The following is a 193,236-nucleotide window of genomic DNA, read 5'->3' on the forward strand; positions in this document are numbered from 1 at the left end:
AGACGCTGTATCGCAGCGGTGCCAACTCGGAAATCGTGGACGCGCTGGTCGACGCGGCACGTAACGGCAAGGAGGTCACTGCGGTGATCGAATTGCGCGCGCGCTTCGATGAGGAATCCAACCTGCAACTGGCGAGCCGCCTGCAGGCCGCCGGTGCGGTCGTGATCTATGGCGTGGTCGGTTTCAAGACGCACTCCAAGATGATGCTGATTCTGCGTCGCGAAGGCCCGGAGATCGTGCGTTACGCGCACCTTGGCACGGGCAACTACCACGCCGGCAACGCCCGACTGTATACCGACTACAGCTTGCTGACATCGGATGATGCCTTGTGCGAAGACGTCGGCAAACTGTTCAGCCAGCTGATCGGCATGGGCAAGACCTTGCGCATGAAAAAGCTGCTGCACGCGCCGTTTACCCTCAAGAAGGGCATGCTGGACATGATCGCCCGCGAGACGCAGTTCGCGCTGGAAGGCAAGCCGGCGCACATCATCGCCAAGTTCAACTCGCTGACCGACGCCAAGATCATTCGTGCGTTGTACAAAGCCAGCCAGGCCGGCGTGCGCATCGATCTGATCGTGCGTGGCATGTGCTGCCTGCGTCCGGGCATCGCCGGTGTGTCGCACAACATCCACGTGCGCTCGATCATCGGGCGGTTCCTGGAACACACCCGGGTCTTCTACTTCCTCAATGGAGGCGACGAGCAGATGTTCCTCTCCAGCGCCGACTGGATGGAACGCAACCTCGACAAGCGCGTGGAGACTTGTTTCCCGGTGGAAGGCAAGAAGCTGACCCTGCGGGTCAAGAAGGAACTGGAAGCCTATCTGACCGATAACACCCACAGCTGGCTGCTGCAGGCTGACGGCCGTTACGTGCGCAGCACGCCGACCGGCAACCAGAACCCGCGCAGCGCTCAGGCGACCCTGCTGGAGCGCCTGAGCAACCCGGTGCTTACCGTACGCTGAAGACGATGCCGACTCGGGTCAGCCACTCCGCTTCCAGCGCGAAGTCGGCCTGAGTCAGCTGGTTGTTTTCCAGCCAGCCTTCCGGAAACTCGGCGGCCAGGTTGGGACCGTCGGCGCGCAGCGTCACGCGAGGCATTTCCTGGGTGCCACGAATATGGTGGAACAGAATCGCGAAACGCAGCAATACGCACAGGCGAATCAGCTTGATGCCTTCGTCGCCGAACTCGGCGAACTTGTCCTTGGGAATGTTGCGACGATGGCCGCGCACGAGCAGCGCCAGCATTTGCTGGTCGGCGCGGGAAAAGCCGGCCAGGTCGGAGTGCTCGATCAGGTAGGCGCCGTGCTTGTGATAATGGTAGTGGGCGATGTCCAGGCCGATTTCATGCACCTTGGCGGCCCAGCTCAGCAGCTCGGCATAACTCTCGTCCTGCAGATCCCAGCTGTCCGCAACCTGTTCCAGCGCGTGCAGCGCCTTGGCTTCGACGCGCGCCGCCTGTTCCAGGTCGACGTGATAGCGCTCCATCAACGAACTCAAGGTACGCTCGCGTACGTCTTCGTGGTGATGACGGCCCATCAGGTCATAAAGCACGCCTTCACGCAGGGCACCTTCACAGTGATCCATGCGCTTGAGCTCCAGCGAATCGAAAATGGCTTCCAGAATGGCCAGGCCGGCCGGGAAGATGGCGCGTCGATCAGGCTTGATGCCCTCGAAATCGATCTTGTCCACCTCGCCCAGCTTGAACAGCTTGCGCTTGAGCCATGCCAGCCCTTCGGCATTGACCTCGCCCGATCCCAGGCCGTTGGCCTTGATCGCCAGACCGATCGCGCGAATGGTGCCGGACGAACCTATGGCCTCATCCCATTTCAGGCGATGCAGTGCATTCTCGATGCTCATGATCTCCAGACGGGCCGCTGTGTAGGCCTGTGCATAACGCGCCGGGGTGATCTTGCCGTCGCGGAAATAGCGCTGGGTAAAGCTGACGCAGCCCATTTGCAGGCTTTCACGCAGCAGCGGCTCGAAGCGCTGGCCGATGATGAACTCGGTACTGCCGCCGCCGATATCGGCCACCAGGCGCTTGCCGGGATTGTCGGCCAGGGTATGGGAAACGCCCAGATAGATGAGTCGCGCTTCCTCGCGACCGGAAATCACCTCGACAGGATGACCGAGGATCTCTTCCGCGCGACGGATGAATTCGTTGCGGTTGCGCGCTTCGCGCAAGGCGTTGGTGCCGACGATACGCACCGCTCCCGCCGGCATGCCGTTGATCAGCTGCGCGAAACGCTTGAGGCAGTCGAGCCCGCGCTGCATGGATTCTTCACTGAGCTGGCGCTCTTCATTGATGCCGGCGGCCAGTTGTACCTTCTCGCCCAGACGTTCAAGAATGCGGATTTCGCCCTGATTGGCCTTGGCTACCACCATGTGGAAGCTGTTGGAGCCCAGATCGATCGCGGCGATCAGTGAAAGATTCTTGGCTTTGGAGTGCGGCATGGTCAGAAATCCTGTTCGATAACCGCGCCATCGTGCCACGAACCATGTCCGTCGCCAACGCGAAGCTGTCTGGACGGCAGGAAAAGCGGTTATCGCCAGCAAGCTGGCTCCTACGAGAACACCTGTTGTAGGAGCCAGCTCGCTGGCGATCAAAGGCGATGCGGTTTATCGGATAAATCGCATGACGCCGTTGGCGCGCAGGCTCCCTCCCACAGGAGCGATGTTCTATAACTTCACTCATGGACCATCATAGGTACACTCAATGATCCCAAGCTTCCTGTATGTCATTGGGACCGCTATGATGACCGTCGTTTTTAGCCTATGACTCTCGGAGACTTTCATGAGTAACGATAAGATCAAACACGTCACTGACGCCAGCTTTGAAGCGGACGTACTCAAGGCTGCCGGTCCCGTGCTGGTTGACTACTGGGCAGAGTGGTGCGGTCCGTGCAAGATGATTGCACCGGTTCTGGACGAAATCGCCAACACTTACGAAGGCAAGATCACCATTGCCAAGCTGAACATCGACGAAAACCAGGAAACTCCTGCCAAGCACGGCGTACGTGGGATCCCGACCCTGATGCTGTTCAAGGACGGCAACGTCGAAGCGACCAAAGTAGGGGCCTTGTCGAAGTCTCAGTTGGCAGCATTCCTCGACGCTCATATCTGAAGTGTCTAAAGGCCCCGCTAATAGCGGGGTTTTTTTCGGGTTTCATACTAGACGCCCCGAAAACCAGGTGGTACATTCGGCCCCGCAACGGTTTCTCCGTCGCCCCCTGCTAGCCGTCGCCGACGCTCTCCTTTCGATTTAGTACGCGATCCTGTCGCCTTCTCCGCGGCGCGGCCTCATTAAGCCAAAAGCTTAATTTCCCCTCCATACATGATTACGTCATTCCCTTATGAACCTGACTGAACTCAAGCAAAAGCCGATTACCGATCTGCTCGAAATGGCCGAACAGATGGGCATAGAAAATATGGCCCGTTCGCGCAAGCAGGATGTGATTTTCTCCCTGCTCAAGAAACACGCAAAGAGCGGCGAGGAAATTTCCGGTGATGGCGTGCTGGAGATCCTCCAGGACGGCTTCGGCTTCCTGCGCTCCGCGGACGCTTCCTACCTGGCCGGCCCCGATGACATCTATGTCTCGCCGAGTCAGATCCGCCGCTTCAACCTGCGTACCGGCGACACCATCGTTGGCAAGATCCGCCCGCCGAAAGAAGGCGAGCGTTACTTCGCACTGCTGAAAGTCGACACGATCAACTTCGATCGTCCGGAAAACGCCAAGAACAAAATTCTGTTCGAGAACCTGACCCCACTGTTCCCGAACGTCCGCATGAAGATGGAAGCCGGTAACGGTTCCACCGAAGACCTGACCGGTCGCGTGATCGACCTGTGCGCTCCGATCGGCAAGGGCCAGCGTGGTCTGATCGTTGCTCCGCCGAAGGCGGGCAAGACCATCATGCTGCAGAACATCGCGTCGAACATCACGCGCAACAACCCGGAAGTACACCTGATCGTTCTGTTGATCGACGAACGTCCGGAAGAAGTGACCGAAATGCAGCGCACCGTGCGCGGCGAAGTGGTCGCCTCCACCTTCGACGAGCCACCGGCTCGCCACGTCCAGGTTGCCGAAATGGTGATCGAGAAGGCCAAGCGCCTGGTCGAACACAAGAAAGACGTCGTCATCCTGCTCGACTCCATCACTCGTCTGGCTCGCGCCTATAACACTGTCATCCCAAGCTCCGGCAAGGTGCTAACCGGTGGTGTCGATGCTCACGCCCTGGAGAAGCCGAAGCGTTTCTTCGGTGCCGCGCGTAACATCGAGGAAGGCGGTTCGTTGACCATCATCGCCACCGCGCTGGTCGAAACCGGCTCGAAGATGGATGAAGTCATCTACGAAGAGTTCAAGGGTACCGGCAACATGGAACTGCCGCTGGACCGCAAGATCGCGGAAAAGCGCGTGTTCCCGGCCATCAACATCAACCGTTCCGGTACTCGCCGCGAAGAACTCCTGACTGCCGACGACGAGCTGCAGCGCATGTGGATTCTGCGCAAGTTGCTGCACCCGATGGACGAAGTCGCAGCCATCGAGTTCCTGGTCGACAAGCTCAAGCAGACCAAGACCAACGATGAATTCTTCCTGTCCATGAAACGCAAGTAACAGGTCAGGTCGATCAGAAATGGCGCTCTTCGGAGCGCCATTTTTTTTGACTGTGAATAGCGGATTAGCTGCCTTGGCGGGCCGGAGCAGGTAGGATGTGCGTCTATTTGAATAAGTGGCCGGGTTAATGAAATTCAATGATCTGCGGGATTTCGTGCAGCAGCTTGAGCAGCGCGGAGAGCTGAAACGCATCCAGATGCCGATTTCCCCCGTCCTGGAAATGACCGAAATCTGCGACCGTACCTTGCGCGCCAAAGGCCCGGCCCTGTTGTTCGAAAAGCCGGTCGGTTTCGATATTCCAGTGTTGGGCAACCTGTTCGGCACGCCCGAGCGGGTGGCGATGGGCATGGGTGCCGAGTCGGTCGATGAGTTGCGGGAAATCGGCAAGCTGCTGGCCTTCCTCAAGGAGCCCGAGCCGCCGAAGGGGCTCAAGGACGCCTGGTCCAAGCTGCCGATTTTCAAGAAAGTCATCTCGATGGCGCCCAAGGTCGTTAAGGATGCGCCCTGCCAGGAGATCGTTATCGAAGGCGACGATGTCGACCTGAGCATGCTGCCGGTCCAGACCTGCTGGCCGGGCGACGTGGCACCGCTGATCACCTGGGGCCTGACCGTGACGCGCGGCCCCAACAAGGAACGTCAGAACCTGGGTATCTACCGCCAGCAGGTCATCGGCCGCAACAAGGTCATCATGCGCTGGTTGAGCCACCGTGGTGGAGCACTGGACTTCAAGGAGTGGTGCGCCAAGCACCCTGGCCAGCCGTTTCCGGTTTCGGTGGCGCTGGGCGCGGATCCGGCGACCATTCTGGGCGCCGTCACCCCGGTACCCGACAGCCTTTCGGAATATGCCTTCGCCGGTCTGCTGCGGGGTTCGCGCTCCGAGCTGATCAAGTGCCGTGGTAACGATCTGCAAGTGCCGGCGAGCGCCGAAATCGTCCTCGAAGGCGTCATCCACCCCGGCGAAATGGCCGATGAAGGTCCCTACGGCGACCATACCGGTTACTACAACGAAGTGGACAGCTTCCCGGTATTCACCGTCGAGCGCATCACCCATCGGGTCAAGCCAATCTATCACAGCACCTACACCGGCCGGCCGCCGGATGAGCCGGCGATTCTCGGTGTGGCGCTGAACGAAGTTTTCGTGCCGATCCTACAGAAGCAGTTTCCGGAAATCGTCGACTTCTATCTGCCACCGGAAGGTTGCTCGTACCGCATGGCGGTCGTGACTATCAAGAAGCAGTATCCGGGTCATGCTAAACGCGTGATGCTGGGCGTCTGGTCATTTTTGCGGCAGTTCATGTACACCAAGTTCGTGATCGTGACCGATGACGATATCAATGCGCGTGACTGGAACGATGTGATCTGGGCCATTACGACGCGCATGGACCCCAAACGCGATACCGTGATGATCGACAACACACCGATCGACTATCTGGACTTCGCTTCGCCGGTATCCGGACTGGGCTCCAAGATGGGTCTGGATGCGACCCATAAATGGCCCGGCGAAACCACACGGGAGTGGGGGCGGGCTATCGTCAAGGACGAGGCCACGACACGTCGGGTCGACGAGATCTGGAATCAGCTGGGAATAGATTGATGCGCGTAACTTTGCAGCCTTCGGGCGCGGTACTGGAAACCCTGCCGGGCGAACGAATCCTCGACGCCGCGCAGCGCCTGGGCTTCGAGTGCCCGCAAAGCTGCCGCAACGGCAACTGTCACGTCTGTTTCGCCCTGCTGGTGGAAGGACGCGTCATGGAGTCAGGTGAGGAAAAGGACCACGGCGAGATCCACACCTGTCTGGCCGAGCCCCTGGAAGATTGCGTCATATTGTGGGATGGCGTGCTGGCCAAGGGTGAGCTGCCGGTGCGCAACTACGCCTGCCAGGTGAGCGAGTGCACCGAGGTCGGCGGCGACGTCTGGCGGGTCGGGCTGCGTGCGCCTGCCGGCAAGGCACCGCGCTACCATGCCGGGCAGTATCTGATGATCGAACGTGAGAACGGCGAGAAGTCAGCGTTCTCCCTGGCGTCCGCGCCGCATTCCGGCCGTGATCTGGAATTGCACGTCCTGGTACGGGAAGACAGCGCGCGAAACCTGCTTGAACAGTTGCAGCGCAACGGCATCGCTCGCGTAGAACTGCCGTTCGGCGATACTCATTTGGCAGAGCTGCCGGATGGCCCGCTGGTCCTGATTGCCGCCGGTACCGGCATGGCGCAGATGCACAGCCTCATCGAGCACTGCCGCGCCAAGGGTTTCGAGCATCCGGTGCATCTGTATTGGGGTGTGCGCCGTCCCGAGGATTTCTACGAGATCACGCATTGGGACGAATGGGCGAAGCTGCCCAACCTGTACTTGCATAAGGTAGTCAGCGATCGGTGCGGTTGGGAAGGACGTTGCGGCCTGCTGCATGAAGCCGTTTGCGACGATATCAAGGACCTGTCCGGCGTGCATGTCTACGCCAGCGGCTCGCCGGCCATGATTTACGGCACGCTCGACGCGCTGGTCGAAGCCGGGATGGATGCCCACCAGATGCGCGCCGACGTATTTGCCTACGCCCCGCGCCCCTGAATAGCAAGCGGGGCGTCCAGTTGTAAGACTGGACGCCCCGCTTGATGCGGATCATCGCCTGGATCAGGCTTCCGCAGTACGGGCCTTGCTGGCGACCTGCTTATGGCCCAGCGTCGGCGCAAGGAACGCCATCGCCAGGATGCATGCGCCGATCAGCAGTACGAAACCGCCGTCCCAGCCGAAATGGTCGACCGTGTAGCCCATCGCCGCACTGGCCGCTACCGAGCCACCCAGATAACCGAACAGACCGGTGAAGCCCGCCGCGGTCCCCGCCGCTTTCTTGGGCGCCAGTTCCAGCGCCTGCAGACCGATCAGCATCACGGGGCCGTAGATCAGGAAGCCGATGGATACCAGAGCGATCATATCGACGGTCGGGTTGCCTTCCGGGTTCAGCCAGTAGACCAGCGTGGCAATTGTGACCAACAGCATGAACACCATGCCGGTCAGGCCGCGATTGCCCTTGAAGATCTTGTCCGACATCCAGCCGCACAACAGCGTGCCGGGAATGCCCGCCCACTCGTACAGGAAATAGGCCCAGGAAGTCTTGTCGACGGTGAAGTGCTTGGCTTCTTTCAGGTAGGTCGGCGCCCAGTCCAGCACGCCATAGCGCAGCAGATAGACGAAAACGTTGGCCATGGCGATGTACCACAGCAGCTTGTTGCGCAACACGTACTTGACGAAGATTTCCTTGGCGCTGAATTCCTCTTCATGGCTGGCATCGTAGCCTTCCGGATAGTCGTTCTTGTACCGCTCGATGGGCGGCAGGCCGACCGACTGCGGCGTATCGCGCATGGTTGCGAAAGCGAACACCGCAACGACCAACGCTACTGCCGCCGGCACATAAAACGCCGCATGCCAATCGTTGAACCAGCCCATCCCCAGCAGGAACAACGGCCCAATCAGGCCACCGCCGACGTTGTGCGCCACGTTCCATACCGAAACCACGCCGCCGCGCTCTTTCTGCGACCACCAGTGCACCATGGTCCGCCCGCTCGGCGGCCAGCCCATGCCCTGCGCCCAGCCGTTGATGAACAACAGCACGAACATGATCGTGACGCTGGAAGTGGCCCAAGGCGCGAAACCGAAAATGAACATCACCCCGGCCGACACCAGCAGGCCGAATGGCAGGAAGTAACGCGGGTTCGAACGGTCGGAAACCAGGCCCATCAGAAATTTCGAAAGCCCGTAAGCAATCGCGATCGCCGACATCGCCACACCCAGCTGGCCCCGGGTGTAGCCTTCCTCGATCAGATAAGGCATGGCGAGGGAGAAGTTCTTGCGCAGCAGGTAGTAACCCGCATACCCGATGAAAATACCGGCAAAGATCTGCCAGCGCAGGCGGCGGTAGGTACTATCGACCTGTTCTTCAGGCAGGGGCGCCTGATGCTTGGCGGGACGGAAAAACGCAAACATGAATACGCTCCGATTTGTTGTTTTGTTGTTTTGTTGTGCGAAAGCGAATATTACATTTTCGTTACAGAAAAAAGCAGCGGCTTTCGGTCGGAATTTTGTAAGAAATGCGGCTAACCGGTGTTGTTTTGTGAGCGAAGTTACCCAAGAAAAGTGATCAGCAATGCCGGACGTTTCCTCGCTGGTGGCTCGAATAGTCCCTGCTTGCCATAGGAGCGTTTTTACTCAGCTGGTGCTGTTCATTTTGTGGATGAACTTTGCGATTGGTCCTACGCATCAGCCGGACCTCATCACCTTCTGGACGAAGCGTCCGCTTCTTACCATCGCCGCCATCGCACCGGTCGGTGCTCGCATGGTGATTGAGGCGGATGATGAGATGGTATTTCTGGATGTTTATGGCGTTTATGTCGTTGCCTGCCGTGGCTGCGCAGGGGGTGTTGATCCCGGTATTCACCCCCACGCCTGAATACCCGCCCGAACTGATCGAGTTACGCTATCCCGGCAAGGTTCGCGCCTTGTTAACCATCAAATCCGACGGCACTGTCGTTGAGGTCAAAAGTCTGGAAAGCAGCCATCCGCTGCTGACGCAGACCGTAGAACGCACGCTCAGGCAATGGCGCTACAAACCCTGGGCCGGCACTGTCGGCGCCCCGTTGCGGATCGCCGTCACCCTGCCGCTGATTTTTGGCTCCGAAGGCATGCAGCGTTTCAACCGGGATATCAATGTCGGCCTGGGCAATATCCAGTGTGCCTACCTCAACTACGAGGTCGGCACTCACCGGCTAAATTCCCCCGGTGCGCCGCTGAGCAAGGTAGACCTTTTCTGGTACACCGGGCAGTTCCTGTTCAGCAGCTATGCCGCGCTGCAACTCGGCGAAGAACAGCGCACGGCTCTGCTGGGTCAGCTTGAGCAGGCGATGCCGAGCATAATCGCAGGGTGCGAACAACATCCGGAGCGGCGTTACGGCGATTTTCTGCCGGCAGGAATCAAAGCGTTGATGGTTAGCGCGGCAGAGCCAGGGGAGGGGGCCTGAATGGCCAGGCTTCTGAGTTTTCTCCTCCTCAGCCTCTGGTTCACCAACGCCGTGCAAGCAGCCAATACATATCCAGTGCCGCGCTTCATGCCCATGGAGGATTATCCGAAAGAGTTGCGTGGCGTGGCCGCGAAGGCCAGCGTTACCGTGCGAATCCTTATCCAGGCCAACGGCAATGTGCGCTTTCTGGAAGTTGTCAGCGCGACAGATCCACGGTTCATCGAAGCGACCAGGAAGTCGGTCGAACAATGGCAATTCGAACCCTGGACGCCGCCGGCTTCCAGCCCGGAAGGCGAGCGTTTGAAAGTGACCGTCTCCTGGACCGGACAACCCGAAAAAGGCTTCGGTCTGGCCGGCAATCACGAGCTCAAGTCGGTACGCTGCCACCAGCTCAATACGCAGGTACAGCGGAGTCGGGATGCATGGGGAAAAAAGCAGGCGGATAGCGAATTGAAAATTCTGCAGGAAACAGAGCACTTTTTGAGCAGTAACCCTGTCATTTCTCAATTCCTTTCGCTCGCAGAGCGTGATGACTTGGTCAGCGAATTCATCAAGGCAACGCCATATGTCATCGAGCAGTGCCGAAGACACCCGATGCGCAAATATGTGGACTTCCTTCCGCTGGATGTTCAACAGCATTTGTAGCAGAGGACAACGTCATTCGAGCTATTCCTTTCCTCTTCCCGGCCGATAACCTCGGTTATGACAGACCGAGGCAACCAGCGTCGCCCGTCTGGTAAAAGCTCAAAAGCGCTAAGCTATGCGCTGTACGTTTTGAAGGAGTGGACTGTGAAAGCGTGGATTCTGATGTTGTTGGCTTTGTCGCTGCCCGCCCTGGCGCAGGCTGAAGAGGCGAAGGAAGAGGGGCCGCCCAAGGTGGCTTATGTGTCGCTGACACCGCCTTTCGTGGGCAACTATGCGCTGGATGGCGGCCCCAAGCTGCGCGTCTACAAGGCTGACATTGCACTGCGTGTCACGGGTGCCGAAGCCGAAGCTGCCGTGAAGCGCAACGATCCGTTGATCCGCAACCAGCTGGTGGCGCTGTTCACTCAGCAGACGGTCGACACCATGAGCACTGCTGAAGCGAAAGAGAAGCTTCGTCAGGAAGCGCTCAAGCAGGTTCAGCAGGTCATGAACACCGAAGAAGGCAAGCCGGTCGTCGAGGATCTGCTTTTCAACAACTTTATCGTGCAGTAAGTCGCGATCAGAGGGTGTTCACAAACTAGGCGAACGAAGGCAAGACAAGGCGGAATCGGTCGAAAAAGCGGAGTTTACATTGAGTAAATGAGCATTTTGAGACCGATTCCAACGCCGTATTGCCGAGTGCAGCCATTTTGTAACACCCTCTCAGAGCAGTGCCAGGATCGCCTTCCACTGTTCGGCGGTCACTGGCATCACTGAAAGGCGGCTGCCTTTTTGCACCAGCGGCAGTTGTTCGAGCGCCGCTTGCTGCTTGAGGTAGCCCAGCCCCAGGACTTTGCCGAACTGCTCCACGAACGTCACGTCGATGGCGCTCCAGGGGTTCTTTTCGGCGCTGGCCTTGGCGTCGTGATAATGACTGTCGGGGTCCAGGGCCGTCGGGTCGGGATAGGCTGCGCGACTGATTTCGCCGATGCCGGCGATTCCGGGCTCCGGGCAGCTGGAATGATAGAAAAAGAACCGGTCGCCTTCGTTCATGGTCCGCAGGAAATTGCGTGCCTGATAGTTGCGCACTCCATCCCAGCGGGCTGTGCCGAGCCGCTGCAAGTCGCTGATCGAGAACTCGTCGGGTTCGGATTTCATCAGCCAATAGGCCATTGCGGATACTCCGGAAACTTTGAAAAAACGGATTTGCAGGCGTGGGGATGACAAACCGACAGTCGGCTGACGTCAATATTTGCGAACTGGGTCACGTTGCCGCAAAATGCCGCCATTTTAAACACCCCCATTGCTGCACGGCTCATGAAAACCGTTGTCGCGCCCTGTTGATTCGCCGAAGGAGGGCAATCAATGAAACGCAAGCCTGATCTACTCTGGACCCTGGTTATTCTGTTCGGCCTGGGTGTCGTGACGACGGGGTATGCGCAGAGCTTGTGGGCGAACAAGACCGATGCGCCGGTAGAAATCGTGCAACAGCAGCAGAAAGTACCAGGCCGTCATTGATCGACTGGCCGCGATGATCGTGCCCGAGCACGATCATCCGCTTCAGGACAGATACCAGCGTTTGTCCGATACCGTGCCCGCAAGCGGCACGTCCCAACTGGCTTGCGCCAGTTTCTCCACTTTCTGGCATTCATGCGCCAGACCTAGCAACAGCGGTTTCTTCCAGGTCATGCGACGTGCGCGATAAGCGAGACTGCGATCGTAGAATCCGCCGCCCATGCCAAGCCTGCCGCCTTCGTCGTCGAAGCCCACCAAAGGCATCAGTACCAGATCGAGCGCCCAGATTCTACGTTGCCGGGCGCGGTCGAAGCGTGGCTCGGGGATGCGGAACCGGTTGGGCCGGAATTTCTCACGGGGCCTGACGCGCTGAAACACCATGCGGGTTCTTGGCCAGGCATTGAGCACGGGAAGATAAGTCGCCTTGCCTCGGCGCTGCGCTTCGCGCAACAGCAGGCGCGGGTCGATTTCTCCGTCCATGGGCAAGTACAGCGAGACGTGGCGGGCGCGGCGAAAGGCGGGATGCTGGGCCAGCTGACGATACAATCCGCGTGCGGCGGCGCGTTGCTGGCTGGGGCTCAGGGAGCGGCGCGCAAGGCGCAGTTTGCGGCGTAGTTGCGCGCGAGTGAGCGGAGCATTGGTCATGAGCGAGAAGGTTGATCCATGAGGCTCGGACCCAAGGCTGGATCGACGCTGCCGGGCATGCTGCCGGCAACATCTGGAATGAGGACTCCCCGACGAACCGCTGTCGGTGTAGCCCTTGAACCCGAAAGTTCAAGGTGGAGATTGCAGGAGGTTTTCAGGCTTTCCGTCGAGCGGACATGCACACCAACCCCAACGTGCAACCCCCGTGGTTGTGCGTATCGGCTCAGGGACATGACCGACTGGCAAGCACTCCAGGGAGCGGCGCCAGTATACAGAAATGCCTGGAAATAATCAGCTCCGAGGCGCATCCGGCGTGCCGGGCGTGTCCGTCGCCAGCACCAGATCGACCTTGTCCAGCAGATCCCGGACCTGTTCACGGGTCGATCCACTGGTCTGTATGTCCGGCAGATTCTGCTTGTGCAGCAGGTCGTGGGTGATATTCAAGGCCGCCATCACCGCGATGCGATCGGCACCTATCACTTTGCCGCTGCTGCGGATTTCGCGCATCTTGCCGTCCAGGTAACGGGCCGCGCTGATCAGGTTGGTACGCTCTTCCTGAGGACAGATGATCGAGTATTCCTTGTCGAGAATCTGGACGGTGACGCTGTTGCCATTACTCATGAGTCTTGCTCCAGGGCTTTGAGGCGCGAAATCATGGTCTCGACCTTTTGCCGGGCGATTTCGTTCTTTTCGATAAGGTGCGCGCGTTCCTCGCGCCAGGATTTTTCCTGAGCTAATAGGAGTGCGTTTTGGCTTTTAAGTTGCTCGGCGTGCCGCAACAGCAACTCCAGTCGTTTCATCAGTGCCTGCAGATCGGTGTCGTCCATTGTTTTCCACTGAATACTTTCTGATGAATGGCAGAGGAGCATCTGACGCCAGGCCTCCGACCGCCGCCTTGGTGATCTTGTTGCGCGGATAGTCTAGGATACAAGGCCTTCATTCTAGACATTGCGCCGTTTGGCGACCAGCTACCCATGCCTACTCAGAATTCCCCGTACAAAGCATTTGCCACTCTGCTCACCAGCAGCGGCCACCCGGTTTCCCCTGCTGAATTGCACGGCCTGCTGCTGGGTCGCAGCTGCGCCGGTGCCGGTTTCGACAACGAAGGCTGGTTCGCCGACGCGTCCGTGCTGCTGGAAACCGAGCCGCAGGACAACGTTCGCCAGGCATTGATCGGCCTGCAGGAAATGGTCAAGGGCGAGCTCACCAGCGACGACATGACGGTCGTGCTGCTGTTGCCGGGCGATGACGAACCGCTGGCCGAACGCGCCGCAGCGCTGGGTCAATGGTGCCAGGGTTTCCTGTCGGGCTTTGGCCTGGCCGCGGGCGACAAGGTGTTGAGCATCGAAGCGACCGAAGTCCTCCAGGATCTGGCCGCCATCGCTCAGGTACAGGATGCGCTGGAAGAGTCCGAGGACGGCGAGTCCGACTACATGGAAGTAATGGAATACCTGCGCGTCGCGCCGCTGCTGTTGTTCACCGAGTTCAACAAGGCCGAAGCCCCGCAACCCAAGCCTTCGCTGCACTGATCGTCCGCCGCATGAACCGGCCGGGCGCAGCCGCGCTCTGCCGACCTGCTCCATAAGGAATCTTCCGCACCCATGATCCGCATCCCGAAATCCGAATACGCCCGGCGACGCAAGGCCCTGATGGCCCAGATGGAGCCCGACAGCATCGCCATTCTCCCGGCGGCGGCTGTTGCGATTCGCAACCGGGATGTCGAGCATGTGTATCGCCAGGACAGCGACTTCCAGTACATGACCGGTTTTCCGGAGCCTGAAGCGGTCGCGGTATTGATCCCCGGCCGCGAGTACGGCGAATACGTGCTGTTCTGTCGTGAACGCAATCCCGAGCGCGAGCTGTGGGACGGGCTGCGTGCCGGCCAGGAAGGCGCGGTCCGTGATTACGGCGCTGACGATGCGTTTCCCATCAGCGACATCGACGACATCCTGCCGGGCCTGATCGAAGGTCGCGACCGCGTGTACTCGGCAATGGGCAGCAACCCCGAGTTCGACCGGCACTTGATGGAGTGGATCAACGTGATTCGCTCCAAGGCCCACCTCGGCGCCCAGCCGCCCAACGAGTTCGTTGCGCTGGATCATCTGTTGCACGACATGCGCCTGTACAAGTCGGCGGCGGAAGTGAAGGTCATGCGCGAGGCGGCGCAGATTTCCGCGCGCGCCCACGTACGCGCCATGCAGGCCAGCCGTGCCGGCCTGCATGAGTTCAGCCTGGAAGCCGAGCTCGACTACGAATTCCGCAAGGGCGGGGCGAAGATGCCGGCGTATGGCTCCATCGTCGCTTCAGGCCGCAATGCCTGCATTCTTCACTACCAGGAAAACGATGCTCCGCTCAAGGACGGCGATCTGGTGCTGATCGACGCCGGTTGTGAAATCGACTGCTATGCCAGCGACATCACCCGGACTTTCCCGGTCAGCGGCCGGTTTTCGCCCGAGCAGAAGGCGATCTATGAACTGGTGCTCGAAGCCCAGTACGCCGCCTTCGCCGCGATAGGTCCAGGCAAGCACTGGAACCAGGCGCACGAGGCCACGGTCCAGGTGATTACGGCAGGGCTGGTGAAGCTGGGGCTGTTGCGTGGGGAGGTGGAACAGTTGATCGCCGATGAGGCGTACAAACCGTTCTACATGCATCGCGCGGGTCACTGGCTGGGCATGGACGTGCACGACGTCGGCGACTACAAGGTCGGCGGCGAATGGCGGGTGCTTGAAACGGGCATGGCCCTGACCGTGGAGCCGGGGATCTATATCTCCCCGGAAAATCATGACGTCGCGAAGAAATGGCGAGGTATCGGTGTGCGAATCGAAGATGACGTGGTCGTGACCCGGAACGGGTGCGAGATCCTGTCCGGCGGCGTGCCCAAGACCGTCGCTGAAATCGAGGCCTTGATGGCCGCCACGCGGGATCAGGTGGCATGAGCCGCTTCAATATCGCCATCGTTGGCGGTGGACTGGTCGGCGCCAGCCTCGCGCTGTCTCTTCAGGCGGGCGCCAAGGCGCGCGGCTGGAAGATCGTGCTGATCGAACCCTTCGCGCCGGGCGAGACCTGGCAGCCGAGCTACGATGCCCGTTCTTCGGCATTGTCGTTCGGCACGCGACGTATCTACGAACGGCTTGGCCTGTGGTCGCAGATTTCCCGGCGCGCCGAGCCGATCATGCAAATCCAGGTGTCCGACCGGGGCCGCTTCGGCGCCACGCGCCTGTCGGCGATGGAAGAAGGCGTGCCGGCGCTGGGCTACGTGGTTGAAAACGCCTGGCTCGGCCAATCCCTGTGGGCCGGTCTGGACAAAGACGTCATCAGCTGGCGTGTACCGGCCGAAGTCCGCAGCATGCAAGCTGTGGCCGGCGGCTACCGACTGACCCTGGACGACGACACCGAACTGGAATGCGATCTGGCGATCCTGGCCGACGGTGGTCGATCTACCTTGCGCGAACAGCTGGGTATCGCCGTTCGCCATCAGCCGTACGACCAGCACGCGCTGATCGCCAACATCACCCCGAGCGAAGCCCATTGCGGACAGGCGTTCGAACGTTTCACCGAAGACGGGCCGATGGCGCTGTTGCCATTGCCCGAGAACCGCTGTGCGCTGGTCTGGACGCGCACCGCGAACGATACGCGCCGTCTTGCCGCGCTGGACGATCGCAGCTTCCTTGGCGAACTGCAGGACGTATTCGGCTACCGGCTGGGCACCCTGCGTCAAGTCGGAGCGCGACATATCTACCCACTGGCGCTGATCGAAGCCGAAGAGCAGGTGCGCTCGCATCTGGTCATTCTCGGCAACGCGGCTCACAGCCTGCATCCGATTGCCGGACAAGGCTTCAACCTGTCTCTGCGCGATGCCGACGCATTGGCCGACACCTTGCTCGGCAGCGATGCCCCGCTGGGGGACCTGTCCACGTTGCAGATTTACCGTGACCGGCAGCGTCTGGATCAGCAACTGACGGTGGGTTTCTCGGACAAGGTGACCCGCCTGTTCGGCAGCAAGCATTCGACCATCGCTGCTGGACGCAATCTCGGCCTTCTGGGCCTTGACCTGTTGCCGCCGGCCAAGCGCTGGTTCGCCCGGCAGGCGATGGGCCTGGGGACCCGGCCCGATGTCTGACGCCCCGACTCTTCACACACGAGACCGAACCTGCATGGAAACACGCGCTGATGTGCTGATCGTCGGAGCTGGAATGGTCGGCAGCGCCCTGGCTTTGGCCCTGCGCGACAGCGGCCTGAATATCGTCGTGCTCGACGGCGGCTCTGTCAGCGTCAAGCCATTCGATCCGCAGTCCGCCTTTGAGCCTCGCGTCAGCGCTTTGTCTGCCGCGAGTCAGAGAATTCTGCAACGTCTGCAAGCCTGGGACGGCATCGCTTCGCGCCGGATCAGTCCTTATGCGCAGATGCACGTCTGGGACGGCAGCGGCACCGGTCATATCCAGTTTTCCGCCTCTAGCGTTCACGCCGACGTGCTTGGGCATATCGTCGAAAACCGGGTGGTACAGGATGCACTGCTGGATCGTCTGCACGAAAGCGATATCGGATTGCTGGGCAATGCCCGGCTGGAACAGATGCGTCATTCCGGCGACGACTGGCTGCTGACCCTGGCAGACGGCCGGCAATTCCGCGCGCCGCTGGTGATCGCTGCGGATGGCGGCAATTCCGCGGTCCGTCGCCTGACCGGGACGCCTACCCGTGAATGGGATTACATGCACCATGCCATCGTGACCAGCGTGCGCTGCGCCGAATCCCACGACCGAACGGCCTGGCAACGCTTCACCGACGACGGCCCGCTGGCTTTCCTGCCACTGGAACGTGGCGATGAACACTGGTGTTCGATCGTCTGGTCGGTGACACCTTTGCAGGCCGAACGCCTGATGGCGCTGGACGACGAACGCTTCTGCGAGGCACTGGAGCAGGCGTTCGAAGGACGTCTCGGCCAGGTGATCGCGGCCGATCCCCGGCTGTGCGTGCCGCTGCGTCAACGGCATGCCAAACGCTACGTAGCGCAGGGCCTGGCCCTGATCGGCGATGCCGCCCACACCATCCATCCGTTGGCGGGACAGGGCGTGAATCTCGGTTTTCTGGATGCGGCCGTCCTTGCCGAAGTGCTCCAGCACGCGGTTTCGCGCGGCGAGAACGTCGCCGATGCGCGGGTGCTCAGTCGCTACGAACGCCGACGCATGCCGCACAACCTGGCGCTGATGGCGGCGATGGAAGGCTTCGAACGCCTGTTCCAGACCGATCGCCTGCCGGTCCGCTGGCTGCGCAATACGGGTCTGAAGGTGGTCAACAGGCTTCCCGAGGCCAAAGCGCTGTTCGTGCGCGAGGCGCTGGGGTTGTCGGGCGATTTGCCGGAATTGGCGCGGGTGTAGGAGCCAGCTTGCTGGCGATGATTTGCACGGGATGACTAACATTTCGCAACATCCTGTAACGCCTCGATACCCTCTTCGATTGAGATAGGAAATGGGATTCACTACCATTTCGCCTCATTTTGCGAAGCGAGAAACTCCCATGCAGGCAAGCAAGCGAATTCTGGCTGCGTTGGCGCTGACCCTTCTGGCTGGCGCCGCCCAGGCCGAAGATGAAGTCGTGGTGTATTCGTCCCGGATCGACGAGCTGATCAAGCCGGTCTTCGACGCCTACACCGCCAAGACCGGCGTGAAGATCAAGTTCATCACCGACAAGGAAGCGCCTTTGATGCAGCGCATCAAGGCCGAGGGTGAGAACGCAACCGCCGACCTGCTGCTGACGGTCGATGCCGGCAACCTCTGGCAAGCCGAGCAAATGGGCATCCTGCAGCCATTCATCACGCCGGCGATCGAAGCCAACATCCCCCCACAATACCGTTCATCCACACAGGGCTGGACCGGACTGAGCCTGCGCGCTCGTACCATCGCTTACTCGACCGATCGCGTTAAGCCCGCCGAGCTGACGACGTACGAGGCGCTGGCCGACAAGAACTGGGAAGGGCGCCTGTGCCTGCGGACCGCCAAGAAGGTCTATAACCAGTCGCTGACCGCGACCCTGATCGAAACTCACGGCGCCGAAGCTTCCGAGAAGATTCTCAAGGGCTGGGTCAATAACCTGTCCACCGATGTCTTCTCGGACGATATCGCGGTACTGGAAGCGATCAACGCGGGACAATGCGACGTCGGTATCGTGAACTCCTACTACTACGGCCGCCTGCACAAGCAGAACCCCGATCTGGCGGTGAAGCTGTTCTGGCCGAATCAGTCCGACCGGGGCGTGCACGTCAATCTGTCGGGTATCGGCCTGACCAAGTACGCCCCGCATCCTGAGGCTGCAAAAGCGCTGGTCGAGTGGATGACGGGCCCGGAGGCGCAGAAGATCTTTTCCGGCGTGAATCAGGAGTTCCCGGCCAACCCCAAGGTCCAGCCTTCCGAAGAAGTGGCGAGCTGGGGTTCGTTCAAGGCGGACACCATTCCTGTCGAGGTGGCGGGCAAGCGCCAAGCCGAAGCGATTCGCATGATGGATCGTGTGGGCTGGAACTGATTCAATACCCGCGCTACCTCCCTGCAGGAAATTACCGGTAGGAGCGGATTTATCCGCGAAAAGTCGGCACGGTCTTGATCCGTGACGCCTTCACGTCCGCTCCTTCGCTCCGCGGGATCCATCCCACCTCTGCCTGAGTCCACTCCTTTGGCCCATCCTGCCCAGCGTCGCTGGTATCCCCTGGTTTTCGCCATCGCCGCGTTGGTGCTTCTGCCGCTGAGTGTACTGGTGCTGTCGTGGGAAAGCGTCGACAGGGAAATCTGGTCGCATCTGCTCGACACTCAGATGACGCGTCTGTTGGGCAACACCCTGACGCTGATCGTGGGGGTTGGTGTAGGCGTAACCTTGCTGGGCGTGAGTCTGGCCTGGCTGACCAGCCTGTGCGAATTCCCCGGCCGGCGCTGGCTGGACTGGGCGCTGATGCTGCCGTTTGCCATTCCGGCTTACGTACTTGCCTTCGTCTTTGTAGGTCTGCTGGACTTTGCCGGGCCGGTGCAGAGCCTGTTGCGAGAATGGTTCGGCACCGGGCTGCGTCTGCCGCGCGTCCGTTCTACCGGCGGGGTCATTCTGGTCTTGGTGCTGGTGTTCTATCCGTACGTATATCTGCTGGCGCGTACCGCATTTCTCGCTCAGGGCAAAGGCTTGATGGAAGCTGCCCGGGTACTCGGACAATCGCCTCTGCAAGCGTTCTGGCGAGTGGCGTTGCCGATGGCCCGGCCGGCCATCGGCGCGGGCGTGGCGCTTGCCCTGATGGAAACGCTGGCCGATTTCGGCGCGGTGTCGGTGTTCAATTTCGACACCTTCACCACTGCCATCTACAAGACCTGGTACGGATTCTTCAGCCTGTCCAGCGCAGCGCAACTGGCGAGTCTGTTGCTGCTGGCCGTCATGGTGGTGCTGTACGGCGAACGCCGGGCGCGAGGCGCCAGTCGCCCGACCAATGAACGACCGCGCGGCAAGGCTTTGTATCACCTGCATGGCGTCAAGGCGCTGGCTGCAACGGGCTGGTGTGGGCTGGTCTTTCTCTGCGCTTTCGTCGTCCCGGTGCTGCAACTGATCGTCTGGGTCTGGCAACGCGGCCGTTTCGACCTTGACGAGCGCTACACCGGGCTGATCCTTCATACCCTGTATCTGGGCGGGATGGCCGCGCTGATCACGGTCGGCGTTGCGCTGATCCTGGCCTTCGCACGGCGGATGGCGCCCACCACCGCGATCCGCTCGGGCGTCAGCCTTGCCAACCTTGGCTACGCGCTGCCTGGCTCGGTGCTGGCGGTGTCGATCATGCTCGCTTTCAGCTACCTGGATCGCGTGCTGGTCATTCCGTTGTCCGCCTGGCTGGGCGGTGCCGGCAAGCCGCTGCTGCTGGGCAGTCTGTCGGCCTTGTTGCTGGCTTATCTGGTGCGCTTCATCGCAGTGGCTTACGGGCCGCTGGAAAACAGCCTGGCCCGCATTCGTCCGTCCTTGCCGGAAGCAGCCCGCAGCCTAGGGGTCAGCGGCCCGAGGCTGTTTGTGAAGGTCTATCTGCCATTGCTCGTGCCGGGTGCACTGAGTGCCGCGCTGCTCGTCTTCGTGGATGTGCTCAAGGAAATGCCTGCCACGCTGCTCATGCGGCCGTTTGGCTGGGACACGCTGGCGGTGCGAATTTTCGAGATGACCAGCGAAGGCGAATGGGCGCGTGCCGCGCTGCCGGCCCTGACCCTGGTACTGGTGGGGCTGCTGCCGGTCATCGGGCTGATCCGGCGTTCGGCCCGACAGATCGGTTAGGTGCGGGTCTCCCCCCTTGCGGCTACAATGCGCCGCAATCGGTGCAGTCTGTCAGACTATTCGATAAGCCATCATGCGCTGCAAACCCCGAATCACGGGGGCTTGTCGGTCATCTGACGGTCCGCACCCTCGCCACGCCCGGAAGGAGAAACCCATGGGACAGCGTACCCCACTCTTTGACCTGCACCTCGCGCTCGGCGCGAAGATGGTCGATTTCGGTGGTTGGGACATGCCGTTGCATTATGGATCGCAAGTCGAGGAGCACCATCAGGTGCGCCGCGATTGCGGGGTGTTCGACGTCTCTCACATGCGTGTGATCGACGTGATCGGCAGTCAGGCCAAAGCCTGGCTGCGCTATCTGCTCGCCAACGATGTCGACCGCCTCAAGAGTACCGGTCGCGCACTGTACAGTGCGATGCTGGACGTGGGTGGCGGGATCATCGATGACATGATCGTGTACCTGACGACCGCCGGATATCGCTTGGTGGTCAACGCGGCGACCGGCGCGAAAGATCTCGAATGGATGCACTCCCAGCGGGCGGGTTTCGATGTTCAGCTCGTTCCCCGCGATGAAATGGCGATGCTGGCGATCCAGGGGCCGCGCGCCAGGGCCAGGATCGCCGAGCTGGTCAGCAGCGCCCGTGCCGAGTTGATCCATCAGCTCCAGCCTTTCGAAGGCCGCGACGACGGCGACTGGTTCATCGCGCGTACCGGTTACACCGGGGAAGACGGGCTGGAGATCATGCTGCCCGCCGGTCAGGCGCCCGGTTTCTTCAACGATCTGGTGGGCGCGGGCATTTCTCCGGTGGGCCTCGGCGCACGCGATACGCTGCGGCTGGAGGCCGGTATGAACCTTTACGGCCAGGACATCGACGAGAGCGTATCACCGCTGGTGTCGAACATCGCCTGGTCGGTGGCTTGGGAGCCGACCGAACGCGACTTCATCGGGCGCGCGGCATTGCAGGCCGAACGCGAGCGTGGCGTGGCGTTCAAACTGGTCGGCCTGGTGCTGGAAGAGCGCGGCGTGCTGCGGGCGCGCCAGGTCGTGCGTGTCGCAGAAATTGGCGAAGGAGAGATCACCAGTGGTAGTTTCTCGCCTACGCTAAGCAAATCGATTGCCTTGGCCCGCGTCCCCACGGCGACGGCTGACCGCGCCGAGGTGGAAATCCGCGGCAAATGGTATCCCGTGCGGGTGGTCCGGCCGGCGTTCGTGCGCCATGGCAAGGTCCTTATCTAACCTATCTGGCGGGTTTCCGCTGACTCGATGTAGAGGATGACTAAATGAGCAATATTCCCGCCGAACTGCGCTTCGCCGAAAGCCATGAATGGGCCCGTATGGAGTCCGACGGTACCGTGACCGTTGGCATCTCCGACCATGCACAGGAAGCACTGGGCGATGTGGTGTTCGTGGAATTGCCGGAAGTCGGCAAGGTCTTCGCCGTTGGCGATGCTGCCGGAGTGGTCGAGTCCGTGAAGGCGGCTTCGGACATCTATTCGCCGGTGGCCGGCGAGGTGACCGCCGTCAACGACAAGCTGGGCGATGCGCCTGAGTTGCTCAACAGCGAGCCCTACGACGCCTGGATCTTCAAGATCAAGCCGTCCGATGCCGGTGGTGACCTGGACAAACTGCTGGACGCCGCTGGCTACAAGAGCGTGATCGGCGAGTAAGTCTGCCGGAAATGAAAATGCCGCTTCGATGAGCGGCATTTTTTTGCCTGGAAGAACGCTTATTGGTTCTCGGCAACCAGGTTCTTGGCCAGGATGGCGTTCGCCAGTTCCATGTCCGACGCCTTCAGGTCTGGATTGTCCTGACGAACCTGCTTGATGGCGGCTTCCAGGAACGGACCGCGAATGTTGCCTTCGCTGGCGACGAAACTGCCTGCATCGTCCTGCGCGGCGACGATCAGCTTGTGGTCACGGAAGGTGAGGTAGGTCGACGCGGTGGTCGCGCCCGAGGACAGTACGTCCCGCCAGAAACTGTCGGCCATCGCTGACTCGACTGGAAGAGATAGCAAGGCGCATGCAGCAACAGCTAACTTGAGACGCATGATCAGTACTCCAACTGTGGTTGTTCTGATCCGTTGGATAGCCGCTGCGCTGGACTAGTTCAATAAGCGTTCTAGTGGATCGCCAGCAAGCTGGCTCCTACACATTCACCCGTAGGAGCCAGCTTGCTGGCGATCCTTCTGGCTGGCGATAATCACCGCTGCTCGCTCTGCGGCGTGACGCGCAACACTTCCTCCAGCGTGGTCAGCCCCGCTGACACCTTTTGCGCGCCTGACAGGCGCAGGCTGCGCATGCCTTCCTTGAACGCCTGACGGCGCATCGCAGTCAGGTCAAGGTCGGCTGAGATCAGCGCTTTGACGTTATCCGACATCAGCATGATCTCGTAGACCCCGGCGCGACCCTTGTAGCCGGTGTCCCGGCATTCCACGCAGCCGACCGCCTGATGCGCGCCGCTCGGAACGGGCGCTTGCCAGGGGCGTGTGAGGGTCTGCCAATCGGTTTCGTTGAGGTTGATCGGCGCCTTGCAGTACGGGCACAGCGTACGCACCAGGCGCTGAGCCATGACGCCCAGCACTGTCGCCTTGAGCAGGTAATGCGGCACGCCAAGCTCCAGCAGGCGACTGATGGCGCTCGGCGCATCGTTGGTGTGCAGGGTGGAGAGCACCAGATGCCCGGTTAGCGCGGCCTGAATCGCCATTTCAGCGGTTTCCAGATCCCGGATCTCGCCAATCATGATGATGTCCGGGTCCTGCCGCATCAGTGCTCGTACTCCGCTGGCGAAGGTAAGGTCGATGTTGTGCTGGACCTGCATCTGGTTGAAGGCCGGCTCGACCATCTCGATGGGATCCTCGATGGTGCACAGATTGACCTCGGCGGTCGCCAGTTTCTTGAGCGTGGTGTAGAGAGTAGTGGTCTTGCCCGAACCGGTCGGGCCGGTCACCAGAATGATGCCGTTGGGCTGGCGGGTCATTTCCTGCCAGCGACGCAGGTCGTCACTGGAAAATCCCAGCTGATCGAAATTCTTCAGCAGCACCTCGGGGTCGAAGATCCGCATGACCATTTTTTCGCCGAACGCGGTGGGCAGCGTGGACAGCCGTAGCTCGACCTCACCGCCCGCGGGCGTCGCGGTCTTGACCCGCCCGTCCTGAGGCTTGCGCTTTTCCGCGACGTTCATGCGGCCCAGGCTTTTCAACCGGCTGACGACTGCCATGACCACTTGCGGCGGAAACTGATAGACGTTGTGCAACACCCCGTCGATGCGGAAACGGACCGTGCCTTGCTCACGGCGCGGCTCGATATGAATATCGCTGGCGCGCTGCTGGAAGGCGTACTGGAACAGCCAGTCCACGATGTTGACGATATGCGCGTCATTGGCATCAGGCTCCTGGTCGCCGGAGCCCAGCTTGAGCAGCTGCTCGAAGTTGCCAAGATTGCTGATCTTCTGCTCGGCGGAGTTGGCTCCGCTTACCGATTTGGCCAGCCTGAAAAACTCGAGCGCGACGCGCTGGATGTCCACCGGATTGGCGACCACACGCTTGATCGGCAACTTCAGGACATGAGCGAGATCTGCCTCCCATGAATTGACGTAGGGCTGGGCGCTGGCGATGGTCACGGCCTCGCGGTCGATCGCCACCGCGAGGATCTTGTGGCGCTGCGCAAAGGCGTAGGACATCAGCGGCGTCACCGCCGTGACGTTGATCTTCAACGGGTCGATGCGCATGTAGGGCTGGCCGCATTGCTCCGCCAGCCAGGCGGTCAGCGTTTCCAGATCCAGTCGCCGGCCTGGTCGCTTGAGATTGTCGAACTGCAGCGAGGCAAGGAATTCGAGCGGATGCAGCTGAATGTTCGCGGCGCTGCGTCGTTGCGTGATTGCCGTTTCGGCGTCGTCCTGCGCCAGATATTCCTGGGCCACCAGGTCACGCAACAGGTCATTGAGATCCAGCCAGCGATCCTGGGACGAGGGGGCGAGAACTGCCATGCGCGCTCCTTGAACTTATCATCGTAAAACCGATGAGCAAGAGTAGCGCCCCGGCAGCATCCAGCGATCTTCGCTGTATGACTGGCGGTTTCGAAGAAATGGCGTTCAGCCAGCCGCCAGGGCAACGTGAGGTTGTAGAGGGTGGACTGAATCGAGCTGAGTCAGTTCTACCGAGCATACATCGATAAGGTTGCGCATTTTCTCACCAATGACCTGCGCGCGGTGCCAGCTCAGCCCGTCGACCGTCATATCGATCAGCAGCAGATCCTCATCGCGAACCACGCCCACTTCCTTCGGCACCAGGTATTGCATGGCAAGAAAGTTGAGCACCTGGCAGAGCAGGGCGGGTTCGGCATGGGCCACGACTTTGTAACTCGCACCGCAATGGATCGCGTTGCCGGCCCAGCTGTCAGGGCGATGTGCAGGGGCATTCACGGCTTCAAGAGTGGGCATGGGAGGATCTCCGGATGGGTGAAGCCAGTCTTGCATGCCGCGGCAGAAACTTCTGGTCTATGATCGACTTATTTCAGTGTTTTACGAATTGATGATGCGCCTAGGTGCGAAAATTGGAATTGATTATGTCGACAGAGCTGGACAGCTATGACCGAAGGATTCTGGAACTGTTGCAGGAGGACGCTTCGCTTTCCAGCGCCCAGATCGCCGAGCAGGTCGGACTGTCCCAGTCGCCTTGCTGGCGCAGGATTCAACGGCTCAAGGACGAAGGCGTCATTCGCAGGCAGGTGACGCTGCTGGACCGCAAGAAGATCGGCCTGAATACGCAGATCTTCGCTGAGGTCAAACTCAACGCCCACGGGCGCTCCAACTTCACCGAATTCACGGATTCGATCCGGGGCTTCCCGGAAGTGCTGGAGTGCTACGTATTGATGGGGTCGGTGGACTTTCTGCTGCGCATCGTTACGCCCGATATCGAAGCGTATGAGCGATTCTTCTTCGAAAAGCTGTCGCTGGTGCCGGGGATTCAGGAAGTGAATTCGACTGTGGCGCTGTCGGAGATCAAATCGACGACCAGTTTGCCGTTGGCCAAGTAACCTCACGGAACAAAATAATCGCCAGCAAGCTGGCTCCTACGGTGTAGGAGCCAGCTTGCTGGCGATCCCTATCTGTTACAAACGCAACAGCGCCTTCCAGCCCCGGCTCTGGTTGACGGCCATCGCCTGCTGAACACGTGCGTCAAGGACTTCATCGCTGATGTCCAGCCGCGCCAGTTCTTCGAGCTTGTTCATTTCGCCATACAAACGATCCAGTTCCGGCAGCTCCAGCGCGCCGCGGGCCCAGTGTAGCCAGGCCTGAATACGCTCGATCCTCGGCAACTGTTCGGCCAGATCTTCCGGTTGCTGCTGGTAACGGTCCAGTTGCAGCGCTGTCGCTTCATCGGCGAGCAGGCGTGGCAGCCAGCTGTACAGCAGCGCCGCGCCCTGGCGGTTGCCGCGGTTGCTGCGCTCGGCGGTCCAGCCGCGCTCGAGCAGCCAGCGCGAAGTCGTCAGCGAGAATTCGCCCCAGCGCGGATCGAGCAGCTCTTCGAGAAATTGTTCATGCGCGGCACTGCGCACGTCGGCATCTTCCCGGCCAACCTGAACCAGCGGCCGCCAGTCCTCAAGCAGGGCGTCCAGTGCCGAGCGCAACTGCGCGGTGGTTGCACGAGGCGCCGCCTGGCCCAGGCTGCCGGTCAACGCGCGAAGCTCGGCAAGCACTTCGACCCAGTCCTGAAGCAGGCGCCAGTGACCGTTGAAACGGTACTGCTCGGCCAGACGTTGACTGCTACCCAGCAGATGCCAGGCCAGTGCCGAATAAGCATCGTCCACCGGGGTCTCGGCGGAGAGCTCAGGCGCCGGCAGAGTCACCGAATAGCTGCTCGCATCCAAAAGACGATAACCCCGTTCTGCCTTGCTGATGTCGCACGGCATCAGCGGCAGTGTCGCGGCCAGTTCGGCAGCCAGTTCCAGCAGCGCGGCCGGTTCGCCTTCGCGAAGTTCCAGTTCCAGCTCGCAGATTTCCTCTTTCAGCTTGCCCGCCACGACCTGGCCAAGATCCAGAGCGGCTTCGATGACCACTTTGGTCTTGCCGCGGCCCCAGGCGATTTCGGCTTTCTCGCGAACGAAATCGGTGCTGAACAAAGGCTTGATGGTTTTCTTGTCCAGGTCCGCCAGCTGCTCGGGCCAGAAATCGCCCTCCAGCTTTTTCAGGTCCAGTTTGGCCTTGGGCAGATCCCAGTTGTATTCGTTGCGCTCGGACAGCCCCGCCACGCTCTGGCCACGGGTTTTCATGGTCTGGATGACCTGATCGCCGTCGCGGCGGATGCGCAGCGCGACCTTGGCCTGGGCCAGTTCTCGCTCCGGCGTGTCGAAATACTGGTTCGACAGGTCATGGCGCTCCCAGCCACTCTTGTTGCGCTTCTTGAGCAGCGGGTGTTCACGCAGGGCAGCGAGGGTCTCGCGGCTGACGCGGAGTTTGATTTCTGTTTCTTTGTGCATGGCCGGGGGAATCCAAACGCTGATGCTGATGACGGAAGCGCAGACCATTGATGCATGGCTGCCAAGGGCGTCAGTGTACAGGACATGGCCGGTAACGGTTTATTAGTGGGCCGTGATGCCCCTATGATGGGGCGTGTCTCGACCCGACCCCAGGAAGCGCCCATGCCCTTGCCGTCCATGAAAGACCAGTTCGCCGCCTTGATCGCCACACCCTCGGTGAGTTGCACTCAGCCTTCCCTGGACCAGTCCAACCGCCCCGTGATCGATCTGCTGGCGGGCTGGCTGGGGGATCTGGGGTTTGCGTGCGATATCCAGCAGGTGTCGCCAGGCAAGTTCAATCTGCTCGCGACCCTCGGCTCGGGTCCTGGTGGCCTGGTGCTGGCCGGTCACAGCGACACGGTCCCATATGACGACGCGCTGTGGAGCACCGATCCGTTGAAGCTGACCGAAGTCGATGGCCGCTGGGTAGGACTTGGCAGCTGCGACATGAAAGGCTTCTTTGCCCTGGTCATCGAGGCGGTGCGTGGCGTGCTGGACCAGCCGTTCCGTCAGCCGCTGCTGGTGCTTGCTACCTGTGACGAAGAAAGCTCGATGGCTGGCGCCCGCGCCCTGGCAGACGCCGGACGCCCGCTCGGCCGGGCGGCGGTGATCGGTGAGCCGACCGGCCTGAAGCCGATTCGCCTGCACAAGGGCGTGATGATGGAACGGATCGACATTCTCGGGCGCAGCGGACATTCCTCCGACCCGAGCCTGGGTCACAGCGCGCTGGACGCCATGCACGACGTCATGACCGAGCTGCGCGGTTTGCGCAACCAGTGGCAGCTCGAATACCGCAATCCGCAGTTCACCGTGCCGCAGCCGACCCTCAACCTGGGCTGCATCCACGGCGGCGACAACCCCAACCGGATCTGCGGCCAATGCTCGCTGGAGTTCGACCTGCGCCCGTTGCCGGGGATGGACCCGCAGGTGCTGCGCGGGGCGATCATGCACAAGCTGCGTCCTTTGGCCGAGCAGCATCAGGTGCAGATCGACTTTGCCCCGCTGTTTCCCGAATGCGCACCGTTCGAGCAGTCCGCCGACGCAGAACTTGTCCGCGTCGCGGAACGTCTGACCGGCCATACGGCGGAGGCGGTAGCATTTGGCACCGAAGCGCCTTATCTTCAACGCCTTGGCTGCGAAACGCTGGTACTCGGCCCGGGCGACATTGCCTGTGCACACCAGCCCGGCGAACACCTCGAAATGTCACGCTTGCAGCCTACAGTGCGTCTGTTACGCCAGTTGATCGAACATTATTGCCTGAGCCCGCGATAAAGCGGCCCAGGCACTGACCCCGGGGCATTATCCCCGGCATCCACCAGAGGAGCGCGCGCGTGTTGCCAGGCCTGTCACGACGATAACCACCACAACGTTGTGCGTGTTTTTGTCTTTCGTCCCTTTTTCACAGGCTGTTGCTGTCATGCCCGATTACGTTAACTGGCTCCGCCACGCGTCTCCCTATATCAATGCCCACCGCGATTGCACGTTCGTCGTCATGTTGCCTGGCGAAGGCGTAGCGCATCCAAATTTCGGCAATATCGTTCACGACCTTGTCCTGTTGCATAGCCTGGGCGTGCGGCTGGTACTGGTGCACGGCTCGCGCCCGCAGATCGAAAGCCGCTTGAGCCAGCGCGGCATCACGCCTCGCTTCCATCGCGACCTGCGGATCACCGACGCCGAAACCCTCGACTGCGTGATCGACGCGGTCGGCCAGCTGCGTATCTCCATCGAAGCGCGCTTGTCGATGGACATGGCGGCGTCACCGATGCAGGGCTCGCGTTTGCGGGTGACCAGCGGCAACGTCGTGACGGCCCGCCCGATTGGCGTGCTGGAAGGCGTCGATTACCAGCACACCGGCGAAGTGCGTCGGGTCGACCGCAAGGGGATCAACCGGTTGCTGGACGAGCGGCATATCGTGCTGCTGTCGCCGCTGGGCTACTCGCCCACGGGTGAAATCTTCAATCTGGCCTGCGAAGACGTCGCGACCCGCGCTGCGGTCGATCTGGGCGCCGACAAGCTGTTGCTGTTCGGTGCCGAGACCGGCCTGCTGGACGAGCAGGGCCGTCTGGTCCGCGAACTGCGGCCACAGCAAGTGCCCGCGCATTTGCAGCGCCTGGGCAGCAATTACCAGGCAGAACTGCTGGACGCGGCGGCCGAGGCCTGTCGCGGCGGTGTAGGGCGCAGTCATATCGTCAGCTATGCCGAAGACGGCGCGCTGTTGAACGAGCTGTTCACCCGCAACGGCGGCGGCACCCTGGTCGCCCAGGAACAGTTCGAATCGATTCGTGAAGCGGCAATCGAGGATGTCGGCGGTCTGATGGACCTGATCACGCCGCTGGAAGAGCAGGGCATTCTGGTGCGTCGCTCACGGGAAGTGCTGGAGCGCGAGATCGAGCAGTTCAGTGTGGTCGAGCGTGAAGGTCTGATCATCGCCTGTGCGGCGCTGTATCCTATCGCCGATTCGGAGGCGGGCGAACTGGCCTGTCTGGCCGTCAATCCCGAATACCGCCACGGCGGTCGCGGCGACGAGTTGCTGGAGCGCATCGAGAACCGCGCCAGGGCGGCGGGCATCAAGACCCTGTTCGTGCTCACCACCCGCACCGCCCACTGGTTCCGCGAGCGTGGCTTCGAGCCGAGCAGCGTAGACCGCCTGCCGAGTGCCCGAGCGTCGCTTTACAACTTCCAGCGCAATTCCAAGATTTTCGAGAAGGCGTTGTAGCCGCTGTCCCGCGATTCTCTGTTTTACATCTGGAATGCGCTGTCGCGAGCAAGCTCCCTCCCACGGTCGTATGCATACCCTTTGTGGGAGGGACCTTGGTCGCGACGGGGTCGACGCGACCTGTCAGGTATCAATCAGGTACTGATCGCCAGAATGCTCGCCTGATAGGCACCCACGAACGTATCGAAATCCACCACTTCCTCAGTGGCTTCGAGCTGCGCCTGTTCTTCTAGAGAGCTTTTCGCGACGGCCTCGAAACGCGCCTGTTCGGTGTCGCTCAGCGGCGTGCTGCGGAAATAATCAGCATGCAGCTTGCTCTGGCGTAGCGAGAACGCCGCGAAACTCTCGTTGTTCGCCCTCATGCTGGCCAGCACTCGTGCAGATGGCGTCAATGCCGAGTCGTCGACCTTGGCCTGCTGCGCGGCGATGGACATGCGGTGCTCGTCGATGCCCTGCGCCTGATCCAGCAGCTGCGCGATAGGCGCGATTTCCTTGAGCAGTTCCTCGGCCCAGGCCTTGAGTTCGACCGGCGCGTTGTTGCGCATCAGCGTCAGGCCCGGACGGCGGCCTTCCTTGACCACGGTCAGGAAGTTCGCATTGGCATTGCCGCATTCATGGCTCGCCAGTTGAGGGCTCTCCTGCAGCGCACAGAACAGCACGAAGGCGTCGATGAAGCGCGACTCTTCCAGACTGATGCCGGTCGGCAGAAACGGGTTGATATCCAGGCAGCGCACTTCGACGTACTGCACGCCCCGCGCCATCAGGGCCTGGATCGGACGCTCGCCCGAGTAGGTCACGCGCTTGGGACGAATGTTGGAGTAGTACTCGTTTTCGATCTGCAGCACGTTGGTGTTGAGCTGCACCCACTCGCCCTGTTCATCGTGCGTGCCGACCTTCACGTAATCCGGATACGGCGTCGCGACGGCACGGCGCAGGCTGTCGGTGTAGCTTTCCAGGTCGTTGTAGCAGGGCGTGAGACCCGCCTGCGCATTGCTCTGATACCCCAGATCGCTCATGCGCAGGCTGGTGGCGTATGGCAGATACAGGGTATTGGCGTCGAACTGCTCCAGCTGATGCGCCCGGCCACGCAGGAAGCCCGCATCCAGCGCGGGCGAGGCGCCGAACAGGTACATCAGCAGCCAGCTGTAGCGCCGGAAGTTGCGGATCAATGCGATGTAGGCGTGGGACTGGTAATCCCGATCGTCGCCGGCGAAAGACTCGGTCTGGCGCAGCAGCGTCCAGACGCTCTCGGGCAGCGAGAAATTGTAATGAATGCCGGCAATGCACTGCATGGTCTTGCCGTAGCGCAAGGCCAGGCCCTTGCGATAGACGTATTTGAGCTTGCCGATGTTGGACGTGCCGTAATACGCGATCGGAATGTCTTCTTCGGCCGGCAGCGGGCAGGGCATCGACGGGCTCCAGAGCAGCTCGTCACCCAGCTTGCTGTAGGCGAAGCGATGAATCCGGTCAAGGCTGGCCAGCGTCTCGGCCGGGTCCTTGAGCGCGGGAGTGATGAACTCCAGCAGCGATTCGGAATAGTCGGTCGTGATCTGATCGTTGGTCAGCGCCGAGCCCAGTGCCTGGGGATGCGGTGTGCGAGCCAGCTCCGCCTGATCGGTGACGCGCAGGCATTCACGTTCGATACCATGCAGACACTGCTCCAGCAGGGAGAGGTTGTTGCGCTCGCCGAGCAAAGCCAGGCGGCGGTTGAGAAGTTCGCTCAAGGTGGAATCCTTCACGCATCAGTCGCCCCGATATGGGGGTGGACACGACGGTCAACAAGGGGTGAAGAAAGGAATCGGCGTTGTCGCCTGTCTGGTTAGTAACGCCGGTTCGCAATCCGACTTTTCGTCGTACAGCCTGAATGGACACGGCACCACGTCAATGGTGCCGAAATTACCCCAAACAGCCCATGCGCAGCTAGGCTCAGTTGCAACACGCGCTGTCGTCAGACGACAGCGAAGGTGCCTTGAGCCTTGGCGACCAGCTTGTCGCCCTGCACCACCTCGGCTTCGACCACCAGTGTGCGGCGGCCCGCATGCAGGACCTTGGCGGTGCAGGTCACTTCGCCATCCGACACGCCGCGCACATAGTTGATCTTGCATTCGATGGTGACGCTGCGCTGATCGAAGCCGTGGGAGCTGGAGCAGGCCAGGCCCATGGCGATGTCGACGAGGCTGAAGATCGCCCCGCCATGCATCACGTTGCCCCGATTGCGCAGATGCGCCTCAAGCGGCAGGGCGACTTCGGCCACGCCCTCGCCCAGGCTGCGCAACTGGCAGCCGAGCATCTTGAAGTAGGCGCTCTGGGTGAACTCTTCCGGGATATCCATCAACGTTTCTTCAGCTGTTTGGCATTGGCGAACAACGATGCCATGGCATTGTTGGCCGGCGCGGCAGTGGCCGTTTCACGGCGTGGAGCGGAGGATTGTTGACGGGGCAACGAGCCCGGACGGGGACCGCGCGCGCCATCGATCTTCTCGCCCGGCGTATCGCTCATGCGCATCGACAGGCCGACACGCTTGCGTGGAATGTCCACTTCCATGACCTTGACCTTGACCACGTCGCCGGCCTTGACCGCTTCGCGCGGGTCTTTGACGAACTTTTCGGACAGCGCCGAAATGTGCACCAGACCGTCCTGATGGACGCCGATGTCCACAAAAGCGCCGAAGTTGGTGACGTTGGTCACCACGCCTTCGAGGATCATGCCCAGTTTCAGGTCCTTCAAATCCTCGACGCCCTCCTGGAACTCGGCGGTCTTGAACTCGGGACGCGGGTCACGGCCGGGTTTCTCCAGTTCTTGCAGGATGTCGGTGACGGTCGGCAAGCCGAAGGTTTCGTCGGTGAATTTCTTCGGGTCCAGACGCTTGAGGAAAGCGGCATCGCCGATCAGAGAGCGAATATCCCGGTCGGTCTGCGCCGCGATGCGTTGCACCAGTGGATAGGCTTCCGGGTGCACCGCCGAGGAGTCCAGCGGGTTGTCGCCGTTCATGACCCGCAGGAAGCCCGCGGCCTGCTCGAAAGTCTTTTCCCCGAGGCGGCTGACTTTCTTCAGGGCGGCGCGGGTCTTGAACGCACCGTTGGCATCGCGATGGGCGACGATGTTCTGGGCCAGCGTGGTGTTCAGGCCGGAAATCCGCGCCAGCAGCGCCACCGAGGCGGTGTTCACGTCCACGCCCACGGCGTTCACGCAGTCTTCCACCACCGCATCCAGGCCGCGCGCCAGTTTCAGCTGGGAAACGTCGTGCTGGTACTGGCCCACGCCGATGGACTTGGGATCGATCTTGACCAGCTCGGCCAGCGGGTCCTGCAAGCGACGGGCGATGGACACCGCGCCGCGGATCGAAACGTCCAGGTCCGGGAATTCCCGCGCGGCCAGTTCCGAGGCCGAGTACACCGAAGCGCCGGCCTCGGACACCATGACCTTGGTCATCTTCAGGCCTGGGTATTTCTTGATCAGCTCGCCGGCCAGCTTGTCGGTCTCGCGGCTGGCGGTGCCGTTGCCGATGGCGATCAGGTCGACCGAGTGCTTGGCGCAGAGCGCGGCCAGCACGGCGATGGTCTGGTCCCACTGGTTTTTCGGTACGTGAGGGTAGACGGTGGCGTGGTCGAGCAGTTTGCCGGTGGCATCCACCACGGCAACCTTGCAGCCGGTGCGCAGGCCCGGATCCAGGCCCAGCGTGGCACGCGGGCCGGCCGGCGCGGCCAGCAGCAGGTCATGCAGGTTGTGGGCAAAGACATTGATGGCTTCGGTTTCCGCGCCGTCGCGCAGCTCGCCCAGCAGGTCGGTCTCCAGATGGCTGTAGAGCTTGACCTTCCAGGTCCAGCGCACTACTTCGCCCAGCCACTTGTCCGCCGGGCGGTTCTGGTTCTGCAGGCCGAAGCGCTCGGCGATCATCATCTCGCACGGGTGCAGCGTACCGGGCAACTCTTCGCCCACTTTCAGCGCCGAACTCAGTACGCCTTCGTTACGGCCACGGAAAATCGCCAGCGCGCGGTGCGACGGCATGCTCTTGAGAGGCTCGTCGTGTTCGAAGTAGTCGCGAAACTTCGCGCCTTCCTCTTCCTTGCCAGGCACCACGCGGGCGCTGATGACCGCTTCCTGCTTGAGGAAACCGCGCAGTTTGTCGAGCAGCGAAGCGTCTTCGGCAAAGCGCTCCATGAGAATGTATTTGGCGCCTTCGAGCGCGGCCTTGACGTCGGCAACGCCTTTCTCCGCGTTCACGAAGCGCGCGGCTTCGGCGTCAGGCGTCAGGGTCGGGTCGTTGAACAGGCCATCGGCCAGCTCGCCGAGGCCCGCTTCGAGCGCGATCTGGCCTTTGGTGCGGCGCTTCTGCTTGAACGGCAGGTACAGGTCTTCCAGGCGGGTCTTGGTGTCGGCCAGCTTGATATCGCGCGCCAGCTCCGGGGTCAGCTTGCCTTGCTCTTCGATGCTGGCAAGGATGCTGACGCGACGCTCGTCGAGTTCGCGCAGATAGCGCAGGCGCTCTTCCAGATGGCGCAGTTGCGTGTCATCGAGGCTGCCGGTCACTTCCTTGCGATAACGGGCAATGAAGGGCACGGTCGAGCCTTCATCCAGTAGTGCGACGGCCGCTTCGACCTGTTGGGGGCGTACACCGAGCTCTTCGGCGATGCGGCTGTTGATGCTGTCCATAAGACCACCTGGAAATGTGAGCAAAAAACTGGGTTTGGTGCTGTCTGCCTTGCCCGAGCGACGTTCGCCGGCCTCTTGCTTCGCGGCTGGCGAACCGCCGCGGGTCAGGTGTTGCCTGACACCGAGGGCGGCGCATTATACCCGGCGAAGACACCTTGGGGGATCGGGCGACGAGCGCGCACTATTTTGCGCAGTCCGCGCGGGGCGGGTGTGGGTGTGCGTAAAATCTGCTAACAATGCACACGGTGCGCATCACCGCAGCTACGCCATAATGCGCCCCGAGAAAAAAGGAGCATGCGATGAGCAGCACTGCACAAAATGCCGAAGGCGAAAAAATTCTGATCGTCGATGACGATCCGGGACTGAGCAGCCTTCTGGAGCGCTTTTTCACCAGCAAGGGCTATCGGGCCCGCGCCGTGGCCAACGTCGAGCAGATGGACCGCTTGCTGGCACGCGAGGTGTTCAACCTCGTGGTTCTGGACCTGATGCTGCCCGGCGAAGACGGCTTGTCCGCTTGCCGCCGCCTGCGTGCCGCGAACAACCAGGTGCCTATCATCATGCTGACCGCCAAGGGCGACGAGCTGAGCCGGATCAAAGGTCTGGAGCTGGGCGCGGACGACTATCTGGCCAAGCCTTTCAATCCTGACGAGCTGATGGCTCGGGTCAAGGCTGTGTTGCGCCGTCAGGCCGCGCCGGTGCCGGGCGCGCCGGGCAGCGAAGACGAGTCGGTGACCTTCGGCGACTACGAGCTGTCGCTGGCGACCCGTGAGCTCAAGCGTGGCGATGAAGTGCACATGCTCACCACCGGTGAATTCGCGGTCCTCAAGGCGCTGGTCATGCACGCGCGCGAACCGCTGACCCGCGACAAGCTGATGAATCTGGCTCGCGGTCGCGAGTGGGACGCGCTGGAACGCTCCATCGACGTGCAGATTTCCCGTCTGCGCCGCCTGATCGAGCCGGACCCGTCCAAGCCGCGTTATATCCAGACCGTCTGGGGCGTGGGCTACGTGTTCGTTCCCGATGGTGCCGGAAACCGCTGACCGACCGCTTGATCCACCGAGCGCTGAAGTCCTTGCCAGTTACGTCGATAGCCTCAGGGTTATCGGCGTAACTGGTTTTCGCGTATGTAACCCCCGGTTGATCCATGCCCCGCAAATCCTGCGCGCCTGGCTCGTCCTGCAAAGTGTATGGCTGCAGTTATGAAGACTCCGCTCTGGTTCCCGCAAAGCTTTTTCTCCCGCACGCTCTGGCTGGTGCTGATCGTCGTGCTGTTTTCCAAGGCACTGACGCTGGTCTACCTGCTGATGAACGAAGACGTGCTCGTCGACCGGCAGTACAGTCACGGCGTCGCCCTCACGCTGCGCGCCTATTGGGCGGCCAACGAGAACGACCGGGAAACGATCGCCGAAGCAGCGGGGCTGATCCGGGTGGTCGGCGGCGGGGTGCCGGAGGGCGAGCAGCACTGGCCGTACAGCGAGATCTATCAGCGGCAGATGCAGGCCGAGCTGGGCGCCGACACCGAAGTGCGCCTGCGGGTACACGCGCCGCCTGCGTTATGGGTGAGGGCGCCGAGCCTGGGTGACGGCTGGCTGAAAGTACCGCTGTATCCGCATCCGCTGCGCGGCCAGAAAATCTGGAACGTGCTGGGCTGGTTCCTGGCCATCGGCCTGTTGTCCACGGCATCGGCCTGGATTTTCGTGCGCCAGCTCAATCAGCCGCTCAAGCGCCTGGTTTTCGCGGCGCGACAACTGGGCCAAGGGCGTAGCGTACGTCTGCCGGTCAGTGACACGCCCAGCGAAATGACCGAGGTATACCGGGCCTTCAACCAGATGGCGGAAGATGTCGAGCAGGCCGGGCAGGAGCGAGAGCTGATGCTGGCCGGCGTATCGCACGACCTGCGTACGCCGTTGACCCGGCTGCGGCTGTCGCTGGAGCTGATGAATCACAACGAATTCAGCGAAGACATGGTTCGCGACATCGAGGACATGGACGCCATTCTCGATCAGTTCCTGGCGTTCATCCGCGATGGTCGCGATGAACAGATCGAAGAGGTCGACCTAAGCGAACTGGTGCGGGAAGTAGTCGCGCCATTCAACAGTCCCGACGACCACATACGCCTGTGCCTGGAGCCGATCCCGCCGTTTCCGCTTCGCCGTATTTCCATGAAGCGCTTGCTGACCAATCTGATCGGCAACGCCATGCATCATGCCGGCAACGGCATCGAAGTCGCGGCTTATGTATCGGGCGACAAGAATGCGCCCTACGTGGTGCTCAGCGTGCTCGACCGCGGCACAGGCATCGATCCGGCGGAGTTGGATACCATTTTCAACCCGTTCATCCGAGGTGATCGTGCCCGCAGCGGCAAGGGAACAGGGCTTGGGCTGGCGATCGTCAAACGCATCGCGTCGATGCACGGGGGCAACGTGGAATTGCGCAACCGCTCCGGCGGTGGCCTGGAAGCCAGAGTACGCCTGCCGCTGGGGCTTATGCTGCCGAGGGATGCTGTGTAGGAGCCAGCTTGCTGGCGATATCGTAATCGCCAGCAAGCTGGCTCCTACGGGCGATATCGTAATCGCCAGCAAGCTGGCTCCTACGGGCGATAGCGTAATCGCCAGCAAGCTGGCTCCCACAGGTTAATCAACCCTTCCCCTTGGTCCGGGTCATGTGCGGGCCGCTGTTCTTTTCCAGGTACTCGATGATCATCCCGGCAACGTCCTTGCTGGTGGTCACTTCGATGCCTTCCAGGCCCGGTGAGGAATTGACTTCCATCACCAGCGGGCCGTGGTTGGAGCGCAGGATGTCGACGCCCGCCACACTCAGGCCCATGACCTTTGCGGCGCGCAACGCGGTCATGCGCTCTTCCGGGGTGATCTTGATCAGGCTGGCGCTGCCGCCACGGTGCAGGTTGGAGCGGAATTCACCGGGTTTGGCCTGGCGTTTCATCGACGCAATGACCTTGTCGCCGACCACGAAGCAGCGAATGTCCGCGCCGCCCGCTTCCTTGATGTACTCCTGAACCATGATGTCCTGTTTGAGGCCCATGAACGCCTCGATTACCGACTCCGCCGCCGTCGCGGTTTCGCAGAGCACCACACCGATCCCCTGGGTGCCTTCGAGAACCTTGATGACCAGCGGGGCACCGTTGACCATCTGGATCAGGTCGGGAATGTCGTCCGGAGAGTGGGCAAAACCGGTCACCGGCAGACCTATGCCCCGGCGCGACAGCAGTTGCAGCGAGCGCAGCTTGTCCCGCGAGCGGGCGATGGCGACCGACTCGTTGAGCGGGAACACGCCCATCATTTCGAACTGACGCAATACCGCGCAGCCATAGAATGTCACCGAAGCACCGATGCGCGGAATGACCGCATCGAAGCCTTCCAGCGGTTTGCCGCGATAGTGGATCTGCGGCTTGTGGCTGGCGATGTTCATATAGGCGCGCAGGGTGTCGATCACCACCATCTCGTGGCCCCGCTCGATACCGGCTTCGACCAGACGGCGGGTGGAATACAGACGCGGGTTACGCGAAAGCACAGCGATCTTCATGCAGCACCTGAGGAAGTGGATGCCGGGAACACCGGCTTGTCTTGTACGTACGTAATGCCCGGATTGACCACCAATTGGCCGTCGATCAGGGCGTTGGAACCCAGTAACAGTCGATAGCGCATCGACTTGCGGCAGGCCAGCGTGAATTCCACCGGCCATACCCGGTCGCCCAGCGCCAGGGTGGTGCGAATGACATAGCGAACCTGAGCCTGGCCGTTGGAGCTTTTGATCGTCTTGATTGCCACCAGCGGCGCTTCGCATCGGCGATGGCGCAGCTGTACCACAGTGCCCAGATGGGCGTTGAAGCGTACCCACTTCTGGCCGTCGCGTTCGAACGGCTCGATTTCCGTCGCGTGCAGACTGGAAGTGCTCGCGCCGGTGTCGATTTTCGCCCGCAGCCCCGCGACTCCGAGGTCAGGCAGAGCTATCCATTCGCGCAGGCCGATAACTGTCAGATGATCGAATGTCTTCAAAGCGATTCCGTACCTGTCAAGACTGCTGCCAGGCGTCAGGCTGAACCTGGGCCAGGGCTTTGAACGCAGGTTTGGCGAACCAGTAACCCTGCATCAGGAAAATGCCGCAATCGGCGAGGAAGTCCCGCTCTTCCGCCCGCTCGATACCTTCGGCGACGACGGTAATGTCCAGGTCGTTGCACATGTTCACAACCCCCCGAACGATAGCCTGACGCGCGCGATCCTGGTGGATATCTCGAATCAAATCCATGTCGAGTTTTATCAGGTCCGGTTGAAAGTTCGCCAGCAGGGTGAGCCCGGAGTAGCCGGCGCCGAAATCGTCAATGGCCGTCATGAAGCCGAATTCGCGGTATTCGCGCAGGATATGCTGCAAATGCCCGTGATGTTCCATGTGCTCGGTTTCGAGCGTCTCGAAAATCAGCCGGTCCAGCGGAAAGTCGTTCTGCCGGGCGGCTTCCAGAGTGCTGCGAATGCACAGCTCGGGGCGGTACACCGCATTGGGCAGGAAATTGATCGACAAGCGTTCGGCCATGCCCAGTTGCGCGGCGCCGGCAATCGCCTTGACGCGACATTTCTGGTCGAAGCGGTAACGGTTCTGGTCCGTGACCTGATCCAGCACGCTGAACGCGCCCTCGCCGTTCGGGCCACGCACCAGGGCTTCGTGGGCGAAAATGGACTGATCGCGCAGGTCCACGATAGGCTGATAAGCGTATTCGAACGAAAACGACAGTTCCGGGCTGCCGGTACAGCCCTCACATCCCTTTCGGGTTCCGGTCAGCGAAGCTGGAAAGTCGGTCATGGCGCACTCCAGGAGCGGTCCGGCTCGAAGGTGTCCGGATAACGGGTTTTGACAAACAAGGCACGGTTACTTCATGTTCGTGGGGCGAACTGTACACAAACCGGCGTTTGCATGTTGTCGGCTCCGGTACGCATTGATAAAGCTTCAGACTGACACGCGGTTGGAGAATTCACATGGCGCACAAGCCGGAAGAGGACGATAAGGTCAGGTTGGACAAATGGTTGTGGGCCGCGCGCTTCTTCAAGACACGCGCGCTGGCCAAGGCAGCCATTGAAAGCGGCAAAGTGCATTGTCGAGGTGAACGCTGCAAACCCGGCAAGGAGCCGCGTGTCGGCGACGAGTTTCAGATACGTACCGGCTTCGATGAGCGGACGGTGATAGTCGAAGCCTTGTCCATCGTGCGTCGCGGTGCGCCGGAAGCGCAGACACTGTACCGCGAAACCCCGGAGAGTGTCGCCAGCCGCGAGCAGGCCGCCGCCCAACGCAAGGCCGGCAACCTGGGGGTCGCCACGGACGGCAAACCGACCAAGAAGCAGCGTCGGCAACTGCTGGACTTTCGCGGCGCGGTGCGGGACTGACCGGCCTCAGCCCACACCAGATACAACGAACCCTGTCGATCAGGCGCCGCGCACCAGACTCATGCGCTTGATCACCGGCATATGCCCTGCCAGTCGGAACAGGGGGGCGGTAGCCTTGAGCCAAAGATTGCAGGCGCGAGCCGCGAACGGCGTGTAGTAGCCCCAGCCCAGAGCGAGCAGGGCGATCAGTACGCCGCCAATGTAATCGTCCTGGCCCCAATGTGCGCCGGCAACCAGGCGCGGCAGCATGAACAGCACCGCCAGCCCCCAGATGATCACGCGCTGCATCAGCGTGCGGCTGAAAACGGTCATGAACATTGCCCAGATCAACAGCACCGAAGCGTGGTCGCCCGGAAAGCTCTGGCTGGAGCGGTCCTTGAGTTCCCAGTTCTTCTCCAGAGTGGGGAAGATGTCGCTCAGGCGCACGGCATCACCAAACACCATGGACGGGCTGTCATGCTGCAGGCTCGAATGGTCCAGCCACTTGGAAAACAAGGTGCGGATGATCAGCAGCAGGAGCAGAATCGAAACGAAGCCGAACAGCGCGGCACGAACCTGTACCGCTTCGAATACCCAGTCTCCTTTTATCAACAGAGACAGCAGGATCAGACCCACGACGATATCGAAAGGCCGCATACTGGCAACTGTCCAGATGTGAAGCCAGACTGCGTTCTGTTCCAGCGGCTGATTGAGAAGGTGAAACAGGCCGTCATCGAACTGATTGAACAGGGCATGGCCGGTCGACCACATCCAGATTCCAAGCAGGGCCAGCGCGACCAGATTGCACAGCACGAGTCGGCCGACGTTCCACTTTGCTTGGAAGAGTGTGGGATAGCCCATAAAATGCCCCTTATCTACATGGCATGTTGCACGCCTGGGGCGCGAAACGGCGCTTTATAGCTGCTTGTCATCATTTTGTCATTATTCAGATACCTTCCCTTATGTCCGATACCGATTTCACCCAGCGATTCATCTTCGACGAAAGCGACGTTCGCGGAGAACTGGTTGGCCTGGAGCGCAGCTACGCCGAAGTCCTTGCCAAACACCCCTATCCGGAGCCGGTCGCGCAACTGCTCGGTGAACTGATGGCGGCCGCCGCGCTGCTGGTCGGCACCCTGAAGTTCGACGGGTTGCTGATTCTGCAGGCGCGCTCCAATGGCGCCGTACCTTTATTGATGGTCGAGTGTTCGAGCGAGCGTGAGCTGCGCGGCATCGCCCGTTATGACGAAAGCCTTATCACTCCGGGCGCCGGGCTTCAGGACCTGATGCCCGATGGTTCGCTGGCGCTGACCGTCGATCCCCGGCAGGGCAAGCGCTACCAGGGCATTGTGGCCCTCGACGGCGTGGACTTGTCGGAAAGCCTCTCCAGCTACTTCGTCATGTCCGAGCAGCTGGGCACCCGTTTCTGGCTCAAGGCCGACGGTCATCGCGCTCGCGGTCTGCTGCTCCAGCAACTGCCTGTGGCGCAGATCACCGATCCCGAAGAGCGCGATGCCAGCTGGGAACACGTCGTGACCCTCGCCAACACGCTTTCCGCCGAGGAAATGCTGGGTCTGGACAACGAAACGATCCTCCATCGCCTGTACCACGAAGACCCGCTGCGACTGTTCGACACCCAGCCTATCTGCTTCCGTTGCAGCTGCTCTCGCGAACGTTCCGCCAACGCGCTGGTCAGTCTTGGTCTTGAAGACGCACGACAGCTGGTCGACGAGCATGGCGGCACCATCGAGATCGACTGCCAGTTCTGCAACGAGCGCTATCTGTTCGATGCCACTGACGTCGCCCAACTTTTCGCGGGCGGTGGTGTGGATTCGCCATCAGATACACGCCACTGAGTGCGTCTGAAACGGACACATAACATGCGTGGGCCGCTGTAATACGGTTCTGACAGGAGGCCTACCCTTTTCGGGCTTTTCTGGCATAATCCGGCCCACTTTTAGGCTGTAGTAGTGGTTGTTTTTTTACTACAAAATCGTTTGGAGCACTCGGCAACTGGCCGACGGGGACCCTCATGACGCAAACCAACAACGCTGTGTACACCGATCTGAGCATCGACGAACTGGTGAAGGAAGCCTTGGCTCGTGGCGAAGGCGAACTTTCCGACACTGGCGCACTGGTTGTGCAGACAGGCCATCGCACCGGCCGCTCGCCGGCGGACCGTTTCATCGTCGATGAGCCGGGCACTCAGGATGCTATCTCCTGGGGTCCGATCAACCGCAAGTTCCCCTCCGAGAAATTCGACGCTTTGTGGAATCGTGTCGGTGCCTACCTGGCTGAGCGCGAGCGTTTCGTCTCCCACGTTCATGTAGGTTCCGATCCTGCTCACTACCTGCCTGTCAAGATGACCACCGAAACGGCATGGCACAACATGTTCGGCCGTTGCCTGTTCATCAACCCCGAGCAATACAACCCGGCCGGCAAGGACGAGTGGGAAATCCAGAATGCTCCATGGTTCGTCTGCGACCCGGAGCGTGATGGCACCAACTCCGATGGCACCGTCATCATCAACTTCCAGGCCCGCAAGGTACTGATCGCGGGCATGCGCTATGCCGGCGAAATGAAGAAAGCCATGTTCTCCGTGCAGAACTTCCTGCTGCCGGAAGCCGACGTACTGCCTATGCACTGCGCCGCGAACATGGGCGAAGACGGCGACGTCACCCTGTTCTTCGGTCTGTCGGGCACCGGCAAGACCACGCTGTCGGCTGACGAAAGCCGTTACCTGATCGGTGACGACGAGCACGGCTGGGGCGAAGGCGTCGTGTTCAACATCGAAGGCGGTTGCTATGCCAAGTGCATCGACCTGTCCGAGAAGAACGAGCCTGTCATCTGGAAAGCCATCCAGCACGGCGCGGTACTGGAAAACGTGGTCCTGGACCCGGTTACCAAGAAAGCCGACTACGCCGACGACAGCCTGACTCAGAACAGCCGTGCGGCCTACCCGCGTGAACTGATCGAGAAGCGCGCGCCGAAGAACCTCGGCGGCGAGCCGAACGCCGTGATCTTCCTGACCTGCGACCTGACCGGCGTTCTGCCGCCCGTGTCGATCCTCAGCGAAGAGCAGGCGGCTTACCACTTCCTGTCCGGCTACACCGCGCTGGTCGGTTCGACCGAGATGGGTTCGGGTCCGGGCATCAAGTCCACCTTCTCCACCTGCTTCGGCGCGCCGTTCTTCCCGCGTCCGGCCGGTGTTTACGCCGAACTGCTGATCAAGCGTATCCGCGCCTTCGGCTCCAAGGTCTACCTGGTCAACACCGGCTGGACCGGCGGCGGCTACGGCGTCGGCAACCGTTTCAACATTCCGACCACGCGTGGCGTGATCGCCGCGATCCAGAGCGGTGCGTTGATCGGTGCCGAGACCGAGCACCTGGACATCATCAACCTGGACGTGCCGAAGTCGGTCCCAGGCGTCGACACCGTACTGCTCAACCCGCGCAATACCTGGGCTGACAAAGCGGCGTACGACGAAGCGGCCAAGGGCCTGGCGAACCTGTTCATCGAGAACTTCAAGAAGTTCGAAGTGAGCGACGCCATCAAGGATGCCGGTCCGAAGCTGTAATCAGCTGCGCGACGCTCCATTGATCTAACGAACGCCCCGACTTGTCGGGGCGTTCGTTTGTCCGGGATAGTGCTTCTTCTACGGATTGCATCCATATGAGCAGCCGGGCCCCTGCGTGCGCAGAGGCTGTGCTTATGTTCTGGAACCAGAAACTCGGGTTTCCAGCCTGCTGAAAATAGCCATGGCCGAGCTGTCGTCCGCCGTCAGATTGGCAGCGTAGTTGGCTGGGTACTGAGCTTTCTCTATGGGCGGCAATTCGTTGTAGTGGGCGAGGATCATGACCAGCGTCTCGGTACTTTTGCCGGTTTCGTTGTATTCATCCACGTAGCGCTTGGCTATTGCTCTGTTCCAGGCTTCCTCTTTTGCATAGTTTTCAGAAAAAGCCGCAGATCTTTCATTGATGGTGTAGCAGCCGCTTTCGTCATACATGATCAATCTCAGATGATCCTGAGAAAGACCTGCGAATGGATTTTTACCTGTGCCATTGGCAAACTGCGTAGCTTGTCCAGCCCTTGCAAGGAGGGCGGCGTCATCTGTGTCTGGTATTTCTGAATCGTGCAACTTCCGGTTGGCGTAGTAACTTTGTCCTGCAATTTTATCTATGATGTTTTTAGCCAGATCCCCAAGGCTTTTGAATGTATGACTCGTGTCGCGGAACTCGGTGCGTGCCGCGCTATCATTCAGTTGTCTGGCCAGGGTCGAAAGCGTAGTGTGAGCTGATTCTATGGCTGTAGTAGGCGGGCCTTTGATAACTGTGCTTTCGGTAGATGATAAAGAAAGCTTTGTTGTCGAATGAGGTGCCTTGCACTTGATAAGGCCCGGAACAAAAGTAGTGTCTATCATGCATGCGTCCTCGCCGCAGTAGCCATCCATGGCGTCAGGTTTACCACCTATATATCGGCAAGGAACTAACGATCTTGAATTCAGAAAGGCCTGCGCGTCGAACTACGACGCGCATGCGCTGACCTTACTTCATCGTAAACTCTGCAGCCCAGGCATGGCTGGAAAGGTCGGTGACCCTGGCAGTAGCTGTGCAGACTGCGCCGCCGCTGGGAGTTGCCGTCCGAGTCCACTTTGGCACTCGAACGCCACCGGCAGCCGGGAGTTTGCTAAAGGTGGTAGAGAATACACAGACCTTTGCGCCCATCACATAGCGAACGCTGGCGTAGCTCATATCAGGTGAAATATTGCTTTGTACGGTATAAACACTTATTTCCCCCGGTTTTATCGTTGAACTGATAGGGGATTTGGCATTCCTTTGGGTCGAGACTTCGTTGCTCGTGACAGCAGAGTATTGAGCTGCCTCGGCTCCCAGGTTTTTGAAGGTGACTGTGACAGGTGGGCCAGCCTGTGCTGAACTGGCCGCCGTTATAACGGCCACGGCAATGGAAGGCAGTAGAGCTTTATGTAAGTTCATGGTTGGTAATCCGAGTTAAATGATTAATTCTGCACGTTAGTGCTGAAGTAGTCAGAAATAAAAAATTGTGAAGGTTTCCCTCGGTGAAATAGATCACCGGGGCGGATTTCAGAAGGTGGGTTGCGTGGCTTGGCGAGTCAATCGCGCAGGTCAGATAGCAAGATTCCAAGGTCGAATGATAGACAGAATAATGTCACGTATGAGTGAGCGGTTTCATGTAATTAACCTGAGTCGGAGTTTTCAGTCAATACCCCAAGGCTATTTTCCAAAATTTTTAATGGATTAAGGGCGGGAGGTAGCGGCTATTCAAACAATGATATAACTAAATATTTGTTCTTGCATTATGGTGTTCGGACAGGTTAACTGCGCTGCCCGAAGTTGTAAGTGGCAGGAGCATTGACGTCTATGGGCGATCGAGGACTGAGTGTTTGAGTCTCAGGTTTGGACATTCCCACGCCCGGACCCTCGCTTATCTGGCATATTGTCGTCCCCGCACAGGACGACCGGAGCCTTCAGTCAATGACCGACCTACAGATCAAGCGTTTCGAACCTGCCGACCAACAGGGCGTGGTCGACGTTATCGTTCCCATCCAGCGGGAAGAATTCGGCATCCCGATCACGGCGGAAGATCAGCCGGATCTGAAAGCCATTCCCTCGTTCTACCAGAGCGGTACAGGTGATTTCTGGGTGGCGAAGAGCGGCGATCAGGTCGTCGGCACCATCGGCCTCAAGGACATCGGCGCGGGCCAGGCGGCGCTGCGCAAGATGTTCGTTTCCGCCGCATGGCGGGGCAGGGAGTTCGGCATCGCGGCCAAGCTGCTGCAATGTTTGCTGGAAGAATCCCGCAGCCGGGGCGTTCGACAGATCTATCTCGGCACCACTGACAAATTCCTCGCCGCGCACCGGTTTTATGAAAAGCACGGGTTTACCGAAGTCGCGAAGCAGGATCTGCCGGAAAGTTTTCCGGTGATGGCGGTGGACAGCAAGTTCTATGTGCTTGGGCTGAATGCCTGAAACATCACGGCGGGGTGACAAAAGCCCTGCCGTTGACGGGGCGGCTTGAAAATCCGGGGCGACTTACATCGGATTGAACGAGCTCTCTGCGCTGCAATAACGCTGACGCGCCGACGCAGCCGCACCGTCTTTTCTGCATTGTTCGCGGAAATGGATCTTTGCGCCTTTGCGGCATTCCCGGTATTCGATGGAGCCCGGTCGCCAGTTCCGGCACACACTACTGCCCTCGATCTGATTGTCGGTGACGAGCCATTCGGCGCGGTAACTGCGTTTGCGATCCCACTGCCAGACTGTAGCGAAGTCGACACTCCGCTGCGTTTTATGGCGCGGTTGGGCTGACACGCGTTCAGCTTTGTATTGCTGCATGTAGTGCGCTGACACCATGCCTTGCGCAGTCGGGTCGTGTACCGGGTCTGGAAACTTCCCGAACCGGCAGGTCGCGACGGCTTCGTTGATGAGATTGTCCGGCCCGATGCAGTTGGCCAGTGGCTGAGGACGTTGCTCGCTTCTGATGTCAGTTTCAAAACGGGGTGGCGCCTGTGCAGGTACTTCAGGAACGCGGGTGGCAGGCGGTTGTGCTGGAAGAGGAGCCGAAGGCTGGTGGTAGTGCACAATTGCGTAACCCAGCGCACAGGTCACAGCAACGCCTATCAACGCGTTGCGAAGTCGAACTCATGCCGGGAGACGCTGTGCCGTGAACAGGGGGCGTCGTCTTCGTCGGCGTGCAGATCGCCTCGACTGTAATCGGGTTCGTGCATGGCGTCCTTCCCTTGAACCAGGCTTTCCTTGCGCTTGAAGCGGCAAGCCTAAACAGTCTGGCGGCATGTAGCCAGCACCGCGTGGTCCCAGCGGTTGGTGTCTGGAACTCACCCGAACTCCAACCCCGAAGAACGCAGCAACTCTTGGGTATAGGCCTGTTGCGGGGCAGCGAAGATCTCTTGCGATGCGCCTTGCTCCACGACCTTGCCATCCTTGATGACGATCAGGTCATGGGCGAGGGCATGGACGACGGCGAGGTCATGGCTGATGAACAGGTAAGTGAGGCCGCGACGGGCCTGAAGATCCCTCAGCAGCGCAACGATCTGCTTCTGCACCGTACGATCCAAAGCCGACGTAGGCTCGTCCAGCAGGATCAGGTCGGGCTCCAGCACCAGTGCTCGGGCGATGGAAATGCGTTGTCGTTGCCCACCCGAGAATTCATGGGGGTAGCGGTGGCGTGTTTCAGGGTCGAGACCCACTTCCTGAAGTACGCGAACGACTGCCTGTTCGTGTTCCTCTCGCGTGCCGATGCTGTGCGTCACCAGACCTTCGGCGATGATTTGTGCAACAGTCATGCGTGGACTGAGACTGCCGAAGGGGTCTTGAAAGACGACCTGCAATTGGCGTCTCAAGGGACGCATCAGATGCTGGCTGTGCAGGCTCAGCTCCTTGTTGCCAAAGCGGATGCTGCCTTCGGAATCGACCAGCCGCAGAATCGCCTGACCCAGCGTCGACTTGCCGGAGCCTGATTCCCCGACAATGCCAAGGGTCTTGCCCTTGTGCAGCTCGAAGCTCACACCGTCTACGGCCTTCACGTATTGCGGCTCGCGGTTGAACCAGCTTTTGTTGAGCGGGAACCAGACTTTCAGGTCGTGAACCGACAGCACGGTATGCGTTTCCGGCGGTGGGACAGGAAAGCCGTCCGGTTCTGCGTTGATCAACATGCGGCTGTATGGATGTTGCGCATTGTCGAACAGTGCCTGACAGTCTGCCTGCTCGACGATCTCGCCGCCGCGCATGACGCATACACGCTGAGCGATCCGGCGCACCAGGTTGAGGTCGTGACTGATCAGCAGCAGTGACATGTCCAGACGTTGTTGCAGGGATTTGAGCAGCTCCAGAATCTTCACCTGCACCGTGACATCCAGTGCGGTGGTGGGCTCGTCGGCGATCAGCAGGTCGGGCTCGTTCGCCAGCGCCATGGCAATCATGATGCGCTGTCGCTGGCCGCCCGAAAGCTGATGGGGATAGGCCTTGAGCCGCGCGAGCGGCTGGCGGATACCGACCAGTTCCAGCAATTCAAGAATGCGCTCCCGGGCGGCGTTGCCCTTGAGCCCCTTGTGGGTCATCAGAATCTCGCCGATCTGTTTTTCTACGGTATGCAGCGGATTCAGCGAGCTCATGGGCTCCTGGAAAATCATCGCCACGCGGTTGCCGCGCAACGCTCGCAATTGCCCGTCGCTGGCGTTGACCAGTTCCAGACCGTCATACCGAATCGAGCCTTGCGTAGTGACCGTTCTGGCGGGCAGCAGGCGCAGGATCGAATGCGCCGTCACCGATTTGCCCGATCCGGATTCTCCGACCAGCGCCAGGCATTCGCCGCGGCGGATGTCGAAGCTGACACCATGCACCACTTCCGCGCCGTTGAAAGCGACACGCAGGTCGCGAATTTCTATCAGGTTGTCGTTCATGTCAGCTCCTGGGGTCGAAAGCGTCACGGCAGGCTTCGCCGATGAATACGAGCAGGGAAAGAATCAACGCCAGAACCACGAAGGCGGTCAGCCCCAGCCACGGGGCCTGGAGATTGCGCTTGGCTTCGCCGATCATTTCGCCCAGCGACGCGCTGCCGGCCGGCATGCCGAAGCCCAGGAAATCCAGTGCGGTCAGTGTGGCGATGGCGCCGGTCAGAATGAACGGCAGATAGGTCAGGGTGCTGGTCATGGCGTTGGGCAGGATATGTCGCCACATCAGCGCTGCGTCCGTCAGGCCCAGTGCTCGGGCGGCCTTTACATATTCGAGATTGCGCCCGCGCAGGAACTCCGCGCGTACCACGTCCACCAGCGCCAGCCAGGAGAATAGTGCCATGATGCCCAGCAACCACCAGAAACTCGGCGAAACGAAACCCGACAGAATGATCAGCAGGTACAACACCGGAAGCCCTGACCAGATCTCCTGAATCCGCTGGCCGATCAGGTCAGTCATGCCACCGTAGTAACCCTGAACGGCACCGGCGCAAACGCCGATAATCGTGCTGATCAGGGTCAGCAGCACCGCGAAAAGAATGGATATGCGCGCCCCGAACAACACCCGCGCCAGCACATCGCGCGCCTGTTCGTCAGTGCCGAGCCAGTTGACAGCGCTCGGCGGGCTGGGGGACGGTTGGTCCAGATCATAGTTGATGGTGTCGTAACTGAAGGGGATTGGCGCGAACAGCATCCAGCCGCCTTTGTCGGCGATCAGCTTGCGGACGTAATCGCTGGAGTAATCCGGCTCGAACGGCAGCTCGCCGCCGAAATCGGTTTCCATGTAGGTGTGCAGAGCCGGGTAGAACATCCTGCCCTCGAAATTCAGCAACAAGGGCCGGTCGTTGGCGATCAGCTCGCCGCACAGACACACCAGCATCAGGCCGGCGAGTATCCACAATGACCACCAGCCGCGCCGGTTGGCTTTGAACAGCGCCATGCGCCGTCGGCTCTGGGGTGAGAACTCGAACATCACGCGCTCCTCGCGGAAAAATCGATGCGCGGGTCGACCAGCGTGTAGCAAAGGTCGCCCACCAGCTTGATCAGAAGACCGAACAGGGTGAACAGGAACAGCGTGCCGAATACCACCGGATAGTCCCGGGATACGGCCGCTTCGTAGCTCATGCGTCCAAGCCCGTCGAGGCCGAATATGGTTTCGATCAGCAACGAACCTGCGAAAAACACCTCGATCAGAGCCTGCGGAATGCCTGCAATGACCAGCAGCATCGCGTTGCGAAATACATGGCCGTACAGCACGCGCTGCTCGGTCAGGCCTTTGGCCCGTGCGGTAACGACGTACTGGCGGCTGATCTCGTTGAGGAAGCTGTTCTTGGTCAGAATGGTCAAGGTCGCGAAGCCTCCAATCACCAGCGAGCTGACCGGCAGGACCAGGTGCCAGAGATAGTCCTGAACCTTGCCCCAGGTGCTCAGGCTGTCGAAATCGCTCGAAAACAGACCTTGTGCCGGGAACCAGCTCAGGTAACTGCCTCCGGCGAACACCACGATCAGCAATATGGCGAACAGAAATGCAGGCGTGGCGTAGGCGACGATGACCAGGCTGCTGGTCCAGACGTCGAAAGCGCTGCCGTGGCGCACAGCCTTGCGGATCCCCAGTGGAATGGAAACAAGATAGGTGATGAGGGTTGCCCACAAGCCCAGCGACAGGGACACCGGCAGTTTTTCTGCAATCAATTCCGTCACTGGCGCGCCGCGAAAGAAACTGCTGCCGAATTCCAGCTGGGCGTAGTTCTTGAGCATCAACCACAGGCGCTCATGCATGGGCTTGTCGAACCCGTAATGCTCTTTGATCGCTTCGACCAGCGCCGGGTCCAGGCCGCGCGTACTGCGACTGGTCGTGCCGGATGCGGCCACCTCGGCACCTGCGCCGCCCACGCCGTTGGGACTGAACCCCTGTATTCTGGCAATAGCCTGCTCGACCGGCCCACCCGGCGCGGCCTGCACGATCAGGAAGTTGACGATCAGAATCGCCAGCAGCGTCGGAATGATCAGCAACAGGCGTCGGATTACGTAGGCCAGCATGTCATTGCTCCTGTGCTGCGGTGAGCTTGCCGTCGAGCGCGGTGAACTGCGCATGGGTCAGCGGCTTCGAACTGACCTGCCACCAGGTTTCCAGACCGACGTCGTAGACGGGTGCGGTTTTGGGCATGCCGAATCGGTTGGCGAATACCACGGGCGTGCCTTTGGAGTAGTAATTGGGGATCGTGTAGTAGCCCCATTGCAGGACCCGATCCAGCGCCCGCGCATAGCGCACCATCTCCTCTCGGCTGCCGGCGGCGACCAGTCCGTCGATCAATTTGTCGACCGCAGGGTTGCGCAGCACCATGGCGTTCGAACTGCCGATTTCGGTTGCACTCTGCGAGCCGTACAGGTTGTAGAGTTCGCGTCCCGGCGAAATCAGAGGATTTCCGTTGCGAGGCAGACTGACCACGATCATGTCGTAGTCCCGGGCATTGAGCCGGTTGACGTATTGGGCCGAATCGATACGCCGGAAGTCCAGATCAATGCCGATCTGCGCCAGCGTGCGTTTGAACGGCAGTACCAGCCGATCGAAACCACCCTGACCATCCAGAAAGGTGAAGCTCATGGCTTCGCCGGCAGCGTTTACCAGCTTGTTGTTCTTCGGATGCCAGCCAGCCTCGGCCAGCAACTTCAATGCCTGCAGCTGCTTGTCACGCATGTAGCCGCTGCCATCGGTCCTGGGAGGTTGGTAGACCTTTGTGAATACCTCGTCCGGAATCTGCCCGCGCAGCGGTTCGAGAATTTTCAGCTCGGCTTCATCGGGCAGTTCAGTTGCCGCCATTTCGCTTTTGGGAAAGTAACTCTGCTCGCGCACGTAAAAGTTGCGCATCACCCGGCGATTGACCCAATCGAAGTCCCACAGCATCGACAATGCTTCACGCACCCTGCGGTCCTGAAAGACCGGCTTGTCGAGGTTGAACACAAACCCCTGCGCAGCCACCGGCCGGCGTTCGGCAAGGATGCGTTTTTGCAGACGCCCGTCGTCGATGGCGGGGCCTGCGTAACCGACGCTGTAACCGGCGGAAGAGAACTCCCGGTTGTAATCGAAAGCACCGGCCTGCAGCAGTTGTCGGGCGATTTCAGTGTCGCCATAGAAATTGACGGTCAGCGTGTCGAAGTTGTAGAGCCCGCGGCTGACCGGCAGATCCTTGGCCCACCAGTCCTTGACCCGTTCGAAGGTCACGCTGCGTCCGGCGTCGACATGCGCTACCCGATAAGGGCCGTTGCCCAAGGGGGGCTCGAAGCCGCCGCCGTTGGCGAAGTCCCGGGTCTTCCACCAGTGCTCGGGCAGAATGCGCATGCTGGCAAGGTCCAGTGCCAGCGAGCGGTTGAGGTTGTTCTTGAAATCGAAGCGCACCTGCAGCGGCCCTTCGATGACCACGTCTTTCACGTCGGCATACATGGGGCGGTAGCTGAAGCTGGCTTTGGTGGTCAGCAGTTCGAAGGTGTAGCGAACATCCTGAGCGGTAACCGGAACGCCATCATGAAAGCGTGCTTTGGGATTGAGATAGAAACGCACCCACATCCCCTGCGGGTCTCGTTCCATCTTCTCGGCGATCAGGCCGTAAACCGTGTAGGGCTCGTCCAGCGAGCGGTACGCAAGCGGTGAATAAACCCAGGCATCCAGTTGCACGACGTTGATGCCCTGATCGACGTACGGGTTAAGGTAATTGAACTGACCGATTTCTTCGGCGGACCGAGTCAACGACCCGCCTTTCGGAGCATCGGCATTCACGTAATCGAAGTGCTGGAAGGCCGCGGAATACTTCGGGGCTTCGCCGTAGACAGTCAACGCGTGACTCGGCGCAGCCAGCAGGTTCTGCCAGCCGCTGCACAGCGCAAGGCTCATGAGCAGATGGCGCAGGAAACGGGGTGGATACAACATGTGGGGCTGTCCTCGTACACACTGAACGACGGGGCCTGGCGGCGCAAAAATCCTCCGGCCCGGGGGAAGGTGGATGAGACCTGCCGGGCTGGAGGTGCGAAGCGCAATCGGCAGCGCGGCACGCTTTTTCAACATGCCGCGCGCTTCCCTCAGAAGTGGTAGGTCATGCGTGCGAACACCGTGCGGCCCAGCGGGTCGGCGTAGCGAGGGTCGTAGCCGGCCTGAAAGTTGTACGCCTGGTTGGAGAACGGCGGATCACGGTCGAATACGTTGCGCACGCCTGCGTCCACATCGAGCACCTTGTCGAAGGTATGGCCGACCGACAGGTCCCAGAGCGTGTAGGACGAGACCCGGTCGTTAGTGGTGCGGTCGTAATCGTTGTAGCCGCTGGTGAAGCGGTTGGTGATGGATGCACGCGTGTCACCCAGCGTCCAGCTGCCGATCAGTACGTGTTTCCAGCGCGAAATCACGCCGTCGCCCTGAAAGTCGCCCACTTTGTCGGTGTAAGGGCCATCGATGATGTTTTGAAAGTCATAACGGCTGACGTAAGTACCGGTCATGCCCAGCCCGAATTGGCCGAATGGCGTGTTCGGGAAGCGATAATCGAGGGTCACGTCGACGCCGCTGGTCTTGACCATGCCCAGGTTGGCGTTGCCGGTCACGATATTGGCAATCGAACCGTCGGGGTTGCGAATGAAGCGATCGGCGTAGGTGACGGGATCATCGAACACTGTCGACTCGGGGAACGACTGGATCTGGTTGGATACCTTGATCCACCAGAAGTCGAGCCCCATGGACAGGTTGCGGACTGGCTGATAAACGAAGCCGAGCGTTACGTTGCGGGCTTTCTCCGGTGCCAGTTCGGTATTGCCGCCGCTGTTGTTGAGAAATTGCTGGTTGCAGTCGCGTCCGGCGTTGCCGCCGGGCTGCACGGTTCCGCCAGCGCAGAGAACCGGATCGTTATAGTAACCCTGGCTGAAGGTCGTGCTGCGTGGTGCATAAAGTTCGTACAGGGTGGGGGCGCGGAAGCCTTCGCTATAGGCACCGCGCACGACCACTTCCTTGAACGGCTGGAAGCGGAACGAGTATTTCGGGTTGGTGGTACTGCCGAAGTCGCTGTATTTGTCGTGGCGAACGGCAGCGGTCAGTTCCAGGCTGTCGAGCACTGGCACGTTGAGCTCGGCATATTCGGCTTTCACGCTGCGGTCCCCGGCGACACTGGCTGTGGCGTCGGCTCCCAGGCTGCTGATGTCGTTGACGAAGGCTTCGTACTCCTGATGCATTTTCTCCTTGCGATACTCGCCACCCAGCGCCAGCCCGGCGGGGCCTGCACCGAACCAGTCGCCGATCTCACGGCTGAAGCGCGCATCGATACCGGCCACCCGGCCGACTGCACTGGAATACTGACCGTGATAAGTGTTGGCATCGATCAGCGCCTGCCCGGCTGCGGTCTGCGGCCCGAACGGGTTAAGGATGCCGCTGGCCAGGCCATCGATCATCGCCGCGTCACTGACGTACCCATCCGTGACACTGGAAATCACCTTGCTCTGGTTGTACGAGGCACCGACGTTGTAGTCCCAGCCGCCGACCAGACCATCGAAGTTGAGCAGGAAACGCTGGCTGGTGTTCTGGTCGCTGGAGCCTCGGGGGCCCGCGGCCGTTTCACGCCAGGCGGTGTCGACAGGTTGAGTCGGATCGATCGCCCAGTCCGTCGGCCCCGGCGTGATGCCGTTGCCGGGATAGAACGGCGAGGATGAGTCCAGCGATAGGCCTGTCAGCGGAGCCGGGCCGATGTCGGTATGGTTGTTGTTGCGAGCCCAGAAGTATTCGAGGCTGACGTTGTGATCGTCGGCGAGCTTGCCGGTCGCGCGACCAAAAAACGAGGTCTTTTCGGTCTGCGGAATCAGGTCGATGTATTCGCGGGTGCTGAAGCGGCAGATGCCGTTGCTGGCGATCAGACTGGGACCGCTGCACGCCGTGCCCAGCGGGTTGGCCGCGTTGTCGCCCTGGTAATAGTTGCCTGGGTAAGCGGTGCCGGAGGTCTGATTCAGGCCTCGGCCGGGCGCATAGTCGGTCGCGAACTTGCGGTCGTTGGCGTCCAGATTCTGCTGCTTGTTGTAGTTGAAGACGCCCATCACGTTGAAGCGGTCTTCCTCCAGATCGCCGAAGCCCCAGCTGGCGCTCATGTCCTTGGTCGCACCGCCGCCGCTGTGGGTCGGCGTCTCACCGCCCAGGCTCAGGGTGCCGTCCGTCAGCGATTTTTTGGTGATGAAGTTGATCACGCCACCGATAGCGTCGGTGCCGTAGAGCGCCGATGCGCCATCGCGCAGCACCTCGACACGGTCGATGGCGGCAAAGGGAATCATGTTCAGGTCGACGCCGGCACCGTTGGGCGTGCCGACACCCGACAGGGCATTGTTCGCCAGGCGTCGTCCATTGAGCAGGACCAGTGTCTTGTTGGCGCCGATGCCGCGCATGTCGGCGTAGGATGCCCCGCCCGTGCCTGCGCCGACCGAGCCGGCGCTGTTGTTCATCGACTGGCTGCCGGTGATGCGGCTGACCAGATCCTGGGTCGTGGTCACGCCCTGTTTCTTGAGGTCGTCGGCCCTCAGGATGGTGACCGGTACGGCGGTTTCAGCATCGACGCGGCGAACCGCCGAGCCGGTGACTTCGACACGTTGCAACTGAGTCGTCGCGGGTACGACGGCAGCGCTTGAGGACACGGCTTCGGTCGCGCTTTGCGCTTCGACGTCATCGGCTGCATGGGCGCCGCTCATGCCAACGGCCAGCGCACAGACCAGCGCGCGCTGATGACGCCGGACCGCACGGGCCAGCGGTTTGAGGGTGCAACCGGGAAGATTCATCAACATGGTTATTTCCGACTTATTCCAGACGTTATTGAAATGGCCTTGTGAGCCCTCTTGTCCCGAAGCGGTTGTGCCGACCGGGATTTCCACTGCTTTGCAGCAAGCCGCTCCCCTCAAGAAGCCCGAAGGCCTGCAGATGAAGGGGTACACAGGGTTGAGCCGCGGCACCTGAGGGCGCCGGGCTTTCAGATCATTTCGAGGTCATGACGGATATTCGCGTGATGCCCGAGCGCTCAATGGATGCCATTGCCTTGGCGACCTGGCCGTAGTTCACGGCGGTATCGGCCTGCAGCTGGACGCGAATCTCCGGGTCCTTGGCCTTCTCGTCCTGCAGGCTCTTTTCCAGCAGCTCGGGAGCAATCTCCGATTTGGCGAGATAGAACTTGCCGTCCTGGTCGACGCTGACCACCACCGGGTCTTTCTGCTGGGCCGGTGCCACTGAGTCGGTCTTGGGCAGGTTGACCTTGATCGCGTTGGTCATCAGCGGTGTGGTGACGATGAACACCACCAACAGCACGAGCATCACGTCCACCAGCGGCGTGACGTTCATTTCGCTGAGCACTTCATCGCTGTCTTGAGTGGAGAAAGACATCAGCTGGCCTCCCGCACGGCGTGCGCCGATTTATGCCCGATGGGCTGACGGCTCACCGCGAACGCGCTGCGTTGGGCAAGAGAGTCGAAGTCGTGGGCGAAGTCGTCCATGTCCGCGACCGCCAGTTTCAGACGGCGCAAAAAGAAGTTGTAAATCAGCACCGCCGGCACCGCGACGGCGATGCCTACACCGGTTGCGATCAGCGCATGCCCGATGGGGCCGGCGACGGCTTCGAGACTTGCCGAGCCTGTAATGCCGATGCTCTGCAGCGCCTCCATGATTCCCCAGACCGTGCCGAAGAGGCCGATAAAGGGCGCGGTGCTGCCGATACTGGCGAGCACGGCTTGTCCGCTTTCGAGGGATCGACGCTCTTTCTGGATCTGCTGGCGCAGGTTGCGCTCAAGACGGTCGGAGCGGTTGATGGTGTGAGCCAGTTGCTGGGTGGTGCGGGGATTTTCCTCGACCGCCATCGCTTCGAAGCCGCTGTTGGCGATACGGGCCAACGAGCCTGGGTACTGCGAAGCGTGCTCGGCGGCGGTCAGCAGATCCGGTGCACTCCAGAACGCTTTGGCAAATTGTCTGTTCTGGCTTTTCTGACGCAAGTACTGCGCCGACTTGATCAGCAGCAACGCCCAGCTCAATACCGAGAAAAGAATCAGCGCCCAGAGCACGGCCGGGACGATCAAAGCAGAAAGCGATTCATTCATGATTTACACCTCACCCGCGTGAAAAGTTGTCGGTTGTGGCCGCCGGATCATTCCGGAAGCTTGAAGTCGATGGTTTGGGTCGCGAAGCCTTCTATGGGCGTGTCGCCGCGCTTGGCCGGAATGAATTTCCAGTTCCGCACCGCCTCTACGGCCGCCTCGTCCAGCGCGGGCTTGCCGCTGGATTTGGTCACCTCGACCGACCCCGCGCGGCCGTTGGGCAGCACCTTGATGCGCAGCACCACGCGTCCCTCCCAGTTACGGCGTAACGCCATGGCCGGGTATTCCGGCGGCGGGTTGCCCAGGCTCGCCAGCCCGGAAACGGCGGCGGTTTCCTTGGCCGGTGCTGGAGCGGCAGGCGGAGCCGGAGCCGGTGCTGGAGGCGTGGGCGGGCTCGGCGCAACGGGCGGTGCCGGTGGCGCTGGCGGCGCCGGTTTCTTCACCGGTTCAGGTTTTTTCACTGGCTTGGGCTTCTCGACCCTGGGTTTCTCCACCGGCTTGGGCGGCGGCTTCACAGCGTCAGGGTCCTCGACCGGTTGCTCGGGCTCCGGAGGCGGAGGGGGCGGCGGCGGAGGCGGCGGTGGTGGTGGTTCAGGAGGTGGTGGCTCGGGCGTCGGCGGCGTTGCACTGGCCAGTTCGATGGTCATCTCCGGCACTTTCGGTGGCACCTCCGGAAGTTCGGCCTTGGCAGTCTGCATGTACCACCACAAGGCACCGTGAATCAGCACGGACGCTGCGACCAGGACAATCGCCTGCGGCTTGTTGAGCCCCCCTGGACGCGAAGCGTTGGCTTTGAATGGAATATCCGGCCATGCCAGAGCAACTTCATCCTCTGGTGGAGTCGGCACTGTCTTCCTGATTACCGAATCATTCATTAACGCTCCCTCGAATAATTGAAGGGCAATAGAACTCCGTTCGATCATTACTTGAATGTTCGATCTGAAAGAGCTGCACGTTGGTCGGCGTACAAGCGGCTAGCTGCCCAAGATCTATATGGACTTGATCAGCGGTTGTTTAACATCATGGAGAGAGCATCGCGCATACCTGTTAGTTGTTGTGTGAGACAGGTTGTCTGGGCGTTTACCTGAGTCGCTTATTGCAACCGCTCTGCAACCGTTATGCCAGAAGCGTTGAGATCGCCAAGTCAAAATGCCCGATCTAGAGCAGATGTCGCATTCCTGTACGTTTATCGTCAAAAAGTGCCCATCGCATTCTGACGCTTATTTATTAAGTCGCTGGCGCTGTAAAATCGGGGGCGAGTTTCTCCGCGCCGCGTTCTGATGTTGATCAAAAACGAGAAATTGTTAATGTTGCTGAATAACTGCACCAATAACGGTTAGAGGATACTAACTTGGTGCATGGTGACTATGTGGTCATGTTTATGGCCTTAGTTAAAAGTGCGAATCTGTTAAAGGTCAGCAACTCGCCCTGGCACGGACGGATGACTGTTAGTTGCTCTAATGCTGAAATGACAAGCAGCCGATTGCTCTAACGGGTCACGTTAGTTGTGGTCGCCCATGACAGGCGTGACTGATCCTTGCCGATGAAAAATCAGGCAAACATCGATGGAGAGGTGTTGGGCCTCGTGCCTGGGGCAGGGGCCATTCGAATCAGGTCACATGCGATTCGCGCGATTGCGCAGTGCGCAGGACGGCTTTCGAGGCCGGAGCGGGGGATTTGTAGGAAACGGCAAACGACATCAGCGAATACGGCACGTGTGGATCTCCTTATCTGAGGCCGAGCTTGTGGTCCGGTCTCTGCACTGTTAATGGACGCTGTAACGTCCGTCCTCTGCAATATGGTGCGGGTAAGCAGCCTCATTGCAGGAATCTGTGGTACGGGCGTTCCACAAGAAAAATCTGTGCCACTTTGTGTTCGTTTGTATCAGAGGCTTTACAGAAAGGGATGAGCGGCAGAGCAGAATAAACGCGCCCGGCGCGAAGGTGCGTCGGGCCGCGTTCGTTCAGCTCAGGTGGGGAAGGGTCAGCCGACGCGATCCAGAACCGTATCCAGATTATCGCCGTCGCCTTTGTAGTCATCGTGCTTCACGTCATCGAAGCCGCGTTCCGGCAGGTGGCCTTCGCCTGCGTAGAACTCGTATTCCTCACTCCGGTAATCGAAGATGCCGACGTCGTCCGGCGCGTCGCGCTGGCCGTAGTTGTACATGTATTCGTCAAGGAATTCGTAACGCTGCGCGCCGTCGCCGGTCAGCAAGCCCTGTTCTTCCAGCTTGGCGAACAGGTCCTGCAGGTCGTCGCGGTGCTTGTCCATGCGGTTGTTGTGTTTGATGTCCTCGATGATGAGGAACGGCGTCAGCGCGACCGTCAGCGCGGCACCGACCCACAACAGCGGACCGGCCAGCGCCCGGGCCGCGGCGCTGCCGAACAAGGCCGCGATCTGCGCGCCGCCGCCCGCCAGGTTGAAAGCACCCGAGGCCACGGTGATCGCGCCCTGAGCGATCACGCTCTTGTCACCGGAATTGGCGCCCGACTTGATCTTCAAGCCGCCGAGCACCAGATCGGCGACGCCGGTAAAGGTGTTGGCACCGGCGTCCATGACCCGCAGGAACGCCGATACCCCCCGCGACGTCGGCGTGCTGCCCTTGAGGCCCGGATTCTTGGCGAAGCCGTCGCGGAAACCGTCCGTGACCTTCGTCAGGTCTTCGTCGGAAAGCTGGAGCTTTTCCGCCAGCTTTTCCTTCTTGTCGATCGGCGCGGCGTCGATGGCGGCGTTGAAGTCTTCGAACAGCTTCTTCAGGTCACCCTCGACGATGCTGAACGGCCGGCCATTCACTGGCTTGTCGGTCCCGAAGATCTGCGGCAGCGACTTGTCCAGGCCCATCATTTGATTGAGCTGGGTGCCGCGCACGTCGTCGATGATGTTGGTGCCCAGGTTGACGAAGTGCTGGCCCGCGCCCAGTACGCTGACGAAATCCTTCGCGATGGCGAGGCGCTCTTCCGGGGTATCGGCCAAGGTGCCGCCCTTGCCCGCCAGCTGGTAGATGCCGGAGGCCAGCGAAATCAGGCCGCCCGCCGAGCCCAGCATGCCGTTGGAGTTCAGCTCGCTGATGGTCTTGAGCATGCTGCCGTGGGCACCTTCCGGGATGCTCTTGTAGATATCCTTGCTCATGACCTTGTCGATATCGGCGGAGGTCACGGTGCCGTTTTTGGCAAAGGTCGCGCCCAGTTCCTTCAGGGCTTCGCCAAACGCTTTGGCGGTCTGCTTGTCGCCCAGGAACTCCTGCACGAAACGCTCGGTTTCCACGGTACGACGAGCGATGTCCACACCGCCTTTCTTGAGCGTGGTGAGCAGCGTCTTGATGGTGTCCTGAGTCGCCAGCACGGTGTTTTCGTCATTGATGCCGGACGGGTCCTTCATCAATTGATCGAGGTCCATCGTCAGTCCGTCGATCTGGATCGACTGGGCGAACTGCGCGGCGGTGTCCGGATCGAACGCCGCGAGCGACGCGTATGTCTTGCCGATATCCGCTTCAGCCAGGCCCGGATTGTCCTTCTTGAGCTGGTTGATGTAGAGCATGTACTCCTCGGAGAACGCTGTGCTCTTGAGGTCTTCGAAAATCTTGTCGCGGTCGGGCAGGGACTCCAGCGCTTTCTGCTGCTGGGTCTGGAAGTCCTTCTGCACGGCTTCAGTGCCGAACAGATTGCGCATCGATTCGTCGACCTTGACGTCATCGATGATACTCGCCAGGTCGTCGGCGCTGACCTTGGTCGTGCTCTGGCCCATGGACATGTCGAGGACGACCATATCCAGCCCTTCTTCGGAGGCGGATTTGGCGCGCAGCGTGTTGTACAGCTTGGCGCGGTCGTCGTCCTTGCCGATCGAGCCGTTGTCAATGCCGGTTTTCCATTCGGCCAGCAGGTTCTGCCAGGTCAGCTCGGACACAGTCAGCTTGCGATTGGAGTCGTTCGGATCGCTGGTCGTGGTTTCCATGCTGCCCACGTCCTTGCCGCTCGCCGACAGATCAGCGTCCTTGCGGGCTTCGTCGATCTTCGCATCGTCATAGCGACGCGATTCGTCGGTGGATACCAGGCGATCGTACAGGTCCGGGTTCATGTCCTGGGACACGATCACCTTGCGACTGCCGCCCTTGCCGTCGAAGATCTCCGCGCGCACCAGGCCGGGACCGACCTCGTTCTCGATGCCGATGGTCGCGCCGCTGATGTCGGCGTCGGTGAACGGGTTGTCCTTGACCAGCTCGTAACCGTCCTTTTCGCTGCTGGCGATACCTTCCAGGGTCTTGTCCATGCCGCTCAGGGTATCGAACAGCTCCGGGGTCAGCTGGCGGGTGGCGACCAGATTCTTGCCGTCCTTGAGCATGATCAGCATGACGTCGTCATTGGCCGGGTTGCGCTCGATCTCCTGAATGTCGCCCAGCGCCGGCGCCGAAGCATCGCCGCGCATGATCTCGGCGCTGTGAACGTCGTCCTGAAGTTCAAGGTATTCCAGGCTATCGGAAGACTTGTTCAGCTCCGACAATTTGCTCAAGTAGTCGAACAGCTTGGGGTTCACATCACGCTTGACCAGCACCTCGGCACCGTCGGCGGATACATAGCGCAGCGTGTCGGCGCCTTCGCTGGTGACCTTGGTTCCCAGCACGGGAGGCCAGACTTCATTGTCGGTCGCGACCCGAGGCTCCTTCTTGTCATTGCCCTTGCTCCCCGCTTCCAGGGCCATGGCGATGACTTTTTCGAACACACCCTCGATGCCGCCCGCTGGCTCCGGCGATGGGGTTCGCTGCTTGACGTTGAGATTGTCGATAGCCACTTCTTGTCTCTCCCTTTTATTCACGTCCGGGCGCGGCAAGCATCGTTATGACGAAGCGCGCGTGGCGGACAGAACCGCCATGGTCGTCAGCCGACATGTCGGTTGAATGACATGGTCGTGCCTGCGCGACGAACGTGGCGGTGGGAAAGATTTATGAGGCGCGTTTCAGTTGTCCTGACTGTCCGCGCCATGCTGGGCAAACAGCTCGGCGCCGGTCAGTTTCTGGGTGTCGTTAGCGAAGGCGTAGAAGTCCGGTTTCTCCTCGATGAAAACCTCCATTTCGAACGACCACGGCTGCCCGGCTTGCTTGAAAAGGCCGACCGGTACGCCATAGAAGCCGCCGTCCTTCATGCGATAGAACAAATGGCTTCCGCATTCCGCGCAAAATCCGCGCTCGGCCCAGTCGGATGAAGAATGAACCCTGACACTGCCTGAATCCGCGAAGTGCGGAGGCTGACTCGTTTCTACCATCATCGAAGGACCACCCGCCCAGCGACGACACATCCCGCAATGGCAGACGCCGACCTTGTGGTTATCCAGCGTCACCTCGAACTTCACTGCACCGCACAGGCATTCGCATTGTTCACTGCTCATCGCGTACCTCCTTCGTCATGGTCGTCGGTCTTGATCCGATCAGCATAGCCTCGGAGTGACAGATGACCGTCCGTCATGTGAATTGCACTCACGCGCCGAGGGTATTTCCAAGGAGAACCTACCTTGGATCAAGAGGCATGTATGGAATACCAAGAACTGGAACGCGAAGTACTGACCCGCCTGCTGCACGCTCACCCAAGCGGCCTGGGCAAAGAGATCTTCGACAACTATCGGGGGGAGAAGGCTGTCTTCGAAGTCATCAAGCACTTCCAGCAGAAGAACCTGATTCAGGGCAGTCCAGCCGACCACAACGACGCGGAGTCCGCGCTCCAATACCCCATCAAGCTGACCAGCGCGGGCGTTGACGAGGCGAAGAAGCTGGAGGGTTGAGGCGGAAAGCGCGACTGGGCGGGTTCGCGTGCGGGCCTGCTCAGGTTTGTAGCAGCAGCCAGCGCGGGTTCGTGCTGGCTAGCCGCTTAACTATCCATTGCTGTGCGGATTACTGAAGCCAGTCGATCAGAAAAGCCCACCTAACGAAATTGTCGCACCCCCGCCAGCCTGTAGGCCCACGTTCAATCCGGCTGCAATGATGACGCCTTTGGCCGAGCGCAGCAGGCGTCCTGTACTGTCGTGAGGCAAAAGCATGTTGCCCACAGGCGTCAGCGTGGCGGCTGCCATGGCCAGCAGCTTGGGATCGAGGCCAAATAGCATGGCCGAGCCGCTAGCGCCACCGAGCAAGCCCACGCCCCCTTCGATGAATACACAGGCGCCCTGAAAATCCTCTCGGACGAGCCCTCGGGCAGCGATCGAGTTGGCTACCAGCACCTGGCCGACTGCCGGGAAATCTTCGCTTGCGCCCGCAGCGCCGACGCTTTTGCCTCGTACATGCAAATTGACCTTGCCGAACCGCGGCAGGCGAGCGCCGATGCCCGCGCCCACACCGACCGAACCATAACGAAACTGCTGGTCGACCCCGTTGGGATCGGTCAAGGTCAGCGCGCCGCCGGCAGCAGCTGCGAAGACTACGGTCAAACCGCCACCGCTGGCGGTCTTGTAACGCCAATCGCTGACGCTTACGGGTAAGGGGATGTGCATTTGAATTTCCTTATAAAAGCCGCGCCGTTCGACGTCGGCGAATCCATGCAGCCAGGTGATAACCGCCTCCCACGATAGACACGATGGCGAAAAGGCCCGTCAGCAAGCTCGCTCCCCACAGCGCGCCACGATCTCCAATGATCGCAGTGCGGGAAGGGGATTCCGGGCGGTAGAAAACTGTTACTGAGTCGCCCACCTCGTAGCCGAAGATCAATCCGTTTTCGGGATAGCTGATGACTTGTCCCGTTGCGTCGGTGAAGTCAATTTGCGGATGGCTGCCACCCGCGTTCAGAGCGCTGACATGTCCTTCGGCGCGTTGTGCCAGAGCCAGAAAGTCCAGTCGGTCTGTAACCATCCAGAATGTAAAGCAGAGCAGGCACAGGCCCAGCGGGATAAAAATCAGCACGCGAAGCAGGTCGCTTCGAGAGGATGGCATCGCGGCCATGACGGGATCCTTGTATCGTCCGTGAAACGCGCGTATTGCAGCGGACTTGCGGGGAGGCGTCAACCGGACAGAGCGGAGTAAGCGAGGCCAATGCGTGAACTGGGCCTACAGAAATGAAAAAGGCACCGCGTTTGATAGCCAGGGCCTTTGTCTGGCTATTGTCCACCTGCAACCATCAAGGATTACGGAAAATTACAGTGGGGACGCGTAGCCTGTATTCAGTGACGCACTCGCGGAATTCGAACCCACGACCCCTGCCTTCGGAGTCCTGAAAGTCGGCGTTTGGAATCAGTACTTTAGCGGGGGTCAGCTGGGAAATCGGGTTGTTTACATGGGACATGTCATCTACTGCGCACCAAGACTAGACCCATTAGAGCGTGCGTACGCTCGCACTCTTTGAGGCTGCTTATAGGCAGCACTTGCGCGATGGCAAAGAGTACTTCGAAGCACGTGAAGCCCAGGATCAGGAAGCTGGCTCCGTGGGCCACAGCAAACAATTGCCAGGTAGCGAACAGTATTCTCGCCAGTGCGTCATACAAACCGATGCTGCGGCTCGGCTGCAATAATCGCCAGATCGACCAGACCACCACTACGCTGCTCAGCAGATTGGCCAAAAGCAGGGCGGTAATGTCCAGTGTCGGTGCTGCTCGCTCTAATCCCAGCGCAGCGGACAGCGCTGCGAAGCCTCCAAAAATCATTGATGCCGTCCAGGGCGTCATGAAGCCTGCGGTGACCACCAGGTCGTAGAAAGCACTGAGTCGAACAACTTGTAGATTTCTATTTACGCTGATCATATTCAACCCTCACAGTTTGAGCCCGCAGGCTAAAGCCTGGTGTTAGGTCCAGAGTCAAGGGAGAGAATGACTGATGCGGATCGGAGAATTGGCAGCAAAGATGGAGGTGTCAGTCGATACCTTGAGATTCTATGAAGAGAAAGGCCTGATCAAGGCGGGCCGTGCTGCCAACGGCTACCGGTTTTATTCCGAGCAGACCGCACAGCTGGTTGGGTATATCAAGCTGGCGCAGCAGCTTGGATTTTCACTACGGGAGATTGGCGAAAACCTCCCACTGCTATGGAACAGTGAGGGAGCTTCAACGGATCTCCTGGCTCAATTATTTGAAGAGAAGATCGCTTTGCTGGATAAGCGGATCGAACAACTGCATGGTCTTCGTCGTCTGTTGGCCGAACGAGCCGTGCAAGTCTGTCCATTGGTGGAAGCCAAGCCGATTGATGCGTTCTCAATGGCTGCTTTCGACCCAAAGCGGCCGGTCGCGAAGCCTGATCTTATTCAGGTCAACCAGGCTGCTGAAAATTCAAAGCGCTACGCAGGGTCGCAATCACGTGATCAACGGAGGGGCCTTGTACCGGTGGCGCCACAGGGCGCTCACAAAACTCTCGCCACACAAACAGTGTCAATTCTGCGCCATCTGTTTGCGGCAGCGCACTGTCGTTCGAACCGAAGGTTTCTAGCAGCCTGTACCTTTCGTCTGCCCAGAACAAGGCTTCTACCCAGGCATAGACCGGGATGAAATGGAAGTGAATAGAGTAACCAGCATCATGCCCATAGCGGCCGATGTACAAGCGTTTTGGCTGTAAATGATCTTCGATGGTTTTCTGGACTCGCGCCTGCAAAACACCCAACTCCGCTTGCGCTTCGGTCGGTAGTGCAGCCAGGGAATTGGTCATCTGCTTTGCACTGAGCATTAAGTAGCCTGGCAACGCACTGTTTATGCGGTGATTGAGAACCCAGTACCTGGATTCATGGATGATGAAGCGAGACGGTATGTCCATGAGGCGGCCTTGAGTGGATCTGGCGCAGGTTAGCATTGAGATACACCGAAGTCCGCTCCTGGCCGATTGTTGCCCTCCACGAAGGGCTGCTATCGAGCTTCGCTGGGTATTCACTGGTCTCGACTTCGTTCAGCTAAACTCAGCCCTCTGCACGCCACCAAGGATGGCACCCATGAATTCACTCATCGATGAGCAGCTACTTGAGATCATCCGTCAAAACCCAATAAATCGAGAGCTATTGGAGATCCTGCCAACACTCGGTATCCCTCATTCCATGCTGGTCGCAGGCGCTTTGTTCCAGACGTTCTGGAATCACCGCTCGGGACAACCTCCCGAGTGGGGTATCAAGGACTATGACATCGCCTACTTCGACGCTGACTTGTCTTGGGAAGCGGAAAACCGGGTCATAGCACAGGCTCATCAGGCATTCTCGCACCTGGGCGTCAACATTGAGATACGCAACCAGGCCCGCGTCCATTTGTGGTACGAGGGTAAATTCGGTGGCACCTATTCACCGCTGAAAAAGGTAACGGATGGTATCGACCGATATCTGATTCGGTCGACCTGTCTAGGCGTTGACGCTTCTACAGGTAAGCTCTATAGCACTCATGACCTGAACGACCTCTTGAACAACTGGCTCAGGATGAACGAGTTGAATCCACGTCCAGAGTTATTCAGGGCAAAAGCTGCTAGCTACCAGGCGCGTTGGCCGTGGCTTCAATTGGTTGAATGAACGTCCGCAATGGGTCGAAAGCAGACGGTCATGGCTGACCGCAATCGACCCTAAGCGGACGGTCGCCAGGCAGGAGTGGCCCATGCCCGCGAAACTGAAGTGATGTATATCGATAACTATGGCGATTTGACCGCGATAGTATCAGCTACCACACTGGGTATGCCTTCAACAGTAGGTCGGCAGGCATCATCGAATATGTAACTTAATTTGTGATCCCCGTATCCCATTGCCCATAAGAATAGTTCAGCGCCCAGTGCTGAGGGCTGGCAAACAACTCCTCCGTCATTAGCGGTTGGCACCCGGCCTTTCATATGCTCCAGTGGGCCATATATAAATTCGCCTTCAATCAATCCGTCGTTATATAAGCCGAAAAATGTATGGCGCAAAAAAGCGTCGTTGTTGCTAATTTCCTCGGGTGTAAATTCCATCGCTTGAACATATGTCTGAAATGGGAAAAATATCTCCATTTTTGGCCGGTCATCCATGTTGAAATGATAGCCCTGATTTCTAAATAAATCTTTGATTGTTGCGTATATTAAATAGTGTGTTCTGAGTTGGTATGTGGAAAGGTTCTCAACCAGCTTGGCCATGCGAGCGCCTCGATCATCGCGCCCTCGTTCTGTTCGAGAGGAGGCAAGTACCCCGCCAAAGTATTCAACAGACAGTAGGTCATCATTGAATGATCCATCATTCATTATCGTCTTTAAAACTTTCGGAGGAATAATTCCTGGTTTTTCGCGCTTCTCACCAATTTTCTCGTCAGCTCTTTTGAAGATCTGACCAATATTATGCATTCGTTTCTCAGTGAAGTCTTTTAGACCGCCGCCCAAATAATCCGCTGTCGGGCCTAGTAATTTTTCAAGACCGTCTTTTCCGAGATATGCGGCGATAGCCCCTAAGCCAACTGCGGTTATCGGTTCTGGCATGTTATCCCCTTCGACCTGATTACTGTTAGATTGGTAGTTTGCGTGATACGTCGAGCAATGCCCCATGCCCATACTCTACCCTGAAAGAGGCTTCTAAGCAGTGGCTTGGGCAAAAAAGCACTGCAAGGCGAAAGAGACAGTTGGAGAATCACCCTTGGTGCGAGGCTAACGCTCACGCCGGCTGGCTTCAACTCTCGACGTCGTGTCTTATCAGCGTCCGCTCATGGCCGCCACCAGACGGTCTCGACAGGCCGCTATCGCCAGGAGACAGCAGCCCCAACAAAGACATCTTTCCCTTTTCCGCCCAAAAGCTGAACCCATAAACCAGGGTCGACCTACAGCATGGGTTTGCTTCGTACGGGATGCAGAGTCACATCTCTCACCAGGAAATCTCTCTATGTCATTACGCGGCGCGCCGCCTAGCCGGATTGGGCTTCTTCGATAAGCCAGCGCTCGAAGCTCGCCAAGGCCGGCGCGGCCGTCTCGCTCGGGCGCGTCACCAGCACGTACCGCTCACGCAATTCCGAAACCTCTGGCCAGGGCGCCGCGAGCCTGCCCGCCGTCAATTCTTCCTCGACGTAGCGCTTGGGCGCCAAGGCCATGCCGAGGCCGGCCTTCACCGCTTCGATCAGCAAGGCGTAACGATCATAGGTCGGCCCGGCCAACTCGTTGCAAAGCGGCAATCCCGAAAGCGTTGCATAACGCGCCCAATTGTTGGTGCTATCGAGCTTGTGCATCAGCGGCATGCTCGCGGGTGCAACCTCAGCCAGGCGGGGATGACAGACCGCGATCATTTGCTCGTCGAACAGCGGTTGCACTCTCATCGTGTGCCAGACCGGATGGTCGTAGTTGATCGCAGCATGCAGTCCGCTCTCTTCGAATGAAAAAGGCTGTGTTCGCTCGCGCAGGTTGATCTCGATATCGGGATGGCGCGCGCGAAAGCGCGCCAGACCTGGAATCAGCCAGCGACTGGCCAGGGTCGGGATAACACCGATCTCCAACGAGGTGGCGCCCTGCGCGTCCGCCATGAGCTGGCGTGTATGACGCTCTATATCCGCTAGCGCTGTACGCATCTGCGATGCATAACGGGCACCGGCCGGCGACAACACGACCCGGTTGCCCGCCCGATTGAACAGCCGCATGCCCAACAGCTCCTCAAGCTTTGCAATCTGCCGGCTTATCGCGCCTTCAGTGAGCGACAGCTCCTGAGCGGCTTTGGCGAAGCTCCCGTAGCGCGCAGCAGCTTCCAGCGCGAGCAGTGCGGTAATACTTGGCAAGCGTCTGGTCATCTGCGCCGTCGTCCTTTCCCTGGCGCGACAGAATGACGCACGCGCAAGCTCCCTTGCAAAAAAATCGGTAACCGTGGGAGGACGAGGCTCACTAGCATGAAGAAGCGTCACACGAGCGTGACCGCTGACTGCCATGACAAGGAATGCTGCATCGTGAATACCGCTGACAAAACACTGCTACGCCTCGGACTGTTAATCCCATTCTGGCTTTTCACCGGTGTGACGCTAACGGCTTTGGCGTATCCGGGCTACAGCCATATCGATCAGGCGATGAGTCAACTGGGCGCGATGGATACGCCCACGCACGCAATATCGCCGTGGGTTAACAACCTTCCGCTCGGGGTCCTGTTCCTGCTTTTTGGCGCAGGTATTGGCCGGCGCTTCCGCAGGGCCGGCCTGGCGCGGCTGAGCGCGCTGCTGATCATGATTCATGGCCTGGCAAGCCTCGCCACTGGACTGTTCTCCTGCGATGCGGGATGTGCCCCACCGCAGCCGTCGGCATCACAACAAATTCATAACGCGGCCGGCCTGATAATGTTCCTTTCGCTAACCCTAGCCACTGGACTATGGGCAATACTGGGCAAGACACTGCTTTCATCGAGCCGTTTTGCGTGGTTCTCGGCCATTTGCACCCTCCTGGCCGTTATCACGGTTGGCCTGATGGCCCAGGCGGTTGAAAGCGGGCACGGGTTCGGCTTGTACCAGCGGATCAACTATGGCATCTCCGTACTCTGGATCGCAGCGCTTGCCTGGATGGCCCTGAATACGGTTTCTCAAGGAGCTGGATATGACCGTGAACGCTGAGAATCGCGTGGAAACGTTCGAAGCACTTGAAAGCCTCTATGGAGACGTGGCCCGGCCGTCGATACTCAAAGAGGCCGACCACATCCATCCCGTTTATCGACCCTTCATCGAACAGGCATCGTTTGCAGTGCTGGCCACGGCCGGTCCTGGAGGGCTGGATGCCTCACCCCGTGGCGATGCGCCCGGGTTCGTGCACATCGTCGACAGCCGCACCCTGCTGCTGCCTGACCGACGTGGCAACAACCGAATCGACAGCTTGCGAAACATCATCAGTGACCCGCGAGTGGCATTGATTTTTCTGCTTCCAGGCATCGGCGAGACGCTGCGTATCAACGGGACCGCCGAGATACTCGCCCAGCCCGAGCTGCTATCCCGGTTTGCGGTACGGAACCAGATGCCCAAGTCAGTGCTGCGCATCTCGGTCAACGCGGTCTACTTCCAATGCAGCAGGGCAATCATCCGGTCTGGGCTCTGGAATCCCGAAAATCACATCGAGCGTGCGGCATTGCCGACACCTGGCCAAATCCTGAAGGCACTGTCCGAATCGGAAATCGACGGCCAGGCCTATGACGAGGCGCTGCCAGGGCGTCTTGCCACGACGTTGTACTGAGGGAACATGGGCGCCAGGTACTTGGACGCGTCGCGTCGATGATCGGGCTGTCGGATCGACATGCTCATGGAAACGGGCCCCTACGGCGAATTTGCGCTTCCCACTGTCCTTTATTAACAGCCAGGCCGCGATTCCTGATTGTTGCCATTTCGACCATTCCCGCCACGCTTGAGTGTGGCAAATTTGTGGCAAAAACGACTTTCAGGACTAGGACAGGTTTCTGTCAGAAGCGCTAACCCCTTGTGACACAAGGGAAAGAAGATGGCGCACTCGGCGGGATTCGAACCCACGACCCCTGCCTTCGGAGGGCAGTACTCTATCCAGCTGAGCTACGAGTGCAACGCGGGCGCCATGATACTCATCCCGAAGGCAGGCGTCCATGCTGGTGATCGTCTGTTGTTGATTTCCCACGTTTTTATCGGAAAAGGAGCACCGTCCGGGCCTTTTTCCGGCGCCTGATCAGGCGTTCTTTTTTTCGAACGCCTATTGTCCTTTGCCCCCGCAGTCCCTAGGATTCGTTTGACATTTCAAACGCTCGTGTCCGAGTTTTCCGCTATTTGCGACGTGCTTCGCAGGGCCGCTGAATGTTTTCCTGGTGATGACCTCAAAAGAGGTCCATCGAAACCGATAGTTCGCTCCGCCAAGCGCGGTGCTGTTTAGGAGGCCGACATGCAGCTCAAAGATTCCCGACTGTTCCGCCAGCAAGCCTACATCAATGGTCAGTGGCTGGACGCGGACGGTGGTCAGTCGATCAAGGTGAACAACCCGGCGACCAATGAAATCCTCGGCACCGTGCCGAAAATGGGCGCGGCTGAAACCCGTCGTGCCATCGAGGCGGCCGACGAGGCGCTGCCGGCCTGGCGTGCGCTGACCGCCAAAGAGCGTGGCAACAAGCTGCGTCGCTGGTATGAACTGATGATCGAGAACCAGGACGACCTGGCGCAGCTGATGACCCTGGAGCAGGGCAAGCCGCTGGCTGAATCCAAGGGCGAGATCGGCTACGCCGCGTCTTTCATCGAGTGGTTCGCCGAAGAAGCCAAGCGCGTCTACGGTGACGTGATTCCGGGCCACCAGCCTGACAAGCGCCTGATCGTGCTCAAGCAGCCTATCGGTGTCACCGCAGCCATTACGCCGTGGAACTTCCCTGCCGCGATGATCACCCGCAAGGCCGGCCCGGCACTGGCGGCCGGCTGCACCATGGTGCTCAAGCCTGCTTCGCAGACGCCTTACTCGGCGCTGGCTCTGGCCGAGCTGGCTGAGCGCGCGGGCATTCCGGCCGGCGTATTCAGCGTGGTGACCGGCAGCGCCGGCGAAGTCGGCGGCGAGCTGACCGGCAACCCGATCGTGCGCAAGCTGTCGTTCACCGGTTCGACCGAAATCGGTCGTCAACTGATGGCCGAATGCGCCAACGACATCAAGAAGGTCTCCCTGGAGCTGGGCGGCAACGCGCCCTTCATCGTGTTCGACGACGCCGACCTGGACAAGGCGGTCGAGGGCGCGATCATTTCCAAGTACCGCAACAACGGCCAGACCTGTGTCTGCGCCAACCGCATCTATGTGCAGGACGCCGTCTACGACGCCTTCGCCGAGAAGCTGAAAGCGGCGGTCGCCAAGCTCAAGATCGGCAACGGCATGGAAGAGGGCACCACCACCGGCCCGCTGATCGATGAGAAAGCCGTCGCCAAGGTCAAGGAACACATCGCCGACGCCGTAGGCAAAGGCGCGAAAGTCCTGTCGGGCGGCAACACCATCGAAGGCAACTTCTTCGAGCCGACCATCCTGGTCAACGTCACCAAGGACGCGGCTGTCGCTCGCGAAGAAACCTTCGGCCCGCTGGCGCCGCTGTTCCGTTTCAAGGACGAGGAAGAAGTCATCGCCATGGCGAACGACACCGAGTTCGGTCTGGCCTCGTACTTCTACGCCCAGAACATGAGCCGCGTGTTCCGCGTCGCCGAAGCCCTGGAATACGGCATGGTCGGCATCAACACCGGTCTGATCTCCAACGAAGTCGCGCCGTTCGGCGGCATCAAGTCGTCCGGCCTGGGTCGTGAAGGCTCCAAGTACGGCATCGAAGACTATCTGGAAATCAAATACCTCTGCCTGTCGGTCTGATTCCGGACGGTTCAGAGGTATTGCAGCCGGTGGCGCGCGAGAGCGACGTGTCATCGGCTTTTTTGGCAGTACCGTTACTCACGGCAGTCTGAAGCTGCGGCAGTCGATCATCGTATGCTGTCGCAGTGGACCCAGGCCGCTTGATCCTTGAACCACGCCGACCGATGAGCGGTGAATGAGGAAAAACATGAGCAATACTAACGAATCCCTGATGCAGCGCCGCCAGGCGGCTGTTCCACGCGGTGTGGGCCAGATCCATCCGATCTTTGCTGCGTCCGCGAAGAACGCCACAGTTACCGACGTAGAAGGTCGTGAGTTCATCGACTTCGCCGGCGGTATCGCGGTGCTGAACACCGGTCACCTGCATCCGAAGATCGTCGCGGCCGTGCAGGAACAGCTGACCCGCCTGACCCACACCTGCTTCCAGGTTCTGGCCTACGAGCCGTACGTGGAGCTGTGCGAAAAGATCAACGCCAAGGTGCCGGGCAACTTCGACAAGAAGACGCTGCTGGTCACCACGGGCTCCGAAGCGGTGGAAAACGCCGTCAAGATCGCACGCGCCGCGACAGGCCGTGCTGGCGTGATCGCCTTCACCGGCGCTTATCACGGCCGCACCATGATGACCCTGGGTCTGACCGGTAAAGTCGTTCCCTATTCGGCCGGCATGGGCCTGATGCCAGGCGGTATCTTCCGCGCCCTGTACCCGTGCGAGCTGCATGGCGTGAGCGTCGACGATTCGATTGCCAGCATCGAGCGCATTTTCAAGAACGACGCCGAGCCCAAGGACATCGCCGCGATCATCATCGAGCCGGTGCAGGGCGAAGGTGGTTTCTATGTGGCGCCCAAAGAGTTCATGCTGCGTCTGCGCGAGCTGTGCGACAAGCACGGCATCCTGTTGATCGCGGATGAAGTGCAGACCGGCGCGGGCCGTACCGGTACGTTCTTCGCCATGGAGCAGATGGGCGTTGCGCCGGATCTGACCACCTTCGCCAAGTCCATCGCTGGCGGCTTCCCGCTGGCGGGCGTGTGCGGCAAGGCTGAATACATGGATGCCATCGCCCCGGGCGGTCTGGGCGGCACCTACGCCGGCAGCCCGGTCGCGTGCGCGGCGGCACTTGCGGTGCTGGATGTGTTCGAAGAAGAACGTCTGCTGGACCGCAGCAAGGCCGTCGGCGAGCGTCTGGTATCCGGCCTCAAGGCTATCCAGGCCAAGTACCCGGTGATCGGCGACGTGCGTGCCTTGGGTGCGATGATTGCCGTGGAGCTGTTCGAGGGCGGTGATTCTCACAAGCCGAACGCAGCAGCGGTGGCGCAGGTGGTTGCCAAGGCGCGGGACAAGGGCTTGATCCTGCTGTCGTGCGGCACCTACGGCAACGTTCTGCGGGTGCTGGTCCCGCTGACGGCCGAAGACGCGCTATTGGATAAGGGTCTGGCGATTCTTGAAGAATGCTTCGCTGAAATCGCCTGAAAACTGGCTGGTCACGAATTGATTAAATAGTGACCAAACGCCCGAAAAAAGCCCGTTTCGACGGGTTTTTTTCGTTTGAATGAGGGTGTTTTGATGGTTTTGGCTATATCCGGGCCAAGGCTTTGGCTAAGGTGAGTGCATCGATGTCGGAGATCCGTGATGACAGAACCTGCCATATCGCGCGTATTGATCGCTGAATCCGATCCCTGGGTTCGCGAGACGCTCAGTGATCTGGTGCTGGGTGTGCGTGCCGACGTCGAGCTACACATGTGCAACGACGGCAAACAGGCTGTCGAGTCGATGAAAAAACACATACCCGACCTGATCATCGCCGCCCGCGAGTTACAGGGTGTCGATGGTCTGAGTCTGCTGCGCGGCGTGCGCAGCCTGCGCCGACAACCCGCGATACCCTTTATCCTGATCAGCAACCGCAACGACAGCGCCAGTGTGCGTGAAGTCCTGCCGCTTGCGCCTACCGCCTATCTCACCAAACCCTTGAACACCGATGGCCTGCGCCAGCGACTGGAGGGGTTGTTGCTGGAACGCCGCACGCCCGCGCCGGGAAATGTTTCACCCCTGGCGCCGGGGCAGACGCTCGACAAGTTCATGGACAAGCGCCGCGATAACGCCGATGGGGCGCCGCTGTTCGTGGACGTCGCCACGGCGCTCCAGTTGAGCCAGGGCGCCGCGGGAATCGATGCCGTGCTGCTGGAGCAGGAGCTGCGCAACGATCCGCATATCACGGCGGTGCTGATTGCGTCGGCCAATACCGCCGCTCAACATCTGGGCAAGCCGGTCAAGACGCTTAGCGGGGCCATTTCAGTGCTGGGCGCGGCGCAGAGCGCCAACATCGTGTCGGGGCTGTCCAGAAAGCGCATGGCGGTCCTGACCCATGATGCGCTGCTCGCCAAGGCCCGTCAGTTCTGGACGATGTCACAACGGACCGCCAACTACGCGCGAATTCTGGCCGGGATGCTGGAGCTGGATGTCGAGCGCTGTTTCTGCGCCGGATTGCTGCAGTCCCTCGGTGATCTGGCGGTGCTGGGCTGTCTCCAGGAGTGGATGCAGGCGGGCGGCGAGCTGGACGATACGATGATCGATCGGGCTCTGGAACAGTATTCCGCAGCGTTCGGCTCGGCCTTGCGCACCCGCTGGCGCTTGCCGTTGGAGCTGCGTGAACTGATTGCGGCGGTGTATCAATACAACACCGGAATTTTCACGCGAGAAGTACTGGCGATGAACCTCGCGGGTCAGATGGCGCGCCTCGGTGAACAGGAAAGCGTGACGACTCTGCTCAAGACCAAATCCGCCAAGCTGCTGAAACTGAGCGTCGGGGATCTGCAGCGGCTGCGCAAGAAGCTGACCGGGGTCACCGATCCGAGCGTGCTGGCCTCGATGCCGCCGATGCCTGCCGTGGTCGAGGATGAGCCGGATTTGCTGGACCTGGCGCCGGATATGGCAGAAGAGGAGCCGAAGGGGTCGGAATAGCGCTCACAGGCCTATATCGATTCGCAGGATGCGCGCCGCCTTTGTAGGAGCGGCTTCAGCCGCGAAGCGGACTGGCGAACGACCCGGATGTAGGGCTGCTACGCAGCCCATCGCGGCTGAAGCCGCTCCTACAGGCCGGAGTTGATCGTAAGATCTTTATGCTCAGACCAGCACGATCTGGTTCTTGCCCTGACGTTTGGCCTGGTACATGGCGCCATCGGCGCGGGCGTAGAGGGATTCGAGGCTGGCATCGTCCAGGCCGAGGTTGGTCAGCCCCATGCTGGCGGTGACGCTGAACGTGACCGTGCCGCACTGGAACTGCTGGCGCTGGATTTCGCGTTGCAGGCGTTCGGCGATCTGGATAGCCATTTCCGGCGCGCAGCCGGGAAATACCGCCGCGAATTCTTCGCCACCGATCCGACCGAACAGATCGCCACGGCGCAGCGCCGAGCGTCCGCTTTCGGCGATACGCTGCAAGACCGTGTCGCCTTCCTGGTGTCCGTAAGTGTCGTTAACCAGCTTGAAATCATCGATGTCCAGCAGCAGAAAGGCCAGCGGCGTACCGTTGAGCCGCGCCAGTTCGAACTCGCGCTGGGCGCATTCGAAGAAGTGCCGCCGGTTGCTGCTCTGGGTGAGCACGTCGGTGGTTGCCAGTCGCTGCAACTCGTCTTCGAGCTGCTTCTTCTCGGTAATGTCTTCCGCGATGCCGACCACGATCAGACGCTGGCCTGCGTCGGCACGGTGGCTGACAAAGCATTTGTCGCTCAGCCAGCGGACTTCACCGTCGGCACGAATGATCCGGTATTCGCGGTCTTCGATAGAGCCTTTTTCGATTACCTCGCTCAGGCTTCGCTCGGCGTAATTCAGATCATCCGGATAGATGCTGTCGCGCCATTCGCTGTAGTCGGCCAGCAGCAGGCCTGCCGAGCGACCGAAGATACGTTCGTAGGCAGGGCTGACATACACCATGCGCTGGGTTTCCCAGTCGAAAGCCCAGAGTACGGCGTTGACGCTTACCAACAGCGAACTGAAGAGTTGTTCGCGCTCGCTCAGGCGCGCGACCTCGGCTTGTGCATGCATCAGCGCCAGCAGCGTTTCTGCTGCGGCTGGCATGGTTGCGTCAGGAGTAGAAGGGGGTATCGGGGTGTGTTTGTCCATGAGCCGGATCTCGACGCGTGCGGCCATTGCCGCAACATCACCCAAACGATCTTGGGTAGGCTCATGAGATAGGAATTACGGGGGGAAGTTCCGGATCAGGCGCGCCCCAGGCGGGCGCGCTGATTAACGGCGTCAGGCTTGAGCAGGACGCAGCGAGTAGGTCTTGAGCTGGCCGGCGAAGTCGCGCAGCGACTGGATGCCGCTGGCTTCGGCTTCATGGACCCATTCCTTGATGGCCGACAGCATATCGTGGCCGTTGCTGCTGGTCCTGGCCCAGATCTGTTGCAGCGCCAGACGTTTCTCGTAGATCACTTTCAGCGCCTGGCTGTGCTCCAGCATGGTCTGGATCCGCACATGATGCCGGTCTTCGAGAAGGCTGGTTTCGCGAGACAGCAAGCGCTTGGCGCGATGGAACTGGTGCCGAACCGATGCGTCGGCCTTGGCCAGCTCCTGGGTCACCAGCGGCGCGATCACCAGCTTGCGATACTGGGCCATGATCTGGAAACGGTTGTTGAGGATCGCCATGGCGGTATCCATGTCCATGCTGCCCTTGCCTTCGACCCGATGCGCGATGGGCGCGACACGCTGCACCTTCGCCAGCCGCAGGAAGCTGAACAGCTTGATCCATGCCCAGCCCATGTCGAATTCCCAGGGCTTGACCGACAGTTTGGCCGAATTGGGGTAGGTGTGATGGTTGTTATGCAGCTCTTCGCCGCCGATCACGATGCCCCACGGCACCAGATTGGTGGCAGCGTCGCGGCATTCGAAATTGCGGTAACCCACCGCGTGGCCAAGGCCGTTGACCACACCCGCGGCCCAGAACGGAATCCACATCATCTGCACCGCCCAGACCGTGATGCCAGTGACGCCGAACAGCGCCAGGTCGATGACCGCCATCAAGGCGATGCCCAGCAGCTTGTAACGGGTGTACAGGTTGCGCTCAATCCAGTCGTCCGGGCAGTTCTTGCCGTAGATGCGCAGGGTATCCTCGTTGCGCGCCTCTTCGCGGTACAGCTCCGCGCCCTTGCGCAGTACCGTGGACAGGCCTTTGACGACCGGGCTGTGCGGATCGTCGGCGGTTTCGCATTTTGCGTGATGTTTGCGGTGGATGGCTGTCCACTCACGTGTGTTCTGCGCGGTGGTGAGCCACAGCCAGAACCTGAAGAAATGTTTGAGTCCCGCATTCAGCTCCAGCGACCGATGCGCCGAGTAGCGATGCAGATAGACCGTAACCGCGACGATGGTCACATGGGTCATCGCCAGCGTGACCGCTATTACCTGCCAGACGGAAAGGTCGAGCAAACCGTTGTACCACATAGGCTGTTGGGCCCTCGAGAAGACACTCGTGAAGAAAAATGTAACCGCAGCATTATCTCTGAGCCTGCACAGAAAACCAGTCACGCTGACAGATAAGCGTCGCAGGATGTTTCTTACTTTATAATCCGGTCTTTTCGTAAGGTTTTTCGCTTTCTTATGTCAGATTCATCTCGTAATGCGCTTGGGATGGCGCTTATGTACGGCGCTCTGTCCGCCCTGGCCTGGATCGTCGGCGCGTTTGTCGTGCCGCGACTGATCGACGATCCCGCGGATCAGGCGTCGATCATCCGGGTCGGCGGTCTGCTGTGGCTGCTGCTCGGCGCCGTCATGATCTTTGTGGCGCGCAAGCGTGCGCTGCCCCGCCACCGCCAGGACGAGCACGAGCGTCTGCGCCTGGGCTGGGCGGTGTTCGACAGCACCCATGAGGGCGTGCTGGTCAGCGACGCACAAGGACGGATCGTTCACGTCAATCGCGCTTTCGTGGAGATCACCGGCTACCAGCCTGAAGAAGTGCTCGGTTTCAACCCGAGCAAGTTCAAGTCCGGGCGTCACGGTCCCGAGTTCTACCAGCAGATGTATCGCTCGATACTCAGCGCCGGGCAGTGGAGCGGAGAGATCTGGAATCGTCGCAAGAGCGGCGAAATCTATCCGCAATGGCAGAGCATTCGCGGGATCAAGGATGAGTCAGGCGAACTGCGCCATTTCGTGGCGGTGTTTTCCGATCTGACGGCGATCAAGCGCTCGGAGCAGGAACTGACCCAGCTCGCCCACTACGACGCCCTGACGCAATTGCCCAATCGGCTGCTGTTCACCGATCGCACCGCTCAGGCGCTGGTGACGGCGCGCTCCAGCAAACGCGGCTGCGGGCTGCTGTTGATCGATCTGGACCATTTCAAGAATATTAACGACAGTCTCGGCCATACCTTGGGTGATGAAGTGCTCAGGGCAGTGGCGGATCGCCTCAAGGGACTGTTCGACGACAGCGACCTGACGCTGGCCCGGCTGGGCGGCGACGAGTTCGGTCTGCTGGTGAAGAACTGCCCGCAAATGGTTCAGGCCGCGGCGCTGGCGCAACGGATCATCGATGCGTTCAAGGAACCCTTCATGCTGGAAGGCCATCGGCTGTTCATCACTGCCAGCATCGGCATCAGCCTGTTCCCCGATGACGCGCAATCGGCCGGGCAATTGCTGCGCAACGCCGATTCCGCCCTGTTCAAGGCCAAGAGCAACGGCCGCGAGGGCTATGCGCTCTATACCCAGGAGCTGACTGCCCACGCCCAGCACCGGGTGGAACTGGCAAGCGAATTGCGCCGGGCCATCGAACAGCAGGAATTGCGGGTGTTCTATCAGCCCGTCCACGATCTGGGCACCCGTCGGATCAAGGGTGTGGAAGCGCTGGTGCGCTGGCAGCATCCCCAACGCGGCATGGTGTCGCCCGCCGAGTTCATTCCCATCGCCGAGCAGAGCGGGCTGATCGCCGCTATCGATGCCTGGGTGCTGAATACCGCCTGTTGCCAGATGCAGCGCTGGGTTGAGCAAGGGCTGGAGATATCCTTCGTGGCGGTCAACGTCTCCAGCCGCTTGTTCGTCCATGGCGACCTCGACGTGCGCGTGGCGCAGGCTCTGGAAGACAGCGGGCTCGACCCTGCCTTTCTGGAGCTGGAAATCACCGAAAGCGCAGTGATGGACGACCCGGATCAGGCCATCGAGCAGATGCATCGCTTGCGCGAGCTGGGCGTGCGCCTGGCAATCGACGATTTCGGAACCGGTTATTCCTCATTGCTGAGGCTCAAACGCATGCCGGTGCAGAAACTCAAGATCGATCAGGGCTTTGTGGCCGGCCTGCCCGAAGCTGATGACGACATTTCCATCGTGCGGGCAATCATCGCACTGGCGAAAAGCATGGGGATGCGGGTACTGGCAGAAGGCGTCGAACAGGCGGAGCAAGCGGCTTTCCTGCTGGAAAACGGCTGCGAACTGGGCCAGGGCTATTGGTTTGCAAGGCCCGCCCCGGCCACCGAAATCGACTGGACGAGCGCGCCGGAGTTCTTGCCGCCGGCCAGCTGAGATTCTGCGTACCAGAGCGGCCGGAGCGTGCAATGCGCCGAAGCCGCCCTCGTCGCTCGCTAATTCACTTTGGTTATATTTGAATTCTTAAATAGTCTTTTTAAGAATATCTCCGTGTCTCTAATATCGCTTCCAACGCCAGGCGCGTCGCTCCCAGTCGCGACGCCAGGCCTACCTAATTTCAAGGAATACGATTATGAGCGCATCTCTACGTAGTGTTGACGGTCAGGACGAAGCAGCGATTCTGCGTGAGATCCAGAGTGCGTTGCGTGACCTGCGTTTCGGCGCCGTCGAAATTACCGTGCATAACGCCCAGGTGGTGCAGATAGAGCGCAAGGAAAAATTCCGTCTGCAGAATTCCGGCTCCAAGCCCAACTGACGCTGTACCCGACTGGTTCACCGGAGGGCTCACCTTGACTCCTGATACACCGCTGCACCGCAGCGCGTCCTGTCGAATGCGACCTTGACGCGCGAAGAAAAAAATCAAAAGCCGACAGACAGAATCACCAGGAGCGTTACCCATGTCCATTCGTCGTTTTGCACTGGCCGCACTTGCCAGCGCGGTTTTCGCAGGTTCGGCAGTCGCCAAGGATTACGAACTGCTCAACGTGTCGTACGATCCGACTCGCGAGCTGTATCAGGAATACAACGCGGAGTTCGCCAAGCACTGGAAACAGGCGCATCCGGACGACAGCGTCACCATCAAGCAGTCCCACGGTGGCTCGGGCAAGCAGGCGCGAGGCGTCATCGACGGCCTGCGGGCCGATGTGGTGACCCTGGCGCTGGCCGGTGACATCGACGAAATCGCCAAACTGGGCAAAACATTGCCTGAGGACTGGCAGACCCGCCTGCCGCAGGCCAGCACGCCATACACCTCGACCATCGTGTTCCTGGTGCGCAAGGGCAATCCCAAAGGCATCAAGGACTGGGGCGATCTGATCAAGAAAGACGTTTCCGTGATCACGCCCAACCCGAAAACCAGCGGCGGCGCGCGCTGGAACTTCCTGGCCGCCTACGGCTATGGCCTGAAAACCGGCGGCAGCGATGCCAAGGCGCAAGAATACGTGAAGGAGTTGTTCAAACATGTTCCGGTCCTGGACACAGGCGCTCGTGGCTCGACCATCACCTTCGTCAACAACGGTCAGGGCGATGTGCTGCTGGCGTGGGAAAACGAAGCTTTCCTCGCACTGAAAGAAGACGGCGGCGCGGATAAATTCGATATCGTCGTACCTTCTCTGTCGATCCTGGCCGAACCGCCGGTGGCCGTGGTCGACAAGAACGCCGAGAAGAAGGGCAACACCGAAATCGCCACCGAATACCTCAAGCATCTGTACAGCAAGGAAGGCCAGGAAATCGCGGCGAAGAACTTCTACCGTCCACGGGATGCCGAAGTGGCGGCGAAGTACGAGAAGCAGTTCCCGAAACTGAACCTGCTGACCATCGACAAGGACTTCGGCGGCTGGAAAACTGCCCAGCCGAAATTCTTCAACGATGGCGGTGTGTTCGACCAGATCTACCAGGCGCAGTAATCTGCGCAAGCCGCCCTTGTGGCGGCTGTCTGGTCTAGTGGCCCGGGCTTCATGCCCGGGCTTTGGTGCATCAAATCAAATTGAGGGCTTCATGAAAACGTAGCGAGCGAAGGCAAGGCAAGGCAAAAACAGGCGTGGAAGCGCAGTTTAGTGAACTAAATGAGCATTCCGCGCCTGTTTTTAACGCAGCATTGTCGAGCGCAGTAGTTTTCATGAGGCCCGAAGGGCTTTTATGTCGCGTCGTATTTCCCCCGTCATACCCGGCTTCGGGCTGACGCTGGGCTACACCTTGGTGTACCTCAGTCTGATTGTGCTGATCCCGCTGGCGGCCATGTTCGTTCATGCCGCGCAGCTGACCTGGGAGCAGTTCTGGACCATCATTTCCGCGCCTCGCGTGCTCGCTGCCCTGAAGCTGAGTTTCGGCGCGGCGTTCTGTGCGGCGCTGATCAACGGCGTGATCGGCACGCTGCTGGCCTGGGTGCTGGTGCGCTATACCTTTCCCGGTCGCAAAATCATCGATGCGATGATCGACCTGCCGTTCGCGCTGCCGACGGCCGTGGCCGGCATCGCCCTGACTGCGCTGTACGCGCCGAACGGACTGGTAGGGCAGTTCGCGACCGATCTGGGTTTCAAGATCGCCTACACGCCGCTCGGCATTACCCTGGCGCTGACCTTCGTTACCATGCCGTTCGTGGTCCGTACCGTGCAGCCAGTCCTGGCCGACATTCCCCGTGAAGTAGAGGAAGCGGCAGCCTGCCTGGGCGCGCGCCCTTTGCAAGTGTTCCGCCATGTCCTGATGCCGGCGTTGTTGCCCGCCTGGCTGACCGGTTTCGCCCTGGCCTTCGCCCGTGGCGTCGGTGAGTACGGCTCGGTGATCTTCATTGCCGGCAACATGCCGATGAAGACCGAAATCCTGCCGCTGCTGATCATGGTCAAGCTCGATCAATACGATTACACCGGCGCGACGGCCATTGGCGTAATGATGCTGGTGGTGTCCTTCATTCTGCTGCTGCTGATCAACCTGCTGCAGCGACGCATCGAAACCCCGGCCTGAGGAGGCGTGCATGTCTGGTTCATCCGTTAGTGCCGCGACCTCGGCCAACGACGCCCGCCGTGGCAATGCCACGGCTCGACGCGTCCTGATCGGCCTGGGCTGGCTGATTTTCGCCCTGTTCCTGGGGCTGCCGCTGGTCATCGTGGTGTCGCAAGGCCTGAAGAACGGCTTGGGCACTTTCATGTCAGCGATTCTCGAACCCGATGCCTTGTCGGCCTTGAAGCTGACGGTCATCGCCGTGCTGATCTCGGTGCCGCTGAATCTGGTGTTCGGTGTCAGTGCCGCCTGGTGCGTGAGCAAGTACTCGTTCCGCGGCAAGAGCATCCTCGTGACCCTGATCGACCTGCCGTTCTCGGTGTCGCCGGTGATCGCCGGTCTGGTCTACGTGCTGATGTTCGGCGCCCAGGGCCTGTTCGGACCTTGGCTGCAGGATCACGACATTCAGATCGTATTCGCCCTGCCGGGCATCGTGCTGGCGACCATCTTCGTCACCGTACCGTTCGTGGCCCGTGAGCTGATCCCGCTGATGCAGGAGCAGGGCACGCAAGAGGAAGAAGCCGCGCGCCTGCTAGGCGCCAATGGCTGGCAGATGTTCTGGCATGTGACCATGCCGAACATCAAATGGGGCCTGATCTACGGCGTGGTGCTGTGTACCGCGCGGGCGATGGGCGAGTTCGGCGCGGTGTCGGTGGTGTCCGGCCACATCCGCGGCGTCACCAACACCCTGCCGCTGCACGTCGAAATCCTCTACAACGAATACAACCACGTCGCGGCCTTCGCCGTGGCGAGCCTGTTGCTGATCCTGGCGCTGTTCATCCTGCTGCTCAAGCAGTGGAGCGAATCCCGCATTGACCGTCTGCGCAACAGCGCGGCGGAGGAATAATACATGTCGATCGAAGTCCGTAACGTCAGCAAGAACTTCAACGCGTTCAAGGCCCTGAACAGCATCAATCTGGACATCCAGAGTGGCGAACTGGTCGCCTTGCTGGGCCCGTCGGGCTGCGGCAAGACCACCTTGCTGCGCATCATCGCCGGTCTCGAAACGCCGGATACCGGCAGCATCGTGTTCCACGGCGAAGATGTGTCCGGCCACGACGTGCGGGACCGCAACGTCGGGTTCGTTTTCCAGCACTATGCGCTGTTCCGGCACATGACGGTGTTCGACAACGTCGCCTTCGGTCTGCGCATGAAGCCCAAGGGCCAGCGCCCGAACGAAACGCGCATCGCCGAGAAAGTCCATGAACTGCTGAACATGGTCCAGCTGGACTGGCTGGCCGACCGCTACCCCGAGCAGTTGTCGGGCGGCCAGCGTCAGCGTATCGCCCTGGCCCGCGCCTTGGCGGTCGAACCCAAGGTGCTGCTGCTCGACGAGCCGTTCGGTGCGCTGGATGCCAAGGTCCGCAAGGAGCTGCGTCGCTGGCTGGCGCGCTTGCATGAAGACATCAACCTGACTTCGGTATTCGTGACCCACGACCAGGAAGAAGCCATGGAAGTGGCCGACCGCATCGTGGTGATGAACAAGGGCGTGATCGAGCAGATCGGTTCGCCGGGCGAGGTGTACGAGAATCCGTCCAGTGACTTCGTGTACCACTTCCTCGGCGACTCGAACCGTCTGGTCCTGGGTGGCGACGACGAACACTTGCTGTTCCGCCCGCATGAAGTGTCGCTGTCGCGTCAGGAGCTGGAAGACCACCACGCCGCCGAAGTCCGCGATATCCGCCCGCTGGGCGCGACCACCCGGGTGACGCTCAAGGTGGAAGGCCAGAGCGACCTGATCGAAGCCGAGGTGGTCAAGGATCACGACAGCCTGGTCGGCCTGTCGCGGGGCGAGACGCTGTTCTTCAAGCCCAAGGTCTGGCAGAAAGTCTCCAGCCTCTGATCGGCGTCCGGGCGGGGTCAGAGTGTCAGCTCGACCTCGCCCAGTCGCGCGCCGTATGGTCCGAAACTGTGTTCGATCATCCGGCGGCTGCCGTCGGCATTGACGATTAGCACCGTGCTGGCGCGGGTGCCGTAATGCGGGCTGGCGATGAAGACGCTGGAGAGCAGCGTTTCGGTCGCCAGGCCAACGCCGGTGTTGGGCAGCTCGGCGGCGGGCGCGGGTGTCGGATCGCGCAATAGCTCGAACAAGGCCGCCGGTTGCGGATCTGCGAGGTGCTCCGCCAACGCCGTCCTGGCCTTGATCAGCTTTGGCCACGGCGTATTCAGCCCGGCGTTGGACACGCCATAGACACCTTCTTCCAGACGCTGCGGCCGGGCCTCGACCGAATTCAGATAGTAAAGATTGCGGGAATCTCCCAGCAGAAGATTGAAACCTGTGTAATCGCCGACCCGGCCCGCGACTTCCGCCAGATAGTCATCCAGCGCCTGCGCACCGTTCAGATACCGGGCGACCAGATCGCCTCTGGAGCGTCGGCCGACGGCCTGGCCGGGATCGCGAATGTTGGTCAGCGCGGCAAAACGTCCGTTCTCGCCGACACCCATCCAGGTTCCGCCAGCTTCCAGGTCGCGTCCGGCATGAACATGCGGCGCGTCAGGCCATTGCGAGAGTGGCTCGGTTGGACGCGCATAAAACTCGTCCCGGTTGGCCGCCACGATCAAGGGTTGCGGATGACTGGGCCGCCAGGCGAAAACAATCAGGCACATGCGCTACTCCTTTTTTCGAACACTCTACGCAGACAACGCTCGCACATCCATCGCTCGCGGCTAGAGCATCATGCCCGGCTCCGGTAACATGCCCGACCTGCGCGAACGTCGGCGGTACGCCTTCGGCAACGCAAATAATTTTTCATGATTGGGCGCTGGCAAAAGTCACGCGGCCCCACGCATAGTCTGCGACCCAAGCCGCGGCACGGTTCTCCGTCGTCCGCTCATGAGTTTCAATCGCTCTGGTGAGCATTCATTCAAGGAGTCGCAATGCTGCCTTATCCGCAGATTGACCCGGTAGCGGTGTCGCTCGGCCCGCTGCAAATCCACTGGTACGGGTTGATGTATCTGGTCGGCATCGGCGGAGCCTGGCTGCTCGCGTCGCGGCGCCTCAACCGCTTCGATCCGACCTGGACCAAGGAAAAACTGTCCGACCTGATCTTCTGGCTGGCGATGGGCGTCATCGTCGGTGGACGTCTGGGTTACGTGCTGTTCTACGACCTGTCCAACTACCTCGCGCATCCGTTGCTGATTTTCGAAGTATGGAAGGGCGGCATGGCTTTCCATGGCGGGTTCATCGGCGTGATGCTGGCGGCCTGGTGGTTCGGCAAACGCAACGGCAAGACCTTCTTCCAGTTGATGGATTTCGTCGCCCCGCTGGTGCCGATCGGCCTGGGCGCCGGACGCATCGGCAACTTCATCAATGCCGAATTGTGGGGCAAGCCGAGCGACGTGCCGTGGGCGATGGTCTTCCCGCCCTTCAGCGACCCTGCGCAGCTGGCGCGTCACCCTTCGCAGCTGTACCAGTTCGCGCTCGAAGGCGTCGCGTTGTTCATCATTCTCAACCTTTACGCACGCAAGCCGAGGCCGACCATTGCCGTCTCCGGCATGTTCGCCCTGTTCTACGGCATTTTCCGCTTCATCGTGGAATTCGTCCGGGTGCCGGACGCGCAGCTGGGCTACCTGGCCTGGGGCTGGGTGACCATGGGGCAGATTCTCAGTCTGCCGATGATCATTGCCGGTCTGGTCATGATCTGGCTGGCCTACAAGCGTGCCCCGGTTGCCGGCAAGGCAGCGGTCTAACACCGAAGCGCCGGGCCCGAGCCCGGCGTCTTCATCGATGCAGGTGATTTATGAAGCAATATCTGGAACTCGTCGCCCATGTGATCAAGCACGGGACCTTGCAGGCCAACCGCACCGGCGTGAACACCATCAGTTTTCCCGGTGCGATGCTGCGCTATGACCTGCAGGAAGGTTTCCCGGCGATTACCACCCGGCGTATGGCCTTCAAGTCCGCCATCGGCGAGATGGTGGGTTTTTTGCGTGGGGTCAACAACGCGGCGGAGTTTCGCGCGCTGGGCTGCAAGGTCTGGGACCAGAACGCCAATGAAAACAGCCAGTGGCTGAACAACCCGTTTCGCCAGGGCGAAGACGACCTGGGCGAAATCTACGGCGTGCAATGGCGCAAGTGGCCGGCCTACAAGCGCATCGTCGCAAGCAATACGGCAGCCATCGAGCTGGCGCTCGGGCAGGGCTATCGCCAGATCGCCGAGTCCGAAGAGGACGGCGAGTCTTTCGTGGTGCTGTACAAGGCCATCGACCAGATTCGTCAGTGCGTCGACACCATCATCAATGATCCGGGCAGCCGCCGGATTCTGTTCCACGGCTGGAACTGCGCGCAGCTGGACGAAATGGCCTTGCCGCCTTGCCACTTGCTGTACCAGCTGCACCCGAACCCGCAGACCCGCGAGATTTCCCTGACGCTGTACATCCGCTCCAACGACCTGGGTCTTTTATCGGAGCAAGGTGATACCGCACAGTATGCCCTAGCTGCGTAAAAAAATTTCTCGCCCTTCATAATTTATCCTGACGGCCTGGTACTGCACATGATGCATACTATGAAGCCGATAAATGAAGGAAGGTTGTATGAAGGTGTTGGTGGCGGCTCGCTCAAGGCTTGATCTGAAGCAGTCGCATCTAAATGATGAGGCACCCTCAGTGGGGGGGGTGCGCACCGTGCTTGGTGCGGCCTTGTTTGATGGCAAAGAGCAAATCGTCCGGTACGTCAGCGAGTACCTGACCGAGGGAGCGAAGGACAGTACCTTATCTTTCGAAACTCTAGAAACGTATGGCCGTAATCTAGGCTATCTGATTGAGCACCATCAGAAAGACGAAGACTATAGTCATCTGACTCCTGATGAAATTCTGCTCCGCTTGAGCAGTAGCTCGCTGAGCCAATACTTCTGCCATCTGCGCGAAGTTGGGAATCTTGCTGGTACGACTATTCGTAATAGGGATGCAACTTATCTGGCTTTCTATTCAGAGTTTCTTTGCGTGGATGGCAAGCGCCGTAAAGCCTACCGCGCTGACAATCCATATGTACTAGGTTTGTTTACCCCGGCCCCTAAACGCAAGCTTGTTCAGCCCTGCGATCCAGGCGAGCTAAAAGAACTAATCCTCTGCTCGCAGTTGGAGCGTGAGCGTTGCCTTTTGCAATTTGTCTTTGACGCGGGCTTACGAAGCTCGGAAGTAGGGCGGGTAACTCTCAAGTCAGTTAAGGATGCTTTGAGTTTTGCCAGCACTAAGCTTCTAGGTCGTCCTGGCACTGAGGGTGCGTTGCCAAATTACTGCCCTATCTTCATCGAGGGGAGTAAGGGGCGTGGAAATAACTTCAAAGAAAGGTATTCACTGGTCAGCCGCCCCACGCTGGAGCGTATCAGAAAGTACCATGCCTCTCCACTCTATAAAAAGTATGCCGCTCGCCATGCTAGTGAAGCTGTAACACCGTGCTTCTTCAATGCCAATGGTGAAGCCTATACAGAAGATTCCTTTGCCAAATTGATGGAGAGGGTTTCTGAGCGGGGCACTAAGTCCGGGAGGCTGTCACGCATGGTCTCACCACATAAGCTTCGGCACGGTAACGCTTACGCAATTCTGAATAGCCCAGATCTTGGTGAGAGCTTGCTTGATCGCATGGTAATAGCCCAAAAGTCTTTGGGGCATTCCCGTCTGCAGACCATGGAAACGTATACCGCAATTCCCCAAGAGATCTATAACAGTCTGTGCAATGCTGATTCTGAGCTTAAAAACAGAGCCGATGTAATGGCGCAGCTTGCTGCAGAAACCCGTAAGCGTATTGATCTGAGTGACAAGAAGTAATGAATCGCCTTGAACATATCGCAGCTTGGTATTCCACCACGGCTGCAGACCAAACACTGCTGCTTGAAAGCGAGTTCGTGTCGGGCAAGACCAATGGTGAGCTTATACTCACACCTGCATATATTGCTCGGAACGACCTAAGTGGTAGCCCCGAGGCACTCGGTAAATACACCAAGCTTTTGGTCATCGAGTTGGAGGCAAAAGGTATTCTCCAATTTGGCGAGCTGTCTTCCACAGCCTGCAACTGGCGCATTAAGATCTTTGGCTGGTATGCAGGCCTAACCGATGAAGAAAAGAGCCATATCTGGCTCTTTAGCAATAAGATTACGGCGAGTCATCTTGATAAAAACATCAAGGGTTTCAGGGGCGTTATTGGCGGCGCTGGCTACCTTAAAGGCGTTAGAGATGCGTTTGAAACTATCAACGCAGAGCATATGCTGGCGGGTTTCGCTGATCCGTCGTATCTGACGGTTAAAGAGCGCTCAGCACTGAGGGGGCAGTCGCCGTCGTCGAGGGCTGTGGATCCCCTGTTTGAACTGAGAGAGCGGTCACTCCATTCCGTCGCCGAACTTGCAGTCTCGACTCCCGGTGTCCCCTATGCACCGCTGCTTCACTTAATAGCGCAGGCTTCGCTTAGCCTGAAACAAATCCAAAAGGTCAAAAGCTATTGGACATCCTTTACATATTTGAAAAATATGCTGGATAAGCAGGGTTTTGCTGAGGGCGCGGAATATTCGGTTTTGCTGGATCCTCTGCTTTTGGCTAACTTTAGGAAATTTCTAGGCGAATCTGTCAACTCAAGAGTGATATCGCCTACCTATGCAACAGGTATCCTGAGTCATGTGCGCTCAGCCCTCAAGTTTGCGCGGACAGTGCGAGGCTTGGATGAATTCAAGTTTATTAATGTGCCCGGTTTTGCAGAGGAGCGTGTTACAGACAGCAATCGCCCATACCTACCCAGTGAGCGCCTTCTTATCGCAGATGTAGTCGAAGCAGACATCGATAAGTACATGCGATTGTCTGAGCCCTATATGCTTAGCTTCGTTGGAGAGAATCCTTGCAAGCCTGACGGAACTTTTAAGTGGGGTGACGATGTCATCGACAATGCTCGATGGGTGTTTGAGAACGTCCTGGACTGCCAATTTGATTTTCGGCATCGCGAAATTAGCAACAAGTATGAGAAATTCTTCCTACGAGCTATCTCGATTGGAAGTTCGCTAGGCATCAAAGGTGTCCTCGAAAGCTGGGGGATTATTTGGAAAGTGGATGCTACTGTCATATCGCCGTTTATGGTTAGATTGGCCCAAGTCACTGGCTTGAATGCAAACTCCTTGAAGTACCTACGAGTTGACGATTATGTCGAGCGCCATCCGTTGACGTTGCGCCCCTGTCTTCGTTATTGGAAAGAGCGATCTTCGGGTGAGATGGAATACCACCTTGACATCTTTCACGCAGAAATCACGTGGCTAACTCACGCTCAGTCAGTTGAGGTAAAGCGGATAATCGACTGCGTGCTCCGCCTAACGGCTGAAATTCGAGTAAAAGCTCCTGATGTAATGAAGGGTCACCTATTCATCTGGGAGTCCTCTGGCGGGAAAACCTTTGGTCGAATCAAATCGCTTGAATTGTCGCGCTTAGATGTTGTTACTGACTTGTTTGGTGAATATTCACGTGCCAAGGCGCTGGTAGGCGAGGATGGCGCTCCCCTAACGATTACTCCTTCGCGCCTACGACCCAGCTTCATTAGTGAGCTTGTTGAAAAGGGAGTGTCGCTCAGAGAGGTTCAGTATATCCTTGGTCACAAATTTATCACCACCACTATTGATTACCTCGATCAGCTTGACTACAACAGAATTGCAAGAGAAAAGCTTAACGTTGAAATTAATGCCTTGCACAAGCGAACTTTTGATCATGATGATGGAGCGACGCCTCGTGGAAAGTCGGCGCCAGCTGTGTCAACCCAGGAAAAAGATGAATCTAATATAATCTTTAGGACTCCGTTGGCCGATTGTAGAAATATCTTCAATCCGCCAGAACATATCAGGAAGTCGGCTAATTACATTCCGGGACGACCTTGCTCTCTTTATAACAAGTGCCTTTCTTGTGATAACAGTATGATTACGGCACTAAATCTCCCGCATATCTTTGCTCTGGGGCGAGATTATCGTAAAGCCATGCAGATATCCCGAATCATGGATACTCCATATGGCAAAGTGATAATTGAAAACTTAGGCATTATTGAAGATATTATCGGCCCGAACTCAGACTTTTCGGAGGATGAGTTGGCCCAGGCCGACGCGGAGTCAGACTTCATTGAGTCTACCATTTTGATTGATAGTGTTGGGCTCTAAATTTTAAGGTTATTTATGCTTGCTGATGAACACAAAATTCTTCCATTGCTCCAACTATCACGTTTCAAAGAGCTTGTCGGGCGTCTTCTGTATAGCAGTTTTGATTCTGTCGAAAATCTTCAACCGTCGCTTGAGGCTCTAGCGTTTTTTGACTTTCTGCGTATGCTGAAAGTCAGCAAGCTTTCGTCTTTTCTTGATTCGGTTTGGGATTGGAACGCCGATAACCTCAATGTTGCAAAAACGATGAAAGGCACCAAGTTGTCAATCAATTTTGAGCGCCATAAGTGGATCCCTCAAGAGGTCATTCTGGAGCTCAAAATCATCATTTATTGCTATTCCTTGGCGCCTGGCATCCTTACTCAGCTTGATGATGAGTCGAAAGCAAAAAAACCTTCTAAAAAGCAGACGATTGTAGCTTTGTTCGACCAAGGTCTTCTGTACATCGATACTTTGTACCAAGTGCTTTCTCGCAAGCTTGGTGTCGAGTACGTCCGCTCTGAAATTTGCTCGCTTAAAGACGTGCCTGCCCATTATTTTGAACTAGCCGCCAGCGAACACAAGTATGCGTATTCGTCTAGGGTTCGCATGTTCGTTTCGATTATTACTGCGCAGTTTTTCCAGGATACGGTGTTTAACGGGGCAGTGGCAAACATTGATCCTGATCGGCTGCATTGGAAGAAGAAATCTACCGACGTTATTTCTCAAGGAGAGAAGGACTCTAGGGGCAAAAAGAAGAAAATTATTTCGAACGAATGTTTTCAACGCGCTTCCTCGTTGGGTTCGTTCGCTATCGTGGATTTCTTGGACGCGATGGGGCATCCGGTCGCTGATAAGGCCTCGCTGGAGAGGAGAAATCAAAGGTGTTATTTTGCTTCTCACGATAACGGGCTTACGCCAGAGGCATTTGCGGTCTATGCCTATAAGCGGCTTGATACAGCCGGCTACCCTAAGGAATTCATCCGTGAAGCCCTTGGTGCTGACAACCCGTACATGGATGAGATTCTGAGCACCTGCACCGTGACGGCGCTTAAACGTTACGCGGAAAAGTCAGGATCCGGTTCAACAGCAGGCAACCTTTGGCCCTACTTGAACTATGTCTCAAACGCTTGTATGTATATGATAGGTCAGTACACCGCTATGAGGGTTTCTGAACTCGCTGATTTGAAAGCAGAAGCTTGCTTAAAGCCTGATGGTCTTCGGTGGCTGATTCAGAGTAACGTTCATAAGCATGAAGAAGAATCCGTACTGCTTTTCGACGATTGCTGGGTTGCGATTCCCATCGTGCAGGATGCCGTTCGCGCTAGTATCTTGATTAATAAAATCAAGAACAATCCCTACATCTTCAGCAATGTATTCACTGTGCCGTATGGCAAAACAGGCGAGCCTCTTACCAGTAGTTCCTACAAGGAACCTCTGCTTGCGTTTATCAAATCGGCCATGCCGCCCGACGAGGCGGAAGGGATCCATTTTTATCCCAACATGCTTCGCCACACATTGGCATATCAGCTCTACAGGGCAGATGTAGGATTGCCCTTTATTTCCCACCAACTCAAACATTTTTCGGGGATTGTGGGTAGTTTTGGGCTGCGTAAGGGCTTTAGCCAAACGACGCTGGGATATGGCGAAATCGGAGACATGCTTGCGGGTACTGCTCATCAAAAGGAAAGTGGCGAGCTTCGGCACGCGGCTGAGTTGGAGCTTATTAAAAACGTCTATGACCCAGACAAAGGGTTCGCTGGAAAGCATGCTCAAGAACATGTTGCCCACATTGCAAAACATTTTGAAGGCTATATGGCAGCTGGATACACCAAGGAGGAGGTGTTTGAAGCTATCACGCGCCAGAAAATTGCCGTGATCAGCACAGGCCAGGCTTTCTGTTATGGGAACCGTGCTGAAGAATTCGACTCATCTATTCCTTGTATTGGAGGGTTGCGGTGCAATCCCCAGCGGTGCGCTAACGCCGTTATTACGGAGGGTAACGCTCCTGCATGGCGATCCGTTTTTGAGCAAAATCGTAGGATTCTGCGCAGCAAAGACGCCGAGCACCTGCATGAGGCTGCAAAAGCCGCGATGGAGGAAGCACTGGCGGTGCTATTAGAGCTAGGTCAGGAGGTGGACGATGAATGAGGAAAATTTGAGTGCAGGCCAAGCCTTCGATACGAAGAACCAAGAGGATTTCGACCGAAATACCGAAACTCTTACCAATGGCCTTATGCAGATTGCAGGAAGCGTCAAATTAAAGCCGACAGTTGCCGAGTTGAGTCGTATTACTGGTATACATAGGAATACGATCAGACAGCGCATTTGGCCAGGCCAGCGGCTGCTTGCAATCAAAGAGTCTCGCGCGGTTGAAGAGCTTCGTAAGAAGCTTGCCAAGGAGAAAAAGGCTGATCCTTTAACTGTGCTCACCGATAAGCTCCAAGCTTCGCGGCTTGAAGTCTTACATTGGTTCAATTACTCCAATGCTCTGTCAGAGAAGAGGATGAAACTGAAAGAAGAGCTTGCGATACAGTTGGATTCTAAAGCTTTTTATGTCAACCGAGTGGGCGAGCTCAATCAAAAGAACCAGGGTTTGCAAGCCGAAATTGATAGACTTCGCGGTGTTATTGATGTCCTGGAGTCAAGCCAGTCGGAGCGTATGTGATGATAGTTTATTTGAATTCGTTGAGCGATGTACTGTACTGGTCTTGCAAAAGCTGACCCCCTGCTCCAGCAAGAGCTTGGTGGTCGCCTGTTCCCTTAGTGGGCTCAGAAAGCTCATTATGGCCACGCAGATTGAGCTTGAGCGCTGCTTGCTCCGGCTCATGTACGCCGCAGGCTTGCAACGCTCTGAAGTCCCGCGAGTGACCTTCAAGGTGATCGGCGACGCCTTTCGATTCTAGGACGTATGTTCATTTCGCCGGGTGTGTCTGAAGCCATCAATGGTGATTACTGCCCACTGCGCCATTGACGGCAGCAAGGGCGCGGCGAACTCCTTCAACCGGTGGAAAAATGCTGTGGTGCCCAGGCGCATGCTCCCAAATGGCGTGAGATCTATCTGCAAAAAGCTGGGCATTGGACTCTCCAAACTCTGCAGATGTTGAGGGCGAGTTGGGAGCATCCATGGAGGAAGCTAAGGGCGTGCTTGAGTATCTGGACGAGGAGGTTGAGGTATGACCGGCCAATCCTTTGATGACAAAATAAGCTCGACTTCGACCAGAACACTGAGCTACTGGCTCAAGGGATCATGCAGATCGCCTCTGACAAGTCGTTGAAGCCTACAGCTGCCGAGCTCGGTCGGATCACGGGCATTCATCGCAACACTATCAGGCAGCGCCGATGGCCCCTGGAGCGCCTTGAGGCCATCAAGGACACTCGACGCATGGAGGTGCTTGCTCAACGGGTCAAGGCAGAGAAGAAGCAGGATCCCAAGACGATTCTCATGCAACGGCTTGAAAAGAGCCGACTGGAAGTGCTTTATTGTTTTAATAGGTTCCAGGAAGCTGAGAGCTCATTCGCCTCGATCGATAAGCGGTTGTCTACCGTCCGTGAGTCCAGGGACTACTACGTCCAGGTCACCGAAGAGCAGCGATTGACGATCAAGCAGCAGGAAACTGAAATTCAAAAATTGCGTGATGCGCTGCATATGGTCAGCGTAAATCTTGAGGAATCGAAATGAAGGTGTACCACGAGTTGCTGGCCGACGTTCTGGAAAACGGCGTCGAGAAAGGCGACCGGACAGGAACGGGCACGCTGAGCGTCTTTGGTCGCCAGTTCCGTCATAATCTGGAAGAGGGTTTTCCCCTACTCACCACCAAGAAGCTGCATTTCAAGAGCATCATCAATGAGATGCTTTGGTTTTTGAACGGCGACACCAACACCAAATGGCTCAAGGAGAATGGTGTCAAAATCTGGGATGAATGGGCGACTGAGGACGGCGAGCTTGGCCCAATCTACGGTAAGCAGTGGACTGCTTGGCCGACCCAGGATGGCAAGACCATCAACCAGATTGACTACGTCGTCCATACGCTCAAGACCAATCCGAACAGTCGGCGCATCCTCTTCCATGGATGGAACGTCGAGTACCTGCCCGATGAGTCAGTGAGCCCACAAGAGAATGCTCGTAACGGAAAGATGGCACTGCCGCCTTGCCATTTGCTTTACCAATTCTACGTGGCCAACAATAAGCTGTCGGCGCATTTATATATTCGATCGAGCGATCTACTGCTCGGAAATCCCTACAATTTGGCTGGCGTTAGTTTCCTGACTCACATGCTGGCTCAGCAATGTGATTTGGGTGTGGGTGAAGTAGTGGTAACCATGAGCGATGCTCATATTTATCTGAATCATATTGAGCAGGTTAAGTTGCAGCTTACTCGCGAGCCCCGTCAATTGCCGAAGTTGGTACTCAAGCGTAAGCCAGAGAGTATCTACGACTATAAGTTTGAAGACTTTGAGATCGTGGGCTACGATCCGCATCCTCATATCCCCGCTCCTGTATCAATCTGAGCCATTACGGCTGTAAGGTAGCGGTGGTTACCTCGCCTATCCCAGCGAGGGCGCCGGTGCATTGGTATAGGTCGGATGGTGAGCATCTCTGTCCCAAGCGGGCAGGCTGATCGTAAACGTCGTATGACCTGCCCCGGAGGCACATCCAACGGTGCCTCCATGAACATCAACCAGCGATTTTACGATTGCCAACCCTAACCCCGCGTTGTTGGTGGCGCCTTCTCTGCGGGCAGGGTCGGCTCTGTAAAAACGGTCAAACAGCCGGGGCAAATGCTCTGCCGCTATCTCTTCGCCGGGGTTTTGTACTGACAAGCTGATCATGTCGCCATTTGGGTCGATTCTGACGGAGATCGCAGAGTCAGGTGGCGTATATCTGAGCGCATTAGACAGCAGATTAGAAATCATCCGATCCAACATCGTGCCATCACCGTACACTGCGCCATGCCCGGAGAGTTGCAGCTTTACCCCGGTGTCGTCTGCCAGCAACTGGTAATACTCGAAGAGCTTTTCGACGACTGACCGTAGCTCTATTTTCTCTTTGGCTGGCAGAACCAAACCATTATCCGACTTGGCCAAAAACAGCATGCCATCAATAATGCTTGAGAGCCGGTTCAGATCCTCCAGATTGGAATAGAGATTCTCTTCATAGATCTCGGGCGCACGTTTTTTTGCGAGGATGACTTCGGTGTGCGTTCGCAGATTGCTGATCGGAGTGCGCAGCTCGTGTGCGATATCAGCCGAAAAGTTGGACAGCCGAACAAATGACTCTTCAAGGCGAGCAAGCATGGCGTTGAACGAAGAGACAAGGCTTTCAAGCTCGCGAGGTACCGCGTCCATCGGGATGCGCTCTTTCAGCGATCCGGCTGACATCGAGGCCGCAACTTGGGTCACCTGTGCTACCGGCTTCAGCCCACTGCGCGCCACCAGCCATCCTAAAGCTGCGCTGACCAAAGCACTGATCGTCAGCCCGATCACCAGCCACCACCGTAAGGTTTCGACGAAATGCAGATGGCTGGTGATATCTAGACTCAACCAAGCGGTCAGTGGCTCGGCTTCGTTTACTAAGCGAACCTGGGCCCGCATGCCTCGGTACATATGGTCGCCAGCTGTCCACTCCCACATGTCTTCTCCAGGGACGCCCGAGTAGGAAGGAGGATGCTCAACTGCATTCGGGGTCGCGAAGATCGTCTTCCCATCCTTGGTGGTAATCGAGGCCGAGAGTTCCTGATGAGCACCAAGCAACGCCTGTAATTGCAACACGACTTCTGATGAGTCTGCGGAGCCAGCTTTGCCATCCATAATTTGCCGGATGGATTCGAGCTTTTCCGTCATCGCCTGACGGTCGAGCGCCTTGAAATGATGTTGGCTAAACGCATCGAAGGTAAAGCCTGCTACAACCAGCACGGCGACGACAGCACAGACAAACATCATGCTCAACCGCAGGGTAAGAGATGCTCGCCTCATTCTGTATCGGGAGTGTCTAGCATGTAGCCCATTCCCCTCGTGGTCTGAATCAGTTTGGTGTCGAAGTCATCGTCAATCTTGGCCCGAAGCCTGCGAATGGCGACTTCGATCACGTTGGTATCGCTGTCAAAATTCATATCCCAGACCTGCGATGCAATCAGTGATTTTGGCAAAACTTCGCCCCTACGGCGCATCAGCAGTTCAAGTAGCGAAAACTCTTTAGCCGTGAGGTCTATCCGGCGACCAGAGCGCATGGCGCGGCGCTTCAGAAGATCGACTTCCAGATCCCCGATCTTGATTGATGTCTGGTTGGGCGCGGCGGAACCTCGGCGAAGCAAGCTTCTGACGCGAGCAAGCAACTCGGAAAAGGCGAATGGCTTAACCAGATAATCGTCAGCTCCTAGCTCCAACCCCTTGACCCGATCATCAACTCCGTCCCTGGCCGTTAGAAACAGCACAGGAACTGCTCGCCCGGCTGCGCGGATGCTTCGGATGACTTCCCAGCCATCAATGCCCGGCATCATTACGTCCAGAATTAGGAGATCGTAGGTCTCGCTCAGTGCTTGATGCAATGCCTGCGTCCCTGTCACAACCCTGTCGACACTGAAGCCGGCTTCCACCAAGCCTTGCTGAAGGTAAATTCCGGTTTTGGGTTCGTCTTCTGCTACCAAGAGTTTCATGCTTGGGCTCCGGTTGTGAGGCCTTCGAGTGTGCGACCAAATTGGCCGCTATGCGCAAGCTGACGCAAATGTAATCGTCTCGAAGCCTGCGGATAGCTTCCCTTGAAGGCAGGTCGAGGTGAGGTAGACACGGTCAAAGCAGCGAGCAGGCGGCTTACAGAAATATAATCGGCAATCTGAGTATTTGCGCTTAACCTACCCTGTAGTCGGTGCGTAAGCGCGACTCGCGGCTTAGCCATCACATGAAGCAGACAATCCTTCCTAAGTCGGCTGCATAACTAAGAGCAGAAAGCACAACGCCCGGTGATCAACCGGGCGTTTGTACCTGAGTACACGGGCACCATATCTGTGCCGCATCACCCTTATCGCTGTCGGGCGCACGTAGCGACGACCTGTTTAATGAATCAACGGTTTACAGATCAAGCAGTCAACGGACGTCATCAGCGATGCCCCGTCTACACCATGGAGACACTTGCCTGATGTCATCGATAAATAATCGAACGTTGAATTTAGTGGCACATGCCCTAACATCGCTTGCAGGTCACGAGTCGTGAATGGGGGGGGCAGCACCGGCATTTGCTGCTTAGGCCTGGCCGTTAGAGTATCCATATAAGCATCAATGAGCTCAGTCTTTACTGCTTGACCGACTACCCGATTGTCCGCATGCCCGTAGTGGTTACGGTAGGTACTCAATTGCAGGAACGGCCATTGAAAAATCTGCTCCTGAAGCTCGCCAATGTTGAGTACTCTGCATTGGCCAGATTCCATTAGCTCAGCCGTCATTGTAGCCAGGCATTGAGTCATCACGTTAGCGAGAGGCGCGAATTCAGCACTGCCTTGCTTGGCATTACGCTTCATGTCGTGAAGATTCGAGTAGCCGAGGCACCTCGACATCAACTCGCTCGCCTGAGACAGGCTGATCGGTTCGATACCGAGCCACTCGCGCTTCAAGGTTCTAGCAAGCCGAATAAAACCGGTGCCGGCCACGAGGTCATCAGGATGGATTGGAACACGCATAATCATTCTCCATATGTCTACGCGGTGTCGGCTGCCCGCAATGACTGATGTCGAATGCACGTGACAGGATGTGGAGCGACGTCTGTGGGTTACCTATGCGTGCCGACCGCTTGATCCAGACTGACCAGTTTTTGATCCTATCATGAGGAGAATTTTGCGTCCCATTCAAACGTTGTAGTCCTGCAGCAGGCGAGCTCATCGACCACACCACAGCCCAGGAAAGCCTGAAGTCAAGAACGCCTGACTTGGTTCGACTTTGAGCCGCATTTGGAACCGCTCAGATCTGCTTTTAACTCACCCTTGAGCCATGTCGATAGACGGGCTCAGTGTCCCAAGCCAAGCCACCAAGACGACGATGGCCACAGCACAGGTCGATTCAAGCACCACGCTTGTTCTCAAGGCAGTCACTGCCAGAGAGTAATCACCGGCCTGCGCAGATCGCTCAAGGGCAGGACTCAGGTAGAAACGATTCAGGGTAGCAAGTCCGATCATGCCCACGAACAGCACGAGTTTCACGAGTAGAAGAACACCATAGGTGCCCGATATGACATCGACCACTGTCGGCCCAACGATGAAAAGATAATTAGCGACGCCGGTAACTATGACCGTGCCAACGATCAGTGCGCCTGCTGTTTCGAATCCGCTGAGCGCTCGTGGCAGCACCCGGACGAGTAGCTCTGGATCAGAGCTTTTCATCCTTAGCATCAAACCAAACGCCGCGAGAGCTCCGATCCACCCGCCAGCGGCAAGTAGATGCAGGATATCAGCGGCAAAGTGCCAGAACCGCTTGGCACCCTCATCCATGGCCCCATGACCTGTCCACGCGAGCGTCGCCAAGGCGATGCTGCCAGCTAAGGTAGCAACCCATAGACTCTCTGTTGGCCATCGCTTGCTCTGGCTTGCGACAGCAATGACCACCGCTAGCGAGATCATGCGCGTCACCCAGCTAAAGCCGATCTCGGTCTCGTACAGCATCATTTCCAAGTGTGGCCGCAGCCCCGTCCAATCGGAGGCGCCGCTCATGTTGCTCGTCATAACCACGAAAGCTGCTATGGACAAAAGCATGCCTATAGCAGCGGTGCCGGGCAGTATCCACCCAAAATGCAACACTGCTCCGGACACACGCTCTTTACCCCGAAAGCTGTACAGTCCAAAGACCGCCAGGCCGAACAGGAGCATCAGATCGAGATAAAGCGCGAAGCGCAGCGCCACATTCAACGGGTCGCCCATGCTTATTTCACTTTGAACGTAACGCTGCCGGTAATCGGATGGGTATCGGAGGAGACCGCTCGCCATTCTACTTTGTAGGTGCCAGCGGTGAGGGGGGCAGCTGGAGTCAGGATCATTGTTTTTGGATCGCTACTTCCTGCAACGCTGGCTTTCATGGGCATAGGGGAGTGAGACATACCAGGCATTTCTGTCATGACCAGCTTGGCTCCGGAAAACTGGGTAACTAGGTTTTCAGAAAAGTGCAGTTCAATCTTCGCAGGAGCAGGGCCGCTCTCGCCTTCAGCTGGAGTGGAAGACAGCAGCTTCGGGTGAGCCTGGGCAACTGCGCTGAGCAGAAGGCTGGAAGAAAGAGCGACGGCCACAAAACAGGATTTAAATACTGACATGCAAGGCTCCTCACAGCGCGTAGCTGTTGTAATGAGGTTAGATAATTATTGTTGCCGCTAAGTTTGATTTAGAACCACACCCGGATACCGAGCACCAGGCGTGCTTCGTTACTGTCTTCGCCTTCATCGCGGGCGTAGTCAGCGGTCTTTCCATAAGCCCGATTCCAAGTCACACCGACGTAAGGTGCGAACTCTGGGCGGATTTCGTAGCGGAGCCGCAGACCAATCGCACTTTCAGACAGTCCTGAGCCAACGCCCCGCTGGGGATCGTTTTTGCCATAGAAGTTGAGTTCTGCCGTCGGTTGCAAAATCAGCTTATTGGTCAGGAGAATGTCGTAGTCTCCTTCCAGCCGGGCAGCGGTCTGGCCACCTTCACCCAGGTAAGCAGTAGCCTGAGCCTCGAAGTTGTAGAGCGCCATGCCCTGGATACCGAAAGCTGCCCACGTTTGAGGGTCGCCTGGTTTGAAGTCTTGACGAACTCCGCCGACCAGATCCCACCAAGGGCTGATGGAGTGGCCCCAAAGCGCTTGAACCTCGGCTTCTTCAGTCTTTCCGTTGGTGCGCTCACCTTCGGAGCGCAGCCATAGGCGATCAACATCGCCACCTATCCAACCTTGGGCTTCCCAGTTGAGCGCGCTTCCATCATCAGCGTCCTGCCATTCCAGCTTCTCAAATATAAAAAAAGTATTGAGAGCAGTGTCATGGACTTCGTGACCACCAGGCGCCTTATAGACTGCGGCTCTGTCAGCGTCAGTTAAAGGCGGTATTGGAGTCCGGCTTTTGGTCTGTGTCTGCTGCTTGGCGGGCTGCATACCCTCCATTTGGCTGTGATCCATGCCCTGCATCTGGCTATGATCCATACCCTGCATTTTGCCGTGATCCATACCCGGCATCTGTCCGTGATCCATTGTCTGCATCTTCCCGTCTTCCGTGCCCTGGCCGGGTTCAGCGGCTACAGGCAGGATAAAACCAGCGGTTAGAGCAACCGTGAATACAGCTGAATGCATGCGAGTCCCGCAAAAGAAATTGCTCATAGTCAGCTCCTTATTCCTCTACACGCACTTCGCGGAACATACCCATTTCCATGTGGTACAGGAGATGGCAGTGGTAGGCCCAGCGTCCCAGCGCATCGGCTGTCACTCGGTAGCTGCGCTTTGAACCTGGCGGCATATCGATGGTGTGTTTGCGGACAAGGAATTGCCCGTTTTCATCTTCAAGGTCGCTCCACATGCCATGCAAGTGGATGGGATGGGTCATCATCGTGTCGTTGACGAGAACGATGCGGACTCGCTCGCCATATTTCAGTTTTAAAGGCTCGGCGTCCGAAAATTTCACGCCGTTGAAAGACCAGGAAAACTTCTCCATATGACCGGTCAAGTGCAGTTCGATAGTTCGACTTGGCTCACGGCCATCTGGATCCTCAAACGTGCTCTTTAGGTCAGAGTATGTCAGTACCTTTCGGCCATTATCGCGAAGGCCCATACCGGGATCATCAAGCTTTGGCGACGTCGACATGGCCTGCATATCGACGAGAGGGTTGTTGGACTCTGAGGCCGGGTGCTGCTGCATTTCTCCCATGCCACCTATAGACATTTTGCTGTGATCCATCCCAGTCATACTGTCCATGCCGGGCATGTCTTGCGTAGCGCCATGATTCATACCTTTCATGTCGCCGCCGTCCATCCCCGACATACCCTGCATTGAGCTGCCTTCCGTACCGGCCATCTTGCTGTGATCCATTCCAGCCATGTCGCCCATACCACCCATCGCGCCATGATCCATACCGGCCATACCCATGTCGGCCATGGTGACGAGAGGACGAGGGTCAAGTTCAGGTACTGGCGCAGCCATACCGGGCCGGACGGCCAAGGTGCCTCTGGCGTACCCCGATCGATCCATCGACTGCGCGAACAGCGTGTAAGCGTCCTGAGTCGGTTCAACGATCACATCGAATGTCTCAGCTGTGGCGATCCTGAGCTCATCCACGGTCACAGGCTTGACATACAAGCCATCGGCGGCTACGACGGTCATCTTCAAGCCCGGAATACGGACATCAAAGTAGGACATGGCCGACCCATTGATGAATCTCAATCTGATCTTTTCGCCGCGTTTGAAAGTGCCCGTCCAGTTGGAATTAGGAGCCAGGCCGTTCATCAGATAGGTGTATGTCGCGCCGCTGACGTCTGCGATGTCAGTGGGATTCATCTTCATCTCGGCCCACATCTTGCGATCAGCGACGGTGGCTGACCAACCTTTGTCCGCTACGTCTTGGATGAAGTCACCGACTGTCCGCTTGTGGATGTTGTAGTAGTCCGCCTGCTTCTTCAGCGTTTTCATCAGCGAAGCAGGATTTTCATCCGTCCAGTCAGTAAGCATCACCACGTGCTCACGGTCATACTCAAAAGGCTCGGGCTCTTTTGCTTCGATTACCAGCGGGCCGTACACACCTACCTGCTCTTGGAAGCCGGAATGACTGTGATACCAGTACGTTCCGTTTTGCTTCACCTTAAATTGGTAAACGTACGTGCCATCAGGCTCGATCCCATGGAAGCTAAGGCCCGGCACACCGTCCATATTCGCGGGAAGAATGATCCCGTGCCAGTGGATGGAGGTCATGTCCTTGAGGCGATTCTTGACCCGCAAGGTCACGGTATCTCCTTCACGCCAGCGCAGCAGAGGCCCCGGAATTCCACCATTGATGGTCATGGCCGTACGGGAATTGCCAGTGATGTTTACCGGCGTTTCTCCGATGAATAGGTCAAATTCTGTACCTGACAGGGCACTGGTCTCGCCCAAGCTTGGAGCCGCCCATACAGGCGTACGCCATAGCCCTAAGCCACCGAGAATTCCGCCTGCGGTGAGACCTTTCACGAAGGTGCGCCGAGAAGTTTTGGATTGCATACCGATTCATGTCCTGTGAGTCAGGTGCACGCACTGCAGTGTATTCCTGAGGGTTTGCCCTTTAGATAGCTAGTGCGTTTGATACATCGAAGATGCCATAAGCGAACAAACAGCGTAATTACATTTCCGTAAGCTGGGCGGCTCAGCAGTGATGAGTCTGCGTAAGCGTCCGGCCAACACGCCTTCAAAATTTATTAAGTGGAATTTAGAGGCGGCGTATAGCCGAGCTGCTGTCGTCTAACCGGAATCGCTCGGCGAAGGTAGAAGGGCTCGTTTACACAGTCGATCCGCGCATAAACATGGATCATGTGGTGATAAGGGCAGCCCTGTCGCTCGGGGTCTACCTGCAGTGCCGCTTGAGCTCCACAAATGCGCGGAAATCCCCGTAGGGAATGGGCAGTTTACCGTGGAAGAAAATGGACGATGCCTGGTTGTAAAAGCCGTGCGGTGATTTTACATACGCTTTTGCTCTAGCTCGGGCTGCTCGAATCATTTCGCGATTACGGTACCCGGCTTTTTCTACCTGGTCGGTGACGATCTGCTCTACGACTTCAGCACGCCCTGCAGCGTTGAAGCTGGTCACCATAAAAGTGGCTAGGGTTCGGTAAAACCATTCTCCGCAGTGGAATAGCTTCAGAGGGGCAGCTAACAAGGCAAGCCCTGCCTGCAAATCGCCAGACTGAACGACTGACTTGTAGAACGCTGGAATGACGTCTCGAAGGTAGCCAGCTTGCACCTCATCAGGTGCCGCAATGAGATAGTTGAATGGGCAAGGCGCCGTGATGCTTACAAGCTTTGAAATCTCCAACCCGTGGCATACAGCTAGCACTACCGCCGTGTTATTACGGGTCGCCTGGTTAATCGCCGCAATCTCCTGGACAAGCTCTTCCCATCCGACATATTCATTGCTGGCGGGCAGGAAGATTCCTTTCGCAGGATCTCCATGGCACTCGAAATGTAGTACGGGAAAGAGAACGCCTGATCTGCATTCCGTCTGCACCATCCTCAGTGCTGCAATCAACATCTGCTTGCTTTTGATCTTGTGGAAACTGCAGTACCCCGCTCGGCCAATAGCGGTGGAGTGGTCGAGCAAATCCTCGTAAAGCCGCAATCCTGTTTGCATTTCGCTTTCACCGAGCGCATCGAAAATGATCAAGCCGTTGTTTTGGCATATCGAGGTATAAACCAGCTCTTCCATAGTCACGATTATCCAGGTGGTACGGGTTTCCTATCATGCCTGCCGCGCCCCAGCGGCGCACGCAAGGCGTCACGCCGTCCATGACCTACGAGGTTCCCCAGGGGGATACGTTCCTCTGCGGCTGCCTTTCGTTTTTGTAATCCTACCTCCACCTCGCCGTTATGTTCGACTCGTCAAAATGCGCCTGCTGGCAGCTCGCATAACAAAACAAGCCAGATCGACATTGACAAAAATCTGCCGATTCGAACGGAGCGCACATGACTCACTTGAAGAAACTATCCCTGGCCTTGATTTCAGCAGCAGCCAGTTTTACACCCGTTACCAGCTTTGCGGATGAGGAAAAGGAGGGATTTATCGAGGGCAGTACGCTCACGGTACTCACCCGGAATTTCTATATGAACCGTGACCACCGAAAGGGGGAGTCAAGCCCCACAGGCAATGGGTATTCCGAGGCATGGGCACAAGGAATCATTGGCCGATTTGAATCTGGCTTCACGCAGGGCACCTTTGGTGTTGGGGTTGATGCGTTTGCGATGACGGGTATCAAGCTCGATACCGGTGGAGGCCGTAACGGCGCCAGGAGCTCATTTGACGTACTACCGGTTGATGGCAATGGCGATGCCGAAGATGAGTACACAAAACTGGGTGGTTCGATCAAGGCACGGGCTTTCGATACCGTTGTAAACATGGGAGACGTGTTCCCTACGACCCCAGTCGTGTCCTTCGGCGATTCGCGCCTGCTCCCAGAGAGCTTCCGAGGGGTCACCGCTGTGAACAACAGCATCAGCGACTTGACCCTTCAAGCAGGGCGCCTTCATGCAATGAGCCAGCCTGCGTCCAGCGGGATGCAGGATGATTTTGCTACGTTTTATGCAGGCTCAGTGGACTCACCATGGGTTGGGTACTTCGGAGGCGAGTATGACGCGACTGATCGGCTAAGCCTCAGTCTTTACGGAAGTCGTTTGAAAGATGCGTGGGATCAAACCTACGTCTCTGCTTCATATGTTCAACCCATCACAAACGCGCTTGCTCTCACCGCTGACTTCAACTACTACAATGCAAAAGATGAAGGAAGAAAACTTCTTGGCGAGTTCGATAACGACATCTGGAGCGCGAAGCTTGGAGTTAAGTACGGCGCACATACGCTGTCGCTCTCACACCAGCGTAACCAAGGCGATGATGACTTCGATTATCTGCGTCAATCCGATTCGATCTATCTCGCGAACTCGATCCAGTACAGCGACTTCAACTCCCCTAAGGAAAGATCATGGATGATCACCTATAACATCGAAATGTCACCGTTTGGCTTGCCTGGTCTGTCGTTCATGACCCGTTACGCCAAGGGCACCGGAGCGGATTACTCGAATGCGAATAACGTCTATATGCGTCGAGATGGAGAAGGAAACCCCTTGACCGATCAACATCGCTGGGAGCGTGACATTGAGGCCAAGTACGTCGTCCAAACAGGATCTATGAAAGACTTGTCACTGCGAATGCGTCAGGCCACGACACGAGCTACGGCCTTTGAATCTGACCTAGACGAAGTCAGGCTGATAGTCGAGTACCCACTCAGCATCCTGTAACGCCCTAACCATAACGCCTGGCGCTATGGTGACGTTATAGCTGAGTAACAAAAGAAAAGGCGCCCTATACAAGGCGCCTTTATCTGCGGAATATAAAATACTTAATGCGTTAGTCCGGTAGGCCGTTTTAAGTCCTTGCCGTCCGCTCATCGGGTCAGTGTTTATTGCGGCATTCGCTTAGCGCCATGTACTGCACTGTCATTAGCTCACCCGCTGAGTTCTCATAAGTCATAAGTCGCGGTATGACCTGGCAGCTTTTTGTATCCGGTGTCTGTCGTACAACTTTCGCTACGTCCAGTTTCATGCCGTACTTGTATTCGATAATCTCTGGCATGGGCTTGTCTTTCTTATCTGCATAGGCCTGGATAGCAATTTGATGCTTCTCAATAGACTCCTGAGCCAAGGAGTCGCCACTGAGTGCATAGGATGGCAGAGAAGCTAAAGAAATGCAGGTGGCTATCAGTGCGGACATAAGGCGCATAGTGTGAACCTCTATTAGTAAGTATCCCCATTATATGAAGAGGGGATTACCTGGAGGTTGCCCAAGAATTACGATTCGGAAATCTATATCCTCCGAACGATTGCCGCTACCTTTGGCATAACAATATTGTAATCTTGCGATCATGTTGCTGTTAGCAGGCGAGGGTTATGCTTTACCTAATCTCTACAGAAAGGAATTCTGACTTCTGGAGCCGCCCAATAATTTTCCGGTGATATATATGAAGCTCGTGAAATCGATCCTGTTCGTGGCCACAACTCTTTCTTGCGCCCTGGCCTTTGCCCAAGATGGCAGCGAGCGCTCCATGCAAGCGGCTCAGCAGTTCCGTCTTGCCCAGCAGGAAGCCCGCGAAAAGAATGAATTGCGCGTTGAATCGCAGCGGCTGGTAAAGGGCGAAGATAAAACCGAAAAACAAGTGTCGGAGAAATCCGAAGGTTAACCACATCACATCGGATTCACCTTAGAAGCTCAAGAGCTCCTTTGGAAAAGGTGAATATTTAAGCGTCCTTCGGGGCGCTTTTTTTTGCCTTTTCGGAACTGTGGTGAACACCTCCAACACGCGTCTGTCTCACAGATACAAACTGGTTTGCACTTCTTTTTATCTGATGCAAGGAACACATTATGAGCGCAGGTCACAGCCATGGGCAGGTACGCGCAGGGCATGAAAAGAAGCTCTTGATGGCACTGGGCCTGACCACTGGATTCATGATTGCAGAAGTGATCGGCGCATGGATAACCGGCAGCCTGGCATTGCTTTCTGATGCTGCTCACATGTTCACAGATTCTGCGGCACTGGCCATCTCGTTGATGGCTTTCCAAATCGCCAAGCGACCTGCTGATCGGAATCGAACATTCGGGTACGCGAGGTTTGAGATTCTGGCCTCAGCGTTCAACGCGATCCTGCTGTTCCTCGTGGCTCTTTATATTCTCTATGAGGCTTACCAGAGGCTCTTCAATCCCTCCGCCATTCAATCGACTGGCATGTTGATTGTGGCCGTCCTAGGTCTTGTGGTTAATCTGATTTCGATGCGCCTGTTGGGCGCTGCAAGTGGTGAAAGCCTGAATGTGAAGGGCGCTTATCTGGAGGTCTGGAGTGACATGCTCGGCTCGATAGGGGTGATCGTTGCCGCTATCGTGATTCGGTATACCGGTTGGGCATGGGTGGACTCACTGGTCGCTGCGGCCATAGGCTTATGGGTGCTTCCTCGCACCTGGACGCTACTACGCGAGAGTATGAATGTGCTGCTTGAGGGCGTGCCCAACGGCATCGATTTAGACAAAGTAGAACAAGCCATACTCTCTGTGACGGGTGTCCAAGCTGTCCATGATTTACACGTTTGGTCGGTCACCAGCGGCAAGAACGTGATGAGCGTCCATGTGGTCATTTCGCAAAGCTCTATGGACGGTCAGTCCATTCTGGCGTCAATTACCGCTTTGGTTACTGAGCAGTTCGAGATCGGCCACTGCACCATCCAGCTGGAGCATGACGGCTTCCACGATGATGATCATTCAGCGGACGATCATCATGAGGATGGGCACCTGCACCATTCCTGACGCTCGCGGCGGAGTTGCCGCGAGCTTGCTTTGAGGGGGGAGGCTCGATCAGTCCTCCTCCCGGCGATATGCCCATTGGTACAGCGCCGGGAGCACCAGTAAGGTCAGCGCCGTCGACGACAGGATGCCGCCGATCACTACGGTGGCCAATGGGCGCTGAACCTCAGCCCCTGTGCCGGTAGCCAAGGCCATGGGTATGAACCCGAGCGAGGCAACGAGGGCCGTCATCAACACCGGGCGCAGGCGTGTCAATGCCCCGATGTTGATAGCGTCGCTCAGAGAGCGCCCTTCTTCTCGAAGATTTTTGATAAACGCGATCATGACCAGCCCGTTGAGCACTGCGACGCCAGACAGCGCAATGAAACCAACGCCCGCTGAAATGGACAGTGGTATGTCCCGAAGCCACAGCGCCATGACGCCACCGGTCAATGCAAACGGAATACCGGTAAAGACCAGCAAACCGTCCTTGAGGTTGTTGAACATCATGAAAAGCAGGGCCAGCACCATCATCAATGCTACTGGTACCACGATCTGTAGCCGCTTGGCCGCAGATTGTAACTGCTCAAACTGCCCGCCCCATGTTGTCCAATAGCCTGCCGGTATCTGCACGCCATTTTCGATGGTGTCGGCAGCTTCCGATACAAATGACCCCAGGTCTCGCCCACGGACATTGGCAGTGACGACGACTACGCGCTTTCCATCTTCCCGGCTAATTTGGTTAGGCCCTAGTACCAGATCAAGGCTCGCGACTTGCGATAGCGCGATGAAACCAATCTGCTGATCAGTACTGCCCGCGCTGGCCGGGACAGGAATCAACAAGCTCGATAAGCCAGCAACATCGGTTCGAAGCTTCTCGGACAGGCGCACGACCATGTCGAATCTGCGGTCACCTTCGTACAACGTTCCCGCCTGTCGACCACCCACAGCGATCGCAATGGCGTCTTGGACATCTCCCACATTCAGGCCGTAGCGAGCAGCCTTGTCCCGGTCAATATTGATCGTCAGCACCGGCAGGCCGGTGGTCTGTTCTACCTTGACCTCAGAAGCTCCAGGCACTTTTTGCAGGGCAGCGGCGATCTTGGCTGCCGTCTGGTTCAGTACCTCCATGTCATCGCCAAACACCTTCACCCCAACGTCGCTTCGAACCCCGGACACCAGTTCGTTGAAACGCAGTTGTATGGGCTGGGACAGCTCATAGTTACTGCCCGGCACACTCGCGGCAGCCTTCTGTAGATCGGCAATCAATGCCTCCCGTGACTTTCCTGGATCGGGCCACTCACTCTGTGGTTTGAGCATGACGTAGCTGTCGGAGATGTTGGGCGGCATTGGATCGGCTGCGATTTCAGCTGTACCGGTTCGAGCGAACATCCGCTCTACTTCAGGCACCTTCTCGATGACCGCTTTCTCCAGGCGTTGCTGCATATCCACCGATTGACTCAGGCTTGTTCCTGGCACCCGGAGTGCCTGCAAGGCAAAGTCACCTTCGCTCAAGCTGGGGATAAACTCGCTGCCCATTCGGCTGGCGGTAAAACCCGACAGGACGATCAGCAAGAACGCGGCTGAGAAGGCTATCGAGCGGTGGCCAAGCACCCATTTCAGCACAGGTTCGTAGCGAAGGCGTGCTGTGCGCATGACGACGCCTTCTTCTTCCTTGACCTTGCCGGTGACGAACATGGCGATCGCAGCAGGGACGAATGTCACGGAAAGAATTATGGCGCCGAGCAAAGCAATGACGACGGTGAATGCCATCGGGTGGAACATTTTGCCTTCAACGCCCGTCAAGGCAAAGATCGGCAGGTAGACGACCATGATGATGAGCTGACCAAAAATCAGAGGTCGACGTGCTTCTTTTGCGGCAGCGAAAACCTCATGAAATCGCTCCCCTCGGGTCAACATCCGTCCATGCTTTTGCTGAGCATGAGCCAGCCTGCGAATCGCGTTCTCGACGATTACAACGGCTCCGTCGACGATGATGCCGAAATCCAGTGCGCCCAGGCTCATGAGGTTGGCACTGACTTTGTTGGCAAACATACCTGTGAAGGTAAACAACATGGCCAGCGGAATCACCATCGCCGTAATCAAGGCAGCCCGGATGTTCCCAAGGAACAGAAAGAGGATCGCGATGACCAGGATTGCCCCTTCAATCAAGTTCTTCTTGACGGTTGCGATGGCCTTTTCAACAAGATTGGTGCGGTCGTAGACCGTTACGGCCTGGACACCTTTGGGCAACGTTCGGTTGATGTCTGCCAGTTTGGCAGCTACCGCTTGTGAAACGGTGCGGCTGTTTTCCCCGATCAGCATGAAGACCGTGCCCAGCACTACCTCACGCCCATTCTCGGTCGCCGCGCCTGATCGTAGCTCCTGGCCGATACCTACATCCGCAACGCTTTTGACGCGGATAGGCGTGCCCTGCACGTTAGCAATTACAATGTTCGCAATATCTTCGGCAGTGGCGAGCTGACCAGGTGCCCTAATCAACAGCTGTTCCCCACCGCGCTCAATGTAGCCCGCTCCGACGTTCGCGTTGTTGCGCTCCAAGGCCACTACCAAATCGTTGAGCGTCAGCTTGTAAGCGGCCAGTTTTTTAGGGTCTGGAGCGATCTGATACTGCTTAGCGAAGCCGCCGATGGTATTGATTTCAGCCACGCCTGGGACGTTGCGCAGTTGCGGCTTGACGATCCAGTCCTGAATGACCCGCAGGTCGGTCGGGGTGTAGGGCGTTCCGTCCTCCTTAAGAGCGCCCTCGGCTGCCTCGACTGTCCAAAGGAAGATTTCCCCCAGACCCGTCGAGACCGGCCCCATCACTGCGTCAACGCCTTCAGGAAGCTGATCCTTGGCAACCTGCAGCCGTTCGCTGACCTGCTGGCGAGCAAAGAACAGATCCGTACCGTCTTCAAAAATGACGGTGACTTGCGACAGGCCCGACCGTGACATCGAACGTGTCTGCTGGAGCCCTGGCAAGCCGGCCATGCTGGTTTCAATCGAATAGGTGATCCGTTGCTCTGTTTCGAGCGGCGAGAAACCTGGTGCAGATGTGTTGATCTGTACCTGGACATTGGTAATGTCAGGGACTGCATCAATAGGAAGTTTCTGGTAGCTGGCAATGCCTAGCCCAGCCATCAGCAGGACAGCCAGCATTACGACAATGCGCTGTTCTATCGCGAATTGAATCAACCGTTCAAACATGGGTTTGTACTCGTGCGACGCGGATCAATGGGCGTGCTCAGCCGAGCCTTTACCAAGCTCTGACTTGAGAATGAAGCTGCCTGTAGAGGCCACTTGGGTACCTGCGGCCAGGCCTTGAACGACTTCTACGTAACCACCGTCACGTCGACCCATGGTCACCGGCTGTAATTGAAATCCCTCTGGATTGCGCACGAACACCGAAGGCTTGTCCTCAACGGTTTGAATAGCTGACTCAGGAAGGCTGACAGCCGCTTGGGCCTTGTCCGCTGTCACGTCGATTGATACAAAAAGCCCTGGACGCCAGGCACCCTCAGGATTGGGCAAAATGACTCGCACCACTGCAGCCCTTGTCTGTTCGCCCAGCAGGCTGCCGACGTAGCTCACACGGCCTTCAACTTTTGCGTCCAGATCAGGTGCGCTGACTGTCACCGGCTTGCCAACGACGACCTTGTTCAAGTCTTTTGGTGTGACGCCAAAGGTTGCCCATACACGCGTCAGGTCTGACAAAGTGAACGCGGTGCTGGCCTCATTCACCATCTCACCGATACTCAGATGCTTTTCCACGACCACGGAATCAAAGGGGGCCACGAGCTCATACCGGTTTCCTGCAGACGCGTTCAGATTTGCCCCAATGGCTCCGAGTTTCTGCCGCGCATTGGCCAGATTGATCTCTGCCTCTTGATACGCCTGGCGGGCCAGCAAGTAGTCCTGTTCGGCAGAAATCTTGTTCTGCCACAGCTCTTTCTCGCGCTGCATGGTCAGCCGTGCCAGTTCAAGGCGCCTCTGGATAGCGCTCAGCTCGCTTCTCTGATCCGAGATCTGTTGGCTGGCAATCACAGCCAGCACCTGGCCTTTTTTCACGGTCTGCCCCAGGTCAACCCTCACAGACTCGACTACGCCGCTTACGCGAGGCACTACGTGAGAGGTGCGGTCTTCATCGAAGCGAATTTCGCCGGGGAATGTCACAGACGTACTCATCTGTCGAGGTGCAGCGGCTACGACCTCAATACCAGCGGCAGTGATTTGCTCAGCCGTCAGCTCAAGGTGGCCTTCCTCTTCGTGGGCTCCCTCTGATGCAGCTTCTGTGTGGCCTTCCTTGCCATGGCCTTCATCGCTATGTTCTTTTTCCCCATGGCCAGTTTCTTTTTCTCCTGCTGCACCGTGCTCGTCCTTGTCATGTCCGTCTTCGCCGTGAGCGTCACCGGATTCCTTGTCATGTCCATCGCCAGCAGCTTGAACCTCAGCCACAACCGGCGGCATCTTGCCGCCTACCGCAACGCTACCCAGACCAATGATGGCAACGACCGCCACAGCGATTGTTATGCCCCGTGTTTTATTCATGAATGCTCCTGACGACCACCTGCATGCATCGCATGCAATGTGCCCGATAAGTTCGGATTAGCGAGATTTACGGATTAAGGGACAGGCGACTGAGATCGCCATAGATGCGCTCCACGGTTACCCTGGCATCAGTCGCTGTAGCCATGGATTCCAGGTACTGGGTGCGTGCATCAATGAGCGTGCGCTGAGCGTCGAGTACTTCCAGGTAACCGAATTTGCCCATTTCAAAACCGCGTGTGGCAGTGTCTACAGCGTTTTGGGCTGCCGGCAGGATGACTCGATTGTAGGACTCGACCTCCCGTGAAGAGGTTGTCCATTGATCCAGAGCCGATTGGACTATGGTGCGAAGTCTTAGCTCTGCGGCGTTGCGCAGATCTCGGGCCTGATCTGCACGACGAGAGGCGGCCAAGACATTGCCTTGGTTACGATTGAACAGCGGAAGGGGCATGGACATGCCAACGACGTTTACCTGCTCTCGGTCTTCGCGGCTGTACTGGCTGCCAACGCTAACGGTCAAATCCGGCACACGTTGTGCTCGTTCCGATCCTAAGGTTGCTTCAGTTCGCTGGATTTGCGCTTCAGCCAGGCGGAGCTCGGCGGACTGACTCAGCGCGCTCAACAGTTTCATTGAGGGCGGCGCTACAATCTTCGACAGATCAGCACCGTCCAACCTGTCGAAAGAGATCACAGCAGATCCCGTTGCCTTGGCCAGTTCTCGATAAGCGTTGATTTTAAGGGTCAGTGCCCGCCGCGCTTGAAGGTCTGTCTCTGCAAGCTGCACCTGGGCTCTGGTGGCCTCGACTGGTGAGGACTTACCCGCACGAACTCGACCTTCGGCTACCTCCAAACCCCTCTGTGCGAGGCCCTGCGACTGCTTGGCCAGATCAAGCCCGGTCTGTGCCCTAAACGCTGCAAAGTAGGCCTGCACCACATCGGCGCGCAACTCATTGCCCCGACGCTCCAGCTCGATCCTTGCCGCATCTTGCCCACGATCTGCTACGTCAATGCGGGCGCCCCGCTTGCCACCCAGCTCAAGTGCCTGACTCAACATGACCGTGGTGGTGCTGGTGCTGCGGCGGGTATCTTCTACCTCCCACGACAATTCGGGATTTGGCATCAGCCCGGCCTGTTGTCTCTCCCCCTCGGAGATCTGGATCTCCCACCGGGCAGCAGCAAGATCCGGGTTGCGTGAAAACGCAGCCTCAATTGCCTCTTGCAAGGATATGTTTTGCGATTTGTCCAGCGCCGCAGCGCTAAGTGGCACCATCAGAAGGGACAAGACGCCGAGTGCGTAAGCACATCTTAAAGTGCGCGTCGCTACTGAAAAATTTCCAAGCCCAAGCACTGCACTTCTCCAGTCGTTCAACAGGGTCAGCTCGATACGAGCAGGCGAAACTCGGTCTATAGCTAGACAAAGTAGGTGCGAGGACTCTAGAGATCTGCGGCTATCACAAGGGTTGCAGGAAAATTACAATTTCGTTATCTGGCAGCGGGTTTCTTGGGTTTGGATTAAGGTAGTCAGGTAGCAGGTCTTCGACGGAAATATGGAGTAACACCTTAGTTGTTTTCTGCATGGGTAGTCGGGTGCAGTCAGCGTGCACCGGGCCAATTCTTTATGTCAGGAACCTTGACCCTGAACCTGCTACAGGCTTTAAAATCCCTTTACGCACAGGGGTTTGTGAAAATTCTGTGAAAATAACGGCGCCGGGCATCTAAAAAAATCTATAGCTCGTAAGTCAGATAATGTAATTTATAGAGGATGTCTTCTATGCGAATCCTTGTTGTAGAGGACGAGCTCAAAACTGCCGAGTACATGCATCAAGGTCTGTCGGAAAGTGGCTATGTAGTTGATATAGCTAAAACTGGCATTGATGGTCTGCACCTTGCTCAAAGCCAAGTTTACGACATTGTAATTTTGGATGTTAACTTGCCGGTGATGGAAGGCTGGGAGGTGTTGAGAGAACTTAGAAAAACTTGCAATACGCGAGTTATAATGGTGACGGCGCGTGGACGCTTGGAAGAAAAAGTAAAAGGTCTCGAAATGGGTGCCGACGACTACCTCGTCAAGCCCTTTGAGTTTCCCGAGCTATTGGCCAGGATCCGGACACTGATGCGCCGAAGCGAGCAGTCGGGGCTGCCCGAAGTGCTCCGCGTGGCGGATCTTGAGCTTGACCAAGGTAGGCACCGAGCCTTTCGCGGCACCCAGCGCATCGACCTAACTACCAAAGAATTCGCTCTTCTTCATTTGCTGATGCGCCATAGCGGTGAAGTCATGTCCCGGACACAAATCATTTCTATGGTATGGGACATGAATTTCGACTGCGATACCAACGTAGTAGAGGTGTCGATACGTCGACTCAGGGCGAAGATAGATGACCCGTTCGACCGCAAGCTGATTCACACCCTGCGCGGTGTTGGATATGTGCTGGAAGCTCGGGAGTGAGGCCTACCAGACTGTCCATGCGCTTAGGGCTGACAGTGAGTATCTTCTGTGCGCTCCTGGTGCTGATTATGGCGACGTTAGCGTATGCGACCCTTTCGCGCCAGCTTGATGCGCGGGCTGTGGATGCGCTTAATGAAAAGCTTAGCCAGATCGAGCATAGCTTGGCGGAGGGCTTAAGCTCGGTGGCCGAAGTAGTTCTGCACCCGCATAACCTTCGCGATCAGATCATTGGCCATGATGACTACACGCTGACAATCCTGGATTCCAGTTCGCCAAGAAGACAGCTGTTGTCCTTAGGTGGCGATGAGGGAAAGGAGCTGCCTATTCCTGAAACAGATGGTCGGTCTAAGGATTTCCTACACCTGACAAGCCCAGAAGGCCAAGAAACCTTAATGGCCTACAGGGTGGTACGGCTGCTCAATGGTCAGCATGTGCTCGTGCTGCTTTCCCTGGACAGGAAAAGCGACGTCGCTCTCCTAAACGCTTATGTGAAATCTTCCCTCTTTGCGGTTCCACTGATCCTTCTTTTGGTAGGCGGCGGCGCCTGGTGGTTTGTTCATCGAGAGCTAAAGCCGCTGCGTGCGTTTCGGAAAGTCGCTGCGATGGTATCTGCGCGTGATCTCTCTCATCGGATGAAAGTGGATGGCCTTCCTGATGAGCTCCGAGATCTGGCCCACGCTATCAATTTCATGCTCCATCGGCTCGATAGTGACGTGCAGCAGCTTGCGCAGTTTTCTGACGACCTTGCCCATGAGCTCCGCTCGCCTATGAACAACCTGATGGGCAAGGCTCAGGTGACGCTTTCAAGAGAGCGTCCGCCTTCGGAATACAAGCAGGTGCTGGAATCATGCACTGAAGAGCTGGAACGGCTCTCGCGCATGGTTTCACAGATGCTATTCCTAGCGAGCGTCAGTCAGCCATCTGTGCCTCTAGCGACCGCGTCGATTGATCTGCGCAGCGAAGCGGAGAAAGTGACGGAGCTGTTCTCGCACTCGGCTGAAGACAAGGGTATGTCTTTGGTCATTAGAGGGTATGCACATGCCCATGGTGAGACGCTGATGATACAAAGAGCGATCTCAAACCTTCTCTCGAATGCTATCAGGCACGGCCCTGCTGGGAGCACAGTCGCATTGGAGCTTGCAGAAAGCCGAACCGAGGCCTTACTGGCGGTACGCAATACTGGGGAGGGAATCGCAGCTGAGCACCTGCCTAGGATTTTTGACAGGTTTTACCGTGTCCACCCTAGTCGCTCCAGGCAACAGGGTGGAACTGGGCTGGGTCTAGCCATCGTGCGAAGCATCATGAGCCTCCATGAAGGCCATGTGACCGTAGAAAGCGAGCTCGACGGCCCGACGACGTTCAAGCTGATATTCCCCAAAAGCGCATAAGCTTAAACACTCAAAAACGGTGAGCGGCAGACCGGATTGACGGATACAACGTGTTACATATTCATGGCTTGTAGTGCGCCGTTTTCTCCATGAGGCTGCATTGAGCCAAGTGCGACGAGCCCAGGCTGTATTTTCTATATTAACGTGAGCACACACATGAAATTGCCAAGTATGAAAATCGCAGGGCGTCGCATTGCCATGCTCATTGCAGTAGGCACTGTGTCACTGGTTCAAGCTGCTCCAGCCCAGACCATTGACGTACACCGAGATCCGAACTGCGGGTGCTGCTCCAAATGGATCGCCTACCTGCGAGACAATGGCTTCACGGTGAACGATCACCTGGAAGACAACATGAGTGCAGTCAAGGCCAAGCTGGGCGTGCCCGATAAACTGGGCTCATGCCACACCGGCGTAGTAAATGGGAAGTTCGTAGAGGGCCATGTGCCCGTGCAGCAGATTGCCGAGTTGGCTAAGCGCTCAGATCTCATGGGTGTCGCCGCGCCAGGCATGCCCATGGGTTCCCCTGGTATGGAATCAGGCAATCGTAAAAGCGCCTATCAGGTCATTGGTTTGACCACGCAGGGTAAAGAGCTGGTCGTGGCTGACTATCCCGCGCAGTGACCCTCCATGGTATCGAGTCGAGCCTTTTGGGACTTGACCCTGTAGCCACTTCAGGGTGTTTACTCGCAGCATGACTTGCTGAGGGTAACGAAATGAAGAAGTGCTGCGGCGAACCGAACGGTTCCCCCGCCGTCGCCGAAAAGGCTGAACGAGCGGTTGAAACATGGGTGCCAAACCACGAGAGCACGGTCAGCGGGCTGGGCAGCGCTGTTTCGCCCTGCTGCGGCACTCGCGATGGCTTGGCGTCGGATGCTCCGGCAGCGACGTGCTGCTCTTCTGGCTCGCAAACTCAGTTGGCACCTGCCGGTTCGAGCCAGCTCTACACCCTCAGCGAACCAGCTAATTCAACTAAGGAGATGCGCAGTCCGATGCCCAGCGTCGAGCGTGCTCTTGGTGGCTGCTGCACGCCCTCTGAAAGTGTTAAATCACAATGCTGTGTGACACCTGAGCTAGCCGACCTAGGTGATACACCCCAAAGCCAATCCTCCGCAGGTGCGTCGTTCAATACTTTCCATATCAGTCAGATGTGCTGCCCCACAGAACAGGCCATGATCGAAGGCAAGCTGGGCAAGATGGCGGGTGTCGAGAAACTCGAATTCAACATGATGAAAAGAACGCTCGGCGTGTGGCATACCCTTGCGGATACGACTGTAATTGCCAAGGCAATCTCTACCCTGGGAATGACTGCGCAGCGGCTGGATGCCGCCAGAACCACGAAGATCCAAGTCGCCCAGCTGGACTGCTCGGCAGAGGAAAGTCTCATTCGCGCCAAGCTCAAAACACTTGCGGGAGTGGAGGGGCTGGAGTTCAACATCCCTCAACGCGCCGTCATTCTTACGCATCAGCCAGAGACTCTTGATAGGGCGTTAGAAGCTATTCGCAGCCTGGGGATGTCGGCTGTGGTTGCAGAAGAAGGCGGCAGCCAGCCGGCCCCAGCAGCCCCGAAGACTCCGTGGTGGCCTCTAGGTGTGGCAGGTGTCGCAGCGGTCGGTGCTGAGATCTTGCATTTGACGTCAGCTGCGCCGGAATGGGTTGTGGCCATGGTTGCCCTGCTTTCCATAGCGATCTGCGGGCCGGCCACCTACAAAAAAGGCTGGATTTCGATCCGGCATTTGAATTTGAACATCAATGCGCTGATGTCCATTGCGGTCACAGGCGCGGTGCTCATTGGCCAATGGCCAGAAGCGGCTATGGTGATGTTCCTCTTCACCATAGCGGAGCTGATAGAGGCAAAATCGCTGGATCGTGCTCGAAATGCGATCCAAGGCTTGATGAGCCTGTCGCCTGATCGCGTGACTGTGAGGCAAGCAGAGGGGCAATGGGAGGAAGTGGACGCGAAAACTGTGGACATCGGCGACCTCGTTCGCACGCGTCCCGGTGAGCGAATCGGCCTGGATGGCGAAATCGAACGTGGCCACTCGACAGTGAACCAAGCCCCGATTACCGGCGAAAGCATGCCCATCGAGAAAACTCTGGGCGACAAGGTATACGCGGGCTCGATCAATGAAGCCGGTGCGTTTGAATACCGTGTTACTGCAAAAGCCAATAACACCACGCTGGCCCGTATCATCCATGCTGTAGAAGAAGCTCAGGGCTCGCGTGCTCCCACCCAGCGCTTTGTCGATCAATTCGCAAAATATTACACGCCAGCAGTATTCTTTTCCGCCCTGGCGGTTGCAGTCATCCCACCCATTTTCATGGGCGGGGCTTGGTTCGACTGGGTTTACCGAGCATTGGTCTTACTGGTCGTGGCTTGCCCCTGCGCGCTGGTCATCTCCACCCCGGTGTCGATTGTCAGCGGATTGGCTGCTGCGGCGCGTAAAGGGATCCTGGTCAAGGGCGGTATCTATCTAGAAATCGGTGCCAAGATCGATTACGTCGCCTTGGACAAGACCTGCACCATCACCCATGGCAAGCCGGTACTGACCGACTTTCATAGCTTGGTCGACCGCCCTGAGGCTGATTTGCGCACAATCGCGGCAAGCTTGGGCGGCAGGTCTGATCACCCGGTATCGCTGGCGATTGCACGCGATCAGGATGCGACGCTGTCCAAGCAAGTCGAAGACTTCTCTGCATTGCCAGGCAGAGGGATCAAGGGAAGCATTGAGGGTAAGCAGTACCACCTGGGTAACCACCGGTTGCTGGAAGAGCTTGGGTTGTGCAACGCCTTACTTGAATCACGCGTGACTGCTTTGGAAAAGCAGGGGAAGACTGTTGTCGTGCTGAGCGATTCATCTGGCGCGCTGGCCATATTCTCAGTCGCTGATACCGTCAAGCAATCGAGCCAGAAAGCGATTGAAGAACTGCATCAACTAGGCGTTAAGACCGTCATGCTGACGGGTGACAACGACCACACCGCAGCGGCCATTGCCCAAACTGTGGGTATTGATCAAGCGAAAGGAAGCCTGTTGCCAGCTGACAAGCTCACCGCCATCGCAAGCTTGCAGTCGGATGGCCATGTCGTGGGGATGGTTGGGGACGGCATCAATGACGCACCTGCCTTGGCCAAGTCCCAGATCGGCTTCGCAATGGCTGCAGCAGGCACCGATACGGCCATCGAGACCGCCGACGTAGCGCTGATGGATGATGACCTCAGAAAGATACCGGCCTTTATCCGTCTCTCCCGTCAGACCGCGAGCGTTCTTAAGCAGAACATCGTGTTCGCGCTGGGCATCAAGGCGGTGTTTTTGTTCTTTACCTTGATAGGCATGGCCACAATGTGGATGGCCGTGTTCGCAGACGTTGGGGTGAGCGTTCTGGTTGTGCTGAACGGGCTGCGTTTGCTTAAGAAGTAATCCATCAGCCACCAGCGCAGGTTGTTGTGCGGTGCGCTGTGAAATGCATGCTTGCCACGTTGCACAAACACCCAGTGCTGAAGGAGGTTTGGCGAATGTCGAGGGGACGATCATCGATCAAAATGTAGATGCGAAACTGCCCAGACATGCGCCACTTCTTTGCAGACCTGATTCGTAAGTTCCAGAATGGGGTCAGGCTGTAGCGGCAAATTGAAAAGCGGTCGTTCAACAGGCGCTTAGCCTACCTGTTTCGGTAGTTATTCCCGAGACAGGTGCTACGCCCTTGGCTTGGTTCTCAGGAAATAGTCGCTCGACAATCACGCAGTCGATCCAACGACCGTCAAGGCAGGCGTGTTTCTCATAAACCCCTACCTGACGGAAACCGCACGCCTCACACAAAGCAAGGCTGGCACGGTTGAAGGTAAATACGCGGGAGAGGACTTTCCAGAAACCCCGTGCCTGTGCCTCTTTGAGCAGTGCCTGCAGCAGATGCTTCCCCAAGCCCTGGCCTCGAACCTCACGGCTTAAGTAAATAGAAAAGTCAGCGATGCCGTCATAGCAGGCGCGAGTGCGATATCCGCTCAGGCTCGCCCACCCTACAATCTGGTCGTGCTCATTAAGCATTACCAATACAGGATAACGATCATCTGCTTGGAGTCGTTCAAGCATGTCAGCTGGGTTTCGGGGGGTGGTTTCAAACGTCGAGCTCCGCTCCTCTATCCCTTGGTTGTAGATAGTGGCTATTGATGTTGCGTCATTGGGCTCAGCAGGACGGATGCGCATGGGGGGCTCCATTGGTTGGCAGTAACAACATTTAGGTCAAAAAGATTCTGCTCTAATTCGGTTGCTTGGAGTCTGAGCAAGTCTCACTGGTGAGGCCACACCGTTTTTCGGTAGCTCGTGTGAGCTGTCTAAGCAGCGTCAACGCTCCCTGCCTGGCTTCGGCTGAAAGGTTTTCAATCATTACTTTCTCTTCAGCGACTAGGCCGTTCCTGATTTTCTCGTAAAGCTCTCTGCCAGAGCCCGTGGCCTGGATCTTCACAGCGCGGCGATCTTCATCATCCTCGACGCGTGACACGTACCCTTTGCGTTCGAGCGCATCGATTACCCGGCTCGCCGTGCTCTTGTCCAAAAACATCTCTTCAGCCAAGACATGAAGGCGCAGGGCTCCTTTCTTGACAAGGGTTTCGACCGCGTAGCATTGGGTGACCGAAACGTCATAGCAGCAGATTCGGTCTCGGTCTCGAAACTGGTAAACGCGGACTAGCTGGTTTAGTGCCTCGTACAAATCCTCTGCATCCTGGGACAATTGATCTTTTTTTCGCTTGGGCATAATCGTCACAGATTTGTTGTTAGCTGCAACAATAATTGCGAGAGCGCTGAACCGTCAACAAAGCTCCGTTGGCTAGGCACAGGAACTCATAACTATCGTATGCGCTTTACTGAATATGCGAATATCCGTATATTCGGTTTTCCATATGTATGGAATGCCTTCATGACCGAGTCAATTCATGTCCTTTATGTCTGCGATGCCAGCTCTGCTCGTTCACAACTCGGGGAGGGGAGAATGTATGACTGAACCCATGACTCCCATTGCGTTGTTCAAATGCCTGGCCGATGACACTCGCACCAAGATCACGTTGCTGATCGTGAGGGAGGGTGAGCTTTGCGTCTGCGAACTGACCGCCGCCCTTGACCAGAGTCAACCCAAAGTGTCCCGCCATCTCGCACTGCTCCGCTCGGCAGGTCTGCTGACGGATCGCCGCCAGGGGCAGTGGGTTTACTACCGGCTGCGTCGAGATCTGCCGGAATGGGTGACCGCTCTGCTGAAAGGCGTCGTCGATGCGAACCAGCAGTGGCTTCACGACGAGACAATCCGCCTGTGTGACATGGATGGTCGCCCTGTCAAACAAGCGGTGTGCGACTGATCCCCGCCCCTTTACGAGTGCTCGATATGCTTCTCGCCGTATTGATTTTTGTGATCACCATTGTGCTAGTCATCTGGCAGCCTAGAGGCTTGGGAGTCGGATGGAGCGCGACCCTTGGCGCTGTTCTGGCCCTGCTAACTGGCGTCGTCAGCCTTGGGGACATCCCAGAGGTCTGGCACATTGTCTGGAATGCCACTGCGACCTTCATCGCGGTGATCATCATCAGTTTGCTGTTGGATGAAGCAGGTTTTTTCGAATGGGCCGCACTTCATGTCGCTCGCTGGGGAAAAGGGAGCACCAGAAAGCTCTTCGCATTCATCATATTGCTGGGCGCCGCCGTATCAGCGCTTTTTGCCAATGACGGTGCAGCGCTGATCCTGACGCCCATCGTGATCGCGATGCTATTAGCCCTCCGGTTTTCTCCGGCAGCCACTTTGGCATTCGTTATGGCAGCTGGATTCATCGCTGATACTGCGAGCTTGCCGTTTGTGGTCTCCAACCTGGTCAATATCGTTTCTGCCGATTACTTCAACATCGGCTTCACCGAATATGCCTCCGTAATGGTGCCGGTGAACGTTGTCAGCGTTGTAGCGACATTGGTAATGCTGCTGTGGTTCTTCCGAAAGGAGTTGCCGGCTACCTATGATCTTGCCCAACTGCATACGCCTTCTGAAGCAATTCGCCACCGGCCAACATTCATTGCAGGCTGGCTAGTCCTGGTGATGTTGCTGGTGGGGTTCTTCGTGATCGAACCTCTAGGCGTTCCGATCAGCGTCATTGCTGCAGTCTGTGCGCTCATCCTCTACGTAGTCGCTGCCCGTGGTCATGCCATCGACACCGGGAAAGTGCTCAAAGGCGCACCGTGGCAAGTGGTGGTCTTTTCCTTGGGCATGTATTTGGTTGTCTACGGGCTCAAGAATGCTGGGCTAACGGATCACATCGCACAGATCCTCAACGTCTTCGCTGGGTACGGTATCTGGGGCGCTTCGCTTGGCACCGGGCTGCTAACGGCGTTTTTGTCTTCCATCATGAACAACATGCCGACCGTCCTGGTGGGGGCTTTGTCGATTCATGCCGCCGAAGTCGATGGCGTCGTCCAGCAAGCCATGGTGTACGCCAACATTATTGGCTGCGACTTGGGCCCGAAAATCACTCCAATTGGTAGCTTGGCTACGTTGTTGTGGTTGCACGTGCTGGCTAAGAAAGACATCAAGATCAGCTGGGGTTACTACTTCAAAACCGGAATCGTGCTGACCCTGCCCATCCTACTCGCCACTCTATCCGCCTTGGCATTGCGCCTCAGTTTTTGAATCAAGGAATCTTCTGATGAAAGTCTTGTTCATGTGTACCCATAACAGCTGCCGCAGCATCCTGTCCGAGGCGCTGTTCAATCACCTGGCGCCTGAAGGTGTAGAAGCGGTGAGCTCGGGCAGCTTTCCCAGTGGTCGAGTGAATCAGCGAGCATTGCAGACGCTGGAAGCGGCGGGCATCTCAACTGCAGGCTTGAGCAGTAAAGCGTCGGATGCTTTTGAAGGCTCGCCTCCAGATATTGTGATCACCGTCTGTGATCGGGCTGCGGGTGAAGCTTGTCCCATCTTTTTCGGGCCAGCTTTGAAAGCGCACTGGGGCTTAGCCGATCCGTCCGAAGCCACTGGGTCGGAAGCCGAGATTACCGAAACGTTTGAGGCCACCCTCGCCAAAATTCATGAACGCGTTACGGCCTTTCTTGATCTTCCGCTGAAGACGATGAGCGGTGACCAGCTGAAAGCTGAACTGAACCGGATCGGTTCGCTTTAAAGATCAACCGAGGCGGCGCCCCATCTCGCGCTGCTGTAGGAGTTTATATGCAAGACGCATTGCCGAACGTACAGGCCGAACTAATCGACATCCCTTCGCTGGAGCAACTGGAGCCGCGTACACCCTCGCACCATAAACCTCGAATTTTGCTTCTGTATGGATCGACGCGGGAGCGTTCTTTCAGCCGGCTGGTGACTCAGGAAGCAGCACGCCTGCTGGAGGAGTTTGGCGCCGAAACCAAGATCTTCGACCCCTCGGGTCTTCCGCTGCCAGACGATGCTCCCGATACACATCCCAAGGTCGCGGAGTTGCGCGAACTGATGCAATGGTCTGAGGGGCAAGTGTGGTGTTCCCCCGAGCGACACGGCTCTATGAGCGCGGTTTTCAAAGCCCAGATTGATTGGGTTCCGCTGGCGATAGGCGCTGTACGACCTACGCAAGGAAAAACCCTTGCGGTGATGCAGGTCTGTGGCGGTTCGCAATCGTTCAATGTCGTCAATCAGCTGCGCGTACTGGGCCGGTGGATGCGGATGTTCACCATCCCCAACCAATCTTCAGTGGCCAAGGCGTTCACCGAGTTCGATGAGGCAGGCCGTATGAAGCCGTCCTCCTACTACGACCGTCTGGTGGACGTCATGGAAGAGCTGATGAAGTTCACGCTGCTGCTGCGGGATCGCCAGGATTACCTGGTTGATCGCTACTCTGAGCGTAAAGAGTCCGCCGAAGAGTTGTCCAAGCGCGTCAACCAGCGCTCCATTTAACGCCAGCGTGAGGAACCTGTATGAGCCAGATCACGATCTACCACGATCCCAACTGTGGCACCTCTCGCAACACCTTGGAGTTGATCCGCAATAGCGGGGAAGAACCGACAGTCATCGAGTATCTGCAGACTCCACCTGATCGCGCCACGCTGATTGGGCTGATTAAGGATATGGGAATTGAGGTGCGAGCCCTTTTGCGTATCAAAGGCACTCCATATGAAGAGCTGGGAATGGGCGATGCGTCTCTGACTGACGAACATCTCATCGATGCCATGATGACTCACCCCATTTTGATCAATCGCCCCATTGTCGTGACGCCATTGAGCGCACGCTTGTGTCGTCCGTCAGAGGCCGTTCTCGACCTTCTTCCTCAAGCGCAACGCGGCAGCTTCGTCAAAGAAGACGGGCAAGTCGTCATTGATGAGAATGGCCACAGGGTTTGAGCCGATACAAAGCAAATGGGCCTGGAGGGATGCTGGTGAATCAAAACCTAATACTTGATGTTGTGGTCATTGGTGGTGGCCAGTCTGCGCTGACCGCCGCCTACTTTCTCAAGCGCTCAGGTCTTTCCTACGTGTTACTCGATGCCGAGGCTGCACCCGGAGGGGCATGGCAACATGGATGGGATTCGCTTCGCCTCTTCTCTCCGTCTGCATGGAGTTCAATTGCGGGCTGGCCGATGCCTGCTGTATCGGAAGAAACGCCTCATCGTGACGATGTCGTCGAATATCTCACCCAGTACGAGCGTCGCTATGACTTTCCCATCGTCCGCTCCACGCGGGTAAGCCATGTCGAAAAAATCGAAGGCGGACTGCGCGTTGTCTCCGAGGATGGCTGCTGGGATGCCAGGGTAGTCATCAGCGCAACGGGCACTTGGGGCTGCCCGTTTATTCCAACGTACCCAGGACAAGAAGTGTTCAAGGGGCAGCAGATCCATTCCGCTCAATACGCGGAGCCGAGTGTGTTCGAGGGAAAGACGGTTCTTGTCGTCGGCGGTGGCAACTCGGGTGCCCAGATTTACGCCGAGGTTTCAGAAGTGGGCCATGCCACCTGGGTTACTAACGAGGCACCGAAGTTTCTTCCAGATGACGTCGATGGCCGTGTCTTGTTCGAGCGAGCCACAGCTCGGCTGAAGGCGCAGCAGGAAGGCGTGGAGCCCCGGCAGCCCGTAGGAGGGCTGGGCGACATCGTCATGGTGCCACCGGTATTAGAAGCTCGTGAACGCGGTGTCCTGAGTGCAGTACGGCCATTCACGCATTTCACTTCATCAGGTGCCGTATGGCCGTCGGGAGCTGAGACGAAGGTTGATGCGGTGATCTGGTGCACGGGATTTTCTCCAGCGCTCGACCACCTGGGCAACCTAGGTATCGTCGATCATAACGGCAAAGTAGCCGTAGACGAAAACCGAAGTATTGATTTGCCCAATCTTTGGCTAGTGGGTTACGGGGATTGGACAGGGCTCGCATCGGCCACATTGATTGGGGTCACCCGCACCGCCCGAGATGTAGTCAAGCAAGTGCAAATCTATCTCACAGGGGCAGTCTGATGGCTCGTGACGCACACGAGTGCTCCTACCTGGATGCGACATCGAACTAGATAAAAATAACAGGCTCCAGCGCGGGGTTACCCGGCACAACCCGAGCCGCCAGTAGCCGACGTCGTGCCATTTCCCGAGCTTATGGCCTATCTCCGAAAATATGCCCATGTGGGGTGGGCCGATTGTTGGCTTGGGTGCATAACCTTTCATCTCCCCCATCTTCTTCAGCAACCCAAGATGCCGTACAGATGCTCAACCCGTGTAGGTCGTCTCACCTCCTCGGGAGATGAGTGTGTGGCTCGGCGTGCCAATACCGTTGCACAGTAGAGTGGGACAGGCCCAGTTCACGCGTGGCCTCGGCCTGGGTCTTGCCTTGAGCTTTTAGAGCCTGAACAGCCTGAAGATTCTGAATCCGCAGAGGCTGGCCGGGAGATCGCTTAGTCAGCTTTTTTCCATCCATCTGTTGATGCAGCAACTCAATGCCGCCTGCCGCAGCGAATCGCTGAAGCTCTTTTTGTGCGGACGCTAGCGTTTCGTCGAACCTTTCGCCGCGTTGCAAGGCAATGCAGAGTGTCAAAAACGCAATTGGATCAAAATCGAGCCCTTGAGCAAGCTCTGTGAGCTTGCCGATGCTTACTCCCGACTTTCCCCTTTCAAGCAAGCTGAGCGTAGTGCGGAAGGCCGCATCGCCCAAGTTGTCGTAGCTGAGTTCGCGCTGCTGCCGGATGGCCCTCAGCGTCGCAGCTATCTCTGTTTTCAGGGGCATAAGCGTCCAAAAAACAAGGATAGAGCCACACAGCTATCTGCCCAATAAACAGCAAATATTGTTCTTAGTAGGCATCTGACGGTATGATGCCGCGCTAGAAGCGCTGTTTTGGGCGCGAGCTGGTCACCCTGTTGATACATGGCTCGGATCTCGCCGTGATGGGGTGAGTTATCAATTTACGCCTAAGGCGACTAATGAGGCACCTGTGAAGGTTTACGTCCTGTCCGACCTGCATGCCGAGTTTGAGCCATTTGTGCCGCCATCCTTGGAAGTTGACCTAGTGGTGCTCGCTGGGGACATCAACAAGAAAACGCGAGGCATCGAGTGGGCCAACGATACCTTCAGCTGCGATGTCGTGTATGTCATGGGGAACCACGAGTACTACACGGGCCATTTCGACCGAACGCTCGACAAGGCACGCAAGGCCGCAGCTAGCCATGTGCATGTGTTAGAGAACGAGACGTTCGTCTGGAAGCAGATCCGCTTTCTGGGTTGCACTGGTTGGACAGATTTCTCCAGCACTGGTGATGTAAGCGCCGCAATGTCAGTGGCGCGAGAAACGATGACAGACTTCCGAGCGATTAGAGCGGATACCAACTTTCGACGTTTGCGGCCTGATGATGTTGCTGTGCGCAATCGCCAGACGAAGGCGTGGCTGGCGGCAGAGTTGCAAACGCCATTCACTGGTCGGTCGATTGTGGTCACCCATCACGCACCCGTTCCGGAGGTCGCAGGCGACGAACATGAAGGACATCTAAGCGCCGCTTATTGCAACGCATGGCACTCGTTGTTGATGCAGGCGGATGGCTGGATTTTTGGGCACACCCATCGAGCTGTAGATACCGTTCTGGGAGGTTGCCGTACGGTTAGCAATCCCCGAGGTTATCCGGGTGAGGAAACCGGCTTCAATTCCAGCAAGGTCATAGAATTTCAGTAATTGTGGAGACATTCGTGGGCTTTGGTAACGCTTCAGAAATCCCCCATGGGGTTGAGAAAGCCAAGAGAATCGACTGGGGAGTGCCCATCGATGCATACCTCATGAATGCTGCGCAGGTCGGGAATCGGTTCGCAGCCTCCGTGTATTGCGACCTGTCGGGAGCATCTGCCGACGGTATGACCATCTTGACGCCGCCTGTTCGCCAGCTAGTCAGGATCGGGAGGTTCGAAATGCTTCAAAGCTTGTGCGGCAATGACCATTACGTTGTTGTGACGCGATTCAATAGCGAGGAAAAATGAGTACCCGCGAGCCAGTGCCAAGAGCTGTCCTTGAAGCTGCGACGATTAGCTTCGAGCTAGGAATCACTGCATATCTCTTTGATCCGCAGCTTGTTGGTTTCTGCTTGGAAGGAACCATCTACCTAGATCGAAAGGATAGATTCCAGTCCGGTCGACTTATACGCACCTCAGCAGTGATGGGGTTCGAGATGTGCACAGGTTATGTGGTTGCCGTGACATGGAGTGGCAGCCGCTATGTTCTTGTGGCGGAAGATGGGCCTTGGGTGCTGACGCTGCCGCACAGGAGATTGGATGAGCCTGCCCCGTATAGCTAAGATGCTTTGCTTGGACGGCCAGCGAGTAAGCGGCGCGTCGATGGCCAGTGAGGCAGTTATTGAACAGAAGCTGAGACTGACGGACAAACCCTATTGCGTGGTGGTGGCATGGATACTCATTGATGTCGAAGGCGTTGATCCTCTTATCATCCAAGGCACCCATTTGATACCCACCGTCCTGTACGCACACCACGTGCTATCACACAGTAGCGGTCAGTTGTGTGAAGGGGATTCGGTGATGACTGGGTATGCGACCTACATGGATCCGGCAGGCATTTTTGAAACAGTCGATACGGTCTACATCCTGCTGTCGCACGGCTTTCGCAAGTCAGCGGACATCGAAACCGTAAGCGCTGCTCAAGCGCAGGCCAACAGGATGGCAAGCGTGTCGTTTTCAGCTAGCGGCCTTCTTGATGAGTAGGCCCCAGACCCGACCTCGTCGCCAGGGAACCTGATGAAAATCACGGCAGTTATCTTCGATGCATTTGGCACCCTTGCCCGGATAACACGGCCAACCCATCCGTATGGTCAGTTACTACGCGAAGGCAAGCGGCAGGGCCGTAAGTTTAGGCCAGACGATATGCAGACCCTGATGACCCATAAGCTGTCCATTTCACAGGCAGCTGCATGGTTTGGTATCCAGGTGTTGCCTAACCGGCTCGATCTCCTGGAGCAAGCCCTCGAAGCAGAGCTCGCAAGCATCGAGCCGTTCCCAGATGCTTTGGAAGCCATAGCGATGCTACGGGCTGCGGGAATGCGAACAGCCATATGCTCGAATCTGGCCATGCCATATGGGCCGGCAATTCAGCAGATCCTTCCGAACCTCGATGGCTACGGTTTTAGCTATCGAGTGGGCGCCATGAAGCCATCCCCGATCATCTATCGAACTACCTGTGATTTACTCGGGGTTCGGCCCGGTAACGATTTCGGTGGTCATGGGCGAGTCGTGATGATTGGCGACTCGCCGCGATGCGACAGAGACGGGCCTCGCCAATGTGGTATCAGCGGCTTTCTCTTGCGAAGGGAGCATTCAGAAGGATTTTCAAGCCTTACCGACTTCGCACGGGTTGTACTCGCTTATAAGTAGGTAGAAGCATAAGCCTCCATCCTCTTTGACCTATGAGCGACTGAGCGCTCAGAAGTCCTCTCTCAGCTCGTCCAGGGTTTCGCGGATTCGACGACTGATCTCCGAAGCAAAAGCGTCGATAGTGTTCATGGCCAGGAGCACCTCGCCGGGCTTCAAGGTGATGATCTCATCGTCGATCGTCTTCCCATTTCGATGCACAATGTCATGCCGTACGTTGCAGATAGGAACGATGGGCGAAACGTCCAAATCCTTCATACGATCGCCAACCAAGACGCACAGCACGTTTTTGATCGTGGCCGGATTGTGAAACGTCAGCTCGGAAAGAAATCTCAGAATGACGCCTTGCACACCTTTAGGGTGCTCGGCAATCTCCAGCAAGGAAAATTTCTTACCTCGGTGAAGGGTCTCGACGTGCTTGGCAATATTGAGCAGGAACGCCTTGTCTCGGATAACGAGAGCACGCACTGAGGTACTGATCATGGTTTCCAAGAGTGTGACGGCGTGTGCGTACACCAGCTTGCAGGTCATCTGGGCATAAGGGCCATGCTCACTGTGCGTGAGCAGCATGATGGCAGCCTGTAGCTCCGTGCCAAACTCTATGTACTGCTCGTGGAAAGATTGCCGTTCGAGCCACCTGTACTCAGCTTCCTGGTCATACGCATCCATCATGTCCGAGTATTCTTGAGCAAGCGCCTGGTAAGCCTCCGACTCATCTTCCAGATCTTCACGATCCAGGCGGCTCCCTGCCCAGTCGAGAAACCTCTCCTGTTCAACCTCGAAAAAATACTCCTTCACACTACTCATGACGCCAGTCCTTGAACGCGAGCCTTTGGGGTTAGAAGCATATCAGTCTCGCTATAAGTGAGTCCTCTGTACGGCGGATCGCTGCTGTCTATTCATGGCAACGTTCGCTGCTTTAAGCTTGGCCTGATCAATATGCGCGGAAACTGGCGTATGCTCTGGTGCAGTGCTGGCTTCGTGCCATCCTAGGGGGTCAGCCTGTGCTCCGCAGGATGGTCGGGCCACCCCCGCAATGGGACGCCGGACGTAGCTTGCTATCAGGTGTCGCTGATACCTTTCTATTTGCGTGAATGCTTTGCTGGGTGAACGCCTCGCAGCGCTGGCAGGAGTCGCTAGGGCATTTTTTGGAGATCGCATGAGTTTTTTTACGGAAGAAGAATCCGGATCGTTGACGATCAAGAGAATGATCTTGCACGTAGTCGGCCCTAAAGATTTCCAGGCCATGCCGGAGCGCTCCTTGGAAGAGGAGGCTTTTTTCATAAGCAAAATCGAAGGTATGGCGGCTGCACCCATTTTCATGTTCAAGACGGTCTCTACAACCCGCCAGGAAATCGAGTCAATGGCGAGTGGCGATGTTTCTTTCGAGCATGGTGCCCAAAGTCTGGCAGCGAGCTTCAACCGGCAACACGTCAGCGGCAGCGCGGATGGCGTTCTATGCATGTTTGAGTTAGGGGTGGCCGATCCGGACGTCAAGATCTACAGCCTGATCAAATATGACTACAAGCTTGCCCTTGAACAGAACGATGCATCGCCAGGGCAGGCCTTGCGCCGCATCGTCACGGCGCTGGTGGACGATAAGAAGGCCATCCAGAAAACAGCACTTATACGTGTCGTGAGTGGTGTCGCAGATCAAAACATCTCGGCGACTGACCGCACCAAGAACGGTGCGGATCTCGCCGACTATTTCGCCGACTTCCTGTCGGTGGCCAGGGCGGTTTCCGATACTGAGCTCAGCGAGGTGACCCGCAGACTGCTCAAAGGGGCGCTTCAAGCCTGCAAAGCTGATCTCCCGGATCAAGATGTAGCTAGGGCGGTAAAGAAGGCTCAGGCCTCTCTGGCCTCTCGCAGAAGGATTGACGAGGAAGCCATTGTCGAGGCCGTCATGGCCGCTGCAGGCCATCCCGACGACGAAAAGGTCGCCAATAGACTGGAGCGTGAGACCTGCAGGCGTGTGCGGTCGAGTAAGATTCATGAAGTCAGCTTCAAGCCTGACCGGCAAATATTTCGACAGCCCTACATGCGAAAGATCATGACCGTTGAGGGTGTGACAATTCTGTTTCCGGACAAGGTTGAAAGCCCTAATGTACGAGTGGTCGATCTTGGCGGAGATAAAAAACAGATCATCGTAGACACCGACAAGGTCATGGAGGACGGCGTTGTCACACCTAAGCCTAGCCAACCTACTTAATGGTCTGGCCCAAAAACACCAGGCCCTGATCTCGGAAGGGGCAACGAGTATTGTCGTCTCGGATTTGTTAGCAGGCCCCACGCTAGAAGTGGTACATGCCGCGTCTGAGGCCGACTGGATATTCACGATCGTTGACAGCCATGGCAGTAGATACGATCTCGATGAAATTGGCGCGGATTTTGAGCCCTTCCGCGTCACTCTCGAAAAGCATTTGCCGCCCGAGCATAGTGCTGCCGACGATTTGTTCATCGCCACCGAGGCAGGGTTCAGAAGCTTTCTTCGCAGGGGGCATAGCGCCCCACGGTGGCGTTTGCTTGGGTTGACCACTGCATTCAGCACTCGGGCGAGGGTGTACTGCGGATGGAGCGAATCGTTGGCACTCGCTCAGTCACCAGCAACGAAAGCTCCTCGGCTATTGGTCAAGGAAACGGCAACTGTTCGCACCGTGCCAGAAGACGTTCGACACTGGCTTTTTGCGGAAGGCCATACTCTCGAACCTGGCAATCCGTTCCACATGATCTGGGCGGCGCATGCACTTAATTATCTGAGCCGGTGCTTTGCAAACGAGATTGATACCACCGGTACCCAGCTGACATTCAAGGGGCCACCGAAGCTGAGTCTTACAATCAGCCAAGTATCCGATGACGTTGCAGAAGTGCCGCTGTCTGATTTTGAGGTTGTCCAAGAGGCGGCTAGCTGGGTCTTTGATAACTCAAGGGAGGCCGAGATAAAGCACATCCTGCTTTCAGCAGAGATCGCCCGATCTGGAAGAACTGATGGAGATGCGGGTGACTACCTCAAGGAGAATCTCCCCGCTGCTCTGGATTGCGCAAAAATCGCTTATCAAATGGCGGTGTCGGAGATCACTAAGGACACCCTCAAGTCCTTGGGAGATCTGCGCAAGGCCGTCACAGAGGAAACATCAAAAGCGACCGACGCAACACGTCAAGCGACGGCAGCAATCGCCACAGCGCTGACGGTCGGTCTTGGCCTGATCGCGGCCCGGCTCACGGTACAGATCAACCCTTATCTGATTGCCATTGTCATGGGTGTGGCGTTTGGCTACACGCTCATGAGCGTATGGTCTGGGCGCAAATTCATTCAGATCCAACAGACCTTGCGTCAGGAATGGCAGCCGAAACTCTACCGCTACCTTTCCACCGATGAGTTCAACAAAATGGTGAGGGATCCCATCAGTGAGGTAGAAACGCTGTTCAATCGTGTCAGCAGGTGGGGCTTGGCGACGCTCGGGATGATTGCGGCGGGGATTATCATTTTTGCCTTCACTTATGGTTCCCCACCTGCTTCCGAAACCAGTGCGCCCGCCGCGCCTCGGCATCAGACTGAGCCGAAGAAGGCAGCGCCGAGCACGCGGCCTTCGATGCACCACTTCGACAGTGGGATGACGGCAAATCTAGGCTTCGAGCGTTTGCTTTTTGATACCAGAGTCCACGTTTGATAGGGCCGTTGGAGGCAAGTATCTGGACAGCCGCTGTGCATGCATATGGCCCAGCACTCCGATCGCTCATTGAGCAAGTGTTAGCTGAGTACAAGCGGAAGCCGGGGCTGGACGATCTCACCCGTCTACATGCGAGCACGGCGGGCCAGGATGGTCTCATTGCTCTGATGTATGCCTAGTCAGAACGAATGCCGGAAATGAGCGGCGGCGACCGTAACGACCACCTGGCGCTCAGACGCCGACTGCGTTGGCACATTGTGCAGCATTTGCAGCAAAGTTTGATCGAGGACGGTTGCGCCACAGCAGCAATGCGTGACGACTATCTTAGTACAGATCTTGGTCTTTAGTGGGGTCTACGGGGCTAATCAATGGTGCCGTGCGTTGTACCTTCCGTGGTAAATCTGCTCCTGTAGACCTACTTTTTGTTCTGTAAAGCATGGTGGTTAACAGAGCAAAAAAGAGGTTTACAGTATTCACGGCTAGAATGGTCTGTATTTGTGAGATGACGTTTTGTTCGAGCTGACAAGCTATCTAGGTCTCTTTGCAGTGGCGTTCGGTGCCGCTACGCTTCTGCCATTGCAATCTGAAGCAGTGTTGGTCGGAATGCTCATTTCTGGACACTACGTTACGCCTCTTCTCTTGCTGATTGCAACGGCAGGAAATGTTTTTGGGTCGGTCGTGAACTGGTACTTGGGCCGTTCAATTGAGCAATTTCGGTACCGACGTTGGTTCCCTGTCAGCGAACGTCACCTCGACAAAGCCCAAGCCACTTATCATCGCTATGGCCGCTGGGCATTGCTGTTCAGCTGGGTGCCTATTATCGGTGATCCGATCACGATGATCTCAGGTGTCATGCGCGAGCCATTGTGGAGCTTTCTGCTCGTCGTCAGTCTCGCAAAAGCCTTGCGCTACCTTACGCTGGCAGCGATCACCCTTGGCTGGGCGGTGTAGATACGTACGGGGCAAACGGTACCATGCAGCTGCCGCCACACTGGCAAGCGACGATCAACAGCTTTTTTAGCGTGAGAACTCTCAGTTGTCTGTCTATAATCCGCGCATGTTGAATCCGACCGAAATCCGCCCAATTCTCAAGCAATGGGTCGCGAAAGCGATGCCCCATGAGGAGAGCGACGTTTTTATCGAGGAGCTATGCTTCATCGATAAGGCCAGACGCGCCGATCTCGTTCATGCAAATGGAAAGCTCACCGCTTTTGAGATCAAATCCCACGCAGACACCCTGGCACGCTGGGAGGGCCAGCAAGATGCCTACATGGCGTGCTTTGACGAGGTTTGGCTGTGCTGTCACTCAAAGCACCTAGTGAAGGCGCTTGAGTCTTGCCTTCCCCATGTTGGAGTTCTCGTCGTTGATGATTACTCGGGCATGGCGATGATCCGAAAAGCCAAGCCCAATAAGTTTCAAGACAAGTTTCACCTTACGGGCTTTCTGTGGCGCAATGAATTGGATGCACTTGCTAACAAGCATAGTGTGGCAACGAAGGGGCGCGATCTCATAAAAGAAGTACGCCGCCAGATCAGCGACGCCCTTCCTATCGGCGAGATCAGATCACACGTATTAGCGTGCTTGAAACAACGGTACCGTTAGAGCAGGTCATCGAGATCAAGGTCATCGAAATCATTGCCAGCGTCTACGATGGACTGAATCATCGCGCAGATATGCTGATTGATCCTGTACCCATTCCATGTCCCGTTATTACCGTAGTTTGTTGATGTGGCGACAATTCTGCTGTATTCACGGGTGGCCCAGCAAAACTCGTCGCCGTGGTAACCAGGCAGGTTTCTGATTTCCTGCGCAATTTCCACATATTTCACGAATTCCTTGTTCGCTCCTTTTCGCCGTTGCCACCACTCTGTTGGTGTGTAGTAACAGCCAAAAGGGAGTACTGGCATACCGGGGACATATTCCATCGGCGCCGTTGGGTTTGTGGCCGCATAGTCGCCATAGATTATATTTGACTCTATCCCATTGATGTCGACCCTTGACTGCCACGCTACATCATAGCAAGCAGAGGAGCGTGAGCTATTTGAAGCTGGCTTGTCGATGGGGAACGAAGTGCTAACCAAAACCAAATTTCGTATCTGATAGCTATTGAGCTGCCTCAGCGATAAATTGAAATCTGATCCTGATGCAGTGTTCGCCGGACTTGTTGCACCAAAGTCTAAAATTACCGTCGCGGTCTCGGGGCTTTCAAGTGCATCCAAGATGGACAATAATCTGTTCCAAGATGTTGTCGTAGGTTTTTCTGGGCAAGTAACTCTAATGGCAATATTCTGAAAATTGCCTTGGAGAGCAAGTGCACTTTGAATCACCGCTCGCTGCGGGTCATCATCTACCCAAGAAACGACGGGAATAACATTTTGGTTAATGCCCGTAACATCCGCAAAGAATCGCCGCTTGTTTTCAAAGGCGCCATTAGGGTTGTGTAAATCATTAGTGGTAATGAATACCTCCGCGACATCCTTTGTAACCCTTGAGACGTCCAGAAAAAAGGGATGTTCAGTCCAGTTTGTTAGGAAGGTTTGTAGATGTCTATCGTCATCGCCCCGCATCTCCAACAATGGCGCCACGATGTCCCGCCTTGGGGCTTCCAGATTTACCAGGGCTTTAACGTCATTCTGACCAACTCGTAAACAAGCCACGTACTGCATATTGCACTCCTTGCATGATGTGTAATGGACAACTTGACCGTACTGCTGGGTACACAGCGCACTGTAGGCTTGGCATTCGATGCAAACCCTGACATGTCGGACATATCGGTGGGTGTTGCAGGGACACTGGGCCTTGCCCATGCTCCTAGCGAGGCGGCGGGTGGGAGTCTGAACGATAGCACTTCAATATCTTTGGGCCAGTCGCTTTGGTGGTATTTTTTTGCGGGCGCTTCAAGCGTGCTCTGCGTGTGCCTTGATGCTTGCTCAGCGCATTACTCGTAGTGCAGCTCACCAAATAAACCGATCATGAGATCGCCATCCAGGATCTCGAAAGGAAGGGTGACGTATTGGTCAGGGTGGCGTGGCAGCGCTTTTCCGTCGTGTGCTGAGTTCTTTGTATGACCCTGGACTTGCTCGCCGTTTTCCTTGACGTAGGGAAGCACCACGATGCGACCATGATTCTTTGACAGAATTGTGCCTTCATTCCAAAGGGTGGTGCCTTCGCCGCCGCTGGATTCGCCACCCGTGCTCTTCACAACCCATTGAGGCACGCCATCCTCTTCATACCAGAAGACGAAGCCTCCAATCACAAGCACGCTTTGTCCTCGGCTCCTCGCCTCGGCCAGTAGTTGTCTGACGCTGGCCAGTTGAAGCAGCTTGTTTGCCCGAGGAAGCAATTGTTCGCGAATCAGTGCTTTGGTTTTTCCCCAATGATCGAACCCCGAATAACCGTAGCCCCTGGCAATCGACTCGCGAAAACAGGCCTGCGACAGCTTTGTGTTTAGAGCGCCAAGGTATTCCCACTTCATGTCGCCGGTACGGTGCAGGCAGGCTTTGAATTCTGGAAAAGCTGCGAGCTGAACATACGGGGCAACCTTAAGCAGCTCTGATAGAGGCTCACGTAGGCGTTCGATACCCTTAGCCAATTCAAGACTATGATTGGCCGGACGGGGCAAATTGGCATTTCGCTTGACGGCCTCACGCTCCATCAGCTCCTCTTCGTCTCGAATTCGACGCCCAGATGTCAGGGTTTTTTCGACTTTCAGGATGGTGGAAGTTTGGAGCTGCGGGTCGTCCAGAGCCTGTCTGATCCGGTCATGAATGCCTTGGTTGAAGTCATCTGCAGCAGTCATGGCCTCTGCGTAGGTTGCGAACACTGCTGCTCTGGCATGTCCGTTGCCGTTATCAAAAAAGTATCGCTTCCACGCTAGGTGGGAATCGGGAAATAGTTTCAGAGCGCGCAGGTGCCATGACCAGCCGATATGGAATTGCCGGAACGGTAGTACCGCCAGGGTGGGCGCAGAGTGGTAAGGCATCTGATCGAGTCGCATGGTTTCCTCCTTGAATGACATGCCCAAGGCTACCATTTTGCCACTAGAGTCGGGCCTGATAAATGTGTGGGCTTGTCGGGTGTGCGGGCTTGGACAGGGCTCATCTTTGGGTCGATGGAGGGGTACATCTAGGGCAGCGGATTGATTTCTACCCGCTTGATTTTCTTGCAGTAAAAGCTTGATAGCAAACTGTGCAAAAGCTATAATGCACACATCGCGAAATGCTTTGGAGGCGTTGTAACGGAGCGTAATGTGCAGTAGGTTGGGGGGAGGAACGGGCTGGGAACCCCGTTCAACCTGACCGAAGGCGCGGCACTGCTGAGCCTGATCGGCCGCCTGACGGGCTACACGCCGCGCTGGTTCACCTACTTCATTGGCGATGCCCATGTATATGAAAACCACCTGGACATGCTCAACGAACAGCTCACCCGCGAGCCGTATCCGATGCCAAAACTGGTGATTTCCGACCGCGTGCCGGAATACGCCAAGACCGGCCTCTACCAGCCGGAATGGCTGGAACTGATCGAACCTTCGGACTTCTCCCTCGAAGGCTACCAGCACCACCCGGCCATGACCGCGCCGATGGCGGTCTGATCCGCTATCACTGACACCGCGGTTTCTGGTGGGAGGGAGCTTGCTCGCGACGACGTATTTTCAGACGCCACATGTAGCGACTGTGCAACCCTGTCGCGAGCAAGCTCCCTCCCACAAAAGCGGGTCGGGCCTTATGAATTTCAATGCCCATGGCTCCTGCCCACGTGCGAAGGTTCACCTTCGGGCGCGGTGACGGCGCCGGTGACCTCCAGCCGCTCCAGTATCCCGCAATGATCAGCCGCGCCATCGGCACAACGGCGTCGCAGATCCATCAATTGAGTTTGCAGCAACTGCAAGCTGGCGACCCGGGCATTGACGTGCTCGATGTGCTCGTCGATCAGAGCGTTGACGCTCTCGCACTGGTCCTGGGGACTGTCGCGTAGTTGCAGCAGGCTGCGAATCTCTTCGAGCGTCATGTCCAGGCTGCGGCAATTGCGGATAAACGACAGGCGCTCGACGTGCGTCTGGGTGTACAGCCGGTAATTGCCGTCCGTGCGAGCGGGCGCGGGCAACAGTCCCTCGCGCTCGTAGTAGCGGATGGTTTCGACCTGGGTGTCCGTAAGCTTTGCCAGTTCACCGATCTTCATGCCTGTCACCTGATTCAGCGCTTGACCCTATAGTGGCTACAGGGTGTTCACTTGGCAACAGCAGGTCATCGCTCGTAACAGCGCGCTTGTCCTGTTTACCCAAGAGGGATCTCAAGGAGGCGCCTGTGGGCCAGATCACTGACATCACTGACAAACATGAGCACGCCGGCCATGGTCACGGGCATGGCGAACATGCTCATTCCTGCTGCTCTGCCGGTGCCAGGCCCGCGCCCGAGGTTGTCACTTTTTCCGACGCGCCCGCCGATAGCGCTAGGTTGAGCCGTTTTCGCATCGAGGCCATGGACTGCCCGACCGAGCAGACCCTGATCCAGAACAAACTCGGCAAACTGGCCGGGATTCAGAAGCTGGAATTCAACCTGGTCAATCGTGTGCTGGGCGTCTGGCATGAGTTGCCGTCCACCGATCCTATTCGTGAGGCCGTAGCTTCGCTGGGCATGCAGGCGGATGTGGTAGAAGAGGGTGCCGAAAGCGCTCCGCCTGCCGCAGTGAAAAAACACTGGTGGCCGCTGGCAGTGTCCGGCATTGCCGCGATAGCCGCCGAGGTGATCCACTTCGCCGCGCTGGCACCCGACTGGGTGGTTGCGCTAGTGGCGGCGCTGTCGATCCTCACTTGCGGACTCGGGACTTACAAAAAAGGCTGGATCGCGCTCAAGAACCTGAATCTCAACATCAATGCCCTGATGAGCATTGCCGTGACCGGCGCGGTGCTGATCGGCCAATGGCCGGAGGCGGCAATGGTAATGTTCCTGTTCACCGTAGCCGAGCTGATCGAAGCCAAATCGCTGGACCGTGCGCGCAACGCCATCGGCGGTCTGCTGCAACTCACGCCTGAAATGGCGACCGTTCGACAGGCCGACGGCAGCTGGAGAGAGCTTCCTGCCGGTGATGTGCAGCCAGGTTCGACGGTGCGCGTTCGGCCTGGCGAGCGCATCGCGCTGGACGGACAGGTCGTGTCCGGCAGTTCCACGGTCGATCAGGCGCCCATTACAGGTGAAAGCCTGCCGATCGAAAAGTCGTCGGGCGACAAAGTGTTTGCCGGGACGATCAACCAGGCAGGCTCGCTGGAATTCCAGGTCACGGCTGCGGCCGGCAACTCGACTCTGGCGCGCATCATTCATGCGGTCGAAGCGGCCCAGGGCGCACGCGCGCCCACCCAGCGTTTCGTGGACAGTTTCTCGCGTATCTACACGCCGGCGGTGTTTCTGGTCGCCTTGGCAGTGGCGGTGATTGCACCCTTGTTCTTCGGCGCGCCCTGGTTCGACTGGATTTACCGCGCGCTGGTGCTGCTGGTCGTGGCCTGTCCTTGTGCACTGGTGATTTCGACCCCTGTGACCATCGTCAGCGGCCTTGCGGCAGCAGCGCGTCGAGGCATCCTGATCAAGGGTGGCGTCTATCTGGAAATGGGCGAGAAGCTGGATTATCTGGCGCTGGACAAAACCGGCACCCTGACCCACGGCAAGCCGGTGCAGACTGATTTCGTTGCGCTTGGGGCCGCGGCGGCCGATCGCGTCGCTTTGATTGCCGCGAGCCTCGCGGCGCGCTCCGATCATCCGGTTTCGCAGGCTATTGCCTCGGCCGCCGAACCGGGAGCGGCTCTGGATGAGGTAAGCGAGTTCGAAGCCTTGGGCGGTCGCGGGGTGAAAGGCCGTATCGATGGGCAGTTGTATCACCTGGGCAACCATCGGCTGGTCGAAGAGTTGCAACTGTGCTCGCCGGAACTGGAAGCCCGGCTCGATGCGCTGGAAACCCAAGGCAAAAGCGTTGTGCTGCTGCTTGATGACAGCGGCCCGCTGGCGCTGTTCGCGGTGGCGGACACGGTCAAGGAAACCAGTCGCGAAGCCATCGCGCAGCTGCATGCCCTGGGTATCAGGACGCTGATGCTGACCGGCGACAATCCGCATACGGCCAAGGCCATCGCGGATCAGGTCGGCATCGACCAGGCAGAGGGCGACCTGTTGCCAGCGGACAAGCTCGGCGCGATCGAAGCACTGTACGCGGCGGGGCATCGGGTGGGCATGGTGGGCGACGGCATCAACGATGCTCCGGCGCTAGCACGTGCCGAGATCGGTTTCGCCATGGCGGCTGCGGGAACGGATACCGCAATTGAAACGGCTGATGTAGCCTTGATGGACGACGATCTGCGCAAGATCCCTGCGTTCATTCGTCTCTCGAGGCAAACTTCGACGGTATTGAAGCAGAACATCGCCCTGGCGCTGGTCATCAAGCTGGCGTTCATCGGCGTCACCTTCGCCGGCATGGCAACCATGTGGATGGCTGTGTTTGCTGACATGGGCGTCAGCCTGCTGGTGGTGTTCAACGGATTGCGATTGCTGCGGGGACCCCGCTCCCGTTAACGCCCACCAATGTGTAGGAGCGGCCGGGCGGCGTTCCGCTTTAGCCGCGATCTGCCGCAGAGCGGCAGTAGAACGGATGTCGCGGTGTTTCAGGTAGATTGCGTTATCGTTCATCGCGGCTGAAGCCGCTCCTACGCGAGCTGCACCACGCCGTGGCGCACGATGCGTTTATCCAAGCCGCCGCCCAGTCAGTTCATCGCCAGCAAGCTGGCTCCCACGGCACTGCACGCAGCGGTTACACATTGTGGGAGCGGCTTTAGCCGCGATCTGCCGCAGAGCGGCAGTAAAACGGATGTCGCGGTGTTTCAGGTAGACCGCGTTATCGTTCATCGCGGCTGAAGCCGCTCCTACCCCAGCTGTGCAAGCCCGTGGCGCACGATGCGTTTATCCAGGTCGCCGCCCAGCCAGTAGGCGAGGTCGGCTGGGCGGTCGATGTCCCAGGCGACGAAATCCGCGACCTTGCCGACTTCCAGCGTTCCATGACTGTCGCCCAGGCCCAACGCCCGCGCGGCGTTGCAGGTCACTCCCGCCAAGGCTTCCTCGGGCGTCATGCGGAACAGGGTGCAGGCCATGTTCAGAATCAACCGGAGAGACAGGCATGGCGAGGTGCCGGGGTTCATGTCGGTCGACAGGGCAATCGGCACGCCATGACGGCGCAGCAAGTCCAGCGGCGGCAGGCGGGTTTCGCGCAGGAAGTAGAAGGCCCCCGGCAGCAGCACCGCGACCGTGCCGGAGGCAGTCATGGCGATGGCATCGGCTTCGCTCATGTATTCAAGATGGTCCGCCGACAACGCCTGATAGCGCGCCGCGAGGCTGGAACCGCCCAGCGCCGACAGCTGCTCTGCATGCAATTTCACCGGCAAGCCCAGTTGCCCGGCGGTGATGAACACCTGCTCGACCTGAGCGGGAGAGAACGCCAGGTGCTCGCAAAACGCATCCACGGCGTCGATCAGCCCTTCGGCGGCCAGCGCCGGCAGCATGTCGCCGCAAATGTGATTGATATAGTCGTCGGCGCGGCCGGCGTATTCAGGCGGCAGCGAATGGGCCGCCAGACAGGTACTGCGCACGGTTACCGGCTGGGTATTGCCCAAGCGACGAATCACGCGGAGCAATTTGCGTTCGGTTTCCAGATCCAGCCCGTAGCCGGACTTCATTTCCACCGTGGTGACGCCTTCCTTGAGCAACTGCCGCAACCGACGCTCAGCGCTGGCGTACAACTCGTCCTCGCTGGCGGCGCGGGTCGCTCGCACGGTGCTGGCAATGCCGCCACCTGCCGCCGCGATGTCCGCGTAGCTCGCGCCCTGCAACCGCTGTTCGAACTCGCCGCTGCGATTGCCACCGAACACCGCATGTGTGTGGCAATCGATCAGGCCGGGCGTGACCCAGGCTCCGTTGAGGTCATGCGTGCAGTCGAACGCCGAATCGGCGAGCCCCGCCTCCGGCCCGATCCAGTCGATGAGCGCTCCGGAAGTCACGATGGCGGCGTCCTCGATGATCGAGTAACGACCTTGAGCCATGGTTGCAACGTGACAGTTCTTCCAGAGCGTCTTCATCCTGAGCCTCTATGTCATTTGTGGATATGCCCGGACCGTGGCTTGACCCAGAGCTGCCAGGCGATCACCAGCAACACGATCCAGATGGCGCCCACGTACAGCGCGGCGCGGTTGTCCGGGAAGTAACCCAGCACGCCGAAGATGAACACCATGAAGGCGATGGCGGCGGCAGGACCGTACGGCCAGAACGGCACGGGAAACTTCAGCTGCGCGGCTTCTTCGGCGTTCATCGAGCGGCGCATGGCGACCTGGGTCAGCAGGATCATCAGCCAGACCCAGACTGTCGCGAAAGTAGCGAGCGACGCGATCAGCAGGAAGACGTCCTTGGGAATCAGGTAATTGAGCACGACACCGCCCAGCAGCGTCACGCCCATCACCAGCACCGTCATCCACGGCACGCCCTGCGGCGAAAGGCGAGCAAAGCTGGCCGGTGCCTGACCGTCCCGCGCCAGACCGTACATCATGCGACCGGCGCCGAAGATATCGCTGTTGATCGCCGACACTGCCGCCGAGATCACCACGATGTTGAGGATGGTGGCGGCCGAGGCGATGCCCAGGTTGTCGAAGATCTGTACGAACGGGCTGCCCTGTGTGCCAATCTGCGGCCAGGGATAGATGCACATCAGCACGAACAGGGTCAGCACGTAGAACAGCAGAATGCGCAGCGGTACGGCGTTGATCGCCCGGGGCAGGGTACGCTGCGGGTCCTTGGCTTCGCCGGCGGTGATGCCGATGATCTCGATGCCGCCGAAGGCGAACATCACCACGGCAAAGGATGCGATCAGGCCGGCCACGCCGTTGGGCATGAAGCCGCCGTGTTCCCAAAGATTGCTGATGCCGATGGCCGTTTCGCTGGTGGACGAGCCGATCCCGAACAGCATGATGCCGAAACCGGCGGCGATCATCGCGATGATGGCGCCGACCTTGAGCAGCGACAGCCAGAACTCGGTTTCGCCGAACACTTTCACGTTGCACAGGTTCAGCGCGCCGATCAGGAAGACGATGCCCAGCACCCAGATCCAGCGGGGCACTTCCGGGAACCAGAAGCCCATGTAGATCCCGAACGCCGTGACGTCGGCCAGGCAGACGATGATCATCTCGAAGGCGTAGGTCCAGCCCAGCACGAACCCGGCCAGCGGGCCCAGGTAACGTGTCGCGTAGTGGCTGAACGAACCTGAAACCGGATCATGGACGGCCATTTCGCCGAGCGCGCGCATCACCATGTACACTGCGGCGCCGCCGATCAGGTAAGCCAGCAGCACGGCCGGGCCGGCTTGTTGGATGGCGGCGGCCGAGCCGTAGAACAGCCCTGTGCCGATGGCAGAGCCCAGGGCCATGAAGCGAATGTGACGGGCGGTCAGCCCGCGTTTCAAACCAGCTTGTGACGTCATTTCAGGTCCATTTCATTACTGGGTATGGCAATTGTTGCGAGAACACCTGCATCCGGCCTTCCCGCAGCGATTGACCATGCGAGCCCTGCCAGGCTCGGGGTGCATCACAAACTGGGCAGCAGACGTGCAGGAACCAGCCGGTTCAAGCAAGTTGAGGACAACAGCCGGATGGCGGCTTCGATGTCCGGTGCGAAAAACCGGTCCTTATCGTAGGACGGTACCTTGCTGCGCAGGATGGATCGGGCTTCTTCGAGCTTTGGCGAGGTTTTCAAACCGTCGCGCAGATCCAGACCCTGGCACGCAGCCAGCCATTCTACGGCAAGAATCCCTCGAACGTTTTCCGCCATTTCCCATAACCGCTTGCCGGCAGCCGGTGCCATCGACACATGGTCCTCCTGATTGGCCGAAGTCGGCAGGCTGTCGACGCTGTGCGGATGGGCCAGCGCCTTGTTTTCGCTGGCCAGCGCCGCTGCCGTGACCTGGGCGATCATGAACCCTGAATTCACCCCGCCGTTGGCGACCAGGAACGGCGGCAGCTGCGACATGTGCTTGTCCATCATCAGCGAAATACGCCGCTCGCTCAGCGAGCCGATCTCTGCCAGTGCCAGAGCGAGGTTGTCGGCAGCCATCGCGACCGGCTCGGCGTGGAAGTTGCCTCCCGAAATCACATCGTTCTCGGCCGCGAACACCAGCGGATTGTCCGAGACCGCGTTGGCCTCGATTTCCAGTACCTGCGCGGCCTGGCGCAGCTGAGTCAGGCAGGCGCCCATCACCTGGGGCTGGCAGCGCAGCGAATACGGGTCCTGAACCTTGTCGCAATTGCGGTGGGACTCGGAAACCTGGCTACTCTCACCCAGCAATTCGCGATAGCAGGCGGCGGCATCGATCTGCCCGCGCTGGCCGCGCGCGGCATGAATGCGCGCATCGAAAGGCGAGCGCGAGCCGAGCACCGCCTCGACAGTCAGCGCGCCGCAGGCCATCGCTGCCGCGAACAGGTCTTCGCCTTCGAACAGGCCGCGCAAGGCAAACGCCGTGGACACTTGCGTGCCGTTGAGCAGTGCCAGCCCTTCCTTGGCGGCCAGCGTCAGCGGTTCCAGCCCGGCGACCGCGAGCGCCTCGGTCGCGTCCAGCCATTCGCCCTTGTAACGTGCCTTGCCCTCACCCAAGAGCACCAGCGACATATGCGCCAGCGGCGCCAGATCACCGGACGCGCCGACCGACCCCTTGAGCGGAATGAGCGGATAAACCTCGGCGTTGATCAGCGCGATCAGGGCATCGATGATCTTGCGGCGAATGCCCGAGAATCCCCGAGCAAGGCTGTTGACCTTGAGCACCATGATCAGCCGCACCAGCGCGTCGCTGATCGGCTGGCCGACGCCGGCGGCATGGGACAGCACTAGCGAGCGTTGCAACGTCTCCAGGTCGGCGCTGGCAATGCGCGTCGAAGCCAGCAGCCCGAATCCGGTGTTGATGCCATACGCGGTGCGATGCTCGGCGAGAATGCGTTCGACGCAGGCCACGCTGTCTTCGATGGGGCGCTCGGCGCTGGGGTCGAGCGTGAGTGTCACCGGTTCGAGGTAGACGGCGCGAAGCTGAGCCAGGGTCAGCTCGCCGGGGACGAGGTTCAAGCGGTGGGAAGTGGTCACGATGCAGCTACTCCTGTTGTTATCGGTCGAGGCGCGGCAGGCCGCTTGCCTCTGACTTGCGTTCTATTCGTGGCCCGCGCCCGCCGGCAACGCTTAAAGAATTGCCGCCCGCCGCTGCACGAAGCGATCCACGTACTCGTCGGCGGGTGAGTGCAGAATTTCCCTCGGCGTGCCCGCCTGGATCAGCCGTCCGTCCTTGAGAATCGCGATGCGGCTGCCGATGCGAACGGCTTCGTCGAGGTCGTGGGTAATGAACACGATGGTCTTGTGCAGACTGGCTTGCAGTTCGAGCAACTGGTCCTGCATCTCCGCGCGGATCAGCGGGTCGAGCGCGCTGAAGGCCTCGTCCATCAGAATGATGTCGGTGTCGGCGGCCAGCGCCCGGGCAAGACCGACCCGCTGACGCATGCCACCCGAAAGCTGATGCGGGTACTTGCCTTCATAACCTTGCAGACCGACGCTGTTAATCCAGTGCTGCGCTCGCTCGCGGCAGAGCGCCTTGCTCTCGCCGCGCACTTTCAGGCCGTAAGCCACGTTATCCACAATCGTCTTGTGCGGCAGCAGGGCGAAACTCTGGAAGACCATGCTGATCTTGTTTCGGCGAAATTGACGCAGGGCTTCCATGTCGTAGCGCAGGATATCTTCGCCATCGACCAGAATCCGCCCGCTGGTGGGATCGATCAGCCGGTTGAAATGGCGCACCAGCGTCGACTTGCCCGATCCGGACAGACCCATGATCACGAACAGCTCGCCGCTACCGATGGTCAGCGACAGATCGTTCACCCCCACGACACAGCCGGTTTCGGCCAGCACCTGATCCTTGCTTTTGCCGTCCTTCAGCAGCGCCAGTGCCTGATCAGGGCGGTTGCCGAAAATCTTGAACACATTGCTGACGACGATCTTGTTGGCCGTGGCATCCATCATTTGCTGGCCTCCCGCCGTGAACGGCCGTAGGCCTGGGTGATGCGGTCGATGACCACCGCCAGAATGACGATGGCCAGACCGGCCTCCAGGCCGCGCCCGACATTGAGGGTCTGGATGCCGATCAGCACGTCCTCGCCCAGGCCACGGGCGCCGATCATCGACGCGATCACCACCATCGACAACGCCATCATGGTGGTCTGGTTGATACCGGCCATGATGCTCGGCAATGCCAGCGGCAGCTGCACGCCGAACAGCTGCTGCCAGCGATTGGCGCCGAACGCATTGATGGCTTCCATCACCTCGCCGTCTACCTGACGGATGCCCAGGTCGGTCAGCCGAATTAGCGGCGGAGCGGCGTAGATGACCGTCGCGAAGATCGCCGGCACCTTGCCCAGGCCGAACAGCATCAGGACCGGGATCAGGTATACGAAGCTGGGCATGGTCTGCATGATGTCCAGCAACGGCATCAGCACCGCGCGCAGCCGGTTGCTGCGCGCCGAGAGAATCCCCAGCGGAATGCCGATCAGCACGGCGATCAGCGTCGCCACCAGCATCAGCGCCAGGGTCTGCATGAGCTTGTCCCACAAGCCCACCGCACCGACCAGAAACAGCAGCCCGGCGATGACCAGCGCGGTGAAGATTTTGCGCGTCGCATGCCAGGCTATGCCACCGACGATCAACAGCATCAGCCACCAGGGCACCAGGCGCAGCAGGCCCTCCAGGCTGACGATGGCCCACAGCAAGGTGTCGGAGATATGCCTGAACACATCGCCGTAGCGAGTGACCAGCGCATCGACGCCATCGTTGACCCAGTTGGCGATCGAAAAGGTGAAGCTTTCGGGAAACATAAGCGGCGCTCGGATTGAATAAGGCCCAAGGGCGGCCGACCCGGTAGCGTCCGGGCAGACTGACGTAGCTGGACAGAATAGCCGCATCCGGCGCTCGATAGCCGGACTCGCATCGCATCCAGAGTGCCCAAGGGCCTTGTTCGATCATGCGCGCCCGGTCTCGCCGAGCATCGGCAGGTCCAGGCCCTGCTCCCGGGCGCAGTCGATGGCGATCGGGTAACCGGCATCGGCATGCCGCATCACGCCGCTGGCCGGATCGTTGTGCAGCACGCGGGCGATGCGCTCGGCCGCCTCGTCGGTACCGTCGCAGACGATGACCATTCCCGAATGCTGGGAAAAGCCCATGCCCACTCCGCCGCCGTGATGCAGCGAGACCCAGGTCGCGCCGCTGGCGGTGTTGAGCAGCGCATTGAGCAGAGGCCAGTCGGACACAGCGTCCGAGCCGTCGCGCATGGCTTCGGTCTCGCGATTCGGGCTGGCGACCGAGCCGGAGTCCAGATGATCGCGACCAATGACCACCGGCGCCGACAGCTCGCCGCTGCGCACCATTTCGTTGAACGCGAGGCCCAGCCTGGCGCGCTGGCCCAGGCCGACCCAGCAGATACGCGCCGGTAGACCCTGAAAACGGATGCGTTCGCGCGCCATGTCCAGCCAGTTGTGCAGATGCGCGTCGTCGGGAATCAGCGCTTTGACCCTGGCATCGGTCTTGTAGATGTCCTGCGGGTCGCCGGACAGCGCGGCCCAGCGGAACGGGCCAATCCCACGGCAGAACAGCGGGCGAATGTAGGCAGGCACGAATCCGGGAAAGTCGAAGGCATTCGCCACGCCCATGTCCTGGGCCATCTGGCGAATGTTATTGCCGTAATCGAAGGTCGGAACCCCGGCCTTGTGAAACGCGAGCATCGCTTCGACGTGCCGCGCCATCGACGCTTTCGCGGCCTTGGCGACTGCTTCTGGTTCGGTCAGAGCGCGAGCGCGGTATTCGTCCCAGTTCCAGCCGATGGGCAGATAGCCGTTGAGCGGGTCGTGGGCGCTGGTCTGATCGGTGACCATGTCTGGTTGTACGCCGCGACGGACCATTTCCGGCAGGATCTCAGCCGCATTCCCGCGCAAGGCGATGGAGACCGCCCGGCCGGCGGCGGTGTACCGGTCGATACGTGCCAGAGCATCGTCGAGATCCACGGCCTGCTCGTCCACATAGCGGGTCTTGAGCCGGAAGTCGATGCGACTCTGCTGGCATTCGATGTTCAGCGAGCAGGCGCCCGCCAGCGTCGCGGCCAGCGGCTGCGCGCCGCCCATGCCGCCCAGCCCGGCGGTCAGCACCCAGCGCCCGCTCAGCTTGCCTTGATAATGCTGCCGGCCGGCCTCGACGAAGGTTTCGTAAGTCCCCTGAACGATCCCCTGGCTGCCGATGTAGATCCAGCTGCCGGCGGTCATCTGCCCGTACATCGCAAGCCCGCGGGCGTCCAGCTCGTTGAAATGCTCCCAGTTGGCCCAGTGCGGAACCAGGTTGGAGTTGGCGATGAGTACCCGAGGCGCATTGCTGTGAGTCTTGAACACACCGACCGGCTTGCCGGACTGCACCAGCAGGGTTTCGTCGGCTTCAAGGCGGGTCAGGGTTTCAACGATCCTGTCGTAGCATTCCCAGTTGCGCGCCGCCTGCCCGATGCCGCCGTACACCACCAGCTCTTGCGGATTCTCCGCGACGTCCGGGTCCAGATTGTTCATGAGCATGCGCAGTGGAGCTTCGGTCAGCCAGCTCTTCGCGGTCAGCTGGTTGCCGCGCGGGGCGCGGATCTCGACATTGCGACGGCGTGTCCAGCCTTGCTCTGGTTGCGGGGTGGTGGTCACGGCAAATCCTCTCATGCGAACAGGTGGCGGGAACCTGTCTCTACTTGTACATACAAGTATGCATGTGCGCAAGGGTCACACTATGCCGTAGGAGCGGCTTTAGCCGCGAAGCGCCGGTACATCCGATAGAAATGCATGGGACGGGCCACCGCATCGCGGCTAAAGCCGCTCCTACATGTGTGTGGCAGCCATTGCCGGTTACAAGCTGACCCCCACTTTCACCGCCCGGCCGATGAACTGGATTGGCCCGGTCGGCTTGCCGGTCGGCGAGCCGGTTGCCTGCTCCAGCGTCAGCTCGAACAACTGGTCGGGTTGCAACGGCGGCAATTCGTCGAGGGGGATCGACAGGGTCTGGCCGGGTTTCACCAGTCCCAGAGATACCGGGCCTTGCCAGTCATTGCCCTTGGTCCAGAATTCCAGCGCCTTGTCGGCGGGCACCTCGGTCACGCTCAGGGGAATCAGCTGAATTTTTCTGGAATCACTGGCCTGCACGACCCAGCCGGGAGATTTGTCCTGCGGCGCGACCAGCACGACGAGGTAGGAAGGCGAGCCTGGCGCCTGCATCAGCAAGACCATGGCCAGCACCAGCGAAGCGGCCAGCCCGGCGCCGGCCAGCCCGCGCCACAGCCAGAGACTGTCCCACCAGCGCGGACCGCGCACGCGAGCCGGACCGTCGAGACTGCGTTCGATCCTGCGCCAGAGGCTGGGCGAAGGCGTGACAGGCTCGGCCATCGCAGTGAGCGGATGGAGCCGTCGTTCCCAGGCGTCGACGGCCGCCCGCAGCGCCGGCTCGTCAGACATGCGCCGTTCGATTTCCTCGCGTTGTTGCGCGCTCAGGGTTCCTAGCACGTATTCGCCAGCCAGGTCCTGCAGGTCGTCATCCGGGGTTTCGTTCATCCCATGCACTCCCGCAGGTTTTTCAGGCTACGCTTGATCCAGGCTTTGACCGTGCCCAACGGCGCGCCGACCTGTCGGGCGATTTCCTGATGCGTGTAGCCTTCGACGTAAGCATGAAACACACAGTTGCGCCGCACCGGCTCCAATTGCTCAAGGCACCCATGAAGACGGTCCGGATCGATTCGCCAGTCGAAAGCGTCAGCGGTTTCCTGCCAGCCTTCCAGGGTCGCCTGCGCGAAATCCTCGCTGGCTTCCTCGGCAGGACGCTCACGGCTGGTGGCGCGGAGCCGATTGAGCGCAAGGTGACGAGTGACGCTGAAGATCCAGCCGCGCGCCGAACCTCGTTCAGCGTCAAAGCTGCCGGCGCCGGTCCAGATCTTGAGAAAAGCGTCATGCACGATGTCTTCCGCCAGAGCGTTATCACGCACGATACGCAATACCACCCCCATGAGCCGTGCGCTTTCCTGCTCATACAAGCGGTGTAACGCCTGACGCTCGCGCCGGGCGCAAGCGTGAAGCGCCGCTTCGTAATCAAAAAGAGAGGGGTGCGAGGCCAATACTGTCTGCCGTCTGTGGATAAGTACTGCTTCAGTGTCTCACCGGATCTGCGCTGAAGCGCTGCGCGGCAGCATAGCTCATCTGCGGCACAGCGCTTCTAAAGCCGGTCAGCTGGCAGACCAGAAAAGGTAGTCGGCCTGATACTGGACGACTTCTTTCGCACCTTTGTTGCTCGCGGTGCAGGCACTGCTCGGGGCAACGCCGCCCTTCAACGCCGTGCGCTGAATGTAGGCCACGTCGCTCATGGCACCCTTGCCCTGTGCCGGATTGGCCTTGACCAACTGATACGGCAGATTGCCCGCGCTCGACGGAGCAACCGCCACCTGCGTACCCGTCACTTTCGAGCCATCCTTGGCTTCCCAGGTAGCAGGCGGGCCGTAATAGGTGCCGACCTGCTTGCCGCCGCGGTCGTTCAATACCGCGTCAGGACCGACGAAGGCCCATTCCATTTCGGTGGTTGAATTGGCTTTGGCGCGGCATTCATAAGTGATCTTGCCGACCCCGGTGGTTTCCAGGCTGATCTTGTGCCCGGCAGGCACGCGAACGGATTCGGGCAGATCGGTCTGAGCCATGGCGACCGAGGTCAGGCAGGTCAGCGTCAGGGTAGTACCTGCAAGGCAGAGCAAGCGTTTTGCGTTCATGCAGAAATCTCCAGATTGTTTTACCGCGCTCAGCAATCCGAGTGGTTGCTGTCTGTACTACCCGCGAGAAAACAATCTGGATGCACCCGGATGAAAATTTTTTTCAGCGCTTGCACAAACCACTGCGCAACAGCAGCACGCCGACCAGCGCCGCAACGCCAGATCCCATCAGAACGCCGACTTTGACTTCATCGATCAGGTGAGGCGCGCCGGGGAACGCAAGGTTGCCGATGAACAGGCTCATGGTGAAGCCGATGCCGCAGAGGATGGCGACACCGTACAGCTGCACCCAGTTGCTGCCTTCGGGCAAGACCGCCAGGCCGCTGCGAATCGCCAGCAGGGCCGCGAGGAACACGCCGATCTGCTTGCCGACGAACAGGCCCAGGGCAACGCCCAGCGGAACCGGGTCGACCAGATTCTCCATGGAAATTCCCGACAGCGAGACGCCGGCGTTGGCGAAACCGAAGATCGGCACAATGGCGAACGCCACCCAATAATGCAGCTTCTCTTCGAGCAGCAGCAGCGGCGATTGGTCCTCATCCTTGATGGTCCCCAGCGGAATGCACAAGGCCAGCGCCACGCCCGCGAGGGTGGCATGCACGCCGGATTTCAGCACGAAGAACCACAACAGCGCGCCCAACAGCAGGTAGGGCACCAGTGACTTGACGTTCAGGCGATTGAGCACGATCAGCACCGCCAGCGTCGCAAAAGCGGCGCCCAGCATCGCCAGGTTCAGGCCGGAGCTGTAGAAGAAGGCGATGATGGTCACGGCGCCAAGGTCATCGAGGATCGCCAGGGCGGCGAGGAAGACCTTGAGCGATGTCGGAACTCGGTTGCCCAGCAGCGACAGCACACCCAAGGCAAAAGCGATATCGGTAGCGGCGGGAATCGCCCAGCCGCTGATGGTCTGCGGATTGCTCCAGTTGATGGCCAGGTAAATCAGCGCCGGCACCAGCATGCCGCCGGCCGCCGCAAAACCAGGCAATGCGCGTTGCCCCCAGGTCGCCAGCCCGCCGGCCAGGACTTCACGTTTGATTTCCAGCCCGACCATCAGAAAGAAGATCGCCATCAGACCGTCGTTGATCCACAACTCCACCGACAGCCCCAGGAAGACGCTGTGCAGCGCCGCGAAATAGCCGTCGGCGAGCGGAGAGTTGGCAACGATCAGGGCCGCCAGCGCGGCAATCATCAAGACGATACCGCCAGCGGATTCCGAGGCCAGAAAGCTGGCGAGAAGGGCGACGGCGCGGGGCGTCTCCTGACGTTGGTAGTGAGTCATGATCTTCCTTGCTGGAATTGTTGTTCGGGGCGAGCGCGAAGGATAGCTTCAACGGACCGCCGATGGCAGCCCGATCATTTTCCGAACCGGCCTTCAAGTCGATGCCGGGAGCCGGGATGAATCAAACGCGCGGACGTCACCGGCTGACGCCCCGACCAGGTACGGCGGCGAATCAGCAGGCAGGGCTCGCCCGCATCGATCTGCAGCAGCCCGCATTCTTCGGGATCGGCGAGGATGGCTTCGACCACATGCTCGCCTTCGGTCAGTGGCGCGACCTGCGACAGATAAGCGTAAGGCGTTTGCCGGGTGAAATCCTGATCGAGGTAATCGGGAGCCGCCTGCGCATTGACGAAGCGGTCTTCGATCTGCACCGGCACATCGTTTTCGTAATGCACGATGAGCGAGTGGAACACTTTCTGTCCTTCACGCATATCCAGCGCCAGCGCACGTTCCGAGCCGGCCGGCTCTTCCTGAAGCAGGATGACCCTACAGCGGTGGACATGACCCCGAGCAGCGATCTCGTCGGCGATATTGTTCACTTCGAACAGTGCCGACTGGCTCTTGGGCTCGGCAACAAAGGTGCCGACGCCCTGCATCCGCACCAGCAGGCCCTCGGCCGTCAATTCGCGCAAGGCCCGGTTGATGGTCATGCGGCTGAACCCCAGCTCGGTGACCAGCTCGCTTTCCGATGGCACGCGATGATGCGGCGGCCAGCTGCCGCTCTGGATTTGCTGGGCAATCATCTGCTTGACGCGGGCGTAGAACGGCGCGGGACTCTCGCCCACGTGGGCTGTCAGAGGCGAGGAGGTGGGGGGCGTCGGCACGATAGGCGTCCAGTGAAGGCGAAATGCACCCAACCTAACGATTAAGCTTCTTGACGGCAAGCGCCTCGCTGTTTACCCATCGTTGGTTCGTCTGTATATGTATATACAAATAGGCGTGAAAGGGATGGGGTCTATGGCAATGTTCTTCGCCACACGCGCGCTGTTGCCGGGAGGGTGGGCCAAAAACGTGCGGCTGGAGGTCGATGCATTCGGCATGTTGACCCGCGTCGAAGCGGGCGCGGCTGGCGAAGGCGCGGAGCTGTTGCACGGACCGGTCGTGCCCGGCCTGCCCAATCTGCATTCCCACGCCTTCCAGCGAGCGATGGCCGGGTTGGCGGAAGTTGCGGGAAACGCCCATGACAGTTTCTGGACCTGGCGCGAACTCATGTATCGCATCGCCGGCAGGATCAGCCCGGAGCAACTGAGCATCGTCGCCCGCCAGCTGTATATCGAGATGCTCAAGGGCGGCTATACCTCGGTCGCCGAATTTCACTACATCCACCATGAACCGGCCGGAAGACCTTATGCGGACTCGGCGGAACTGGCGGTGCAGATCAGTCAGGCGGCGGAACGCGCCGGTATTGGCCTCACCTTGCTGCCGGTGCTCTACAGCCATTCGGGTTTCGGCGGCCAACCGGCCGGCTCGGGCCAGCGACGTTTTCTCCACAGTGCCGAAAGCTATCTGCGACTTTGTGAACGGCTGCAATCGGCGTTAGCGAAACAATCGATACAGCGGACGGGGCTGTGTTTTCATTCGCTCCGCGCCGTGACCCCGTCGCAGATTCGCGAGGTGCTGGCGGCGGGCGATCAATACTGCCCGGTCCACATCCACATTGCCGAACAACAAAAGGAGGTCGATGACTGCCTGGGCTGGAGCGCAAGGCGTCCGGTGCAGTGGCTGTATGAAAATGCACCAGTGGACGAGCGCTGGTGTCTGGTCCATGCCACGCATGTCGACGCCCAGGAGGTGCAGTTGATGGCGCGAAGCGGCGCGGTGGTGGGCCTGTGTCCGACCACCGAAGCCAATCTGGGCGACGGAATATTTCCGGCTGTGGACTACATGGCAGAGGGTGGACGCTGGGGGATCGGCTCGGACAGCCATGTGGCGGTCAGTGTGGTCGAGGAATTGCGCTGGCTGGAATACGGACAGCGTCTGCGGGACCAGCGCCGCAATCGCCTGCATCGCAACGATCAGCCTGAGGTCGGTCGAACCTTGTTCGACGCGGCCCTGGCAGGCGGCGCCCAGGCACTGGGCCTGCCGGTCGGTGGTCTGGCGGCAGGGCAGCGGGCGGACTGGCTGGTGCTGGATGGCGATGACCCGTACTTATCCACAGCGAGCGGCGATGGCATCCTCAATCGATGGCTGTTCGCGGGCAGCGATCGACAGATACGGGATGTGATGGTCAACGGCCGCTGGGTCGTGCGCGACGGGCGTCATGCCGAAGAGGAGCAGACCCGCCGGGCGTTTGCGCAGGTGTTGCGCGAATTGTTGTAGAGGCTATCGCCAGCAAGCTCCTACAACCGACTGTAGGAGCCAGCTTGCTGGCGATGAACGATAACGCGTTTTACCTGAAGCACCGCGACGCCTGTTTTGCTGCCGCTTTGCGGCAGATCGCCAGCAAGACGGATCGCCGCCCGCTGGCTCCTACGGTGTTAATGGCTATTTCTTGCCAATCTCCGAATCGGCCACGCGCCAGACCAGCCGACTGGTGTCGTAACCCTGCTGGCGCGCTTTGTTGAGCATTTCCTGTTTGACGGAATCGCTGACCGTCGGGGTGCGGGTCAGCAGCCAGAGGTATTTGCGGTCAGGGTTGCCGACCACGGCGGTCTTGTAGTCTTCACTGACGTACAGAATCCAGTAATCGCCTTTAGCCACACCTGGCAGCAGACGGGAGAACCAGTTGTCGAACACGACCCAGAGCTTGTCGGTCTTGCCCGCGACTTGAGGCGAAGCGGTACCGGTGGCTTCTTCCCATTTGCCTTCGGCGGTCCGGCAGCGATTGGTGACCGCGACATTGCCATCATCCTTGAGCGTGTAATGGGCTTCGGACTGCGCGCACTTGCGCTGGAAAAACATCGGCAGGCGCGCCTGCTCGTACCAGACCCCTTGATAGCGCTTGAGATCGACGTTATCCGCGGTGCGGGGTTCGAGATTGTCGGCAGAGTGGGCGAAACCGATGGTCAGGAAGCAGAACGACAACAAAACGAGGGGGCGCAACGACAGCATGGGTAAAGCTCCTGAGCGGAAGGGGGGTTGCGTCGCAGCAACCGCCGATCCGGCTGGCGCTGGCGCGATACCGCAAGCTTAGAAGAGAAAAGCCGGTTCTGGTTCCCGCGGACGCATGAGGAGGTGTTTTGTAGCTCAGAAGCGTGAGTCGGGGCCTTTGAGGAATTCTGTCTCTTCATCGGTCGAAGCCCGGCCGAGAATTTCATTGCGATGGGGAAAGCGTCCGAAACGGGCAATGATTTTCTGATGGCGATGCGCGTAGTCGAGACTCCGCTTGAAATAGTCGCGGTCGGTCGCCGGCAGAAGCGGCAACAGGTCACTGAAACGGGCAATGGCCTGGTTTTGCGCGTCGAGGTTTTCCCAGTGTTCGAGCACCAGGTAGATGAAGGTGCGCTCCAGCGGGTTCAGATGCTGATCGCGACCCAGCTTGAGCCCGTGGGTGACCAGCGCCTGAGCGCGTTGATCGCCGGCAAATGCCTTGGGGGTATTGCGATGGATCATCCGGGGTAACTGATCGAGCAGCAGCACCAGCGCCAGCCAGCCATGAGGGTTCTCGGCCCATTCGCGCAAACCACCGGCCAGTGCCTGCTCAACCCGATCACCGAAGCGCTCGCGCGCTTCGTTGTCGTTGGACTTGCGCTTGCCGAACCACAGCTTTTCCCTGGCTTTCACCACTTCGCTCGGCGACTCGGCAGAGCCGAACCACCATTCAAGCAGCGCAAGCCAGGGGGCGAGCATGGTTTACTCCTGGTGGTAGGCCGTCGCGCGTTCGACTTCCTGCTTGGAGCCCAGGAACACGGCTACGCGCTGGTGCAGGCCTTCAGGCTGGATGTCGAGAATGCGCTGACGGCCGTCGGTGGACGCACCGCCCGCCTGCTCGACCAGGAAGGACATCGGGTTGGCTTCGTACATCAGACGCAGCTTGCCCGGCTTGGAAGGCTCGCGAGCGTCGCGCGGGTACATGAACAGACCGCCACGGGTCAGGATACGATGCACGTCGGCAACCATCGCCGCGACCCAGCGCATGTTGTAGTTCTTCTTCAACGGGCCTTCTTCGCCCGCCAGCAGTTCGCTCACATAGCGCTGGACCGGCGCTTCCCAGTGACGCTGGTTGGACATGTTGATCGCGAATTCCTGAGTGGTCTCGGGAATGGTGATGTCTTCGTGGGTCAGGACGAAGCTGCCCATCTCGCGGTCCAGGGTGAAGCCTTTGACGCCGTCGCCCAGAGTCAGGACCAGCATGGTCTGAGGGCCGTAGATGGCGTAGCCGGCCGCAACCTGCTGGGTGCCCGGTTGCAGGAAAGCCTTTTCGTTCAGGGCTTCGTTCTGGCTGAGGTATTCGTTCGGGCAACGCAGAACCGAGAAGATGGTGCCGACCGGTGCGTTGATGTCGATGTTGGACGAGCCGTCCAGCGGGTCGAAAACCAGCAGGTACGCACCCTTGGGGTACTTGCCGGGGATCTGGTAGGCGTTGTCCATTTCTTCGGACGCCATGCCGGCCAGGTGACCGCCCCATTCGTTAGCTTCAAGCAGGATTTCGTTGGACAGAACGTCCAGCTTCTTCTGCACTTCGCCCTGCACGTTCTCGGTGCCCATGCTGCCGAGGACGCCGCCCAGCGCACCCTTGGAAACCGCGTGGCTGATTTCCTTGCATGCTCGCGCCACGACTTCGATCAGGAAGCGCAGATCGGCAGGGGTGTTGTTGCTGCGGGTCTGCTCGATCAAGTAGCGACTTAGTGTAACGCGGGACATGGAGTGCTCCGAAAATGGGGTAGGAGGAAAACCCGCGCAGTTTAACGCGAGTGGCAACGTAATTCTGCCATGAGACTGATGCCGGACTGATTCAGTTCACGCCCGGCACCAGCGTAGCTGTAAAAGCGACGCTGGCAACCGCTCTGGCTCAATGCCTGGAAGCCGACGCGCGCCAGGTACTGAAGGCCATCCAGCCCAGCATCAGCACGCCGCCGATCAACACCGCCCAGAGGCCGATACGCTTGAAGTCGGGGCCGTCCACGCCAGCGGCCACCGGAGCGGCTGACATGTCGGCGACCGGGGCTGCGCTCGGCTGCGCGATGCCCAGACTGTTCAAGCGCTGCGGAACGAAATCGGGAATCAGTGTAGTCAGCGGCAGACTGGCCGGTTTTGCCCGGGCGTTGCCCACCGCCAGCGTGAACGGGCCTTCGCCCCGCGCCAGGAACACGACCTGGGTCGCCTGCACCGCCACACTGATCTCCGGCGCCTGAGGGCCGAGGCCGCCGCCCCGGTCATCGACTTCCAGTTTGAGCTGGCGGATCACTTGCCCGGACAGGTGCAACTGGTCCTGCACCGCATCGCTGCCGTTCTGGGTGATGCGATAGAGCAGGCCGCTGCTGATGAGCTGCCAGGGCTGCCCGTCGTCCATCCGGCCATACAGGTTTCCCGGTGCCAGGCTGTTGGCCTGGGCGATGCTGACCTGAACGCGCTCGACCGGGAGGCCGACCGGCAGCTGCCACACATACTGATTGGGCTGCTCGGACTTGCCGGCGAACGCGGGCGACCAGGTCAGCGGCAGGGTAGGGCTGTCGGTCGGTGCGCTGAGCAGTTGCGCCGCGGTCAGCGTCGGTGCGTTGCCCGGCGAACGCCATAGCAGCCGCAGGTAGCGAGCGGTGTAGCCCGGCAGACCGACCTCGCGCTGCTCGACGACCTCGTCGGAGAAAGACAGCCGCGCCACCTGACCTTCGCCCCATGAACGCCAGTGCTGCAGATCGTCGCTGGCTTCGATGGTGAAATGCTGGAAGCCCTCGCGCTCGGTGTTCCAGTCGATGATGAGCTGTTCCAGCGGCGCGTCGATTGCGCTGGCATCGAGCAGCCAGCCGCGCAGGATCTCTTCGCCGGCTTCGATATCGCTCTGGGGCTGCACCTCGATCACGCTACCGTTGGGCGAACGCTCGATGCGAATCACCGGCACCGCATCGCCCGCTTCGGCGGTGGTGTACAGCGGAAACCATTTCACTGCGGTCGACGTCTGCTCCTGGCTCGGCATCTGTTGCGCGAGCGCATAGGCTTGCGGTTGACCCGCGCCGTTGAAGACTCGCAGATCGCCAAGTGCGGGGTCACGGGCGCTCAATTGCGCAGCCAGCGGCAGTTCCACGCGATACCAGGGGCCTTCGCCGGTGAGGGTGAGCGTCGTCTGGCTGGCGAAGTCCGCAGGCTTGTCCTGGGCATGAGCGCCCATTCCCGCGCATAGCACAGCGCCCAGCAACGCGATCTTCAAGGTGAACGGACGGCTCAAGATCATGTTCCTCATGGCTGGCGCGGCTCTGCGGCAGGCGGCAGATCGGGCGCTTCGCAGACTTCTTTGTCCGAATGTTTCGGCGGTAATGGTGCGAAATATCCCACCACTAGTAGCAGCATGCCAACACCTATGAACGAAACAATGCGTGCCATTGATCCGCGGTCGCTCAATTCGACGAAGAACAGCTTGGCGACCACGACCGCGATCAAGGCCGCGCCCGCGATCCAGATCTCCCGGCGCCGGCGCAGATGGCCGCCGATCATCAGGGCCAGCGCCATCAGCGTCCAGACGATGGAAAGGCCCGCCTGAACGTGCATCGAGCCCAGCAGCGCGTCGCTGTTCCAGGGCACGTCCTGCCAGTGGTGAGCGGTGCGCATGACCATCGCCGTGACCAGCGCGAACAAGGACGCACCCGCGACCAGCAGGGCGTTGCGCTGGGCCATCGCCGGGCTGACGCCCAGTTGCGACAGGTACTGGCGCATCCACAGACAGGCACCGGCGAGCGCGAACAACAGGCCGATTTCCAGCGGGTTGATCAGCGGAACGTACGGCAGCGGCGCGGCTGAGCCGTCGCTGAACAGGTTCGCCAGCCAGAACCACGCGAGCATCAGCGCCGCCATCGGGGCGGCGGCCCATACTCGGTATTCGCGAGGGTACTGTGCGACCGGCCACGGCCACTGACGCGAATGGGTCATCGCCAGCAGGTAGAGGCTCGGCAGCAGCGCCCAGCCCAGCCAGCGCCAGGCGTTATGCTGCTCCGACAATTGCATCAGGGCGAAGCGCAATTCCAGCGCCAGCAGTGCGACGATCAGCCAGCAGCCCAGCACATGGGCAACACTGGCGGCCTGCTTCGGCAACAGGGCCGCGAGTTTGCGCAGGCTCAGCAGATGAACCGCGACCAGCGCCGCCCAGCCCAGCCACTGCCACTGTTGCGCCGGGTGATAGTCGAAGCGCAGCAGGCTGACCAGCATCAGGCCGCCGACGGGCGTCAGTGCCGTGCAGAGCGCGGCCAGGGCCGGCCATTGCAGGCGCAGGGCGAGCAGGGTCCAAAGCGCGGCACTGGCGGCAGCGGCGATCAACAGCCCGGCAGGTTGCAGGTCGACCGGCACGAACAGCACCACGCTGCAGATCAAGGAAAATGCCCACCACGCGGCACCCCACCCCAGCAGACTGATCATCGCCAGCCTGGAGTCGAGCAGCGTCAGGCCCTGGAAGCGATAAACGCACCAGGCGCTGGTCAAGGCGGCGATTGCCATGATCATCGGCGTCCAGTAGTCCCCATTGGCGTGCAACGAAGCGTCGGTCAGATCGAGCTGGCCGAGCAGCGCCGCGCCCGCGCCCAATTGCAGCAACAGCCCGAAGCCGCGCGCCAGTAGCCGCTGCTGACGCAGACCCAGCCAGAAGATCGCGGCGCCTTCCACCGCCCAGGCGCAGGTGGTCCATTTCGAGCCCAGACCCAGCGGAATCGCCAGGGTCGCGAACACCACGCCCAGCGCCAGACAGGTTTCCATCAGCAGTTCGGCCCGGCCCTGTACGCGATTCGCCAGCAGACGGGCCAGCCCCATGTAGACGATGCCAAGGACAAGCGCACTGAACGCCGCGCCGAACGGCAGATGCTCTACCAAGGCGTATTGCAGGCCAAACCCCACGATGGGCGTGCCGAACAGCAGGGTGCCGTCCACGTAGTCGCCACGTCGGGCGGCCCGGCGCCACGGCGCGCTGGTGTCTTCCTGGGGAGCGGTATCAGGCTCCATCAGCTTGCGGCGAGCGAACATCAGACCAATCGCCAGATACATGGCGAAAAACAGGATCAGAAAGGGTTCGGTGCTCCAGAACATCTCGGGCGTGTAGCGCTCGATGCCCCAGGCGAAACCGATGCTGAAAGTGCCGAAGAATCCGATCAGATTCAGCACGCGCCAGGCCTTGAACCAGGCGATGGCAAAGATCCCGGCGTTGAGCAGGGCGAAATAGCTGAACAGCGCGACATGGCTGCCCTGGCCGGTGGAAGCCAGCAAGGGCGCCGCAAAGCCGCCAAGCGCGCCGGCGCAGGCCAATGCCAGCGAGTTCTGGATCACGGCCAGAATCGCCGAAAATGCGGTGACCGCCACCAGCAGTGTGAAACCCATCGAGGGATCGAGCAGCGGATGCAGCTTCATCGCCGCGAACACGGTCAGGTACAGCACGCCGACGCCGGCGCCCTGCATCATCAAGGCGTACTGGGCATTGCGATGGCGTAGCCACCAGCCCAGGCCGAGCAGCCCCAGGGCACAGGCCGCAACCGCGGCGTATCGGGCTTCGAGAGGGATGACCATGCCCTCGGTGGCGTAGCGCAGCAGGAATGCCAGGCCCAGGAACAGCAGCACGACGCCGACACGCAGCACAGTGTTGCCGCCCAGCAGCCAGCCTTTGGCGCTGGCAACGGCACGGTCGATGAAGTTGGGTTCTGCCGGACTGGATGTGCCGGGGGCAGGACGCCAGGCGGACTCTTTGTCCGCGCTCTGATCGTCCGGCAAATCCCAGATCAGCTCGGGACCGTCGACAGGCACCGGCACCACAACCGCCTCGGCGGGCAGCGGCGCTTCGTTCTGCGGGACGGGTACGGGCGCAAGATCAGGCGTGACCGGGGATTCGATCGCGGCAAGTCGTTGCTGTACTGTTTCGAGGGCCTCGCGTGTGGCATCCAGTTGGCGGGATTGTTCGCGCGAGCGCCGCCCGAGGGAAAGGACATAAAGCGTGGCGCCAATCGCCCAGCCCACCGCCGCGCCGTCGAGCAGACCGCCCAGAGCGTCGTAGCTCAGAAACAGGCCCAGCATTGCCCCGCCCACCACCAGACAAATCCATAGCACGCGACGACATCCTTTTCGATGTGTGAAGGTTTATCGGGGCGCAGTATATAGAGGCGGCGTGTCGGGAAATAGATCGGAAAATCGACCGTCCGTAGGAGCCAGCTCGCTGGCGATGAACGCAGACACGGTTTGTCTGATTCAGCGCGGTGCATGGTTTTGCTGCCGCTTTGCGGCAGATCGCCAGCAAGCTGGCTCCTACAGATCTCATGCGGCCGTAGGAGCCAGCTTGCTGGCGATAAACGATGGCGCGGTTCGTCTGGTTCACCGCAGTGCATGGTTTTGCTGCCGCTTTACGGCAGATCGCCAGCAAGCTGGCTCCTACAGATCTCATGCGGCCGTAGGAGCCAGCTTGCTGGCGATAAACGATGGCGCGGTTTGTCTGATTCACCGCGGTGGATGGTTTTGCTGCCGCTGTGGGGCAGATCGCCAGCAAGCTGGTTCCTATAGATCTCATGCGGTCCGTGGGAGCCAGCTTGCTGGCGATGAACGTTAATCCAGCGCGTTCCAGATCTCGCCAGCGTACTCACGGATGGTCCGGTCGGAGGAGAACCAGCCCATGCGCGCGGTGTTGAGCACCGCCGAGCGCCACCAGGTCTTGGAGTCGTGCCAGCATTCCTCGACCTTGGCCTGGGCCGCCCAGTACGAGTCGAAGTCCGCGCACACCAGGAAGCGGTCATAGGCCAGCAACTGGTCGATCAGCCCTACATAGCGGTTCGGATCATCCGGCGAGAACACGCCGCCACGGATCGCCATCAGCACGTCATTGAGACGCGGCGACGCCGCAACATCGCCCTGAGCACTGAAATCGCCGGCCTGCTTGCGCGCCTCGACCTGTTGCGAGGTCATGCCGAAGATGAACATATGCTCCTGCCCGACCTGCTCGCTCATCTCCACGTTAGCCCCGTCCAGCGTGCCGATGGTCAGCGCGCCGTTGAGACCGAACTTCATATTGCTGGTGCCCGAGGCTTCAAGCCCCGCCGTGGAAATCTGCTCCGAAAGGTCGGCCGCCGGAATGATGCTTTCCGCCAGACTGACGTTGTAGTTGGGCATGAACACGACCTTGAGCAGGCCGCGCACGGTCGGGTCGTTGTTGACGGTACGGGCGATGTCGTTGGCCAGCTTGATGATCAGCTTGGCGGAGTGATAACTGGCGGCGGCCTTGCCCGCGAAAATCTTCACTCGCGGCACCCAGTCCGTACCCGGTTCAGCGCGGATCGCCTGATACAGCGCCACGGTGTGGAACAGGTTGAGCAACTGACGTTTGTATTCGTGGATTCGCTTGACCTGAACGTCGAACATCGCCGCCGGATTGACAGTGATGCCCAGCCGCTCCTGAATGATCGCGGCCAGCGCGCGCTTGCTGTGCAAGCGTTGATCGGCGAACTGCTTGCGGAACGAACTCTTCTCGGCAAACGGCTCCAGTTCGACGAGCTTGGTTTCGGCGCTGTCCAGAACCTCCGGCCCGAGCGCCTCGACCAGCATTTCGGTCAGGCGCGGGTTGGCCTGGAACAGCCAGCGGCGGAAGGTAATGCCGTTGGTCTTGTTGTTGATTCGTTCGGGGTACAGCTTGTGCAGCTCGGCGAAGACCGTCTTGCGCATCAGTTGGGTATGCAGCGCCGACACGCCGTTGACGCTGTGCGATCCGAGGAAAGCCAGGTTGCCCATGCGAACGCGCCGACCGTTGTCTTCCTCGATGAGGGAAACGGCGCGCAGCACGTCGAAGTCGTGAATGCCCTTGGCGCGCAGCGTGTCGATGTGCTGGGCGTTGATCAGGTAGATGATTTGCATGTGGCGCGGCAACATGCGCTCCATCAGTCCCACCGACCAGGTTTCCAGGGCCTCAGGCAGCAGCGTGTGGTTGGTATAGCCGAGGGTGTTGACGGTGATCTTCCACGCGGCATCCCAGGAAATGCCATGGGTGTCGATCAGCAGGCGCATCAACTCCGCCACGGCGATGGAGGGGTGCGTGTCGTTCATCTGGATGGCCGCGTGCTCCGGCAGATCGGTCAGCGTCGCATGCATGTTCAGGTGACGACGCAGCAAGTCCTGCAGCGAGGCCGAGACGAAGAAGTATTCCTGGCGCAGACGCAGTTCCTGTCCGGCCTCGGTCGCATCGTTGGGGTACAGCACGCGGGAAATACTTTCGGCGCGGACCACCTCGGCCACGGCGCCGAAGTGGTCACCGGCGTTGAAGCGTTCCAGATGCAGGTCTTCCACAGCGCGGGCGCGCCACAGGCGCAGAGTATTTACGCTGGCGCCGCGCCAGCCGACCACCGGGGTGTCGTAGGCGATTGCGCGCACGGTCTCGCCCGGACGCCAGACCTGCCGCGCCTCACCGGTATCGCTGATAACGGTCTCCACGCTGCCGCCGAAGCCGACCGGGTACACGACTTCCGGACGTTCAAATTCCCACGGGTTGCCGAAGTCCAGCCAGTTTTCGGTCTGCTCGTGCTGCCAGCCATCGACCACGGCCTGTCGGAACAGACCGTGCTCATAACGGATGCCATAACCGTGGCCGGCGATGCCCAGGGTCGACATGCTTTCCATGAAACAGGCCGCCAGACGACCCAGACCGCCGTTGCCCAGCGCCGCATCCGGCTCAAGGGTGCGGATGCGCTCGATGTCCACGCCCAGCTCGGTCATCGCTTCACGAGCGATTTCCAGCAGACCCAGGTTGCTCAGGCTGTCGTACAACAGTCGCCCGATGAGGAATTCGAGCGAGAGGTAGTACACCCGTTTCTGGACCTTGCGATAGATCTGCCGGGTGTGGTCCATCCAGTGCTCGACCATGTGATCGCGCGCGGCGAGGGCAATGGCCTCGAACCAGTCATGCTCAAACGCATGGTCAGGATCCTTGCCCACCGCATAGGTGAGTTTGGCGAGAACAGCGGCTCGGAATTCAGCCACATCTGCGTCACGAACGAGTGGTTCCTGAGACATCGGTACGACCTCAAGTAGTCTGACGAATGGGAAATCGGATTCTTTGACTGTAGGCGGCTCGCCGGTTATTTCCCGAAAAAAATAAAAATAACCCGGCGCCTGTCGAGTTTTCTGACCCAACTCGACCGCTCTGGTTCGCCTGTTCGGCGAGACGCCGAAGCGCCAGACCCAGCGGCGCGCCCGGGATGCTCATGTGCAGCATGCTCATTCCACGTTTCGGGTTTATGATGCCGGACGGCAGAATGATAGAAGCCCCTGAACCCATCTCTTGGAGCACCTATGCAGACTTTGTACCCGCAGATCAAACCCTACGCCCGGCATGATCTGGCCGTGGAACAACCGCATGTGCTCTATGTCGACGAAAGTGGTTCCCCCGAGGGTCTGCCGGTGGTTTTCATCCACGGTGGACCGGGTTCGGGTTGCGATGCGCAGAGCCGTCGCTACTTCGATCCCAACCTGTATCGCATCATCACCTTCGATCAGCGCGGCTGCGGTCGCTCCACGCCCCATGCCAGTCTGGAAAACAACACGACCTGGCATCTGATCGAGGACCTGGAGCGTATTCGCGAACACCTCGGCATCGACAAATGGGTGCTGTTCGGCGGGTCCTGGGGCTCGACCCTGGCGCTGGCCTACGCGCAGAAACACCCTGAACGCATGCATGCCATGATCCTGCGCGGCGTGTTCCTCTGCCGTCCCCAGGAAATCGAGTGGTTCTATCAGTCCGGCGCCAGCCGGCTGTTCCCCGATTACTGGCAGGACTACCTGGCGCCGATTCCGCCGGACGAGCGTGACAACCTGCTCGCCGCCTTCCACAAACGCCTCACCGGTTCCGACCAGATTGCGCAGATGCATGCCGCCAAGGCGTGGTCGACCTGGGAAGGGCGCACCGCCACCTTGCGTCCCAACCCGCAGGTCGTGGACCGCTTCTCCGAGCCGCAGCGCGCTTTGTCCATCGCGCGCATCGAAACCCACTATTTCGTCAACAACGCCTTCCTGGAAGAAAACCAGCTGATCCGCGACATGCCGAAGATCGCTCATCTGCCCGGCATCATCATTCACGGCCGCTACGATGTGATCTGCCCGCTGGACAACGCCTGGGAGCTGCATCAGGCATGGCCGAACAGCGAACTTCAGGTCATTCGCGACGCCGGTCACGCCGCAGCCGAGCCAGGCATTACCGATGCGCTGATCCGTGCAGCGGCTCAGGTCGCGCGGCGTCTGCTCGACCTCCCGCCTGAAGAAGCGTGAAGAACGGGTCATAAGGAACTGGCGTGCCCACGGCGTGGACACGTCCATAGCATCAGGCTTTGGCGCAGAGTGTGGATCGGGAAACTGTCATGAAAGGATTGTTGCAGCGCGTCATCGCCGCGCGCGTTGAAGTGGGTGGCGAAGTTGTCGGCGCTATCGATCAGGGGCTGTTGGTATTTATTGGTGTGGAGCCTCAGGATACGCCGGCCAGCGCCGACAAGTTATTGCACAAGTTGCTCAATTATCGAGTGTTCAGCGATAGCGACGGCAAGATGAATCTGTCGTTGCGCGATGTGGCGGGCGGGTTGCTGCTGGTGTCGCAATTTACACTGGCCGCCGATACGCGAAGCGGGATGCGCCCAAGTTTTTCCAAGGCCGCGCCGCCCGCGCTGGGCGCCGAACTGTTCGATTATCTGTTGCGTCAGGCAGGAGCCGTTCACCCGAATGTAGCGTCGGGCCGATTCGGGGCGGATATGCAGGTTCATCTGGTCAATGACGGGCCGGTTACCTTCCTGCTCGAGTCCTGAATAATCGGCGGTCGTCAAAGGCTTCATACAGTTGGCGTTCGTCCGAAAATTTTCTTGTTGCACCTGATGCGTTGCGGCGCGCGCTGCTGGATAATCGCGCGTTATAGGATGGGCGGTGGTCGTTCCACTGGGTTATGTCATATGCGGTTCTGGCGCCGGCTGGGGAATCATTAGGTCCTTTCGGAGTCGGAACATTGCTCGCCAACCCGGCATCGATAGCTGGCCGTTGGTTTTTTCATCTGTTTTCGGCGAGGGTTACTCGTGATTGTTAGTCCCTGTGATGCTCCAAAAACACCTGTCAAACGGCTGCGTAGCGCACTGTTGGCAAGCTCGGCCCTGGTATGCCTGTTGGGCTCGGGCCAGTTGTGGGCGTTCAATCTGGATGATGTGGCGGTAAAGGCCAAAGAACTGGCCGGGCAGAAGTTCGAAGCTCCGCGCAGCAACCTGCCGACCGAATTCCGTGAAATGAAGTTCGCGGACTATCAGAAGATTCGCTTCCGTGACGACAAGGCCGAATGGGCTGCCGACAAGACACCGTTCAAGTTGTCTTTCTATCACCAGGGCATGCACTTCGATACGCCGGTCAAGATCAACGAAGTTACCGCGACAACCGTCGAAGAGATCAAGTACGACAGCGCCCGTTTCGATTTCGGCGACCTGAAGTTCGATCCTCGTTCCACCGAGAAGCTGGGTTATGCCGGTTTCCGTGTCCTGTATCCGATCAACAAGGACGATAAGCAGGACGAAATCATGACCATGCTCGGCGCGAGTTATTTCCGCGTCATTGGCAAGGGTCAGGTATATGGACTCTCCGCGCGCGGCATGGCGATCGACACTGCGTCGCCGTCCGGTGAAGAATTCCCGCGTTTCAAAGAGTTCTGGATCGAAAAGCCGGGCGCCGACGATAACCATCTGGTGATCTTCGCCCTGCTCGATTCTCCACGCGCCACCGGTGCGTATCAGCTTACGCTGCGTCCGGGCACCAACACCCTGGTCGACGTCAAATCCCGCATGTTCCTGCGCGATAAAGTGAACAAGCTGGGCGTCGCTCCGCTGACCAGTATGTTCCTGTTCGGCGCCAACCAGCCGTCCCGCGTGCCCAACTATCGCCGCGAACTGCACGACTCCAGCGGTCTGTCCATCCAGGCCGCCAATGGCGAGTGGGTATGGCGCCCGCTGAACAACCCACGGCATCTGGCCGTGAGCAGCTTCTCGGTCGAGAACCCGCGTGGCTTCGGTCTGCTGCAGCGTGGCCGCGACTTCAGCCAGTATGAAGACCTCGACGACCGCTACGACAAGCGTCCAAGCGCCTGGATCGAGCCGAAAGGCGACTGGGGCAAGGGCACCGTCGAACTGGTCGAGATCCCGACCGCCGACGAAACCAACGACAACATCGTTGCGTTCTGGAAGCCGGAAACCCTGGCCGCGCCGGGCGAACCGATGGAGTTCAACTACCGCATTCACTGGACCATGCAGGAAAACGCGATTCACTCGCCAGACCTGGGTTACGTGAAGCAGACCCAGCGTTCGATCGGCGACGTGCGCCAGTCCAACCTGGTCCGTCAGCCTGACGGCAGCCTCGCGTTCCTCGTCGACTTCGTCGGCCCGGTGCTTGCCGCCCTGCCGGAAGACAAGACCATCCGCAGCCAGGTGACCACCGACGACAACGTCGAGCTGGTCGAGAACAACCTGCGCTACAACCCGGTCACCAAAGGCTATCGTCTGACCCTGCGCGTCAAGGTCAAGGACAATAACAAGCCGACGGAAATGCGTGCCTACCTGCTGCGTGAGATTCCGGCCGAACCGGGCAAGGAACCTGCGCTGCTGGTTGCCGACAAGACCGAAGAGAAGAAGGCCGTTACCAAGGAAGCCGCAAAACCTGCGCCTGCCGACAAGGCCGCTCCTGTCGACAAGCCCGAGGCCAAGGCCGATGCTGCCAAGCCTGACGCCGCGAAAGGTGAAGTCGCACAGACTGAGCCGGCGAAGGCTGATGCAGCCAAAGCCGACGCAGCTAAAACCGACGCAGCCAAAACCGATGTTGCCAAGGCCGATGTCGCCAAGGACAAGGACGGCAAAGAGATCCAGCAGCCTGAAACCGAAGCTGCGCCCACCCATCCGGAGCCGGCCAAGACCTTGCAGGTCATGACCGAGACCTGGAGCTATCAGTTGCCGAGCGATGAGTAATTCTGCCCTGGTGCCCGTATCTCTTGAGGAGTACCTGGCACATCTACCGATGACTGACGCGCAGCGGGCGGAACTCGCCAGCTGCAAGTCGTTCGCCGAACTGCACGAGCGCCTCTCGGCCCAGACTGTCAGCGAATCCACCGAGGCCGCCCAGGCTTCGGTGGGTCGTCGCCTGACGCTGTCGACCGCCGAAGAGTTGCAGGAAGCCGAGATGCTCGGCGTCGATGCCAATGGCCGTCTGTGCCTGAAAGCTACGCCGCCGATCCGCCGTACCAAGGTCGTTCCCGAGCCTTGGCGTACCAATATTCTGGTGCGCGGCTGGCGTCGCCTGACCGGCAAGACCAACCCGCCCAAGCCTGACCGCAGCGACCTGCCACGGGATCTGCCCAAGGCGCGCTGGCGCACCGTGGGTTCGATCCGGCGCTACATTCTGCTGATCCTTATGCTGGGCCAGACCGCCGTCGCGGGCTGGTACATGAAAGGCATTCTGCCGTACCAGGGCTGGTCGCTGGTTTCGCTGGACGAAATCACTCGCCAGACTTTCGTGCAGACCGCTTTGCAGGTCATGCCTTATGCCTTGCAGACCAGCATTCTGTTGCTGTTCGGCATCCTGTTCTGCTGGGTATCAGCCGGTTTCTGGACCGCCCTGATGGGCTTCCTCGAACTGCTCACCGGTCGCGACAAGTACCGGATCTCCGGCGCCAGTGCCGGCAACGAGCCAATCGAAGCAGGTGCCCGCACCGCACTGGTCATGCCGATCTGCAACGAAGACGTGCCGCGGGTATTCGCCGGTTTGCGCGCGACCTTCGAGTCCGTGGCCGCCACCGGCGACCTGGACCGCTTCGACTTCTTCGTGCTCAGCGACACCAACGAAACCGACATCGCCGTTGCCGAGCAACAGGCATGGCTGGACGTGTGTCGCGAAACCAAGGGCTTCGGCAAGATCTTCTACCGTCGTCGTCGCCGCCGCGTGAAGCGCAAGAGCGGTAACCTGGACGACTTCTGCCGTCGTTGGGGCAGCGACTACCGCTACATGGTCGTGCTCGACGCAGACAGCGTGATGAGCGGCGAATGTCTGACCAGTCTGGTTCGCCTGATGGAAGCCACGCCGGACGCCGGTATCATCCAGACCGCCCCGCGCGCGTCCGGCATGGATACCCTGTATGCCCGCATGCAGCAGTTCGCGACTCGCGTCTACGGACCGCTGTTCACTGCCGGCCTGCACTTCTGGCAGCTGGGTGAATCCCACTACTGGGGTCACAACGCGATCATCCGCATGAAGCCTTTCATCGAGCACTGCGCCCTGGCGCCGTTGCCCGGCAAAGGTGCGTTCGCCGGTGCGATCCTGTCTCACGACTTCGTGGAAGCCGCACTGATGCGCCGCGCTGGTTGGGGCGTGTGGATCGCCTACGACCTGCCGGGCAGCTATGAAGAGCTGCCGCCGAACCTGCTCGACGAACTCAAGCGCGACCGCCGCTGGTGCCACGGCAACCTGATGAACTTCAGGCTGTTCCTGGTCAAGGGCATGCACCCGGTTCACCGCGCGGTGTTCCTGACTGGTGTCATGTCGTACCTGTCGGCGCCGTTGTGGTTCTTCTTCCTGGTGCTGTCCACCGCTCTGTTGGCGGTCAACACCCTGATGGAACCGACCTACTTCCTGGAGCCACGCCAGCTGTATCCACTCTGGCCGCAATGGCATCCGGAAAAGGCCGTCGCGCTGTTCTCGACCACCATCGTCCTGTTGTTCCTGCCCAAGCTGCTCAGTGTCATTCTGATCTGGGCCAAGGGTGCGACGGGGTATGGCGGCAAGATCAAGGTCACGCTGTCGATGCTCATGGAAATGCTGTTCTCGGTGCTGCTGGCGCCGGTCCGCATGCTGTTCCATACCCGCTTCGTACTGGCCGCGTTCCTGGGCTGGGCCGCGACCTGGAATTCCCCGCAACGGGATGACGACTCGACGCCGTGGATCGAAGCCATTAAGCGTCATGGTCCGCAAACCTTGCTGGGCGCCTGCTGGGCCTTGCTGGTGGCGTGGCTGAACCCGAGCTTCCTGTGGTGGCTGGCGCCGATCGTGGTGTCGCTGATGCTGTCGATCCCGGTGTCGGTGATTTCCAGCCGTACCAACCTGGGCCTGAAAGCGCGTGACGAGAAGTTCTTCCTGATTCCAGAAGAGTATGCGCCGCCGGTAGAGCTGGTCTCCACCGATCAGTACACCCACGAGAACCGCTGGCATGCGCTCAAGCAGGGTTTCATCCGGGCTGTCGTCGACCCTCGGCAGAACGCCTTGGCCTGCGCGCTGGCGACCTCACGCCATCGTCATGCCCGACCGATCGAAGTGGTGCGCATGGAGCGTGTCGACCACGCACTGGTGGCAGGTCCTGACAAGTTCAGCAACCATGAACGACTGATGCTGCTCAGCGATCCGGTAGCCCTGGGCCGCTTGCACGAGCGGGTCTGGAGCGAAGGCAACGAGCCATGGTTGGGCGCATGGCGCGCCTCCATCGAAGCCGACCCGCACGCGCCGCTGCTGCCGTTGCAGCCGCTCACGCGAACGTCAGAGCCGGTATTGGTCTGATAACGCAGGTCCAGAAACGCCCCTGATGCCTCGGCTCAGGGGCGTTTTTTATTGAACAGCTCTTACGCGGGGATCTGCCTGCACCTGTCTGTGGGAGGCAGCTTGCTGGCGATGAACGATGACGCACATCGCCTGACAGATCACATCATCCGATCTTGCTGCCGCTTCGCGCCAGATCGCGACCAAGGTCGCTCCTACAGTACCTGTGGGAGCCAGCTTGCTGGCGATAGCGTCCGATCCTATCGCCAGCAAGCTGGCTCCTACACACGAAAACGTCCCACCAACGCCTTGAGCTGACTGCCTAACCTCGCCAGTTCAACGCTGGACGCGGCGGTCTGTTCGCTAGCGGCCGCGGTCTGTTCGGAGATGCCGCGCACGCTCATGATGTTCCGGTTGATCTGTTCGGCGACCACGCTCTGTTCTTCGCTGGCGGTGGCAATGGCGCGGTTCATGTCCTGGATCGACGCCACGGTGCGGGTAATCTGCTCCAGCGCGGCGCCGGCGCGGCGGCTCAGGTCGACGGTGTTGTCGGTCAGAGTGCGGCTGGCGTCCAGCGTAGAGGCGACCTGCTGGGTACCGTTCTGCAGGGCCGCAATCAGTTCCTCGATCTCTTCGGTGGACTCCTGGGTACGCTGGGCGAGGCTGCGCACTTCGTCGGCGACCACGGCGAACCCACGGCCGGCTTCGCCCGCGCGGGCTGCTTCGATGGCGGCGTTGAGCGCCAGCAGGTTTGTCTGTTGCGATACCGACTTGATCACGTCCAGCACGCCGACGATCTTGCCGCTTTCCTGCTTGAGCATGCTCATCGCTTGAGTGGAATTGCCCATTTCCCGGGCCAGATGTTCGATCTGGTCGATGGCATCACCGACCACGCTGTCACCGCTGCGCGCCTGCTGATCGGCATGGGCGGCGGCATCGGACGCAAGCTGGGCGCTGTTGGCGACCTCCTGCACCGTGGCGGACATCTGGTTCACCGCCGTCGCGACCTGATCGGTTTCCAGCTTCTGATCGTTGATCCCCGCCGAGGTCTGTTCAGTGACCGCCGACAGTTGCTCGGCGGCGCTGGCGAGCTGTATGACGCCGTCACCGATGCCACGGATCAGCTCTCGCAGGCTCAGGGTCATGGTCTGCATGCTGTGCTGAAGCTGACCCATTTCGTCGCGGCGCTCGACGTCCAGATCATGGCTCAGATCGCCCTTGGCGATGCGTCCGGCGGCCGTGAGCGTCTGGCGCAGGGGCACGATGATCTGGCGGGTCATGGTCCAGGCAGCGAGTACGCCGGCCAGAAGGGCGATAGCCGCCACGACGCTGAGCAGTGTGCGAGAGGCCGAGGCTTCGCTGTCGCGTTGAGCGCCTTGCAGGCTGACGACTTTGGCGACAGACGTCAGCATCTGGTCGCCCAGGTCTTCGAGGGTTTCCTGCTCGGCTTCGACCTGCACCAGGATTTCCTTGAAACGTCCAAGCTGTTGCCGGTATTCCTGTAGCGCCTGGTCGGCGTCACGCATGCCCTGAATGTTCTGGTCTGCCTGATCTTCCGAGATCTGCTGCATCTCCTTGCGCGCCTCGTCGATGGCGGCGATGGCGGCCGTCTCGTCGGCTTCCTTGCGGGTATAGGTATAGGCCTGCACCTGATAGCGAGCCGTCTGGATCTGCTGCTTGAGCTGGGCCAGATTGGTGAATTCGTCCATGCGCTCGCTGTTATCCTGCTCCAGGCTGACGGCCTTGAGCACTTCGCTTTCGACCTGCGTCACGGCCTTGACGGCGTCTTCCGATTCCTGATCGAGCTGCGTGCGCGCTTCGGCGAGGGCCTTTCGGCCTTCTGTCAGCCCTGTGAAGACTTTCTCCATACGGCTGACGATCTGGCTTTGCTCGGTCAATGTCTCGATGCTCTGTTCGTTGTCGACATCGCTGCGCAGCTTGACGAGATGCGCTTCGAGTTCGTTGAGGCGGTCAAATACACGGCTTGCGCTCTCAGGCGTGTTCTCCACGCGAAAAATGACGCGTTCGGCCCTCAAGTCTTTGGTCATGTTGCTCAGTTCGCCGATGGCTGTCAGCGATTCGGAACGGTCGATCATGGTATCCAGGCCATGCCAGCCGGTAAGCGTGATGGCGAACGTCAGTACCAGTACCAGGCCGAAGCCCAGTGAAAGCTTCAGTTTGACGCTCAGGTTGTCGAGCGACCGGGCGATCCATCGAAACATGGGGGATTCTCCTGCGAGTACGAACGAAGACACGCCTCTTTCGGGCTGTGTTACGAACGCATCGGCAGGTGGCGGGATCGCGCGACCTGAACAGGTCGTAGGAGATTTCCGAGAGCGGGACCCGGGTGAACCGGGTCACAACTTTGGCGGCATCTGCCCGTCCCGCATGCCTGGATGACAGCGCGGGACGGCGGATCGGACGTCAGACGGTAAAACGGCTGACCAGGACCTGAAGATGATTGCCCAGCCGCGCCAGCTCGACACTGGAGGCGGCGGTTTCTTCGCTGGCGGCAGACGTTTGTTCAGAGACGTCGCGTACGTTGATGACGCTGCGGTTGATTTCTTCGGCCGTGGCGCTCTGCTGCTCGGCGGCCGCGGCGATCTGCTGGTTCATCGACTGGATCGCCGAGACCGTGCGGGTAATCGACTCCAGCGAGCCACCCGCGCGACGGGTCAGTTCCACGCTGCTGCCGGTCAATGAACGGCTGCTGTCCATGATGCTGGAGGCCTGCTGAGTACCGCTCTGCAGGCTGGCGATCAGGCCTTCGATTTCCTCGGTGGATTTCTGGGTGCGCTGGGCCAGGCTGCGGACCTCGTCGGCGACCACGGCGAAGCCGCGACCCGCTTCGCCAGCCCGGGCCGCTTCGATGGCAGCGTTGAGCGCCAGCAGGTTGGTCTGCTCGGCCACCGATTTGATGACATCCAGCACGCTGCCGATCTTGTCGCTTTCGACCCTGAGCGCATCCATGGCTTGGGAGGAGTTGTCCACCGCCGACGCCAGGCGCTCGATCTGCGCGATAGCCTCACCCACCACGCGCTCACCTTCACGCGCCTGCTGGTCGGCGGCTACCGCCGCTTCGGACGCTTCTTCCGCGTTCCGCGCAACTTCCTGCACGGTTGCCGTCATCTCATGCATTGCAGTCGCCACCTGATCGGTTTCGACTTTCTGACTGTTCACGCCGGCGCTGGTCTGTTCGGTGACCGCCGACAGTTCTTCGGCGGCGCTGGCGATCTGGGTGACTCCGTCACGAATACCACCAATCAGCTCGCGCAGGCTGACGGTCATGCGCTGGATGCTGCCTTGCAGCTTGCCCAGCTCGTCCCCGCGCTGGATTTTCAGGTCCTGGCTCAGGTCGCCGGACGCCACGCGCTCGACCACTCGCAGCGTGTCATTCAGGGGGCGGGTGATCTGGCGGGTGATCACCAGAGCCGCGAGGATGCTCAACACGACGGCGAGCAAGGTCGCTGCCAGGATCGTCATGACGGCCTTGGCGCTTTCCTGATCGCGCTTGGTGTTCTGGTCTTTCAGCAGTTCATCACTGATGGTCAGCAGCTCAGTGCCCAGCGGGGTCATCTTGTCCAGTGCGGCGCGGCTCGCGGACTGCGCGTCCCGGTACTGTGCGACGGCATCCTTGTAAGCCTTGAGGCCGGCGATGGCTTGCTGGAGTTGCGGAAGAAACGAAGACGGAATGTCCCCGGCCAGGGTGTTCACGCCGGTAACGGCTTCGTCGATGGCGGCATTGGCATTCTGCTCGAACTCCGCCTTGCCGCTGTAGGTGTAGCCGCGCACCTGAAAACGCGCCTGCTGGATCTGCTTGCTGACGCCGACAATATTGTTGAACGCCAGCATGTCATCGGCCTGAAGCAGCTCGGCCTCGATCCGGCCCACGGCGGCCACGGCCTTGTCGGCGCTGTCGCCCATCAGGCTGCGGGTTGCCTCGCGTCTATCGATGGCCGCGCGCATTTCGGCAAAGGCCTGGCGATATCGCGCGGCGGTGTCCATCTGCCGGTCGACCCGTTCGTGGTTCTGTGGCGTCTGAATCAGCGATTTCGCTTTATTCAGCGCAGCATCCAGCTTGTCCAGGGTCTGGAGCACGGCGGATGCCGTTTCAGCGCTGAACTGCGCTTCGTATTGCTGTCGTTTGACCCGCAGGTCCATGCTCAGCTGACTGACCTCGGAAATGGCCGTCACCCTTTCGCCGCGCGAGATCAGGGACTGGGTACTGAACCAGGCCGTGGCAGTGATCATCAGCGTCATCAGCAGCACGAGGCCGAAGCCGACTGCAAGTTTCAGGCTGACGCTCGCGTTGGCAAGACGTTGGGTGGACCAGCGGAGCATGACGATTCCCTCGTTCAGCGGTGTAATTGTTTCTCCTGCATCGGCTGAACTTGTGTGAACTGAAGCGCTTGAGCGAGGGGCGGCGTTAAAACAGACGAGCGAGCAGGGCGGCCACGGCGGTTTCGACGCGCAGAATGCGGTCGCCCAGCTGCACGGGTTGCAGGCCCGCACGGCCCAGCAGGTCGATTTCGTAGGGAATCCAGCCGCCCTCGGGACCGATGGCCAGAGTCACCGGCTGTTCGACCGCGCGGGGGCAGGCTGGAAAGTCACCGGGATGCCCGACCAGCCCGAGAGTGCCTTGCGCCAGCGCCGGCAGGCGGTCCTCGACGAAGGGCTTGAAGCGCTTTTCGATCACGATTTCCGGCAGGACGCTGTCACGCGCCTGTTCCAGCCCCAGAATCAGTTGTTCGCGGATGGCCTCGGGTTCGAGGAAAGGCGTTTGCCAGAAGCTTTTCTCGACCCGGTAGCTGTTGAGCAGCACGACCCGGGAAACGCCCATGGTCGCCACGGTCTGGAACACCCTCCGCAGCATTTTGGGACGCGGCAGCGCAAGCAGCAGGGTCAGGGGCAGTTTGGCGGGCGGCGGCGTGTCCAGCGAGACACGCAACTCGGCTTCATGCTTTTCCAGTCGCAGGACTTCGGCCGTGCCAAGCAGGCCGCCGATCCGGCCGACGCGCAGACTGTCGCCGACCGCGCAGCGATGCACGTCCTGCATGTGCGTCAGGCGACGGTCACGCAATACCACGCGGTCAGCCGAGATGAAGTCGGCTTCTTCCAGGAGCAGCAGGTTCACGACATGGTCGCTGGCGGCTGGTCTTGCTTTTCGATGTCATCGGGATGCTCGCCGCGCTTCTTGATCAGCGAGCTGCACAGGATGCCCAGCTCGAACAGCATCCACATCGGTACGGCGAGCAGGGTCTGCGAGAAGATGTCCGGCGGGGTGAGGATCATGCCGACCACGAAGCACCCGATGATCACGTACGGGCGGATCTTCTTGAGGTACTTCACGTCGACGATGCCGATCCACACCAGCAACACCACCGCCACGGGAATCTCGAACGCGACGCCGAAGGCGAAGAACAGGGTCATCACGAAGTCCAGGTAACTGGCGATGTCGGTCATCATCGACACGCCTTCGGGCGTCACGCTGGCGAAGAAATGGAAGATCAGCGGGAAGACCAGGAAGTAGGCGAACGCCATGCCGGCGTAGAACAGGATGATGCTGGAGACCAGCAGCGGCACCGCCACGCGCTTCTCGTGCTTGTACAGGCCCGGCGCGATGAAGCCCCAGATCTGGTGCAGGATCACCGGCATCGACAGGAACAGCGCGACCATCATGGTCAGCTTGAACGGCGTCAGGAACGGCGAGGCCACGTCGGTGGCGATCATGGTCGCGCCTTCGGGCAGATAGACCCGCAGTGGCGCCGACACCAGGGTGTAGATCTTCTGCGTGAAGTAGAACAGGCAGGCAAAGATCACGAACACCGCCGCTACGCAGCGCAGCAGGCGGGTACGCAGTTCGGTGAGGTGGGAAACCAGCGGCATTTGCTGGTCGTCTTCCGGGATATCGCTCATGGGGCTCGCGGTGGCAGTGACGAATCGTGGACGGATGGAGCGGCGCCAGCCGGGGCCTGCGCGGCAGCGGGCCTGGGCGGTTTTTCCAGCGACAGCGGGGCGCGGGGTGCCGGGGCCTCAGGGGTTTCCTGTTCGACAGGTGTCGGCTCGGCTTCGACCACGGCAGGCTGCTCGGCTGGAGGCTGCACCTTCGGCGCATTCGGGTCGAGGATCTTGCGTGCCTCTTCCTCCAGGGCCAGGATGTGCTCGTTGCGCAACTGGCGGCGGATCTCATCGGCGCCGATCTCGCGCTCGACTTCGTCCTTGATCGCGTTGAAGCTGCGCTTCAGCCGACCGATCCACAGACCCGCCGTGCGCGCGGCACCCGGCAGTCGCTCCGGCCCCAGGACCAGCAGGGCAACGAGCCCGACCAGCAGCAGTTCTTGAAAGCTGACACCGAACATGGATTAAACCTGGTCTTTACGGGCCGGCTCTTCGACCTTGTGCGCTTGCGCGTCGATGGTGTGCGGCTGTTTCAGAGGCGAGCCCTGGCCAGTAGCCTGAGTGTGTGTCTGCTCCGACTGTGGCGCGGCCGGGTCGACCGGTTTCTCGTCGTCGTTCATGGCCTTGCGGAAGCCCTTGATCGATTCGCCGACATCAGTGCCCAGGTTCTTGAGTTTCTTGGTTCCGAACACCAGCACTACCACCACCAGAATGACCAGCCAGTGTTTCCAGTCGAAAATACCCATGAAGCAATCCTCGTAGACAATTCAATTCAAAATGCGGAGCCGGTCACTCGGCGGAACGTGCGGCTTTTTCCGCGTGGCCGGACAAGCCGAAGCGGCGATCCAGCTCATCGAGCACGGCTTGCGGGTGCTGGCCGAGCGAGGCGAGCATCACCATGCTATGGAACCACAGGTCTGCGGTCTCGTAGATGACATCGCTGCAATCACCGCTGACGGCGGCATCCTTGGCGGCGATGATGGTTTCCACCGACTCTTCGCCAAGCTTTTCCAGAATCTTGTTCAGGCCCTTGTGATAAAGGCTGGCGACGTAGGACGAGTCGGCCGTGGCGCCCTTGCGGGACTCCAGCACTTCGGCCAGGCGGCTCAAGGTATCAGTCATGTTCAGTGGCCCGCGTGATAAATGGCATCGGGATCTTTGAGCACTGGATCGACAGTCTTCCAGGCCGAATCCTCGTAGACCCGGTAGAAGCAGCTTTCCCGCCCGGTGTGGCAGGCGATGCCGCCGATCTGCTCGACCATCAGGATGATGACGTCGGCGTCACAGTCAAGGCGCAGTTCGTGCAGTTTCTGCACATGGCCTGATTCTTCTCCCTTGCGCCACAGTTTGCCACGTGAACGCGACCAATAGATTGCACGGTTTTCCGCTGCGGTCAGCGCCAGGGCTTCCCGGTTCATCCAGGCCATCATCAGCACACGGCCGGTCTTGTGGTCCTGCGCGATCGCAGGCACCAGACCGTCGCTGTTCCAGTGAATCTCGTCCAGCCAGTCTTTCATATCTACTCCGGCAGCCGGGCTTCGCACCCGGCGGATTGAACAGTGTGCCAGCGCCGTACGCTGCTGGCTATCGGCGAACGATCAGATACAGCCCCGATGCCAGCATGATCGCCGCAGGCAAGGCTGTCAGCGTCAGCAGCTGGGTGCCAGCTTCGTTCATGGCCCAGGCCTGCAGCGCGCCGCCCACCAGCAATGCCGAACCGGTCAGGCGCAATGCCCAGCCGTCCCGCCGGTCGTGCCACGGCTTGGGCGGGTCCGACGCGTGGGGCTGCGACATGCGCTCCAGCAGATCGCGGGTCATGTTGGCGATATGCGGCAACTGTTCGACTTGCGATTGCAGGTTGCCCAGCAGGGTTTTCGGGCTGACCCGCTCGCGCATCCAGCGTTCCAGGTAGGGTTGAGCCGTTGCCCACAAGTCCAGATCCGGATACAGCTGACGACCCAGCCCTTCGATGTTCAGCAGGGTTTTCTGCAGCAGCACCAGTTGCGGCTGGACTTCCATGTTGAAGCGGCGCGCGGTCTGGAACAGGCGCATCAGCACCTGGCCGAACGAAATGTCCTTGAGCGGCTTCTCGAAGATCGGCTCGCACACCGTACGAATCGCTGCCTCGAACTCGTTCAGTTTGGTTTCCGCCGGCACCCAGCCCGAGTCGATGTGCAACTGCGCCACGCGACGATAATCGCGCTTGAAGAAGGCAAACAGGTTACGAGCCAGATAATCCTGGTCTTCCGGCGTCAGGCTGCCGACGATGCCGCAGTCGATGGCGATGTACTGCGGGTCCCAGGGGTTCACGGTACTGACGAAAATGTTGCCCGGATGCATGTCGGCATGGAAAAAGCTGTCGCGGAACACCTGGGTGAAGAAGATCTCGACGCCGCGTTCGGCCAGCAGCTTCATGTCGGTGCGCTGATCGGCCAGCGTCGCCAGGTCGTTGACCTGCACGCCGTAGATACGCTCCATGACCAGCACCTTGGGGCGGCACCAGTCCCAGTAGACCTGCGGCACGTAGAGCAGCCGGGAATCTTCGAAATTGCGCCGCAACTGGCTGGAGTTGGCTGCCTCGCGCAGCAGATCCAGCTCGTCGTAGATGGTCTTCTCGTAGTCGCTGACCACGTCGACCGGGTGCAGCAGCCGAGCGTCCGCCGACAGCCGTTCAGCGGTCTTGGCGAGAATGAACAGCCAGGCGATGTCCTGGCCGATCACCGGCTTGAGGCCCGGACGCACGACCTTCACCACCACTTCCTCGCCGCTCTTGAGCCGCGCCGAGTGCACTTGCGCCACCGAGGCCGACGCCAGTGGCGTGCGGTCGAAACGGCTGAAAACTTCGTTGATGGTCGCGCCGAGCTGCTCTTCGATCAGGCGCACGGCCACCTGCTCGTCGAACGGCGGGACGCGGTCCTGCAACAGCATCAGTTCGTCGGCGATGTCTTCAGGCAGCAGATCGCGGCGCGTCGAGAGCATCTGCCCGAACTTGATGAAGATCGGTCCCAGGTCCTGCAAGGCCAGCCGCAGGCGCGCGCCGCGGTTCAGCTCCGACTTCTTGCGTGGCAGCCAGCGCCACGGCAACACGTAACGTACCGCCAGCAGCCACCAGGGCAGCGGCAGGGCGAACATCAGATCGTCGAGACGGTAGCGAATCACGACACGTTGAATACGGAATAGACGTCGAACGGCAAGCAGCTTCATGCTTCATCGCTGGGAGAGGAGGATGGGGGGAGGCGTGCAACTCGGGCCTCAAGACGTTCCAGATCGAGCTTGATCCGGTCGAGTTCGGCAAAACGGGCTTCGGCTTCGTGCCTGCCGACCAGCGCGCGGGACTCTTCGCTCAGGTAATCGGCAAGGTTCTGGCTGATGCTGGCGAAGCTGTCGCGGGTCCAGCGGGTCTGCTTGCGCAGATGGCCGCCCAGCAGCTGGCTGCCGACCGGGCCGAGCCAGCGGGAGACTTCGTATTCCCAGTCCAGCTCCAGATTCTGCAGCACGCCCGCCAGTTCCAGCAGCGCGCCGCTGTCGCCATCGAGTTCGACCTCAGGGCTGTGCAGCACCGCGGTCTTGTCCCGACTCAGCGCCAGGCGCACGAGGCTGGCAGCCGGCGCGCGCAAGGTGCAGTCGGCGGGCGCTGCCCAGTCAGGGGCCAGCGTGAGGCCTTCGTCGTTGGGGATGATATACACCCGCAGCGCAGGGTCCCGGCAATCCACCGCAATGACCTTGCCCGCCAGCGCGCTCAGGCGGGGAATCGCCGTGCTGTCCATGCGCAGCACGCGATTGATGCCATGCTCGACGCCGGCGAGCAACGCCCGGAGCAGCATCAGGGTTTGATACCGCGGTGCAGGGCGACGATGCCCGAAGTCATGTTGTGATAGGTCACGCGGTCGAAACCGGCTTCGATCATCATCGACTTCAGGGTTTCCTGATTCGGGTGCATGCGGATCGACTCGGCCAGATAGCGGTAGCTTTCCGAGTCATTGGTGACCAGCTTGCCCATCAGCGGCATGAACGCAAAGGAATAGGCGTCATAGGCCTTGGACATCAGGGTATTGGTCGGCTTGGAGAACTCCAGCACCAGCAGACGACCGCCGGGCTTGAGCACACGCAGCATGGAGCGCAGGGCGTCTTCCTTGTGTGTCACGTTGCGCAGACCGAAAGCGATGGTCACGCAGTCGAAATGATTGTCCGGGAACGGCAGCTTTTCGGCGTCGGCCTGGACGAATTCGACGTTGCCGGACACACCCAGGTCCAGCAGGCGGTCGCGGCCGACCTTGAGCATGGACGCATTGATGTCGGCCAGCACGACCTGGCCGGTCGGGCCTACCAGATGCGAGAACTTGCGGGTCAGGTCGCCCGTGCCGCCGGCGATGTCCAGCACCCGGTTACCGGCGCGCACGCCAGACAGCTCGATGGTGAACCGTTTCCACAGACGATGCATGCCGCCGGACAGCAGGTCGTTCATCAGGTCGTACTTGGCGGCCACCGAGTGGAACACCTCAGCGACTTTGTCGGCCTTCTGGCTTTCCGGAACGCTCTTGTACCCGAAGTGAGTGGTAGGTTCGGCATTGCTGCCTTTGCGCTGATCGTTCATATCGCCTCACCGGAATAGAATGCGGGCCATTCTAATCGCCGGGACGGTCTTTGTCTTGACAAGGCTCACCGTCACCGCTTTCTTGGATGCGGGCGGATGTATATAGTTGCGCCGCATTTCATCCGACGATCAAGGAACTCCCCATGGCGAAAATCACCGTTGAACGCGCTCACACCCTGGGTCATGCCGAAGCGCGGGAGAGGGCCGACAAGATGGTCCGCAAACTGTCCGACAAGCTTGGCCTCGCCCACGAGTGGGAAGGCGACACCGTGAAGCTCGAAGGCAAGGGCGCCAAGGGGCAGGTCGACGTTCAGGAAGCACTGATCCTGGTCACCATCGAGCTGAATTTCATGCTCTCGACCATGAGCTCCACGATCAAGTCGGAAATCGAGCGGGTGCTGGATAAAGCCCTGGCTGCGTGACGCTGATCACGTGTAGGAGCCAGCTTGCTGGCGATCCGGCGCTGCTGCCGATCCGCGCTGTCGCCGATCCAACCACTCTAGGGTGTACGTTCTAATTTTTCTCCGTAATTTTGCGCTCATGCCCCGTCCGGGGCGGTCCTTCAACTTTCGAGAGTGGGGTGCACCATGGCCAGAACCAATGCGGCGAGCGCAAAGAGAAAAATCGAAGAAGAGACGACCAGCACATTCACCGAGGTCCGGCAGTATGCCCGCAAGATCTGGCTGGCAGGGCTGGGGGCGTACTCCAAGGTCAACCAGGAAGGCACTGAATACGTCCGCGAGCTGATCAAGACTGGCGAGAAGGTCGAGAAGGACGCCAAGAAAGCCCTCGACGAAAAAATGGAAGCGGCCAACAGCGAGATCGATTCGGTACGCGGCGAAGTGACCGGCGTGGTGAATCGTGTCGAAGGCAAACTGGGTCGCATCGAAACCGCTTTCGATCGCCGTGTCGCCCGCGCCCTGAACCGTGTCGGCATCCCGTCCAAGCGCGACGTGGATTTGCTCTCTGCTAAGCTCGATGAACTCACGGCGTTGCTTGAACGCGTAGGCCCGAAGAAGCTTGAGCGCTCCGAGCCCAAGAAGATCGAACACGCCGACCATGAGCATCATGCCGAGCACGGCAAGGGTTCCGAGCCTGGACAATAAGGAGAACGGGATGGCTGGCAAGAACAAGGCGGACAAGAACGACAGCAGCTCCTGGATCGGCGAAGTCGAAAAGTACTCCCGGCAGATCTGGCTGGCTGGCCTGGGGGCGTACTCGAAGATCAGCAACGACGGCAGCAAGCTGTTCGAATCTTTGGTCAAGGATGGCGAGAAGGCCGAGCAGCAGACCAAGGCCGAGGCCGAGAAACAGCTCGACGAAGTGAAGGATGCGAGCAAGAAGGCCAGATCCCGGGTCGGCGACGTCAAGGGCATGGCCCTTGGCAAGTGGAACGAGCTGGAAAGCGCGTTCGACAAGCGCCTGAACAGCGCCATTTCGCGCCTCGGCGTGCCGAGTCGTCATGAAGTGCAGGCACTGCATGCCAAGCTAGACGATTTGACCCGGCAGATCGAGCAGATCACCGGCGAGCGGGTCCAGCCCGTGGAGCCACGTCAGATCGAAGCCGCGCCGCGTAATGTCGCCAAGCCGCTGACCAGAGCCACTGCGAAGACCGTTGCCAAGGCCGCCGACAAAGCGGCCGAGAAGACCGCCGCTGCCAAACCTGCGGTGAAAAAAGCCGCCGCCAAGCCGGTCGAGGCGGTCAGCAAGGCGGCTTCGAGTACCGCGAGCAAGGCGCGTTCCACCGCCAAGTCTGCCAGCACGAAAAAACCGGCCACCCGCAAGACCGCCCCGAAAGCCGCGCCAAAACCGGCTGAACCAGCGGCGGGCAGCGCAGCGGACGACAACGCGGCGGCTACGCCGGCGGGTTGATCCCCCCGCCCGCCCGTAGGAGCCACCTTGGTGGCGATGCGGCAGTCAGGCAGACCGCATCGCCAGCAAGCTGGCTCCCACAGGTTTGCGCGGTCAGTGGGAGCCAGCTTGCTGGCGATCTGCCGCGAAGCGGCAGCAAAACCCCCAAACCACGTCAGCGGTTCAGATATTCCATCGCCACCGCTTGCACCGCTTGCCCCGACGCAGGCACCAGATGCGGCGCGACCAGCATCATGATCTGGTACACGACTATCCGCACTTCCGGCTCGCGCCCCAGAATCCGCTGGTAATCCAGCGAAAACAGCAATGTCATGGTGACCTGCTCCACCAGTTGCCCGAGCGCCTGGGTCTCGCTGGCGACCTGCCCCTGGGATTTCAGATGCGCCAACAGCGAAGCCAGCGTCCGCTTGAGGGAATTGAGCAGGTTGCGCACGCCTCGCGCGAGTTTGGGCAAGCGGCCGGCCAGATTGGACAGGTCCTGGAACAGAAACCGGTAATGGGCCACGCGCTCCACGATCAGGTGCAAAAACAGCCAGTAATCCTCGGCCCTGAGCCGGGCGCTGGCGGGAGGGTCGAGCAGCGGTGTCAGTTCGCTCTGGAAACGCTCGAACAGCCCCAGCACCAGCGGTTCCTTGCCGTGGAAGTGGTAATAGAGGTTTCCGGGGCTGATGCCCATTTCATTGGCGATTTCCAGTGTCGAAACATTCGGCTCGCCTTCCTGATTGAACAGATTCAACGCACATTCAAGGATACGGTCGCGGGTCTTCATCCGGTCTTCTTGTCTGATCTGGGGTTTCCGGCACTCGCAGCAGGGGCGGGCAAGGGCGACTGCAAGCAGTGACGCCCTTGAAATGGCCGGGTCTGTCGGAAGCGACTCGGTCAACGCACGTGTACGTAGGTGCCGGGCGCAGCTTCCATCGGTGCGAAACTGGCGTTGCCCAGTTGCGTGCTGGCAGGGCGCTCGGCCCCGGAACGCTCCTGAATCCACTTCAGCCAGGTCGGCCACCAGCTGCCATCCTGCTGTTTGGCATCGTAGTACCAGGCTCGTGGGTCACTGCTCAGCCGGCTGTGTTCCACGTAATGCGATTTGGGGTTGCCCGGCGGATTGAGGATGCTTTGCACGTGACCGCTGTTGGACAGCAGGAAGCGTCGCTCACCGCCCAGCAGCAGCGTCGAGCGATACACCGAGTCCCATGGCGTGATGTGGTCGTTGATGCCGGCAATGCTGAAACTGTCCACTGTGACTTTCTGCAGGTCGATGGGCGTGCCGCACACTTCCAGAGCGTTCGGGCGGGCCAGCGGGTTGTGTTTGAAGAAATCCAGCAGATCGCCATGCAACGCCGCCGGCAGCCGTGTCGTATCGTTGTTCCAGTAGAGAATGTCGAACGCGGGCGGCGCCTTGCCCAGCAGATAGTTATTGATCCAGTAGCTCCAGATCAGATCGTTCGGCCGCATCCAGGCGAAGACTCGCGCCATGTCGCTGCCGTCCAGCACGCCACGCTGATACGAACGACGCTTGGCGGCTTCCAGCGTCTGCTCGTCGATGAACAGCGTCGCCGGGCTTTCGATCTGTGCATCCAGCAGGCTGACCATGTAGGTCGCGCTGGCAACCCGGCGTATCTGACGCTTGGCCTGCAGGTGGCCTTGCAGCGCGGCGATGGTCAGACCTCCGGCGCAGGCGCCCACCAGGTTCACTTCGCGCGCGCCGGTGATGGCCCGGCAGACGTTCATCGCTTCTTCGGCCGCTTCCACGTAGCTCGAAAGACCCCACTCGCGATGCCGCACGTCTGGATTGCGCCAGCTGATGACGAAGGTTTGCAGGCCGTTCTTCAAGGCGTACTGCACGAAGCTGTTGCTGGGGCTCAGATCGAAGATATAGAACTTGTTGATCTGCGGCGGCACGATCAGCAGCGGGCGAGCGAACTGTTTCTCGCTCATCGGCCTGTAATGGATCAGCTCCAGCATCTCGTTGCGAAACACCACCGCGCCGGGCGTGGTCGCCAGGGTCCGGCCGATCTCGAACGCATCGCGGGTGGTCTGGCGTGGCAGGCCGTTATTGTGCAGAAGGTCGTCGGCCATGTGCCGCAGACCTTTGAGCAGGCTGGTCCCGCCGGAGTCGAACAGAGCCTTGATCGCCAAGGGGTTAAGCAGAGTATTGGTCGGCGACACGGCGTCGTTGATCAGCGCGAACAGGAAATGCGCCCGCGCGCGATCATCTCTCGACAGATCGCTCTCGTCGATCCACTGCTTGATCTGATGCTGCCAGCTTAAATAGACCTGCAAGCCGCGGCGGTACAGCGGGTTGAGGCTCCAGGTCGGGTCGGCGAAACGGCTGTCGCGCGGATTGGGCGGGTAGGGCGTTTCGCCAAGCAACATCACGCGGCCGACCTGATTGCTCAGCGCCAGGGCGCGGCGGGCACTGCGAAACGGGTGGCGCCAGCTTTGGACCGCGACGGCGCGCAGGGTCGACAGCAGGTCACGGCCGCGCAAGCCGGTGATTGCGCTTTGCGCATTGATATAGGTGGCCGGCAGCGAATCGCCTGCCACCATTGTTTCTTTTCGCATGAGGGCAACACTCCTTCGTAAAGCCATCAGCCCATGGAATGGCGCAGGCCCGTGGTCGACGGGCCTGCGCGGTTCTGTGCCATCCGAATTCCTGTCTGTCGGCACAGTCGTCGTTGCTTTTTCGGTTCTCCCGCGTTGCGGAGACGACAGACCCGCTCAGCGGGTCTTGGGTGGCAGCGGTTGCGGATGCATGACGGCGCGCTGCCGTTCCTGCTGCAGAAAACCCATGATGATGGGCGCGACGGCCTCGGCCCGGGTGATCAGGAACAGATGGCCGTCATCGATTATGTGTAGCTGCGCATTGGGTATTCGCCAAGCCAGCAGACGCATATTCACCAGGGGAATCAGCGGGTCGTCGTCGCCGGCCAGCACCAGCGTGGGCTGCTGAATCTTGTGCAGCCAGTGGATGCTGGTCCAGCCCATGCCGGCGAACAGTTGCCAGTAGTAGCCCAGCTTGCCCGACGAACGTACTTTCGCGGCGTGGTTGGCAGCCAGATAAGGATCGCGACGAAAGGCGCCGCCGTAGATTTCCGGCGCGATCCTGATCACATGGGACGGCTGGATATAACGTCGGGGACTTGCCATGAGCCACAGCACGCGCGGCTTGCCCGGCACCATCACCGCGCCGGCCGAGGTGGCGGCCAGCACCAGCTTCTTGCAGCGCTCGGGGTAATCGTGGGCGAACTGCTGCGCCAGCGCGCCGCCCCAGGACACGCCGATCGCGTTGACCTGACCGAAGTCCAGATAATCGAGCATGCGTGCCGCCAGCTTCGCCAGCCCCGGAAAACGGTAGGGCAGGCTGGGTGTGGAAGAGCCGCCCACGCCCGGTACATCGAAGGCAATGACTTCCAGGTCCGGGTCCAGCGCGTCCACGAAGGGGAACACCAGCTCCAGGTTGGCACCGATGCCGTTGAAGATCAGCAAGGGTGTCAGGTGGCTTTTGCCCGGTCGCACGGCGGTGCGGATCGTGTGACCGTCCAGGTCGATGGAACGAAATACAAAGGGTTGAGGCATTCGCGGGGCCCTGTTCGTTGAAACCGCTGACCAAGCCGACCTGATACTAGCGTTCGTGGACGTAAGTGCCTGGCGAAGCTTCCCCGGCCAGATACGTTTTGTTGCCCAGCACTTTGGGCGCTTTTTTCAGATCACCGGAACGCTGGGTCTGCCATGCCTGCCAGTGCAGCCACCACGAATCGGTATGCTTGGTGCCGTTTTCCTGCCATTCCAGTGGATCAACCGGAAGCTCCGGGTTGGTCATGAATCGCGCCTTGGGGTTGCCCGGCGGGTTGAGGATGCTCTGGATGTGCCCGCTGCTGGACAGCACGAACTCGGTGTTGCCGCCAAACAGCCGCGCCGATTTGTAGCAGGACTGCCACGGGGTGATGTGGTCGTTGGTACCGGCAAGGCAGAATACGTCGGCCTTGACCTGCTGGAGGTCGATCGGCGTGCCGCAGACTTCCAGCGCGTTGGGACGTACGAGCGGGTTGTTCTTGAACATCTCGATCAGGTCGCCGTGAAACGCGGCCGGCAGGCGCGTGGTGTCATTATTCCAGAACAGGATGTCGAACACCGGCGGCTCGTTGCCCAGCAGGTAGTTGTTGACCCAGTAGTTCCAGATCAGATCGTTGGGACGCATCCAGGCAAACACCTTGGCCATGTCGCGACCTTCCAGAACGCCGGCCTGATAGGAACGGCGCTTGGCGGTTTCCAGCGTCTGCTCGTCGACGAACAGCGCGACTTCGGTTTCCAGCGTGGTGTCCAGCACGCTGACCAGCAGGGTCATGGCGTGCACTTTCTGCTGCTCCAGCGCGGCGTAATGCCCGAGCAGAGCGGTGCAGGTGATTCCGCCGGAACAGGCGCCGAGCATGTTGATGTCCGGGCTGCCGGTGATTTCGGTCACCACGTCCACAGCTTCCTTGAGTGCTTCGATGTAGGTCGACAGGCCCCACTCGCGCTGCGCCTTGGTGGGGTTACGCCAACTGATGATGAAGGTCTGCACCTGACTGCTCAGGCAGAAGCGCGCCAGGCTCTTCTCGGGGCTCAGGTCGAACACGTAGAACTTGTTGATCTGCGGCGGGACGACCAGCAACGGACGTTCGTGAACCTGTTCGGTCAGGGGCTTGTACTGGATCAGCTCCAGCAGGTCATTGCGAAACACCACCGCGCCTTCGCTGGTGCCCAGGTTCTTGCCGACCTCGAAGGCATCCATGTTCACCTGGCTGGGCATGCCGCCGTTGTGCACCAGATCCTTCGCCAGATGCGAAAGCCCGTCGAGCATGCTCTTGCCGCCGGTTTCGAAAAAGCGCTTCACCGCCGCCGGATTGGCCGCCGAGTTGGTCGGCGACATCGCCTCGGTCAGCAGATTGATCACGAAGTGACCGCGGCTGATGTCTTGCGGCGTCAGGTTGCTGTTGCCCACCCATTCGTGCAGCTCGGCACGCCAGGCGAGGTAGATCTGCAAATAGCGTCGATACAGCGGGTTGTGGCTCCAGGCGGGATCGGCAAAACGTCGGTCGTCCGCCGTGGGCCGTAGTTCGGATCTGCCTAGCAGGACGTTGCCCAGCTCGGCGCCGAAATGGACGACGTGCCGCAGGCTGTGGACAGGCTGCCTGAGCGCCTGGCGCAGAACGATGCGAGCGGTGGTCAGCAAATCCTTGCGGCGCAGGCCTACCACCGGATTGAGGCTCAAGGTGTGTTCAGAGGCTTGCAACTGCAGGTCATCGTTGTTCTTGCTACTCATCTACGACGCTCCATTGTCCGAGACGAGTACCGACGGCTGCCTGTGACCAGTGACCCAGGCGAAGTGCCGGTACTACTGCTCGTGTGACCGATGATGGTTGCCAGTCAATTTCCGGAATTTTTGCAAGCTACCGCGAAGGCGCCTGAACAGCTGCGCTTCACGTGACCACGGCTTTGCAAACGGCTGTCCGCATCAGGGCGATGCTGGAAACTGACAAAGTCATTGGTTACGCGAGATTCCATTAATTCGCAAGCAGGGCCAGTCATTGACCGCTGCGCGGAACATTGAAACAAAATCGATTAGAAAGTGCGTTCTAAAACGGCAGGCGGCGGGCCAGGGCGGCCGGATGAGACGAGCATGGATCGACCGGGCGGATGTCGGAGAACCTGCGGACTGACGAGTGACCGGTTACAGCATCAGCTTGATGACTTGCTCCGAAGGATCGCGGGACTTGCCGGCCTTCTTGAGTTCCTGCAAGTAATCTTCCCACAACGCGTCCTGACGTTTTCCCAGCTCGTACAGGTAGTCCCAGGTGAACAGGCCGCTGTCGTGACCGTCGTCGAAGGTGATTTTCAGCGCGTACTGCCCGGCCGGTTCGACCTGGCTGATGCCGACGCCCAGCTTGCCGAACTGCAGGATCGGATTGCCGTGCCCCTGCACCTCGGCGGACGGCGAATGCACTCGCAAAAACTCGGCAGGCAAATGGTACTCCTCGCCGGGCGCGTATTTCAGCGTCAGGGTCTTGGAGGCCTTGTGCAGCTGGATGGCAGTCGGAAGTCGAGTCATGAGTCGCAGCTTAAAGGCGCGAGCGTCGGGCTTCAAGCCAGACGCGGAATGTAAAAAGCTGCAAGCAGGTTTCCCCGCTTGCAGCTTCGTGGTCCCGGAGCGGGTTTACAGAATATAGCGCGACAGATCTTCGTCGTTCGCCAGCTCGCCCAGGTGGCTGTTGACGTAGTCGGCGTCGATGCTGATGGCGGCGGCGTCCGGGCTGCTCGCCAGATCACCGGCGCTGAACGACAGCTCTTCGAGCAGGCGTTCGAGCAGGGTGTGCAGACGACGGGCACCGATGTTTTCGGTCTTCTCGTTGACCTGCCAGGCGATCTCGGCCAAGCGCTTGATGCCGTCGGGCTTGAACTCGATGTTCAGACCTTCGGTCTTGAGCAGCTCGCGGTATTGCTCGGTCAAGGACGCGTGCGGCTCGCTGAGGATGCGCTCGAAGTCCTGCGGCGTCAGGGCCTTGAGCTCCACGCGAATCGGCAGACGACCTTGCAGCTCAGGCACCAGATCGCTCGGCTTGCTCAAGTGGAACGCGCCGGAAGCGATGAACAGGATATGGTCGGTCTTGACCATGCCCAGTTTGGTATTGACGGTGCAGCCTTCGATCAGCGGCAGCAGGTCGCGCTGCACGCCTTCGCGGGACACATCGGCGCCGCCGGTGTTGCCGCGCTTGGCGACCTTGTCGATTTCGTCGATGAACACGATGCCATGCTGCTCGACCGCTTCCAGTGCCTTGACCTTCAGCTCCTCGTCGTTGACCAGACGGCTGGCTTCTTCGTCGCGCACCAGCTTGAGCGCTTCCTTGACCTTGAGCTTGCGGCTCTTCTTCTTGCCCTTGCCCATGTTGGCGAACAGGCTCTGCAGCTGGTTGGTCATTTCTTCCATGCCCGGCGGCGCGGAAATGTCGACGCCAACGTTCTCGTTGACCTCGATTTCGATTTCCTTGTCATCCAGCTGGCCTTCGCGCAGGCGCTTGCGGAACAGCTGACGGGTGTTGGAGTCGCTGCCAGTCGCCGGCTCTTCGTTGAAACCACCACGAGCCGGAGGCAGCAGTGCATCGAGAATGCGGTCTTCGGCGGCGTCTTCAGCGCGATGACGGACTTTGACGATTTCCTGTTCGCGCAGCAGCTTGATCGCGGCGTCGGCCAGATCACGGATGATCGACTCGACATCGCGGCCTACATAGCCGACTTCAGTGAACTTGGTGGCTTCGACCTTGAGGAAAGGTGCGTTCGCCAGTTTGGCGAGACGACGGGCGATTTCGGTCTTGCCGACGCCGGTCGGACCGATCATCAGGATGTTCTTGGGCGTTACTTCGACGCGCAGCTCTTCGGGAAGCTGCATGCGGCGCCAGCGGTTACGCAGCGCGATGGCTACGGCGCGCTTGGCATCGTCCTGGCCGATGATATGGCGATTGAGTTCATGGACTATTTCGCGGGGAGTCATGGACATGATGAATACGATCCTCTGAATGAAATGAAGCCGGCACGGCCGATACAGGGGTGACGTGCAGGCTTATTCGGCGAGGTCCTGCTCCTCGATGGTGATGTTGTGGTTGGTGAACACACAGATGTCGCCGGCAATGTGCAGGGCAGTCTCGGTGATCTCGCGGGCCGACAGCTCGGTCTTGAGCATCAGCGCGCGGGCGGCGGCCTGGGCGAACGCACCGCCCGAGCCCATGGCGATCAGGCCGTCTTCAGGCTCCACGACATCGCCGTTACCGGTAATGATCAGCGAGGCGTCCTTGTTGGCGACTGCGAGCATGGCTTCGAGACGGCTCAGGGAACGGTCGGTACGCCAGTCCTTGGCCAGCTCGACGGCAGCGCGAACCAGATGGCCCTGGTGTTTTTCCAACTGGCCTTCGAAGCGCTCGAAGAGGGTGAAAGCATCGGCGGTAGCGCCAGCGAATCCGGCAATCACTTCACCGTGGTACAGGCGACGAACCTTCTTGGCGTTGCCTTTCATGACGGTGTTGCCCAGGGAAACCTGGCCGTCGCCGGCCATGACGACTTTGCCGTGGCGGCGCACTGAAACGATGGTGGTCAAGGGGAGAGTCTCCACGCAGCGGGGCGAAAATGCCCTGATGGAGACACATATGGGGGTGGGTGTGGTTATTTCAACCGTGGGGGATGAATGGTGTTTCATCGCCAGCGAGCTGGCTCCTACAGCATCAATGCGCGTAGGAGCCAGCTTGCTGGCGATAGGACGCATGGGGACGTTATCAACGCCCCTGCCGCTGCTGCAACAACAAATTATTGAACCCGCCAGCCGCCAGTTGTTTCTGCGCGGTGGTCAATTGCTCACGGTTGCTGAACGGCCCGACCATCACGCGGTACCAGGTTTCGTCCTTCACCGTGCCGGATTCCACGTTGGCGCTCTGACCCAACATGATGATCTGTGCCCGAACCTTGTCGGCATCGGCCTGTTTGCGGAACGAGCCGGCCTGCAGCACGAAGGTGGTGACCGGTGCGGGCTTGTTGGTCGCCACCGGTGGCGCCGGTGGAGGTGTCAGGCCGCTGAGGGCTGCCTGGGCGCGGGCCGTGTCGATCTTCGCCGCCTGCTCCGGCGTCACCGGCGCAACCGGCGCTACGGCCGGTGGCGTTTTCTCGGGTACGGCTTCGTTCGGCACGATGACTTCCGATTCCGGCAGCAGCGTGTAGAAGTCGTACTTCGGCTTGACCGGCGCCGTCGGGCTGGGCGGCGTCTTGTTGGCTTCGGCGATCTTGGCGGCGGCCTTGGCCTCGGCCTTTTCGCGCTTGATATCGGCACCGCCGGGTTCAAGCTTCATCAGAAAGACAATGAACGCACCTACGGTCAGGCCGACGGCCAACCACACCCATCCTGGGATCGGCTTCTTCGCGGGCGCCTGATAACGGCTGGCGCCCCGCTTGGGAGCCGGTTTCTTCTTCGCAACTGCCAACTTACATACGCTCCAGAGTTTCCAGACCCAACAGATCCAGGCCTTGCTTGAGGGTGCGGCCGGTCAGTGCAGCCAGACGCAGACGGCTTTGCTGCTGATCGGAATTCTCCGCACCAAGGATCGGGCAGTTTTCATAGAAGCTGGAAAACAGACCCGCAAGGTCATACAGATAAGCACACAACACGTGCGGCGTGCCTTTTTCGGCCACGTTGTTTAATACTTCGGCGAACTGCGCCAAACGTGCAGCCAGATCCTGCTCTTGCGGCGCGTCCAGCACGATGCGACCCTGCGTGGCGTCGAAAGGCGTCCCCAGCTTGCGGAACACCCCGGCGACACGGGTGTATGCATACAGCAGGTAAGGCGCGGTGTTGCCCTCGAAGCTCAGCATCTGGTCGAAGTTGAAGCTGTAATCGCTGGTGCGGTGTTTCGACAGGTCGGCGTACTTCACCGCTCCGATACCCACGGCCCTGGCGATGGCGCGCAATTCGTCTTCCGGGGTCTGCGGGTTCTTTTCCTTGACCAGCGCATAGGCGCGCTCTTCGGCTTCGTTGAGCAGGTCGATGAGCTTAACGGTGCCGCCGTCACGGGTCTTGAACGGACGACCGTCGGCGCCGTTCATGGTGCCGAAGCCCATGTGTTCCAGCTGCATGCCTTCATGGACGAAACCGGCGCGGCGCGCGACTTCGAACACTTGCTGGAAGTGCAGGGCCTGACGCTGATCGACGAAGTACAGCACGCGGTCGGCTTTCAGCACACCGCTGCGATAACGAATGGCAGCCAGGTCGGTGGTGGCGTAGAGGTAGCCGCCACCAGCCTTCTGCACGATGACCGGCAGCGGGGTGTCTTCGGCGGTGCGGAATTCTTCGAGGAACACGCACTGCGCGCCGTTGCTCTTGACCAGAAGGCCGCTGGCCTTGAGGTCGCTGACGACGTTCGCCAGGTCATCGTTGTAGGCGCTTTCGCCTTTCACGTCGGCCGGTGTCAGCTTGACGTTGAGGCGCTCGTAGGTCTGCTGGCAGTGCGACAGGGAAATCTCGTTGAAGCGTGTCCACAAGGCCAGGCATTCGGCATCGCCCGCCTGCAGCTTTACCACCAGCGCGCGGGCGCGTTCGGCGAATTCTTCGGACTCGTCGAAGCGCTGCTTGGCCGCGCGGTAGAAGTTCTCCAGGTCGGACAATTCGTCGCTGGTCGCCGGCTTTTCCTGAAGATAGGCCAGCAGCATGCCGAACTGGGTGCCCCAGTCGCCCACATGGTTCTGGCGAATGACGGTGTCGCCGAGGAATTCCAGCACATTGGCGACGCCGTCGCCGATGATGGTGGAGCGCAGGTGGCCGACGTGCATTTCCTTGGCCAGATTGGGCGCGGAAAGGTCGACGACTACCCGTTGCGCGGCGCCTGCCTTGCGTACCGACAGCTGAGGGTCGGCCAGCGCGGCGTCGAGCCGGGAGGCCAGCGCCTGGGTGTTCTGGAAGAAGTTGAGGAAGCCGGGACCGGCGATCTCGACCTTGCTGACCTGCTCGTCAGCTGGCAGCGCGGCGATGATTTTCTCCGCCAGATCACGCGGTTTCATGCCGGCCGGCTTGGCGAGCATCATGGCGATATTGCTGGCGAAATCGCCGTGGGTCTTGTCCCGCGTGTTCTCCACCTGAATCGCCGGCGTCAGCCCTTCCGGCAAGACGCCCTCGGATACGAGGCGGGTCAGGGCTTGTTGGATCAGCTGGCGAATGGTGTCTTTCATGATGCTCTCTTCGACCGCAAGCGCGGTAGCGCTTCGATGCGCGGGTGGAAAAACTCTGCATTATCCGTTGCGAACGCCGCATTGCCAACCGCCTCGCGCCCACACAAACCCCAATCTGTAGGAGCGAGCTTGCTCGCGATCTGCCGCAAAGCGGCAGCAAGACCTGATCAGGCGGTGTGTCAGGCGTGCCCTGCGTATCCGCATCGCCAGCAAGCTGGCTCCCACGGTCTGTGTAGGAGCCAACTGTCTTTCGACTCTCTCCGATGAGCGGGCGCAGCCCGCCTCATCCGGGCGTCGTCATACCGGCTGATCCCTCCACGGGGTTCCATCCCGCGCCATGGCGTTCAGGCGTATCAACAGCACCCGCATGCACGCCACCAAGGCCACCTTTGCACACTTGCCGTTCGCGAGCAGCCGCGTATAGCGCGCTTTGAAGTCGGCATTATGGCGTACCATCACCAACGCGCACATGTACGCCGCACGACGCAGTTTCGCCCGCCCACCGTAGATGTGGCGCTTCCCGTTCTTAGCGCCGCTGTCGT

173 protein-coding genes, 1 tRNA gene, 1 other RNA gene and 3 pseudogenes (1 of these 178 running past the window's edge) are annotated in these 193,236 nt (G+C 59.2%); 79 read left to right on the forward strand and 99 right to left on the reverse strand.

Going from position 1 to position 193,236, the window contains the following annotated elements:
• A protein-coding gene (gene ppk1 / locus TRP66_RS12450) for a polyphosphate kinase 1 (protein WP_333402596.1) crosses the window boundary here: on the forward strand, positions 1-962 show its end. 1,246 nt of this gene lie to the left of the window's left edge; 962 of the gene's 2,208 nt are visible here — the last part of the coding sequence; its start codon lies beyond the left edge, outside the window; the stop codon is at positions 960-962.
• Here ppk1 and ppx read toward each other — a convergent pair.
• A complete protein-coding gene (gene ppx / locus TRP66_RS12455) occupies positions 949-2,451 on the reverse strand; it encodes an exopolyphosphatase (protein WP_333402598.1) in 1,503 nt (500 codons plus the stop codon). The genes ppk1 and ppx overlap by 14 nt on opposite strands.
• Positions 2,452-2,791: 340 nt before the next feature.
• Here ppx and trxA point away from each other — a divergent pair, with 340 nt between their 5' ends.
• From trxA to TRP66_RS12475, 4 genes are all read left to right on the forward strand, one after another.
• Positions 2,792-3,121, forward strand: coding sequence for a thioredoxin TrxA (gene trxA / locus TRP66_RS12460; RefSeq protein WP_333402600.1), 330 nt, complete (start codon positions 2,792-2,794; stop codon positions 3,119-3,121).
• 229 nt (positions 3,122-3,350) lie between these two features.
• On the forward strand, positions 3,351-4,610 hold the full coding sequence (gene rho, locus TRP66_RS12465) for a transcription termination factor Rho (RefSeq protein WP_333402602.1): 1,260 nt from the start codon (positions 3,351-3,353) through the stop codon (positions 4,608-4,610).
• A gap of 127 nt (positions 4,611-4,737) precedes the next feature.
• Positions 4,738-6,204 (forward strand): 4-hydroxy-3-polyprenylbenzoate decarboxylase, encoded by a 1,467-nt coding sequence (ubiD, locus tag TRP66_RS12470; RefSeq protein WP_333402604.1) that lies wholly within the window; start codon positions 4,738-4,740, stop codon positions 6,202-6,204.
• Positions 6,204-7,172 (forward strand): CDP-6-deoxy-delta-3,4-glucoseen reductase, encoded by a 969-nt coding sequence (locus TRP66_RS12475; RefSeq protein ID WP_333402606.1) that lies wholly within the window; start codon positions 6,204-6,206, stop codon positions 7,170-7,172. Before ubiD ends, TRP66_RS12475 begins: the two co-directional genes overlap by 1 nt.
• Before the next feature lie 63 nt (positions 7,173-7,235).
• Here TRP66_RS12475 and glpT read toward each other — a convergent pair whose 3' ends face one another.
• Entirely contained in the window at positions 7,236-8,585 is a 1,350-nt protein-coding gene (gene glpT, locus TRP66_RS12480) for a glycerol-3-phosphate transporter (protein WP_333402608.1), read from the reverse strand.
• Between the two features lie 160 nt (positions 8,586-8,745).
• Between glpT and TRP66_RS12485 the strand changes: the two genes are divergently transcribed.
• The 4 genes from TRP66_RS12485 to TRP66_RS12500 all read left to right on the forward strand — a co-directional run bounded on the left by TRP66_RS12485 (position 8,746) and on the right by TRP66_RS12500 (position 10,813).
• Entirely contained in the window at positions 8,746-9,048 is a 303-nt protein-coding gene (locus TRP66_RS12485) for a hypothetical protein (RefSeq protein WP_333402610.1), read from the forward strand.
• A complete protein-coding gene (locus TRP66_RS12490; RefSeq protein WP_442965195.1) occupies positions 8,987-9,616 on the forward strand; it encodes an energy transducer TonB in 630 nt (209 codons plus the stop codon). Before TRP66_RS12485 ends, TRP66_RS12490 begins: the two co-directional genes overlap by 62 nt.
• Complete coding sequence (locus TRP66_RS12495) at positions 9,617-10,261, forward strand: TonB family protein (RefSeq protein WP_333402614.1); 645 nt, start codon at positions 9,617-9,619, stop codon at positions 10,259-10,261.
• A gap of 144 nt (positions 10,262-10,405) precedes the next feature.
• Positions 10,406-10,813, forward strand: coding sequence for a flagellar basal body-associated protein FliL (locus TRP66_RS12500; protein WP_333402616.1), 408 nt, complete (start codon positions 10,406-10,408; stop codon positions 10,811-10,813).
• A gap of 150 nt (positions 10,814-10,963) precedes the next feature.
• Here the strand turns inward: TRP66_RS12500 and TRP66_RS12505 are convergent, their stop codons facing one another.
• The gene (locus tag TRP66_RS12505) at positions 10,964-11,413 is read right to left on the reverse strand and encodes an EVE domain-containing protein (RefSeq protein WP_333402618.1); all 450 of its coding nucleotides are present in this window, start codon (positions 11,411-11,413) and stop codon (positions 10,964-10,966) included.
• Positions 11,414-11,605: 192 nt separating this feature from the next.
• Between TRP66_RS12505 and TRP66_RS12510 the strand changes: the two genes are divergently transcribed.
• Positions 11,606-11,758, forward strand: coding sequence for a hypothetical protein (locus TRP66_RS12510; protein ID WP_333402620.1), 153 nt, complete (start codon positions 11,606-11,608; stop codon positions 11,756-11,758).
• Between the two features lie 42 nt (positions 11,759-11,800).
• Here the strand turns inward: TRP66_RS12510 and TRP66_RS12515 are convergent, their stop codons facing one another.
• From TRP66_RS12515 to TRP66_RS12530, 4 genes are all read right to left on the reverse strand, one after another.
• Positions 11,801-12,400 (reverse strand): 5-formyltetrahydrofolate cyclo-ligase, encoded by a 600-nt coding sequence (locus TRP66_RS12515; protein WP_333402622.1) that lies wholly within the window; start codon positions 12,398-12,400, stop codon positions 11,801-11,803.
• An 82-nt stretch (positions 12,401-12,482) separates the two neighbouring features.
• Positions 12,483-12,661, reverse strand: a non-coding RNA gene (gene ssrS, locus TRP66_RS12520) — 6S RNA.
• Positions 12,662-12,691: 30 nt separating this feature from the next.
• Positions 12,692-13,021 (reverse strand): cell division protein ZapA, encoded by a 330-nt coding sequence (locus TRP66_RS12525; protein ID WP_333402624.1) that lies wholly within the window; start codon positions 13,019-13,021, stop codon positions 12,692-12,694.
• Entirely contained in the window at positions 13,018-13,227 is a 210-nt protein-coding gene (locus TRP66_RS12530; protein ID WP_333402626.1) for a TIGR02449 family protein, read from the reverse strand. Before TRP66_RS12530 ends, TRP66_RS12525 begins: the two co-directional genes overlap by 4 nt.
• 147 nt (positions 13,228-13,374) lie before the next feature.
• Here TRP66_RS12530 and TRP66_RS12535 point away from each other — a divergent pair, with 147 nt between their 5' ends.
• From TRP66_RS12535 to gcvH, 8 genes are all read left to right on the forward strand, one after another.
• The gene (locus TRP66_RS12535; RefSeq protein ID WP_333402628.1) at positions 13,375-13,929 is read left to right on the forward strand and encodes a YecA/YgfB family protein; all 555 of its coding nucleotides are present in this window, start codon (positions 13,375-13,377) and stop codon (positions 13,927-13,929) included.
• Positions 13,930-14,001: 72 nt separating this feature from the next.
• On the forward strand, positions 14,002-15,336 hold the full coding sequence (gene pepP / locus TRP66_RS12540; protein ID WP_333402630.1) for a Xaa-Pro aminopeptidase: 1,335 nt from the start codon (positions 14,002-14,004) through the stop codon (positions 15,334-15,336).
• Positions 15,333-16,520, forward strand: a complete 1,188-nt coding sequence (gene ubiH, locus TRP66_RS12545) for a 2-octaprenyl-6-methoxyphenyl hydroxylase (RefSeq protein ID WP_333402632.1) — start codon at positions 15,333-15,335, stop codon at positions 16,518-16,520. Before pepP ends, ubiH begins: the two co-directional genes overlap by 4 nt.
• Before the next feature lie 34 nt (positions 16,521-16,554).
• Positions 16,555-17,775 (forward strand): 2-octaprenyl-3-methyl-6-methoxy-1,4-benzoquinol hydroxylase, encoded by a 1,221-nt coding sequence (locus TRP66_RS12550; RefSeq protein ID WP_333402634.1) that lies wholly within the window; start codon positions 16,555-16,557, stop codon positions 17,773-17,775.
• 139 nt (positions 17,776-17,914) lie between these two features.
• A complete protein-coding gene (locus TRP66_RS12555; protein WP_333402636.1) occupies positions 17,915-18,916 on the forward strand; it encodes an extracellular solute-binding protein in 1,002 nt (333 codons plus the stop codon).
• 147 nt (positions 18,917-19,063) lie between these two features.
• Entirely contained in the window at positions 19,064-20,680 is a 1,617-nt protein-coding gene (locus TRP66_RS12560; protein WP_333402637.1) for an ABC transporter permease, read from the forward strand.
• A 154-nt stretch (positions 20,681-20,834) separates the two neighbouring features.
• Positions 20,835-21,917, forward strand: a complete 1,083-nt coding sequence (gene gcvT, locus TRP66_RS12565; RefSeq protein WP_333402639.1) for a glycine cleavage system aminomethyltransferase GcvT — start codon at positions 20,835-20,837, stop codon at positions 21,915-21,917.
• Between the two features lie 44 nt (positions 21,918-21,961).
• Entirely contained in the window at positions 21,962-22,348 is a 387-nt protein-coding gene (gcvH, locus tag TRP66_RS12570; protein ID WP_333402641.1) for a glycine cleavage system protein GcvH, read from the forward strand.
• A 59-nt stretch (positions 22,349-22,407) separates the two neighbouring features.
• Here gcvH and TRP66_RS12575 read toward each other — a convergent pair whose 3' ends face one another.
• The 3 genes from TRP66_RS12575 to TRP66_RS12585 all read right to left on the reverse strand — a co-directional run bounded on the left by TRP66_RS12575 (position 22,408) and on the right by TRP66_RS12585 (position 25,118).
• Entirely contained in the window at positions 22,408-22,728 is a 321-nt protein-coding gene (locus TRP66_RS12575; RefSeq protein ID WP_333402643.1) for a DUF2388 domain-containing protein, read from the reverse strand.
• Between the two features lie 152 nt (positions 22,729-22,880).
• Positions 22,881-24,665 (reverse strand): GspE/PulE family protein, encoded by a 1,785-nt coding sequence (locus TRP66_RS12580; RefSeq protein ID WP_333402645.1) that lies wholly within the window; start codon positions 24,663-24,665, stop codon positions 22,881-22,883.
• Between the two features lie 105 nt (positions 24,666-24,770).
• A complete protein-coding gene (locus TRP66_RS12585; RefSeq protein ID WP_333402647.1) occupies positions 24,771-25,118 on the reverse strand; it encodes a hypothetical protein in 348 nt (115 codons plus the stop codon).
• 125 nt (positions 25,119-25,243) lie between these two features.
• Between TRP66_RS12585 and TRP66_RS12590 the strand changes: the two genes are divergently transcribed.
• The gene (locus TRP66_RS12590) at positions 25,244-25,714 is read left to right on the forward strand and encodes an Lrp/AsnC family transcriptional regulator (protein ID WP_333402650.1); all 471 of its coding nucleotides are present in this window, start codon (positions 25,244-25,246) and stop codon (positions 25,712-25,714) included.
• 75 nt (positions 25,715-25,789) lie between these two features.
• On the opposite strand, the gene TRP66_RS12595 is transcribed toward TRP66_RS12590, so the two are convergent.
• Positions 25,790-27,157, reverse strand: a complete 1,368-nt coding sequence (locus TRP66_RS12595; RefSeq protein ID WP_333402652.1) for a CYTH domain-containing protein — start codon at positions 27,155-27,157, stop codon at positions 25,790-25,792.
• A gap of 162 nt (positions 27,158-27,319) precedes the next feature.
• On the opposite strand from TRP66_RS12595, the gene argE reads away from it, so the two are divergent.
• A complete protein-coding gene (argE, locus tag TRP66_RS12600) occupies positions 27,320-28,468 on the forward strand; it encodes an acetylornithine deacetylase (RefSeq protein WP_333402654.1) in 1,149 nt (382 codons plus the stop codon).
• Between the two features lie 145 nt (positions 28,469-28,613).
• Positions 28,614-29,912 (forward strand): amino-acid N-acetyltransferase, encoded by a 1,299-nt coding sequence (gene argA / locus TRP66_RS12605; protein WP_333402656.1) that lies wholly within the window; start codon positions 28,614-28,616, stop codon positions 29,910-29,912.
• A 134-nt stretch (positions 29,913-30,046) separates the two neighbouring features.
• Here the strand turns inward: argA and gshA are convergent, their stop codons facing one another.
• The 3 genes from gshA to TRP66_RS12620 form a co-directional block, all read right to left on the reverse strand.
• Positions 30,047-31,636: a glutamate--cysteine ligase gene (gene gshA / locus TRP66_RS12610; protein ID WP_333402658.1), complete on the reverse strand. Its 1,590-nt coding sequence runs from the start codon at positions 31,634-31,636 to the stop codon at positions 30,047-30,049.
• A 224-nt stretch (positions 31,637-31,860) separates the two neighbouring features.
• Positions 31,861-32,244 carry a PaaI family thioesterase gene (locus TRP66_RS12615; protein WP_333402660.1) on the reverse strand — a complete coding sequence of 128 codons (384 nt, stop codon included), beginning with the start codon at positions 32,242-32,244 and terminating at the stop codon, positions 31,861-31,863.
• A complete protein-coding gene (locus tag TRP66_RS12620; RefSeq protein WP_333402662.1) occupies positions 32,244-34,565 on the reverse strand; it encodes a Tex family protein in 2,322 nt (773 codons plus the stop codon). The genes TRP66_RS12615 and TRP66_RS12620 overlap by 1 nt, the downstream gene beginning before the upstream one ends.
• Positions 34,566-34,864: 299 nt before the next feature.
• On the opposite strand from TRP66_RS12620, the gene ompR reads away from it, so the two are divergent.
• Both ompR and TRP66_RS12630 read left to right on the forward strand, forming a co-directional pair.
• Positions 34,865-35,605, forward strand: coding sequence for an osmolarity response regulator transcription factor OmpR (gene ompR / locus TRP66_RS12625; RefSeq protein ID WP_333402664.1), 741 nt, complete (start codon positions 34,865-34,867; stop codon positions 35,603-35,605).
• 159 nt (positions 35,606-35,764) lie between these two features.
• Positions 35,765-37,075, forward strand: coding sequence for an ATP-binding protein (locus tag TRP66_RS12630; protein ID WP_333402666.1), 1,311 nt, complete (start codon positions 35,765-35,767; stop codon positions 37,073-37,075).
• A gap of 127 nt (positions 37,076-37,202) precedes the next feature.
• On the opposite strand, the gene rimK is transcribed toward TRP66_RS12630, so the two are convergent.
• From rimK to rimA, 3 genes are read right to left on the reverse strand one after another with little or no spacing between them, the layout of a single operon-like run.
• Complete coding sequence (gene rimK, locus TRP66_RS12635) at positions 37,203-38,108, reverse strand: 30S ribosomal protein S6--L-glutamate ligase (protein WP_003318100.1); 906 nt, start codon at positions 38,106-38,108, stop codon at positions 37,203-37,205.
• Positions 38,105-38,581: a retropepsin-like aspartic endopeptidase RimB gene (rimB, locus tag TRP66_RS12640; RefSeq protein WP_442965196.1), complete on the reverse strand. Its 477-nt coding sequence runs from the start codon at positions 38,579-38,581 to the stop codon at positions 38,105-38,107. The genes rimK and rimB overlap by 4 nt, the downstream gene beginning before the upstream one ends.
• A 16-nt stretch (positions 38,582-38,597) precedes the next feature.
• A complete protein-coding gene (gene rimA / locus TRP66_RS12645; RefSeq protein WP_333402684.1) occupies positions 38,598-39,380 on the reverse strand; it encodes a S6 modification regulatory phosphodiesterase RimA in 783 nt (260 codons plus the stop codon).
• Between the two features lie 173 nt (positions 39,381-39,553).
• Here rimA and TRP66_RS12650 point away from each other — a divergent pair, with 173 nt between their 5' ends.
• Entirely contained in the window at positions 39,554-39,958 is a 405-nt protein-coding gene (locus TRP66_RS12650; protein WP_333402686.1) for an RNA-binding S4 domain-containing protein, read from the forward strand.
• Between the two features lie 39 nt (positions 39,959-39,997).
• Here TRP66_RS12650 and TRP66_RS12655 read toward each other — a convergent pair whose 3' ends face one another.
• Complete coding sequence (locus TRP66_RS12655; RefSeq protein WP_333402688.1) at positions 39,998-40,798, reverse strand: phosphatase PAP2 family protein; 801 nt, start codon at positions 40,796-40,798, stop codon at positions 39,998-40,000.
• Positions 40,799-40,899: 101 nt separating this feature from the next.
• Between TRP66_RS12655 and hslO the strand changes: the two genes are divergently transcribed.
• On the forward strand, positions 40,900-41,793 hold the full coding sequence (gene hslO, locus TRP66_RS12660) for an Hsp33 family molecular chaperone HslO (protein WP_333402690.1): 894 nt from the start codon (positions 40,900-40,902) through the stop codon (positions 41,791-41,793).
• Between the two features lie 176 nt (positions 41,794-41,969).
• Positions 41,970-43,514, forward strand: a complete 1,545-nt coding sequence (locus tag TRP66_RS12665; protein ID WP_333402692.1) for a phosphoenolpyruvate carboxykinase — start codon at positions 41,970-41,972, stop codon at positions 43,512-43,514.
• Between the two features lie 132 nt (positions 43,515-43,646).
• On the opposite strand, the gene TRP66_RS12670 is transcribed toward TRP66_RS12665, so the two are convergent.
• Positions 43,647-44,357 (reverse strand): hypothetical protein, encoded by a 711-nt coding sequence (locus TRP66_RS12670; RefSeq protein ID WP_333402694.1) that lies wholly within the window; start codon positions 44,355-44,357, stop codon positions 43,647-43,649.
• Between the two features lie 124 nt (positions 44,358-44,481).
• Entirely contained in the window at positions 44,482-44,931 is a 450-nt protein-coding gene (locus TRP66_RS12675; protein ID WP_333402718.1) for a hypothetical protein, read from the reverse strand.
• 519 nt (positions 44,932-45,450) lie between these two features.
• Between TRP66_RS12675 and TRP66_RS12680 the strand changes: the two genes are divergently transcribed.
• The gene (locus TRP66_RS12680; RefSeq protein WP_333402962.1) at positions 45,451-45,945 is read left to right on the forward strand and encodes a GNAT family N-acetyltransferase; all 495 of its coding nucleotides are present in this window, start codon (positions 45,451-45,453) and stop codon (positions 45,943-45,945) included.
• 63 nt (positions 45,946-46,008) lie between these two features.
• Here TRP66_RS12680 and TRP66_RS12685 read toward each other — a convergent pair whose 3' ends face one another.
• From TRP66_RS12685 to TRP66_RS12735, 11 genes are all read right to left on the reverse strand, one after another.
• Positions 46,009-46,584, reverse strand: coding sequence for a hypothetical protein (locus TRP66_RS12685; RefSeq protein WP_333402720.1), 576 nt, complete (start codon positions 46,582-46,584; stop codon positions 46,009-46,011).
• A gap of 227 nt (positions 46,585-46,811) precedes the next feature.
• Positions 46,812-48,395 carry an ABC transporter ATP-binding protein gene (locus tag TRP66_RS12690; RefSeq protein ID WP_333402722.1) on the reverse strand — a complete coding sequence of 528 codons (1,584 nt, stop codon included), beginning with the start codon at positions 48,393-48,395 and terminating at the stop codon, positions 46,812-46,814.
• A gap of 1 nt (position 48,396) precedes the next feature.
• Positions 48,397-49,419: an ABC transporter permease gene (locus tag TRP66_RS12695; protein ID WP_333402724.1), complete on the reverse strand. Its 1,023-nt coding sequence runs from the start codon at positions 49,417-49,419 to the stop codon at positions 48,397-48,399.
• Positions 49,419-50,486: a microcin C ABC transporter permease YejB gene (locus tag TRP66_RS12700; RefSeq protein WP_333402726.1), complete on the reverse strand. Its 1,068-nt coding sequence runs from the start codon at positions 50,484-50,486 to the stop codon at positions 49,419-49,421. The genes TRP66_RS12695 and TRP66_RS12700 overlap by 1 nt, the downstream gene beginning before the upstream one ends.
• A gap of 1 nt (position 50,487) precedes the next feature.
• Positions 50,488-52,371 (reverse strand): extracellular solute-binding protein, encoded by a 1,884-nt coding sequence (locus TRP66_RS12705; RefSeq protein WP_333402728.1) that lies wholly within the window; start codon positions 52,369-52,371, stop codon positions 50,488-50,490.
• Between the two features lie 149 nt (positions 52,372-52,520).
• On the reverse strand, positions 52,521-55,241 hold the full coding sequence (locus tag TRP66_RS12710; protein ID WP_333402730.1) for a TonB-dependent receptor: 2,721 nt from the start codon (positions 55,239-55,241) through the stop codon (positions 52,521-52,523).
• A 187-nt stretch (positions 55,242-55,428) separates the two neighbouring features.
• Complete coding sequence (locus tag TRP66_RS12715) at positions 55,429-55,830, reverse strand: ExbD/TolR family protein (protein WP_333402732.1); 402 nt, start codon at positions 55,828-55,830, stop codon at positions 55,429-55,431.
• A complete protein-coding gene (locus TRP66_RS12720) occupies positions 55,830-56,537 on the reverse strand; it encodes a MotA/TolQ/ExbB proton channel family protein (protein WP_333402735.1) in 708 nt (235 codons plus the stop codon). Before TRP66_RS12720 ends, TRP66_RS12715 begins: the two co-directional genes overlap by 1 nt.
• Positions 56,538-56,584: 47 nt before the next feature.
• The gene (locus TRP66_RS12725) at positions 56,585-57,409 is read right to left on the reverse strand and encodes an energy transducer TonB (protein ID WP_333402737.1); all 825 of its coding nucleotides are present in this window, start codon (positions 57,407-57,409) and stop codon (positions 56,585-56,587) included.
• A 1,108-nt stretch (positions 57,410-58,517) separates the two neighbouring features.
• Positions 58,518-61,319, reverse strand: a complete 2,802-nt coding sequence (locus TRP66_RS12730; RefSeq protein WP_333402739.1) for a hypothetical protein — start codon at positions 61,317-61,319, stop codon at positions 58,518-58,520.
• 165 nt (positions 61,320-61,484) lie between these two features.
• Positions 61,485-61,913 (reverse strand): GFA family protein, encoded by a 429-nt coding sequence (locus tag TRP66_RS12735; RefSeq protein ID WP_333402741.1) that lies wholly within the window; start codon positions 61,911-61,913, stop codon positions 61,485-61,487.
• 141 nt (positions 61,914-62,054) lie between these two features.
• Here TRP66_RS12735 and TRP66_RS12740 point away from each other — a divergent pair, with 141 nt between their 5' ends.
• Positions 62,055-62,303 (forward strand): hypothetical protein, encoded by a 249-nt coding sequence (locus TRP66_RS12740; RefSeq protein ID WP_333402743.1) that lies wholly within the window; start codon positions 62,055-62,057, stop codon positions 62,301-62,303.
• Positions 62,304-62,429: 126 nt separating this feature from the next.
• Here TRP66_RS12740 and TRP66_RS12745 read toward each other — a convergent pair whose 3' ends face one another.
• The 3 genes from TRP66_RS12745 to TRP66_RS12755 all read right to left on the reverse strand — a co-directional run bounded on the left by TRP66_RS12745 (position 62,430) and on the right by TRP66_RS12755 (position 64,247).
• Complete coding sequence (locus TRP66_RS12745) at positions 62,430-63,008, reverse strand: hypothetical protein (RefSeq protein WP_333402746.1); 579 nt, start codon at positions 63,006-63,008, stop codon at positions 62,430-62,432.
• Between the two features lie 10 nt (positions 63,009-63,018).
• Positions 63,019-63,453 (reverse strand): DUF3592 domain-containing protein, encoded by a 435-nt coding sequence (locus TRP66_RS12750; protein WP_333402748.1) that lies wholly within the window; start codon positions 63,451-63,453, stop codon positions 63,019-63,021.
• A 341-nt stretch (positions 63,454-63,794) separates the two neighbouring features.
• Positions 63,795-64,247: a hypothetical protein gene (locus TRP66_RS12755; protein ID WP_333402750.1), complete on the reverse strand. Its 453-nt coding sequence runs from the start codon at positions 64,245-64,247 to the stop codon at positions 63,795-63,797.
• Positions 64,248-64,320: 73 nt separating this feature from the next.
• On the opposite strand from TRP66_RS12755, the pseudogene TRP66_RS12760 reads away from it, so the two are divergent.
• Positions 64,321-64,665 (forward strand): annotated as a pseudogene (locus TRP66_RS12760) (MerR family transcriptional regulator); the annotation flags it as partial.
• A gap of 82 nt (positions 64,666-64,747) precedes the next feature.
• On the opposite strand, the gene TRP66_RS12765 reads toward TRP66_RS12760, so the two are convergent.
• Positions 64,748-65,245, reverse strand: coding sequence for an HIT family protein (locus TRP66_RS12765; RefSeq protein ID WP_333402752.1), 498 nt, complete (start codon positions 65,243-65,245; stop codon positions 64,748-64,750).
• Positions 65,246-65,417: 172 nt separating this feature from the next.
• Between TRP66_RS12765 and TRP66_RS12770 the strand changes: the two genes are divergently transcribed.
• Entirely contained in the window at positions 65,418-65,978 is a 561-nt protein-coding gene (locus TRP66_RS12770; RefSeq protein ID WP_333402754.1) for a nucleotidyltransferase family protein, read from the forward strand.
• A 116-nt stretch (positions 65,979-66,094) separates the two neighbouring features.
• On the opposite strand, the gene TRP66_RS12775 is transcribed toward TRP66_RS12770, so the two are convergent.
• Together TRP66_RS12775 and TRP66_RS12780 are read right to left on the reverse strand one after the other, a co-directional pair.
• Complete coding sequence (locus TRP66_RS12775) at positions 66,095-66,904, reverse strand: hypothetical protein (protein WP_333402756.1); 810 nt, start codon at positions 66,902-66,904, stop codon at positions 66,095-66,097.
• Positions 66,905-67,323: 419 nt separating this feature from the next.
• Positions 67,324-68,304, reverse strand: a complete 981-nt coding sequence (locus tag TRP66_RS12780) for a LysR substrate-binding domain-containing protein (RefSeq protein ID WP_333402758.1) — start codon at positions 68,302-68,304, stop codon at positions 67,324-67,326.
• Between TRP66_RS12780 and TRP66_RS12785 the strand changes: the two genes are divergently transcribed.
• Both TRP66_RS12785 and TRP66_RS12790 read left to right on the forward strand, forming a co-directional pair.
• Complete coding sequence (locus TRP66_RS12785) at positions 68,290-68,997, forward strand: DUF998 domain-containing protein (RefSeq protein ID WP_442965197.1); 708 nt, start codon at positions 68,290-68,292, stop codon at positions 68,995-68,997. The genes TRP66_RS12780 and TRP66_RS12785 overlap by 15 nt on opposite strands.
• A complete protein-coding gene (locus TRP66_RS12790; RefSeq protein WP_333402760.1) occupies positions 68,981-69,607 on the forward strand; it encodes a pyridoxamine 5'-phosphate oxidase family protein in 627 nt (208 codons plus the stop codon). The genes TRP66_RS12785 and TRP66_RS12790 overlap by 17 nt, the downstream gene beginning before the upstream one ends.
• 262 nt (positions 69,608-69,869) lie before the next feature.
• Here TRP66_RS12790 and TRP66_RS12795 read toward each other — a convergent pair.
• Positions 69,870-69,946: transfer RNA gene (locus tag TRP66_RS12795), tRNA-Arg, on the reverse strand.
• Positions 69,947-70,276: 330 nt separating this feature from the next.
• On the opposite strand from TRP66_RS12795, the gene gabD reads away from it, so the two are divergent.
• The 3 genes from gabD (at position 70,277) to TRP66_RS12810 (ending at position 74,675) form a co-directional block, all read left to right on the forward strand.
• Positions 70,277-71,719 (forward strand): NADP-dependent succinate-semialdehyde dehydrogenase, encoded by a 1,443-nt coding sequence (gabD, locus tag TRP66_RS12800; RefSeq protein WP_333402762.1) that lies wholly within the window; start codon positions 70,277-70,279, stop codon positions 71,717-71,719.
• A gap of 187 nt (positions 71,720-71,906) precedes the next feature.
• A complete protein-coding gene (gabT, locus tag TRP66_RS12805) occupies positions 71,907-73,187 on the forward strand; it encodes a 4-aminobutyrate--2-oxoglutarate transaminase (RefSeq protein ID WP_333402764.1) in 1,281 nt (426 codons plus the stop codon).
• A 159-nt stretch (positions 73,188-73,346) separates the two neighbouring features.
• Entirely contained in the window at positions 73,347-74,675 is a 1,329-nt protein-coding gene (locus tag TRP66_RS12810; protein ID WP_333402766.1) for a response regulator, read from the forward strand.
• 162 nt (positions 74,676-74,837) lie between these two features.
• Here TRP66_RS12810 and TRP66_RS12815 read toward each other — a convergent pair whose 3' ends face one another.
• Both TRP66_RS12815 and desA read right to left on the reverse strand, forming a co-directional pair.
• Positions 74,838-75,833, reverse strand: a complete 996-nt coding sequence (locus TRP66_RS12815) for a GGDEF domain-containing protein (protein ID WP_333402768.1) — start codon at positions 75,831-75,833, stop codon at positions 74,838-74,840.
• A 132-nt stretch (positions 75,834-75,965) separates the two neighbouring features.
• A complete protein-coding gene (gene desA / locus TRP66_RS12820; protein ID WP_333402770.1) occupies positions 75,966-77,150 on the reverse strand; it encodes a delta-9 fatty acid desaturase DesA in 1,185 nt (394 codons plus the stop codon).
• 156 nt (positions 77,151-77,306) lie between these two features.
• Here desA and dibA point away from each other — a divergent pair, with 156 nt between their 5' ends.
• The 6 genes from dibA to TRP66_RS12850 all read left to right on the forward strand — a co-directional run bounded on the left by dibA (position 77,307) and on the right by TRP66_RS12850 (position 83,679).
• Positions 77,307-79,217 (forward strand): phosphodiesterase DibA, encoded by a 1,911-nt coding sequence (gene dibA, locus TRP66_RS12825; RefSeq protein ID WP_333402772.1) that lies wholly within the window; start codon positions 77,307-77,309, stop codon positions 79,215-79,217.
• Between the two features lie 196 nt (positions 79,218-79,413).
• The gene (oscA, locus tag TRP66_RS12830) at positions 79,414-79,596 is read left to right on the forward strand and encodes a sulfur starvation response protein OscA (protein WP_333402774.1); all 183 of its coding nucleotides are present in this window, start codon (positions 79,414-79,416) and stop codon (positions 79,594-79,596) included.
• Between the two features lie 142 nt (positions 79,597-79,738).
• Complete coding sequence (locus tag TRP66_RS12835) at positions 79,739-80,746, forward strand: sulfate ABC transporter substrate-binding protein (protein ID WP_333402776.1); 1,008 nt, start codon at positions 79,739-79,741, stop codon at positions 80,744-80,746.
• Positions 80,747-80,978: 232 nt separating this feature from the next.
• The gene (gene cysT, locus TRP66_RS12840) at positions 80,979-81,800 is read left to right on the forward strand and encodes a sulfate ABC transporter permease subunit CysT (protein WP_333402778.1); all 822 of its coding nucleotides are present in this window, start codon (positions 80,979-80,981) and stop codon (positions 81,798-81,800) included.
• A 10-nt stretch (positions 81,801-81,810) separates the two neighbouring features.
• Positions 81,811-82,683 carry a sulfate ABC transporter permease subunit CysW gene (gene cysW, locus TRP66_RS12845; protein ID WP_333402780.1) on the forward strand — a complete coding sequence of 291 codons (873 nt, stop codon included), beginning with the start codon at positions 81,811-81,813 and terminating at the stop codon, positions 82,681-82,683.
• Between the two features lie 3 nt (positions 82,684-82,686).
• Positions 82,687-83,679, forward strand: coding sequence for a sulfate/molybdate ABC transporter ATP-binding protein (locus TRP66_RS12850; protein WP_333402782.1), 993 nt, complete (start codon positions 82,687-82,689; stop codon positions 83,677-83,679).
• A 17-nt stretch (positions 83,680-83,696) separates the two neighbouring features.
• On the opposite strand, the gene TRP66_RS12855 is transcribed toward TRP66_RS12850, so the two are convergent.
• On the reverse strand, positions 83,697-84,443 hold the full coding sequence (locus TRP66_RS12855; protein WP_333402784.1) for an NRDE family protein: 747 nt from the start codon (positions 84,441-84,443) through the stop codon (positions 83,697-83,699).
• A gap of 270 nt (positions 84,444-84,713) precedes the next feature.
• On the opposite strand from TRP66_RS12855, the gene lgt reads away from it, so the two are divergent.
• From lgt to TRP66_RS12895, 8 genes are all read left to right on the forward strand, one after another.
• Positions 84,714-85,526: a prolipoprotein diacylglyceryl transferase gene (gene lgt / locus TRP66_RS12860; protein WP_333402786.1), complete on the forward strand. Its 813-nt coding sequence runs from the start codon at positions 84,714-84,716 to the stop codon at positions 85,524-85,526.
• 50 nt (positions 85,527-85,576) lie between these two features.
• Positions 85,577-86,281, forward strand: a complete 705-nt coding sequence (gene thyA, locus TRP66_RS12865; RefSeq protein ID WP_333402789.1) for a thymidylate synthase — start codon at positions 85,577-85,579, stop codon at positions 86,279-86,281.
• Positions 86,282-86,369: 88 nt separating this feature from the next.
• On the forward strand, positions 86,370-87,602 hold the full coding sequence (locus TRP66_RS12870; protein WP_314568063.1) for a tyrosine-type recombinase/integrase: 1,233 nt from the start codon (positions 86,370-86,372) through the stop codon (positions 87,600-87,602).
• Positions 87,602-89,953 (forward strand): tyrosine-type recombinase/integrase, encoded by a 2,352-nt coding sequence (locus TRP66_RS12875; RefSeq protein WP_333402793.1) that lies wholly within the window; start codon positions 87,602-87,604, stop codon positions 89,951-89,953. Before TRP66_RS12870 ends, TRP66_RS12875 begins: the two co-directional genes overlap by 1 nt.
• Positions 89,954-89,968: 15 nt before the next feature.
• A complete protein-coding gene (locus tag TRP66_RS12880) occupies positions 89,969-92,080 on the forward strand; it encodes a site-specific integrase (protein WP_333402795.1) in 2,112 nt (703 codons plus the stop codon).
• Entirely contained in the window at positions 92,073-92,597 is a 525-nt protein-coding gene (locus TRP66_RS12885) for a hypothetical protein (protein ID WP_333402797.1), read from the forward strand. The genes TRP66_RS12880 and TRP66_RS12885 overlap by 8 nt, the downstream gene beginning before the upstream one ends.
• Positions 92,598-93,179: 582 nt before the next feature.
• Positions 93,180-93,611: a hypothetical protein gene (locus TRP66_RS12890; RefSeq protein WP_314568053.1), complete on the forward strand. Its 432-nt coding sequence runs from the start codon at positions 93,180-93,182 to the stop codon at positions 93,609-93,611.
• Positions 93,608-94,441 (forward strand): thymidylate synthase, encoded by an 834-nt coding sequence (locus TRP66_RS12895; protein ID WP_314568051.1) that lies wholly within the window; start codon positions 93,608-93,610, stop codon positions 94,439-94,441. Before TRP66_RS12890 ends, TRP66_RS12895 begins: the two co-directional genes overlap by 4 nt.
• 36 nt (positions 94,442-94,477) lie before the next feature.
• Here TRP66_RS12895 and TRP66_RS12900 read toward each other — a convergent pair whose 3' ends face one another.
• The 8 genes from TRP66_RS12900 to TRP66_RS12935 all read right to left on the reverse strand — a co-directional run bounded on the left by TRP66_RS12900 (position 94,478) and on the right by TRP66_RS12935 (position 103,317).
• A complete protein-coding gene (locus TRP66_RS12900; protein ID WP_314568048.1) occupies positions 94,478-95,905 on the reverse strand; it encodes a heavy metal sensor histidine kinase in 1,428 nt (475 codons plus the stop codon).
• Positions 95,902-96,585 (reverse strand): heavy metal response regulator transcription factor, encoded by a 684-nt coding sequence (locus TRP66_RS12905; protein ID WP_090355412.1) that lies wholly within the window; start codon positions 96,583-96,585, stop codon positions 95,902-95,904. The genes TRP66_RS12900 and TRP66_RS12905 overlap by 4 nt, the downstream gene beginning before the upstream one ends.
• Before the next feature lie 396 nt (positions 96,586-96,981).
• A complete protein-coding gene (locus TRP66_RS12910; protein WP_090355415.1) occupies positions 96,982-97,602 on the reverse strand; it encodes a hypothetical protein in 621 nt (206 codons plus the stop codon).
• A 294-nt stretch (positions 97,603-97,896) separates the two neighbouring features.
• Positions 97,897-98,832, reverse strand: coding sequence for a copper homeostasis membrane protein CopD (gene copD, locus TRP66_RS12915; RefSeq protein ID WP_090355419.1), 936 nt, complete (start codon positions 98,830-98,832; stop codon positions 97,897-97,899).
• A 2-nt stretch (positions 98,833-98,834) separates the two neighbouring features.
• Entirely contained in the window at positions 98,835-99,218 is a 384-nt protein-coding gene (gene copC / locus TRP66_RS12920; protein WP_090355422.1) for a copper homeostasis periplasmic binding protein CopC, read from the reverse strand.
• A gap of 68 nt (positions 99,219-99,286) precedes the next feature.
• On the reverse strand, positions 99,287-100,252 hold the full coding sequence (locus TRP66_RS12925; protein WP_442965198.1) for a copper resistance protein B: 966 nt from the start codon (positions 100,250-100,252) through the stop codon (positions 99,287-99,289).
• A 10-nt stretch (positions 100,253-100,262) separates the two neighbouring features.
• Entirely contained in the window at positions 100,263-102,119 is a 1,857-nt protein-coding gene (locus TRP66_RS12930) for a copper resistance system multicopper oxidase (protein WP_192068267.1), read from the reverse strand.
• A gap of 340 nt (positions 102,120-102,459) precedes the next feature.
• On the reverse strand, positions 102,460-103,317 hold the full coding sequence (locus TRP66_RS12935; protein ID WP_333402810.1) for a hypothetical protein: 858 nt from the start codon (positions 103,315-103,317) through the stop codon (positions 102,460-102,462).
• A 257-nt stretch (positions 103,318-103,574) separates the two neighbouring features.
• Between TRP66_RS12935 and TRP66_RS12940 the strand changes: the two genes are divergently transcribed.
• Positions 103,575-104,900 carry an OprD family porin gene (locus TRP66_RS12940; RefSeq protein WP_090355430.1) on the forward strand — a complete coding sequence of 442 codons (1,326 nt, stop codon included), beginning with the start codon at positions 103,575-103,577 and terminating at the stop codon, positions 104,898-104,900.
• 154 nt (positions 104,901-105,054) lie between these two features.
• Here the strand turns inward: TRP66_RS12940 and TRP66_RS12945 are convergent, their stop codons facing one another.
• Positions 105,055-105,381 carry a DUF2790 domain-containing protein gene (locus TRP66_RS12945; protein WP_090355432.1) on the reverse strand — a complete coding sequence of 109 codons (327 nt, stop codon included), beginning with the start codon at positions 105,379-105,381 and terminating at the stop codon, positions 105,055-105,057.
• 238 nt (positions 105,382-105,619) lie between these two features.
• On the opposite strand from TRP66_RS12945, the gene TRP66_RS12950 reads away from it, so the two are divergent.
• Positions 105,620-105,838 carry a hypothetical protein gene (locus TRP66_RS12950; protein ID WP_105224044.1) on the forward strand — a complete coding sequence of 73 codons (219 nt, stop codon included), beginning with the start codon at positions 105,620-105,622 and terminating at the stop codon, positions 105,836-105,838.
• A gap of 182 nt (positions 105,839-106,020) precedes the next feature.
• Positions 106,021-106,953 (forward strand): cation diffusion facilitator family transporter, encoded by a 933-nt coding sequence (locus tag TRP66_RS12955; RefSeq protein ID WP_090355437.1) that lies wholly within the window; start codon positions 106,021-106,023, stop codon positions 106,951-106,953.
• A 48-nt stretch (positions 106,954-107,001) separates the two neighbouring features.
• Here TRP66_RS12955 and TRP66_RS12960 read toward each other — a convergent pair whose 3' ends face one another.
• The 3 genes from TRP66_RS12960 to TRP66_RS12970 all read right to left on the reverse strand — a co-directional run bounded on the left by TRP66_RS12960 (position 107,002) and on the right by TRP66_RS12970 (position 112,747).
• Complete coding sequence (locus tag TRP66_RS12960) at positions 107,002-110,139, reverse strand: CusA/CzcA family heavy metal efflux RND transporter (RefSeq protein ID WP_333402817.1); 3,138 nt, start codon at positions 110,137-110,139, stop codon at positions 107,002-107,004.
• 24 nt (positions 110,140-110,163) lie between these two features.
• Positions 110,164-111,480, reverse strand: coding sequence for an efflux RND transporter periplasmic adaptor subunit (locus tag TRP66_RS12965; protein WP_090355443.1), 1,317 nt, complete (start codon positions 111,478-111,480; stop codon positions 110,164-110,166).
• 67 nt (positions 111,481-111,547) lie between these two features.
• A complete protein-coding gene (locus tag TRP66_RS12970; protein ID WP_333402968.1) occupies positions 111,548-112,747 on the reverse strand; it encodes a TolC family protein in 1,200 nt (399 codons plus the stop codon).
• 501 nt (positions 112,748-113,248) lie between these two features.
• On the opposite strand from TRP66_RS12970, the gene TRP66_RS12975 reads away from it, so the two are divergent.
• The 4 genes from TRP66_RS12975 to TRP66_RS12990 all read left to right on the forward strand — a co-directional run bounded on the left by TRP66_RS12975 (position 113,249) and on the right by TRP66_RS12990 (position 118,727).
• Positions 113,249-113,923, forward strand: coding sequence for a heavy metal response regulator transcription factor (locus tag TRP66_RS12975; protein WP_090355449.1), 675 nt, complete (start codon positions 113,249-113,251; stop codon positions 113,921-113,923).
• Positions 113,920-115,311, forward strand: coding sequence for a heavy metal sensor histidine kinase (locus tag TRP66_RS12980; RefSeq protein WP_310791937.1), 1,392 nt, complete (start codon positions 113,920-113,922; stop codon positions 115,309-115,311). The genes TRP66_RS12975 and TRP66_RS12980 overlap by 4 nt, the downstream gene beginning before the upstream one ends.
• Positions 115,312-115,467: 156 nt before the next feature.
• Entirely contained in the window at positions 115,468-115,932 is a 465-nt protein-coding gene (locus tag TRP66_RS12985) for a DUF411 domain-containing protein (protein WP_090355455.1), read from the forward strand.
• A gap of 602 nt (positions 115,933-116,534) precedes the next feature.
• Positions 116,535-118,727 (forward strand): heavy metal translocating P-type ATPase, encoded by a 2,193-nt coding sequence (locus TRP66_RS12990; protein WP_442965200.1) that lies wholly within the window; start codon positions 116,535-116,537, stop codon positions 118,725-118,727.
• Between the two features lie 225 nt (positions 118,728-118,952).
• Here the strand turns inward: TRP66_RS12990 and TRP66_RS12995 are convergent, their stop codons facing one another.
• The gene (locus TRP66_RS12995; RefSeq protein ID WP_333402826.1) at positions 118,953-119,510 is read right to left on the reverse strand and encodes an arsinothricin resistance N-acetyltransferase ArsN1 family A; all 558 of its coding nucleotides are present in this window, start codon (positions 119,508-119,510) and stop codon (positions 118,953-118,955) included.
• Positions 119,511-119,562: 52 nt separating this feature from the next.
• Positions 119,563-120,060: a MarR family winged helix-turn-helix transcriptional regulator gene (locus TRP66_RS13000; RefSeq protein ID WP_310791934.1), complete on the reverse strand. Its 498-nt coding sequence runs from the start codon at positions 120,058-120,060 to the stop codon at positions 119,563-119,565.
• A 238-nt stretch (positions 120,061-120,298) separates the two neighbouring features.
• Between TRP66_RS13000 and TRP66_RS13005 the strand changes: the two genes are divergently transcribed.
• The 6 genes from TRP66_RS13005 to TRP66_RS13030 are packed head-to-tail and all read left to right on the forward strand — an operon-like array spanning position 120,299 to position 124,759.
• Complete coding sequence (locus tag TRP66_RS13005) at positions 120,299-120,655, forward strand: metalloregulator ArsR/SmtB family transcription factor (protein ID WP_310791933.1); 357 nt, start codon at positions 120,299-120,301, stop codon at positions 120,653-120,655.
• 26 nt (positions 120,656-120,681) lie between these two features.
• Positions 120,682-121,965: an arsenic transporter gene (locus TRP66_RS13010; RefSeq protein ID WP_333402829.1), complete on the forward strand. Its 1,284-nt coding sequence runs from the start codon at positions 120,682-120,684 to the stop codon at positions 121,963-121,965.
• Positions 121,966-121,981: 16 nt separating this feature from the next.
• The gene (locus TRP66_RS13015; protein ID WP_333402831.1) at positions 121,982-122,452 is read left to right on the forward strand and encodes an arsenate reductase ArsC; all 471 of its coding nucleotides are present in this window, start codon (positions 121,982-121,984) and stop codon (positions 122,450-122,452) included.
• Positions 122,453-122,499: 47 nt separating this feature from the next.
• Positions 122,500-123,213, forward strand: a complete 714-nt coding sequence (gene arsH, locus TRP66_RS13020) for an arsenical resistance protein ArsH (RefSeq protein WP_310791931.1) — start codon at positions 122,500-122,502, stop codon at positions 123,211-123,213.
• Positions 123,214-123,233: 20 nt separating this feature from the next.
• Complete coding sequence (gene arsC / locus TRP66_RS13025) at positions 123,234-123,656, forward strand: arsenate reductase (glutaredoxin) (protein WP_333402834.1); 423 nt, start codon at positions 123,234-123,236, stop codon at positions 123,654-123,656.
• A 29-nt stretch (positions 123,657-123,685) separates the two neighbouring features.
• Entirely contained in the window at positions 123,686-124,759 is a 1,074-nt protein-coding gene (locus TRP66_RS13030) for an ArsO family NAD(P)H-dependent flavin-containing monooxygenase (RefSeq protein WP_333402836.1), read from the forward strand.
• 262 nt (positions 124,760-125,021) lie between these two features.
• Here the strand turns inward: TRP66_RS13030 and TRP66_RS13035 are convergent, their stop codons facing one another.
• The gene (locus TRP66_RS13035) at positions 125,022-125,516 is read right to left on the reverse strand and encodes a helix-turn-helix domain-containing protein (RefSeq protein ID WP_310791927.1); all 495 of its coding nucleotides are present in this window, start codon (positions 125,514-125,516) and stop codon (positions 125,022-125,024) included.
• A gap of 205 nt (positions 125,517-125,721) precedes the next feature.
• On the opposite strand from TRP66_RS13035, the gene TRP66_RS13040 reads away from it, so the two are divergent.
• The 3 genes from TRP66_RS13040 (at position 125,722) to TRP66_RS13050 (ending at position 128,153) form a co-directional block, all read left to right on the forward strand.
• Entirely contained in the window at positions 125,722-126,453 is a 732-nt protein-coding gene (locus TRP66_RS13040; RefSeq protein WP_333402838.1) for a metallophosphoesterase, read from the forward strand.
• 590 nt (positions 126,454-127,043) lie between these two features.
• Positions 127,044-127,487 (forward strand): DUF6957 family protein, encoded by a 444-nt coding sequence (locus TRP66_RS13045; RefSeq protein WP_333402840.1) that lies wholly within the window; start codon positions 127,044-127,046, stop codon positions 127,485-127,487.
• Between the two features lie 33 nt (positions 127,488-127,520).
• Positions 127,521-128,153 (forward strand): HAD family hydrolase, encoded by a 633-nt coding sequence (locus tag TRP66_RS13050; RefSeq protein ID WP_333402842.1) that lies wholly within the window; start codon positions 127,521-127,523, stop codon positions 128,151-128,153.
• Between the two features lie 48 nt (positions 128,154-128,201).
• Here the strand turns inward: TRP66_RS13050 and TRP66_RS13055 are convergent, their stop codons facing one another.
• Complete coding sequence (locus tag TRP66_RS13055) at positions 128,202-128,957, reverse strand: hypothetical protein (protein WP_333402844.1); 756 nt, start codon at positions 128,955-128,957, stop codon at positions 128,202-128,204.
• 352 nt (positions 128,958-129,309) lie between these two features.
• On the opposite strand from TRP66_RS13055, the gene TRP66_RS13060 reads away from it, so the two are divergent.
• The 4 genes from TRP66_RS13060 to TRP66_RS13075 all read left to right on the forward strand — a co-directional run bounded on the left by TRP66_RS13060 (position 129,310) and on the right by TRP66_RS13075 (position 133,424).
• Positions 129,310-130,362 (forward strand): hypothetical protein, encoded by a 1,053-nt coding sequence (locus TRP66_RS13060; protein WP_333402847.1) that lies wholly within the window; start codon positions 129,310-129,312, stop codon positions 130,360-130,362.
• On the forward strand, positions 130,331-131,821 hold the full coding sequence (locus tag TRP66_RS13065) for a hypothetical protein (protein WP_333402849.1): 1,491 nt from the start codon (positions 130,331-130,333) through the stop codon (positions 131,819-131,821). Before TRP66_RS13060 ends, TRP66_RS13065 begins: the two co-directional genes overlap by 32 nt.
• Before the next feature lie 510 nt (positions 131,822-132,331).
• A complete protein-coding gene (locus TRP66_RS13070) occupies positions 132,332-132,772 on the forward strand; it encodes a YqaA family protein (RefSeq protein WP_333402851.1) in 441 nt (146 codons plus the stop codon).
• A gap of 106 nt (positions 132,773-132,878) precedes the next feature.
• Positions 132,879-133,424: a sce7726 family protein gene (locus TRP66_RS13075; protein ID WP_310791918.1), complete on the forward strand. Its 546-nt coding sequence runs from the start codon at positions 132,879-132,881 to the stop codon at positions 133,422-133,424.
• On the opposite strand, the gene TRP66_RS13080 is transcribed toward TRP66_RS13075, so the two are convergent.
• Positions 133,421-134,488, reverse strand: a complete 1,068-nt coding sequence (locus TRP66_RS13080; RefSeq protein WP_333402853.1) for a beta family protein — start codon at positions 134,486-134,488, stop codon at positions 133,421-133,423. The two genes, TRP66_RS13075 and TRP66_RS13080, sit on opposite strands and share 4 nt — an antisense overlap.
• Before the next feature lie 272 nt (positions 134,489-134,760).
• Positions 134,761-136,206 carry a hypothetical protein gene (locus tag TRP66_RS13085; RefSeq protein WP_333402855.1) on the reverse strand — a complete coding sequence of 482 codons (1,446 nt, stop codon included), beginning with the start codon at positions 136,204-136,206 and terminating at the stop codon, positions 134,761-134,763.
• On the opposite strand from TRP66_RS13085, the pseudogene TRP66_RS13090 reads away from it, so the two are divergent.
• Positions 136,096-136,413, forward strand: a pseudogene (locus TRP66_RS13090) (thymidylate synthase); the annotation flags it as partial. The gene TRP66_RS13085 and the pseudogene TRP66_RS13090 overlap by 111 nt on opposite strands.
• A gap of 140 nt (positions 136,414-136,553) precedes the next feature.
• On the opposite strand, the gene cadR reads toward TRP66_RS13090, so the two are convergent.
• A complete protein-coding gene (gene cadR / locus TRP66_RS13095) occupies positions 136,554-137,000 on the reverse strand; it encodes a Cd(II)/Pb(II)-responsive transcriptional regulator (RefSeq protein WP_333402857.1) in 447 nt (148 codons plus the stop codon).
• Between the two features lie 134 nt (positions 137,001-137,134).
• Between cadR and TRP66_RS13100 the strand changes: the two genes are divergently transcribed.
• Positions 137,135-139,375: a heavy metal translocating P-type ATPase gene (locus TRP66_RS13100; RefSeq protein WP_333402972.1), complete on the forward strand. Its 2,241-nt coding sequence runs from the start codon at positions 137,135-137,137 to the stop codon at positions 139,373-139,375.
• Between the two features lie 347 nt (positions 139,376-139,722).
• On the opposite strand, the gene hutI is transcribed toward TRP66_RS13100, so the two are convergent.
• The 11 genes from hutI to hutC all read right to left on the reverse strand — a co-directional run bounded on the left by hutI (position 139,723) and on the right by hutC (position 151,787).
• A complete protein-coding gene (gene hutI, locus TRP66_RS13105; RefSeq protein WP_333402860.1) occupies positions 139,723-140,928 on the reverse strand; it encodes an imidazolonepropionase in 1,206 nt (401 codons plus the stop codon).
• Between the two features lie 14 nt (positions 140,929-140,942).
• Positions 140,943-142,319, reverse strand: a complete 1,377-nt coding sequence (locus tag TRP66_RS13110) for an amino acid permease (RefSeq protein ID WP_333402862.1) — start codon at positions 142,317-142,319, stop codon at positions 140,943-140,945.
• A gap of 104 nt (positions 142,320-142,423) precedes the next feature.
• The gene (hutH, locus tag TRP66_RS13115; RefSeq protein WP_442965201.1) at positions 142,424-143,947 is read right to left on the reverse strand and encodes a histidine ammonia-lyase; all 1,524 of its coding nucleotides are present in this window, start codon (positions 143,945-143,947) and stop codon (positions 142,424-142,426) included.
• A gap of 111 nt (positions 143,948-144,058) precedes the next feature.
• Positions 144,059-144,889: a quaternary amine ABC transporter ATP-binding protein gene (locus tag TRP66_RS13120; RefSeq protein ID WP_333402865.1), complete on the reverse strand. Its 831-nt coding sequence runs from the start codon at positions 144,887-144,889 to the stop codon at positions 144,059-144,061.
• Positions 144,886-145,737, reverse strand: a complete 852-nt coding sequence (locus TRP66_RS13125; RefSeq protein ID WP_333402867.1) for an ABC transporter permease — start codon at positions 145,735-145,737, stop codon at positions 144,886-144,888. The genes TRP66_RS13120 and TRP66_RS13125 overlap by 4 nt, the downstream gene beginning before the upstream one ends.
• Before the next feature lie 144 nt (positions 145,738-145,881).
• Positions 145,882-147,588, reverse strand: a complete 1,707-nt coding sequence (gene hutU, locus TRP66_RS13130; RefSeq protein ID WP_333402869.1) for a urocanate hydratase — start codon at positions 147,586-147,588, stop codon at positions 145,882-145,884.
• 198 nt (positions 147,589-147,786) lie between these two features.
• Positions 147,787-148,485 (reverse strand): anti-sigma factor, encoded by a 699-nt coding sequence (locus TRP66_RS13135; protein ID WP_333402871.1) that lies wholly within the window; start codon positions 148,483-148,485, stop codon positions 147,787-147,789.
• On the reverse strand, positions 148,482-149,042 hold the full coding sequence (locus tag TRP66_RS13140) for a sigma-70 family RNA polymerase sigma factor (protein WP_333402873.1): 561 nt from the start codon (positions 149,040-149,042) through the stop codon (positions 148,482-148,484). Before TRP66_RS13140 ends, TRP66_RS13135 begins: the two co-directional genes overlap by 4 nt.
• Positions 149,043-149,150: 108 nt before the next feature.
• Positions 149,151-149,684: a DUF3455 domain-containing protein gene (locus TRP66_RS13145; RefSeq protein ID WP_333402875.1), complete on the reverse strand. Its 534-nt coding sequence runs from the start codon at positions 149,682-149,684 to the stop codon at positions 149,151-149,153.
• Between the two features lie 103 nt (positions 149,685-149,787).
• Complete coding sequence (nhaA, locus tag TRP66_RS13150; protein WP_333402877.1) at positions 149,788-150,963, reverse strand: Na+/H+ antiporter NhaA; 1,176 nt, start codon at positions 150,961-150,963, stop codon at positions 149,788-149,790.
• A 74-nt stretch (positions 150,964-151,037) separates the two neighbouring features.
• Positions 151,038-151,787 (reverse strand): histidine utilization repressor, encoded by a 750-nt coding sequence (hutC, locus tag TRP66_RS13155; RefSeq protein WP_333402879.1) that lies wholly within the window; start codon positions 151,785-151,787, stop codon positions 151,038-151,040.
• Positions 151,788-151,920: 133 nt separating this feature from the next.
• Between hutC and TRP66_RS13160 the strand changes: the two genes are divergently transcribed.
• The gene (locus TRP66_RS13160) at positions 151,921-153,282 is read left to right on the forward strand and encodes a formimidoylglutamate deiminase (RefSeq protein ID WP_333402881.1); all 1,362 of its coding nucleotides are present in this window, start codon (positions 151,921-151,923) and stop codon (positions 153,280-153,282) included.
• Positions 153,283-153,447: 165 nt separating this feature from the next.
• On the opposite strand, the gene TRP66_RS13165 is transcribed toward TRP66_RS13160, so the two are convergent.
• The 6 genes from TRP66_RS13165 to TRP66_RS13190 form a co-directional block, all read right to left on the reverse strand.
• Positions 153,448-154,014, reverse strand: a complete 567-nt coding sequence (locus tag TRP66_RS13165; RefSeq protein ID WP_333402883.1) for a lipocalin family protein — start codon at positions 154,012-154,014, stop codon at positions 153,448-153,450.
• 135 nt (positions 154,015-154,149) lie between these two features.
• Positions 154,150-154,752: a DUF924 family protein gene (locus tag TRP66_RS13170; RefSeq protein WP_333402885.1), complete on the reverse strand. Its 603-nt coding sequence runs from the start codon at positions 154,750-154,752 to the stop codon at positions 154,150-154,152.
• Between the two features lie 3 nt (positions 154,753-154,755).
• Positions 154,756-155,766, reverse strand: a complete 1,011-nt coding sequence (locus TRP66_RS13175) for a class 1 fructose-bisphosphatase (protein ID WP_333402887.1) — start codon at positions 155,764-155,766, stop codon at positions 154,756-154,758.
• Between the two features lie 148 nt (positions 155,767-155,914).
• Positions 155,915-157,267 carry a DUF3999 domain-containing protein gene (locus TRP66_RS13180; protein ID WP_333402974.1) on the reverse strand — a complete coding sequence of 451 codons (1,353 nt, stop codon included), beginning with the start codon at positions 157,265-157,267 and terminating at the stop codon, positions 155,915-155,917.
• 29 nt (positions 157,268-157,296) lie between these two features.
• On the reverse strand, positions 157,297-160,134 hold the full coding sequence (locus tag TRP66_RS13185) for a DUF2339 domain-containing protein (RefSeq protein ID WP_333402889.1): 2,838 nt from the start codon (positions 160,132-160,134) through the stop codon (positions 157,297-157,299).
• A 489-nt stretch (positions 160,135-160,623) separates the two neighbouring features.
• Positions 160,624-163,074 carry a glycogen/starch/alpha-glucan phosphorylase gene (locus tag TRP66_RS13190; protein ID WP_333402891.1) on the reverse strand — a complete coding sequence of 817 codons (2,451 nt, stop codon included), beginning with the start codon at positions 163,072-163,074 and terminating at the stop codon, positions 160,624-160,626.
• A gap of 279 nt (positions 163,075-163,353) precedes the next feature.
• Here TRP66_RS13190 and pip point away from each other — a divergent pair, with 279 nt between their 5' ends.
• The 4 genes from pip to mdoH all read left to right on the forward strand — a co-directional run bounded on the left by pip (position 163,354) and on the right by mdoH (position 169,611).
• Complete coding sequence (gene pip / locus TRP66_RS13195; RefSeq protein WP_333402894.1) at positions 163,354-164,325, forward strand: prolyl aminopeptidase; 972 nt, start codon at positions 163,354-163,356, stop codon at positions 164,323-164,325.
• An 89-nt stretch (positions 164,326-164,414) separates the two neighbouring features.
• The gene (dtd, locus tag TRP66_RS13200) at positions 164,415-164,852 is read left to right on the forward strand and encodes a D-aminoacyl-tRNA deacylase (RefSeq protein WP_333402896.1); all 438 of its coding nucleotides are present in this window, start codon (positions 164,415-164,417) and stop codon (positions 164,850-164,852) included.
• A 261-nt stretch (positions 164,853-165,113) separates the two neighbouring features.
• Positions 165,114-167,036 carry a glucan biosynthesis protein G gene (locus tag TRP66_RS13205; RefSeq protein WP_333402898.1) on the forward strand — a complete coding sequence of 641 codons (1,923 nt, stop codon included), beginning with the start codon at positions 165,114-165,116 and terminating at the stop codon, positions 167,034-167,036.
• Positions 167,029-169,611: a glucans biosynthesis glucosyltransferase MdoH gene (mdoH, locus tag TRP66_RS13210; RefSeq protein ID WP_333402900.1), complete on the forward strand. Its 2,583-nt coding sequence runs from the start codon at positions 167,029-167,031 to the stop codon at positions 169,609-169,611. The genes TRP66_RS13205 and mdoH overlap by 8 nt, the downstream gene beginning before the upstream one ends.
• 260 nt (positions 169,612-169,871) lie before the next feature.
• Here mdoH and TRP66_RS23595 read toward each other — a convergent pair whose 3' ends face one another.
• The 12 genes and pseudogenes from TRP66_RS23595 to ubiE all read right to left on the reverse strand — a co-directional run bounded on the left by TRP66_RS23595 (position 169,872) and on the right by ubiE (position 180,082).
• Positions 169,872-170,744 (reverse strand): methyl-accepting chemotaxis protein, encoded by an 873-nt coding sequence (locus TRP66_RS23595; protein ID WP_442965202.1) that lies wholly within the window; start codon positions 170,742-170,744, stop codon positions 169,872-169,874.
• Positions 170,727-171,812 (reverse strand): annotated as a pseudogene (locus TRP66_RS23600) (methyl-accepting chemotaxis protein); the annotation flags it as partial. The gene TRP66_RS23595 and the pseudogene TRP66_RS23600, both read right to left, overlap by 18 nt.
• 202 nt (positions 171,813-172,014) lie before the next feature.
• On the reverse strand, positions 172,015-173,850 hold the full coding sequence (locus TRP66_RS13220; RefSeq protein WP_442965203.1) for a methyl-accepting chemotaxis protein: 1,836 nt from the start codon (positions 173,848-173,850) through the stop codon (positions 172,015-172,017).
• 166 nt (positions 173,851-174,016) lie between these two features.
• Positions 174,017-174,724: a 16S rRNA (uracil(1498)-N(3))-methyltransferase gene (locus tag TRP66_RS13225; RefSeq protein WP_333402906.1), complete on the reverse strand. Its 708-nt coding sequence runs from the start codon at positions 174,722-174,724 to the stop codon at positions 174,017-174,019.
• Positions 174,721-175,506 carry a twin-arginine translocase subunit TatC gene (gene tatC / locus TRP66_RS13230; protein ID WP_333402908.1) on the reverse strand — a complete coding sequence of 262 codons (786 nt, stop codon included), beginning with the start codon at positions 175,504-175,506 and terminating at the stop codon, positions 174,721-174,723. The genes TRP66_RS13225 and tatC overlap by 4 nt, the downstream gene beginning before the upstream one ends.
• Positions 175,503-175,949 (reverse strand): Sec-independent protein translocase protein TatB, encoded by a 447-nt coding sequence (tatB, locus tag TRP66_RS13235; protein ID WP_333402911.1) that lies wholly within the window; start codon positions 175,947-175,949, stop codon positions 175,503-175,505. The genes tatC and tatB overlap by 4 nt, the downstream gene beginning before the upstream one ends.
• 3 nt (positions 175,950-175,952) lie before the next feature.
• Positions 175,953-176,234, reverse strand: a complete 282-nt coding sequence (locus tag TRP66_RS13240; RefSeq protein ID WP_333402913.1) for a twin-arginine translocase TatA/TatE family subunit — start codon at positions 176,232-176,234, stop codon at positions 175,953-175,955.
• A 43-nt stretch (positions 176,235-176,277) separates the two neighbouring features.
• On the reverse strand, positions 176,278-176,610 hold the full coding sequence (locus tag TRP66_RS13245) for a phosphoribosyl-ATP diphosphatase (protein WP_333402915.1): 333 nt from the start codon (positions 176,608-176,610) through the stop codon (positions 176,278-176,280).
• Between the two features lie 2 nt (positions 176,611-176,612).
• The gene (hisI, locus tag TRP66_RS13250; RefSeq protein WP_333402916.1) at positions 176,613-177,005 is read right to left on the reverse strand and encodes a phosphoribosyl-AMP cyclohydrolase; all 393 of its coding nucleotides are present in this window, start codon (positions 177,003-177,005) and stop codon (positions 176,613-176,615) included.
• Between the two features lie 67 nt (positions 177,006-177,072).
• On the reverse strand, positions 177,073-178,692 hold the full coding sequence (ubiB, locus tag TRP66_RS13255; protein WP_333402918.1) for a ubiquinone biosynthesis regulatory protein kinase UbiB: 1,620 nt from the start codon (positions 178,690-178,692) through the stop codon (positions 177,073-177,075).
• On the reverse strand, positions 178,689-179,312 hold the full coding sequence (locus TRP66_RS13260) for a ubiquinone biosynthesis accessory factor UbiJ (RefSeq protein WP_333402920.1): 624 nt from the start codon (positions 179,310-179,312) through the stop codon (positions 178,689-178,691). Before TRP66_RS13260 ends, ubiB begins: the two co-directional genes overlap by 4 nt.
• Positions 179,312-180,082 (reverse strand): bifunctional demethylmenaquinone methyltransferase/2-methoxy-6-polyprenyl-1,4-benzoquinol methylase UbiE, encoded by a 771-nt coding sequence (ubiE, locus tag TRP66_RS13265; protein ID WP_333402922.1) that lies wholly within the window; start codon positions 180,080-180,082, stop codon positions 179,312-179,314. Before ubiE ends, TRP66_RS13260 begins: the two co-directional genes overlap by 1 nt.
• Before the next feature lie 143 nt (positions 180,083-180,225).
• On the opposite strand from ubiE, the gene TRP66_RS13270 reads away from it, so the two are divergent.
• From TRP66_RS13270 to TRP66_RS13280, 3 genes are all read left to right on the forward strand, one after another.
• Complete coding sequence (locus TRP66_RS13270; protein WP_333402924.1) at positions 180,226-180,504, forward strand: polyhydroxyalkanoic acid system family protein; 279 nt, start codon at positions 180,226-180,228, stop codon at positions 180,502-180,504.
• Between the two features lie 165 nt (positions 180,505-180,669).
• On the forward strand, positions 180,670-181,188 hold the full coding sequence (locus tag TRP66_RS13275; RefSeq protein ID WP_333402926.1) for a phasin family protein: 519 nt from the start codon (positions 180,670-180,672) through the stop codon (positions 181,186-181,188).
• 10 nt (positions 181,189-181,198) lie between these two features.
• The gene (locus TRP66_RS13280) at positions 181,199-181,954 is read left to right on the forward strand and encodes a phasin family protein (protein WP_333402928.1); all 756 of its coding nucleotides are present in this window, start codon (positions 181,199-181,201) and stop codon (positions 181,952-181,954) included.
• A 154-nt stretch (positions 181,955-182,108) separates the two neighbouring features.
• Here the strand turns inward: TRP66_RS13280 and TRP66_RS13285 are convergent, their stop codons facing one another.
• The 10 genes from TRP66_RS13285 to TRP66_RS13330 form a co-directional block, all read right to left on the reverse strand.
• Positions 182,109-182,723: a TetR/AcrR family transcriptional regulator gene (locus tag TRP66_RS13285; RefSeq protein ID WP_333402931.1), complete on the reverse strand. Its 615-nt coding sequence runs from the start codon at positions 182,721-182,723 to the stop codon at positions 182,109-182,111.
• 110 nt (positions 182,724-182,833) lie between these two features.
• A complete protein-coding gene (gene phaC / locus TRP66_RS13290; RefSeq protein ID WP_333402933.1) occupies positions 182,834-184,519 on the reverse strand; it encodes a class II poly(R)-hydroxyalkanoic acid synthase in 1,686 nt (561 codons plus the stop codon).
• Positions 184,520-184,675: 156 nt separating this feature from the next.
• Positions 184,676-185,533: a poly(3-hydroxyalkanoate) depolymerase gene (phaZ, locus tag TRP66_RS13295; RefSeq protein WP_333402935.1), complete on the reverse strand. Its 858-nt coding sequence runs from the start codon at positions 185,531-185,533 to the stop codon at positions 184,676-184,678.
• Positions 185,534-185,579: 46 nt separating this feature from the next.
• The gene (gene phaC / locus TRP66_RS13300) at positions 185,580-187,259 is read right to left on the reverse strand and encodes a class II poly(R)-hydroxyalkanoic acid synthase (RefSeq protein ID WP_333402937.1); all 1,680 of its coding nucleotides are present in this window, start codon (positions 187,257-187,259) and stop codon (positions 185,580-185,582) included.
• Between the two features lie 408 nt (positions 187,260-187,667).
• Positions 187,668-188,045 (reverse strand): DUF971 domain-containing protein, encoded by a 378-nt coding sequence (locus TRP66_RS13305; protein WP_333402939.1) that lies wholly within the window; start codon positions 188,043-188,045, stop codon positions 187,668-187,670.
• Between the two features lie 105 nt (positions 188,046-188,150).
• Positions 188,151-189,488, reverse strand: coding sequence for an HslU--HslV peptidase ATPase subunit (gene hslU / locus TRP66_RS13310; RefSeq protein WP_333402941.1), 1,338 nt, complete (start codon positions 189,486-189,488; stop codon positions 188,151-188,153).
• A 63-nt stretch (positions 189,489-189,551) separates the two neighbouring features.
• Positions 189,552-190,082 (reverse strand): ATP-dependent protease subunit HslV, encoded by a 531-nt coding sequence (hslV, locus tag TRP66_RS13315; protein WP_333402943.1) that lies wholly within the window; start codon positions 190,080-190,082, stop codon positions 189,552-189,554.
• 175 nt (positions 190,083-190,257) lie between these two features.
• Positions 190,258-190,956, reverse strand: coding sequence for an SPOR domain-containing protein (locus TRP66_RS13320; RefSeq protein WP_333402945.1), 699 nt, complete (start codon positions 190,954-190,956; stop codon positions 190,258-190,260).
• A gap of 1 nt (position 190,957) precedes the next feature.
• Positions 190,958-192,694 carry an arginine--tRNA ligase gene (gene argS / locus TRP66_RS13325; protein WP_333402947.1) on the reverse strand — a complete coding sequence of 579 codons (1,737 nt, stop codon included), beginning with the start codon at positions 192,692-192,694 and terminating at the stop codon, positions 190,958-190,960.
• A 297-nt stretch (positions 192,695-192,991) separates the two neighbouring features.
• The coding region (locus TRP66_RS13330) for a transposase (protein ID WP_333402949.1) at positions 192,992-193,236 on the reverse strand (245 nt) is incomplete at its 5' end.

Source organism: Pseudomonas sp. JDS28PS106, assembly GCF_036706555.1.
GTDB lineage: Bacteria > Pseudomonadota > Gammaproteobacteria > Pseudomonadales > Pseudomonadaceae > Aquipseudomonas.

Coding starts and splice junctions, on each gene's coding strand:
- ppx (WP_333402598.1), bottom strand. CDS start 2,451: ATGCCGCACTCCAAAGCCAAGAATCTTTCACTGATCGCCGCGATCGAT.
- trxA (WP_333402600.1), top strand. CDS start 2,792: ATGAGTAACGATAAGATCAAACACGTCACTGACGCCAGCTTTGAAGCG.
- rho (WP_333402602.1), top strand. CDS start 3,351: ATGAACCTGACTGAACTCAAGCAAAAGCCGATTACCGATCTGCTCGAA.
- ubiD (WP_333402604.1), top strand. CDS start 4,738: ATGAAATTCAATGATCTGCGGGATTTCGTGCAGCAGCTTGAGCAGCGC.
- TRP66_RS12475 (WP_333402606.1), top strand. CDS start 6,204: ATGCGCGTAACTTTGCAGCCTTCGGGCGCGGTACTGGAAACCCTGCCG.
- glpT (WP_333402608.1), bottom strand. CDS start 8,585: ATGTTTGCGTTTTTCCGTCCCGCCAAGCATCAGGCGCCCCTGCCTGAA.
- TRP66_RS12485 (WP_333402610.1), top strand. CDS start 8,746: ATGCCGGACGTTTCCTCGCTGGTGGCTCGAATAGTCCCTGCTTGCCAT.
- TRP66_RS12490 (WP_442965195.1), top strand. CDS start 8,987: ATGTCGTTGCCTGCCGTGGCTGCGCAGGGGGTGTTGATCCCGGTATTC.
- TRP66_RS12495 (WP_333402614.1), top strand. CDS start 9,617: ATGGCCAGGCTTCTGAGTTTTCTCCTCCTCAGCCTCTGGTTCACCAAC.
- TRP66_RS12505 (WP_333402618.1), bottom strand. CDS start 11,413: ATGGCCTATTGGCTGATGAAATCCGAACCCGACGAGTTCTCGATCAGC.
- TRP66_RS12510 (WP_333402620.1), top strand. CDS start 11,606: ATGAAACGCAAGCCTGATCTACTCTGGACCCTGGTTATTCTGTTCGGC.
- TRP66_RS12515 (WP_333402622.1), bottom strand. CDS start 12,400: ATGACCAATGCTCCGCTCACTCGCGCGCAACTACGCCGCAAACTGCGC.
- TRP66_RS12525 (WP_333402624.1), bottom strand. CDS start 13,021: ATGAGTAATGGCAACAGCGTCACCGTCCAGATTCTCGACAAGGAATAC.
- TRP66_RS12530 (WP_333402626.1), bottom strand. CDS start 13,227: ATGGACGACACCGATCTGCAGGCACTGATGAAACGACTGGAGTTGCTG.
- TRP66_RS12535 (WP_333402628.1), top strand. CDS start 13,375: ATGCCTACTCAGAATTCCCCGTACAAAGCATTTGCCACTCTGCTCACC.
- pepP (WP_333402630.1), top strand. CDS start 14,002: ATGATCCGCATCCCGAAATCCGAATACGCCCGGCGACGCAAGGCCCTG.
- ubiH (WP_333402632.1), top strand. CDS start 15,333: ATGAGCCGCTTCAATATCGCCATCGTTGGCGGTGGACTGGTCGGCGCC.
- TRP66_RS12550 (WP_333402634.1), top strand. CDS start 16,555: ATGGAAACACGCGCTGATGTGCTGATCGTCGGAGCTGGAATGGTCGGC.
- TRP66_RS12555 (WP_333402636.1), top strand. CDS start 17,915: ATGCAGGCAAGCAAGCGAATTCTGGCTGCGTTGGCGCTGACCCTTCTG.
- gcvT (WP_333402639.1), top strand. CDS start 20,835: ATGGGACAGCGTACCCCACTCTTTGACCTGCACCTCGCGCTCGGCGCG.
- gcvH (WP_333402641.1), top strand. CDS start 21,962: ATGAGCAATATTCCCGCCGAACTGCGCTTCGCCGAAAGCCATGAATGG.
- TRP66_RS12575 (WP_333402643.1), bottom strand. CDS start 22,728: ATGCGTCTCAAGTTAGCTGTTGCTGCATGCGCCTTGCTATCTCTTCCA.
- TRP66_RS12580 (WP_333402645.1), bottom strand. CDS start 24,665: ATGGCAGTTCTCGCCCCCTCGTCCCAGGATCGCTGGCTGGATCTCAAT.
- TRP66_RS12585 (WP_333402647.1), bottom strand. CDS start 25,118: ATGCCCACTCTTGAAGCCGTGAATGCCCCTGCACATCGCCCTGACAGC.
- TRP66_RS12590 (WP_333402650.1), top strand. CDS start 25,244: ATGTCGACAGAGCTGGACAGCTATGACCGAAGGATTCTGGAACTGTTG.
- TRP66_RS12595 (WP_333402652.1), bottom strand. CDS start 27,157: ATGCACAAAGAAACAGAAATCAAACTCCGCGTCAGCCGCGAGACCCTC.
- argE (WP_333402654.1), top strand. CDS start 27,320: ATGCCCTTGCCGTCCATGAAAGACCAGTTCGCCGCCTTGATCGCCACA.
- argA (WP_333402656.1), top strand. CDS start 28,614: ATGCCCGATTACGTTAACTGGCTCCGCCACGCGTCTCCCTATATCAAT.
- TRP66_RS12615 (WP_333402660.1), bottom strand. CDS start 32,244: ATGGATATCCCGGAAGAGTTCACCCAGAGCGCCTACTTCAAGATGCTC.
- TRP66_RS12620 (WP_333402662.1), bottom strand. CDS start 34,565: ATGGACAGCATCAACAGCCGCATCGCCGAAGAGCTCGGTGTACGCCCC.
- ompR (WP_333402664.1), top strand. CDS start 34,865: ATGAGCAGCACTGCACAAAATGCCGAAGGCGAAAAAATTCTGATCGTC.
- TRP66_RS12630 (WP_333402666.1), top strand. CDS start 35,765: ATGAAGACTCCGCTCTGGTTCCCGCAAAGCTTTTTCTCCCGCACGCTC.
- rimK (WP_003318100.1), bottom strand. CDS start 38,108: ATGAAGATCGCTGTGCTTTCGCGTAACCCGCGTCTGTATTCCACCCGC.
- rimA (WP_333402684.1), bottom strand. CDS start 39,380: ATGACCGACTTTCCAGCTTCGCTGACCGGAACCCGAAAGGGATGTGAG.
- TRP66_RS12650 (WP_333402686.1), top strand. CDS start 39,554: ATGGCGCACAAGCCGGAAGAGGACGATAAGGTCAGGTTGGACAAATGG.
- TRP66_RS12655 (WP_333402688.1), bottom strand. CDS start 40,798: ATGGGCTATCCCACACTCTTCCAAGCAAAGTGGAACGTCGGCCGACTC.
- hslO (WP_333402690.1), top strand. CDS start 40,900: ATGTCCGATACCGATTTCACCCAGCGATTCATCTTCGACGAAAGCGAC.
- TRP66_RS12665 (WP_333402692.1), top strand. CDS start 41,970: ATGACGCAAACCAACAACGCTGTGTACACCGATCTGAGCATCGACGAA.
- TRP66_RS12670 (WP_333402694.1), bottom strand. CDS start 44,357: ATGATAGACACTACTTTTGTTCCGGGCCTTATCAAGTGCAAGGCACCT.
- TRP66_RS12675 (WP_333402718.1), bottom strand. CDS start 44,931: ATGAACTTACATAAAGCTCTACTGCCTTCCATTGCCGTGGCCGTTATA.
- TRP66_RS12680 (WP_333402962.1), top strand. CDS start 45,451: ATGACCGACCTACAGATCAAGCGTTTCGAACCTGCCGACCAACAGGGC.
- TRP66_RS12690 (WP_333402722.1), bottom strand. CDS start 48,395: ATGAACGACAACCTGATAGAAATTCGCGACCTGCGTGTCGCTTTCAAC.
- TRP66_RS12695 (WP_333402724.1), bottom strand. CDS start 49,419: ATGTTCGAGTTCTCACCCCAGAGCCGACGGCGCATGGCGCTGTTCAAA.
- TRP66_RS12700 (WP_333402726.1), bottom strand. CDS start 50,486: ATGCTGGCCTACGTAATCCGACGCCTGTTGCTGATCATTCCGACGCTG.
- TRP66_RS12705 (WP_333402728.1), bottom strand. CDS start 52,371: ATGTTGTATCCACCCCGTTTCCTGCGCCATCTGCTCATGAGCCTTGCG.
- TRP66_RS12710 (WP_333402730.1), bottom strand. CDS start 55,241: ATGTTGATGAATCTTCCCGGTTGCACCCTCAAACCGCTGGCCCGTGCG.
- TRP66_RS12715 (WP_333402732.1), bottom strand. CDS start 55,830: ATGTCTTTCTCCACTCAAGACAGCGATGAAGTGCTCAGCGAAATGAAC.
- TRP66_RS12720 (WP_333402735.1), bottom strand. CDS start 56,537: ATGAATGAATCGCTTTCTGCTTTGATCGTCCCGGCCGTGCTCTGGGCG.
- TRP66_RS12725 (WP_333402737.1), bottom strand. CDS start 57,409: ATGAATGATTCGGTAATCAGGAAGACAGTGCCGACTCCACCAGAGGAT.
- TRP66_RS12735 (WP_333402741.1), bottom strand. CDS start 61,913: ATGAGCAGTGAACAATGCGAATGCCTGTGCGGTGCAGTGAAGTTCGAG.
- TRP66_RS12740 (WP_333402743.1), top strand. CDS start 62,055: ATGGAATACCAAGAACTGGAACGCGAAGTACTGACCCGCCTGCTGCAC.
- TRP66_RS12745 (WP_333402746.1), bottom strand. CDS start 63,008: ATGCACATCCCCTTACCCGTAAGCGTCAGCGATTGGCGTTACAAGACC.
- TRP66_RS12750 (WP_333402748.1), bottom strand. CDS start 63,453: ATGGCCGCGATGCCATCCTCTCGAAGCGACCTGCTTCGCGTGCTGATT.
- TRP66_RS12755 (WP_333402750.1), bottom strand. CDS start 64,247: ATGATCAGCGTAAATAGAAATCTACAAGTTGTTCGACTCAGTGCTTTC.
- TRP66_RS12765 (WP_333402752.1), bottom strand. CDS start 65,245: ATGGACATACCGTCTCGCTTCATCATCCATGAATCCAGGTACTGGGTT.
- TRP66_RS12770 (WP_333402754.1), top strand. CDS start 65,418: ATGAATTCACTCATCGATGAGCAGCTACTTGAGATCATCCGTCAAAAC.
- TRP66_RS12775 (WP_333402756.1), bottom strand. CDS start 66,904: ATGCCAGAACCGATAACCGCAGTTGGCTTAGGGGCTATCGCCGCATAT.
- TRP66_RS12785 (WP_442965197.1), top strand. CDS start 68,290: ATGAAGAAGCGTCACACGAGCGTGACCGCTGACTGCCATGACAAGGAA.
- TRP66_RS12790 (WP_333402760.1), top strand. CDS start 68,981: ATGACCGTGAACGCTGAGAATCGCGTGGAAACGTTCGAAGCACTTGAA.
- gabD (WP_333402762.1), top strand. CDS start 70,277: ATGCAGCTCAAAGATTCCCGACTGTTCCGCCAGCAAGCCTACATCAAT.
- gabT (WP_333402764.1), top strand. CDS start 71,907: ATGAGCAATACTAACGAATCCCTGATGCAGCGCCGCCAGGCGGCTGTT.
- TRP66_RS12810 (WP_333402766.1), top strand. CDS start 73,347: ATGACAGAACCTGCCATATCGCGCGTATTGATCGCTGAATCCGATCCC.
- TRP66_RS12815 (WP_333402768.1), bottom strand. CDS start 75,833: ATGGACAAACACACCCCGATACCCCCTTCTACTCCTGACGCAACCATG.
- desA (WP_333402770.1), bottom strand. CDS start 77,150: ATGTGGTACAACGGTTTGCTCGACCTTTCCGTCTGGCAGGTAATAGCG.
- dibA (WP_333402772.1), top strand. CDS start 77,307: ATGTCAGATTCATCTCGTAATGCGCTTGGGATGGCGCTTATGTACGGC.
- oscA (WP_333402774.1), top strand. CDS start 79,414: ATGAGCGCATCTCTACGTAGTGTTGACGGTCAGGACGAAGCAGCGATT.
- TRP66_RS12835 (WP_333402776.1), top strand. CDS start 79,739: ATGTCCATTCGTCGTTTTGCACTGGCCGCACTTGCCAGCGCGGTTTTC.
- cysT (WP_333402778.1), top strand. CDS start 80,979: ATGTCGCGTCGTATTTCCCCCGTCATACCCGGCTTCGGGCTGACGCTG.
- cysW (WP_333402780.1), top strand. CDS start 81,811: ATGTCTGGTTCATCCGTTAGTGCCGCGACCTCGGCCAACGACGCCCGC.
- TRP66_RS12850 (WP_333402782.1), top strand. CDS start 82,687: ATGTCGATCGAAGTCCGTAACGTCAGCAAGAACTTCAACGCGTTCAAG.
- TRP66_RS12855 (WP_333402784.1), bottom strand. CDS start 84,443: ATGTGCCTGATTGTTTTCGCCTGGCGGCCCAGTCATCCGCAACCCTTG.
- lgt (WP_333402786.1), top strand. CDS start 84,714: ATGCTGCCTTATCCGCAGATTGACCCGGTAGCGGTGTCGCTCGGCCCG.
- thyA (WP_333402789.1), top strand. CDS start 85,577: ATGAAGCAATATCTGGAACTCGTCGCCCATGTGATCAAGCACGGGACC.
- TRP66_RS12870 (WP_314568063.1), top strand. CDS start 86,370: ATGAAGGTGTTGGTGGCGGCTCGCTCAAGGCTTGATCTGAAGCAGTCG.
- TRP66_RS12875 (WP_333402793.1), top strand. CDS start 87,602: ATGAATCGCCTTGAACATATCGCAGCTTGGTATTCCACCACGGCTGCA.
- TRP66_RS12880 (WP_333402795.1), top strand. CDS start 89,969: ATGCTTGCTGATGAACACAAAATTCTTCCATTGCTCCAACTATCACGT.
- TRP66_RS12885 (WP_333402797.1), top strand. CDS start 92,073: ATGAATGAGGAAAATTTGAGTGCAGGCCAAGCCTTCGATACGAAGAAC.
- TRP66_RS12890 (WP_314568053.1), top strand. CDS start 93,180: ATGCAGATCGCCTCTGACAAGTCGTTGAAGCCTACAGCTGCCGAGCTC.
- TRP66_RS12895 (WP_314568051.1), top strand. CDS start 93,608: ATGAAGGTGTACCACGAGTTGCTGGCCGACGTTCTGGAAAACGGCGTC.
- TRP66_RS12900 (WP_314568048.1), bottom strand. CDS start 95,905: ATGAGGCGAGCATCTCTTACCCTGCGGTTGAGCATGATGTTTGTCTGT.
- TRP66_RS12905 (WP_090355412.1), bottom strand. CDS start 96,585: ATGAAACTCTTGGTAGCAGAAGACGAACCCAAAACCGGAATTTACCTT.
- TRP66_RS12910 (WP_090355415.1), bottom strand. CDS start 97,602: ATGCGTGTTCCAATCCATCCTGATGACCTCGTGGCCGGCACCGGTTTT.
- copD (WP_090355419.1), bottom strand. CDS start 98,832: ATGGGCGACCCGTTGAATGTGGCGCTGCGCTTCGCGCTTTATCTCGAT.
- copC (WP_090355422.1), bottom strand. CDS start 99,218: ATGTCAGTATTTAAATCCTGTTTTGTGGCCGTCGCTCTTTCTTCCAGC.
- TRP66_RS12925 (WP_442965198.1), bottom strand. CDS start 100,252: ATGAGCAATTTCTTTTGCGGGACTCGCATGCATTCAGCTGTATTCACG.
- TRP66_RS12930 (WP_192068267.1), bottom strand. CDS start 102,119: ATGCAATCCAAAACTTCTCGGCGCACCTTCGTGAAAGGTCTCACCGCA.
- TRP66_RS12935 (WP_333402810.1), bottom strand. CDS start 103,317: ATGGAAGAGCTGGTTTATACCTCGATATGCCAAAACAACGGCTTGATC.
- TRP66_RS12940 (WP_090355430.1), top strand. CDS start 103,575: ATGACTCACTTGAAGAAACTATCCCTGGCCTTGATTTCAGCAGCAGCC.
- TRP66_RS12945 (WP_090355432.1), bottom strand. CDS start 105,381: ATGCGCCTTATGTCCGCACTGATAGCCACCTGCATTTCTTTAGCTTCT.
- TRP66_RS12950 (WP_105224044.1), top strand. CDS start 105,620: ATGAAGCTCGTGAAATCGATCCTGTTCGTGGCCACAACTCTTTCTTGC.
- TRP66_RS12955 (WP_090355437.1), top strand. CDS start 106,021: ATGAGCGCAGGTCACAGCCATGGGCAGGTACGCGCAGGGCATGAAAAG.
- TRP66_RS12960 (WP_333402817.1), bottom strand. CDS start 110,139: ATGTTTGAACGGTTGATTCAATTCGCGATAGAACAGCGCATTGTCGTA.
- TRP66_RS12965 (WP_090355443.1), bottom strand. CDS start 111,480: ATGAATAAAACACGGGGCATAACAATCGCTGTGGCGGTCGTTGCCATC.
- TRP66_RS12970 (WP_333402968.1), bottom strand. CDS start 112,747: ATGGTGCCACTTAGCGCTGCGGCGCTGGACAAATCGCAAAACATATCC.
- TRP66_RS12975 (WP_090355449.1), top strand. CDS start 113,249: ATGCGAATCCTTGTTGTAGAGGACGAGCTCAAAACTGCCGAGTACATG.
- TRP66_RS12985 (WP_090355455.1), top strand. CDS start 115,468: ATGAAATTGCCAAGTATGAAAATCGCAGGGCGTCGCATTGCCATGCTC.
- TRP66_RS12990 (WP_442965200.1), top strand. CDS start 116,535: ATGATGAAAAGAACGCTCGGCGTGTGGCATACCCTTGCGGATACGACT.
- TRP66_RS12995 (WP_333402826.1), bottom strand. CDS start 119,510: ATGCGCATCCGTCCTGCTGAGCCCAATGACGCAACATCAATAGCCACT.
- TRP66_RS13000 (WP_310791934.1), bottom strand. CDS start 120,060: ATGCCCAAGCGAAAAAAAGATCAATTGTCCCAGGATGCAGAGGATTTG.
- TRP66_RS13005 (WP_310791933.1), top strand. CDS start 120,299: ATGACTGAACCCATGACTCCCATTGCGTTGTTCAAATGCCTGGCCGAT.
- TRP66_RS13010 (WP_333402829.1), top strand. CDS start 120,682: ATGCTTCTCGCCGTATTGATTTTTGTGATCACCATTGTGCTAGTCATC.
- TRP66_RS13015 (WP_333402831.1), top strand. CDS start 121,982: ATGAAAGTCTTGTTCATGTGTACCCATAACAGCTGCCGCAGCATCCTG.
- arsH (WP_310791931.1), top strand. CDS start 122,500: ATGCAAGACGCATTGCCGAACGTACAGGCCGAACTAATCGACATCCCT.
- arsC (WP_333402834.1), top strand. CDS start 123,234: ATGAGCCAGATCACGATCTACCACGATCCCAACTGTGGCACCTCTCGC.
- TRP66_RS13030 (WP_333402836.1), top strand. CDS start 123,686: ATGCTGGTGAATCAAAACCTAATACTTGATGTTGTGGTCATTGGTGGT.
- TRP66_RS13035 (WP_310791927.1), bottom strand. CDS start 125,516: ATGCCCCTGAAAACAGAGATAGCTGCGACGCTGAGGGCCATCCGGCAG.
- TRP66_RS13045 (WP_333402840.1), top strand. CDS start 127,044: ATGAGCCTGCCCCGTATAGCTAAGATGCTTTGCTTGGACGGCCAGCGA.
- TRP66_RS13050 (WP_333402842.1), top strand. CDS start 127,521: ATGAAAATCACGGCAGTTATCTTCGATGCATTTGGCACCCTTGCCCGG.
- TRP66_RS13055 (WP_333402844.1), bottom strand. CDS start 128,957: ATGAGTAGTGTGAAGGAGTATTTTTTCGAGGTTGAACAGGAGAGGTTT.
- TRP66_RS13060 (WP_333402847.1), top strand. CDS start 129,310: ATGAGTTTTTTTACGGAAGAAGAATCCGGATCGTTGACGATCAAGAGA.
- TRP66_RS13075 (WP_310791918.1), top strand. CDS start 132,879: ATGTTGAATCCGACCGAAATCCGCCCAATTCTCAAGCAATGGGTCGCG.
- TRP66_RS13080 (WP_333402853.1), bottom strand. CDS start 134,488: ATGCAGTACGTGGCTTGTTTACGAGTTGGTCAGAATGACGTTAAAGCC.
- TRP66_RS13085 (WP_333402855.1), bottom strand. CDS start 136,206: ATGGGCATCGCCAATGAAGTAGGTGAACCAGCGCGGCGTGTAGCCCGT.
- cadR (WP_333402857.1), bottom strand. CDS start 137,000: ATGAAGATCGGTGAACTGGCAAAGCTTACGGACACCCAGGTCGAAACC.
- hutI (WP_333402860.1), bottom strand. CDS start 140,928: ATGAAGACGCTCTGGAAGAACTGTCACGTTGCAACCATGGCTCAAGGT.
- TRP66_RS13110 (WP_333402862.1), bottom strand. CDS start 142,319: ATGACGTCACAAGCTGGTTTGAAACGCGGGCTGACCGCCCGTCACATT.
- TRP66_RS13120 (WP_333402865.1), bottom strand. CDS start 144,889: ATGATGGATGCCACGGCCAACAAGATCGTCGTCAGCAATGTGTTCAAG.
- TRP66_RS13125 (WP_333402867.1), bottom strand. CDS start 145,737: ATGTTTCCCGAAAGCTTCACCTTTTCGATCGCCAACTGGGTCAACGAT.
- TRP66_RS13135 (WP_333402871.1), bottom strand. CDS start 148,485: ATGAACGAAACCCCGGATGACGACCTGCAGGACCTGGCTGGCGAATAC.
- TRP66_RS13145 (WP_333402875.1), bottom strand. CDS start 149,684: ATGAACGCAAAACGCTTGCTCTGCCTTGCAGGTACTACCCTGACGCTG.
- nhaA (WP_333402877.1), bottom strand. CDS start 150,963: ATGACTCACTACCAACGTCAGGAGACGCCCCGCGCCGTCGCCCTTCTC.
- TRP66_RS13160 (WP_333402881.1), top strand. CDS start 151,921: ATGGCAATGTTCTTCGCCACACGCGCGCTGTTGCCGGGAGGGTGGGCC.
- TRP66_RS13165 (WP_333402883.1), bottom strand. CDS start 154,014: ATGCTGTCGTTGCGCCCCCTCGTTTTGTTGTCGTTCTGCTTCCTGACC.
- TRP66_RS13170 (WP_333402885.1), bottom strand. CDS start 154,752: ATGCTCGCCCCCTGGCTTGCGCTGCTTGAATGGTGGTTCGGCTCTGCC.
- TRP66_RS13175 (WP_333402887.1), bottom strand. CDS start 155,766: ATGTCCCGCGTTACACTAAGTCGCTACTTGATCGAGCAGACCCGCAGC.
- TRP66_RS13190 (WP_333402891.1), bottom strand. CDS start 163,074: ATGTCTCAGGAACCACTCGTTCGTGACGCAGATGTGGCTGAATTCCGA.
- pip (WP_333402894.1), top strand. CDS start 163,354: ATGCAGACTTTGTACCCGCAGATCAAACCCTACGCCCGGCATGATCTG.
- dtd (WP_333402896.1), top strand. CDS start 164,415: ATGAAAGGATTGTTGCAGCGCGTCATCGCCGCGCGCGTTGAAGTGGGT.
- mdoH (WP_333402900.1), top strand. CDS start 167,029: ATGAGTAATTCTGCCCTGGTGCCCGTATCTCTTGAGGAGTACCTGGCA.
- TRP66_RS23595 (WP_442965202.1), bottom strand. CDS start 170,744: ATGCAGACCATGACCCTGAGCCTGCGAGAGCTGATCCGTGGCATCGGT.
- TRP66_RS13220 (WP_442965203.1), bottom strand. CDS start 173,850: ATGACGCTGATGATCACTGCCACGGCCTGGTTCAGTACCCAGTCCCTG.
- tatC (WP_333402908.1), bottom strand. CDS start 175,506: ATGAGCGATATCCCGGAAGACGACCAGCAAATGCCGCTGGTTTCCCAC.
- tatB (WP_333402911.1), bottom strand. CDS start 175,949: ATGTTCGGTGTCAGCTTTCAAGAACTGCTGCTGGTCGGGCTCGTTGCC.
- TRP66_RS13240 (WP_333402913.1), bottom strand. CDS start 176,234: ATGGGTATTTTCGACTGGAAACACTGGCTGGTCATTCTGGTGGTGGTA.
- TRP66_RS13245 (WP_333402915.1), bottom strand. CDS start 176,610: ATGACTGATACCTTGAGCCGCCTGGCCGAAGTGCTGGAGTCCCGCAAG.
- hisI (WP_333402916.1), bottom strand. CDS start 177,005: ATGAAAGACTGGCTGGACGAGATTCACTGGAACAGCGACGGTCTGGTG.
- ubiB (WP_333402918.1), bottom strand. CDS start 178,692: ATGAAGCTGCTTGCCGTTCGACGTCTATTCCGTATTCAACGTGTCGTG.
- TRP66_RS13260 (WP_333402920.1), bottom strand. CDS start 179,312: ATGCTGCTCCGGGCGTTGCTCGCCGGCGTCGAGCATGGCATCAATCGC.
- ubiE (WP_333402922.1), bottom strand. CDS start 180,082: ATGAACGATCAGCGCAAAGGCAGCAATGCCGAACCTACCACTCACTTC.
- TRP66_RS13270 (WP_333402924.1), top strand. CDS start 180,226: ATGGCGAAAATCACCGTTGAACGCGCTCACACCCTGGGTCATGCCGAA.
- TRP66_RS13275 (WP_333402926.1), top strand. CDS start 180,670: ATGGCCAGAACCAATGCGGCGAGCGCAAAGAGAAAAATCGAAGAAGAG.
- TRP66_RS13280 (WP_333402928.1), top strand. CDS start 181,199: ATGGCTGGCAAGAACAAGGCGGACAAGAACGACAGCAGCTCCTGGATC.
- TRP66_RS13285 (WP_333402931.1), bottom strand. CDS start 182,723: ATGAAGACCCGCGACCGTATCCTTGAATGTGCGTTGAATCTGTTCAAT.
- phaC (WP_333402933.1), bottom strand. CDS start 184,519: ATGCGAAAAGAAACAATGGTGGCAGGCGATTCGCTGCCGGCCACCTAT.
- phaZ (WP_333402935.1), bottom strand. CDS start 185,533: ATGCCTCAACCCTTTGTATTTCGTTCCATCGACCTGGACGGTCACACG.
- phaC (WP_333402937.1), bottom strand. CDS start 187,259: ATGAGTAGCAAGAACAACGATGACCTGCAGTTGCAAGCCTCTGAACAC.
- TRP66_RS13305 (WP_333402939.1), bottom strand. CDS start 188,045: ATGACTCGACTTCCGACTGCCATCCAGCTGCACAAGGCCTCCAAGACC.
- hslU (WP_333402941.1), bottom strand. CDS start 189,488: ATGTCCATGACTCCCCGCGAAATAGTCCATGAACTCAATCGCCATATC.
- argS (WP_333402947.1), bottom strand. CDS start 192,694: ATGAAAGACACCATTCGCCAGCTGATCCAACAAGCCCTGACCCGCCTC.